This is a genomic window from Arabiibacter massiliensis, assembly GCF_902386925.1.
GTDB classification, from domain to species: domain Bacteria; phylum Actinomycetota; class Coriobacteriia; order Coriobacteriales; family Eggerthellaceae; genus Arabiibacter; species Arabiibacter massiliensis.
This window is the reverse complement of the sequence record NZ_LR698996.1, coordinates 2001889-2232574: the sequence shown is the minus strand read 5'-3', so window position 1 is coordinate 2232574 and position 230686 is coordinate 2001889. Positions and strand designations below refer to the sequence as shown.

Sequence of the window (230686 nt, the reverse complement as noted above, 5' to 3'; positions counted from 1 at the left end):
TACGGCGACATCCGCGGCCACAGCGACGAGCAGGCCGTGCTCAACAACGCCGTGACCGCCGTCGCCGACGAGCTGCGCTTCGCCTACGACGTGAACGCGACCGACCCGGACCGGATCGTGTTTAGCAGTACGAACCGCGACACGCGCCTCTACCTGGGCAACAACGCCGAAAAAGGCAACGCGGTCACCCTGTACGGCATGACCGCGCCCGACGGCAAGGACCCGCAGCAGGACGTCCGGCTGGGCGATCCCGTCCCGCTTCCCCTCGTCGACACGGCGGCCGGCATCAGCGGTGGCAACAAGCTCGTCGCCACGCTCTCCAACCTGGCTTACAATAACGGAACGTGGACGTTCGCGATCACCGTCACGGGCGGCAGCCGCCCGCTGCAATCCGAAAGCATCACCGTCCGCTCGATCAACACCTGGTAGGAAAGGATCCCTCGCATGGCGTACAAGCGACTGGGCGATATGCTCCTCGAAAGCGGCTACATCACCACGGGCCAGCTGAACACCGCCCTCGGCCTGCAGAAAGACAGCGGCAAGCGCCTGGGCGAGGTGCTCATCGACTCCGGCTACATCACCGAGAAGGAGCTCATCGACGTTCTCTGCATGCAGCTGGGCATCGATTTCATCGACCTGTCCAACGTTATCCTGCCCACCGAGCTCACCAACGTCATCCCGAAGAGCCTGGCGAAGAAGTACAACATGGTGCCCGTGCGCGTCACGCCCGACGACGTGTACCTGGCCATGAGCGACCCCATGAACCTCATCGCCCAGGAGGAGGCGCGCGCGGCCGCCCGCCGGCGCATCATCCCCATGGTGTCCACCAAGATCGCCATCGAGCGCGCCGTCATGCAGCTCTACGGCAACGAGGGCGCCGCCCGCGCCATCGAGGACATGCGCAACGAGGCCACCGCCGCCTCCGCCGGCGGGGAGGCCGCCGACGCGCGCTTCGTGGCCACCTCGCTCGACAGCGAGGACGACGCCCAGAGCGCGCCCACCATCCGCCTGGTGAACTCCATCATCGAGCGCGCCGCCACCGAGCGCGCCTCCGACGTGCACCTCGAGCCGCGCGAGGGCGACCTCCAGGTGCGGATGCGTATCGACGGCCTCATGCGCAACGTGCTCACCGTGCCGCGCGAGCTGCAGGGCAGCGTCATCTCGCGCCTCAAGATCATGGGCGGCATGAACATCGCCGAGCGCCGCGTGCCGCAGGACGGCCGCGCCAACGTGCGCATCAAGAGCCGCGACATCGACCTGCGCCTGTCCACGCTGCCCACCATCTACGGCGAGTCGGTGGTGGTGCGCCTGCTGGACAAGAGCACGCAGCTGCTCGACCCGAAGGGCATCGGCCTGTACGGCGAGAACCTGGAAGTGTACGAGAGGCTCATCCACTCCAACAACGGCGTGGTGCTCATCGCCGGGCCCACCGGCTCGGGCAAGTCGTCCACCATGTACACGATGATCCGCGCGCTCAACACCGAGCAGGTGAAGCTCATCACGCTCGAGGACCCGGTGGAGTACAACATCGACGGCACCAACCAGGTGCAGATCAACGAGAAGACGGGCCTCACGTTCTCCAGCGGCCTGCGCTCCATCCTGCGCCAGGACCCCGACATCGTGGCGGTGGGCGAGATCCGCGACGGCGAGACGGCCGAGATAGCCATGCGCGCCGCCATCACCGGCCACCTGGTGCTCTCCACCATCCACACCTACGACGCGCTGTCCACCATCGATCGCCTTATGGACATCGGCGTGGAGCCCTACCTCATCTCGTCGGGCCTGCGCGGCATCATCAGCCAGCGCCTCGTGCGCCGCATCTGCCCGCACTGCCGCGAGGAGTACGAGCCCGCGGCCGAGGAGCTGGAGGCCATCGGCCTGCGCTCGGGCGACGGCACCCGCTACTTCCGCGGCAAGGGCTGCCCGATGTGCTTCCACACCGGCTACCGCGGGCGCACCGCCGTGTTCGAGATCCTGGTCATCGACGCCACGCTGCGCCGCGCCATCGCCGATTCGGCCAACCGCGAGGAGATACGCGCCATCCTCGCGCAGGCCGATTTCACGCCGCTTTCCGCCAGCTGCATCCAGCTCGTGCACGACGGCGTGACCACGGTGGAGGAAGCCGCCCGCACCATCAACTCCCTCGAGTAGGAGCGCCCCATGACGAAATCCGTTGCAGAGCTCGTGGCCCAGGCGCACGCCGACAACGCCTCCGACATCCATCTGGTGAGCGGCCTGCCGCCGAAGTACCGCATCGACGGCGCGCTGCTGGACATGCCCGGCTGCGAGCCGCTCGACGACGAGCAGTGCGAGCGCTACGCCCGCGAGCTGGCCGGCAGCGGCTACGACGCCATCAAGCGCATCGGCGAGCTGGACCTGGCGCTCACGGTGGGCGGCATCCGCGTCCGCGTGAACCTCTTCCGCCAGAAGGGCAGCGTGAGCGCCGCGCTGCGCCTGCTGTCCGACGTCATCCCGCCGCTCGACAGCCTGGGGCTTCCCCCGGCGGTGCTCGACTTCCCGCGGCTGCAGCGCGGCATCATCCTGGTCACGGGCGAAACGGGCTCGGGCAAGTCCACCACCATGGCGGCCCTGCTCGACCAGATCAACCGCACGCGCGCCGACCACATCATCACGCTCGAGGACCCCATCGAGTACGTGCACACGCCCGACCGCTGCGTCATCAACCAGCGCGAGGTGGGCACCGACACCGCAAGCTACGCCGACGCCCTGCGCGCCGTGCTGCGCGAGGACCCCGACGTCATCCTCATCGGCGAGATGCGCGATCTGCGCACCATCGAGACGGCGCTCACCGCCGCCGAGACGGGGCACCTCGTGCTGGCCACGCTGCACACGAAGTCGGCGGCCGATTCGGTGGACCGCATGGTGGACGTGTTCCCCGAGGGGCAGCAGCGCCAGATCCGCATGCAGGTGTCCACGTGCCTGCACGCGGTGCTCAGCCAGCAGCTCGTGCGCCGCCGCGGCGGGGGGCGCGTGCTGGCGGCCGAGCTCATGATGGTGACGCCCGCCATCCGCAACCTCATCCGCGAGGGCAAGACGCCCCAGATCGCCAACGCGCTGGCCACCTCGGCGGCCGTGGGCTCCATCACCATGGACAACGCGCTCATCGACCTGTTCCGGCGCGGCGTCATCGAGGCGCAGACGGCCATCGACGCCGCCCACGACATCGATTACGTGACCAAGAACACCGGCCGTTTCTAGAAAGGCTGAACCGTGGCAGTATTCAGATATGAGGGAACCTCGCTTTCCGGCCAGCGCGTCAACGGCGTGGTGGAGGCCTTCGACGAGTTCGAGGCGCTCGAGAAGGCGCGCGCCACGTGCCGCGTGGTCAGCAAGATCGCGCCGGTGAAGGAAACGCCGAACTTCCTCAAGATGGAGGTGGGGTCGGGGCGCATCAAGCCCAAGGTCATCGCCATCATGTGCTCGCAGTTCTCCACCATCATCACGGCCGGCATGAGCATGGGCCGCTGCGTGGAGCTGGTGTGCGAGCAGACGTCCGACAAGGGGCTGAAGGCCATCCTGGCCGAGGTGGCCGAGGACGTGGCGGCCGGCCACAGCCTGGCCACCAGCTTCGAGAACAAGGGCGGCGCCAAGCTCCCGGTGCTGTTCTACGAGACCATCCGCGCCGGCGAGATGGCCGGCACGCTGGACGAGAGCTTCAAGACGCTGCACAAGTATTACGACAAGACCAGCAAGACCAAGGCGAAAGTGGCCCAGGCCCTCACGTACCCGGCGTTCGTCATGGTGCTGGCCGTCGTGGTGGTGGCGGTGGTCATGGTGGCCGTCATCCCCACGTTCAAGGACATCCTTTCCAGCTACGACTCCGAGATGCCCGCCATCACTCAAGTTTTGATTGATGCGAGCGATTTCATGGCTGCCAACATCCTGTGGATCGTGCTGGTTCTGGCGGCCGTGGTGCTGGGGCTGAAGCTGTGGACGAAGACGGAGCGCGGCCGTTTGGCGTGGGCCGGGTTCAAGCTGAAGCTGCCGATTCTGGGCAACATCGTGCGATTTTCCAACGCCGCGCAGTACGCCAACACCATGTCGACGCTTTTGGGATCGGGCCTGCATATGACGCGCGCCGTGGACATCACGGCGAAGGTGCTGGACAATTACCTGATCAGCAGCAGTGTTGCCAAGATGACGGCCAAGCTTGAGGAGGGCAAGCGCCTGGGCGAGTGCATGGAGGCCGTGCCCGCGCTGCCCGGCCCGCTCGTGGAGATGGCCAGCGTGGGCGAGGAGACGGGCGCGCTTGAGGAGACGCTTGCCACCATGGGCGCGTTCTACGACGACGAGACGGACCGGGCCACGCAAAAGGCCCTGTCGAAGCTGGAACCGGCCATTTTAATTTTCATCGCGGTGTTTGCCGGTTACATAGTGATTGCGTTATACTTAGCCATGTTTTCCATCTACTCGGGAATGTAGTCCGAGGGTTCGGTGGACGAAGACAAGATCGGCCGTGATTCTACGACCGGACCCGGAAGCCGTGAGGCTTCTGAAAGGAGGCCCGCATGAAAGAAATGATCAAGAGGATCCGGGAGGAGAAGGACGGCTTCACCATCGCCGAGCTCCTCATCGTAGTGGCCATCGTAGCCGTTCTGGTCGCGATCGCGATTCCGGTGTTCACCAGCTCGCTGGATGAGTCCCGCTATGCGACCGACGAAGCGAACGCTCGCTCTATTTACGCTGAAATGCGCGCCGATTATCTCACAAATGGCGGGAATGGACAATCGACAGGGTTTACCGTGGCTCCGCAAGCGGTCACGGCCGGCACGGCCACGCCCATTACGGTTACGTATGCTGATGGGACAACGAACACTTACCAGTTCAACGGTATCACTGGCATTACTATAACGCCCGGGACGGCGAACACGCCGCCGACAGTGGCCATGGCTACCTGGAACGGTCATCCTGCGCAAACGTTTGGTGGGGCTGCCCCTACTCAGGGCGGCGGCGGCGGAAACTAAACGCTGTTCTCCAGTTAGGATCTCGAAGGGCCCCGGCGCAGGCCGGGGCTTTTTTATCGACTTGAAACTACACCAACATAGTACCAAGGGCTTCACGGTCGCCGAGCTGCTGGTCGCAGTGTCGATCATCTCCGTGCTCGTGGCGGTCGCGCTGCCCACGTTCACCTCGTCGCTTGCGAGCGCGAAGGAGTCGGTCGATCTCGCGAACTGCCGCTCGGCGCGCGCGGCCGCCACCACCGTCTGCCTCGCCGATTGCAGCGGCGATTTCACCAGGAAGTCCACCGCCGAGTGGGTGCAGGTGGCCCTGAGCGACGGCATTCCCCAGCGCGGTCAGAAGGATCCTTCCGCAACCCTCAACTGCACCATCGAGGAGAACGGCACCCGCATCACCTTCTTCTACGGCGAGGGCTCCGGCGAAACTCCCGGCGAGACCCCTGGAACAGGCGGCGGCGACACCCCCGGCACCGGAGGCGACGACCAGCCCACCGGCGGCTCCATCACCGTCGAGCGCGACGGCGTCAAGCACGTCATCACCTCGGATCCCTGGGGCGACGTCACCGGCACCATTCCGCGAGGCTCCGTCTTCTCCGACGAAACCGGCGTGTACGTGTTCCCCGATCAAACCTACGCCGACGACCCGTCTATTTCCCTTGCCCAGATGGGGGGCTGCCTGAAGATTTCCGACGCCCCCAGGCTGTTCAACAACAGCGATATCGTCAACGGCCAGTGGAGCGGCGAGCCTCCCAAAATGGGCGACCTGTTCGAGTCCAAAGGTTCCTACTACGTCTTCGTCTACAACTTGGGCCCGTGGGACATCTACCCGAACAACTACGCCCTCATCGATCCCAAGTACATCAAAACCCCCTGACCAACAGCCGATTTCGCGATTCCCGGCACAATTTTCGAAATATGTACTCAGGAACGTCAAAAGCACGGGTTCTCAGAGGGCAAGAGCCCACTCAGATTTTCTGACCTGGGATTATGCGAGCAGCCTTTCCAAGATCGGCATCCCCAGATACATATTTCGAAAATTCTGGCCAAGAATCGCGAAATCCGCTGCAACGAGGGCGCTCGCTCGCTCAGGATGACAAAATGTGCGTTCTGACTCCCCCTTTGACGCACAATCGACCACCTCGGGGGGGGGGGGTGCACGCGAATCGAGCCCGCCCGACACAAAAACCCTCGACGTGAAAGGACTTCGGCGATCCGCGCGAGCGTCGGGGTTTCGCGACCTGGGAAAATGCCGAGGGCTGCTGCTCGGGGGAGTCGGCGGTCGCCTATTTCTCGCCTCCAAGCCTTTCACGTCGAGGGTTTTTGTGTCGGGCAGCCCCGATTCGCGTGCAAGAGGACGCAGTTGCCGGATTATGCGCTAAGCGGAGAGACAGAATGTGCGTCCGGCCGGATCTTTTGGCTGCTCCCGGTGAGTCTAGGGTTCCATGGCCGCTATCAGTTGTCCCATGATCGCGAGTGCATAGCGACCGAACTGGTCGTCGTCCATGTGCGGGAATGCTGTTGCCGGCCGTTGCTCCACGAGCATGCGCACTCCTTCGGAATCAAGCTTCGCAAACCGCCGCGCAAGGCCTTTCCGCGCCCCATCGAACCACTTCGCCCGCGTGGAGGCGTATCCCTTTATGCCGGAGAGGGTGGTGTCTTTCCATTCCGGAAACGCGTCGAGCACGAAGAATATGTAGTACAGATCCTTCGCTGTTTTCGCTCGCTCGTGCCTACGCGGTGCAACAAGGGCTTTGTGAAACACATATGCAGACGGATTGGGAATTCGGACAACGTAGCTTTGGGGGAATCCGAGGTCTCCCAAATTGCATTCCCAGGGATCCTCCAGTAGAAGTCCCACGTAGCGAAGGCTTTGGGCGTTGATCGAGCCTATTTCCACAGGCCCTTCGTACTCGCCTGGCGCATCGGTGATGAATTCCAATTCGGCCAGCTGGCGATCCCCCTCGGTTTTGACATATTTAACAACCGGCGGTTGGGTGAGCGATGCGAATTCGTGCTCGAAGCCAGCACCGAGGATCGTCTTGTCGAGCGTGGGCAAGCCGTCTTCAAAGCCCATTTTCGGAATGACGATGTCCATATCCCGAGTCATCAAGGACTCCCTCTTGAGCAGTGTTCCGTACATGCGCCCATACAGGTAGGGCGCCCAGCCGCCTGCCACGACCAGTCGGTCAAGATAAGGGGCTATGCCCTCGATTCCCTCAAGAAGAATGGAGTCTCTGCTTTCGCTCATACTTCACCCCCTTCTTCCTCGGAGAACTGCGAAGCCAAAGTGCGGCTGAAGAGGTGCTCGGCGGCTTCCAGGCCCCTCTTGGGTTGCCTTGTCAGATCGAGGTAGAGCTGCAAATCGGAGGCGACCTCGCATCCTTCGACTATGCGGGTGCCATAGAACGACGAGACTCGATAGCGGGGAATCACCAGCTCGATATTGGCTCCCCGTTCAACTTCGCTTGCTCCGCTGTCGATCAACGCTTGGCGAGCCTGCCCGAAATTCCGAGCCAACAGCAGCACCGAGTCGAAGGTGGCGAAGGGGTCGACCAGACTTGCGCCCGCGCGCTCGCTCAGGACGGCCGAGTCACCCACGGCTTGCGAGGCTCGGCGCACCACCTCGTCCATCTCGGCGGCGGGGAGGAAGAACCCCCCTCTTTCGGACGGGTTCAGCTTCGCATAGGCCTGAACCCAGTCGTCGAGGATGTCCTGCTTGCGTCGAAGCGCTATCGTCCCGCCGGCTTGCTTGGCCGCGTAACCTTGAGTGATGAGCGCGGATGCCGTTTTCGACACGTAGCCAGGGGAGAGCGGGAACCCCATCTTCGCTGCGAGCCTGCTCAAATCGCGGATGCCGAGAGGGCCGTATTCGAGGAGGATGCGCAAAACGAGCGTCGCCTTGTCCGAGAACGCGTTTTCCGACGCCGGGGAAGAGGCCTTGCCGCTAGGCGCTTTTCTTCCGCGAATGTCTACATGCACGCCGGATTCCGAGAGCCAAGCGTTTCCGGCGTCGTCGATAAAGAACAGCCCCATCGAACGCAGAAGCGCCTGCTTTTTCTCAGTGAGGGGCGGCGCGAGCAAAACGGGGAGCCTGTTCGGATCGCGCATGCTGGGCACAAGAAGCGCCGCATCGCGAAAGGAGGCCGTGCTTGCCGTCTTCAGGCGAAAGAGATCGAGGGGGATTGTTTTTCCCGCTACTTGCGCATCGGCTTGAGCCAGGAACGCAAAGATCTGGGATTCACCCAGCGCCCTTTCGCTATGCGGGAAGGCACTTTGCGACCCAAAGGCCGCCTCAAGAGCGTCGCGTAGTATCTTTTCGTTGTGAGAATCCATGTGTTTCCTAAAAGTATACTGTTTCCTAATTTAGAAACAGTATACAACATGCGAACGCAGTGTGCGAGCGAAACCGGAGTGTTTCACGTGAAACGCCCCCGGTTTCGATGCAGGCAGGGCGATTTTCGCTCCGAAAACACGGCTCAGCGCACGAGGCGTGTTTTCGGAGCGAAAATGCGCACCCGGATGCCTCGCCGGACTCCGGGGGGCTGTGCTATGCTGCTGGGTATGAACGTTTTCGCCGACAACAAGGGGCTTTCGCGCGTGGAGGTCGTCTGCATCGCGGGCATCGCGTGCTTCGCGGTGGCGCTTGCGGCCGTGCTGGGCTGGCACATGCTCGGCCTCATGTGGCAGGGCAACGACGCGAACGCGCTCAACACGGCGCAGGGCCTGGCCAACGCCAGCATGGCCGAAACCGCGGCGGACGACGACGCCCCTACGGCCTACTACCTCAAGGGCGCGAACACCCTGGCGGCCGAGCCGCCCGCCGCCGGCTACAACGAGGGCGACACGCTGGTCATCGACGGCCGCGAGCAGCACGTCGAGCGCGGCACGTGCCTCATCGAGATCGTGCGCGAAGACGGCGCGCCCACCGCTCGCTGGGTGCGCGCCTCCGACGTCGCGGAAAGGGGCTGACGGCATGCAGCTCGGCACGCTCGCAGCGCTCTCGCCCGCATGGCCTGCGTTCTTCCTGGCGGTCGCTGCCGTGATGGGCGCGGTCATGGGCAGCTTCATCAACTGCATGGCGTGGCGCATCGTCCACGGCGAGAGCGTGTGGAAGGGCCGCAGCCACTGCGCCACGTGCGACCATCAACTCTCGGCGCTCGACCTGATCCCTCTGATCAGCTGGCTCGTCCTGCGCGGGAAGTGCCGCTATTGCGGACAGCGCATCTCGCCGCGCTACCCGCTGGTGGAGCTTCTGCTGGCCGCGTACTTCGCCAGCATCGTGGCCGCCTACGGGCTCACGGTGCACGCGCTTTCGCTGTGCGTGCTCGGCTGCATCCTCATGGGGCTCTCGCTGGTCGACCTGGACACGTTCACCATCCCCAACGGCTTCATCGTGGCGGCCATCCTCACGTGGCTCGCCACCTTCGCGTTCTACGGCGTGGACCTGGGCTCCATCGGCCTGGGAACCCTCACGCTGGGGCTGGCGGGATCGCCCGTGCTCGCGGTGCTCGTCGACGGCCTGGTGGGCGCGTTCGCGGTGGCCGGCGCCATGCTCGCGCTCTCGTTCGCCTTCGACAAGGTGGTGGGCCGCCAGAGCCTCGGCGGCGGCGACGTGAAGCTGCTGTTCACGGTGGGCCTGTTCCTGGGCGTCGCGGGCAGCGTGCTCAACCTCATCGCGGCGTGCATCGTCGGGATAGCGTTCTCCTTCGCCACGCAGCGCGCCCGCGCCCGCGCCGACGACCCGCGCGTGTTTCCCTTCGGGCCCTCCATCGCGCTGGCCACCTGGTTCACGCTCGTGCTGGGCCCGCCGCTTCTCGGCTGGTATTTCGGCCTGTTTTAGCTGTTCCGGCCGCGGTGCGCCCGAATGTTTGCGCACATCTACTCGCCACCAGGCCGCGTCTCGCCTATAATCGATGCTGAGGAAAAGAGGAGCGCATCATGGCGAAACTATACACCGGCATCGACATCGGCGCCGAGCGGTTGAAGATGGCCGTCTGCAACGAGCAGAGCGTGGTGCAGGTCGCCGTCGAGGAGGTGCCTGCGAGCCTGGTGCGGGACGGCCGCGTCACCTCGTTCGAGGCCCTGACCGAGGTGGTGCGCAACGCCGCGCGCAAGAACAAGGTGGGCGCGAAGGACTGCGCGCTCGTGCTGCATTCCAACGACGTGTTCACGCGGCGCATCACCGTACCCGCCATGACGGTGGAGGAGCTCAGCCTCAACCTGCCCTTCGAGTTCCGCGACTATATCGCCGACGACAAGGACAAGTACAACTTCGATTACGCCGTGCTGGGCATGAAGCGCGACGCCGCCGGCACGCCCGTGGAGATGGACATCCTGGCCGCCGCCGTGCCCGCCGAGACGATAGAGGCGTACTCCTCCATGCTGCGCCGCGCGGGATTCAGGCTCAAGTCCGCCGCGCCCGACATCATGGCGTACGCGAACCTTATCGCGGCGTACGAGAAGCGCGTCCCGCCCGCGCCCGCGCCCATGCCGGTGGACGCCGCCGCGCCCGCGCCCGCCGAGGCCTTCCCCGTGCCGAGGGACTACTGCTTCGTGGACGTGGGCTACGACAACACAAAGGTGTACCTGTTCCCGGGAGGGAAGTACGAGGTCACGCGCATCGTCGAGTTCGGCGTGGGCCTCCTGGCCGCCGCGGTTGCCGACTACTTCTCGGTGGACGAGAGCATGGCGCGCACCTACCTGAGCAGCGACTACGAGGGCGCGCAGCGCATCGAGCCGTGCCTGGGCCTCTACGAGCGCCTGGGCGCCGAGGTGGCGCGCATCGTGAGCTTCTTCAACTTCAACTATCCCGACAGCCAGCTGGACACGCTGCACTACTGCGGCAGCGGGGCGGGCATCGCGCCGCTCATCGACTCGCTGCGCGACCACGTGTCCATCGGCCTGGCGGACATCAACGCGATCATGCCGGCTTCGTCCGTGCCGCCCGACAGCCTGCGCGATTGCCCGGCTGCCGTGGGCATCGCACTGCGGTAAGGAGGGGCCGTGGCCTTCGAACTGGAACTCAAGCGCTCCAAGAAACCCGTCTATCCAACCAAGACGTCCATCAACCTGGTGACGAGCAACCAGCCGCCCCGCAACGTCGGGCGCAACGCGGCGCTGTTCGCCGTCGCGATGGTAGCCGTGCTGCTGTTCGCGAAGTTCGGCGTGGTGGACGTGATGGCGGCCGCCCAGGCGGCGACGGGGAAGGTGGCGTCGGCGCAGGCCGAGCTGTCCGCGCTGCAGGCCGACAACGCCGACTTCGCCGACCTGGAGGAACGCTACGCGGCCTTCGCCGTGAACAGCCTCACCGACGAGGAGCGGGTGCTGGCCGATCGCGGCGAGGTGCTCGACCTGCTGTCGTCCACCGTGGCCGGCGCCGCCGATCTGCAATCGGTGCGCATCGCGGGCAACACGGTGGAGCTGCAGTTCGCGAACACCTCGCTTGACGACGTGTCGCGCGTGGTGGCTTCGCTCGAGGACGAGGAGGCGGTGGCCACCGTCAGCATGAGCACGGCGAAGACCGACAAGAACGACGACGTGGTGTCCACCGTCACCATCATCCTCAAGGGCACGGGCGAGGTGCCGCAGGGCGAGGGCGAGGATGCAGGTGCGCCCGCGGCCGGCAAGGGGGCCTCGAATGAATAGAACCTTCACGACCCGTGAGAAGATCCTGCTCGTCGTCCTGGCCGTGCTGCTCATCGGCTGCTTCTACTACCTCGTGGTGCTCCAGCCCTCGCTGAGCGCCATCTCGTCGAGCGACTCGCAGATCGCCGCCATCCAGGACGAGATGCTGGTGCAGCAGGCCGTCGCCACGCGCAAGGCCGAGCTCGTGGAGAAGATCCGTGAGGCCGAGGCCTCCGGGGTCGACCAGAAGACGCTGCCGCCCTACGACAACACCAAGAACGAGCTCGCCGAGCTCGACGCCATCCTGGCCGCCGCCAGCAGCTACAACATCGACTTCTCGAACGCCGAGACGGCCGGCACGCTCGTGCGCCGCAACGTGAGCATTTCCTTCACGGCGGATTCGTACGCCGCCGCCGAGGACGTGCTGCAGAAGCTCATCGATTGCAAGTACAGCTGCCTGGTCACCGACATCACGGTTTCCGGTACGGGCCTCGGCCAGGCGAACGCCGAGGGCAAGGTGACGGGCAGCGCCTCGGTCACCTTCTTCGAGTCGCTCGCGCAGGGCGCTCAGGAGCAGGGCGCTCAGGACGCCGGAGGGGCCGCGGCCTCCTCGTAGGGCTCCATGATGAAGCGGTCCTTGCCGTCTGCCTTCGCGCGGTACAGCGCGCGGTCTGCCTGCTCGTAGGCCTTCTTGTACGAGGCCTGCGCCCCGTGCAGCTCCACGCCGCCCATGCTGAGCGTCACGGCGTGCTCGGCCCCGTCCTGCCCGGCGAACGTCACGCCCGAGCCGATGAGCTCGCCGCAGCGCTTCTCGAGCGCCTCGTGGTCCACCGGCCCCGCGATGCATACGGCGAACTCGTCGCCGCCGAGGCGTCCCACCAGGTCTTGCGGACGGAACGCGTCCACGAGCGCCCTGCCGGTGTTCTGGAGGGCCGCATCGCCCGCCAGGTGGCCGAATTGGTCGTTCACGCTCTTGAAGTCGTCCGTGTCCACGACGAGCAACGCGCCGGCCTCGCCGCTCGAGAGCAGCTTCTCGGCGCCCTCGCGGAAGGCGCGCCAGTTCAGAAGGCCGGTCAGCCCGTCGTGGAAGGCGCGCTGCGAGAGGTCCAGCCGCTCGTTCATCTCGTCGTCGATGTAGGCCACCTTCCCGATCACCGAGACGGGCTTGCCGTCGTCGCCCAGCACGGAGCGCGAGGTGAAGCGCACCCATTGCGAGGCGCCGTCCTCCCCCTGGACGATGGCCTCGGTCACCGTTTGGCTGGGCGAGGTGAACGCGGCGAGGACCTCGGGGCCGGCCTGGGCGAGCAGCTTCGCCCGAGCGCCGGCGATCACGCGGTACGGCAGGCCGTCGTCGCTTGCGGCCTCATCCTTGATCACGTCGCCGAGGGTTTTCGACTTCGACACCTTCAGCGTGTCGGTTCGGGGCGTGTACTCGAAGAACCGCTCGTTGGAGAGAGCGAACAGCTCCTGGAAGCGGCTGTTCTCCTCGCGCGTCGCCCGGGCCGCGCGGTTGCGCGTGGTTACGAGCAAGGCGAGCAGGGCGATGATGAGCAGCAGCACCGAGATGCAGATAAGCGACAACTCCAGCAGGTGGTCCTGGATGAACAGCCCCACCTGCTTGTCGGTCTCGATGAGCGAGTTGTCGTACACGATGGAGTCGAGCTCGGTGGGCGAAAGGCTGCGGATGGCCTTGTTGAACACGGTGAGCAGCTCGGGATCGATGGGCTGCACGAGCCCGAAGCAGATGTTGACCGACTTCGAGCTGGCCGGCAGCGTGAGCAGGTTGGTGAGGTTGTCGAGGCCCTGGTAGTAGGGCGTGGTGTAGGACGTGCCGTAGGTGTAATCGGCGCGCCCGTCGTTGACCGCCTTGAGGCAGTCCTCGGCCGATTCGCACACGACCACCTGCGCGTCGTCGGGCACCGTGTCGACGAGCTCCCACGAGACGGCCGCCTTCTTGCCGGCCAGATCGTCGGGGTCGACGTATTTGTTGTACACGGTGACCACCGCGGCCGACAGGTACGGCGCCGTCACCGACACGTTCAGCGTCGAGGCCACCAGGTCGTTGTCGTTGATGCCCGCCACCAGGTCGACCCGGGCGTCCTCTATCGCTTGGCGCAGGTTGTCGGTGCGCTCGAGCGGCACGGCCTCGAACTTGAGCCCGGTGTGCTCTGAGAGGTAGTCGAGCATGCCCTTGGTGACGCCTTCCAGCTGGCCGGTCACGGGGTCGAAGGACTGGATGGGGGCCTTCTCGGAGACGACGCCCACGCGCAGCGTGCCGCTTTGCCGGCAGAATTCCTTGTCCTCCTCCGTCAGGGCGTAGCTCGCGGTGGTGTTGAAGAAGTACTCGTTGTGCAGCTCGGTTTGGAGGCCCGGGTTGCTTTCGTTGATGCGGCGTATGGTGTCGTCGATCTCGTCGATGATCGCGCGCTCGCCTTTGGGCGCGGTGAAGTAGTACGGCCTTCCGGCGAATGCCGCCACGATCTGGAAGCCCTCGGCGATGTTGACGTCGATCTCGAGGTACGCGTCGGCCTCGCCTGCGAGCACGGCTTCCTTGAGCTCGTCTGTGCTCGAGCATTCGACCGTGGTGAGGTTCAGGTTGTTCTTCTCGCAGAAGTAGGCCAGCTCCTCGCGGCGCTGCTTCGCCGTCGACAGGATGGCCACGCGCACCTCGCCTTTGGTGAAGAGGTCGGTCTGCGTGATCGCGGTGTCGGTGTTGGCGGCGAACAGGCAGGTGTGGGCGGTGCCGTAGCTGTTCTCCGGATACTCGTACAGCTTTGCGAGGGCGGGGCTGTACGTCATGCTGCCCTCGATGTCCACCTCGCCGGAGTCGAGCATCTCGATCAAGCGCATGGCCCGGTCGTTGGAGGTTTCGCCCTCCGCTTCCACGAACTCGTACGACCAGCTGGTGAACTGGGCGATCCTCATGAGGTAGTCGTAGGTGTACCCGCTGAAGGAGCCGTTCTCGTCTTTGGAGAACACCCCGGGCTGGTCCATGTAGCCGACGCGGATGGTTGTCCGGGCGTCGGCGGGAGCCTCGTCCGCGAAGGCCGCGGGAGCCGGCGCGAGCGCGAAGGCGAGCAGCAGCGCGAGCGCTGCGGATGCGACCAGCTGGAAAACCGATGTGCGCGCAGGCCTCGTCATCTCGTCCCCCTTGGCTCTTCGATGCGACATCATTCCAGTATACCGTTTTCCGAGGTTGGCGGGGTGCTTCCCGCTTCCCGCCGACGTGCATTTTTTTGAAAAGCTGCCGAATGCGACTTGACCGGGGGAGGGGTCATCGGTACAATATCGTTCCACGTCCTTCGAGGACGCTGCATGGTCGGGTAGCTCAGTTGGTAGAGCAGGGGACTGAAAATCCCCGTGCCGAGGGTTCAAGTCCCCCTCCGACCACCATGAATGCGCAAGGCCCGCCGACGAACCGGCGGGCCTTTTCGTGTGCGCGCCACGCCCGGGGCGATTGTCGACCGAAACACACGCCACAGGGGCGCTAAGCGTGTGTTTCGGTCGACAATGAGGGTGCGGGGGCGTTATGCGGTTTGGGGGTCGTCCTCCACGCGGCCGCGCAGCTTCTTCACGCCGCGGCCGAGCATGCCGCCCAGCTTGGGCAGGTTCTTGGGGCCGAAGATGACCAGCACCACGACCAGGATCAGGATGAGCTCGGGCAATCCCATGCCGAAAATCTTCATTGCAGCGCTCCCGTCAGACGTTCTTCTCGTTGAGCCGAAGTATAGCAGCCTCAAAATTGAAGTGACTACAAGTTTGGAGTAAATCGAACATATTCCCTATAATGGAGGGGCGCGGCATCGCGCGGGACGAGAAAGGCGAACGCATGGGAAACGGGACGGCCGAGACGCTGCGCGAGCGCAAGCGCCGGGAGACGCGCGCGGCCATCGAGCACGCGGCGATGGCGCTGGTGGACGAGCTGGGCTACGACAACGTGACCGTGGCCATGATCGCCGAGCGCGCGGTGGTGTCGCAGGGCACGTTCTTCAACTACTTCCCCACGAAGGACGCGGCCGTCGTGGGGCTGGGGCCGCTCGACCTCGACCCGGCCGTCGTGCACGCGGCCTACGACCGCCTCGCGCCGGCCACGCCGTATCGCGCCACGCTCGAGCTGTTCCTCAAGGTGGTGCGCGACCTCGACTGGACGAGCGACACCGCCGCCATGCGCGCCCGCCTGGTCACGCAGACGCCCGCGCTCATGCGGCTGTTCCTGGACCGTACGTTCGGCTTCGTCGCCGACTTCCGCGGCATCCTGGCGGCCTACCTCGAGGCGCACCCCGAGCGCCGCACCTGCGCCGACGCGCTCACGGCCGACGAGGAGGCGGGACTTGTGGTGTCCGAGGCGCTCGAGGCGGCCAAGTTCGCGCTCGCCCGCGCCGCCGCGCGCCCCGGGCACGGCCTGCCGGATGCCGACGAGGTGGAGGCCGTCGTCCGGCGCATCGTCGGGTGATACACTGGCAGGCGACACGAAACCGCCCGCCCGCGAGGGCGCCCGAGAGAGAGGAAATCCATGTCCTGCGAACAGAAGAGCCCGGTCGTCGGCATCATCATGGGGTCCGAGTCCGACATGCCCGCCATGGAGCCGTGCATGAAGCAGCTCGACGAGTTCGGCGTGCCCTACGAGGTGAAGGTGGCGAGCGCGCATCGCAAGCCGGCCGAGGTGCACGAGTGGGCCTCGACGGCGCACGAGCGCGGCATCCGCGTGATCGTGGCGGCCGCCGGCAAGGCGGCGCACCTGGGCGGCGTCGTGGCCGCGTACACGCCGAACCCGGTGATCTGCGTGCCCATGAAGACGAGCGACCTGGGCGGCCTCGACTCGCTGCTGTCCATGGTGCAGATGCCCAGCGGCGTGCCCGTGGCCTGCGTGGCCATCAACGGCGCGAAGAACGCCGCCATCCTGGCCGTGCAGATCCTCGGCACCGGCTGCGACGGCGCTCGCCAGAAGATCATCGACTTCAAGCAATCCATGGCCGACGCGTAGGAAAGGCTCCCGCAGCGCGCGGCCGGCCGCCCCCCTTGTCATCCCGAGCGAGCGCAGCGCCCCCTATGTCATCCTGAGCGAGCGCAGCGCCCCCCTTGTCATCCCGAGCGAGCGCAGCGAGTCGAAGGATCCCGCGCGGTGCCAACTGAAGGCGTTCCGGCTGGCGTGCGCTGCGATGTTTCACGTGAAACATCTGTGCGCTTTCGCGGGCCATCGAGAAGGAGGCGGGCGGACCCGATGGGGGAAGGCGAACCGAAGACGACGCTGTGGACGAGGGACTTCCTGCTCATCACCCTCGTGAACTTCCTCCTGTTCGCCAGCTGGCAGACGCTGCCGTTCGTGCTGCCGGTGCACCTGCAGGGCCTGGGCGCCACCGACGCGGAGCTGGGCTGGGTCACGGCCATCACCACCGTCGCCGCGCTTTTGGTGCGTCCGTTCTGCGGGGTGGTGCTGGACGCGTTCGGGCGCAAGGGCGTGTTCCTGTTCGGCATCGCGTTCATGGCGCTCGCCTCGGCGACGTACGCGTTCTTCCCGGTGGTCGGGGCCGTGCTGGCCGTGCGGTTCGTCCATGGCCTGGCCTGGGGAATCACCAGCACGTCCAGCCAGACGGTGGCGAGCGACGTCATCCCGCCGCGCCGCTTCGGCGAGGGGATGGGGTTGTTCGCGCTGTCGGCCAGCCTGGCGCTCGCCCTCGCGCCCGGTTTCGCGCTGGGGCTGTTCGAGGGCGGCGGCATCGCCCCGGTGACGGCGCTCACGGTGGGCGCGCTCGTCTGCGCGTTCGCCGTCGCCCTCGTGCTGCGCTACCGGCCGGTGCCGCGCCGCGCGGTGACGTTCAGCCTGCGCGGGCTGTTCGAGCGCCGGTCGGTGCTGCCGAGCGCCATCATGTTCTGCCTGTCGGCGTGCTACGGGGCGCTCGTCACGTTCCTGGCGCTGCATGCGGCCGCGCGCGGCGTGGAGGGCATCGGCCTGTTCTTCCCCGCGTACGCGGCGGCGGTCGCCCTGTCGCGGCCGCTGCTGGGGAAGGTGGTGGACCGTAAGGGGTACGGCTTCGTCATCGTTCCCGGCCTCGCGGTGCTGGCCTCGGCGCTTGCGCTGCTGGCGGTTGCCGACACGCTCGCGCTGTTCATGCTGGTGGCGTTCCTGTTCGGCGCGGGGTTCGCCGCGTGCAACTCCACGCTGCAGGCCATGGCCGTGGCCGATGTGCCGCCCGAGCGCCGCGGCGCGGCGAACGCTACCTACCTCACCGGCTTCGACAGCGGCATCGGCGCGGGCTCGCTCGCATCGGGCCTGGCAGCGGCCGCCATCGGCTACGGCGGCATGTACGCGTGCTTCACCCTGTGCCCGCTCGCGGCCCTCGTGCTGTTCGTCGCCTTCGCCCGCCACCGCAAGCCCCCGAGCCTGCAGGAAGACGCCTGAGCGGGCACCCCCACGGCCCGCAGCGTTTCACGTGAAACATCCGTCCTGATTCCCCGTTTAACGGACCGCAACCTCGCTGCACGCTAATCGCCCCCGCTCGACACAAAAATCCTCGACGGGAAAGGATTTTTGTGCGGAGGCGGCATGATCAGTGAGCACTCCTCCGATGTTTCACATGAAACATTTGTGCGCTTTCACGCGCCTCCGCATGCGAATTCTGCGCGGGTGCGTGTTTTTTCACAAATCGTTGCAACATGATGCGCGTCTCCGGCATATTGGAAGCAAGGAGGCGGTTTCCCGACGATGACGGCTTTGCGTCCAGACGAGTTCGACCCGCTGTTCGTGCTCAGCATGCGGCCCGGCGAGGCGGCGGCCTTCCGGATCAAGCCGTTGCTGTAGGATCGCGGCCGGCGCGCCCGCGCTTGCGCTATCATGGAGCCCTCAACGTAAACGCCGGATGTTTCACGTGAAACATCCGTTCGGGCAAGGGCAGGCGAGAGGCATATGGCGAAGAAGCTGCTGATGGGGAACGAGGCGTTCGCGCATGCGGCGCTGGAGGCGGGCGTGCGCGTGGTGGCGGGGTACCCCGGCACGCCGTCGTCCGAGCTCATCGAGACGGTGGCGAAGCTGCACGCGGCCGGCGCGGCGCGCGGGGTGCACGTGGAGTGGTCCACCAATGAGAAGGCGGCGCTCGAGCTTCTGGCCGGCGCGTCGTACGCCGGCGCGCGCTGCCTCTTCACCTGCAAGCAGGTGGGGCTGAACGTGGCGTCCGACGCGCTGATGAGCCTGAACTACGTGGGCGTGAAGGGCGGCCTCGTGCTGTTCGTGGCCGACGACCCCGGCCCCATCTCGTCGCAGACCGAGCAGGACACGCGCCGCTTCGCCTCGTTCGCGAAGCTGCCCGTGCTCGATCCGTCCACGCCCGACGAGGGCTTCGCCATGATGCAGGCCGCCTTCGACCTGTCCGAGCGTTACCGCACGCCCGTCATCGTGCGGCCGACCACGCGCATCAACCACGCGTCCACGTTCTTCGACGTGGCGGACGCTACCGACGCGCTGCCGGTGCCGCCCGAGGGCTTCGAGCGCGATCCTAAGTGGGTTATCTTCCCGCGCCGCGCCTTCGAGGCCCACGGCGAGATCAACGACCGTCTGCGCGCCATCGCCCACGACTTCGCCGTCGGGCCTGAGCTGGCCGCGTTCAACCCGATTGAAGAGCACGGCGCCGCGCCCCGGCTCGGCATCGTTGCAGGCGGCGTGTCGGCGGCCTACGCGCGCGAGGCGCTGCGCATGCTGGAGGAGCGCGCGGGCGAGCTGCCGGCCTACCGCTTCTGGCAGGTGGGCACGCCGTACCCGTTCCCGACGGAGACGGCCGCGCGGTTCGCGGATGGCCTTGAGCAGATCCTCGTGCTGGAAGAGCTCGACCACGTGCTGGAAGACGAGCTGCTGCGCTTCGCCGGCCGCATGCACGCGGCCTTCGAGGTGCGCGGCAAGCTCACCGGCGACGCGCGCGACCGCGGCGAGAACGACGTGGACGACATCGCCGAGCGCATCGCGAAATTCTTGGGAATCCCCTGTTCACGAACGGATGTTTCACGTGAAACATCCGGCACCGACGAGCCGCTGCCCGTGCGCCCGCCGGTGCTGTGCGCCGGATGCCCGCACCGCGGCAGCTTCTACGCCGTGAAGCGCGCGCTGGGGAAGGCCCCGGCGGTGCTCTGCGGCGACATCGGCTGCTACACGCTGGGCAACGCCAAGCCGCTCGACGCCGTGGACACGTGCCTGTGCATGGGCGCGGGCATCACGATGGCGCAGGGATTCGCCGTGGCCGAGCCGCACAAGAAGACGGTCGCATTCGTGGGCGACTCGACGTTCTTCGCGAGCGGCCTCACCGGGATCGCTAATGCTGTGTATAATGGTCATGATATCACAGTGTGCGTGCTGGACAACGCGACCACGGCTATGACCGGCTCGCAGCCGCACCCCGGCACCGGCTTCACGCTCATGGGGCCGAAGCGCACGCCCATCTCCATCGAGCGCGTGCTGGAAGCGCTCGGCGTGGAGTGCATCGTGCACGCCGACCCGCTGAACCTGGACGCGTCGATAGAGGCCGCGCGCGAGGCCATCGCGTTCGAGGGCCCGAGCGCCATCCTGTTCGAGAGCCCCTGCGTCCAGCTGGTGCGCCCGGATGAGCCGGCGGCCGTCGACGCGGACGCGTGCACCGGCTGCAAGAAGTGCATCACCGAGATCGGCTGCCCCGCCATCGGCTTCGACCCCGACGCCCGCGGCCCGCGCAGCAAGGAGCGCGGCCAGGCCTTCGTCGACCCCACCCTCTGCAACGGCTGCGCCCTGTGCACGCAGGTGTGCCCCTTCGACGCGCTCGCGGTTTGTCATCCTGAGCGAGCGCAGCCCCCCTCTTGTCATCCTGAGCGAGCGAAGCGAGTCGAAGGATCCCGCGCGGCGTCAGCCGTGACGCTTCCTGCTGACGCCAAACGGGATCCTTCGACTCCGGCGCTGCGCGCCTCCGCTCAGGATGACAAGGGGCCGGCGCGCGGCGCCTCCGCTCAGGATGACAAGGGGCCGGCGCGCGGCGCCTCCGCTCAGGATGACGGGGGAGAGCCGGCGCGCGGCGCCTCAGCTCAGGATGCCAGTGGAACAAATGTTTCACGTGAAACATCGCCAAGCGCTTCGCCGGCGGAAGGAGGCTCCCATGCTTAACGTGCTGCTGACGGGCGTGGGCGGGCAGGGCACCGTGCTGGCCGCGAAGGTGCTGGCCCAGGCCGCGCAGGACAAGGGCTGGCAGGTGCGCACGGCCGAGACCATCGGCATGGCGCAGCGCGGCGGCAACGTGGTGTCGCACGTGCGCATGGGCGACGGCGGCGAAGACGTGCTCGCGCCGCTCGTCGCGCGCGGCACGGCCGACCTCGTGGTGGCGTTCGAGCCCGCCGAGGCCGCGCGCGTGCTGCCCTTCCTCGCGCCCACCGGCACGCTGGTCACGGCCACCATGGCCATCCAGCCCGTGACCGTCGCATTGTCGGAGCGTCCCTACCGCGCCGCCGACGTGCTCGCCAGCGTCAAAAACGCCCTCGCGCCCAACCAGCGCCTCGTCACCGTGAACGACGCCGCGCTCTGCTCCCAAGCGGGCGGCCGCAAAGTGCTCAACACCGTGCTCCTGGCCAGCGCCCTGCAAACCGGCGCCATCCCGCTGGGCCTCGACGATCTGCGCCGCGCCATCGCCGAATGCGTGAAGCCTCGCTTCGTCGACCTCAACCTCTCGGCCATCGACGCCGCCGCAGCAATCGCACGTTGAGCGGCCCGTTCGACCCCCCACCCCTCAGTGCATGCGGCGGTCTAGGTAGCCTACGACGAACTCGGCCCAGCTGTAGTTCGAGAGGTACTCGCCGGCGTAGGCGTTGACGGCGGCCGGGTCGCCCTCGAGGAAACGGTAGTAGTCGCAATCGACCGCGTTCACGTCGATCGCCAGGCTGTTGTAGTTCTTCACGATCACATCCTGCGCGCCGACGCTCTTCAGCGTGCTGTTCAGGGTCGACTTGATGGTCTGCATCTGCCGCTGGATGGAGAGCGTGTACGCGCGATCCTCGAAGAGCACGGAGGCCAGCTCCCTCACGGTGCAGCCGGTTCCGCGCTTGTGCACGAGGTACGCGAGCATCTCCTTCGCCTTGCTGCGCGGGAACGACAGGGGCCGGCCGTTGTGCAGCACCTCGAAGTTGCCGAACGTCTTGATGCACAGAAGCGCCTGTCGCGGTACCGGGGCGATCGGCGCGCCCAGGTGGCGCAGCTCCTTCGCCACGGCCTCGGCGGTGATGGGCTTGAGCAGGTAGCCCGACGCGTGGAGCGAGAAGGCCTCCACCGCGTACTGCGAGTAGGCGGTGGCGAACACGATGCCCGTGCGCGCGTCGATCTCCTTGAGGCGGCGCGCCAGCTCGATGCCGCCGAGTTGGTCGGTCTCGATATCAAGGAACGCGACATCGAGGGGGCTGCGCTCGGCAAGCGCGATCGCCTCGTTCGAGGTGGTGCAGCACGCGATCTCCGCGTCCGGAACCGCGCTCCTCAGAGCCTGCTCAAGCGCGCGTAGCGCCATCGGCTCGTCATCCATGGCAAGTATTCTCACAACGATCCTCTCTCTTCTCTCCTTCGAGGCCGGACAGCGTTTTGGGCAGCCGCACAAGCGCGGTCGCGCCCCTGTGCGGGCTGCTGCTCACCTCGAGCGTCCCTCCGGCCAATCGTGTCACGCGCTCTCGAACGCTCTCAAGGCCCACGTGCGTGCGCCCGTCCCTCTCCGTCAGGCGCGCGGGATCGAACCCGGCGCCGTCGTCGCTCACTTCCACCTCGTAGCCGTCCGGACGCTCGCGCGTGGAGATGCGCACGGTGAGCGTCGTATCGCACCCGGTCAGGCCGTGGCGCACCGCGTTCTCCACGAGCGGCTGCACGGTGAGCGCCGGGATGGCGAAATCCGTCGGGCCGAGGTCCTCCACCACCACGATGCGATCGCCGAACCGCCGCCGCTCGAGCGCCAGGAACGCGCGCACGTGGGAGAGCTCCTTCGCGAAGGGCACGGGGCCGTCGCAGGCGAGCGCGTCCATGTTGGCCCGGAGGAACGCGGAGAACTCCCTCACCGTATTCTGTGCCACCTGCGGATCAACGTCAACCAAGCCGTAGATGGTGGTGATGACGTTGTACAGGAAATGAGGCCTGATCTGGCTTATCAGCAAATTCGTCTCATGCTGCTCGATGGCCAGCTGCCGGGTTGCGAACGTGCGCGCCTGCTCCTGCTGCACGCCCAGGTACAGCAGCACCGTGCACACGGTGACGGCGAGGTAGGACAGCGGCAGGTCGCCCGCCACGTTCTGGCCGATGAGCACCGCCATCATCACGAGGGGCCCCGCGATGAGCACGGTTGCCACGAAGGGGTTGAGCAGCTGCCGGCTCCGCGCGGCCACCGCCAGCCCGTACGCGGGGAACAGCATCAGGGCACCCTGGCATATCGCCTCCCACAGCACCGTCTCGCGGTACACGTTCAGCTCGTCGAAGGAGTAGAACACGGGGAAGAACTGGTTCAGCACGAGCAAAGCGATCATCGCGGCAACCATCGACCAGCAGATCTTCGTGATGCGCCGCGCCGAGACGCGCGGATCGTGCGCGCCCACGTAGGAGGCCAGGTACTGCACGAGCACGCCCATGAAGGCGAAGTCGCATGCGTACGTGAAAAACACTGTGGCGTTCATCGCGGCGTGCACGACCGGGCCGGGCCGGCCCTCCACGAGCCATGCGGTCATGTCGAGCAGCTGCGCCGCCCCGCCCAGCACGAACGCGCACACGATGAGCCGGTTCTCATGGCGGTCCTGGCCGCGAACCAGCAGCAGGCACGCGGCCAGCACGAAAGAAAGAAGGCCGCCGAACGCTTCGACGGCGACGATGAGGGAGGCGGCGGCGCTCATCGGCCCCCTCCCTTGGGCACGACGATGGAGCACACGGTTCCCCCGGGCACATCGCCCGTCTCGAGCGTGCCTCCTTGCAGAAGGGCGACCCACGTGCGCATGCCCTCCAGGGTGAAGGCGTTCGGATCGCCCGTCTGCGCCGGGGGCGGTATCGGATCGCCGCCGGGGAGGGGCAGGGCGTCGACGTCGCGCACGCTCGCCCGCCATGAGCGGCCCTCGTCCTGAGCGCTGATGCGCACGCTTCCGCGCGAGGCCTCGCCGACGCAGCGGCGCTGCACCGCCCGTTCCACGAGGAACTGCAACGACAGCGCGGGCACGGCGAAGTCCTCCGTGTCGACGGCGTACTCCACGGTCAGCCGATCGCCCAGGCAGCGACGTTCCAAGGCCAGGTAGGAGCGCACGTGCGCGAGCTCGAGCGAAAGGGGCACGGGGCGCGTGCAGGAAAGCGCGTCGGTGTTCGCCCGGAGGTAGACGGCCAGCTCCCGGAGCGCCTCCTTGGCCGCCGGCGGATCGGCCGCGCACAGGTCGTGGATGGCGTCGAGGGCGCGGAACAGGAACTTCGGATGGATCTGGCTCATGGCGAGGCGCGCGCGGCATCGTTCCAGCTCAAGCGTCTGCTGATGGATCGCGCGCTCCTGCTCCATCTGCACGCCGAGGTACAGGAGGATGGCCACGAGCGTCGCCGCCATGTTGAGGAACGAGATGCCGTAGAAAGCTTGCTGCAGGGCCAGGGCGACGGCGGGCAGGATCACGCACAGGCCGAGCACGAACAGCTCGTGCACGGTGAAGGCCTTGCGGTAGCGCGCCAGCAGCCAGCCGTTGATGAGGATGAACAGCGCTCCGAACCAGTGCGAGAGGCCGATCAGGGGCCCGCGCACGTACATGCCCTGGGCGTCGATGCGGTAGAACATGCCGTTGAGCAGCGACACCGCCACCGAGGCGATGGCGAGCGCGCAGACGGCCCACATGAGGCGCACGGTGCCGGCCCGGGGCTTCTGCCCCCGTGCGGCGATGCTCGCCGCGATGTAATCGGTGAACAGGGCGAGCCTCACGTACGACAGGGAGAACATGCCGAACGTGGTCAGCTCCATGAGGGTGCGCCCAACGGGGTCGGCGCTGCCCTCGAGCAGCCAGGAGCAGGCGTCGCACAGCAGCACGGCCGCGTTGCAGACGAGCAGTCGGACGAGGCTCGCGCGCGATCTGTCCGGCTCGTGCTCGCCGACCGAGACGAAAACGACCACCAGCAGCGAGAAGAGGGCTCCGAAGGTTTCGAGGACGACGTTGATATAGCCTATGTTGTCCATCGAACCCTTTCGCGTAACCGTTGTGCCGCGAGTATAGCTCAGGGCGCGCAAGCGGGTTCCGGATCGGCCTCTTTTTTGCGTAAATGTCCACCTGATCTGCTCAAATGTACATCAAGAGCACATCAGGCAAGGGTGGGCGGGGGCTGGGCGCTAGCGAGCGTACACGCTCTGCTTGCGGGCGACGAGGCGCTCCACGAACGCGGTGGCGGGCCGCTCGAGCACCTCGCGCGGCGGGGCGTACTGCACGGCGCGGCCGGCTTCCATGGCCAGCACCCTGTCGCCCAGATCGAGCGCCTCGTCGATGTCGTGCGTCACGAACAGCACGGTGATGCCCGTCTGCCGGTGGATGCGCTTGAGCTCGTCTCGCAGGCCGGCGCGCGTGATGGCGTCCACGGCGCTGAACGGCTCGTCCATCAGCAGGATGTCGGGGCTCGCGGCAAGCGCGCGGGCGATGCCGACGCGCTGCGCCTGCCCGCCCGAAAGCTCGGCGGGGTAGCGGTCGCGCAGCTCCGGGGGCAGGCCGATGAGGCGCATCCACTTGTCCACGGCTGCCTCGGTGCGGCGGCGGTCGTCGCGGTTGAGCAGGCTCGGGACGAAGGCGATGTTCTGCTCCACGGTGAGGTGGGGGAACAGCACGCTGCCCTGGATGACGTAGCCCACCGAGCGCCGCAGCTCGATGGGGTCGACGTCGGCCGTGGCGCGCCCATGCACGAGCACGCGGCCGGAGTCGGGCATGACCAGCGCGTTCACCGTCTTGAGGAGCGTCGTCTTGCCGCAGCCGGAGCTGCCGATGACCGTGACGAACGCGCCCTCCGGCACGGCCAGGCTCACGTCGTCCACGGCGGTCGCGTCCCCGAACCGCTTGGACACGTGATCGAACTCGATGGCGGGCGTTGGGGCGCCGCCGGCCGGCGCCGCGGGGGATCCTTCGACTCCGCGCTGCGCGCTCCGCTCAGGATGACAGGATGGGCGAATGTCATCCTGAGCGGAGGCGGCGAAGCCCCGGCACCTCCTGTCATCCTGAGCGGAGGCGGCGAAGCCCCGGGTCCCCCTGTCATCCTGAGCGGAGGCGGCAAAGCCCCGGCACCCCCTGTCATCCTGAGCGGAGGCGGCGAAGCCGCCGGAGTCGAAGGATCCCCCGCGGCGCGTCTGCGCGTTTTCGCTTCTCATGCTAGATCAGCCCCCTTTCGGCCAGAAACGCGTCGGCTACGTCCTTCGGCTCGCGCCCTTGCGTCTCCACCTGGCTGTTCATGGCGGCCATGTCGGCGTCGGCGATGGCGCCCTCCAGCTTCAGCAGCTCGTCGCGCAGCTCGGGATGTTCCCGCAGTGTGTCCTCGCGCACCACGTTGCAGCACTGGTACGACGGGTAGAAGTGCCGGTCGTCCTCCAGCACCACGAGGCGCTCGTCGGTGACCTGGCCGTCGGTGGTGGACATGGTGATGGCGTCCACCTGCCCGTCGAACAGCGCCTGGAACTTCAGGCTCATGTCCATGTCGGCGGTGGTGCCGAAGTCCATGCCGTAAGCGGCCTGCAGTCCGGGGTAGCCGTCCTCGCGGTCGTAGAAGTCGGGCTGCGCGCCGAACGTGAGCTCGCCCGCCACCTTCGCCAGGTCGGAGTAGGTGCGCAGGTTGTAGCGCTCGGCCACGTCCTTGCGCACGGCGATGCCGAACGTGTTGTTGAAACCGTACTTTCCCACCCATTCGAAGCCAAACTGGTCGTGGTAACCCTGCGCCAGCTCGTCGAACATCGACTCGTCGTAGAGCTCGTCGCGCTTGAGCACCGTGGTCCAGGCCGTGCCCGTGTACTCGGGGTACATGTCGAAGTCGCTGCGCTCCATGCCGGTGTGGATGTTGTACGTGCCGCCGCCGATGCCCGGCACGATGTCCACGGTGAGGTTCGTGTCGCGCTCGATGAGCGTCTTCAGCATCTCGCTCAAGATGTACTGCTCGGTCATGGGCTTGGTGGCCATGGTGACGGTGCTGCCGCCTGCCGCGTCGCCCGCCGCGTCGCGTTGCGAGAACGCGAACGCCCCGGCTCCCACCAGCGCGAGCGCCGCCACCAGGGCGACGACGGTCACTCCGCGCCGCCGGGGCGTGAGCGCGCTCGCGATCTGCCGTCGGGCCTCGCGGCCTTCGGCGTCGGGGAACTCGGGCATGTGCGTCACCTCGCCGTCGTCGAGCAGCGCGTCGGCGTCGGCCTGCGTGAACGTCCCGGTCGCTCCCGCCGCGGGCGCTCCCGCAGCCGCAGGAGCCGCCGCGCGCCTCCGCCGCCGGACGCGCGACGGCTCCAGATGCCTCCGCGTGCGCTTCTCGGCCAGGCCCAGGAGCAGATCCACCGCGATGGCCAGCACGGCGATGAGCACGCTTCCCGCCAGCGTCATGGCCAGGTTGTTCGTGGTGATGCCGCGATAGATTGCCACGCCCAGGCCGCCCGCGCCGATGAACGACGCGATGCCGGCCAGCGCGATGGTCATGGTGGCCATGTTGCGGATGCCGCCCATGATGACGGGCGCGGCCAGCGGCAGCTCCACGCGGTAGAGCAGCTGCCGGTCGGTCGACCCCATGCCGCGCGCCGCCTCCACGACGGCCGGCTCGATGGTGGTAAGGCCCGTGTAGGTGTTGCGCACCATGGGCAAGAGCGCGTAAACGGTGAGCGCCACGATGGCGGTGATATCGCCGATGCCCGTCACCGGGATCAAAAAGCCGAACAGCGCGATGGAGGGGATGGTGTACACGAAGTTCACCAGCGCGAGCACCGGTTTGGCGCCCCGGCGCCACTGCACGATGGCGATGCCGAGCGCGAGGCCTATGACGGCGGCCATCAGCACGGCCGCCAGCGATATGGCGACGTGCTGCACGAGCAGGTCCCAAAACCAGTCGCGTTTCTCTACCAGCAGGGTGAACAGGGCTTCCATCAAGGCGCTTCCTCGCTTTCGCTCGTGCGGGCGCGTCCGGCCGGAAGCCCGGCGCCGCGCGATCGGGAGGCCCATTCTAGCGGCCGGCTCCTGCGCCGGGGACGCTGTCGCCGAACCGTCGCCCAACGGGAACCGCCCCGCTTCGCACCCGCCCGCCGAGGCCCGCCCGCCGCGCCGCCTCGCGTATGGTTTTCGTCGGCGAAACGCCCGCGACGCATTGCCTCGCACGTGTAAGCGCTTTATCATGCTAAAGACTGCAAGTCGTATTCCAACCCATCCATACCACCGGGGGCCGCATATCTCAGGGGGCGGCCGGGTATGCTTGTATCGAAGAAGGGGCCGCGCCATGCGGCAGGAAGGATGCGCGATGATTGACGAAAAGCAGATCGCCCTGTTCGAGAACTTCAAAGCGATCAATTCGATCGACCCCGCCAAGTACGAGCAGCACGACGTGAAGCGGGGCCTGCGCAACGCCGACGGCACGGGCGTGGTGGCCGGGCTCACGAACATCGCGAACGTGCACGGCTACGTCGTGTCCGACGGCGAGAAGACGCCCGACGACGGCCTTCTGCGCTATCGCGGCTACGACGTGTACGACCTGCTGGACGTCGACGGCACCGACCGCCGCTTCAACTACGAGGAAGTGGCGTACCTGCTGCTCATGGGCGAGCTGCCCACGCAGGACCAGCTCGACCGCTTCGTCGCCGCGCTCGACGCCGAGCGCGAGCTGCCCGACGGCTTCACTGCGTCCATGATCATGCGCGACACCCCGCCCGACATCATGAACATGCTGCAGCGCTGCATCCTGCTGCTGTACGCCTACGACGCCGAGGCCGAGGACCGCTCGGCGCATCACGAGGTGAGCACCGCCATCTCGCTCATCTCGCGCCTGCCGCGCATCATGGTGCTGACGTACTACGCCAAGCGCGCGCGCTTCGACAACGGCTCCATGATCATGCACCGCTTCGTCCCGGGCCAGTCCACGGCCGAGACCATCCTGTCCATGCTGCGCCCCGACCGCCAGTTCACCGTCGACGAGGCGCGCATGCTCGACATCATGCTGTGTCTGCACGCCGAGCACGGCGGCGGCAACAACTCCACGTTCACCACGCGCGTGCTCACCTCGGCCGACACTGATCCGTACTCCACGTACGCGGCCGCCATCGGCGCGCTCAAGGGCTGGAAGCACGGCGGCGCGAACCATCAGGTGCTCGCCATGCAGCAGGACGTGAAGCAGAACGTGAGGAACTGGGGCGACGAGGGCGAGGTGGCCGACTACCTGGCCAAGATCGTGCGCAAGGAGGCGTTCGACCAGACGGGCCTCGTGTACGGCATGGGCCATGCGGTGTACACGAAGAGCGACCCGCGCGCCATCATCTGCAAGCGCTACGCCGAGAAGCTGGCCGCCGGCACCGAGTTCGAGGCCGAGTTCAACCTGCTCAAGTCCATCGAGCGCCTGGCCCCCGAGGTCATCCTGCGCGAGAAGGGCACGAGCAAGGACATGTGCGCGAACATCGACATGTACTCCGGCTTCGTGTACTCGATGATGGGCATTCCCGAGGACCTGTTCACGCCGCTGTTCGCGTGCGCGCGCATGTCCGGCTGGGCCGCGCACCGCTTCGAGGAGATCGTCTCCGGCAAGCGCATCATCCGCCCCGCATACAAGTCCGTGCGCAAAGGCAAGCGCGACTACATCCCCATGTCCGAACGCTAGGCGTCCGCAGTTCCTTTGTCATCCTTCGACTCCGCGCTGACGCGCTCCGCTCAGGATGACAACCTGCGGCGAGACGGCCTCGGGCTTTCCCGCCGCAGGCTTACGCTGCCGGCTTTGCCCACACCCTATTCATCGCCGCCACCGCCGTGGCCGTCATCTACTCCCGAGCCCTTCGGAAAGGGAAGGCCCCTCCGCGAAGCATTCAAACCGACGGTTGTCTTGCAGCTTTTTGTAATTGAACTTTTTCAAACTTTCCCGAACTTTTTCGAACAGGTGTCAATCCTAGCTGTGACGAGAAGTTCTGCTTCATTTCTTCAAACATGCGTGCTATCATTTTCATTGCGAGGCTACTCGAGAAGGATCAGTGCTGGGTTCCCGAATGGGAGTAGGCGGAAACGCTTAGAATTCCTTTGCCCCTGGGGTCGCCTCGCTTCTTCGTTTAAGCGCTCTTTTCAAATCGTCCACCACTCCACATGGGTTACTCGATATTTCATTCAAAATGAAATCGACCACGCGCATCGAGTACGTATAATGCTCGCTTCTCCCAATAACGTGACGATACGCATAGGCCGGGTTCTCTTTGATCGCGTAGAAATTCATGAAAAGTTTCCAGTCATTGGTAGTGAACTTTTTGGATTCGCCGTTTGCCATGAGGCAAATTCCGTCCTTACTCAGCCGTTTGTTCACGTGATCTACGACTTTGCCGACAGATAGAGGGTGAGTGTTATGCGGGTCTTGGAGAACCTTAGCCACCCGAACGCTTGATGATGCGCTGGGATCGGGCACTATGGCAAAATCCGCTTTCTTCGGATCCTTGACCACTACGAGCTCGGTTCTTACGACGGAACAGAATCTCTGATTCGACTGGATAATCTGCTCCTGAATGACTTCGTTTTCGTCGAATAGAAACTTCTCGGCAACTTCAGGAGAGTATTTAGCCCTGATTATGTCAGGGGTGGTTGGATTCGCAGACATCGACAGCATAAGGAAGTTGCGGGGAATGTCGTCGCTTATACGTACGCCGTGGAATTCAAAGAGCTTTTCGTCGAAGTTTGTAACGCAAGATTGGAATAGCCCGGCATACACTTGCTCGTACTCTTCAACGATGAAATGCGTGCTCGTATTCCTCAATCTGATTATAGATTCAAGATTTCGCCGGAGCGGGTCTTTGGCATTGGTAAACACAAGTGCTATGCATTGCTCCAAATTTTTCGTTCTACTGGGATTGTCTTTGTAATAGATGAATGGCAGCCCTTTATCCTTAATCAGCTTCGCCTTAAGCATCAGCTCCCAAGCATTGCATAAGAAGAATGCGCAACCCTCGACGCGATATCGTATACTGGGACGGTTATATAGCTCCACGGCAAGAACAAATGCCTCACGAGACTTTTTTATGAGTCTGTCGGAGGTTTTGTGTTCCGAATCGTTCATGTTTGTCTCGCCTCTCTTGTTCTTTCTGCCGGAGATTTGCGTTTTCCGCACTAGCTTTGCCGAACCTATTTTCAAAGGCCACGTCAGGAGAAGGCCTCGGCCCGGTGCACGGCCTTCCGTACCGGAATGGGGTCACGATAGCCAGATCCTGTCCTCGAGCGTACCCCGCAGGCGCACCCTTCCTTCTTGTCGCCTACTTCCTCGTCGTCTTGCTAGCAGCTCCAAGTTATTATAGCGCCCTCAGAATGGGTGTGAACCTTCTCGTGTTCTGGTCGATGCTTGCGGCTCTTTGCCTCTGTCCATACGCAAAATCTGGGCCAATGCCTCGTGCCATCGTGTGCCATCTTAGGGCATTTTAGCTCTCAAAACGAACTAAAGTTCTTGTCGTGGCAAATTGCTGGTTCTCTAGAAAACATGCTTTTGAACAGGAAAGATAATGGCGGAGGCGGTAGGATTTGAACCCACGAAGCCTTGCGGCTTAACAGTTTTCAAGACTGCCGCCTTCAACCACTCGGCCACGCCTCCGCTTCAAGATGGACGTTCGGGCTGCTGAGGAGCGAATGTTTCACGTGAAACATTCGGTCGCGATGCGCATTTCGCGCGGACGGGCCCGAACGCCTCAAAGGATACCATATAATAGGCGGCATGACTGACGAAGACTACATGCGCATGGCGATCGACGAGGCGCGCCGGGCCGAGCAGCTGGGCGAAGTGCCCATCGGCGCGGTCGTGGTGTACGAGCCCATCGATCCCGCCACGCGCCGCCCGCTCGCCGAGCCGCGCGTCATCGCGCGCGCGTGCAACCTGCGCGAGACGACGAAGGATCCCGCCGGTCACGCCGAGTTCCTGGCCATGAAGCAGGCGGCCTCCGAACTGGACGCGTGGCGTCTCACCGGCTGCACCGTGTACGTGACGCTCGAGCCGTGCATCATGTGCGCCGGCCTCATGCACCAGGCGCGCATCGACCGCTGCGTGTACGGCGCGGCCGACCCGAAGGCCGGCGCGCTCGGCACGCTGTACGCCATCCATGCCGACGAGCGCCTCAACCACACCTTCGAAACCACCCCCCACATCCTCGGCGACGAGTGCGCCGAGCTCCTGCGCAGCTTCTTCGCGCGCAGGAGGAAGAAGCGAACGGAAGCCTCATGACCAACGAACACGCTGCCGAAACCCCCCGCCTGGGCCGCGAGACCGACGACCCCTGCCTCGTGGATATGCTCGACGTGGCCCGCGTAGCCCAGCAGGTGGAGACGTCCGCGTTCCGCGTGCCGGGGGCCATCCGCGTCGTCGCGCCCGCCAAGGTGAACCTGTTCCTCGACATCGGCGGGAAGCGCCCCGACGGCTACCACGAGGCCGTCAGCATCATGCACGCGCTCGCGCTTCACGATACGCTGCTCATGCGCCGCACGCCGGGACGGGGCGAGGGGCTCTCCATCCAGCTGACCTGCCGCGCGTGCGAGGGAACGGCTCCGCTCGACGTGGCGCCCGAGGACAACATCGTGACGAAGGCCATCCGCCTGCTCGCCCGCCTGACCGGCCGCGACGCCGCCGAGGGCGTGGCCGTGCACGTGGAGAAGCACATCCCCTCCCAAGCCGGCCTCGGCGGCGGCTCGTCCGATGCCGCCGCCGCGCTCGTGGGGGCGGCGCGCCTGTGGGGCCTTGCCGCCGACGACCCGCGCATCGAGGAGGCGGCCCGCTCGCTCGGTGCCGACGTGGCGTTCTTCCTGCACGGCGGGTGCGCGTGCCTCACGGGCGTCGGCGACGTGTTCGACCACGAGCTCGCGCCCATGACCTCCTGCGTCGCCCTCGTCAAGCCCGAGGGGGGCGTGTCCACCGCCGCGGCCTACCGCGCCTTCGACGCCGACCCCGTGCGCATTCCCGATGCCGATCGCGAAGCCGCCCTCGCCGCGCGCGACGCCGCCGACGTGCCGCTGCGCAACAACCTGGTGCAAGCGTCCGAGGAGCTGCTGCCCGTGCTGGCAGACGTGCGCGCGTGGGCGGAGGCGTCGCCGGACGTGGAGCAGGCGCTCATGTCCGGCAGCGGCTCGGCGGTGTTCGCGTGCTGCCCGTCGTTCGACGCCGCCGCGCGCGTCGCGGCCCAGGCGCAGGCGCGCGGCTGGTGGGCCCGCGCCACGATGTTCTCCTCGGCCCGCGCTGCGGTGCTGCCCGCACGCTGACCGTTCGCGGCCCTTCCGCATCCGTCCGCCCCGGCACCCTCCGGCCGCACGCCGTGGATTTTTCGCGAACGCACGCGGCCAGCGGCGCGCTTTCGCCGGTGAAACGTAACCGCGGGGGATCATTTCGACGACCATCGGCGAAAAGCGGCGGTTCAGCGGAGGATTCAAGGTTCCCTCGGGACAAGGCGCGATGGTAGAATGCGATCTACGTAATAGCAAAGGAGACTTATGAGCATCGCATTGATCGCAGTAGTTATCATCGTTCTTGTCGTGGTCGTCGCCGCTATCGGGTTGTACAACAACCTCGTGAAGCTGCGAAACATGGTGGACAACGCCTGGGCGCAGATCGACGTCCAGCTGCAGCGCCGCCTCGACCTCATCCCCAACCTCGTCGAAACCGTGAAGGGCTACGCTTCGCACGAGCGCGGCACGCTCGAAGAGGTGACGCAGGCGCGCACCGCCGTCATGAACGCCCCCTCGCCGGCCGGCAAGATGCAGGCCGACGGCATTCTGACCGGCGCGCTCAAGAACCTGTTCGCCGTCGCCGAGGCCTACCCCGACCTCAAGGCCAACACGAACTTCCAACAGCTGCAAACCGAGCTGGCCAACACCGAGGATAAGATCAGCTACATGCGCCAGAGCTACAACGACACGGTCATGAAGTACAACACGGCCATCCAGACGTTCCCCGCCGTGCTCGTCGCGGGCATGATGGGCTTCAAGGAGCGCCAGAGCTTCGACGCGGCCGCCGGCGCCGACGTCGTCCCCACCGTGCAGTTCTAACCTCGACCGCCTCACGCGCGCCTCGGCATCCGGGGCGCGCCGCTTCTGCGTGAACGCCGCGCGGATGTCCTGTCGGCTCTCTTTTTCCGGAGTGGCTTTATGACCATGCACTCAGCTCGTGGGCGGGAAGGCCTGATCAGCCGCCTGCTCAATTCGAACGTCGCCTTCCCTGCGGCCGTCGCCGTCATCGCGGGCCTCCTCGTTGCCTTCTACGCCATGCTCATGGTGAACATGGGCTCCATCGACGAGAAGACCGAGGACCTCAAAGAGCATCCTTTCACGGTGACCGTGGCGGCGGGCCGCGCGGAAACCCTGCTCATGCAGGTGAAAACGCTCGACGACCGCCTCGCGTTCACCCATTCGCCCAAGACGGTGGAAAGCGTGAAGGAAGAGTTCGACCTCATCGACGGCGAGGTGCGCGAGCGGCTGGACACCATCGTCGAGCGCCATCGCGGCAGCTCCGAGAAGCCGAAGGAGCTTTCGGAGCGCTACGAGGAGTTCCGCCTCAAGCAGCAGGAGCTTGTGGCGCTCGCCGAGGGCGGCGCGAGCGACGAGGAGGTGGCGCGGTTCCTCGTGGACGTCATCGATCCGCGCATCGACGCCATGTACGAGGACAACCTGGCCATCATCGAGAACGCGTCGCGCTCATTCGACCAGCTCTACAACACCGTTGCTGTGACGCGCACCGACACCATCGTGACGGCCACCGTCCTCATGCTGGCCGTCATCGCGTCGTTCTTCCTGTTCGTGATCATCATCAGGCGTAAGAACCGCCAGCAGGAGCAGCTGCAGGAGAGCCTGCGCCAGGCGCTCGTGGCTGCTCAGGAGGCCAACGAGGCGAAGTCGCGCTTCCTGTCCAACGTGTCGCACGACATCCGCACGCCGCTGACGGCCGTCATCGGGCTCACGGACATCGCGATCGAGCACGCCGACGAGCCCGGCCGGGTGGGCGAATCGCTCGCGAAGATCAAGCTGTCGTCGCACCACCTGCTGAACCTCGTGAACGACGTGCTCGACATGAGCAAGATAGAGAGCGGGCAGATCGACCTCAGCCGCGCCCCGTTCGATCTGACGAACCTCGTGGAGATGCTCGTGTCCATCGTGCGCCCGCAGGCCGACGTGAAGCGCATCGGCTTCGCGGTTTCCTGCTGCGACGTGGGGAAAAGCATGGTGGTCGGCGACGAGATGCGGGTGAACCAGATCCTCATCAACCTGCTGGGCAACGCGGTGAAGTACACCGAGCCGGGCGGGAAGGTGGGCTTCTCCATCCGCGAGCTGAGCGACGGGGAGGTGGAGCGGGCGCGCGCGGAGGGCCTGGGCGACCCGCGCGGTGCCGCCGGCGACGGGCCCCGAGGGCGGCTGCGCGCGGTGCGCTTCGTCGTGGAGGACAACGGGATAGGCATGTCGGAGGAGTTCCTTGAGCGCATCTTCGAGCCGTTCGAGAGGGAGGACGCGCCGACGCGCTTCACGGTGGAGGGGACGGGCCTCGGCATGTCCATCGCGAAGAGCCTGGTGGAACGCATGGGCGGCTCCATCGAGGTCGAAAGCGCGCGCGGGCGCGGGTCGCGCTTCACCATCGTGCTGCCGTTCGAGGACTATGCGGACGCGCCGTGCGAGGCCCGCGCGCCCGAGCCTGCGCGGCCCGTCTGCCGATGCGCCCCTGCGGGCGCGCGCGAAGGAGCGTGGGCGCATGCCCGGGTGCTCCTTGCGGAGGACGACGAGATCGTGGGCGAGATAGCCGAGGAGTTCATCAAGGGAACCGGCGCCGCCGTGGACCGCGCGTGGAACGGCGCCGACGCGCTCGACCTGATCAGGCGCGCGCCGGAGGGCTGCTACGACCTCGTGTTCATGGACGTGCAGATGCCGCGCATGGATGGGCTCGCGGCGGCGCGGGCCATCGTCGAGGAATGCGCCCGCGCCGGCCGTTCCCGCCCGCCTATCATCGCCATGACGGCTAACGCCTATGTCGAGGATCGCGAGCGGGCGTTCGAGGCGGGCATGGACGGGTACGCGGTGAAGCCCATCGGCAGGGACGAGATATTCCGCCTGTTCGAGGAATACGTGCCGTTGTCGGAAGAGGAGCCGTGCGCCGAGCGGGAGCTGAGTCTGGTATGATGCGGTTCGGAATGAAAGGAGGCCGTCCGTGATCGCTCGCCTGTCGCGCGTGGTGCCGATGCTGCTGGCGTTGGCCGTTCTGGCGCTCGTGGTGTACCTCGTGGTGGCCTGGCGCTCTTCTCCGAACCGCGGCAAGGAAGTGCTCATCCGCCTGTTCACCGTGCTGACGGGCGTGCTGTCCGGGCTCTTCCTGCTCGTGTGCGCCTACGCGTGGCTCGAATCGAACGAAGCGGTGTTCGACCTCAGCGCGAGTTTCCTCATCACGGCCCTCGTCGGCCTGGCGGTCACGCGCGTCTGCCGCGCCGTGTTCCTGCGCCACCACCCGGCCTACCGCATCAAGCCCCAGAAGACCCGCCGCATCGGCATCCGCAAACGGCGATGAGACAAAGGGACCGTGACAAAGGGACGGGGTAATTTTCACGTCCCCGCGCATGAAAAAACCCTCACGGGTGAGGGTTGACGTTTCGGTGGCGGAGAGCTGGGGATTCGAACCCCAGATACGCTTGTGGCGTATACTCGCTTAGCAGGCGAGCACCTTCGGCCTCTCGGTCAGCTCTCCGCAGTATAATAAGGTGCGATTCGCTATGATACCGTGACCATCCGCAAGTTGCAAGGAGCATGATCGTGCAAACCACGAGCGGTTCGCATCTTTGCGAGCCACCCGCCACATCGAGGAAAGCGGCAGCGCTCCTATGCGCCGTCCTCGTCGCGCTCGCGTGCGCCTTCGTGGCATTTTCGCCCTCGCCCGCACTCGCCAAATCCTACACCATGCCGAAGGTGGACATCCAGGCGCAGGTGGAGACGGACGGCTCGCTGCACGTGGTCGAGCAGCGCACGTTCGATTTCAACGGCGACTTCACGGCCGTGTTCTGGCCGTTCGGCGAGCTGGCCGACAACTCCTCCATCCAGATCAACGGCGTGCGGATGGGGCATGTGGGTGCCGGCGGCGCCATCGAAGGCGAGTGGACGACGCTCAAGGACGTGCCGTTCCAGCTGGACTGGCGCGACGCGGGCGGCCCGGGCGGCGACGCGTACTCCTTCGACACCGCGCAGAACACGCTGTATGTGTTCTTCAACGCCGTCGACGAGAAGCTCATGGTGGAGCTGGACTACACCATTGTGAACGGCGCGCAGGCGTACAAGGACGTGGGCGAGGTGTACTGGCAGTACGTGAACTCCGGCTGGACCGAGGCGTCCGACGACGTGACGATGACGCTCGCTCTGCCGGTGCCCCAGGGAGTCGAGGTGGAGCCCGGCGAGAACGTGCGCGCCTGGGGCCACGGCCCGCTCGACGGAACGGTCTCGATCAACGCCGACGGCACGGTCACCTACCGCGTGCCGCGCGTGGCATCCGGGCAGTACGCGGAGGCGCGCGTGACGTTCCCGGTGGAGTGGCTCGCGAACCTCTCCGGCGACGACGCGCTCGTCCATCGCGATCAGCCGCGCCTCGAGACGGTGCTCAAGGAGGAGCAGGGCTGGGCCGACGAGGCGAACCGCGACCGCGTGATGTCGCTCGCGTTCATCATCGGTTGCGGTGTGGTGTGCGTGGCGCTTCTGGCCTGGGCGCTGCGCGCGTACTTCAAGTACGGCAAGGAGCACGAGCCCGACTTCACCGACGAGTATTGGCGCGACGTGCCCGACCCCTCGGTGCATCCTGCCGTGATCGGCCGCCTGTGGCGCTGGGACCGCGAGAGCCAGGACGACTTCACCGCCACGCTCATGCACCTGTCGCACGTCGGCGCCATCCGCATCGACGCCGGCAGCTACGATCAGCCCGGCGTGTTCGGCTCGAAGCAGGTGGACGACTACTACCTCACGCGCCTCCCGGCTGCCGACGAGGTGAGCGACCCCCTCGACCGGGCCGCGCTCGACCTGCTGTTCGACCGCGTGGCGGGCGGCGAGGACTCGCTGTGGTTCGGCACCATCAAGAAGTACGGCGAGGACCATCCGCAGGAGTTCGTCGACGCCATGCAGGGCTGGCAGGGCATGCTGTCGGCCGAGACGAACCGCCAGGACTTCTTCGAGGCGAAGAGCAAGCGCTACCAGGGCTACCTGGTGACGGCGGCCGTGCTGGTGGCGATGGCGGGCCTCGGCATCGGGCTGTTCACGCAGAACTTCATTCCGACGCTGTTCATGGTGCCCACGGCCATCGCGCTCGGCGTGATCGGCAACTATATGCCCCGCCGCAGTGTGCGCGGAAATAACCTGGTGGCTAAGTGCAAGGCGCTGCGCAATTGGCTGCGCGACTTCTCGTCGCTCGACGAGCGCCCTCCCACCGACGTGAAGGTGTGGGGCGAGTTCATGGTGTATGCGTACCTGTTCGGCGTGGCCGACCAGGCCATCAAACAGCTGCAGACCACCATGCCGCAGCTGTTCGAGCCCGGCGCCTCCATGGGCATGACGTATATGCCCTGGTGGCTTTGGTACGCCCCCGGCCACGGCATGTCGGGGGCGGCCATGCCGTCGGCGGGCAGCCTGTTCCAGACGTCGCTCGCCAACACGGTATCCACCGCGCAGGCGGCGCTCTCGGGCGCGAGCGGGAACTTCTCGAGCGGCGGCGGGTTCGGCGGCGGCTTCTCCGGCGGCGGGGGAGGCGGCTTCGGCGGCGGCGGAATCGGCGGCGCGCGCTGAATCGGTGGCGTTCGAGCCTCACTCGCACCTCGCACATCGCCGATTCACTACGAATTGGCGATGTGCGAAGGGCCCCGCGCGCTATAATGACCGGCCATGGACACGAACAAGAACATCGCCAGCAAGGTGCCGACGGGGGTCTACAAGCTCCTGCTTGTCGTGGCGACCATCATCTGGGGGCTCAGCTTCGTCGTCATGAAGGACGCCGTCGACGTGCTCGAGCCCGCCTACCTCATCGGCTTCCGCTTCCTCGCGACCGGCATCCTGCTCGCCGCCGTGTTCTGGAAGAACCTGCGCCGCGCCCTCGCGGCGGCCACGCGCAAGGACTACCTGGTGAAGGGCCTCGTCCTGGGCGTGATGTGCTTCTTCGCGTTCTGGGTGCAGACCGTCGGGCTCGACCACACCACGCCCGGCAAGAACGCCTTCCTCACGGCCACGTACTGCGTCATCGTGCCGTTCGCCTGGTGGGTGATCGCGCGCAAGCGGCCCACGGCGTTCAACCTGATCGCCGCCGTGCTGGCGGTGGCGGGCATCGGCATGGTGTCGCTCACCGGCTCGATCGAGGAGCTGACGATGGGCTTCGGCGACGCCATGACGCTGGTGTCGGCGCTGCTGTTCGCCGTGCACATCGTATTCGTGTCGAAGTATTCCGAGACCAACGACGTGCTCGTGCTCACGGTGCTGCAGTTCATCGTGGGCGGGGCGCTGGGCGTGGCGTACGGCGCGTGCTTCGAGACGCTGCCGCCGGCCGCGGCCTTGATGGATCCCGCTTTCCTGTGGAACATGGCCTACCTGGTGATATTCGCTTCGTGCGTGGCGCTCGTCATCCAGAACGTCGCGCTCGCGCACGTGCCGCCCGCGCAGGCGTCGCTGTTCCTCAGCCTTGAGAGCGTGTTCGGCGTGCTGTTCAGCGTCATGCTGTACAACGAGCAGATCGGCCTCAAGCTGGTCGTGGGCTTCGCGCTCATCTTCGGCGCCATCCTGGTCAGCGAGCTGTTCCCCCTGAAGCGCAAGGACGCGCCCGCCGCTCAACTGGAATCCGCCCCCGCCGAGCTGCCGTGATACAATGCTCCCGAACCAGTAGCGAGGGAGGATCTTTCATGGCAGAAAAAGACAACATCGTGCTCATCGGCATGCCCGGCGCCGGCAAATCGACGCTGGGCATCGTGCTTGCGAAGATCATGAACATGCAGTTCATCGATGCCGACCTGGTCATCCAGAACCAGTGCGACAAGACGCTGCAGAAGCTCATCGATGCGTGCGGCCCCGAGGGCTTCATCGAGGTGGAGAACCAGATCCTGAGCGATTTGGAGGCCACGCGCTCCGTCGTCGCCACCGGAGGCTCGGCCGTGTACTCCGACGAGGCCATGCGGCACCTGTCCGAGATCGGCACCGTGGTGTACCTGCGGATCTCCTACGACCAGCTGGTCAGCCGCCTGAGCGATTTGCAGGAGCGCGGCGTGGTGCTCAAAGGCGGCATCGGCATGAGCCTGCGCGAGCTCTACGACGAGCGCAAGCCCCTCTACGAGCAGTACGCCGAGATCACCGTCGACGTGAACGACCTCACCATCACCGCCGCCGCCCGCAAGGTTGCCGACGCGCTGAAGTAGGGCTGAGGCAGGGGCACGGGAGCGCGCAGAGCCCCTTCTTGTCATCCTGAGCGGAGCGACCGAAGGGAGCGGAGTCGAAGGATCCCCTGCGGCGTCAGCGCTGACGGTTGCAACTGGCGCTGCGCTTCGGAGGAAGGGCTGCACGCGGATCGGTCCGCTTCAACACGAAAACCCGCGACGTGAAAGGATCCCGGCGACCCGTGCGAGCGCCGGGTTTCCGCGACCTGGGAAAACGCCAAGAGCCCTTCGCTTCCGGGAGCCCGCGGCCGCCCTTTCCGCCTCCGAGCCTTTCACGTCGGGGATTTTCGTGTCGGGCAGGCCTGATTTGCGTGCAGCGTGCGCCTGGGGTAGGGCCTCTGGGCGCGCCGCGAATGTTTCACGTGAAACATTCGCGTTTCACCTGTGGAAATGATACTAGCGGCCACGCGCTTCGATGAAGGCGCGGATCACCGACACGGCGCCGGCGGCGTCGAGGTCGCCGGAGTTGAGGCAGAGGTCGTAGTTGCGCGCCTGGCCCCAGTTCTCGTCGGTGAAGTAGCGGTAGTAGCTCGCGCGGTTCTTGTCGACGCGCGCGATGCGGGAGCGCGCCTCGGCCTCGGACAGGTTGTTGCGGCGCATCACGCGGGCCACGCGCGCCTCCATCGGCGCGCTCACGAACAGGCTCACGAGGCCCGGATGCCCCGACAGCACGTAGTCGGCGCAGCGGCCCACGATGACGCACGGCCCCTCGTCGGCGATGGAGCGCAGGATGTCCACCTCGGTCTTGTACACGCGCGACGCCACCGGATGCTCGATGTCGGTGCCGCAGAAGAAGCTGTTGGGGTTCAGCAGCAGCGGCCGCATCGGCTTCTCGTCGAAGTCCTCCACCACGTCGCCGGAAAGGCCGCTCTCCTCCGCGATGCGCTTGAGCAGCAGCTTGTCGTAGTAGGCCGCGCCCAGCTCCTCGGCCAGCCGCTCGCCGATCTCGCGCCCGCCGCTGCCGTACTCCCTGCTGATGGCGAAAACGAGGTGCTGCTCCATGCCGATTCCTTCCCCTCCGCGCGCCCGGGCGCGCCGCGATTGCGTCGGTGGGTATTGTACCCGAAAACGCGCCGCGCCCGGAGCGACGCGGCGCGGCGCGAGCAGCGCGCAGCAAAATCCCGTGTTCGTGGCAGAAAACGACGTTAATCGATCATCGGAGGGCGCCGAATTTCGTTTTGGCGCGGCTACCGGTTCTGCTCACGCGCATCGCCCCAGCTCAGAGCGATGGCGCATTTCGCGTCCGACGCGAGGGCTGGGGACGATGATCGATGAGCGTCGAAAACTGCCACGAAAGGGCGTTTCGCGTGCGCGGGTTCCCTACGCGTTCACGCCGAGGCGCTCGTCCAAGGGGTCGATGGGCGGGATGTCCCAGTCGTCGCCGGGCAGGTGCGGGGCCATGGCCTCCTCGTCGCCGGCGGCGCGCAGGCGCTCGAAGTAGTCGCGCGTCTCCTTCGCCACCACGCCGGACAGCGCGATGAGGGCCACCATGTTCGGCAGCGCCATCAGGCCGTTGAAGATGTCGGCGATGGTCCACACGGCCGCCACGGTCATGTAGGGGCCGATGAACACGCAGAAGATGTAGAGCCAGCGGTACGCCTTCACCGCCTTCATGTTGCCGTTGCTGAAATACTCGAGGCACCGCTCGCCGTAGTAGTCCCACCCGAGGATGGTGGTGAACCCGAACAGCACGAGGCACGCCATCAGCACGAACGACACCACCTCGCCCGGGATGAACGGCAGGCCCGCCTGGAACGCGGCTGTGGTGACGGCGGCGCCCTCGAGGCCGGGGATCTGGTACGCGCCCGTCATCACGAGCGCGAGGCCCGTCATGGTGCACACCACGATGGTGTCGAGGAACGTGCCGGTCATGGACACGAGGCCCTGGCGCACCGGCTCCTTCGTCTGCGCGGCCGCGGCGGCGATGGGCGCGGAGCCCAGGCCGGCTTCGTTGGAGAAGATGCCGCGCGCGATGCCCTTCTGCATGGCCACGATGATGGCGCCGAGCATGCCGCCGGCTGCCGCCTGCAGGCCGAACGCGCTCTGGAAGATGACGGCGAACGCGCCGGGTACCTTGTCGAGGTTCGTGAAGATGAGCACGAGCGAGAAGCCCACGTACAGCACCACCATGGCGGGGATCACGCGCTCGCTCACCTTCGCGATGCGCTTGAGCCCGCCGATGACCACGAGGCCCACCAGCAGCGCCAGCAAAAGCGATCCGATGACGGTGAAGATGGAGTAATCCATCCCGAGGATGCTCACCGTGGCGTTCTTCTCGGGATCGAAGAAGCCGGTGATGGCGCTCGAGATGCTGTTCACCTGCGTGAACGTGCCGATGCCGAACAGGCCCACGCACATGCCGAAGAACGCGAAGATCTTCGCCAGCCAACGCCAGTTCCTGCCCATGCCGCGCTCGATGTAGTAGAACGGGCCGCCCAGCACGTGGCCGGTCTTCTTGTCGATGCTGCGGTACTTCACGGCCAAGAGGCCCTCGGAGAACTTGGTGGCCATGCCGAACAGCGCGGCCAGCCACATCCAGAACAGCGCGCCCGGGCCGCCCGCCACGATGGCCGTGGCCACGCCCACGATGTTGCCCGTTCCGATGGTGGCCGACAGCGCCGTGCACAGCGCGCCGAAGCTGGTGACCTCGCCCTCGCCGCCCGTTTCGTTCTTCACCATGTAGCGCAGCGCGCGCGGCAGCTGGCGGAACTGCACGCCGCGCAGGCGCACCGTGAGCAAAACGCCGCCGAACAGGATGAGCACCATGAGGGGCACGCCCCAGATGAAGTCATCGATAGCTTTCAACGCGGCGTCGATGACGCCAAAGAACCCTTCCACGAACCTTCCTCCTTCAAGCAGAAGCCTTCATACGGTTTCCGCGCGCCCCGAAGGGAGGTTCGGCCTGGGAAGAAGGAGCGATGAAACGACGAAGCGCAGGAGGGCATGGGCGCGACGCGGTGCGCGCGGCAAGCCGATAGCTGTGCTCTGTCCTTTGGCCTGAGAGTTTCGGCTGGCCGGGCGGCCGCCTTGCCCCTTCGGCACCCAATCGCTTGGGATTCTCCAGAGGCCCCTTCCGCATCCAGTTTCGAGCGGCCGGCGCTCGATCCAGGGTGTTTCAACGGGGTGCGCTATGAAATTGCGGACGCCATTGTAGCAGGTAAGCCCGCGGATGTTAACAAGAAGTTTTCAACTGCGGACGAGCAGCGGACGAGGCGGGGAGCGCGGGGCGGGCCGGAAGGCGGGCGCCGCCCGGAACGACGGCCTCCCGTCGCTGCGCGCCCCCCTGCGCTCCCTAAATCTTTTTTGCATGCTTTTCCGCTGGTGGCATGACGAATACCACCTAAGGGGGTATGGGAAACCGGCGCTTCTCGGCTAGAATGGAACATCGTGGGGACGTCGAGCGGACGCTGGGGGGCGATCGTGATGGGGAACGGCACAGCGGGCAAGAAGAAGACGGGGGCCGCGCAAAGGGGCGAGGCTCTGCTGGTGGCGGCGTACTGCCTGTCGTGCTGCGAGATATTCTTCCTGTACCGCAACTTCCGCATCCCCGCCGATTACCTGGAGTCCATCACCATCCCCTTGTTCGGCAGCTTCGTCGCCGTCATCTCGGCATTGGCGCTGTGCCTCGCGCTGCTGGCGGCCTACATCGTGTTCAAGAAGCGGATCGGCAGCGACCGGCACCTGGTGGCGGCGTGCATCTGCTCTTCGGTGGCTCCGATGTTCCAGCTGGTCGTCGGGCACGCCCTGCGCCAATCGTGGGCCATCATCCCCTGCATCGTGCTCACCGCCGCCGGGTTCATCTGCTTCCTTCCCGAGATGGTGCGCCGGCTGGCATCGGTGGGCGTGTCGTGCTCGGTTCGCTGCAACATCGCCGCCTGCATCGCGCTGCTGGTGGTCGCGCCGCTCTCGAGCCTCGTTCCCATGGAGGTGTTCATCGTCGCCATGTGCCTGAACCCCGCGCTCACCCTGTACTGCCTGCGCGCGTCGAGCGCCGCCAGCACGAGCGTGGCGTCGGTTGAGGTGCAGGAGGGGCAGAAGATCCCCAAGATCCTGCTGCTCACCATCATCGCGGCATGCGTGATGGAGGGCGTGGTGGCGGCCGTCGACTACTCCGAGATGGACGACGTCTCGAAGATCGTGGTGTTCTCGCTGGCCTACATCGTGGCGGCGGGGCTGATCTACGTCGTGGTGCTGCGGTCGCGGAGCAACTACAACAACGCCATCTTCCGGGTGTGCTTCCCCGTCATGGCGGCCGGCGTCTCGCTGTTCGTGTTCGAGGGCGCGTTCGCGCTCAACGTGGGCACCTTCATCTTCCTGGTGGGCAGGCAGCTGTTCGCGGCCACCATATTGGCGCTGGTGGTGTACCTCATCCGCTATCTCGGCTCCGATTACTACCTGCTCAGCGTCAGCGCGGTGGTGGGCGCCATGCTGGGAAGCTGCGTGGGGCTGGCGCTGTACGGCTTCCTCGGCCAGACGGCCCCGCCCGCCATTCTGCCGCCGACGTTTCTGGTGTATCTGCTCCTCGGCGTGCTGCTGGTGGCCATCTACCTGATGAGCGCGAGCAACCTGAAGACGCGCTGGGGCATGGTGGCCATCGACGACTCGGAGGAGAAGGTGGGGCTCACGTTCGAGCAGAGCTGCTTGATCCTGGCCGAGAAGTGGGGTCTCACCAAGCGCGAGAGCGAGATCGTGGCGCTCATGGTGAAGGGGCGCGACAAGCAGGCCATCGCCGAGAAGCTCTACATCTCCGAGGGCACGGTGAAGGTGCACGCGCGCAACATCTACCAGAAGATGGGCATCCACTCCAAGCAGGAGCTCATCGACCTCGTGGAAAGCACCGAAGAGAGCATCAAGGAATAGCGCTTCGCTCCATCTGTTGCTACCACCTCAAGGGGTATTTCTTGTTTCCCCACGTGAATATGCTTGCGAGGGGTATGTGCTTCTCGCCCGTCCGTCGCATACTCGCCTTCGGTTCTGCTTTGGCCAAGCAAACAGAAACGACGAGACGAGGAAGACGGAGGAGAGATGTCGCTCAAAATGAGTCGTCGGGGCTTTGTGAAAGCCTCGGCTCTAGCAGCTTCTTCGGCCATGCTCCTCAATCCTGCGAGCGCGTTGGCGCAGGATGCAGAGGGCGCGGCCGCCAGTTCGACCGGCGATGTTGAGATCATCCCCAGCGCGTGCCGCCAGTGCTACGGCCGCTGCGCGCTGTTCGGCCATGTGAAGGACGGCCGCCTGATCAAGGTGGAGGGCAACCCCGACCTGTTCAGCGAGGGTACCCTGTGCGGGCGCGCGTTCGCCATCCCGCAAGAGCTGTACAACCCCACGCGCATCCGCTACCCGCAGAAGCGCGTCGGCGAGCGCGGCGAGGGCAAGTGGAAGCGCATCTCGTGGGAGGAGGCCTACGAGACCGCGCGCGACGCCTACACCAAGATCGGCGAGGAGTACGGCTGGCACACCATCGCCCATCAGTACGGCACGGGCCGCGACAACCACCAGTTCCAGGCCATCAACCGCCTGTGGCTGGAGCTGGGCAGCACCGCCACGTTCGGCGTGGGCAACCTGTGCTGGCTGGGCTCGTACTTCACGAGCCAGCGCCTGTACGGCGACGAGACGCAGTACACCGGCTGGGACGGCAACAACGCCGACTGCATCCTCATCTGGTGCCGCCAGGAGCGCAGCCGCGGCTACTACGACTGGCTCACCGTCAAGCGCGCGCAGGAGCGCGGCGCGAAGGTGATCGCGGTCGACCCGCGCTACACGTGCACGGCCAGCAAGGCCGATCTGTGGCTGCCCATCCGCCCCGGATCGGACATGGCGCTCGCGCTCGCGTTCATCAACGAGATCGTGCACTCGGACAAGTGCGACACCGACTTCGCCCGCTACTGGACGAACGCGCCGTTCTTCATCGACGAGGAGGGCACGGGTTACCAGCTGCGCGAGTCGATGATCAAGGAGGGCGGCAACGTCGAGCTCTACCCCGCATGGGACGAGGCGCACGACCAGCTGATCTACTGGTCGGGCGACTGGCAGAACAAGAACGGCGTGGGCGGCGACAAGGCGCTGCAGTGGCTCGACGCCGAGGGCAACATCGTGGCCGACGCGGTTCCGGCGCTCTCCGGCAGCCGCGAGATCAACGGCAAGACCTACCGCACCAGCTGGGACATCCTCGTTGAGCACGTCACCCCGTGGACCATCGAGCGCGCCGCCGACTTCTGCGAGCTGCCCGAGGACAAGATCCGCGAGGCCATCAAGCTCTACATCGACGCGAGCCCCCACGCGTGCTTCACGCGCGGCCAGAAGGTGGAGTTCTCCATCAACACGTCCGGCATCTCGCAGGCGTTCACCATCATGATGGCGCTGGCCGGCAACTTCGACACCGAAGGCGGCCAGAACATCGGCCGCGAGCCCGCCACCGGCTACGAGAACTCCATGTTCGACATCGTGCCGCAGATGCAGGGCCTGATGAGCGAGCTGCGCATGAACACCGCGCGCAACATCCACAAGCTGTCCGTGTGCCAGAACACCGGCCACCAGAAGATCCTCGTCGCCGACGACAAGACCGGCGAGCTGATCGAGACCGAGCAGAAGAACGGCGGCCAGGTGGTCCTCGGCCAGCAGGGCGGCTTCGGCGCGGCCACCACCAAGGCCATGCTGGAGGGCGACCCGTTCCAGATCCACGGCCTGTGGCAGCAGACGTCCGAGCCCATCATGTCCATCGAGGCCGGCCGCGATATCGCCGAGGGCATGAAGAAGCTCGACTTCTTCGTGAACGTGGACATGTACATCACCCCTTCCGGCGAGCTGGCCGACCTCCTGCTGCCGCCGGCGCACCCCAACGAGGTGGACCGCGTGGAGTGGCCGCACTCCGGCCACGGCTATCCCACCAGCCACACGCTGCTCATCCGCCAGCCGTTCCATGCGCCGCTCGGCGAGTGCAAGGACGACATGGACATCTGCTTCGAGTTCGCCAAGTACATGAACGTGAACATGTACTGGAAGGACAAGTACGAGTGGTTCGACTACATGCTGGCCGGCCCCAAGACGCTGCCCGAGAACCTCAAGTCGAACTTCGAGGACTTCCGCCAGCGCATCTCCATCACCGGCGTGCAGATGTCCGAGGTGCGCGGCATGCCGAAGTACAAGAGCGGCATGATGCGCAAGAGCGGCGACATGAAGCCCGGCTTCAGCACCATGTACCGCGGCAACAAGCAGGGCGCCGTCTACCGCACGCCCGGCTACAAACTGCCCGACGGCACCGAGGTGCCCGGCCATCCGCAGTCCGACAACGGCAAGATGGAGCTGTGGAGCGAGGACCTGTTCCTGTACGGCAACGGCCCGCTGCCCCTGTACATCGAGCCGCCCATCACGAAGCGCTCGCGCCCCGACCTCGTGGAGGAGTACCCCTACACGCTGATCACGGGCGGCCGCAGCCACGCGTTCTTCCACACCGAGTACCGCAACAGCCCGTGGATGCGCGAGGTGCACATGTTCCCGACGGTGGACATCAATCCGGCGACCGCCGCCGAGCACGGCATCCAGCAAGACGACTGGGTGTGGATCGAGACGTACGTGGACCGCATCCGCCAGCGCGCGAACCTGACCGAGTCGATGAAGCCCGACATGATTCACGTGGAGCACGACTGGTGGTTCCCCGAGCGCGAGGCCACCGACGATCTGCACGGCGCGTTCGACTGCAACTGCAACATCCTGTTCGAGAACGACGGGCCCTACGACCCGGCCGTGGGCACGGACAACTACGGCGGCCTGTGCAAGATCTACAAAGCCGAGGAGGGCGCGCCCGACAACATCTGCATGACGTCCGAGGATCTGAAGATATTCCTGCCGCTGAGCGCCGAGACGCTCGCCGCCGACGAGCAAACCGACGGCGTGTCGCAGGTGACCGTGAAGGGAGGTGTGGCGTAGCATGACGCGGAACATCATCGCTATCGATCTGGATAGCTGCATCGGCTGCCACTCCTGCGCCGTGGTGTGCAAGCAGGAGAACAACGTGGGGCTGGGCACGTTCTACAACAAGGTGCTCACCGTGGGCCCGTCCGGCACGTACCCCGACCTGGAGATGTACTACCTGCCCGTGGCGTGCCAGCACTGCGACAACCCGGAGTGCGTGAGCGTGTGCCCCACCGGCGCGAGCTACCGCCGCGAGGACGGCGTGGTGCTGGTGGACCACAGCAAGTGCATCGGCTGCCAGTATTGTGTCATGGCGTGCCCTTACGGCGTGCGCACGTACGACGAGAGCAAGGACAAGGGCGTCATCGAGAAGTGCACGATGTGCGCGCACCTCATCGACAAGGGCGAGAAGCCGGCGTGCGTGAAGCACTGCCCCGGCCAGGCGCGCCTGTTCGGCGACGCGGACGACCCCGAGTCGGATGTGTCGAAGATGATCGCCAAGAAGAGCGTGCACAAGCTCAAGGACGTGGGGAACCATCCGGGCGTGTCGTACGGCTTGGACAAGTTCACCTGGAAGGGAGATGAGTGAGCATGGATATCCAATGGCCCCTTCTGATCTTCAGCGTCCTTCTGGGCGTGACCTCGGGAGCGTTCGTGTTCCTGGGCGTGGGCGAGCTGCGCGGCAAGTTCAAGGACGTGCGGTTCATGGGCGCCCTGATCGCGCTCATCTGCCTGGCCGTGGGCGGCTGTGTGTCGGTGCTGCACATGGGGCATCCGGAGCGCGCGACGCACCTTCTGGGCAACCTGGGCTCGGGGCTCTCGAAAGAGCTGTTCATCGTGGCGCTCATGGGCATCGTGGCGTTGGTGTACCTGGTGCTGGCGAAGAAGGACTACCCCGGGGCGTCGAAGGCGTTCGGCGTGCTGGGCGCGGTGCTGGGCCTGGTGCTGCCCTTCGTGGCGGGCGCGTCGTATCTGATCGCCGCCCGTCCCGCGTGGGATAGCGTGGCGCTGCCCTTGATGTTTTTGGGCGCCGGGCTGGCCATGGGCATGACCTTGATGGCGGGCCTCGTGCTGCTGCGCGGCAAGGCCGCCGAAGAGGGCGGATTCGCGCTGAAGCTGGCGCTGGCGGGCGTCGTCATCATGGTGGTGACCACGGCGGCGTACGTGGTGTGGATCGCCATCGCGCCGTTCCCTGCGCCGTCGCGCTCCATCGAGCGCTTGGTGTCGGGCGATATGGCCATGATGTTCTGGGCGGGCGTCGTGGTGATCGGCATCGTGGCGCCGGTCGCGCTGACCGCGCTGGCCTGCGTGAAGGCGACGAAGGGCGACGGCGGCTCCGGCGTGGCCGACCCGAAGGCGCTCGCGTTCATGATGTTCGGCGCCTGCGCGTGCACCGCCATCGGCGCCGTGGTGATCCGCATCATCATGTACGGCGTGGGCACGAGCGTGGAGCAGTTCATCTACCACTGATCGTAACGGCGGGCGCGCCCTGCAACGGGCGCGCCCGGCCCCTCGACCTTCCCCCGTGCCTGAACGCGGCACCCCCCCCACTGCGTTCAGGTACGGGGGACGGCCGACGAGAACTGAGGAACGAGAACCAAGGAGACAGCCATGACCGAAACCATGCCAGCCGAGCTGGCGGACAACCTCATCGACTTCTGCGAGAACCGCCGCCGCGTGTACGCGCTGCTCTCGCGCTGCTACGAGAGGGAGCTGGACGCCCCCTTCGCAAAGGAGCTTGCCGAGGCGGCCCTCGAGTCCGACGACCCGGCGCTTGCCGAGGGCTTCGCCGCCCTCAAGGCCGACCTCGCCGCGTGCGACGACGCCGCGCTCGAGGAGCTGGCCGTCGTGTTCAACCGCGCGTTCTTCGGGATGGGCCCGCGCACCGCGCAGAAGGCGTTCCCCTACGAGTCGGTGTACACGAGCGAGGGCGGCCTCATGATGCAGGACGCCTACAGCGAGGTGCTGGGCCTCTACCGCGCGGCCGGCTTCGCGAAGGACCCAGGCTTCACCGAGCCGGAGGACCACCTGGCCATCGAGCTGGCCTTCATGGCGCTTCTCTGCGGGCGCGCGGTGGAGGCCCTGCGGGCGGGCGACGAGGCGGGCGCCGAGCGGCAGCTGCGCGCCCAGGCCTCCTTCGCGCGCGAGCACCTGCTGAACTGGGTGCCCGTCTTCGCCTGCGAAATGCGCGCGGCGGCCGAAGGCGGGTTCTACGAGCACCTGGCTTCGTTCACCGAGGCGTATCTGGACGCCGACGCGCGAGCGCTCGCCGAGGTCGTGGAGTAAGTGGCGGTGTCCCAAACGGGACAGTCCCCATTTTGGCATAAAAGGGGACTGTCCCCTTTTATGCCATTTTGAGACGAGAGGGATGATGGGTGTGGAAGAGATTTCCCGGCGCGGCTTTCTGGCCGCGGGGGTGGCGGGTGCGGCGATGGTGGGCGTCGGCGGGTTCGGCGCGGTGACGCGGCAGGCCGACGCGGCGTTCGTGCGGCCTCCGGGCGCGGCATCGAACGCGCAGGTGGCGGCCGCGTGCGACCGCTGCCAGAAGTGCCTGCAGGCATGCCCCTACGGCATCGTGACGCCCGTGCCGCTGTCCGAGAGCCTGGTGGCCTACGGCACGCCGACGCTGTCGTTCGAGCACGGCTGCTGCGACTTCTGCATGAAGTGCGTCGAGGCGTGCCCCACCGGCGCGCTTTCGTTCGGCGGGCCGCTCGAGCGCGACCTGGGCGTGGCCGTGGTGCTGCGCGACGCGTGCGTGGCCTGGGACTGGGCCGGCTGCACCGTGTGCAAGGACGAGTGCCCGGTGGAGGGCGCCATCACGCTGGACGACCACGACCGTCCCATCGTGCACGCGGATTACTGCGACGGCTGCGGCAAGTGCGAGCAGGTGTGCCCTTCGGCGTCGCTGCGCGCCTACGACGCGAGCGTTGCGAGCAAGGGCATCGTGGTGGTGTCGCGCGCGAGCGAGGCCGCGTGGGCCGAGGGCGCCGTATCGAGCGGCGAGCTGGCGGCGGGCCGTTTCGCCAAGGCCGCGCAGCCGCTCGCGCCGCACGATAAGGGCGTGCATCCGGACGGGCCTGACAACACGCGCGAGGCGGGAGGAGCGGCATGAAGACGCATATGAAGATGGCCCGCATCGTCGTGGCCGCGGGCGTGCTCGCGCTGGCCGTCGTGTCGGCCCACCTGGGCGGCGGCGCGGCGGTCGGGACGCTCTGCGCGCTCTGCCCCGTGGGGTTCGCCCAGATCGCGGTGGCCGCCAAGAGCGTGCCGTGGGCGCTGCTGCCCGGCGTGCTGGCGGTGCTCGCCATCGTGTTTCTGCTCGGGCGGGCGTTCTGCGCGTGGCTGTGCCCCTCGCAGCTGCTGAAAAACGTGTTCGGCGGCCATGCGCCGCGCGGCATCCTCGGGCGCGGCGGGAAGGCTCCCGCAGTCGCCTTCGGTTGCTCGTCGTGCGGCAGCGCCAGCCTGAAATCGCAGGGCGCGGTGCTCGCCGTGCTGCTGGCCGTGTCCTTCGCCGTCGGGTTCCCGGTGTTCTGCCTGCTGTGCCCCATCGGGCTCGTGTTCGGCACGCTCTGGGCGCTGAACCGCGTGTTCGTGCTCTTGCAGCCGGGCTGGGAGCTCGTGATATTCCCGCTCATGCTGCTGGCCGAACTCTTCCTGTTCAAGCGCTGGTGCGCGGCCATCTGCCCGCTCGGGTTCTTCTTCGGGCTGGTGGGCAGGCTGCGCGCGAAGCTCGGCTTCGGCGTCCGTCCGGCGGCTGACTGCACCACGTGCATCTCGCACGAAGGCTGCCGCACGTGCTCGACGGTGTGCCCGGAGGACATCGACGTCGCGCATCCCGGTACGGCCGCGCTCGACAGCTGCACGTTCTGTCTCGACTGCATGGAGAACTGCCCCACGAGCTCCATCAAGCTCGCGCTGGGGACGGCGCAGCCGGGTTCGGAGCAGCCGGCCGAGGCTCCCGCGCCCGAAGACGCGACCCCTTCAACGCGCTGACCGAATCGGCCCCTCCCGCCCCTGCGTCGTGGTGTCATTTTGATAGGCAACGTGCTCTACACTGCGGTGATGTGCAGGCTTTTCGGAGGCGCGGGGTGCCGGTTTCGAGCCAAGAGGGCCTGCGCTCGAGTCGAGAGGAAGTCGTTTGGGCATCGCCGCGCAGGTTAACATCTATTTCTTCCCCCTCATGGTGCTGGCCATCATGTGGTACGACAGCCTCGTGAGCGGCCCGCGCGACCGCTCCGCGAGGCTGTTCCGCGCCTCGCTCGCGTTCTCGTTCGCCGCCATGGCGCTTGAGGCGACCATGTGGTTCATGAACGGCGAGGGCGGGTTCCCTTGCGAGCTCGTCCTGGGGCTGAATACGGCCTACCTGCTGGTGGCTGGCGCGAGCACGCTTCTGTGGCCCGCCTACCTGCACGTGCAGCTGCGCGGGAACCGCAGCCTTCTGAGCAGCCGCCGCCTCGCGTTCGCGGTCATAGCGCCCTACGTCGTGATGGCCGCGCTCGTGCTCTCGAACATCGTCACCGGCCTCATCTTCACGGTGGACGCCGTGGAGGGGTACCGGCGCGGGCCGCTGTTCTTCCTGCCGTACGCGCTGATGATGGCGTACCTCGCGGCCGGATTCACGTCGGCGCTCGTCGCGCGCTCCCGGCAGGCTTCGGCCAGCGCTCGGAACCGGGCGCTCTTCCTGGCGCTGGTGGGGCTGCTGCCCATCGTGGGCGCCGTCGTGCAGATGTCCTTCTACGGCTGGTGGCTCATGTGGCCGAGCGTGGTGGTCATGCTGCTTCTGGTGTACCTCACCATCCAGAACAGGCGCCTCGAGAGCGACCCGCTCACCGGCCTCGGCAACCGCCGCGCGTTCGACCGCCGGCTGCAGGCGCAGCTGCATCGGCCCGGCGACAGCGGCTGGTGCTTGATGGTGATCGACGTGGACGGGCTGAAGATCATCAACGACACGCGCGGCCACGCGGCGGGCGACGAGGCGCTCTGCCGCATGGCCGACGCCCTGCGCGCCACGTTCGGCGCGAGCGATTCGTTCATCGCGCGGTTCGGCGGCGACGAGTTCGCCGTCATCGCCCCCTGCGCGGGCAACGAGGGGGCCGAGGCGCTCGTGGCGCGCCTGGGGCGCGAGGCGCTCGCCGTGGGCTCGGGGCTCGACGGGGTGGCGCTCGAGTTCAGCGCGGGATTCGTGCTCGGCCATGCCGACGACGACCCTGCGGCGCTGGTGAAACGGGCCGACGAGGCGATGTACCGCTGCAAGGAGGCGCGCCGGCACGCGAGCGCCTCCGGGCGCGTGTTCGCGGGGACGGCGGGGAGGGACGGCGCATGAGCGGCATAGCGTATCTGCAGGTGGATGCCATCACCGTGTTGGTGCTGGCCATCCTGTTGGTGAACTCGGCGCTGCGCCTGCCGTACTCGCAGACGAACAAGCTCTTCCGCATCCTCGTGGTGCTGCTGATGGCGGCCTCGGCGTGCGATGCGGTGTCGTGGACGTGCGACGGATGGGCGCCCGCGTGGGCGCTGTACGGGGTTAACGTCGCGCTCGGTCTGCTGTCGGGCGCCGTGTCGTTCACCTGGTTCCTCTACGTGTGCGCCGTCGCCTTCGACTACGAGGCCTTCTTCCGGAGGCGGCTGCTTATCTTCGCGGTGTCGCTGCCGGCCCTCGCCTTCGGGGTCGTCGCGCTCTCCGCGCCGTGGACGCACGCCCTGTTCACCATCGACGGCACCGGCCATTACCAGGAGGGCACGCGCTACTACCTCCTGTACGCGCTGGGGTACAGCTATGTGGTGGCGGCTTCGGCGATAGCCCTGGTCCGCGCCGCGCGCGAGACGTTTCCCTGGAAGCGCCGCCGGCTGTACGACCTGGCCGCGTTCGTGGTGCCGCCGTTTTTCGGCGCCGTTTTGCAGGTGGTGCTGGACGGGATCGCGGTGCTGCTGCCGTCGATGGCCCTTTCCGTGCTGCTGGTGTACGTGGCCCTGCAGCGCGACGAGATCTCGCTCGACGGGCTGACGGGCCTGAGCAACCGGGCGAGCCTCGAGAGCACGCTCGAGCACCGCTGCGGCGAGGCGGCGTCGCAGCCCTGGTGCCTCGTCATGCTCGACATCGACCAGTTCAAGTGGGTGAACGACCGCTACGGGCACGTGGCGGGCGACGAGGTCCTGCGCACCATGGCCCACGCGCTCAAGATCGTGTTCGGGCGGAAGTCGGCCTTTCTGGCCCGCTTCGGCGGCGACGAGTTCGTCGTGCTGTACGACGGCGCCGGCGAGGACGAGGCGCGCGGGGCCATCGCCGAGGTGGCGCGCACGCTCGAGAGCCTGTGGACGCAGCGGGGATGGTTCGCCTCGGTGGGGTTCAGCGCGGGCTACGCGCCGGTTGCGAAGGGGGAGCGCTGCGACCCCGAGGAGCTGCTCGAACGCGCCGACGCCCTCATGTACCGCGACAAGCAACGCGAGCGGCAGGATGTAAGCCGCGGCTGACATCGCGGCTGATAAGCAGAACCTGCCCCTGTCGGAACTGGTTGAAAACGGTTATGATATGCGGTAACACGCTTTGCTCATCTGTCAGGGGAGGCTGGAGAGCGCGCATGGAGGTACGGGAGCTATACGAAACGCTGGGCGTTCCCTTCGAGGGAGTGCTTGCCGTGCTGCGCAAGGAGGATCGCATCAAGGTCTACCTCGAGCAGACGGTGGGCGACCCGTCGTTCGCCGCGCTCGCCGACGCCATGGCCGCGCGCGACTACCCGGCGGCGTTCCGGGCGGCCCACACCATCAAGGGCATGGGCCTGAACCTCATGCTGAACCCGCTCACGGACGCTGCGGTGCCGTTGGTGGAATGCCTTCGCAGCGGCTCGCCCGACGAAGCCGAGGCAGAGGCGCTGTACGGCCGGCTCAAGAAGGAGGGCGACAACCTGGCCGCCTTGGTGGGCGGCCTCTCGTGACGCCATGAGCGCAGGCAAGCGACAGACCATCCTCATCGTGGACGACACGGCGCTGAACCGGTCGTTGCTCTCCGACATCCTCTCGCAGGAATACGACATCTTAGAGGCGCGCGACGGCGTGGAGGCCGTGGAGTTGCTGCGCCGCAAGGAAGGCGCCATCTCGCTGCTTCTGCTGGACATCGTCATGCCGAACATGGACGGCTTCGACGTGCTGGCCTACCTGCACCGCCACAACTGGAGCGCCGAGATACCCGTCATTGTGATTTCGGCCGAGACCTCGCCCGCCTACATCCGCAAGGGCTTCGAGCTGGGCGTGGTGGACTACGTGAATCGCCCGTTCGACCCCGAGGTGGTGCTGCAACGCGTGCGCAACACCATCGCGCTGTACGCGAAACAGAGCCGGCTCAAAGACCTCGTGGTTGAGCAGGTGGGCGAGCGCGAGAAAACGAACACGCTCATGGTGGACATCCTGAGCACCATCGTGGAGTTCCGCAACGGCGAATCAGGGTTGCACGTCACGCGCATCCGCATCATCACCGAGCTATTGCTGGAGGCCATGAAGCGGCGCTTCCCCGAATACGAGCTCACGCCGTCGAAAATAGCGCTCATCTCCAACGCGGCGGCGCTGCACGATATAGGCAAAATTGCCACTCCCGAAGAGATTCTGAACAAGCCGGGCCGCCTGACGCCCGAAGAGTTCGAGATCATGAAGGAGCACGCCGCCGTGGGCGACGACATGTTGGCAGGGCTGCACTTCGGCAAAGACGAGCACTTGGTGCAGTACGCGCGCCAGATATGCCGTTGGCACCACGAGCGCTGGGACGGCGGCGGCTACCCCGACGGTCTGGTGGGAGCTCAGATTCCCGTGGCCGCGCAGGCGGTGTCGCTGGCCGACGTGTACGACGCCCTGGTAAGCGCGCGCGTGTACAAGCCGCCCTACACCCACGAGCAGGCTATCGCCATGATCACGAACGGCGAGTGTGGTGCGTTCAACCCCGACCTTTTGCAGTGCTTCCTCGACGACGCCGACTACATCAAAGAGATGGTGCGCATCCGCAGCGACGGCTCGAACGAGGTGTTCGACGTGGGAAAGCTCTCGCGCGAGGTGATGGAGCGCACCGCGCCGGGGCTGTCCGACCGTACGGTGTTGCTGCTGGAGCGCGAGCGCGTGAAGACGGCGTTTTTCGCGTCGCTTGAGGAAGGTGTGCTGTTCGACTTCGACCCGGGCAGCGATACGCTCGTGTTTTCGGGGACGCAGCGCGCGCAGTTCGGCCTGCCCGAGATAGTGGTGGGCATCGCCGATGCCGACGTGCCGCCCCAGGTGAAGCCCGCCTTCGGGCTGGTGCGCGACGCCGTGTACGCCGCGACGGAGGATAACCCGGTGGCGAACGTTGAATTCGAGGCCGTGGACGTGGAAGGCGTGCGCCATGCGTGCTTGGCCACGTTCCGGGTTATCTGGCTGACCGACGGCGGCCTGCCGCGCCGCATGGGGACGGTGGGGCGGCTCAAGGTTGTGGACGGCTCGGCATGATCGCGCGGGCGCGGGCCACTCTGGGAAGCCGCTTCCTCGCCTACGCGGCTATCTTCGCCGTGGCCGCCGCGCTGCTGGGCGGGGGCTACTGGCTGTACCAGCAGAGCGTGGCCGACGCGGTGGGCGGCACCACGTCGTCGTTCATGGCCCAGGTGGCCGAGCACGACGCGCAGGGCATCCGCAATCAGATGAATGGCAAATGGGACTACCTCGAGGCCCTGAGCGAGCGCATCCGGCTCAACCGCGAGGAGAACATCTCCGACATCTCGTACATGCTGGGCATCGAACGGCGCGCCTCGGCGTTCGAGCAGCTGTACCTGATCACCGAAGGCGGCACGGTGTACGCCGACTCGTATTTGAAGGCGGACCTCGGCAGCATGCCGTGGGGCGGTCTCTACGAAACGCAGGACGATCGCTTCGCGCAGCGCTACGACCTGGAAGAACCCGAGATATGGGGCGAGTACCTGCTGTACGGCGTGAAGCTGGACGCGCCCATCGCCTGCGCCGGCGAGCTTGTCGAGGGCGTGGTGGGCCTGGTTCCGCTGTCGAACATCGAGAGCAGCATGCAGTTCGAGAGCTTCGACGGCGAGGGCGTGGCGATGGTCATCCAGTCGTCGGGCGACGTGGTGACGGCGGGGCGCTACTCCAACAGCATCCACGGCAACAACTACTTCAAAAGCATCGAGGGCGCCACGTTCCTGAGCGGCTCCTACGCCGATTGCGTGCAGGCGGTGGAGCAGCGCGAGAACGCGTTCGTGGAATACCGGGGTGCCGACGGGCGATTCTATGCCGCGCTCGCGCCCATCGAGGGCAGCGACTGGTACCTGGTGGTGAAGGTGAGCAGCGCGGTGACCACCAAGCAGGTGGGCGAGCTCATGGCACGCTCGCTGCTGTTCTTCGCCCTGGCGGGCATCGTGCTGGCGGCCGTGCTCGTGGTGGTGTACCGCTCGGTGCAGAACGCGCGCATCGCCCGCGAGTCCGAGAAGGCCAAGTCGGCGTTTCTGGCCAACATGAGTCACGAGATCCGCACGCCGCTCAACGGCCTGGTGGGCCTGCAATACCTCATGCGGCAGAACCTGGGCGACAAGGCCAAGGTGGCCGAGTACCTCGACCAGGCCGACGTGTCGGCCGAGTACCTGAAAAGCGTCATTACCGACGTGCTGGACATGAGCAAGATAGAAAGCGGCCAGATGGAGCTGTACCCGCAGCCGTTCGACCTGGGGAGCATGCTGCGCGACATCGACGTGCTTATCGGCTCGCAGGCCAAGGCGCGCAACCTGAGCTTCGCCATCGATGCCGGAGGCGTGCAGGCGCCGCGCGTCGTCGGCGACGAGATGCGCATCAAGCAGTCCATCGTGAACCTGCTGGGCAACTCGCTCAAGTTCACGCCGGAAGGAGGCGCCATCACGCTCTGTGCTCTCCAGACGCCGGCCACCGAAGGATTCATTACCACGTTCACGGTGTCCGACACCGGCTGCGGCATGTCGCCGGAGTTCCTCGAGCGTATCTGGGAGCCCTTCGAGCAGGAGAGGCGCACCGCCTCGCGCAACGGCACGGGCCTGGGCACCGCGCTCACCAAGGTGCTGGTGGAGAAGATGGGCGGCACCATCAGCGTGAAAAGCCAGCTGGGGCAGGGCTCGACGTTCACCATCGACGTGCCGCTGCCCCTTGCGGAGGAGCAGGACGATACCGCCGCCCGGTCGCACGAGGGGCGCGACGAGGTCACGCTGGAGGGCATGCGCGTGCTGGTGGCCGAGGACAACGACGTGAACCGCATGATCATCGAGGACATCCTGGCCGACGAGGGTTGCGACGTCACCGCCGTGTGCGACGGGCGGCAGGCTGTGGACGCCTTCGTCGACAGCGACCTGGACGCGTTCGGCGTGGTGCTGCTGGATTTGCAGATGCCGGTGATGACCGGCTACGAGGCCGCCGAGGCCATCCGCGCGCTCGATAGGCCCGACGGCGCGCGCGTGCCCATTCTGGCGCTCACCGCCAATGCGTTCCATGAGGACGTGGAGCACGCCAAGCGCTGCGGCATCGACGAGGTGGTAACGAAGCCGCTCGACGTGGGGCTTCTGCTGGACAAGCTGAAAGTGGTGGACGACGCGGCGAAACGCGCCGACGGCGGCCGGGCGGGGCAGGCGGACGCATCCCCTGCGGCCCCGGTGGATAAGGAGGAACCACGATGAAACTGACGAAGAAGGCGCTCTCGGTGGCGCTTGCGGCCGCGCTGGCCTGCGTGCTGGCATCGTGCGGCGGTGCGGGCGGCACGGGCGGCGCGGCGGGTGGGGACGCCCCGGGTTCCGGCTCGACCGAGAAGAAGCAGGTGACCATCAACGTCAAGTGCCCGCCCATGGCCATGGCCTTCGACGAGGAGCACGCCGATGCCGAGGTGATCGACATGCTGCAGGCGGCCGGCGAGGCGTTCTGCGCCCAGTACGAGGGCGCCGACGTCACCATCAACTACACGAAGTTCCCCTACGTGGAAGAGAAGGAGTACATCATCGATATGTTCGGCACGCCCGAGGCGGCCGACGTGGTGTTCGCGGGCCCCTTCAACGTGCCCACCTATATCCATGAGGGACGCGTTGCTCCGCTCGACGACATGATAGACAACGAGCTGCGCGCCGACATCGACGACGCCATCTGGGAGCAGTGCTCGTCGGGCGGCCAAACCTACGTGATGCCGTTCTACCAGCTGCAGAACACTTACCTGGTGCGTGCCGACCTCATGCGCGAGGCGGGGCTCGACAAGTACATCCCCGCCGACGGGCAGATCGCGCAATGGTCCACCGACGAGTTCAACGAGATCCTCCAGGCGCTGAAGGCCTCCATGGGCGGCGATGCCAGCTTCCCGCTGGCCATGTTCGCGGCCGACAACCAGGGCGACACGCATACCATGACGCTGCTGCGCGCCTATGGCTGCGACTTCTACGACGAGACGGGCCACTTCAACCTGAACACGCCCGAGGGCATCAAGGCGCTCCAGTGGATAGCCGATCTGAACGAGCAGGGCATCATCCCGCGCGGGGCCGAGAACATGGATTTCTCCAGCAACATCAAGCTGTTCGAGAGCGGCCAGGAGGCCATCGTGCCCGGCAACAAGACCATCCTGAACAACGAGCGCAACCTGGGGCTGGATGTGTTCCTGGCCAACTTCCCCAGCATGGACGGCGACGGCCTGGCCACCACGTTCTTGAGCGGCTTCACCGTGTTCGACAACGACGATGCCGACAAGGTGCAGGTGGCGAAGGACTTCGTGCGCTTCGTCTACGACCACGACGAGTACCTGCAGTACGGCATTGCCGGCACGCCGGTGAACAAGTCGTATGTGGAGAAGCGCAAGGGCGACGTGGAGCTTATCGAGGCGTACAGCCAGAACTCCGAAAACACGGTGGACTTCCTGCACAACACGCCGAACTGGGAGGCCGTGCGCGCGGCGTTCTACCCGAACATGCAGGACCTGCTGCGCGGCACCAAGACGCCCGAGGAAGTGGCCGCCGCCATCGATGAGACGTGCAACGCCGCCATCGACGAGGGCTTCGCCGCCGTCGAGGCCAACAAGAAGAAGTAAGGGGCGGCCGGCATGAGGTTCACCGTCGTGGCGGTGGGGAAGCTGAAGGAGCGCTTCTGGACGGACGCGTGCGCCGAGTACCTGAAGCGCCTGCAGCCCTACGCGAAGACCGAGGTGCGCGAGGTAGCCGACGTGGACCCCGCGCGCGCCGGCGGGGTGGCGGCCGCGCGCGAGCGGGAGGGGGCCGCCGTGCTGGCGGCGCTGACGGCGTCGTCGCACGTGGTGCTGCTGGCCATCGAGGGGAAGGAGCGCTCGAGCGAGGGGCTGGCGCAGCGGCTGGACGAGCTGAAGCTGCGCGGCACGAGCGACATCGCGTTCGTGGTGGGCGGCTCCGACGGTGTGAGCGACGCCGTGCGCGCCCGCGCCGACGAGACGCTCTCGTTCGGCAAGATCACCCTGCCCCACAACCTCGCCCGCGTGGTGCTTTTGGAGCAACTCTACCGAGCCCAAAAAATCTCCCGCGGCGAACCGTACCACAAGTGAGGCCGCCTTCTGTCGCGGGAGGGGGCGGCCTTGTTGTCTGAGCGAGCGAAGCCCCCTCCGTTGTCATCCTATGAGCGAGCGAAGCTGCCCCCTATTGTCATCCTGAGCGGAGCGGCGTAGCCGCGGAGTCGAAGGATCCCCCGCGGCGCCAGCCGTTTCCCCGCATGCACGAAATTCACGCCTGTGCGAGCTGTTAGCCGAATCTAACTCGCTTGCGGATGCTTCCCGTCTCCATAATGCCAGGTCGCGCTTCGCTAAATCCCCTCGAAAGCAAGTTAGCCTCCCCCAACACCTCGCACAGACGCAAATCTCATGCACTCGCGTTCGTCCGAACCCGCTTCGCCAGGAGCGCTATAATGGCGAAACCGAGAAACCGTAGGGTGGGGGCGACCATGCCGGAGCAGCAGAACATAGAATGGAAATCGGCTTGGAAGGACGAGCTGTTCCAGTGGGTGTGCGGCTTCGCGAACGCGCAGGGCGGCACGCTGCTCGTCGGCGTCGACGACGAGGGAAGGCCCGTCGGCCTGAAGAACTCGAGCCGTCTTCTCGAGGATATCCCCAATAAGTTGCGCCAGACGCTTGGCATCATCTGCGATGTCGACCTTCGCAACGACGCCGAAGGCGTGCCGTACCTCTCCATCACGGTGCCGCCGTACCCCGTTCCCATCAGCTATAAAGGCCTCTACTATTATCGCAGCGGCAGCACGAACCAATTACTGACGGGCGCGACGCTCGATCGGTTTCTCCTGCAGAAGAAGGGTCGCACCTGGGATTCGCTGCCTCATCCGACGGCGCGCCTTGAAGACCTTCGCCTTGACGTGGTGAAACGGTTCAAGGAGCGTGCGGTGCGGAAGGGGCGCTTGCCCGAATCGGTGCTTGAGGAGTCGCTTGAGGAGCTGCTCATGCATCTGCGTCTGGTGGACGAGCGCACTGGGATGCTCACGAATGCAGCGGTGCTGCTGTTCCACGAGGATCCGGGCCGCTACTTCACCGGGGCGCATACGAAGATCGGCTATTTCGAGAACGCCGACTGGGACCTTCGCTACCAGGATGACATAGGGGGCCCGCTGGTTGAGCAGGCAGATCGGGTCGTCGACATGCTGTACACGAAGTATTTCAAGGCGCCCATCCACTACGAAGGGTTCCAGCGTGTGGATCAGTATCCTTATCCCGATGCGGCCGTGCGCGAGGCGGTGTACAACGCGCTGGTGCACAAGGAGTACGCGACAGGCATTGCCATCCAGATCAGCGTGTACCCCGACAAGCTGTACATCGCGAACAAGGGGTGCCCGCCGCAGGAGTGGACGCTCGAGGACTTGCTGGGGAAGCATACGTCCGAGCCCAACAACCCGAACATCGCGACGGCGTTCTATCTCATGGGAGACATCGAGAACTGGGGGCGCGGCGTCGGCAAGATCTGCGACGCGTGCGCGGCCGACGGCATCCCGAACCCCGAGTACACCATCAAGGCCGGAACGACCATGGTCAAGTTCGTCACGCTCCCCGAGCGCGTGGTGCGGGAGGCCACCGACCCAGTTAAGACGCCGACCGACCTAGTTACCGACCCAGTTAAGATGCCGAGTGACCCAGTGAGTGACCCAGTGAGTGACCCAGTGAGTGACCCAGTGAGTGACCCAGTGAGTGACCCAGTAGAGGCCGGCACCGACCAAGTTACCGACCAAGTTGCGATGTTGCTCGAGGTTTTAGGATCTGACGAGCTCGGCACAACGGATCTCATGAAAGCACTTGGCCTGAGCCATCGAACGGCTTTTCGCCGCAGATATATCGACCCCGCCCTTGAGCTAGGACTCATAGAGCGGACTATCCCGGAAACGCCGAACAGCAACAAGCAGAAGTACCGCAGAACGACTAAGTTGACCGACTAAGAAAGGCATCCCTATGCGCTTCATCTCGTGGAATGTGAACGGCTTGCGGGCCGTGCAGAAAAAGGGCTTCGAGGACATCGTGTGCGAGCTCGACGCCGACATCGTGGCGCTGCAGGAGACGAAGCTGCAAGAAGGCCAGGCCACGCTCGACCTGCCGCAGTACCGCGAATATTGGAGCTATGCGCAGAAGAAGGGCTACTCCGGCACCGCCGTGTTCACGAAGGAGCAGCCGCTGCAAGTGCTGCACGGTCTGGGCAGCGACTACCTGGACGCGGAGGGGCGCATCGTGGCGCTCGAGTTCCCGGGGTTCTGGTTCGTGGACGTGTACACGCCGAACGCGCAGAACGAGCTTGCACGCATCGGCCACCGCATGGAGTGGGACGACGCCTTCCGCGACTTCTGCAAGGGGCTTGAGGAGGGCGTGCTGCCGGCCGAGGTCCCGGTGCAGCGCCCCGCGCCGGGTGAGGGCCATGTGACCATCAGCGAGCTGCCGCTCACCGAGCCCGGCGAGACGGCCGAGCCGAAGCCCGTGGTCATGTGCGGCGATTTCAACGTGGCGCACCAGGAGATCGACCTCAAGAACCCGGGCCCGAACCGCGGCAATGCCGGCTTCTCCGACGAGGAGCGCGGCAAGTTCACCGACTTGCTGGAAGCCGGGTTCACCGACACGTTCCGCCACCTGCATCCCGACGTGACCGGCGCGTACTCGTGGTGGAGCTACCGCTTCAAGGCGCGGCAGAACAACGCCGGATGGCGCATCGACTACTTCCTGGTCAGCGACGCGCTGGTCCCCAAGGTGGCGAGCGCCTGCATCTACGACGAGGTCTTCGGCAGCGACCACTGTCCCGTGGGCCTGGAGCTGGAGCTGTAGAAGGCTCGCATCCTGCCGAGCTGGTTGACGATCCTGCAACGAATCTTGCCATATCATTTGGCAAGATATATAGTGATCTTGCCAAATGATATGGCAAGAAATTCAATCGCCTTGCAGGAGGGGTCGACATGGACGCGTCTATGAGGACGGTCATAGCTGAGAAGATCGAGGATTTCGCCGAAGAGGGCATCCCCGAGGTTTTCGACCGCGACTTATCCTTAGGCCGCGTCCAGCCGCCGGCGCGAGGCAACCTGGTGAACGTGGTAGTTGGCGTGCGGCGCTGCGGGAAGACCTACCGTCTGTATCAGGAAATGCGCCGGATCGTCGCGGAAGGATATCCGCAGGACTCCATCCTGTATTTCAATTTCGAAGACGAGCGACTGAAGCCTTACGAAACGGAGCTGCTGCAAGAGGTCGTCGAGGTTTTTTACGCACGCAACCCACGAGCGCGGCAAGAAGGTGCCTTCTTCTTTTTCGACGAGATCCAGGAGGTGCCGGACTGGGGTTTGTTTCTGCGTCGCATGGTCGACACCTACAAGGCGACTATATACGCGACCGGCTCGTCTTCGAAAATGCTTTCAACGGAAGTGGCCTCCGAGTTCCGCGGCCGCGCCTTGCCGCGCGAGCTCTTTCCCCTCAGCTTTTCCGAATTCGTTCGCTATCAGGGGCATGAGGTGCCTTCCCCGAACGACTCCGCTTCCGTCGAGCGTGCTTTCTCAAGCAGCAAGCGCTCGCATTTGCGGCACGACTGCGACAAATACCTGAGTAGGGGCGGCTTCGTCGCCGTCCAAAACCTGGAGCCGTCCGATGCGACGCTGCTGCTGCAGGAGTACGCGAATCGCACGGTGAACTACGACGTGATCGAGCGGTACAATATCTCAAATCCTCTGGTTGCCAGCAGTTTTCTGTCCCGGTGTCTCGCCTCTTCCGGGCGCGAGCTTTCGTTGAGCAAGGTGCACGGAGAGTTTCGAAGCAGGGGGTTGTCCACATCGCGCGAGATGCTTGCCCGGTTGCTTCGCTATTATCAAGAGGCGTACCTGTTGTTCACGGTGAAGGAGTTCTCGAGGGCGATTTCCGAAAACGCGCGCTCGAGCGCGAAAGTGTACGCGGTCGATCCGGCCATGTTCTCGGCGTTCTCGCCCTCCCCGACGCGCGACGAGGGTCAGAAGCTCGAGACGGCGGTATTCAACAAGCTCCGGCGTCAGACGAATCTGGTTCGGCAGGGAAGCATCGCCCGCTTATCGTTCGAGAAAGACTCGGCCAGGCACGAAGTCGATTTCGTCGTCGGCGATGTGCTGCTACAAGAGGCGTGGCAGCTCGTGCAGGTGTCGTGCAGCTTGGCAGATGCGAAGACGCGCCGGCGCGAGGTGCGCGCTCTGGAGGCCGCCATGCCGTTGTACGGCGTGGACGAGTCGTGGATCGTCACCCTGGACGAAACCGAGACGATCGAAACCGGGGCGGGAACCATCCATGTCGTGCCGGCTTGGAGCTGGCTGCTGGATTGAGGCGGCAGAGAGCCGTCCGTGGTATGATGCTGCGCGTTATCTTGCGATAGAAGGATGTTAATGGACAGAGCGAAAATCGAAGAGGGCGTGCGGCTCATCCTCGAGGGCGTGGGCGAGGATCCCGACCGCGAGGGGCTGCTCAAGACGCCCGAGCGCGTAGCGAAGATGTACGAAGAGGTGTTCGCCGGCCTCGAGCAGGACCCGGCCGAGCACTTCGAGACGACGTTCGACGAGCACCACGAGGAAATGGTGCTCGTGCGCGACATCCCGTTCTACTCGATGTGCGAGCACCACCTGGTGCCGTTCTTCGGCATGGCGCACGTAGCCTACATCCCGGCGGCCGACGGGCGCATCTGCGGCCTGTCGAAGCTCGCGCGCCTCGTGGACGTGTTCGCGAAGCGCCCGCAGGTGCAGGAGCGCCTGACCTCGCAAATCGCCGACACGCTCATCGAGGAGCTGCATCCCCAGGGCGTGATCGTGGTGCTCGAGGCGGAGCATCTGTGCATGAGCATGCGCGGCGTGAAGAAGGCCGGCGCGAAGACCACCACGAGCGCCGTCCGCGGCGCCTTCGAGCGCAGCCAGGCCACCCGCGCCGAGGCCCTGTCCCTCATCTTCGCCCGAAGGGACTGAGCGCGCCGCGGGTTCCCTGTGCGTATCGGATGTTTCACGTGAAACATCTGTTTGTGATCAGGTACTATAGTCTTCACACATTTTGGTGCAGGCGAGGGAAGGACAGCCAATGAAGTGCGTTATCTCGGTTCTGGGCAAGGATCGCAGCGGCATCGTTGCGGCGGTGGCTACGGCGCTCGCGGAGTGCGGCGCGAACATCGACGACATCAGCCAGACCATCTTGGAGGACATCTTCTCCATGACGATGCTCACTACGCTCAACCCCGAGGTGGCCGACTTCAACACCGTGCAGGAGCGCCTCGAGCAGGTGGGCGCCGACCTCGGCGTGCAGATCATCATCCAGCGCGAGGACGTCTTCCAGTACATGTACAAAATCTAGCGGCGGGCGTCTCACCTGGGGAGGCTACTTCCGGTGGCCTCGGCGGCGGGCGAAAAGCATCCCCTAGTTGGTTGAGGAAACCGGCGGCTCGGCGCACACTGAAGGCGTGATCAGCGTACGAGAGGAGAGCGCCATGGGATTCCGCGAGAACCTGCAACACCTACGCGAGACGCGCACCATGACCCAGAGCGAGCTGGCGATGCTGGTGGGCGTGAGCCGCCAGTCGGTGACGAAGTGGGAAGCCGAGAAGAGCTACCCTGAGATGGACAAGCTCATCCGGCTGTGCGAGCTGTTCGAGTGCACGATAGACGACCTCGTGCGCGGCGATCTGACCGGCCGCGCGCCCGACCTTGCCCGCTCGATGCCCGAGGACGCGCCGCCGGTGGACGCGTGCGGCTACGACGAGGCCATGCGGCGGTTCGCGTGGAAGCTGCCGGCGGGTCTGGCAATGTTCGTGGTGGGATTCGGGGTGGCGGCCATTGCCACCAGCCTGTTCGCCGCTAATCCGAGTGCGTATCCCTACCTTGCGTACCTCCTGTGCGCGGCGGTGGGTGTGGGGCTGGCGGCGTCCGCGTGCCTGGGGTATCGGAGGTTTCGCCGGGAGCATCCCTACATCGAGGATTTCTACACGGAAGAGCAGAAGGCCGCCGCGCGCCGCAGCCGGAAGCGCGGGGTGTTGGCTGGCGTTGCACTGCTTGCGGTTGCGCTGTTCCTGGCAAGCACGTTCATGCTCGCCATCGTGAGCATGTTCGACCTGTGGGTGCCGGTGATGGCCGTGAACTGGATGACCCCCTTCCTGTTCTGGCTCGCCATCGCCGCGTCGTTCGCCCTCATCCTGCACGCCTTCCTGAACGCGAGGCGCGTCAACGTGGCCCGGTACAACCGCGCCGCCGAACGAGCCGCCGACCGCGATGCCGACCTGGCTACCACCATAACCGCCGCCTTGCAACCGAAGCCCGCGGAACCAGAAAGCGACTGACCGCTGCCGCAGCAGCCGTGCACGCGAATCGCCCTCCGGCGACACAAAACCGCCCCTCGTGCGAGAGGCGGCGAAAGGTTTCCGGGTGGTGATTTTCATCGACCTGGGGTTATGCTGGCAACTCATGAGCCGCCATGAGCGAAAAGCACCTCCGAAGTCCCTCACGGCTTTCACGAGAACGGTTTTTGTGCAGCGTGACTCGTTTCGCGTGCAGGTGGTTCGGCTCGTCTTCAGTTTGCGGTCTGGAGCGACTCAAGTGATTCCGCAGCTTCGCTCAGTTGCGTTGCGCACTGTTTGAGGGTCGTAATCGCGAGCCATACTGTCGCGAGAGAATCTCGATGGTCAAGCTTTTGGCCGCTTTGAAGACGTTGCCAAAACAACTCGAAGCAAAAAATTATTCCTGCGAGTGTAAGTTCTACCTCGGCGATGAGTTCGCCGGTTTCGGCTAGTTGGGGCATAGTCATTCGTTTCCCTTTGAATTGAGCTGCACTACGCGTTTTTCACAGTAGCATAGCAAAAAGCAAAATGCTCACTTAAAGTGTTGCAGCTAACGCCAGGCGGTGCGCGAGCATAGGCGAATGTCCACTTTACGGGTACAGCTTGGTTGGCGCATCAAGGATCTGCGCGAGGAGCGTGGATTGTCGCAGCGCGCTTTCGCGAAGAGGATAGGCATGAGCGCCACGTACCTCGCCGACGTCGAACGCGGCGCTCGCAACATCAGCTTGGACAACATCAGGCGTATCGCTGATGGCTTCGACGTGAGTGTCGGCGAGCTTATGGAGTCACTGCGAGACTACGAATAGCCTCACTCCACTTCCACCAGGGGCTTCAGGTCGCCATAGCCTTCGGCGTCCATGTCCTCAAGGGGGACGAAGCGCAGCGACGCGCTGTTGATGCAGTAGCGCAGCCCGCCCTCGGCGGCGGGGCCGTCGGTGAACACGTGGCCCAGGTGCGAGTCGCCCACGCGGCTCTTCACCTCGGTGCGGTCCATGCCGTGGCTGCCGTCCTCGCGCTCGACGATCACCTCCGGGTCGATGGGCTTGGTGAAGCTGGGCCAGCCGCAGCCCGCGTCGTACTGGTCGGCCGACGAGAATAGCGGCTCGCCGGTGACCACGTCCACGTAGATGCCGGGCTCGACGTTGTCGTAATACTCGCCGCTGAACGGCTGCTCGGTCGCGGCGTTCTGCGTGACGTCGAACTGCTCGGCGCTCAGCGACTCGCGCAGCTCGCCTTCGCTCGGCTTCTCGTAGAGGCTCGCATCGAGCGACCCCTCCTCGACGAACGCCCGAAGCTCCGAAAAGTCCACGTGGCAGTAGCCGCCAGGGTTCTTGTCCAGGTAGTCCTGATGGTACTCCTCGGCCTCGTAGAAGTTGGAGAGCGGCGCCAGCTCCACGGCCAGGTCCTTCCCGACGGCCGCGCGCTCGGCCTCCATCGCGGCCTCGAGCACGGCAAGGTCGGCCTCGTCCGCGTAGTAGATGCCGGTGCGGTACTGCGTGCCGGCATCGTTGCCCTGGCGGTTCACGCTGGTGGGGTCGATCAGCCCGAAGTAATGCTCGACCAGCGTCTGCAGGCTCACCGCATCGGGGTCGTAGCGCACGCGCACCGTCTCGGCGAACCCGGTGGCGCCGGTGCACACCTGCTCGTACGTGGGGTTCTCGCCGGTGCCGTTCGCGTAACCGGACGTCGTTTCCGCCACGCCGGGCACGAGCGAGAAGTATGCGTCCACGCCCCAGAAGCAGCCGCCGGCGAAGTAGACTTCGTGCAGATTGCCTAGATCCGGCTCCACCTGCTTGAAAGGGAGGGCCTTCGCCTGCTCGTAGGTGAGGTCGCCGCCCAGGTCGGCGAAGGAGCCGCCGGTCGAGGCGCCGCCGTCAGCAGACGGCGCGGCGTTCGAGCAGCCGGCCAGGATCGCAGCGGCCGCCAAGGCTATCGTGCAGACGAGGGTGCGGGCGCGCGCGGACATATCGGGCTCCTTTCTCGTATCCTACCATCATACGCCGTTTCTCGCCGTTGCGCGCCCGCGTCCGTTTCGTCATAACCCGTTACCGAAAGGTGGTGGCCGTTCGTCTCCATAAATGGTACTATACTGGTACCATATAAAGGTATCACAAACGGGAGGAGCGGCATGGCAACGGCGGTGGAGACGATGGTGAAGCGCGCGACGGCGCAGTGGGAGCAGAGGACGGTCGACAGCGTGGTCGTGAAGATCACGTACCTGAACGAGGACGACGCGCCGGTGGGCGACGACGAGATCCGCTCCTACATCGCGCGCGGCAACGAGCAGCATCCCAACAGCATGGTCACGGCGCTCGAGCTGGACGTGGACGGCGCCGACGTGGACATCCGCTACGAGCTGGCGCCGGTGCCCTTCGACCGCATCCGCCGCATCACCGGATACCTGGTGGGCACGATGGATCGCTGGAACGACGCGAAGACCGCCGAGGAGTCCGACCGCGTCAAGCACGGCGTCACCCGCGAGGAGCGCGCCTTCAACTGCTCAAACGGCTGCTAGTCGCTCGCCCCGCCAGGGAGTTTTCCGATAGCCAACGGGCCGCAGCTGCCAAGCCGCGGCCCGTTTTCGCATGCGGAGGAGTTCATCTTCGGCCGAAACACACGCAAAACCGCGCTGTGGCGTGTGTTTCGGCCGAAGATCGGACTGCGGCGCGACGCTGACCGCCGTCGGAATCGGTCCGGCGAACCGTCGTGCTAGAATGCCATCTTGCACGACTGGTTGGCACGCGTGACGAAGCGACGGGAGAGCCATGACGAAAATCCATTCCTACACCTGCTCCATCAACGCCGATATCGTCGACGCGTTCTGCGCGCTGCAGAAAGGGTTCACCGACCAGTTCGTCTACTACCGCAAGGACCGCCCGGTGCGCCTCATGGGCCTCGGTCGCTGCATCGCGCTGCCGACGCTCGACGACGCCGACTGCGAGCTGGAAGGCCCCGTGGGCCAGCAGCCTGTCTTCTTCTCGTTCAACCGCTTTGACGCGGAGAACCCCGCGCCTACCGACGACCTGTTCGAGGCGTTCCCGCGCCTGAAGTTCATGCTGCCGGAGATCGTGCTCATTGAGAACGAGCACGGGCCGCTCCTCCAGGTGAACTCGCTCGGCCCGGTGTACGCGGGGCGCATCGAGCGCTTCGTCCGCCAAGCGCTGGCCGCACCGCCGCGCCGCCGCGAGACGGTGCCGTACCGCATCGTGCCGGACTCGCGCGAGGCGTGGGCCGACGCCGTGGCGGCAGGGCTTGCGGCCATCGAGGAGGGCCGCGTGGACAAGGTGGTGCTCTCGCGCCGGCAGAAGCTGGTGGCCGAGCACCCCTTCTCGTCGAAGGACCTGCTGGTGAACCTCATCGACGGCCCGGCGCGCGGCACGGTGCTGCTGTACCGCTACGCCGACGTGTTCTTCTGCGGCTGCACGCCGGAGCTGCTCGTGCGCAAGCGCGGCGCCGAAGTCGAGAGCATGTGCCTGGCGGGAACGTGCCCCGCGGGCGGATCCGAGGAGGAGCGCGCGCGGCTGGCGGCCGAGCTCATGGCCGACGAGAAGAACCGCGCCGAGCACGACTACGTGGTGAAGTTCATCCGCGAGGTGTTCTGCCGCACGTGTTACGGCGTGGACGTGCCCGCCGAGCCGGGGATCCTCCCGCTCACGCACGTGCAGCACCTGTGCACGCCGGCGCGGGCGCGCATGCTGGAGGGCGTTGATTTGTGGACGATGATGGGCGACCTGCATCCCACGCCAGCCGTGGCGGGCACGCCGGTGGGCGAGGCGCAGATGCTGCTGCGCGAGATCGAGGCGTACAACCGCGGGTTCTTCGCCGGCGCGTGCGGCTACATCGACGGCGCGGGCGACGGCGAGTTCTCCGTGGCGCTGCGCACGGGCGTGTTCGACGGCGAGATCGGCTGGGTGTACGCCGGCTGCGGCATCGTAGCCGGCAGCGTGGCCGACGACGAGTACGACGAGATCGGCATGAAGCTGAAGACCATCCTCAGCGCCTTCGAGGGAGGCGAGGCATGATGACGGCCGACCCGGCCGCAACGGCGTTGTTCCTGGGCGCGTTCTTCGACGAGCTGGCTCGCTGGGGCGTGCGCGACGTGGTGGTGAGCCCCGGTTCGCGCTCGACGCCGCTGTCCATGACGGCCTACGAGCTGTCGCGGCGCGCGCCGGAGCGGATGCGCCTGTTCGTGGACGTGGACGAGCGCGGCGCGGCCTTCTTCGCGCTCGGGCTGGCGAAGGCGAGCGGCCGCCCCGCCGCCGTCGTCTGCACGTCGGGCACGGCGGTGGCGAACTACTACCCGGCCGTGATGGAGGCCGAGTCGTCGCGCGTGCCGCTGCTCGTGCTCACGGGCGACCGGCCGCCGCGGCTGCAGGGCCTCGGCGCACCGCAGACGTGCGACCAGCTGAACGCCTACGGCGACCACGTGCGGGCGTTTCGCCAGATGCCGCTGCCGACGGCCGACGGCATGGCGCTCGCGTTCGCCCGCCAGGCCGCGCGCGAGGCGGTCATCGCGGCGGGCGAGGGCTGCTGCGGCGGGCCCGTGCACTTGAACTTCCCGTTCGACGAGCCGCTCAAGCCCGATTTCGCCGTGGAAGGCCTGTTCGAAGCGGGTCGTCGCGCGGATGTTTCACGTGAAACATCCGTCGCCGTTTCGCGGCAGCTTGCGCCGGAGGCCGCCGAGCGCCTGGCCGCGCTGCTGACCGGCCGACGCGCGCTCGTCTACGCGGGTGAGGGAACCTGCGCGAACGATGACGAGGCGCGCGCGGTGCTGGCCTGGGCGCACGCGTTCGACCTGCCGCTTCTGGCCGATCCGCTCTCGGGTCTGCGCGACTTCGATGACGCGCTGGTCATCGATAACTACGACAGCATTATTGCCGCAGGCGGCGTGGCTCCCGACGAGCTGCGGCCCGAGGCGATCGTGCGATTCGGCCGCTATCCGGTGTCGAAGAAGGCCGCGCAGATGGCCGCCGCGTCGGGCGCGGCGCAGGTGGTGGTGGATCCCCTCGAGACACGCGACTTCAACGCCGCCACCGACGTGTTCGCGCCGTGCGAGCCTGCGGAGTTCGCCCGCTCGCTGCTCGCGGCGCTGCCCGACCCGGTGCCAGCGTCCGGGGCCTTCGCGAGCGCGTGGATCGCCGCGAACGACGCCGCCCGCGAGCGCATCGCGGCGGTGGACGACGTGGAGGCCGGCTTCGAGGGCGCGTTCGTCCGGCGCGTCGTGGAGCTTGCGCCGGAGGGGTCGTGCCTGTTCGCGGCTAATTCCATGAGCGTGCGGGCGCTCGACACGTTCTACCTGAAAAGCGCCAAGCGCCTGACGGTGCTGTGCAATCGCGGCCTCAACGGCATCGACGGCACGGTGTCCACGGCGCTCGGCGCGGCGCAGCGCTTCGCGCAGACCACGCTCGTCACCGGCGACCTCACGCTGCTGCACGACCTGAACGCGCTCGCGCTCCAACGCGAGCTGCGCGTGCAGCGCACTGCGGGCGGACCCGCGCCCAGCATCGTCATCGTGCTGCTCAACAACGACGGCGGCGGCATCTTCGACATGCTGCCCCAGAAGTCGGAGGACGCCTACTTCGAGCGGCTGTTCCTCACGCCGCAGGAGGTGGACTTCGAGGCCGCCGCGCGTGCCTTCGCCGTGCCGTACCGCCGCACCGACACCGTGCCGGCGTTCGACGAGGCCTACCGCGCGCTGCTCGGCACCCCCGGCATCTCGCTCATCGAGGCCCGCGTCCCCCTGGAAGGCCTCAAGGACCGCTACCGCCCGTACTGGTAGCGCATTATCGCTCCGAAAACACGCCTCGTGCGCTGAGGTGTGTTTTCGGAGCGAAGATCGGTGGTCGAAACGGGGAAAGGAGGGCGGATGCAGGTGGAACGGTTCGAGCATGCGGGGGTGCGCTACGGCGTCCGGAGCTGGGGGGCGGGCGGCGCGCCGGTGGTGCTCGTGCACGGATTCGCGCAGAGCGCGGCGTCGTGGGACGAGGTGGCTCCGCTGCTTGCGCGCGACCGCGCGGTCTGCGCGCTCGACCTGGCGGGCCATGGTGCGAGCGACCGACCGGTCGATCCGGCCCCCTACGCCCTCGACGCGCAGGCCGAAGCGCTGCTTGCATTCCTCGCCGGCTTCGAGCGCCGGCCGGCCGTCGTCGGCTACTCGATGGGCGGCCGCGTCGCCCTCGCGGCAGCCGTCAAAAACCCGCACGCCTTCGCCGCCCTCATCCTGGAAGGCGCCGGCCTCGGCCCCGCCACCGCCGACGAGCGCGAAGCCGCCCGCGAGCGCGACCTCGCCAACGCCGCCCGGCTGCGCGCCGAGGGCGTCCTCGCCTTCATGGACGCCTGGGAGCGCCTGCCCCTGTTCGCCACCCAGCGCGACCTGCCCGCCGCGACCCGCGAGGGCGTGCGCGCCGGCCGCCTGGCCAACGACGTCGAGTCCCTCGCCCGCACGTTCGAGCACGCCGGCCAGCACGCCATGCCCGACCGCGCCGTCGTGCTCGCGGCCCTCGCCCAGCTGCGCGACGGCGGCGTCCCCGTGCTCTACCTGGCCGGCGAGCGCGATGCGAAGTACCGCGCCCTCGCCGAAGGGCTCGCGACTGCCGGCTTGGCCGAGACGCGCATCATCGAAGGCGCGGGCCACAACGTCCACCTCGAAGCCCCCGACGCGTTCGCGCGGGAAGTGTCCGCGTTCCTTTCCGCCCGCTAATCCGCGGGCGCGTATAATAGACGAGAAACGAAAGCACGCCCGACAGGAGAGCACATGGCCGACCTACTCCTCGACCGCCACCTCGGCGCGGCCGACACCGCCCAGGCGATCAAGTCCTACACGGAAATCGAGATCCCCGCGAGCCTGCGCGACGACCTCGCGCTGTTCCTGCGGTTGGAGCGCAAGGTGCTCAAGGAGTACGACCCGGCCGTCTGCGAGCTGTTCGACCGCCTGTTCAACAGCGTGATCAGGGCGAACGAGGGCAATCCTGGCACGGTGGCGGCCGAAGAGCCAACGGATGGCCAAGGCATCCCCACAGCCGACACCCCGGGTGCGCTGGCGTTTCGCCAGGCCGTCGCGCTCATCGACGGGCTGCCGGTCGATCAGGCGCAGATGGTGGTGCGGGCGTTCACGTCGTTCTTCCACCTGGCCAACCTCTCCGAGGAGCACTACCGCGTGGTGTCGCTGCGCGAGCTGGAGCGCGGCGTGTCCATGGATTCGGCCGTGGACGCATCCAACGAGCTGGTGGTGGCGTACAGCCGCCTGCTGGACGAGGTGGGCCCCGAGCGCACGGCCGAGCTGCTCGGCCGCCTGGAATTCCACCCCGTGTTCACCGCGCATCCCACCGAGGCGCGCCGCAAATCGGTGGAGGGCAAGATCCGCCGCATCGCCGAGCTGCTGGACGAGCATCCGCATCTGGGTGGATCGGCCCTGGTGGAGAACGAGCGCCACATGCTGCAGGAGATCGACGCGCTCGTGCGCACGTCGCCCACCGAGATGAAGAAGCCCACGCCGCTCGAAGAGGCCGACACCATCATCGACATCTTCGACAACACGCTGTTCGACCTGGTGCCGCAGGTGTATCGCCGCTTCGACGACTGGGTGCTGGGCGAGGACGCCGGCAGCGTGCCGCCCGTGTGCCCGGCGTTCTTCCATCCCGGCAGCTGGATCGGGTCGGATCGCGATGGCAATCCCAACGTCACCGCCAAGGTGTCGCGTCGCGTGGCCGCCAAGTATTTCGGCCACATGGTGTCGAAGCTGGCCGAGGCGTGCCGCGAGGTAGGGCGCAACCTCACGCTGGAGGCGCGGCGCACCCCGCCGTCCGAGGAGCTCATGGACCTATGGAGCCATCAGGTAGAGATGAGCGAGACGCTCACCGCCCGCGTGGCCGATGAGCTGGGCTTCGAGCCGCATCGCACCGTGATGCTGGTGATGGCCGCGCGCCTTGAGGGCACCGCCGCGCGCAACGTGGACATCATGTACCGTTCGCCCGACGAGCTTTTGGCCGACCTGCGCATCGTGCAGGACTCGCTCGCGCAAGCCGGGGCCGTGCGCGCCGCCTACGGGCCGGTGCAGACGCTCGTGTGGCAGGTGGAGACGTTCGGGTTCCACCTGGTGGAGATGGAGTTTCGCCAGCATTCGGTGGTGCACGAGCGCGCGCTGGCCGACATCCGCGCCCACGGCGTGCACGGCAAGCTCGACCCCATGACCCGCGAGGTGCTCGACACGTTCCGCGCCATCGGGGCCATCCAGAAGCGCTACGGGCAGAAGATGGCGCGCCGCTACATCGTGTCGTTCACGAAGCGCGCAAGCCACATGGCCGACGTGTACGAGCTGGCCGACCTGGCCTTCTCGCACGCGCAGGACGTGCCCGCGCTGGACGTGATCCCCCTGTTCGAGCAGTTGGAGGACCTGGAGGGGTGCACCGAGGTGCTCGACGAGATGCTGCGGCTGCCGGCCGTGCGGCGTCGGCTTGAGCAGACGAACCGGCGCATGGAGGTCATGCTGGGCTACTCGGACTCCTCGAAGGACGCCGGTCCGGTCACGGCCACGCTCGCGCTGCATTCCGCGCAGGAGCGCATCGCGCGCTGGGCCGAGGAGCACGACATCGACCTCGTGCTCATGCACGGCCGCGGCGGCGCGGTGGGACGCGGCGGCGGCCCGGCCAACCGCGCGGTGCTCGCCCAGCCGAAGGGCTCGGTGAACTGCCGCTTCAAGGTGACCGAGCAAGGCGAGGTCATCTTCGCGCGCTACGGCGACCCCACGCTGGCCCTGCGCCATGTGGAAGGCGTGGCGGCGGCCACGCTGCTGAGCTCCGCGCCGTCCGTGGAGCGCGCGAACACCCAGGCCACCGAGCGCTACGCCGAGGCCGCGGCGCGCCTGAACGAGGCCGCGCACCGCCGCTACCTGGACCTTCTGCACGCGGACGACTTCGCGCCGTGGTTCTCCACCGTCACGCCGCTCGCCGAGGTGGGCCTGCTGCCCATCGGCAGCCGTCCGGCCAAGCGCGGCCTGGGTGCGCAGTCGCTCGACGATCTGCGCACCATCCCCTGGGTGTTTTCGTGGTCGCAGGCGCGCATCAACCTGGCCGCGTGGTACGGCCTGGGCACCGCGTGCGAACAGCTGGGCGACCTGGAGCTTCTGCGAGAGGCGTACCGCGAGTGGCCGCTGTTCGCCACGTTCATCGACAACATCGAGATGTCCATCGCCAAGACCGACGGGCGCATCGCCAAGATGTACCTGGCGCTGGGCGACCGCGACGACCTCGCGCGCACCGTGCTGGAGGAGATGCGGCTCACGCGTTCGTGGGCGCTCGCCATCGTGGGCGACGAATGGCCGCTGGAGCACCGCCGCGTGCTGGGCTGCGCCATCCGCGTGCGCAACCCCTACGTGGACGCGCTCTCGCTTGCGCAGGTGAGGGCCCTGCGCGTCATCCGCAGCCAGCAGGAAGAGCTTACCAAAGGACAGAAGGCCGCCTACCTGGCGCTCATCCTGTCCACCGTCACCGGCGTCTCCGCCGGCCTTCAGAACACGGGGTAGGGGGGCGTCGCGCCCCCCTTAAGCGGATGGTTGAAGGAAGCACCAATTCTGAGGATATTCTCAGGCTCGACACACAAGATGTTGAGTTGCTGTAGTATATAGGCAATCGTATCGAACCCCCTTCAAACGCAGCGCGCACGATGTCAGGCCACTTCGTCATGCGCGCATTCGAAAGGATGGCTATGGGCGACATCGCATGGCAGGCGGGCAAAGCGTACCGCGAGATCATCTATGAAACCTGCGAGGGCATCGCCAAGATATCCATCAACCGGCCCGAGCGCCGCAACGCGTTCACCCCGCTCACCGTCAACGAGCTCTACGACGCCTTCACTGTGGCGCGCGACGACGCGGAAATCGGCGTCATCATCCTCACCGGGGCCAATCACGACGGCCGCCCCGAGGATCAGGCGTTCTGCAGCGGCGGCGACCAGAAGATCCGCGGCAACGGCGGCTACGTTGGCGAGGACAACATCCCGCGCCTGAACGTGCTCGACCTGCAGCGCCTCATCCGCGTGGTGCCCAAGCCCGTCATCGCCATGGTGAACGGCTACGCCATCGGCGGCGGCCACGTGCTGCACATCCTGTGCGACCTGTCGCTTGCGGCCGACACGGCCAAGTTCGGCCAGACGGGCCCCAAGGTGGGCAGCTTCGACGCGGGCTACGGCGCGGGATATCTCGCCAACATCGTGGGCCAGAAGAAGGCACGCGAGATATGGTACCTCTGCCGTCAGTACACGGCCGCCGAGGCGCTCGAGATGGGCCTGGTGAACAAGGTGGTGCCCTTCGACCAGCTGGAAGAGGAGTGCGTGAGCTGGGCGCGCGAGATGCTGCGCCTTTCCCCCACGGCGCTGCGCTTCATGAAGGCCTCGTTCAACGCGGCCACCGACGGCCTCGCGGGCATTCAGCAGCTGGCCGGCGATGCGACGCTTCTGTACTACACCACCGATGAGGCGAAGGAGGGCCGCGACGCGTTCAAGGAGAAGCGCGTGCCCGACTTCACCCAGTTCCCGAAGTTCCCGTAGGATCTGGCGGCACGCGTCCAAGCGGCGCAGGCGAAGAAGATAAGAGGGTGGGGCGCAGGATACGATGATCAGCGCGTTTGAAAGCTCGGTGCGGCAGCACCCGCAGCGCACGTGCTTCACGTACGTGGACGAGGCGGGGGAGGAGCGGGCGTACTCGTATCGCGAGACGCGCATGCTCTCCGCCGCCCTCGCGCGTCTTCTGCAGGATCGTGGCGTCCGCCCCGGCGACTGCGTGTCGGTCGACCTGCCGAACTGCGCCGCGTACGTGTTCCTCGTGCTGGCCGCAGCCTACGGCGGCTTCGCACTGGTCACGCTCAACAACCGTCTGACCAGCGCGGAGAAGTATGCCCGCCTCATGGAGATCGAGCGCAAGCCCGGCATGCGGGTGGCCCTGCGCATCGACGAGGGCAACGTCGAGCGCTTCACGGACGAGGCCGTCGCCCTGCTCTCCGGCGAAGGCGGCTCCGACGACGCCTCCCGTACGAGCGGCCGCATCCGCCGGACCAGTTTCACCGCGCGGGCGAACGCGGTGACGGCCGCGCCCCGATCGACGCGCGCGCTCGGGCGCGCCGGAACGGGCCGCGCCTCGATCAGGCGCCGCGACGAGGTGGCGCGCCAAGACGCCGTGGAAAGCGTCATCCACTTCGCCGAGCACGCGGCGCACGTGTTCGACCGCGCCTCGCGCGCCATCGTCATGTTCACCTCCGGCACGACGGGCCGCGCGAAAGCCGTGGCGCTCGCCTGGGAGAACCTGTGCAGCGCGTCCGAGGCGTCCAACGCCGTGCTCAACCGCCGCGGCGAGGGGCTGTGGCAGGCGGCGCTGCCGCTCTACCATGTCGGCGGTTTGCAGGTGATGCTGCGCAGCCTGCTCAACGACACGCCGTTTCTGCTCTATCGGCGCTTCGACGCCGTCCGCGTGCTCGCCGACGCCGCGCGCAAGGGCGCCACGCACGTTTCGGTGGTGGACAAGATGCTCCAGGACATGCTGGCCGCAAGCGGCGACGCGGCGGCCGAGGCCCTGCGCCGCTACACGTGCATCCTGCTGGGCGGCGGCGCGACGAACCCGCGCACGCTCGAGCGCGCCCGGGCGGCCGGCGCGCGGGTGTACGCGAGCTACGGCATGACCGAGACGTCCAGCCAGGTGGCGCATGCCCAGGTGACGCCATCGTTTCGCGGAGGCCTGCGCCTGCTCCCCGGTTACGCCGCGCACATCGTCGATCCCGGCGAGGATGGGTTCGGCCGCCTGGCCGTGAAGGGCCCGGGCCTGTTCGACGGCTACCTCAACGCCCGCGCGGCGTTCACGGTGGACGGGTACTTCCTCACCGGCGACACTGCGGCGCTCTTCGGCGGCCGCCTCTACGTGAAGGAGCGCACGGAGGACATGTTCGTCTCGGGCGGCGAGAACGTCTACCCCGCCGAGATCAGGGAGAAGCTCCTGCGCGTGTCCGGCGTCGCGGACGCGCACGTGTTCGGCGCGCCCGACCCCGTATGGGGCCGCCGGCCGGTCGCGTTCGTCGAGCGCGAGCGCGCCGACCGCCAGACGAACCGCCAGCTCGCGGCCTCGGTGCGGGCCAGCCTCGAGCCGCGGCTCTCGAAGCTCTACCTGCCCAAGCACATCTGCGTGCTCGACGAGTTCCCGCGCACGGGCATCGGCAAGGTCGATCGCGCCGCGCTCGAGCAGCGCTACGAGCAGCGCATCGAGGTGGCCCGCGTCACGCTCCATCGCATCAAGCTGCCGTTCGTCACGCCGTTCCGCACGCCGAAGGGCACGCTCGCGCAGCGCGAGTCCGTCATCGTGGAGGTGACCGACCGCGCGGGGCGCACGGGCCTCGGCGAATGCGTGGCGTTCTCCACCGACTGGTACCTGCCCGAGACGCTCGACCAGGACGTGCGTGTGCTGCGCGACGTGCTGGCGCCGCTCGTGACAGGCGAGGCGTTCCTCCATCCGCGCGAGGTGAGCGAGGCCTTCGCGGCCGTTCCCGAGGCGTCGGCGTTCCCGCTCGCCTGCGGCGCGCTCGAGCCGGCGCTGTGGGACCTGTACGGCAAGATCGTGAAGAAGCCCCTGTGGCAGCTCATCGGCGGAACGCGGCGCGGCGGCGCGCAGGGCGCGAGCGCTTCGGTGCCGGCGGGTGCGGTTATCGGCCTGGGATCGGTGGCCGAGACGGTGGCTGCCGCGCGGCGCTGCGTGGAGTCGGGCTACCGCCGCGTGAAGCTGAAGGTGGCGCCGGGCAGCGCGCTCGCCTGCGCCCGCGCCGTGCGGGCGACGTTCCCGCACCTCATGATCACGCTCGACGCCAACCAGAGCTTCATCGAGCGCGATGCCGAAGAGCTGCGCGCGCTCGACGCGTGCGGCATCGCCTGGATCGAGGAGCCGCTCGACCCGCGCCGCCCGCCTGCGGGCGCGCCGTCAAACCTGTTCAGCCGCTTATCTCGGCTGCAGCGCACCATGAAGACGCCCGTGTGCCTGGACGAGTCCATCGCCCGCCCCCGCGACCTCTCCCGCGCGCTCGCGTACCCCGAGCTGCGCTGCTACGCCGTGAAGGCGGCCAAGTTCGGCGGCATCCAGCCCACGCTCGACTTCCTGGCGCTGGCCCGCGAGCGCGGCTTCGACGTGTGGATGGGCGGCATGTACGACACCGGCGTGTCGAAGCGCATGCACGCCGCGTTCGAGACGCTCGAGGGCGTGTCCGCACCCGGCGACATCGGCGCGACGGCCCGCTACTTCTCCTCCGACGTGACCGATCCGCCCCACACGGCGGAGCGCGGCCACGTGACCCTCAATCGCGCCGGCCACGAGCACGGCCTGGGCTGCGACCTCAACCGCTCGACCCTGGCCAACGTCACCGTCGACCGCATCGTCATCGGGGGATGAGGCAAAAGGCCGGGGCGGGACATTGTCCCTTTGTCACGCCCCCGGCCTTTTGTCAGCATGCAAAATATTGCATAACAGGCTGACGTAATGCAGTGCGGTGGGGTATGATGCTATTCGTCGTCGTCAAACGAGGAACGGTGATCTCATGAGCGAATCCGCATCGAACCACCAGCCAGCGGCCGTTGCGGCCCCCGACCAAGGGAACCAGGGAGGACTCGGCATCTTCCGCCTGGTCACCGCCGTTATCACGCTCATCGTGGGCGCGGGCGTGTTCACGCTGTCGGGCGACCAGGCCACCGGCGGCGCGAGCGGCGCGGCCATCCTCACGGCCTGGGGCATCTCGGGCGTGGGCGTGCTCTGCCTCGTCATGACGTTCTTCGCGCTCTCCCGCGTGAAGCCCAAGCTCAAGGGCGGCATCTACAGCTACGCGAACGCCGGCTTCGGCGACTTCCTCGGCTTCAACAGCGCATGGGGCTACTGGATCAGCGCGCTTCTGTGCACGGTGAGCTTCTCGGCGCTTTTGTTCGGGGCGCTCTCGTACTTCTTCCCCGTGTTCGGCGGCGGCAACAACCTGCCGTCCATCATCGGCGCCAGCTGCGTCATCTGGTTCTACGCGTTCCTTGTGTCTCGCGGCGTGAAGGAGGCCACGGGCGTGAACGCCATCATCACCATCAGCAAGTTCGTGCCCATCTTCGTGGCCATCACCGCCATCATCTTCTTCCAGAAGTTCGACCTGGGCATCTTCCTGGCCAACATGGCGCAGGGCGCCGACCCCGGTCTGCCGTTCTTCGACCAGGTGAGCAACACCATGATGATCACCATCTGGGTGTTCGTGGGCATCGAGGGCGCGGTGGCCATCTCGGGCCGCGCCAAGAAGGACAAGGACGTGGGCAAGGCCACCATCATCGCCTTCGTGTGCGTGCTGTCCATCTACCTCATGGTGAGCACGCTGTCCATGGGCGTCATGCCGCTGGCCGACCTGGCCGAGCTGCCCAACCCCGCGCTCGCCGGCGTCATGGAGCATGCGGTGGGGCCGTGGGGCGCCACCCTCATCAACTTCGGCGTGGTGCTCTCGCTCGTGGGCGCGATGCTGGGCTACACGGTGCTCTCGAGCGAGATGCCCTATGAGGCCGCTGAGCAGGGCTCGTTCATCAAGGCCTTCGCGAAGACCAACAAGAAGGGCGCGCCCATCGTCACGCTCGTGGTGACGAACCTGGTCATCGAGGCGTTCCTCATCGTCATGCTGTTCTCGGACAGCACGTATCAGTTCTTCTACACGCTCTCCGCCGGCATGATCCTGTTGCCGTATCTGCTGTCGGCGGCATACTTCGCCAAGCTCACATTCACCGAGCCGGGCGCGTTCAAGGGCAAGGTGGGCGGCCCCATCGCGCTGTGGCGGGTGTTCGGCATCTTCGGCGTGGTGTACAGCTTCTTCCTGGCGTGGGCGTCGGGCGCGGTGGGCCTCACCATCATGTCGCTTCTGTACGCGCCGGGCGTGCTTATGTACATCAAGGGGAAGAAGGAGAAGGGCGAGCCCTACCTGAAGAGCACCGTGGACCGGGTGGTGCTGGCCATCATCCTGCTGGCCGCCGTGGCCTCCATCGTGCTCATCGCCACGGGCGTCGTGGCCATCTAGACGGATTTGCCGCGCGCCCTAGCGCGTCGCGGCTTTGACCTGGCGCTTGCGGCGGTACATCGCCGCGTCGGCGCGCGCCACGACATCCTCGAAGCCCTCGTCCTCGTCGGCGGTGGCCGCGCCCCAGCTCATCGAAGGCTCGAACGAGAAGCCCTCGCTGCTTCCCGTGGCGCGCAGGCTGCGCTGCACCACGTTCATGCGCTCGGCAAGCGCGCCCGGCGCAAGCGGCCCGGCGAGCACCGCCAGGAACTCGTCGCCTCCGTAGCGCGCGACGAAATCGTCCGCCGACGCCCGCACGCTCTGCAGCGCCGAGGCGGCTGCGGCCAGGTAGGCGTCTCCGGCCTCGTGTCCGTGCCGGTCGTTCACCGCCTTCAGCTCGTCGAGGTCCACGAACACGACGGTGGGCCGCCCGCCCTGCGCGAACAGGCGCGCCGCCTCGCGCAGGGCGTAGTCGCGCGTGAAGCAGCCGGTGAGCGTGTCGCGGTCGGCCAGCTCCTCCAGCTCGGCGCTCGCGCGCTCGTCCGAGGCGATCTCGCGCGCAAGCGTCTCCCGCCGCCGCGCGAACGCGAGCACCGAGGCCATGCGGTAGGAGAACCAGACGGCCAGCACCCCGCCGAGCGCCACGAACACGGAGGTCTTGATGCTCCACAGCTTCACGATGGCCGAGTTGAGGGACGACTCGTACAACAGCAGGTTCAGGCACAGGTACAGATAGCACAGCACCAGCTCCACGATGAGGAAGGCGAGGGTGCGCCGCTCGGCCATGATGGTGGCCAGCACGCTGCGGTTGCCCGGGATGTCGATGACGCGCAGGCAGACCGCCGAGAACAGGAACCCCAGGATGACCGACAGCCCCTTCGCGTTGTCCGCGCCGTTGCCCAGCAGCGACAGCGGCATGTCGAACGCAAGCGAGCAGAGCGAGCGCATGAGGATGGTGCTCGACAGCCCGAGGGCCGTTCCCAGCAGGGCCACGAGTAGGCAGTCGGCCCAGTTGACGCGGTAGAGCACCTTCACCTCCACGGCGAACAGCACGGCGATCATCGTCCAGTTCACCGGCAGGGGCAGCATGAGGAAGGTCACGGCGATGAACAGGCCGTAGTTCACCGCGAACGCGATGCCGAGCGTCTTGTAGCGCGCGGGGCGCATGCCGAACATATGCGAGGCGAAGCCGAAGAACGCCCAGTGGCAGGTGAAGTACGCGATCATGGCCGAAACGATCAGCAGCATGGCGCGCCCCCTGCCCCCGGCCCTCCGGCCGCGCGGCGCTTGGCGCGCTTGGCGGCGTACATCGCCGCGTCGGCGCGCCGGACCAGGCTGTCGGAGTTCTCCGTCTCCCGCGAGCTGGCGACGCCGAAGCTGAACCGGAGCGGCGGGTCGTGCTCTTCGGCGGCCAGGCCCGCCTCCAGCTCTCCGAGGCGCGCTCTCATGCCCTTCTCGTCGGGGACCCCTTCGATGACCAGGAACTCGTCGCCGCCCCATCGCACCACGTCGGCCTCGGGGAACGCCTCGCCCAGCCGCTTGGCGAACGAGGACAGGTACTCGTCTCCGGCCAGGTGGCCGCGTTCGTCGTTGACCGCCTTGAGGCCGTCCATATCGAGGAAGGCCACCGTGAAGGGCAGGCGCGCGTCCTGCAGCTCGTCGAGTCGGCGCTGGCCGATGCGCCTGGTGGCGAGGCCGGTCAGCTGGTCGATGGCGGCGCGGGCCCGATTCAGGCGCAGCCGCATCTCCTGGTCGAGCTTCCTGCGCTCAAGCAGCAGGCTCTCCGTTTCGCGGAAGGCCTCCGCGCCCAGGCGGGCCGACACGAACGCGAACACGGCGCAGAACACCGCGAGCAGAACCGTGCCGTCGAGGAGGAAGAGCGGCATGAGGGCGAACTGCACGCCTAGCAGGGAGGGGACGAGGTCGAGCAGCTCGTAGGCGATGCCGAAGAGCGAGAACACCAGGAACGGCTGCAGCGCGTGGTCGGCGCGCTTGGACGCGGGGTACGCCCCGTCCAGGATGCGCCCGAGCCCCAGCAGCAGCAACGACGCCAGCAGGAAGGCCTCGGCGAGCAGCGCGCAGCGCAGCCCGAGGCCCTCGCCTTCCGCGCTCGCGCCCCCGCCCGCGTTGGCCAGGCTCATGAACCCGAAGTAGACCAGCCCGCACGCCAGCATCGCGGAGAGCGCGACGGTGTTGGCGGTGAGCAGCGCGCGGCGCATCGAGTCGCGCCGCGTCACGGCGAACGATGCGAGCGCGGCCACCCACATGCCCGCGTACAGCCCCGCGATGGGCAGCGCGTCGAAGCAGAACGGCACGACCGCGCAGGCGGTCAGGACGCCGAACGTGAGCCCGGTGGCGCGGCGCAGGGGCTGCCCGCCGTTGACGGAGCGCGCGAAATGCAGCGCCGCCACCGTGTACGGCACGATCATCGCGAAGGCGAGCAGGCGGAACGGACCGAGCAACGCTCCCCCTTTCAAGGACGCGGCGGGCCGGGCAATGCGCAGATACATTCATCATACCACCGGTGGATTAAAATATCTCCCGCTCAGGCATCTACTCGGCTACACTGTGGAGAACAGGTTTTGACGGGTTCTGACGGGGTTCGAGGCGGTGCACGGAGGAAGCGCAATGGAGCTATTGGAGGAGCGCATCAGGCGCGACGGGGTGGTGAAGTCGGAAGGCGTCCTCAAAGTGGACAGCTTCCTCAACCACCAGCTGGACATCGAGCTGTTCGACGCGATGGGGGCGGAGTTCAAGCGGCTGTTCGCCGACGCGCCGGTCACGAAGATCCTCACCATCGAGGCGTCGGGCATCGGCATCGCCTGCGTGGTGGCGCGCCACTTCGGCGTGCCGGTGGTGTTCGCGAAGAAGGCGCAGTCCATCAACCTGGACGGCGACATGTACACCACGCGCATCCAATCGTTCACGCACGGGCGCATCTACGACGTGATCGTGTCGAAGAAGTTCCTGGACGCGAGCGACCACGTGCTCATCATCGACGACTTCCTGGCCAACGGCTGCGCGCTGAACGGCCTGATCGAGCTCGTGGAAGAGGCCGGCGCCACGGTGGAGGGCATCGGCATCGCGGTGGAGAAGGGCTTCCAGCCCGGCGGCGACGACCTGCGCGAGCGCGGCTTTCGGCTTGAGTCGCTCGCCATCGTGGAGTCGATGGATCCGGCCACGGGGGAGGTTGTGTTCCGATGAAGGCGAAGACGTTCAACCACGAGGACCTTTTCAAGCTCGACGGCGACATCCCCCTCTTGCATGCGGTGCCCTACGGCATCCAGCACATCCTGGCCATGTTCGTGGCCAACCTCGCGCCCATCCTCATCATCGCGGGCGTGGCCGGGCTCGGCGACGCGCAAACCGGCACGCTCGTGCAGAGCGCCATGCTCATCGCGGGCATCGGCACGCTCATCCAGCTGTTCCCGCTGTGGCGCGTGGGCTCCGGCCTGCCTATCGTCATGGGCATCAGCTTCACGTTCGTCACGGTGCTCACGGGCGTGGTGGCCACCTACGGCTACAACACCGCCATCGGGGCCATCATCGTGGGCGGCATCATCGAGGGCGTGCTCGGCCTGTTCGCGAAATACTGGCGGCGCATCATCTCGCCCATCGTGGCGGCCGTGGTGGTCACCTCCATCGGGTTCTCGCTGCTGGGCGTGGGGGCCACGTCGTTCGGCGGCGGCTCGGGCGCGCCGGACTTCGGCTCGCCGCAGAATCTCGTGCTGGGCTGCGTGTCGCTGGCGGCGTGCCTGGTGTTCCAGGTGATGGCGAAGGGCAAGACAAAGCAGCTTTCAGTGCTGTTCGGCCTGATCGTAGGCTATGTGCTGGCCGTGTTCATGGGCCAGGTGGACTTCAGCGGCTTCGCGGACGTGGGGCTGTTCGCGCTGCCGCAGATCATGCCGTTCACGCCGGAGTTCAACCTGGGGGCCATCGTGTCGGTGGCGCTCATCTTCCTGGTGTCGGCCACCGAGACCATCGGCGACACCTCGGCGCTGACCATGGTGGGCCTCAACCGCGAGGTGCGCGAGCGCGAGCTTTCCGGCTCCATCGCGTGCGACGGCTTCGTGAGCTCGCTGTCCGCGTGCTTCGGCTGCCTGCCCATCACGTCGTTCTCGCAGAACGTGGGCCTCGTGGCCATGACGAAGGTGGTCAACCGCCGCGCCATCGCCACGGGCGCGGTCATCATGATCCTCGCGGCGTTCCTGCCGGTGATCAGCGTGGTGTTCTCGTCGCTGCCCGAGGCGGTGCTGGGCGGGTGCACCATCATGATGTTCGGCAACATCATCGTGAGCGGCTTCCAGATGATCGCGCGGGCCGGGTTCACGCAGCGCAACATCACCATCGCCGCGCTGTCGCTGGCCGTAGGCATCGGGTTCACGCAGGTGTCGGCGCTGTTCAGCGTGTTCCCGGAGCTGGTGCAGAGCGTGTTCGCGCAGAACTGCGTGGCCGTGGTGTTCCTGGTGGCCGTGGTGGCGAACCTCGTGCTGCCGAAGGACGCCGCGCCCGCAAGCGAGGCGCCCGCGAGCGAGCCCGCCCCCCTCGACGACGAGGAGCTGGCAAGCGCATAGCGGCGCAGGCCCCCGAAGTGGCAGGAATTTGCGGCTGTGGCACGCGCAACGCGCTCGGGAAATTCGCGGCCTGGGAAAACGTCGGCGGCTGGTCGCCCGAGCCGTCCAAAACCCGCCCGATCCGTGCCACAGCCGAAAAATCCTGCCACGAACGCCCTGCGCCTCGGTCCGAGGCGCAGGGCGCGACTTCTGTATTGAGCATGGATTTTCGCAGGGTGGCCTTGGGTTGCTGGCACAATTGTCAGTTAAGCATTTGACGTGCTTGCTGCGCGGCGTACGGACGCGCCGGCAGACTTGACAATCGTCTTGAAGGAGACCCGCTTTAATGCACCCTGCGTTAAGCCTTTTGCTCGTCCTGTTCTTCCTGATTATGAACGCGTTCTTCGTCGCTGCCGAGTTCTCGCTCGTGCGCGTGCGCAAGTCGCAAGTCGAAATCCTCGTCGACGAGGGGCGCGGCGGCGCCAAGTACACTAAGCTCGTCGCCGACAACGTGAACGCCTACCTCTCCGCCTGCCAGCTGGGCATCACGCTGGCCTCGCTCGCTTTGGGCTGGCTGGGCGAACCCGCCGTCTCCGCCCTCATCTCGCCGCTGCTTTCCGCGTTCGGGCTGCCCGAGGCGGCCATCCATGCCATCGCCATCGCCGTGGGCTTCATCATCATCACGGCGCTGCACATCGTGGTGGGCGAGCTCATCCCCAAATCGCTCGCCATCTTCTCCACGGAGCGCTACGCCCTGTTCACGGCCGCGCCGCTCGTGTGGTTCTACCGCATCACGTACCCCATCATGTGGCTGTTCAACTCCATCACGAACGGCGTCATGAAGCTTCTGGGCCATGACATCGCCAACGAGCACGAGGTGTACACCGGCGAGGAGATCAAGCTGCTCATCGACGAGAGCTCCGAAAGCGGCCTCATCGACCCCGAGCAGCACGAGTACGTGGACAACATCTTCGACCTGGGCGACAAGGACGCCGAGGCCATCATGACCCCGCGCACCGACGTGATCTGCATCGATCTGGAGGATCCGCTCGAGGAGAACCTGGAGACGGTGCTGCGCTACAAATACACGCGCTATCCGGTGTGCCGCGGCAACAAGGACCGCATCGTCGGCTTCGTGCACGTGAAGGACCTCTACACGCTGCCGAAGGACGCCACGATCGACGATTTGCGCATCCGCGTGATCCAGGCCGTGCCCGAGGGCGTGCCCATCGCGAAGCTGCTGCAGACGCTGCAGGAGAAGCGCACGAAGATCGCTGTGGTCATCGACGAGCACGGCGGCACGGCCGGCATCGTCACGATGAGCGACATCATGGAGCAGATCGTCGGCCGCATCGACGACGAGTACGCGCACGGCGGCTCCGACGAGGTGGTGAAGCTGGACGACGGCAGCTATTTGGTGGACGGCTCGCTGCCCATCGACGAGGTGGGCGAGCTCATCGGCTTCGAGCCGCCCGAGTCCGAGGAGTGCGAGACGGCGGGCGGTCTGCTGCTCACGCTGTTCGACCGCATCCCCGACGAGGGCGACGCCGTGACCGTGGAGGACGACGGCGACAAGGCCGCGTTCACCGTGGTGGACATGGACCGCCACCGCATCGACAAGATCCGCGTGGTCGTGGAGCACGCGGAGCCCGAGGCCGACGGCAGCAAGGAGCGCTAGAGCTTATCGGCAGGAGCGTTACTCCTTATACTCCCTACGGAGCTTAAGGAGTAACTGCCGAAAGCGGAGCTCCTGCACTACCCATTACTCCGTAATTACTCCCTACTACTCCGTACTTTTTAAGGAATAGTATTGCGAGGGGTCGTTTCTGCTCGTTCCGTGCCACTCGAGAAATCCCTTATCACTTAAAGATTTTAGAGTACGCGCGGCGATAGTGGCGCTTCGTCCTAGTAGCTCGGATACGGTTTTAGTCTGAGCTCTGCCCTTTGCATAAACATATTGCATAACAGCGACTTCGTATTCGTTGAGAGCCCCCATTCTATCTTTGCCGAAGTCAGCGGCCATAGAATCGCTTTGGCGCAGAACGCGGGAAGTTGCGCTATTCTCAAGCGTTAACAGTACAGCCGCCTCATTTGGTTCACTGAATACGGGATCATGCAAAAATGACGCCTGCATCTCGTCATAGATACGCTGCACGCCTTCGTTCAATTCACGAACCCAACCCATCTCAACAAGAACGCGCGCTATGCCGGAGTTGCGTGAATAACGCCTTGTGCGCATATTGTCCAAGGTGACAATATTCGGTAGACTGCCTGGGCTGAGTATCTCCATTCTGTCGTCATAGAGCGAGACGCGAATATGCTCACCAGCCATAGCGTAATTTCTATGCGTTACTGCATTGACCAATCCTTCAAACCAAGCAAACTCAGGGTACTCGGGAATAATTTTGAACTTTCCGTCATCGCCCAAGAATTGAAATTCACGAAGCTGACTCGCGATGAAATCTTTAGCCTCTTCAATAATCCGTGGTAGGCATTTGTCGAAAGTGCGTTCTTTTACGATGTTCAGCCGGCGGCCGGTTTCCATTTTGTTTCCATCAAACTTGAGCACGCGAACGCGGGCGCATGGCATAAATCTCGTAGGGCTTTCAGCGAACAAAAGGATGCCCGCCTTTGTCAGATGCCCATCCAGCAAAAAACCACGACTACGCAACAGCTGCTCGTCAGAAACTTCGGTGCCAAGTGCGTTTTTATATCTGGCGACTATCTCCCTGTCAAGGTCGTCAATACTAGATCTCTCGTCAACTTCTTCCTCGAAAATTCGCTGGTGTTTGTCGTATTCCAAAGCAAGAACCTGCTCGTGATCAAGCTTTATGCTTTTGTCGCCTTGACGAAGAAACACCTCTTTGTCGCTGCGTCTTGAAACAACGCGATCGGTTGAGGCGGCAATGTCCATAATCAGAATCAGGTCATCCTCTTCCTTTGAGTTGATTACGGAAATGCGACGGCATTTTACGTCTGGCGAGGGGGAGCAAGTTGTTATCGCTGCCTGTTCAAACGCCTCAATAGCATGCGCGCCATTGCGTTTGAAGCCAGTAATCTCACCGTTATCTTCAATTCCGATGATTAGCTTACCGCCAAGTGCGTTGGCGAAAGCCGATAGATGCCTTGCTATTTCTGCAACATCCTTACGAGCGCTTTTGCGATCGAAGAAGTACGACTCGGTTTCAGAAGCGAACACCTCGGGGTTATTTGAATTGATTGGCAGCTGCATTCAGATCCCCTCTCATTGCCTGTGCAATTTTATCTGAGCTCAAGCCCCGTGAAGCGGGCGGCGTTCTTCCAGAGCATCTTGTCGAGGTCGTCGTCGGAGAAGCCGAGCGACGTGAACGTGTCGTACTCGTGCGCCGGGTCCCACATGGGGAAGTCGGAGCCGAACATCACGCGGTCGGCGCCCCACATGCCCACGAGCTCGCGCGTGCGACGCGGCCCGAGAAACGCCATGGAGCTGGACACGTCGATGAGCACGTTCTCGTCGTGCAGCACGTCGTAGCCTATCTCGGGCACCGACCAGCCGCCGAAATGCGCCGCGTCCACTACGAGGTCGGGGAACGTGTGCAGGATGTTCTTGAGCCGCCGCGGGTGCGAGAAGTCGGTGCGGTAGTCGCCGGTGTGCACGATGAGCGGCAGACGGCCCTCGATCATCTCGTAGATGCGCATGAGGCGCGGGTCGTCCATGTCCACCTTCTGCGTGTCGGGGTGCAGCTTCATGCCGCGCAGGCCCAGGCCCACGGCGCGCTCGATTTCGGCTTCGGGGTCTTCGAGGTCCTGGTGCATGGCCATGAAGCCGATGAACTCGGGGTGGATGCGGCACTGCTCGGCGATGAAGTCGTTGATGGTGGCAACCGCGCTGGGCTTCGTGGCCACCGAGTGCACGACGAAGTGCGTGAGGGGGGCCTGCTCCTGCGAGGCCAGGAGGTGCGCCGCCGTGCCCTGCCCATACATGTCCAAGAGGTAGAAGTCGCCCACGGCATCCACCGCGCGCTCGGCGATCTTCTCGGGGTAGATATGGGTGTGGACGTCGATGACGGTCATGGCTGCGTGCTCCTTCGCGGGCGGTGTCGGGGGACGCGCTTCCGCGCGCCTTTCCGATTGTAGTGCAACCCGTGCCCGCATACGGCGTGCGCGGCTCGCTCCGGAGAAATCTTCACGCCGAGCAATTTCTTCTTGTCACGGATTGCCAACTGGGGTATCATGTTCACTCGCTTCGACAAGAAGCGCGCGTTGTGCGGGCGTGGCGGAATTGGCAGACGCGTACGGTTCAGGTCCGTATGGGGGCAACCCCATGAAGGTTCAAGTCCTTTCGCCCGCACCATTTGAAACACCAGGCCGGAAGCCCAAACAGGCGCTTCCGGCCTTTCTTTTTGTAATCTTCGGCCGAAACACACGCCACAGCGCGGTTTTGCGTGTGTTTCGGCCGAAGATCGACTTTGCGGGGCCTTCGTGCGATCCGTCCGCTTTGCTTCGCCGCCCTCGGCACCGCGCCCACTGCGAAGCGGGTATGATGGCGGGGTACGCGAAGCTTCGGGATCAGGGGGCTTGGGATGGGAGTCGGCGTTCGGGCGGGGAAGCATATGGCAACGCGAGCGGCCCTGCTGGCAACGGCGCTCGCGCTCGCATGGTGTCTCGGGGCGGGCGCGCGGCAGGCGCTGGCCGATGAAGCGGGCGGCGCGTGCGCTCCCACTGCTGAGCAGCGCGCGGAATACGAGGCCGACGGCAGCTGGGCGGCGCGCGCGTCGTTCCAGGACGCGCTCGGCAACGAACAGGCCGATGCAGGGCTCATCCAGCAGGCGCTCGTGCGCCAAGATGTGGAAAACGGCGCCGACGCCCGCGCCGTCCCCTCGAACTGGACGAGCGGGATGGGCGCGACGGGCCCCGCGAAGGTGCTCGCCCTGCGCGTATCCTTCCCCGACAAGGAGTTCGAGTCGGGCGACACGCTCGAGGCGCTGCAGGCGCTCGTCGACGGCGACCCCGCTCCCGCTTCGCAGGCCTATCCCTACGAGAGCTTGCGCGCCTATTACGAGCGCGCGTCCTACGGCACGCTTTCCCTGGCCGGCACCGCCGTGGACTACGTCGCGCAGCATGAGCGCGGTTATTACACCAACGACGTGGGCATACTGTTCATGGAGGCGCTCGCCGCCCTCGATGGCGGCATCGACTTCGCCGATTACGACGGCAACGGCGACGGGCGCATCGACGCCGTCTACCTGCATTTCGCCGGCGGTCACGAGGGCTGGGGCAGCACGTGGTGGAGCAACGAGCGCCGCTATGCGGACCCGCAGGCGGTGTACGACGGCAAGCAGCTGTGGAACATCGTCACGCTCCACGAGCCGTCGAACAGCGAGGCGGCTGCGCGCATGATGATCCACGAGACCGGGCACGTCCTGGGGCTGCCCGACTACTACTCGTACGCGAGCCAGCAGGGTGGCGCTCCGGAGCGTTCCGGCATCCTCACGTTCGACATGATGATGGACAACCAGGGCGACCACAACGGGTTCTCGAAGTGGCTGCTCGGCTGGATCGGCGGAGACCGGATCGTCCGCGTGGTCGCCAACGACGGCGGCATCGTCGTCAAGCGCGGGCAGCTCGAAATCGCCCGCGTGAACCTGGGGGAGGAGGGAAAGGAGGTCGCAATCGAGCAGGCGCTCGAGGCGTTCACGGCGCAAGAGGCCTCCGAAAGCGGCGGCATCGTCGTCGTCTCGAACGAGGATGAGGGCCTGTTCTCGTCGTACTACCTGCTGCAATACGATTGCGCGGCGGGTAACCAGAGCGTGGGCTTCTTCGATGGCGAACGCGTCTGGCACGATCTGCCCTCCGGCTTCCGGCTGTTCCGCGTGCAGGCGGCGCTCACGCCGGATGGTGCGGAGTTCGCGCATACGAACGCCTATGGACGCGTGAACGACCAGCTCATCGAGTTGGTCGACCCCGACATGGACGCGCCTCATCTCATCGAGGCCGGCAGCGTCCCGCATGCGGCGGAAGGCTTCCGCTGCATGCTGCTCGCTGGCGACGCGATCACGCCCGCCAGCCGGCCCTCGTCGAACTTCTACGAGAACGCGGGCATCGGCTTCACGGGGCTCTCGTTCGAAGCGACGAACGTCGAGAGCGCGCGCGGAACCGTCCGCGTGGCGTACTCGAGCGCGGGCCGGCCCGACGTGGGGTCGTTCACGCTCACGCCCAGGCCCGGGCGCGGGATCATGAACATCGACGCCGTGACGCTGGAGGCGTCGAGCGCGCCAATGCTCGCGTTTCCCGCTGATCCGGAGATGCAGCCATCGCTCGTGGTGGACGGCGTCGGCCAGTACGCGAGCGCGCGCCTCTCCGGCACCGTCGTCACCGCGTCCTTCGCACTCGCCGCCGATGCCGTCAAGCCGGGGTCCACCTGCGAGCTCGTCTTTCCCGCGCGGATGTTCCTCGTCGCCCGCACGGCGCAGGGCGACCTCTATTCGCCCGAGATCCGCGTGCCCCTCGCGCCGGGCCCCGTGGCGCCGATCGAGCGGTCGGGCGAGTATGCGGGCACCGAGAGTCCCTCGGCGCGCGCAGGGGTGTCCGACGTGTTCGCATGCGAGGACGGCGAAAAGCGTTTCTTCCAAACAGAGGGGCCGACGCTTCGCCTGGTCACGCTTGGGAAGGATCCGTTATCCGCGACCGTGCGGGACGTTTCTGGCGCCGTCGCGCCCTTCTCGGACGAGGGGTCGGACGCGCCGGAGCTCGCCGTCGTGCCCTTGGGCGGGACGCGCGTGTTCGTGGCCGTCGAGCTGGCCGGGGCGCTGGAAGCGTACTGGATCGACGTCGGGGACGGCTCGCTCGAAGCGCAGGCCCCGCTTTCCGCAGGATGGCTGCCGCGCTTCGTGCGCGTGGGCGACGTCGCGGCGATGGTGAGCCCATGGAGCGGCTCGGCGCAGCTGGTGTCGACGCTTCAGCCGCAAGGCGATGGCACGGTGGCCATGCGCTGCGGCACCACTCGGGCCGAGCGCCTGGTCAACGTCGACGAGGATGCGATCGCGTTTTGCGGGACGGAGACGGCGGGCGGCGGTTTGCCTGCGGCTGCGGCGCGCGTCGTGCCGGCGAAGGCCGTGGCCGAGCGGCTGCGCGCACTCATGCCCGAGCCCGCAGCCGAGATCCCGGCCGACGTCGGCTCGCTGGACGAGGGCCTTGCATCGGATGTGGAGGCGGCTCTTCCGGGCTACCTCAGCCTGGACGATGCGCGCCGGGACGGCGATCGCATCCTCGTCTTGGCCAGCACGCGCATCGGCGCCGACGGCACCGTGGAGCAGGGGAACGTCCTCGCGGCGTTCGACGGCGCGGGCACCGAGGTGTCGCGTACGGAGTTCCATTCCACGCGCGGAGACGCGCTGACGTTCTCGCGCCTGTCCGTGGCACCGCACGGCTCCGTGGCCGCCAGCCGTCGTTCCCCGGGCTCGACCGGCCCGTTCGCCGAGCACGAGACGGTCTTCTTCGACGCCTCGTTGCGCGAGGGTCCGCATCTGCTGACCACGTCGAAGGCCGACGGCGCGTGGATCGAAGGGCGTTGGCTGGCCGTGGGCTGGGGGCTGTTCGCCGCGACGGGAGGCGCCGGTGCGCCCGCCGAGGCGGCGGCGGACTACCTGCGGGTTCGCTACGACCTCACCGGCGTGCTGGACGTCGCGCCCGACGAGCCCGGTCCTGCGCCCGAACCCGAGCCCGAAGATGGATCCGAACCGCCTGTCGGGGCCCGGCCGCAGCCGCTCGCGACCACGGGGGACGGGATTGCCCTCGCTGCTCCCGCCCTCGTCGCCGCAGCCTCCTTCGCAGCGGCGCTCGCCCTCGCCCCGAAACGCCGCCGCGGACGCAGGTAAGAGTTCGCCGATGTGAGCGATGTGTTGAGTCAACTCGACTTGATGGTTGAAAGCAAGCTCACCAATGCGGCTGACATGCTGTTCTGCCCCTCGAAAGACGTGCAGTTGAAAATGGGCGCGGGGATGGTGGACGCACGAAATTCCGCTTCGTCCGTCATCCCCGCGCTTCGGAGAGGCAGACGAGCAGGAGGGGCGCACTCACCCCTCCTGCTCAAAGCCTTACGCCTTTGCCGCGTACTTGCCGGCGAGGCGGCCGAACGTCGCGTTGTGGCCGCAGCAGTTGCCCGCCGAGTGGCTCGGATACGTGTGCGCGTAATAGCCGCCGCTGTCCACGCCCGCCATGAACAGGCCGGGGATGACCTCGCCCTTCTCGTCGAGCGCCCTCATCTGTTCGTCAACCTTGATGCCATCGAGGGTGCACAGCAAATACCCCGTCTGCCGCACGCCAAAGAACGGTGGCGTGCGCAGGGCCGAAAGACGGTACGCCTCCTTGCCGAAGTCGACGTCCTCCTGCTGGTCATACAGCTCGTTGTAGCGCTCGACCGTCTTGGCGAAGGCGTCCGCCGGGATGTTCAGCTTCTCGGCCAGCTCCTCCACCGTGTCGGCCTGCTGGATGAAGCCGTCGGCCACCAGTCCCTCGTTCATGCCCATGACCGCCGGCAACGGGATCTGCGGCGGCGCGCCGTTCTTGAACTCGAAGTAGCGCGAGCAGCCCTGCGTCTTGAACCGGTAGACGTCCTCCTCAAGGTTGGAGTCCCAGATGGTACACCAGGTGTTGTCGGGCTGGTTGAGCGCCTCCTGCAGGATGTAGTCGTAGGGCACCGACTCGCTCATGAATCGCTCGCCCCTCAGGTTCACTTTGAGGAACGGCTGGCTGCCCATCCAGAACCATCCGTTGCTGCCGTTGTTCAGGCCGCCCACCTCGTCCGGCTTCACGCAGGCGCGGTCGAACATGGCGCTGCAATGGGTGTCGTCGAACGCGGCGCCGGCCCACAGGCACGCCTTGATGCCGTCACCCGTGGTGCCGGGGATGGCCGAGCTGTAGCCGATCTTCTTGAGCGTTTCCGGTTGCAAGGCGGCCAGCATGTCCATGTTCTGCCCGTAGCCGCCGGTGCAGACGACCACGCCCTTCGACGCGTTGATGCGCACGTAGCTTTTGTCGGCGTTCTGAGCGATGATGCCCGTGACGCGCTCGCCTTCCTTCACCAGCTTCACCATGGCGGTGTCGTAGCGGAATTCCACGCCGAGGCCCGTGCAGTAATCGGTGAGCACGGCGGCACCGTCCGGGCCAGCGGGCTTGCCGTCGGGGCCGACGGCGAACTGCGGCGAATGGCAGGTCTGAATGTAGGGGAAATTCTCGCCGGGCTCCTCGTCGCTCGGCTCGAACCACATGGGGATTCCCTGCTCGGCGCAGCGGTCCTGCCACCAATCGACGGCCTCGCCCGAACGGTCGGCCCACACGTGCAAGAGCGAGGTTTTCGCATTGTGGCTGGAGTAGCGAAGAAGCTCGTTGACCACCTCGTGCTTGTCCGGCTCGATCCCGGCCTCCTTCTGCAGGCGCGAGCCGAGCGCGCCGAAGCCCACGCGCACGCCGCCGCCCTTGTACTTCTCGGCCACAATGGTTTTGGCGCCTTCCTCAGCGGCCGCTGCGGCGGCGAACAATCCCGCCGTGCCCCCGCCCACGACGAGCACTTCGGCCTCGAGTGTCTCGACGATGTCTGCGTCCGCAATCTCGGGCTCCGGCCCCAGCCAGTCGGTTGCAGCTGGCGCACCGCTGCCGTCTTGCGCCGCCGCCTCCGCCGCCTGCTGCTGGGGCGCGCACCCCATCAGGCTTCCGAGGGCCGTCAAGGCTCCCGCCGATGCCGCTCCCATGATGAAGCCCCTTCGTGAAAGAGCCGCTTCCGCATGCTGTTCCTTCATACCTTCCTCCTCTTTCGTGGATCTCTGTGCGCGAGCCGCCTGTCCGCTCGTCCTCGCGTCTCTGCTACACTATCGCCCGACAGGTGGGCAGAAATAATCACCCCTGACGGGTAAACTTGGGGAACGTTGGCAGGAAAACGGCCTTACCGCAAACGGGTGAGACGCGCAGAAGGGGAGGTCAGGCGCATGTTCGAGAAAACCTTCGGCAGGGAGGCGGTGCAGTTCGCCCTGTGCTGCCTTTCGCTCAGCCTCACCTACGCTATCGTGCTCTCGCTTTCGGAAGATGTGTATGCGGCGGTGGATGCCGCGCCGTGGATGCGCATCGCCGCCTCGATTGTCTCGTGCGCGGTGATGGTCTGGCTCGCCTTCGCATCGACGTGGCGACCTTCGCTGCTGGGCTCGCGGCTGGTGACGGGCGTTTGCGCCTTCCTTCTGTGTATCGGCGTCGTGGGCCTGGCGTGGGGCTTCGGCGGAGGAGGGCCGCTCGCGCGTGCCGTGGGGCTGTCCGGGCTCTTCGCGGCGGGGAGCCTTTCGGCGCTGCTCGTGAAAGCCGGCTGCGTCTCAATGGGCCCGGGGCGCATCCTCGTCTATATCATCGTGAGCTTCCTGTTGGGACACGTGTGGAGCTTCGCGTTCTCGTTCGTGGGCACGGGCGGCTCCATCGCGGTCTGCGTTGGCGTCACGGTGTTCGCGCTGATCGCCAGCCACCCGTACTATCGTCCGCTTCTGAACAGGCTTAAAGAATCCGAAGCTCCCGGCGCGCTCGCCGCCGCACGTCCGAAGGCATTCCTTCCGTTCGGCCATCAGGTGTTCATCTACCTGGCCCTGTTCAACTTCGCCCACGGGTACTTGCTGTCGTTCGCTTCGACCGGTGCTTCCACCCCCGGCGCGCTGTTCACGGTGGCGACGATCGCCGTGATCGTCCTGGCGCTGATCGCGCGCAAGGGGCGGATGTTCCCCGACGCGCTGTTCTCGGTGTCCGTGCTGTTCGTCATCGGCGGCATCCTGCTCGCGCCCATCGCCGAAGTGGAGGGCGACCTGGCGGCCGTGCTGCTGTCGTCGGGCGTGGCGTGCTTCAACCTGCTGTACTTGTACACGCTGCTCGTGATCAGCGCGAAGAACCAGATCAACACCATCCCTGTGCTCGCGTGGGGCGCGTGCGTCGAAGGCGTGTTCATGCTCGCGGGCGAGTGGTCCGGCACGACCATCCTCAGCCTGTTCGCCTCCGACCACGCGGCGGTGTCGATGTTGAGCATCGCGGTGGTGATGGTGATCCTCGCGTGCATCCTGTTCACCGTCCGGTCGTTCAGCTTCGACCGCACCATCGACGGCATCGAGCCCGACGACGCGCTGGAGCTTTCCGCCCATTCCGCCCGGTGGGAGAATCGGTGCGAGGAGATCGCCGAGCGGTGCGGCCTGACGCCGCGCGAATGCGAGGTGTTCCGGCTCCTCGCGCGCGGCAGGAACAGCCCGTACATCCAGAAGGAGCTCGTCATCACGAACAACACGGTGAAGGCCCACGTGAAGCACATCTACCAGAAGCTGGGCGTGAGCAGCCACCAGGAACTGATCGATCTGGTGGACGGCCGCAGCTGAGGCGCGCCGCCCCCGCTCGTGCTACACTTTCCCCATGGACTCCTATACCACCATCGCGGGGCGGGCGACCGCCGAGATAGAAGAGAAGAAGAGCCGCTTCATCGGCCAGCTCGCGCACGTCGAAACCGAGGAGGAGGCGCTCGCCTTCCTCGAGGAGGTGCGCGCGGCCAACCGCATGGCGCGCCACAACGTGTACGCCTACGTGCTGCGCGAGGGCGGCGCGGGCGCGGAGGGGCGCGTGCGCTACTCCGACGACGGCGAGCCGCAGAAGACGGCGGGCCTTCCCACGCTCGAGATGCTGCGGCACGCGGGGCTCACCGACGTGATAGCCGTGGTCACGCGCTACTTCGGCGGCGTGCTGCTGGGTACGGGCGGGCTCGTGCGCGCCTACACCCAGGCCACGCAGGCGGCCATCGAGGCGGCCAGGCTCACGGTGGTGTCGCGCTGCGTGGACCTCGAGGTGCGCATCGCCTACGCGCGCTACGAGCAGCTGGCGCGCATCGCCGCCGACTGCGGCGCGAAGGTGCTCGACACGCAGTTCGCCGATGCGGTCACGCTGCGCCTGCGCATGCTCGACGGCACGCAGGGCCCGCTGCTCGCGAAGCTCACCGAGCTCGAGCGCGGGCAGGAGGACGTGCGCGTAAGCGAGCCCTTCGACGCGGCCTTCTAGCGCGGGCTCGCCGCGCGCTGGCGTTGCCGTATAATAGGCGGCATGGCGCGCAACCGACAGCTCATACTGAACCGTTACCGACCCATCGCCGAAGCAGGCTCGGGAGGGTTCAGCACGGTCCAGGTGGCGTGGGATACGCGCATCCAGCGCAAGGTGGCCATCAAGTGCATCGAGCTCGACGACGTGGACGCCGCCCGCGCGGCGCTGCCGGGGGCCGAGCCCGCGCCCCTTCCCGCGCCCGATTCCGCGCTTCCCCCCTGGCTGGACGACGAGCTCGACTCCGACGACTTCCAGCTCGACGACGACTTCTTCGACGCCGCCCCCGCGCCCGACCGCACGCCCGCGCACCTGCCGGGCCTCGACGAGGCGCGCACGGCGGCCATGCTTTCCGACGCCAGCATCGTGGCCGTGTACGACTTCGAGGTGCAGGGCTCCACCGCCTACCTCATCATGGAGTACGTGGACGGCATCACGCTCTCCGAGCTGCTCGACCGCTTCGCAGACCGCCTCACGCTCGACGTGGCGGCGGCCGTGTTCTCGGCCGTGTCGCACGCGCTGGAGGTGGCGCACGACAACCAGGTGCTCCACCTGGACATCAAGCCCGACAACGTGCTCATCAACCGCCAGGGCCAGGTGAAGGTGACCGACTTCGGCCTGGCGATGCTCGCGGACCCGTCCGGCTTCGGCGCGGCCGCCGGCGGCACCATCGGCTACATGCCGCTCGAGCAGATGCGCCTGGAAAGCCTCGACGCGCGCTGCGACGAGTGGGCGCTCGCCTCGGTGATGTACGAGATGCTGGCGGGGGAGAACCCCTTCGTCGCGCCCGACCTGGAGCGGGCCGAGGCGGCCATCGAGGACGCCGAGCTCGTGCTGCCGTCGCTGTGCTGGGACGAGCTCGACCCGGCGGCCGACGACGTCATCTTCTACGCGCTCGACCCCGACCGCGAGGAGCGCTACGACAACGTCACCGATTTCGCGGAGGAGCTCGAGCCGTTCCTGGGCGACCCGAAGCGCGGCGTGCGCGAGCTGGCCGCCATCGTGAACTGCGCTGACGAGGAAGAGGCCGAAGACGCCCCCGTCTCTGCACCCGCCGTGCCGCGCGTCCCCTTGCGCGAGCGCATCACGCCGTGGCATCGCCTGGCGGCCGCGCGCGTTCTGGGTGCGGTGGGCGCGGGATTCGTCGCGCTCGTGGCACTGATGAACATCCCGCAGACAAGCGGTCTGGACAACCCGGTGTTCTGGGGGCTGCTCGGCCTGCTCGCGCTCGCGGGCGCGCTCAAGCCGCACCTGGGCGCGCTGCTGTCCTACGCGGCACTCGGCATCGCGCTCATCGCACAGAACGCGCCTGCCGCAGGGTGCGTGCTGCTTGCGGCCACGTGCGCCTGGTGGTACTTCGCGGGCCGCGCGAGCGACGCCGATGCGAACGCCGCCTTCGCCGCGCCTTTGGCGGGCGCGTTCGGCGGCGGGCAGCTCGCCCCGCTTGCGGCCGGCTTCTGCCTGCCGCCCGCCCGCGCGCTGGGGACGGCCCTGTTCTCGCTGCTGATCGCGACGCTGCTGGCCGCCTTCGGGACGCACACGCTCATCGGCTGGGACGCCCTCGCGAACGCCTCCCTCGCCGGGGTCGACGTGCAGGCGGCCCTCGGCGCGATGCTCGTGCAGCCGGCCTTCTGGTGCGTAGCCGCCAGCTGGCCTGTGGCGGCGCTCGTGCTTGCCGTCGTGCGCTTGCGTCCGACGCGGGCGTTCGCCGTGCTCGGCACGCTCTGCGCGGCGGCGGTGCTCGTGGCGGGCATCTGCGCGGCGGCGTGGTTCGCATCAGGCGGCGCCGCGCTCATGCCGTCGGTCCGCAACCTCGTCGGCACCCTCGTGCCGACCCTCGCCCTGCTGTTCGCTTGCATCCTCGTCCCCGAGCCTGATTACGAAGACGACTGGGATGAGGAAGAGGCCTGAAACGGGGCGCATGCAGCTTTTCGCACCCGCTCTGCAACTTTTTCGAAGCAATGATGGCTATGCGGGTCGCTAAGCTCCTATTTCCGTTGGTATTGCAACAAAAAGAAAGAAAATCCATCTGCTTCAAGCCCTTTGAGCCATCATTACTTCGAAAAAGTTGCATGATAGGTCAGGAAAGCTGCACGGCCCACCTTTCGGAAGGCCATGCAACATCGAAACCAGGGTGCACGACACAAAAACATGCCGGTTTGCGGCTGAAACCGTGGGATCGAGGGCCCCCGGAGCGCTTCCACTCAGCGTTCCCCCAGGTGGCTCTTCGCCCCGATCCCAAAAGAGCCACAAACCGGCATGTTTTTGTGTCGTCGGTCGCCATCGCGCTGCTAAATCCCGATCAGCTCCTGCAACTCCTTCTTGCTGTGCACATCGAGCTTCGCGTACAGGCGCCGCGCATGGCCCCGCACGGTGTTCTCGGTGATGAACAGCGTCTCGGCGATGTAGGCCTTGCTGCGCCCCTTGCACAGAAGCTGCATGACCTCCACCTCGCGCGCCGTCAGCGCGTACTGGCCGCCCAGCGCGGCGCACCGTTCGTCGATGAACGAGAAGTCCTGCGGCGCGGGCCGCGATTCCAGGTCGGAGAAGATGCGCTGCATGGCAGGATCGCGTGTTTCCAGTAGGAGCGTGATGGCAAGCATGATCACCAGCAGCAGCACGAGAGCGATGGACGGCGTCATCGCAGGCGCTATCAAGCCGCTCCCGCCGAGCGCCTTGCCCAGGTAATTGGGGAACGTGTAGGCGAGCCACCCCGCGCCGAACACCACGTAGGGGTGCAGGTCGCTGTGGTGCGCGATGTCGGACAGCAGCAGCCATAGGAACACCACCACCAGATACGAGATGCTTGTCGAACAGGCCGTCTGCAGCTGCGCCGTCGGCTCGAACACCCCCAGCACCAGCATGACGCCGATGAGCACCATCACGCAGCGCCACAGCTGCGCGAAGCCGAGCGACCGCCGCTTTCCGATAACCCACCACAGGATGAACGCGGACACAGCGATCTCGATGGCGTGACCAAGCAGTTGTGCGTACGGCAGCGGATTGTCGAACATCTTGGGCAGCCTGGTCGAGAACGCGTACACGAACGCGAAGATGGCCACGCAGCTCATTATCTTCCACAGCGACCACGCTGTCTCGCGCGTGTAGCGGATCTCGCCCGTTGCCTGCGGACGCTGCAGCTTGAACGCCCGAGTAAGAAACGCGCCCGAGAGCGCCGGCAGCGCAAGGGCGAAGACGAACCCTATCAGCCAGCCGGCCTCCGAGATGAACGATTTCGCCACTGCCCCCAGTATGCAGGCAGCGAAGATGCACCCGAGCGCGTTACGCAGGTCGAGCCCGCTGTAGAACACGCCCCAGCGAAGGTAGCCCCAACCCAGGCACACGCCGCCAAGAGAGACGGCCGCTACGGCCAGCCATCCGGGCAGAGGCCCGACCAGCGAGTCCGCAGCGTACAGCCCGGTCGTCGCGCACCCGATCATGGTGAAGGCGACGTCGGCACGGTTCGCTTTCGCCGCCGAGGGCTTCGGCTTCGCGCGGAACAGCACCACGACCGCGACGAGGAGCAGCGATTGCGCGAGGTAGACGGTGACCCACGGGGCGCCGGGGACGTTGACCGGAACGTTGGTATTGAGCCACATGATCCACGTGTGCAGCGTCCACACGCCGAAGCATGGCAGCGCCGTACGCACAAGCGACGCGTACGCACGCGGTCCGCCCGCCTTGACGAGCGCTCCCTCGAACAGCGACCGCTGCGAGGACGAACCTCCCATGACGACCTCCCCTGCACGTGCGGGACGCCCCTCTGCGTCCCGCTGAATGCGATCCCGCAGTCGATTATACGACCCGTCGATCGGCTGAAACGGCGGTGGAGGGCAAAACAACACCTTTCGTGCTCCCTGCGCTGCGCCCGAGGCACGCTTCGTGCGGGCGGATCCGGCGAAGTGGGCACGCTTCGGAGCTAGAGGCGGCGGCCGCTGCGGTCGTATGGTGGCGACAGCCGAAACACGGAGAACAGCGAGAGGAGGGAAAGAAAACATGAAAGCGCCTATCAAGAAGGCTGCAACCGTTGCCGTGCTGGTGGCTGCGCTCGGGCTTGCAGCCGGCTGCGCACCGCAGAGCGTGCAGCCCGACCAGGCGGCAGCGCAGCAGGGCGGCGACGCCGTCCAAGTGGCATGGTCGCCCGACATGGATTGCGCCTCCTGCCATGCCGTCGAGGAAGCCTCGGCGTCGGACGCGTCCTGCCTGGCCTCCAAGCATCCCGCCGCCACATGCGAAAGCTGCCACGGCGTCGCAGACTCCTTGGCCACCGCCCATGCGAACGCCACGGCCACCGCCGAGATGCCCAAGAAGCTGAGCAAGGAGAACGCCGTGCCCGAGGACACGTGCCTCAGCTGCCATGGAGGCTGGGACGACCTGGCGGCGAAGACCGCCGACGTCGACGTGCTAACCGACGCAGACGGCACGACGGTCAACCCGCATGCCATGGACCGCACGGGCGACCATTCATCCATCACGTGCACGAGCTGCCATACCGTGCACGAGGTCGAGGACGACCAGAAGCAGCTCTGCCTGAGCTGTCATCACGAAGACGTGTTCGAATGTCGGACGTGTCACGAATAGAAGGAAAGGGGATCCATCATGGGGAAGAACAACGAGCTGCGCGAGGTTAACCGTCGCGACTTTCTGAAGGGGGCTGCGGTCATAGCAGCCGGAGCTGCGGCGATGGGCATGGCCGGCTGCTCGACTGGTGGCGCCGACGCCGCGGCCGATGCGGCCACTTCCGGCAAGCGCGCCTGCGAGCCCGAGGCGTGGGATGCCGAAACCGACGTCGTGGTCATGGGCTATGGCTTCGCCGGCGAGGCGTCGGCCATCAGCGCTGCAGCCGAGGGTTCGCAGGTGATCGTGTTCGAGAAAGCGCCCGAGGAGCATGCGGGCGGGAACAGCGCGGTGAGCTGCGGGTTCCTGAACATCTGCTCGGGCGACGGCGCGGCCGAGGCGTGGAAGGCCATCACCGACGGCGGCGTGACCGACGCCGAGTGCGTCGCGGTGGCCAAAGCTTCCACCGACATGCCCCAGTGGTTCAGCGACAATATCGTGGAGAGCGAGGTCATCCACAAGGAGGGCGCCGACGCGGTGCGCAAGCTGTGGGGCAAGGAGTATCCGGACGCCAACGCGGTGAACCTCACTATCGAGGGCAAGGGCCAGACGGGCGGCGGTGCGTTTTTGCACAAGCTCGTTGCCGACGTCATGGCCGATCGCTACGCCGACTCCATCACCGTGCTGTACTCCGCGCCGGTGACCGACCTCGTGTACGACGCCGAGGCCAAAGAAGTGCTCGGCGTGCAATACGAGGAAGGCGGCCAGACGAAGTATTGCAAGGCCAAGAAGGGCGTCATCATGGCGTGCGGCGGCTATGAAGGCAATCCCGAGATGATCGAGAACTTCGTGCTCACGCACTACAAGCAGTACCCCATCGGCAGCCCTTACAACACCGGTGACGGCATCCGCATGGTGGCTGGCATCGGCGCGAAGCTTCGCCACATGGCCGCCGTGGAGTACGGCTCTCCGGCCTGCCTCGAGCTGTCCGAGAAGTACAACCAGGCCATCGCCTGCTATAACGGGGGCGACACCACGTCCATGATATACGTGAGTCAGCACGGCGAGCGCTTCATGGCCGAGGACGGCAAGTGGCCCGCGCACGACAAGCGCTACCCGTATCCCTGCTTCACCGAGAACAAGGATACGGCCGAGACGCCCAACTATCCTTGGTGGATGGTCTTTGACGAGACACGCCGCACGAAGGGCACGCTGTTCGCCTGGTCGAACCCCGAGCGCAACGAGGGCTGGGCGGCCGTGCGCAACGTGTACCACTGGTCTGACGACAACATGAAGGAAGTCGAGGACGGCGTTGTGCTCAAGGCCGACACCATCGAAGAGCTGGGCGGCCTCATGGGCTTCGCCGACGAGGACCTGGCAACGTTCGTGGCCACGGTGGAGAAGTTCAACGCCGACGTGGCCGACGGCGGCACCGACAGCGTGTTCGGTCGCGCGCCGTCGAAGTCCCAGAAGGGCGACGTGACGCCGGTGAACCCGCTGGTCAACCCGCCGTTCTACGCGGTGCAGTGCTGCATCTCGTTCCTCAACACCAACGGCGGGCCGGCGCGCAACGACAAGTGGCAGGCCCTCGACTGGAACGACGAGCCCATAGGGCGGCTGTACTCCGCCGGCGAATTCGGCTCGGTGTTCTACCATTACTATTGGGGTGGCGGCAATATCAACGAGTGCTTCGCCAGCGGTATGATGACCGGCCAGCAGGTGAACGCGCTCTCCGACTGGAGCGCCGCCTAGCGCATCTAATGCCCGGACCGTCGCGGGGCCGATCCCTCCCTCCCCGTGTCTTGCGGCGAGTCCGTTCGACCGAAGGAGCGCCTTCCCCGGCGTTCCTTCGGCATGGATGCCCGATTGTCGACCGAAGCACACGCCACAGGGGCGTTTTTCGTGTGTTTGGGTCGACAATCGAGGCACCGCTGTCTCGGAAGCGCAATCTGCTCCGCAATCCCGCGTGCACGCCCTCGCATGCTGGGGTATGCTGAACCTCAGCAGGAAACGGCCGCGAAAGCGAGGCCGAACGAGAGAGGAGAGCCCCCATGCAGCAGCTCAACGACGATCGCGTGCTGTTCGCGTTCGCGCGCGACCTCGAGCCGGCGATCACGGTGAAGTCGGGCGACACGGTGCGCATCCGCACGCAGGATTGCTTCGGCAACCAGGTGCAATCGCCCGACGACGAGCTGGACGAGATCGACTGGGACCACATCAACCCGGCCACCGGCCCCGTGTTCGTGGAGGGCGCGGTACCCGGCGGCGCGCTGAAGGTGGCCATCGAGAACATCGAGCTCGACCCGCAGACGGCCTCGTGCACCGGCAAGGATGAAGGCGTGTGCGGCGACCGCTTCGACGCGTGGAGCACGCACCTGTGCGCCATCGATGGCGACAAGCTCGTCTGGAACGACAAGCTGTCCATCCCGCTCAAGCCCATGATCGGCGTCATCGGCGTCGCGCCCGCTGGCGAGCCCGTGAACTGCGGCACGCCCGGCAGCCACGGCGGCAACATGGACAACACCGCCATCGCCGCCGGCGCCACGCTCTACTTCCCGGTGGCCGCCGAGGGCGCGCTCTTCGGCTGCGGCGACATGCACGCGGTGATGGGCGACGGCGAGGTGAGCGTGTCGGGCGCGGAAGTGGCCGGCTGGGCCACGGTCACGCTGACGGCGCTGCCCGACCTGCGCCTGACGGACCCGCTCATCGAGAACGACACGCACTTCGGCATCATCGTGTCGGCGGGCTCGCTCGACGAGGCGGCCGACCGCGCCGTGCACCAGATGGTGGACCTGCTGCACGACCGCACCGGCACGCCGCAAGATGAGCTGGTCATGCTGTTGTCGCTGGTAGCCGACGTGCAGGTGTGCCAGATGGTCGACCCCCAGAAGACCGTCCGCTTCATGGTGCCGAAGTACGTCCTCGAAGCCCTCGATTTCGCCCTCTGACGCCAGAATGCCACAAAAGGGGACTGTCCCCTTTTGTGACATTCGCCTCAATGCAACGCTCACCTCTTTGATCAGGGCAAGCCTTTTCCTGCGAAATCGGTTACACTTGCACCATTGCGGAATTCAACCATCCGCGGTCGAAATGCGCGGAAGGGGGCGGTATGACCACGCTTCAAGAATGCTACGCCGAGCTGGGCGGCGGGGTGTCCAGCGACGATATCGTGCGTCGCCTGGGCAGCGAGGCCCTGGTGGCGAAGTACCTGAACTCCTTCCTGCGCGACGAGAACTTCGCCGCGCTCGAGACGGCGCTCGCCAGCCGCGACGTGGAGGCCGCCTTCCGCGCGGTGCACTCGCTCAAGGGCATCTGCCAGAACTTCGACTTCAAGGCCCTGGGCGCATCGGCGTCGGCCCTCACCGAGGCGCTGCGCGGCGGCTCCTACGGCAACGACGTGGACGGCCTGTTCAGCCAGGTGAAGCAGGACTACCGCGCCACCTACGACGCGGTGGCCCGCTATTGCCGCGGGGGGGGGGCTTAGCCAGCCATGACCCCGACGAGCAAACCGGCGGCGACTGAGATGAAGAAGCGCATCCTCATCGTCGACGACACCGAGATGAACCGCTCGCTTCTGGCGGACATCCTCTCCGACACCTTCGACATCGTGGAAGCAGCCAACGGCGTGCAGGCCATGGACGCGCTGCGGCGCGCGGACGGCGATATCGCGCTTATGCTGCTGGACATCATCATGCCCGACATGGACGGCTTCGAGGTGCTGGCCGCCATGAACAAGAGCGGCCTCATCGGCAGCATGCCCGTCATCATCATCTCGTCGGAGACGTCGCCCGCCTACATCGACCACGCCTACGACCTGGGTGCCACCGAATACATCAGCCGCCCGTTCGACGGCCGCATCATCCGCCATCGCGTGGAGAACACCATCAAGCTGTACTCGAAGCAAAAGCAGCTCGAGGGCATGGTGCTCGACCAGATAGTGGAGAAGGAGAAGTCGAACTACCTCATGGTGGAAATCCTCAGCAACATCGTGGAATTCCGCAATGGGGAAAGCGGCCTGCACGTCATGCACATCCGCATGATCACGGAAACCCTGCTCAAGCGCTATGTGGAAGTGACGCGCCGACCCGACCTCACGCCGCCTCTGCTGGCGCTCATCGTGAACGCCTCGGCGCTGCACGACATCGGGAAGATCTCCATCCCCGAGAGCATCCTGAACAAGCCGGGCAAGCTCACGCCCGAGGAGTTCGACATCATGAAGACGCACGCGGCCGTGGGCGCCAACATCCTGGAGAACTCGCCCTACGCCAAGCGCGAGCTGCTGGTGCAAACGGCGCGCGACATCTGCCGCTGGCACCACGAGCGCTGGGACGGGGGCGGCTACCCCGACGGCCTGGCGGGCGAGGACATTCCCATCGCGGCGCAGGTGGTGTCGCTGGCCGACGTGTACGACGCCCTCACCAGCGAGCGCGTATACAAGCCGGCCTACTCGCACAGCCGCGCCATGGACATGATCCGCAACGGCGAATGCGGCGCGTTCAACCCGGTGCTCCTGCAATGCCTGGAGGACGTGGGCGACCATCTGGCCGACGAGCTCAAAACGCAGTCGCTCGGCGGCATCACGCGCATCGAGGCGGCCAGCTTGGAGGCGCAGCTGCTCTCGGGCAGCGGCTTCCACGTGTCGAACCGCACGCTGTCGCTGCTGGAGCAGGAGCGCACGAAGTACCGCTTCTTCGCCTCCATGTCCAAGGAGATCCAGTTCGAGTACAGCTACGGCACCGACATCCTCTCGTTCTCGGAATGGGGCGCGGCGCAGCTGGGCGTTGACGAGCTCATCGTGCATCCCTACGACAAGGCGGGGCCGTTCGACCTGGTGGAGCCCGAGGATCGCGACCGCTTCATCGAGATGGTGCGCGCCACTACCATGCTGAGCCCCACGGTGGACTTCACCTGCAAGATGCTGGTGAGGGGCGAGCACCGCTGGTGCCGCACCATGGCGCAGACGCTGTGGATGGGCGAGGACGGCCGGGCCGAATGCACCGGCGTGATTGGCAAGATCGTGGACGTGAACGACGAGCGCCTGGCTATGGAGGAGCTGCGGCACCGGGCCACCCACGACGCGCTCACCGGGCTGTACAACCGCCCGGCCGCCGAGGAGCTGGCCGAGCGCGCGTTTGCCGAGCGGCCCGACGGGCGCTTCGCGTTCATCCTGTTCGACCTCGACCGCTTCAAGGGGGCCAACGACGAGTTCGGCCACGCGTTCGGCGACGAGGTGCTCAGCTTCGTGGCGCGCAAGGTGCAGCGCTCCATCCGTCGCGACGACGTGGCGGCCCGCGTGGGCGGCGACGAGTTCCTGGTGTTCGTGCCGTGCGGCGAAGAGGGTGATCCTGCCTTCGAGCGCCTGGTGAGGCGGCTGTTCGACACCCTCACCGACACCTTCGAGGGGTTCGACGTGTCGGTGAGCATGGGCGTGGCGTTCTATCCCGACAACGGGCGGACGTACCGCGAGCTGTTCCACCATGCCGACGAGGCGCTCTACCGCTCGAAGCGCAACGGCCGCGGCCGCATCAGCGTATTCGACGAGTCGATGCGCGGCGAGCTGTCGGCCCTGTCCCCCATGGACAGCGAGGCGGAGTAAGCCGCGACCATAGTAAGCACGCAGGGGAGGTCCGATGATGGTGAAGAAGATTCTGGCGCTGGCGGTTGCGGCCGCGATGGCGTGCTCGCTCGCGGGGTGCGCGGGCGGCGGCTCCGGCGCAGGCACGGGCGGCGCAAGCAGCAGTTCAAGCGGCGGCAAGACCACCGTCTCGCTCATGTTCTACAACAACCTCGACGCCTTCAAGGCGCTGGTGGAATCCACCTACGACGACATCCAGCTGGACTACGAGCAGTCCACCCTGGCCAAGTTCAACAGCGACGAGGTGCGCCGCGTGAAGAACGGCCACGGCCACGACCTGGTGCTCACCAGCATGCCCACCGGCGACATCAAAGACTACGTGGCCGACCTGAGCGCCTACGACTTCTCCACGCGCTACGAAAGCTCCATCATGAGCCGCGTGAAGCAGGACGGCAAGACGCTCTATCTGCCCCTGCCGTCGAACTATTTCGGCTTCGTGGTGAACAAGACGCTCGTGGAGCAGATGGGCCTGGCCCTTCCCACCACGCAGCAGGAGCTGCTCGACCTGCTGCGCACGGCCAAGGAAACGGGCGTCGGCCGCAGCGAGGAGGGCTTCGTCATCTCCACGAACAACGTGGACGGCACGGCCATGGGCAACCTCATCGTGGGCGCCGAGGTCCCCGACTTCCTGGGCACCGCGCAGGGCGAGAAGTGGCTCGCCGACTTCCTGGAGAATAAGGCCACGTTCGCGGGCACCTGGGAAGACGGCCTCGCGTTCTTCCTTACGCTCACGAATGAAGGGTTCATGGACGTCGAGCGGCTCAACGGCAGCCGCAACGTGGTGGACGTGATGGGCGGCATGGCGAAGGGCGACCTTATCGCGTGCTTCGGCTCGTCGCTCTACCTCGATACCATCCGCGCCGAGGACACCGACTACGAGTTCGTCATGCTGCCCTTCCTCAGCAGCGCGAGCAGCCCCGCCTGGGCGCTGTCCGACCCGGCGGCGTGCATCTCCATCAACAAGGCGGTGGAGGAGTCGGGCGACGCGGCCAAGATGGATGCGTGCGTGCGGGTGCTCGACCTGCTTTCCACGCCCGAGGGGCAGCAGGCGGTCATGCAGGACATGCGCGCCGACAGCTCGTATCTGAGCGACGACGTGCCGTCCGCCAAGTCGGGGGTGACGGGCCTGGAGGATGTCATCGAGGGCGGCTACACCTACAGCAACCGCCTGCCGGCGAACGTGGTGTGGAAGCTGGGGGTCGACGCGGTGAAGGCCGCCGCGGGCAAGATGACGCCCGACGAGGTGCTGGCCGACGTGGACGAGTTCCATCGCGCGGGGCCGCAGGAGGCCGCCGAGGACCACGTCATCGTGGGCGGCGTGGCCGATGACCTGCTGTTTGAGGACTTCAACACGCGCAAGGGCGAGACGGCGCTCGGCAACCTGGTGGCCGACGCGGTGGCCGAGGCGTCGGGCGCGCCCATCGCGTTCGCGAACGGCGGCGGCATCCGCGCGAGCCTGTACGCGGGCGACGTGTACCGCAGCGATCTGGCAGTCGTCGTGCCGTTCGACAACACCATCGTGGTGCTGGACGTGGACGGCAAGACGCTCAAGGAGCTGCTGGCGAACTCCATCACGCAGATCCGGTACACGCGCACCCCGGGCGGGCGCTTCCTGCAGGTGCACGGGCTGTCCTACGAGGTGAAGGTGGACCCCTCGGTTGAAACCGAGAAGGAACCCGTCGCCGCCGAGCTGGTGAGCGTGACGCTGCCCGACGGCTCGCCCGTCGACGACGCCGCCACCTACCGCATTGCCGTGAACAACTACATGTGCGGCTCGCAGGGCTACGCCGACAACACGGGCGACGGCTTCACCATGCTGAACGTGTTCGACAGCGCCACGCCGGCCGCCACGGGCGCGAAGCTGGTGGAGGACACGGGCAAGACCTATGCCGACGCGCTCGAGGCGTACTTCGACGCGCACGAATCCGAGGAGATCACCGCGAAGGTGGAGGGCCGCATCAAGGTGGAGGGGGCTCCTGCGTAGCATGGAGGCCGCACCGCCGCATACCGACGTGCTGAAAGCGCCCACCCGCAGGCAGATCGTCCTGCGGGCGGCGGTGCTCGCCGCCATCGCCCTGGCCGTGGCGGCGGGGCTGCTGGCCTGGTTCGACTGGTCGTCGGAGAGCGCGTCGGACAAGGCCGTGCACGATATGAGCGAGCTCTACCTGAAGGAGCTCACCACCCAGACGGTCGGCCACTTCCAAACCAGCCTGAGCGGCGAGATAGCCCAGCTTGCCACCGTGGTGGACACGCTCGGCGACGCCGACGCGGCCAGCGAGGCCTCGCTGCAGGCGTTCATCGCCCAGCGGAAGCAGAAAAGCGGGCTGGACTTCCTGGCCTATTTGGACGCGAACGGAAGCTACCACACCGAGGACGGCGCGCGGCCGGGCGTGTCGAAGATCGATTCGCTCGCCGCCATGCTGGAGGCCACCGAGCCCATGGTGGCCGTGAACGAGACGCTGCTGGAAGGCGATCTCGTGCTCATCGCGCTGCCCATCGACCACCGCGATTTCGAGGGCACCCAGCTGGTGGTGGCGCTGGCGGGCCTGCCGCTGGACACGGTGAGCACCCAGCTGTCGCTCAGCAAGGATTCCAGCCAGACGTATTCCAGCGTGGTGGCCTCCGACGGCGACTACGTCATCCACACGCGCGTGAGCGAGCAGCTTCCCAACGGCACGAACCTGTTCTCGCTGCTGGAACGCAACGCCGTCTTCGAGAAGGGCTACTCGCTCGAGCAGCTGCGGCAGGAGGTGGCCGAAGGCGGGTCGGGCCTGTCGTCGTTCACGGTGGAGGGCATGCGCCTCTACCTGTTCCACGAGCCCGTGCCCGGCACCGACTGGTTCGTCACCACCATCATCCCCTACGACGTGGTGAGCGCCTCGGTGAGCGGCCTGCGCACCTCGCTCAACGTGAACTCGCTCGTGGTGCTATGCATTATCGTGGCCATGCTGTTCGCGCTGTTCGCGGGCTACGCAGTGGTCGCGCGGCGCAACCGCCGTCGGCTGGAGGAGGCCTACGAGCGCGCCGAGGTGGCCAACGCGGCGAAGAGCACGTTCTTGAGCCGCATGTCGCACGAGATCCGCACGCCCATGAACGGCATCATCGGCATGACGAAGATGGCGCTGAACTCCATCGACGACCCTGCGCGCGCCACCGATTCGCTGAACAAGGCGCTGCGCTCGTCCAAGCACCTCATGAGGCTGCTGAACGACGTGCTGGACATGGCGCGCATCGAGAGCGGCAAGACGGAGCTGGCCTTCGACGACTTCGACTTCGGCGAGCTGGTGGCCAACGTGGAGGATCTGGCGCGCGGCCAGGCGGAAACGAAGGGCGTGCGCTTCGAGGCCCTGGTGCAGGAGGGCCTGGGGCCGGCGTATCGCGGCGACGCGCTGCGCATCACGCAGGTGCTCACCAACCTGCTGTCGAATGCGGTGAAGTTCACGCCCGAGGGCGGCCGCGTGAGCTTCGACGTGGCGGCGTGCGACGCGCCGGCGGGCGCGGCCGGCGGCGGCGACGTGCAGTGGGTGAGCTTCCGGGTGGCCGACACGGGCGTGGGCATCGCGCCGGAGAATCTGGGCCGCGTGTTCGAGGCCTTCGAGCAGGAGAGCGCCGGCGTGATGCGCACGTATGGCGGCACCGGCCTGGGGCTTTCCATCGTGAAGAGCTTCGTCGATCTGATGGGCGGCACGGTCGAGGTGGAAAGCGAGCAGGGGGTCGGCACCGCGTTCACGGTGCGCCTGCCGCTGGCCGCGGCCGAGGCTGCCGTCGACGAAGGCTCCCAGGACGAGGCGGCCGTCGACCTGACCGGCGTGCGCATCCTGGTGGTGGAGGACACCCCGGTGAACCTGGAGATCGTCTGCGACATGCTGGACGCCGTGGGCGCCCAGGTGGAAACCGCCGTCGACGGCGTGGAGGCCGTGGAGGCGTTCGCGCGCTCCGAGGAGGGGCGCTTCCAGCTGGTGCTCATGGACATCCAGATGCCGCGCATGAACGGCTTGGATGCCGCCCGCGCCATCCGCGCGATGGATCGCGCCGATGCCGGCGTGCCCATCATCGCCATGTCGGCCAACGCCTTCGACGAGGACCGCCAGGCCAGCCGCGAAGCCGGCATGAACGGCCACCTCTCCAAGCCCCTCGAAGCCCCAGACGTCTACGCCTGCCTGAAGAACGTGCCGCGCTAAACCACCGCCGCGCTCCTTTAGAAGGATCCCTTTAGAGCCCGAATGTTTCACGTGAAACATTCGGGCGGAAATGCACCATTGGCTGGAGTAGGCTATTTTGAGGGACGCGCGGCTCTTTTCGCGATGAAGCGCTGGAATTTACTTCGAGGCTTCTCAGGCATGGTGAGCTGGAGCTTCCCTTCTTGCACGAGCGGGGTAAGGTGCGTTTTGGCAAGGTAACGCGCGTTGAGGCCCAGATGGTCGGCAATCTCGTTCCTGCTGCGGGGGATCGCGCAAAACGCTACGATCTCGTCTCGGACGTCCGCCGCTGCCGGCTTTGCCTGCCGGGTTTTCGGCTCAGATGCCTCTTCGGGCGCATTGAACAACTGCGCTTGGAACGACCCGCGCACGTCGGAGAAAACCGGCGGGCGCAAACCGGCGGCGCGCATCTCGTCGCGGATGACCGGTATGCCTGAGTGGCGGTTCTCGCCCACTCCCTGGATTTCGAGGATCGACACGAGCGTGGGGTTGCGCGTCTGGATGTTGGCATATCCGAGGTCCTCGACGCTTTGACCTCCGTACACTCCTCCCGGGTTCCAACACTCGAGGCGGTCGGAATACAGCGTCAGGCGAACGGGCGTCCCGTTGCAGTAGGGCCCGTAGTCGCGATGCATCAGCGAATTGGTTATGATCTCGCGGACGGCATTCTCCGGATATTCGGAGATGTCGTGCCGCACGCCGTCGCGGACGACCACCCTGGTCTTCGTGTTGCGTTTGACGAAGGCTATCGCGTCGTCGATCATCTGGGCGATAGGCCCCTCGAATCTTTTGTTGTCCAGGAAGCGCGACCCGTCCGATCCTGTGACGATTTCGGTTCCCGCTACGGCCGAAGCGGTGATGCAGAGGTTGGGATAGATCTGCTGGGGATAATCGCACAGCGTCATCATACCCGACAATGTGGGCTTCCCTTCTTTCTCGGCACCGGTCAGCTTGAGGATCTCGTCCCGTTTACGTCGCGCCATGTGGGGCCGGTCTTCTTTGGCAGAGACGACGAATGAGGACACGAGATCCTCGTCAAGCATATTGAGGCTGGCTTCGGGGCTGACGGACACGTCGTCGCGCTTGCCGTTCTTGAACACCTCGATCTCGTAAAGCTCTGACGGCGTCATGTGCTTGTCCGCATCGCCGAGACGGACGTACGACCCTTTGGTCATGCCGGCCTTGAGGCGGTATACAGGCCGCTCGCTCATCGGCCGCCCCTCGATATAGGCAGCGACGATCACCTTTCCGTCGATGAGGGCGTCGGCGAACACGGGCCGCACCTCGGGGCTCATCTCGGCGCACTGCTCGCAGACGCTTTTTTGAAGCTCGTGCGCGTCGTAGACGCCGGCTGCCTTGAAGCGGTCCGATTCGTCGAGTCCGAAGATGATGACTCCGCCGTCGTTTTGATTGGAGAAACTCGAAATAGTGTCGTAAAGACGCGGGGCTCCATCACGAGCCGCTTTGATCTCGACGGTCTGGCTCTCGCATTGCTTCGCCTGCACATCCGCGACGAGCCCTTCAAGAGTATCGATGCCCATAGCAGTTCCCTTGTTTTGGTCGAAATTTAGATCATTGTAGAGCAAAAGATCGATCTTTTTTCGGATATGCCAAAAATTTTGAGCCAAAAAGCCGAAAAATTGGAGTGAAGATCGAAATTTTTGAGCTTTATCCCAAAAAATTCGATCTTTTGGCCGAAAAATGTCATAAAAGGGGACTGTCCCCTTTTATGACAAATCGCTACCTTGCTAGAGCAGTTCGCACACTTTGCCGAGGAGCGGCTCGAAGCTCACGCCGCGGGCCTCGAACTCGGGCTGCTGGGCGCTCACGATCATGGCATCGTGCACGAAGTCGCCGGCGAAGCGCACGGCCTCCTCGAGCGTGCGGCCCGCCATCACAGCCGCCATCAGGCACGACGCGTACAGGTCGCCGGTGCCGTGCAGCATGTAGGGCAGATACTCGTTGTGCACCTCCACCGTGTCCATACCTAAGCCGCCCACGAAGTTGCGGATGCACGTCTCGCCCTCGCGCTGGATGCCCTTGAGCACCACGTGCTTCGCGCCCTTCGCCACCAGGGCGTCCACCAGGCGGTGCGCCTCTTCGTCGGAGATGTCGGTGCCGCCCCACTCCTCCCCGATGGGTTCGCCCAGGATGATGGCGGCCTCGGTCAGGTTCGGCGTCAGGATGTCGGCCCCGCAGGCCAGCTCGGCCATGGCGTCGCAGAGCTCGGGCGTGTAGGTGGGGTACACCTTGCCGTGGTCGGCCATCACCGGGTCCACCACGCGCAGCGCCGCCGGGTACATGGCGTACAGGTCGCGGATGCGCTCCACCTGCTCGGGCGCGCCCAGGAAGCCCGAGTACACCGCGTCGATCTCCACGCCGATGTTCTTCCACGCCGCCAGGTAGTCCTCCAGCATGGCGGTGGTGTCGTGCATGTACCAGCCGGGGAACGCCGTGTGCGACGAGAACAGGCCGGTGGGCACGGGGCACACGTCGCAGCCGGCGGCCGAGAGCACCGGAATGGCCACGCCGAGCGAGCACTTTCCGTATCCGCACAGATCGTGCACGGCGGCCACGCGCGGGATGTAGGCGCCTTCGCGCGTGTACAGGGTGGTTTCGTTCATGAGCGGCCTTTCTGGTCGAGGGCTGAAAAAACTCGCAGCGCCATCGGGCGCCGCGATTGCAACAGTATGCTCCAAGTGTATGGCAAAGCTCTGCTGTTCGGTTGACAATCTGAAAACGCGCGGGCGGCCTACTTGCCGTCTCCCTCGTCGTCATCGTCGTCGAAGAACGACCAATCGTCCTCGTCGGCCTCGCGGCTGGCGAAGATCTTGCGCGTGCGGCGCTCCATGATGACGCAGGCGATGAGGCTGATGACAAGGCCGGCCCCCACCAGGCATCCGATGCCGGCGTAGGTGTTGAAGAGAAAGTCGTACAACGCTCCGAAATCCATGACTACCTCGTTATTCCCTCTCGATTCACCGTGGCTTCCTATGGTTTCCACGGGCCATTTAGATTTACGCGTTAGAGTATACTATGCCCGGCCGATTAGCTGGCTTTAGTTTCGATATTCCTTTATTCTCTACCGTGCTTCGATGAAAGGCTGGAAGGGCTGGCGCATGCATGCTGTGAGCAGGGAGAAGCAGAGGCGGCGCGTCGTCGTCGCCGTTGCCGTCGTCGGGCTGGCCGCGTTCGTGCTGTGCGCGGTGCTCAGCCTCACATCGTTCATAGAAGGCAAGCTCAACCAAAGCGCCGAGCACCAGGTGGTCACGTTCACCGAGCAGGCGGCGGGCGGGGTGTCCGACCGCATGTTCATGGTGCAGAACGCCATCGGCTCGTTCGCCGTGCAGGTTGCCGACCCCGATCAGGTGGTTCCCGCGCTCGCGGCTTTTCGCGATCGCAACGGCTTCGTCGACGCGGCGTTCGCGGGCCTCGACGGCATCGGGCGCACGGCCGACGGCTCCCCGTTCTCCACCTCCGACATCGAGTTCGAGGAGACGGCGCTCTCCCAGGGACAGTCCTCGTACTCCGACACGTTCGTCAACGACGAGGGCGCGTGCGTGCGCCTGGCCCAGCAGCCCCTCTACCTCGACGGCGATCTGGCGGGCGCGCTCTACGTGCAGATCCCGCTCAGCATGTTCACGCTGCCCCGGCATCTCGACATGTTCGACGGGCGGGGCTACTTCATGCTGTTCCAGGCGGATACGGGCGAGGTGCTCGTGCCGCCTCGGGACGAGACGCAGGCGCCGCTTGCACAGGGGGACTCGATCTTCGACTTCCTCGACGAGGCCGCCCATTACACGGCCCCCGAGTCGTTCGACTCGGCCGAGGAGGCGGGCGACGCGCTGCGCTCCCTCAAGGCGCGGGAGAACGCCGATCTCGGCTCGCTGCGCGACACGGTGGACAGCGGCGCGACCGGGCTCATCGCCGCGCCCGTCGAGGGGAAGGCCAGCTACGTCTGCGTGGCCCCCGTGGGCGAGGGCCATTGGTACGTGTGCAGCGTGGTGCCGGTGGGCAACGTGCGGGCCGAGGCCGACGTGGTGGCCACCACCTTTCAGGTGGTGTTCGGCATCGTGATCGTCTGCCTGGTGGCGGTGGGCCTGCTTGCGTTCTTCACGTACCGGCGGCGCGTGCGCGAGCGCAACGTCGACATGCTCTCCCAGCTCTACGAGGCGCTCTCCGACAGCATCGAGATGGCGGTGAACCTGTACTCGCCCGCGGACGGGCAGGTCACGCCCATCGTGGCGAAGGCGCGCAGCATCATCGGCTACTCCATGCGCGACTTCCTCAAGAACCCCGACCTCGCGCGCGCCATCCGCCTGTCCGAGCGCGGCACGAGGCTGTTCGACCGCATCAGGGCCGGCCAGGTGGACGGGTTCGAACAGGGCGAGTTCTCGTTCCGCGGCTCGGAGGCCGACTGCACGCGCTGGGCCGCCTATTCGGTGAAGCCGCTCGTGTTCGACGAGAAGCCCCAGCTGCTCATCGTGCTGCGCGACGCCACCGCCGACAAGAAGATCCAGCTCTCCATGAAGGACGCCATGGACGCCGCCGAATCGGCGAACCAGGCGAAATCGGAGTTCCTCTCCCGCATGAGCCACGAGATCCGCACGCCGATGAACGTGATCATCGGGATGCTCCAGATCGCGCGCGGCAACGTGGACGACCCCGTGAAGACGCGCGAGAACCTGGACAAGATAGGCGCGGCGTCCGACCATCTGCTGGGGCTGATCAACGACGTGCTCGACCTGTCGAAGATAGAGAACGGCAAGATGACCCTGACCAGCGAGCCGTTCTGCCTGGCCGACATCGTCGAGGACGTCCTGGCGGTGGTGCGCGCGCAATGCGAGGCGAAGGGCCTCGACCTGGACGCGCGGATGCCCGACGGGGCCGAAGGCGTGTTCGTGGGCGATTCCATGCGCCTCAAGCAGCTGTTGCTCAACCTGCTGACGAACGCCGTGAAGTACACGCCCGCAGGGGGCCATGTCCGCTTCGAGGGTACCGTCTCGCCGGGCGCGGTGATGGGGTACCGCCAGATCACGTTCGTCGTGAGCGATGACGGCATCGGCATGTCGGCGCAGTTCCAGGAGCGCCTGTTCGAGCCGTTCGTCATGGAGGGGCGCTCCCGCGAGCAGGGCACGGGGCTCGGCATGCCCATCGTCAAGACCATCGTGAGCCTCATGGGCGGGAGCATCGATGTGGACTCCGCCGAAGGCAGGGGCACCACGTTCAAGGTGGCGCTCAACCTGCGCATCGCCATGGAGACGGAGCGGCAGGCGTTCGCCGACGGACGCGGCTCGGAGGGCGCCGCCGCGCGCGCCGGCGAAAAGGGCCGGTCGTCCATCCCCGCGATGGCCGCGCCCGTTCCGCCCGCCATCGATCCCGGCGATCTGGCCGGGCTGCGGGTGCTTCTGGCCGAGGACAACGATCTGAACGCCGAGATCGCCTGCGAGCTGTTGTCCGAGGCGGGCCTCAAGGTGGATTGGGCTCGCGACGGACGCGAGGCGTGCGACCTGTTCAAGGGCTCCGCCGAGGGCTTCTACGACGTGGTGCTCATGGACGTGCAGATGCCGAACATGAACGGCTACGACGCCACCCGCTGCATCCGCGGCCTCGCGCGCGCCGACGCCGCGGGCGTGCCCATCATCGCCATGTCGGCCAACGCGTTCTCCGAGGACGTGCGCGCTTCGCTGGCCAGCGGCATGAACGCGCACCTCTCCAAGCCCATCGACATGCGCCGCGTCCTCGCCTCCATCCTCGAGCACGTGAGGGGATGACAGCGGGGACGAGTGACAGCGGAGTGTCAGGGGGACGGTTCTCTTGACACCGGAACCAGGTGTCAAGAGAACCGTCCCCCTGACACTCCGCTGTCACGTCCCCCGTCCCCCTTTGCCGACGGCGTGAAGGAATCCCGGAGGGGGGCGGGCGTGCGGTATACTGGGCCGAACACGCAAAACCGACCGAGAAGGAGCGCGACCATGCTCGACATCAAGTTCGTCCGCGACAACCAGGAAGCCGTCGCCGAGGCGATGAAGAACCGCAATGCTTCGTGGGACGCGTCGCGCTTCTCCCAGCTTGACGAGGCGCGCCGCGACGCCATCGCGCGCGAGGAGGCGCTGCAGGCCGAGCGCAACGCCGCATCGAAGTCCATCGGCAAGATGATGGCCGCCGGCCAGAAAGACGAGGCCGAGGCCGCCAAAGAGCGCGTCCGCGCCATAAACGACGAGCTGGCCGGCGCGGGCAAGGAGCGCGAGGAGGCCGACGAGGCCCTGCGCGATATGCTCATGCGCACCCCCAACATGCCCGCCGACACCACGCCCGTGGGCGCCGACGAGAACGACAACCCCGAGGTGCGCCGCTGGGGTATGCCGCGCGACTTCGCCGCCGAGGGCTTCGCCATGAAGCCGCACTGGGACCTGGGGCCGGAGCTGGGCATCATCGACTTCGAGCGCGCCGTGAAGCTGGCCGCGAGCCGCTTCATCCTGCTGGGGGGCCTCGGCGCCCGCCTCGAGCGCGCGCTCATCAACTTCATGGCCGACACGCACACCTCTCGCGGCTACAAGGAGTGGTGGTGCCCGGCCATGGCCAACGCCGAGACGCTCACCGGCACCGGCCAGCTGCCGAAGTTCGAGGAGGACCTGTTCCACACCACGGAGGGCCTCTACCTCATCCCCACGGCCGAGGTGCAGCTCACGAATATCCACGCCGGCGAGGTGCTCGACGCCAGCCAGCTGCCGCTCAAATACTGCGCGTTCACGCCGTGCTTCCGCGAGGAGGCCGGCAGCGCGGGCCGCGACACGCGCGGGCTCATCCGCGTGCACCAGTTCGACAAGGTGGAGATGGTGAAGTACGCCAAGCCCGAGGAGAGCTACGACGACCTCGAGGCCATGGTGGCCGACGCCGAGAACATCCTGCAGCTGCTGGGCCTGCCGTACCGCGTGATCAGCCTGTGCACGGGCGACATCGGGTTCTCGGCCGCCAAGACCTACGATTTGGAGGTGTGGCTGCCCAGCTACAACGGCTACAAGGAGATCTCGTCGTGCTCCAACTGCACCGACTTCCAGGCGCGCCGCGCGAACATCAAGTACCGCGACCCGGCCGCGTTCAAGGGCTCGCGCTACGTGCACACGCTGAACGGCTCCGGCCTGGCCGTGGGCCGCACGATGGCCGCCGTCATCGAGAACTACCAGCAGGCCGACGGCACCATCAAGGTTCCCGACGTGCTGGTGCCCTACATGGGCGGCGTCGAGGTCATCGCGCCCGAGTAGGGGAAACGACGCGTGGCAACCAAGCGCAAGCGGACCGACCAGCCGAAGAAGAAGGACGAAGCGAGCGCCGCCCGGACGGGAACGACCGGGCGGCGTCCCGTCGCGCGCAAGCGGCGCTGGCCGCTCGTGGTCGCGCTCGTGCTGGTCGCGATCATCGTGGCGGTGGTGGGCACGTTCTCGTGGGACCGCTGGCTGCGCTACGACGACGCCGCGGAGTTCCAGGGCGAGTGGCAGGCGCACGGCACGCCGGCCGTCGTCGTCATCGACGGCGAGCGCATCAACCTCACCGACGACGTGTCCTACGCCTACGCCATCGACCCCGTGGCGAAGACGCTTTCCTTCACATTCGGATCGCTGGAAGGGCAGGGCCGCTACCGGTTCTCGCTCGACCGCACGCAGCTGGTCATCACCGAAGGCGACGGCTACTCGTGGCTGCTGACGCTCGTGGACGATATTGCGTGGATGTGGGATCAGGCGGCGCGCGCCGTGCAGGGCCAGCCGCAGGAAGAGCCCGCGCAGGCGGAGGGCGTGACGGTGCTCGACCGCCTTTCCCATGATTCCGCGGCCGCGCCGCGGGCCGATGCGGCCGTGGCCGAGCCGGAACCCGAGCCCGCGGCGGCGCCTGAGGCCGAGGCCGAGTCGCAGCCCGAAGCCGAGGGCGCCCCCGCCCCCGCCGCTCCCGAGCCGGAGCCCTCCGACGACTCCGATGACTCCGCGTCCGCGAACCCGCTCGGGGCCTTCGACGTGAGCGACCACCCGGCATGAGCGATGCCGCGCCCGCGCTCTCCGTGGAGCGCCTCGTCGTGCGCTCCGGCCGCGTGGCCTGCGACGTGCTCGTGGCTCCGGGTGCGCCGCGCATGACCACGCCGGCTCTCGCCGCCCGCGTGCGCGCCGACTTCCCCGACCTTCCGCGCCATGCCTGCGTGAACGAGGTCGGCGACACGTTCGCGGCCGTGATGGATCGCACGTCGCTCCCGCATCTGCTGGAGCACCTGGTCATCGACTTGCAGACGCGGTCTGCGGCGTCTTGCGGACAGCGCGCCCGCGACGCCGTATACGTGGGCACGACTGAATGGACGGACGAGCAGGCGGGACGCGCCTGCGTCCAGGTGAGCTTCACCGACGATTTGATTGCTTTGCGGGCTTTTCGCGACGCCGTGGACTACCTTAACGCGGTGGTGGTACCCTAGCGCAATGACCACGGCTCACCTCACATTCGACCAGACGAGCGACAAGATCGCCGAACGCGTCGTCAAGATGCGCTCGTCGGCCGTGCGCGACCTGTTCGCCGCCGCGTCGAACCCCAACATCATCTCGCTGTCCGGCGGCATGCCCGACGTCTCGCTGCTTCCGCACGCCGCCATCCGCACGGCCACGCGCGCCGCCTGCGACGACGAGCGCGCCGTGGCGCTGCAGTACGGCTCCACCGACGGCCGCGTGGAGACGAAGCAGGTATTCTGCGACCTCATGCGCGACATCGGCGTGCGCGCCAAGCCCGAGAACGTCCTCATCACCACGGGCGCCCAAGAGGCGCTCGACCTCATGGCCAAGACGTTTTTGAACCCCGGCGACATCGTGCTGGCCGAGGGTCCCACCTACCTGGGCGCGCTCCAGGCGTTCAGCGCCTACGAGCCCGACGTGCGCTGCATCTCCTTCGACGACGAGGGCATGCGCATGGACCTGCTGGAAGAGGAGCTCGCGCGCATCGGCAAGGGCAATCCGCGCCTCAAGTTCCTCTACACCATCCCGAACTTCCAGAATCCCGGCGGCGTGACCATGGTGCCCGCCCGCCGCAAGCGCCTGCTGGAGCTGGCCGACGAGTACGGCTTCATGATGGTGGAGGACGATCCCTACGGCCGGCTGCGCTACGACGGCGGCCACGTGCTGCCGCTCAAGGCGCTTTCGGACGACGTGGTGTACCTGGGCACGGTGTCGAAGGTGTTCGCGCCGGGCCTGCGTACCGGCTGGATTGCTGCGCCGAAGAGCGTGCTGGCCAAGATCAACCTGGTGAAGCAGGGCACCGACCTCTGCGGCAGCGCGTTCAACCAGGTGGTGGTGGAGCACTACTTCACCGACACCCCGTGGCAGAAGACGCTGCAGAAGTTCGTGGACACCTACCGCACGCGCCGCGACGCTATGCTGGCCGCGCTCGACGAGCACTTCCCGGCTGAGGCCACCTGGACGCGTCCCGAAGGCGGGTTCTTCGTGTGGGTGACGCTGCCGAGCTACGTGGATACCGGCTCCATGCTGTCGGTGGCGTTGGAGAACGGCGTGACGTACACGCCCGGCGACGGCTTCTTCGCAGATGGGAAGACCGGCAGGAACTGCATGCGCATCGCGTTCTGCTACGAGAGCCCCGAGAACCTGGCCGAAGCCATCAAGCGCCTCGCCGCCGTCATCAACGACCGCCTGGAACTCTACCGCGCATTCCTCGACGCCGGCGCCATCAAGGCGGAATAATTTGTCATCCTGAGCGAGCGAAGCGAGTCGAAGGATCCCCCGCGGCGCCAGCCGAAAGGCCCGCCGGTTGAGCAGGTTGAACGAACCGAAAGGAAGCCACAATGGGCCTCAAAGTTGCAGTGTTGATGGGCGGCGCGTCGTTCGAGCGCGAGTTCTCCCTGGCCAGCGGCAGATGCGTGTGCGCGGCGCTCGAGGAGGCCGGCCACAAGGCGGTGCCGCTCGACACCACGAGCGAGCTCGTGCCCACGCTGCGCAGCGAGCGCCCCGACGTGTGCTACAGCGCCCTGCATGGCAAGCACGGCGAGGACGGCACCATCCAGAGCCTGCTCGAGTTCCTGGACATCCCCTTCGTAGGCTCGCCATCGAGCGTCTGCCAGCGCGCGTGGAACAAGGATTCCATGCACTCCGAGATGGCCGTCTACCGCGCCATCACCGGCGAGGCCCCCGTGGCGTCGTGGCCGCAGGGCCTCTACATCGCGCGCGACGCGTTCAAGGACATGGGCGCGGCCACGGCGCTCGACCTGGTGGAACAGCGCGTGATCGGCGGCTACCCTGTGGCCGTGAAGCCCGCGCACGGCGGGTCCGCCATGGGCGTGCACAAGGTGGACTCGATCGACGAGCTGGGCGAGGCCATCCTCGACGCGCTCTCGTTCGACGAGGCCGTGGTCATCGAGCAGTGGATCGACGGCGTGGAGATGGCCGTTTCCGTGCTGGGCACCGGTTGGGACGCCTACGCGCTGCCCCCGGTGGAGATCGTGCCGAAGAGCGGCATGTACGACACCGAGGCCCGCATGACGCCCGGCGCCGTGGAGTGCTTCGCGCCCGTGCGCAACGTCTCGCTCGCGCCCGACGAGGCCGACGCCCAGGCCATCCGCGCCGAGATCGAGCGCGCAGCGCTGGAGGTGTACCGCGCCTACAACGTGCGCGACCTCGCCCGCATCGACCTCATCTGGGACGGCGCCCAGGCCCGCGTCTTCGAGGTGAACGTGTCGCCCGGCATGGCCGAGCGCTCCCTGTTCCCCGCCGCCTGCGAAGCCGCCGGCCTCTCCCTCCCGAAGGTCCTCGACGAACTGGTGTCCCAGTACGCGTAAGGGACGGGGCAGTCGTCTCATCCAAGCGCATCTTCGCTCCGAAAACACGCCTCAGCGCACGAGGCGTGTTTTCGGAGCGAAGATCGTGCGCATGCCATTATCCCCGTCCCTTTGTCTCATTCAACGAAACGGCAACTGAATTCTATTGCGCCTGTGTTTTCCCCTCCTGCCGGCGGCACCTGCCCCTATAATGGTCTGCACAGACAAACGTCCAAAGGAGGCAGTCATGGGCAACAAACTAGGTGCTTTCCTGGCCGGCGGGCTCGCAGGCGCGGCCATCGCGCTTCTGTACGCTCCCCGCTCGGGTCAGGAGACGCGGGCCATAGTCACGGACAAGGTGAACGCCGCATGGGGCGAGGCCCAGGAGCTCGGCGCTCAGGCCGGTTCGAACGTGCAGCACGCGTACCACGAGGCCGCGGCCAAGGGCCAGGAGGTCGTGCAGGATGTGGCCGCCAAGGGCCAGGAGCTGTACGGCCAGGCCACGCAGCGGGTGCAGGACGCCGCCGAGAACATCAAGCCGGCGTTCTCGCAGAAGAACGACGAGCTGCGCGACAAGATCGAGGCCGCGCGCCAGCGCATCGCCTCGCAGGTGGCCAAGAACGCCGAGCAGGCGCACGAGACGGTAAGCGACACCATCCCGGTTGCGGCCGACACGGCGCATGAGGCCGTCGACGCCGTGCAGGACAAGGCGCAGGACGTCGCCGATGCGGTGAAGGACAAGGCGGAGGACGCGGCCGAGAAGATCGGCGGCGACAAGCCGGCCGACGCCCAGTAACGCAGGCGGTATCGAAGCGAAGCGGCGACGCGAGAGCGGGGGAGCATCCTCGCCCCCGCGCGCCGCTTTTCCGTATCTGAGCGCAGCCGCCGGCGCCGGGGGCGCGGCCGTCAGGTCCGCGAAGCGCGCCGCAAGCTGCAATGGAGAAGACCATGGCAAGCAAACTCATCACCACGAGCGAGCTCACGGGCGTCCGCGTCGTGGGCGGCAAGAACGGCCAGAAGCGCATCGGCAAGGTGCGCCGTTTCGTGTTCCATCCCAAGGAGAAGCGCTGCGTCGGCTTCATCGTGAAGCGGCCCGACCTCCTGTGGATGTTCCGCCGCAAGGACAAGTTCGTGTCCATTCAAGGATACGACCTGGTGGACGGCCGCATCGCTATCCGCGACGTGCCCGAGGCCACCGATCGCGCCGCCTGCAAGGCGCTCGGCGTCAACTACGACGACTGCGTGCTGTGGGTGGGGCTGCCCGTCATGTGCGAAGACGGCACGGCGTTCGGCACGGTGGGCGACGTCACGTTCAACCGCATCACCGGCACGGTGGAGTCGTTCGACACCGACTCCGGCGCCACGGCCAACGCGCTTCTGGGCAAGCGCACCGTGCCGGCCGAGCTCATCGTGGGATTCCGCCGCGGCATGGGCGCGCAGCTGGCGACCGTGGGGCAGGAGGGCGCGCAGACCGACGACGTCGTGCTCGGCGCCATCCTCGTGTCCGACGAGGTGAAGGAGCTCGCAGCCGAGGGCGGCGTGGCCGAGAAGGCGGGCGCGGCTACGGCGGTGGCAATGGACAAGGTGCACACCACGGTCGACAAGGCGAAGCCCGTCGTGAGCGAGGCCGCCAAGAAAACCGGCGAGGTGGTGAACAAGGGCGCGTACGCCACCGGCAAGCAGATAGCCAAGTCCAAGACGATGTTCTCCGACTTCAAGGAGGAGTACGACAAGGCGCGCGGCCCGAAGCCGGCCAAGGGCGAGCAGGCCATCGCGAAGTCGGACGGCGCCGCCAAGCCCGCCGCCGCGAAGAAGCCAGCCGCGCCGAAGAAGAAGCCCGCGCCCAAGAAGAACATGTTCGCAGCGTTCAAAGACGAATTCGACAAGGCACGCAAAGATGACTGACAAGTTCGACACGGGTAAGATCAAGAAAATCGCCGAGGAGCGCAAAGAGGCGCTGCACGAGAAGGCCGAGGAGGAAGTGGTCGTCCGCGGGCGCAAGCTCGAGAAGGGCGACATCTTCAAGTTCGCCGGCCTCATCGCGTTCTTCGCGCTCATGGTGCTCATCTGCGTGCTTTTGTGGCCGTACTTCCACGACCTGTTCGAGCCCGGCGGCCTCGACCGCATCATCAACGACGTGCGCGGCGCGGGCCCTGTCGGGTTCCTTATCCTGCTGGGCTTGCAGTTCCTCCAGATCGTGGTGGCGTTCATTCCGGGCGAGGTCGTGCAGGTGGCGGCGGGCATGCTGTACGGGCCGTGGATCGGCGCGCTGTTCATCCTCATCGGCTGCGTGCTGTCCAGCGCGTTCATCTTCGGGCTCGTGCACAAGCTGGGCGCGCCGTTCGTGCAGGGCATGGTGCCCACGCAGTACCTCGAGAAGTTCCGGCGCTTCGAGCGCTCCGGCAAGCTGAACATCATCGTGTTCATCCTGTTTTTGATCCCCGGGCTGCCGAAGGACGTGTTCACCTACCTCGTGCCGCTCACGGACATGCGCATGCGTACGTTTCTGCTGCTGTCCAACGTGGGCCGCATCCCTGGCATCATCGTGTCGACATACGCGGCGGATGGCCTGGTGGAAGGCCGCATCGTGCAGAGCGTGATCATCTTCGCAGTGGCCGCGGTCATCGCGATCTTGGGCATCGTGTTCCGCGAGCGCATCATGAAGCTGCTCGAACGTCATTCGCATAACGACGACTAGCGTTTGTCATCCTGAGCGAGCGCAGCCTCCCCATTGTCATCCTGAGCGAGCGAAGCCTCCCCATTGTCATCCTGAGCGAGCGCAGCGAGTCGAAGGATCCCGCGCGGTGCCAACCGGAAGCGTCGCAGCTACCGCCGCGCGGGATCCTTCGACTTCGCGCTGGCGCGCTTCGCTCAGGATGGCAAGATGCGCCGAGTGGCGCGAAAGACTAGCGGCGCTCCATTCCTTAAGAAAGCATGACATCGTCAACGGTATTGTGACGGAATCAACGTCTTGGCATCGCGCGCACTACTATGGCGCTTAAAGGAATGCCGAAGGCGAAACGCACAATGAGAGAGGTCCCCCTATGGCTGAGAACGTACCTTTGAACAACGCGGTCGACGAGGTGGCCGCTGCCGAGGCCGAGCTGAAGGCCGCTCAGGAGAAGCTCGAGGCCGCGCGCGCCAAGCTGGCCGCCGAGGCCGATGGCGGCGAGGCAGAAGCTGTGATCGAGGAGGTCGAGGCCGAGGTCGAAACCGAGGCCGAGGTCGAAGAGCCCGTTGCCGAGCCCGCGCTTGACGCCGAGCCCGTCGAGTCCGAGCCCGTCGTCCAGCAGGAGCCGCCCGCCGCCGAGCCCGACTGGGTGCCGTATTCCACCGGGCAGGCGCCCACGCCGCCCTCGTACGGAGCGCCCGCGCCGCAGCAGCCCCCCGCGCCGCAGGGCGATCCTGCGCCGTATCAGCCGCCCGTTTACGGCTACGCCGCGCCGCAGCCGCAACCGCAGCAGCCGCCGCACGCCGGTCCCGGCGCCGTGCCGCCGCAGCAGCCCTATTACGGTTACCAGCAGCCGTACTACCAGCAGCCCTACGCGCAGCCGGTCCTCACCACGAAGGACCACGTGGCCGCCGGCTTGCTGGCCATCTTCCTGGGCTTTCTGGGCATCCATAAGTTCTACCTGGGGTACAACACCTCAGGCTTCATCATGCTCGCCGTGTCCGTCCTGGGAGGCATCCTCACGTTGTCGCTGGCCACGTGGGTGATCTGGGTCATCTCCATCATCGAGGGCATCCTGTACCTCACGAAGTCCCAGACGGAGTTCGAGCAGATCTACGTCCTCAACAAGCGCGAGTGGTTCTAGGTTCGGACGGTCCCTTTCACCACGTCGTCATAGGGGCGCTCTCGCAGGGCGCCCCTTTCGCGCCAGTCGCTTCCTGCTGCCCGGTCGTTCACCGGTTTTTCAATGAATAGGGGCAGTAGGCTCCACTTTTTGGCTAGAATGGCGGTATCGAATGGCGACATCGCCTTGCGACTTTGTCCTATAAGGAGGAAACCATGCCCAAAATCACTCGTGACCAGGTGAGAGTTCCGGCCGACGTCATGCCGGAATCGCGTGACGAGTACATCGAGAACTACATGAAGGCCACCCGCGGAACGGGCCGCCTCATGCTGTTCGCGTGCGACCAGAAGATCGAGCACCTCAACAAGGACTTCTACGGCGAGGGCATCGACATCGCCGACGCGAAGCCCGAGCACCTGTTCGAGATCGGCCGCCAGGGCGTGTGCGGCGTTTTGGCCGGTCAGCGCGGCCTCATCGCGCAGTATGCGGCCGACTATCCCGAGATCAACTACCTGGTGAAGATGAACTCCAAGACCAACCTCGTGCCCGGCAGCCAGGACGACCCCTACTCGCCGCAGCTCTACGACCTCGATGCCGTGCTGGCCATGCGCGAGGCCGGCGTGAACATCGTGGGCATCGGCTACACCATCTACCTGGGCAGCGAGTACGAGTCCACCATGATGGCCGAGGCCGGCGAGCTCATCGCCCAGGCCCACGCGAACGGCCTTTTGGTCGTGCTGTGGATCTACCCGCGCGGCAAGGCCGTCAAGGCCGAGAAGGACCCCATGCTCATCGCGGGCGCAGCGGGCGCGGCCCTGTGCCTGGGCGCCGACTTCGTGAAGGTGAACCCGCCTAAGCCCGAGGACGGCACCGCGCCGGCCGAGGCCCTCAAGATCGCCACGATGGCGTCTGGCCGCACGGGCCTGGTGTGCGCGGGCGGCTCGACGGTCGACGCTGAAACGTTCCTCACGCAGCTCTACGACCAGATCCACACGGGCGGCGCCGTGGGCAACGCCACCGGCCGCAACATCCACCAGCGCTCGCTCGACGAGGCCGTGCGTCTGACGAAGGCCATCAGCGCCATCACGCTGGCCGATTACTCCGTGGAGGACGCCCTCGACGTCTTCAACGGCGACGAGGACTTCAAGCTGTAAGCTGTCTTGCAGCATCGAGCACCCAGGGCGCTTCCCTTCGCGGGGAGCGCCTTTTTTCGTAGGTTGTCACCCTGAGCAAGCGGCGAAGCATCCCCCCTGTTGTCATCCTGAGCGGAGCGGCGAAGCATCCCCCCTGTTGTCATCCTGAGCGGAGCGGCGAAGCATCCCCCTGTTGTCATCCTGAGCGGAGCGTGCAGCGCGGAGTCGAAGGATCCCGCGCGGCGCCAGCCGTGACGCTTCCTGCTGTCGCCGCGGGGGATCCTTCGACTCGCTGCGCTCGCTCAGGATGACAACCGGTTCGCTCTCTCGGGATCATGCGCACGTTTGCCAGAATGCTGCGAAGCCCCGATGCAATGTCGTCGAGTTTTGCACCTTTGCGTTGTCGAAAAGGCCCCGAAATTGCAATGTCGTCGAGTTATGCACCTTCGGGAAGCGCGGTTCGCGCGTTCTCGCGGCAGATGAAAACCTGCGACCTGGTGTTTTGCGTGCGCGCGCATCCCGAGGGTCGGCGGAGGCCCTGGTTTTCGCGTGCGGAAGGGTGCAAAACTCGACGACATTGCATCGGGGCGCGGACCGCCAAGCCCGCGCCCCGATGCGCGCCGACTAGCTCACTGCTGGCTGCTGTTGGGTGGCGCAGTGGACGTTGCCGCCGCCCAGGAACATCTCGTGGCACGACACGCCTACCACCTCGCGGCCTGGGTAGGCCTCGCGCAGCACCTCGGCGGCCATCGCGTCGTGCACCTCGTCGTCGAACAGGGGGAACACGATGCCGCCGTTCGCCGTATAGTAGTTCGCGTACGAGGCGGGCAGGCGCGATCCGGCCTCGGGCGGCCAGCCCTCGCACACCTGGTCCATGCCGTCGCGCTCCTCCTCGGTGAGCAGGATGGGGTCGGGGATGTGCAGCTTGCGCACCTTGAGAGCGCGCCCCTTCGCGTCGGTCTCGCGCTCAAGCACCTCCAGGCATGCGTGCGAGAGCTCGTACTGCGGGTCGGCCGGGTCGTCGGTCCAGGCCAGCAGACACTCACCCGGCGCGGTGAAGTTGAACACGTTGTCCACGTGCCCGTTCGTCTCGTCCAGGAAGATGCCCGCCGGAAGCCAGATGACCTTCTCCACGCCCAGGTAGTCCTTCAGCGTATCCTCGATCTCCTGCTTGTCCATCTCGGGGTTGCGCCCGGGCGAGAGCAGGCACGACTCGGTCACCACGAGCGTCCCCTCGCCGTCAACGTGGATGGAGCCGCCCTCCAGCACGAAGTCGTCCAGCCGGTAGCGGTCGACGCCGGCCAGCGAGCACACCTTGGACGCCACGCGGTCGTCCTTGTCCCAGGGGAAGAACAGCCCGTCGAACAGGCCGCCCCACGCGTTGAACGTCCAGTCCACGCCGCGCAGCTCGCGGCCGTTCGTCACGAAGGTGGGGCCGGTGTCGCGCATCCAGAAGTCGTCGTTGGACACCTCCACCACCTGGGCGAAGTCGCCCACGGCGCGCAGGGCCACCTCGTACTGGTCGTCGTTCGCGCACACGGTGACGGGCTCGAATCGGGCGATGGCCTGCGCGAACTCGATGAACGCCTTCTGCGCCAGCTTCGCGCCGTAGCGGAAGGTGTCGCGGCGCTGGGGCCAGATCATCCAACAGCGCTCGTGCGGCTCGAACTCGGCGGGCATGTGGAACCCGTCCTGCCTGGGGGTGGTTGCTAGCGTTCTCATGCGACGCTCCCTTCCTGCGGCTCGGCGTCGGCGGCATCAGCGTCGGCCAGCGCGCTCTTCTTGGCGGCGCGTGCAATCAGCACCTCGCCGATGACCTGCGACACGATGATCCCGCCTAGCATGAACGCCACGTAGCCCAGCGGATCCTCGCCCTCGGGCGGCACGAGGAACCCGATCACGGCCACGGCCAAGAACACGAAGTTCAGCACGGCTACCACCAGCGGCAGGCGCTTGCCCGGGATGGCGAAGGGGCGCTCGGCGTGCGGGTCGTCTTTGCGCAGCTTCATGAGGTTGAACGACATCACGATGTAAGGCAGGAAGAAGATGATGGACGTGAAGGCCAGAAGCGTCCAGAACAGCTCGCTGCCGGAGCTGGCGGTCAGGCCGTACACCAGCATGAGCGCGGTGGAGGCGATGCCCAGCAGCACGGCGGGCCCCACGGGCGCGTGCGCCTTGGTGCTCTTCGCGAACCATCCGGGCAGCTCGCCGGCCTCGCCGGCTTCGAGCGCGGTGGCGTTGCCGCCCACCATCCAGCCGAAGATGTAGCTGATGTACACCAGCACGAGCGCGATGGCGATGAGCCCTACGAGCACCTTGCTGCCGCCGTACACCACGATGATGGCGTCGATCATGCCGGCGGCTGGGTCGATGCCGCCCTGAGGCAGCACGAACAGCACGGCCAGCGCGGACAGCAGGTACACCACGATGGACACCACGCCCGCGATGAGCAGCGCGCGCGGCACGTCGCGCTTCGGGTTCTCCATCTCGCCGGCGTTGCAGCTGATCAGGTCCATGCCGGTGAGGCCGTAGATGTACACGGGCACGAGCGCCAGCAGTCCCATGTCGAAGGTGGGGAAGACGCTTTCGAACGAGAACGCGTTGGCGCTGCCGTTGGCCATCGCGTAGCCGAAGCCGCCGATAATGAGCACGGCGCACACGACCAGCTTGAGCACCGAGCCTACGTTGGACACGATCTTCGTGTGGCGCAGCGAGATGCAGTTGAGTCCCACGGCTAGCCACGTGCCCGCGATCACGAGCAGGGTGATGGCCAGCGTGGATATCTCGAGCCCCAGCACCTGCTGCAGCACGATGATGAGCGTGACCAGCGTGCATGGCACGAACGACACCACGTTCAGCCAGTACCACCAGGTGGTGCGCGCGGCCCAGCGGCTGCCGAACGCCTTCTGGGTCCAGACGTAGATGCCGCCCTGGTCGGGGTAGGTGGATCCCAGCTCGGCGCAGATCAGCCCGTGGCAGATCAGGTACAGCGCGCCGAACACCAGGATGCAGAAGATCATCGAGGGGCCGATGGACGCCTGGGAGCCCACCAGCTCGATGGAGAAGAACGATGCGAACGACAAGCAGAGGATGTCGAACAGACGAAGTTTCTTGGTTTTGGCCATTGCAAGCCCCGTTCCTTGAGGCCCGTCTCGCGGGCGTTCCGGTTTGCCGCAGCAGCAGAGGGGAACCGCGTTTCGAAACGCCCCCATTATCACGGGGCGAGGGCGGGGTGCGCAACGCGCAGGGGCGAACGCGTCACGGATGGAACAAGTTCAGCAACTGTTCCTTATGTGTAAACCGCGTTACTTATCGGGCTTCATCAGGCTGTATGCCAGCAGCTCCACGAGCGCCATCATCGACACGCGCGGGGAGAGGTCGGCGCCGTCGTACACGATGCGCTCGGCGAACACGTAGAAGTCGATGGAGCTGAGGCTTTGCAACGTGTTGTTGGCCGACTGCGTGATGGTGGCGATGACGGGGCTGCGGTGGCGCGCCTGCACGCGCTCGGCCAGCTCGATCGTGTCCGCGTCCTCGCCGCTCATGGAGATGAGCAAGGCCACGTCGCCCTCGCGGAAGCGCTCGACGGCCGCCTTCGCCTCGAAGCGCTCGAGGGGGCAGCTCGCCCGGTAGCCCAGGCTGGTGAACAGGTGGTATGCGAAGCGCGCGAGCTCCTGGTCGAGCCCCGTGCCGAAGCAGTAGATGCGCGCGTCGGGCGAGAGAGCCTGCTTGAAGCGCTCCATCTTTGCCGGGGTGAGCACGCGCACGCTCTCGATGATGTTCTTGAGGTACTCCTCGCTGTACGACTGCCTCCACAGCACGGAGGGCAGCTCGGCCTGCTGGGCGGCGTGACGCGTGAGGCGCAGCGCCTCGGAGAACTCCCGGTAGCCGGAAAAGCCCAGCTTGCGCGTGAATCGCATGATGGTGGTGGTGGACACGAAGCAGCGGGCGGCCAGGGTGCGGATCTGCATGCCCTTGACCTCGTCGATGTTGCGCACCACGTACTCGAAGATCTTGCGCTCGCTCGTGTTGAGCTCGCGGACGTGCTTGTTCACCTGCTCGAAGAAGTCCATCGCGCCTCCAGGTAACGTTGTTCCTCGAAAAGTAACACATGACCAACCCTGTTGCAAGCGTTACGGAAACGGCCGCGAGGCTCGCAAGGCGGCCCTGCGGCAGCGTATCGTAGGGCTCGCAGCAGCACCGAGAGGAACCGCGTTCGCCACCTGATCGCCTACACACGCGAAGGACGTGATCCATCATGACCGCACTCACCAGAACGCACGGAGCCACCACCCACTTCCTCGACACCATCGACCTGTCCAAGCAGGAGATGCTCGACCTGTTCGCCACCATCCGCATGCTGAAAGAGGCCGACATGCAGGGCGCGGTGCCCAAGATCCTCGCCGGCGCCTCGCTGGCCATGATCTTCGAGGAGCCCTCCACCCGCACCCGCGTGTCGTTCGAGACCGCGATGACCGACCTGGGCGGGCACGCGCTCTACCTCAAGCCCGGCGAGATCCACTTCGGCTCGCACGAGGCCATCAAGGACACCGCGCGCGTCATCTCCAGCATGTGCCACGGCATCATGCTGCGCGCAAAGGAGCATGAGAGCGTGCTGGCGCTGGCCGAGCACGCCACGGTGCCGGTGTTCAACGCGATGACCTACTACAACCATCCCACGCAGGGCGTGTGCGACTTCTTCACCATGAGCGAGCACCTGCCCGAGGGCAAGAAGCTTGACGACATCCACGTGGTGTTCGTGGGCGACTCGCGCGAGGACACGGGCATCATGAGCAAGGAGACCGGCCACATGTGCGCCACGCTGGGGCTGCGCTATACGGTGTGCTCGCCCGAGCGCTACAGCATGTCCGAGGGCGAGCAGGCGAAGATCCGCGCGAAGATGGCCGAGACGGGCGGCACCCTCACGGTCACCGACGACGTGGACGCCGCCGTGGCCGACGCCGACTTCATCGTGCCGGACGTGTGGACCTACTACGGCTACGAGGACGAGGAGGCCGACCGCATGGCCTCGTTCATGCCGAAGTTCCAGCTCAACATGGGCATGCTGGAGAAAGCGCCCGCGCACTGCAAGGCGCTGCACTGCCTGCCGGCCAACCGCGAGGTGGAGATCACGAGCGAGGTGCTCGACCACCCCACGCGCTCGCTCGTGTTCCAGGAGGCGGAGAACCGTCTGCACACCCAGCGCGGCCTGCTGGCGTGGTACCTCTACCCCCGCATGCGCGAGGCCGACGCCAGCCTGAAAGCATACACCGAAGGCAAGGTGCGCGGGTTCTTGGACACGCGTTTGAAGTAGCGCCGCACCTCCGACGTGAAATCATCGACGGCAAAAACGGTGGGTCGCGGCCTCTCTCGGCCGCGGCCCTTCCGCGTTTGCCAAGGTCGCGGAAAACCGGTCCGCACGCGACCCGCCGGAATCGTTTCACGTCGGAGGTTTTTGTGCAGAATCGGCCGATTCGCGTGCAACACCTGTTCTCAAACGCCAGGATGTTTCACGTGAAACATCCTGAGGCTACCCACGCTCGAGCAAAGCCTTCTCAAGATGCGGAACGGGCGAGAACACCTGCTTCTTCCCGCATTCGCTCAGGTACAGGTACCCCATTTGCGCCAGCTTCTTCAGATCCGCGCGAGCAGTGACCAAGGTGACGCCGTTCTCGCGTTCGTAGGTTGCCGAATCGATGCTTTCGGTGGGCTTCATGACGAGGCGCACGAGCAACCTCTGCTGGCGGTGATTGAGTCGGCAGTCGTTCTCCACCGCGGCTCGGCACGCTTCGAGCCGCGCGACCAGGGCATCGGCTTCCCGCTCGATCTCGTCGAGCCCCCGATCCAAGAAGCGCAGCAGCTGCATGATGTAAGGCGTGATGTTGTTGCCGTAGCGGCTGTGCAGGATGGCGCTGCCGAATGCGAAGGGCAACTCGTTCGCGGGAGGCACGCCCAACTCCCAGTCGAGGAGGGCGCGCGAGAACGGCACCGAGGCGAGCGGATCGAGCCCTATGCGCATGAAGGACAATCGCCGCAGTGCGATCTCCATGAACGCGTTCCATCTCGGGAAAGGCCGTTTCTCGCAGATCAGGTCCGAAGCGAGCACGATGGCCAGGATGGGGCTCGGACCGCTCTGCCGGCACGGGTCGACGTGCGCTCCGATGAACTCGAGGCACGATTCCTTCTGGGCGCTATCGTATTTGGCCAGCGGGTCGTCCCCATTGGGATCACCGTAGGCGTCGTAGCTCGTGCGGGGGCGCCGCAGCGGGCGGTACGGCAGCGTTGAGCACCCTTCGTCGAGACGCGTTTGGAGCTCGCCGTACAGCGGGGCGTCGAAGCCCCTATCCCGGTATTCTCCCAGTGATTCCAGGATGCTTGCGGCATTCGCCACCACGCGCTCATCCATCGTGGACGGCTCCTTACCTTTCGACGCGAGCAAGTGCACCGCCTCAAGGCTGATGTCGAGTCCGTCCCGCGTCGCAGCGGCTGAGAGGTCGGCGAAGAGGAACGGATGGTCGGCACGGGCATCTCGATACTGAACGAGCCGCGCACTCAGCGTTCCTCCCGCACGGCTTCGGTAGAGCAGGCGTGTGAGCAGGGCGCTCATTTCCGAGGACACGCTGTACCAGTTGCTGTCCTCCCGCGGCTCTTCGGGCGTTCGGCTTGCGGGCATCTGGAAGCTCGATCCCGTCAGCCGGATGAATTCGACGATCTCCCACATGGTCTCCGGCGCCAGCCCCGCAGGCATGGGCTCCTCTCGAAACCGGCTCCACGGCATGAGCGATCCGACGTGATCGATGACGAACGCGATGACGTCGTCACTGCGGATAAGGTCGCGAACGTCGATGGTTTCGCCGTCGGACACCTGCCATCACCTCCCCGTAATTCCCCTTGCGCCATGATACCTTCGGGCGTTCCTGTTTGCCACTTCGCGCTGATAATATTTTTCAGATATTGCACGAATGCCGTTTGATCTGGGGAAATGCATATCAATTACTTTTATTGCCGCAGTATTCCCGCCTTCCTACAATGAAGTCGCTCCGCAAAGGACGATGCAACGACAAGGAGGAGACAAATGGATCGCAGGGATTTTCTCAAGTGGGGATGCGTCGGTGCCGGCACGGCGATGGTCGCCGGTCTGGCGGGCTGCGCGCCTTCAAGCAAGAAGGAAGGCACGACCGAGGTGACGAACGCAGCCGACGTCGCCTGGACGGAAGAGTACGATGTGGTGGTGGTCGGGGGCGGCGGCGCGGGCTTCTGTGCGGCCATCGAGGCGGCCGAGGCGGGGTCGAGCGTCGTCATCCTCGAAAAATCTCCTGTGTGCGGAGGCGATACCGCGCTGTCGAACGGCATGATGCTGGGCGCGGGCACCCCCGAGCAGGCGTCTCTCGAAGGATGCACGGACGATTCTCCGGAGAAGTTCGCCGAGGAGCAACTCGCCTACGCGCAGGGCTTCGGCAACGCCGAGATGATCAAGGAGATGTGCCTGGAGAGCGCGAAGGCGGTCGATTGGATCGTGAACACGTGCGGCCGCGAATACAGACAGGTGGACGTGGTACCCCCGGTCAACGCGTACACGAACGAATACTACCCTCGCTCGCATTGGGACAACTCGCAGGTAGTTGCCGGCGGGGCGCAGGTGGACACCACGAAGACCCACTTCGGCTGCCTGCAGAAGAAGGCGGACGCGTACGAGGGCATAACCGTCAAGATCAAGACGGAGGTCGTGCACGTGATAGCCGACGGCGGCGAAGTGGTGGGCGTGCAGACGGCCGACGACGAATTCTTCAAAGCGAAGAAGGGCGTCGTGCTGGCAACGTGCTCGATCGGCGACAACATGGAGATGGCGAGGGCGCTCAATCCCCAGCAATACTGGGGCTTGTACCAGCGCGAGGAGAACGGGGCGCCCTGCTTCTACGTGTCGAGCCCCTACAACACCGGCGACGGCATCCGCATGGGCATCGAGCTGGGGGCCGACGTGGTGACGAGCGGCGCATGCGTTATGCTCGACAACATGTACTTCGGGGGAGTGGGCTCAGGACGGGGGATTCCCGAAGAGAACGAGTACAAGTCCACTTCGATCCTCGGGAAGATCATCGTCAATGCGAAGGGCAACCGCTTCCTGCAAGAAGACGCGGACTGGGGCTATATCAGCACCATGCAGTACCTTGAGAACGTGAAGCTGGGCGGCGGAAGCGAACGCAACGACGCGTGGTGCATCGTGGACGGCGATCACGTTCCCGAGGCGTCCGCCATCAGCAAGATGAGGGAGATGGATGCGGAGGGGCGGTTCGTGAAGGTGGCCGACACGCTGGAGGAGCTTGCGGAGGCCATCGGCGTGCCCGCCCGTAATCTGGCGAAGACGGTCGAGACGTGGAACGGCTATTGCGCTGACGGGGTCGACCCCGATTTCGACCGCCGGACCGACTTCGCCCCGATCGTGAACGCGCCCTTCTACGCGGCGAACATCGTGCAGAACTGCTTCGGGGCATGCGACGGCTTGCGCACGGATATCGACACGCGCGTGCTCGATACGCAGGGCGAACCTATCGGGCGCTTGTTCGCGGCCGGCCAAGTTGCCGCGGGCAACTTCACGGGTCCTTTCTATCCCGGCTGCGGATGGGCGGTCCTCGGCACAGTGCACTGGGGACGTAAGGCCGGGCGCACCGTCGCTGCTCTCGAGTCGCGCGAGTAGCCCCTATCGCGTACACATGTTCTCAAAGCCCAGAATGTTTCACGTGAAACATTCTGGGCTTTGTTGTGTGGCGTTTCGTCTCGCCGTGCACGCCCAGACAATTGGCACGGGCATCTGTTTCGGCTGCGATTGTGCTCTTAATGAGAATTAGTTTCGATAGTGGTACCAATCCTTTCCATAACTGATACTATTTTGGAAACAGTTAACGCGGGCCCGCGGGGCTCGCGAGGAAGGGGTTCTCCATGACCATCGACACCACCAAGCTGTACAGCGAGAACGGCGCGCCCGTCGCCGACAACAACCACACGCTCACGGCGGGCGAGCGCGGCCCGATGATGCTGCAGGACAACTGGATGATCGAGAAGCTCGCGCACTTCGACCGCGAGGTCATCCCCGAGCGACGCATGCACGCGAAGGGCTCGGGCGCGTACGGCACCTTCAAGGTGACGGGCGACATCAGCCAGTACACGAAGGCCGCCGTGTTCCAGCCCGGCGCCGAGACCGAGGTGTTCGTCCGCTTCTCCACGGTGGCGGGCGAGCGCGGCGCGGCCGACGCCGAGCGCGACATTCGCGGCTTCGCCATGAAGTTCTACACGCCCGAGGGCAACTGGGACCTCGTGGGCAACAACACGCCGGTGTTCTTCCTGCGCGATCCGAAAAAATTCATCGACCTCAACCACGTGGTGAAGCGCGACCCGCGCACGAACATGCACTCCGCGCAGAGCAATTGGGATTTCTGGAGCAGCCTGCCCGAGGCGCTGCACCAGGTGACCATCGTCATGTCCGACCGAGGCATCCCGGCCAGCTACCGTCACATGCACGGCTTCGGCAGCCACACGTACAGCCTGATCAACGAGCAGAATGAGCGCGTGTGGGTGAAGTTCCACCTCAAGACCAACCAGGGCATCAAGAACCTCACGGACGACGAGGCGGCCCAGATCATCGCGGGCGACCGCGAGAGCCACCAGCGCGACCTGTTCGGCGCCATCGAGCGCGGCGAGTTCCCCAGCTGGCGCTTCTGCATCCAGGTGATGGACGAGGCCACGGCGAAGAACTACAAGGAGAACCCGTTCGACATCACGAAGACGTGGAGCCAGAAGGAGTTCCCGCTCATCGAGGTGGGCACGCTGGAGCTGAATCGCAACCCCGAGAACTACTTCGCCGAGGTTGAGCAGGCCGCGTTCAACCCGCAGCACCTGGTGCCGGGCATTGGCCTGTCGCCTGACAAGCTGCTGCAAGGCCGCCTGTTCGCGTACGGCGACGCGCAGCGCTACCGCCTGGGCGTGAACCACAACCATATCCCGGTGAACCGTCCGCGCTGCCCCTACGCGGAATTCCATCGCGACGGCCAGATGCGCACCGACGGCAACTTCGGCGGCGCCATCGGCTACGAGCCCAACAGCTACGGGCAGTGGCAGCAGCAGGCCGATGCGGCCGAGCCGCCGCTGGATCTGTTCGGCCCCATGGACGCGTGGGATCCGGCCGACGATGCCACCGACATGGAAGGTGTGACCGAGAACATCCGCCTACGCCACGCCGCGCACTGCTACAAGGCCGACCCCGAGTACGGCGACCGCCTGGCCGAGGCGCTCGGCGTTGACGCCGGCCGCGTGCACGAGCTGGCCGCGATGACGCACGAGGAGCGCATGGCCGCCACCGGCCAGCAGGTTCCCGCCCGCAAGCCGGGCGGCGCGCCCCGCGCGTAACAACCAAGGATCCGCAGCAGAAGGGGGCGCGTCATGCCGGCGCGCCCCCTTCGTCACTGCAATCGTCACTTCAATCCTCACTGCAAAATGTAGTGACGATTGCAGTGACAAGTGAGAAATCGAAATGACGATTTCAGGGATGCCCCAATTAATGGCTATTTAAAGGCTATTAATGGCTATTAACTAAAACGCAGAGAGCAAAAAAGGCCATTAATAGCTATTTTTATGCTATTATCTCGTCAAAAGACGCGATGGGGAGCCAAGCATGGACATTCCTTTAAAAGAAAGCCTCACAGTTGAGTTCAAAAGCGACACTTCGGGAAACGCCGCGAAGCACGGGGTTGACGAAGACGCTCTCGTCAATGCGACGGTCGCCATGTTCAATTCCGAGGGAGGGATCCTATACCTGGGGGTCGAAGATGACGGAACTCCGACGGGCCTCAATCCCAAGCATGCCGATCCTATCGGCCTGGCGGCTTTTTTGGCGAACAAAACGATGCCTCCCATCCGCGTGGAAGCCGAGCTCGGTTCTGCTTCAGGCGTCGATGTGCTCGGAATCTCGGTTCCAAAAGGCAACGTTGTGGGGGCCACCTCCGACGGCCGCATTCTGAAGCGGGTCATGCGCGTCGACGGCTCCCCCGAGAACATTCCCATGTATCCGTTCGAAATCGCAACGCGACTTGGCAATCTGGGTAAGCTCGATTTCTCCAACGAGGCGGTGTCGGATGCGACCATGGACGACTTCGATCCTGTCGAGGTGGAGCGTCTGCGCAGGTTGATCGGAAGCCTGCCCGATTCGGACAAGACGCTGCTCGACCTCGAGGACAAAGAGCTTTTCCAAGCGCTCGGACTCGTCCGCATGTTCGGCGGCCAGGCGTATCCCACGGTGGCGGGTTTGCTTCTGGTAGGCCGCGAAACAGCGTTGACCCGCCATGTCCCCACGGCGAAAAGCAGTTTTCAAGTTCTGGAGGGGACCGAGGTCAGGCTGAACATCGAAACGTCGCTGCCGCTTCTTGCCGTTTTCGAGCAGTTCGAGCAGTTCTTCTCTGCCCAAAATCCTTCGCACGAGGCGGACAGGGGCCTCTTCCGCCTGTCGATCGCCGACTATGACAAACGGGCATTCCGCGAAGCGTTGGTGAACGCCTTCGCGCATCGCGATTACACAATATTGCGACCGACGCGCGTACTCATGGACTCAGAGGGGATGACCATCTCGAATCCGGGCGGTTTCGTCGAAGGAATCACCTACGAGAACCTGCTCACCGTCCCTCCTCATGGACGCAACCCCCTGCTTGCCGAAGCACTGAAGCGCGTCGGACTCGCCGAGAAAACGGGGCGAGGGGTGGATCGAATATACGAGGGCTCGCTGCGCTTCGGGCGGCCTCTTCCCGATTACTCAGCTTCTACGGCGAACGATGTGGTGCTTTTCACTCCGCGCGCCCCCTTCGACGCGGCCTTCACCACGATGATCTTCGAGGAAGAGCGTCAATCGGGGAGGCTTTTCACCGTGTTCGCCCTCATGGTCCTTTCGATCATCCGCGACGAACGCAAGGTGACGTTTGGCACTCTCAGAGATGAAACCCATATTGACCAGGGGCGCTTGCATCGTGTTCTGGGCGATCTCATTGAGCGCGGCCTGATTGAATCGCACGGTTCCGGAAAAGCGACTTCGTATCTTCTGTCCGCGCGCGTCTACAAAGAAACAGGGAACGCGCTCGGCTACGTGCGGCAGAAGGGCATCGACGATGTCCGTCATCGGGAGTTGGTGATGGAGCTCGCACGGGTCCAAGGGTCATTGCGGCGTTCCGACGTGTCGGCGTTGCTTCATGTGCCGCTTTCCAAGGCGAGTCTGATTCTTAAGGATCTTGTTGAGGCGGGGAAGCTGCGTCTTGAAGGTTATGGACGCGGTGCCCGCTATTACCCCGCAGATCGAGACTGAGAAAGGCACGACCATGTACACCTTCCTTATCGGCCTTGCCGTGCTGCTGGGCGGCGGCTACCTGTACGGGAAGTTCTGCGAGCGAGTGTTCCATCCCGACCGCCGCACCACGCCCGCGTACGCGCTGGCCGACGGCGTGAACTTCGTCCCCATGAAGCGCTGGAAGAACGCGCTCATCGAGCTTTTGAACATCGCGGGCACCGGCCCCGTGCTCGGCCCCATCCAGGGCATCCTGTTCGGGCCCATCGCGTTCGTGCTCATCCCCATCGGCTGCGTGCTGGGCGGCGCGGTGCACGATTACTTCAGCGGAATGCTCAGCCTGCGCAACAACGGTGCGCAGATGCCCGGCCTCATGCAGCGCTTCATGGGCAAGGGCGTGTACCAGATCTACAACATCTTCGTGTGCCTGCTCATGTTCCTGGTGGGCGTCGTGTTCATCTACACGCCGGGCGACATGCTGGCCGGCAGCGTGCTCGGCTTCTCCACGTCGTTCGTGAACGCGGACACCGGCGCGCCGCTCGGCTTCGAGGCCATGGCGCCCATCCTGGCCATCTACGGCATCATCCTGGCGTACTACCTGGTGGCCACCGTGTTCCCTATCGACAAGATCATCGGGCGCATCTACCCTGTGTTCGGCGCGATCCTCTTGCTGTCGGCGGTGGGCATCTTCGTCGGCCTGTTCCTCACGGGCGGCATCTTCCAGCTCAACGAGCTGTGGGGCGTCTGGCCCGCCTGGGCGAGCATGGAGAACCTCATTCCCATGTTCTTCATCACGGTGGCGTGCGGCATCGTGTCGGGATTCCATAGCACGCAGGCGTGCATCATCGCGCGCTCGGTGAACAGCGAGCTCGAGGGCCGCACTACGTTCTACCTGATGATGATTCTGGAAGGCTTCATCGCCATGATCTGGGCCGCGGCGGCCATGGTGGTGTACAACGCCGGCATCGCCGAGGCGGGCGTGACCGGCGCGGTGGCCGTGGTGGGCGTCATCGCGAAGGACTTCCTCGGCGAGGTGGGCGGCATCGTGGCCATCCTCGGCGTGGTGGTGCTCGCCATCACGTCGGGCGACACGGCGCTGCGCTCGCTGCGCCTCATGCTGGCCGACTACTTCCACATCGACCAGGTGAAGAAGGCGAAGCGCATCGGCCTGGCGCTGGCCATCTTCGTGCCGGTGGCCGCCGTGCTCATCTACTCGAAGCTCGACCCGAACGGCTTCAACGTACTGTGGCGCTACTTCAGCTTCGCGAACGAGGCCTGCGCAGTGTTCGCGTTCGCGCTGATCAGCGTGTATTTGTTCGGGCGGCGCAAACCGGGGGCCATCACGCTCGTGCCGGGCTGCTTCTACATGTTCGTCGTTTCGAGCTACCTGCTGAACGCGAAGATCGGCTTCAGGCTGGACTGGACGCTCGCCTACGTTGCGGCCGGCGTGCTGACGGCGTGCTACGGCGCGCTCGTGGTGCGCGCCGGTCTCAAGCGCCGTGCGCGCATCGAAGGCGGCCAGCTGGATCCCACGCAGTTCGAGACGCCCGACGACACCACTGCCAAGCCCGCCGCCCCCGCGCCGTCGCTCGACGCCGAGCCCGCAGAAGCCGCCGAATAGCATGCCGCCACGAGTTAACCCCCCTATTTCGTTACATTTTTAACCAAATAGGGGGGTTAACTCGTAATCGGGGCGAAAAGAGTATCGACAACGCTCACGGCTTCCCGGAGCGGGTTGCCGAAAACAAAGCGAGCCCCTGCGCGTTGCAGGGGCTCGTGGGGTGCGGATGGTGCCCGAGGCGAGAGTCGAACTCGCACGTCTAGGACAACGGTTTTTGAGACCGCCGCGTCTGCCATTCCGCCACTCGGGCGCAACACGAGAGTATACCGGAAGCCCCGATGGCCGTCGAGGAGAAATCTCCGCTCGCGCCTTTCGATTGTCGCCCGAAACGTACGTTCTGACTCCCTATTTGACGCATAATCCGGCGACCGCATCTTCCTGCTGCACGCGGATCGGGGCTGCCTGACACAAAAATCCTCGACGTGAAAGGCTCGGAAGCGGAAAAGGGCGGCCATCGGCTCCCTGGAGCAGTGGCCTTTGGCGTTTTCCCAGGTCGCGAAACATGGGCACGCGCGCGGATGACCGAAAACCTTTCACGTCGAGGGTTTTCGCGTCGGGAGGGCCCGATTCGCGTGCACCCCCTACCCCGAGGCGCTCGGTTGTGCGCCAAAGGGGTGATCAGAACGTACGTTTTCGCGCCGAAAAGCGTACGTTTCGGGCGACGATGGGCCTGAGGCGAAGAACTGCGCGACAGTCCGTCAACAGGAGTCTGACCCTCTGGCGCGGAAATCGGCCAAGCATCATAATGGAGGGTATGACGAAGGAAGGTGCCCGTGCGCCTTTGCAGGCACGCAACTCGGATAGAGAGGCGGAATCAACCATGGAGCATGAAGACCTGCTCAAGAGGATCGACGCGTACTTGGAGGACAACTGGGACGCGATGGTGGGCGACATCGAGACGCTCGTCCGCATTCCCAGCTTCCAGGAGGACGACAAGAAGGCGGACGGCGCCCCCTTCGGTCCCGGCCCCAAAGAAGCGCTCACGGCCGCGCTCAAGCTGGCGGCCGACATGGGCTTCAAGCCCCATGACGCCGAGGGCTACATCGGCTTCGCCGACTTCCCCGGCGCGTCTGAAACCCAGATCGGCATCATCGGCCATATGGACGTCGTGCCCGCCGGTCCCGGCTGGACCTTCGAGCCCTATGCCGTCACGCGCAAGGACGGCTACCTCATGGGCCGCGGCACGCTCGACGACAAGGGTCCGAGCGTGGTGGCGCTGCACGCCATGAAGTTCTGGAAGGACCTGCAGGACGCGGGCGAGACGCCGCAGTTCCCCTACACCGTGCGCTTCCTGTTCGGCGCGAACGAGGAATCCGGCATGGCCGACGTGGCGTACTACCACGAGCACTACGAAGACCCGGCGTTCCTGTTCACGCCCGACGCGGAATTCCCCGTGTGCTACGGCGAGAAGGGCGGCTACGACGGCACCATCACCAGCAAGGCCATCCCGGCCGGTCAGCGCACCATCGCGGAGTTCGAGGGCGGCGCGGCCACCAACGCCGTGCCCGGCATCGCGCACGCCGTGGTGAAGGCCGACGTCGCCAGCCTGCCCGCCGCCGAGTGCCTCACCATCACGGACGCGGGCGAGGGCCTGGCGCGCATCGAAGCCGCCGGCAAGGGCGCGCACGCCTCCACGCCCGACGAGGGCATCAACGCCATCGGACTCATCGTGGACTATCTGCTGGCCAACGACCTGTGCAGCGCCGACGAGCGCGCCTTCCTCGAGCTCGACCAGAAGCTGCTCAACCACACCGACGGCAGCGGTATCGGCATCAAGAGCGAAGACGAGTACTTCGGCCCGCTCACCGTCATCGGCGGCACCATCAAGCTGGACGGCGAGCGCTTCATGCAGACGCTCGACAGCCGCTTCCCCACGTCCATCACGGCGGCCGAGATCACCGAGCACCTGCGTCAGCTCACCGACGAGATCGGCGCCGACTTCGAGAACACCCTGCTCATGGAGCCGTTCCTGGTGAAGCCGGACAGCCCGGTGATCCAGGCGCTGCTCAACGCCTACAACGAGGCCACCGGCGAGGACGCCAAGCCCTTCACCATGGGCGGCGGCACGTACGCGCGCGAGTTCAAGAGCGGCGCGAGCTTCGGCCCCGAGAAGCCGTGGGAGAAGAACCCCGAGTGGGTGGGCATGATGCACGGCCCCGACGAGGGCGTGAGCGAGGAGCTGCTGAAGCAGTCGTTCCGCATCTACGCCCTCACGCTGGACAAGCTGATGGCGCTGGATCTGAAGTAGAAGCACCTCGGAGCGCGTCGCGCGGCACCGAAGGCAGTGTCGCGCTGGCGCGCTCCCTTTGTAGGGGCGGGCTGCTGCCCGCCCGGTACAACGCTCCCTTGCGGCTGCTGCGTCGGCGCGCTCCCCCCTTGTCATCCTGAGCGGAGGCGCGAAGCGCCGGAGTCGAAGGATCCCGCGCGGCGCCAGCGAAAACGCGCTACGTCATCCTGAGCGAGCGAACCCCCCCCCCCCACCCCCCCGCACCGTCATGCCGCACCCCCCACCACGACACCTCCACCCCCCCCCCGCCCCCCCCCCCCACCCCCTCCACAACACCGTCCCCTCCGCGCAACCGCCCTAGCCCCCCCCCCTCCCCGAAAGGCCTGCTATGACAAACCCCCTGCAACTCGAACGCGAACCCGGCGGCCGCATCGTGCTGGAGGGCCTGCCGAACACGCGCGACGTGGGCGGCATCCCCGCTGCCGATGGCCGTTTCGTCAAGCACGCGCGCCTCATCCGCTCCGGCGCGCTGCACGGCGCCACCGACCGCGACCTGGCCACGCTCACCGACGACTTCCGCCTGCGCCTGGTCATCGACCTGCGCACCGAGGAGGAACGCCGCGAGAAGCCCGACCCCGAGGATCGCCTCCCCGGCGTGCGCTTCGACAACGCGCCGCTGCTGAGCGCCTCCACGTTCGGCGTCACGCGCGAAGGCGGCATGATGCAGGCGCTCAAGGCGCTGCGCACGCTGAAGAAGAATCCGGCCAGCATCATGGAGAACGTCTACGAGCGCATGGTGCTCGACGAGCAGAGCCAGCAGGGGTTCGCGCAGTTCTTCGCCGACGTGCTGGCTGCCGAAGAGGGCGCCGTGCTGTGGCACTGCACCATCGGGAAGGACCGCGCCGGCTTGGCGGCGGCCCTGCTGCTGCACGCGCTGGGCGCGCCGCGGGACGCCATCGAGCGCGACTACCTGGCCACCAACGAGTACGTGAAGTCCGAGACGCAGAACATCATGGACGCCCTGTCGTCGTTCGGCCTGGCTGGCAAGCTGGATGACAGCATCCATGTGATCAACTCGGCCGATGCGCGCTTCCTGAACGCCGCCTTCGACGCCATCGAGCGCGAATACAGCAGCCTGGACGCCTACGTCCGCGACCAGCTGCACGTTTCCGACGCCCAGCGCGAAACCCTCCGCACCCGCTACCTCACCGACGCCCCGCAAGGGTAGGGGAGCGGGCGCCCCTTCTGTCATCCTGAGCGGAGCGCGCCAGCGCATCCCCTTTGTCATCCTGAGCGGAGCGCGTCAGCGCATCCCCTTTGTCATCCTGAGCGGAGCCGTGTGGAGCGGCGCGCCCCTTCTGTCATCCTGAGCGGAGCGCGCCAGCGCGTAGTCGAAGGATCCCGCGCGGCGCCAGCTGGAAGCGTCACGGCTGGCGCCGCAGGGGATCCTTCGACTCGCTTCGCTCGCTCAGGATGACAAGCAGAGGGCTTCGCTCGCTCAGGATGACAAGCAGAGGGCTTCGCTCGCTCAGGATGACAACAAGATCGCGCGCTACATCGGGACGCGGTCTGTCAGCGCGCCGATCGCGACAACCTGCGCGCCGCGGGACGTTCTCCATCTTTCCTCCATATGCGCTGATGCCGTGCTGGTGTAGTGCCCCTGCTAGCATGAGGCAATTGCAGAGGTTCAACCAAAACTGTACGAGTGGGTTTGGCGGCGCGCAAGGCGACTGTTCGCCCGAGCCGGATGGAAGGAGAGAACGAGGATGCTGAAAACAATGACGAAATCGCTCAGGGGGGGGGGTGCGCTGATTTTAGCGGCGGTCTTGGCGCTGTCGCTGATCCCCGTAACTAAGGCCTGGGCTGGAAACTATACTTTGACCTATGATCATGATGCTGGTTTCGAAGTTTCAGTCGCCGACAATCAATCTGATCAGTGGGACAAGATCACGATCACGCTCAAGCCCGGTTGTTCGTGGACGACCCCGCCGACTTTGGCTCATAACCAGTCGACCGGTGTCTATTTCGAGCAGGCGAAGCCGAGTCGCAGCGATCCCAACAAGTACGAAGCTTCAATCTTTGAGACTTGCCCTGCCGGCACCGTCTTCACCATCACGGGAGCGGCGTCTGCCACCTACACCGCCCAGGTCCGCACCGACCAGCTTGAGAATGCGAGCGCCTCGCTCGACAAGACCTCGGACATCGCCCCCACTGACGTCGTGACGCTCACCATCACGCCCGACGAGGGGTACGCGTTCAACTCGGCTCCCAGGGTCATTCCCGACGGTTTCACTGCGGGCGCGGTTGAGCCTGGCGAGAACGGCACCTACACCTGCCAGCTCTCCGCGTTCACGAGGAACACCACTGTCATTGTCTCCGGCGTTGCCGAAGCGGCCAGGTACCCCGTGACGCTCAATACGGCCAACCTCAAGAACGCGACCGCACTCACCGATTTCGACGATATCGCGACCAATGAGCTCGTTGAGGTTACCGTCACGCCCGCCCAGGGCAAGGTGTTCACCGATCCTCCCCGCATGGAGGCCACCAATGCGCACGTTTATAAGCAACTCGCGTGGGTCGAGGCCGACAGCTGCTACTCCGGCAAGATCGACAACCCCACCGGACCCGTCACCATCACGGTGACCGGAGAGGCCAAGGATCCCGCCTACACCGCCACGCTCATCACCTCCGGCCTCAAGGGCGCCTCGGCTTCCCTGAGCAAGAGCACGGACATCAAGGCGAATGACACGGTCACCGTTACCGTCACGCCCGAGGCGGGCAAGGCCTTCGCTTCCGCGCCCGGCATCGGCGCGACCAACGCCACGGTCGGAACCCCCACGAAGAAGGCCGACGGATCCTACACCTGCGCCATCACCGGCTTCTCGGGCAACTCCAACATCACGGTGACCGGCGAGGCCACGGCCGCCGACAAGCCTGTCATCAAGGTCACCGGCAACGGCACCCATGTGGTGGGCGCGGGCGGCACGCTCACGTTCACCTGCTCGCTGCCGCTGGAGGACCTGATCAAGGTGTTCGTGGACGGCAAGGAGCTCGACAAGGCCAACTACGACGCCAAGTCCGGCAGCACCATCGTCACGCTGAAGGCCGCCTACCTGGACACGCTCGCCGAGGGCAAGCACACCATCAAGCTCTCCTACACGGGCGACCGCGCGGCCTCCCTCGACTTCACGGTGGCCAAGGCCAAGCCCCTGCCCACCGACGACAAGAACGACGGCTCCAAGATCGCCAAGACCGGCGATCCGCTGAGCGCCGCCCCGCTTGCGGGTGTCGCCGGCATCGCGCTTCTGGCCGGCGCCGTCGCCCTGCGCAAGAAGGCCCAGCAGAAGTAGCTCGGCCGCAGAGCAGGACCCTCCCGCCGAGCGTCGCGAACCCCCGCGGCGCTCGGCTTTTTCATGCCGCCGGCCCGGCGCCGCTGCGTCCTTCCCCCCGGATTTCGGCCGCTCGTGCCGAAAAAACTCAGAATCCCTCCTTTTGCGCCCCTTTATGAAGCAGAGCTGGTGTAGTGCGCTCATTACCATGACGTGGTTGCAATAGTTTTGTGAGAGATACGGCGGATTCGCCCGACGGAAGGAGAAAGAAGGATGCTGAGAACAATGACGAAATCGCTCAGGGGGGGGGGTGCGCTGATTTTAGCGGCGGTCTTGGCGCTGTCGCTGATCCCCATGACTAAGGCCTGGGCCGCAAATTATAACATGGACGAGATGGGCTGGCACCAAGTTCTTGTCGCAGACGATACGATTGATGGCGGCGGCCGACCTTTGGAAAAGATTATCTACAAAGACAAGGACGGCGCGGTTATCGCCACCGATGAGCGCACGGGTTCCGGATATCCCTACGACATTCGGAGCATAGAGAGCGGCGGTGCAACTTACGCCCAATGGCAAGCCGAGCCTAGGGTTCCCGTCGATAAGTACCAGCTGACCCTCCTCGGCACCCCCTCAATTACCAGGTACCCCGTCACGCTCGTCGCAGGCGACCTCAAGAACGCGACCGCCGTTACCGACTTCGACGATATCGCGGCCAGCGAGTTCGTTGAGATTACCGTCACGGCCGACGAGGGCAAGGTGTTTATCGATGACCCCGTCATGACGGTCGAGGGCGCGCACGTTCTCAAGGAGCTCGCGTGGGTCGACGCCGACGGCTGCTACTCCGGCGAGATCGACAACCCGACCGGACCCGTCACCATCACGGTGACCGGTGAGGCCAAGGATCCCGTCTTCACCGCCACCGTTAACACCACCGGCCTCAAGGGCGCAACCGCCGAGCTCTCCAAGACCTCCGACATCAAGGCCGACGACCCGGTGAACGTCACCATCAAGCCCGCCGCGGGCAAGCGCTTCGATGCCGCGCCCACGATGACCCTGGACGGCGCCGCCGTCAAGTACCCCCTGCAGAAGCGCCCGGCCGACGGCGCCTACGTGGGCACCATCTCCACGTTCACGAAGAACGCCACCGTCACCGTGGCCGGCGAGGCCGTGGACGCCTGGTCCGCCACGCTCGACAAGGCCGGCCTCAAGGGCGGCACGGCCCGCCTGTCCCCGACCGACGGCCTCGGCCCCGACTCCGTCTCCGTGCTCACCGTCACCTTCGACTCCAACAAGACCGTCACCTCCGCACCGGTGGTCACCGCCGACAACGCGAAGGTCAAGCTGGCCAGTCAGAACGGCAACGCCTACACCTACGAGATCAACGAGTTCACCGGCAACACCACGGTCACGGTGACCGGCGAGGCCGTCAAGCCCGACATCACCGTGGGCGGCAACGGCACGCACGTGGTGGGCGCGGGCGGCACGCTCACGTTCACCTGCTCGCTTCCGCTCGCCGACCTCCAGCGCGTGCTCGTGGACGGCAAGACGGTGGTGCCCTCCAACTACGACGCGAAGTCCGGCTCGACGGTCATCACGCTGAAGGCCGCCTTCCTCGACACGCTGTCGGTGGGCAAGCACACGCTCAAGCTCGCCTACTCCGGCGACCGCAGCGCCTCCGTGGACTTCACGGTGGCCAAGACCGGCACCGGCGGCAACGGCGGCAATGGCGGCAATGGCGGCAACGATTCCAAGATCGCCAAGACCGGCGACCCGCTTGACGCCGCTCCGCTGGCAGCCGTGGCCGGCGCCTCCGGCATCGCGCTTCTGGCCGGCGCCGCCCTGCGCCGCAAGAGCCAGCAGAAGTAACGCATCCGCGTAGAAGGACCCTCCCGCCGAGCGTCGCGCACCCCCGCGGCGCTCGGCTTTTCCTTTCCGCAGCCGGCGTACGGCGCGCCCGCGCGGCGACCGGTAACCGGCGAACAGTCATGGTAATTTCCGATATTCCGTCTTTTCCGCTGATTCCGGCCGCCTTGATTTATAATGGCACCTGAGAGAAGACGCTCGATTCCACCAAGGGGTTCAGAGGCTAGGAGGTCCACGTGTTGAAGGCCATGATCGTTGATGACGAAGCTCCCGCGCGTTCTGAACTGAAGTTCTTGCTCGACGAGCTGGGCCAGACCGAGGTGGTGGCCGAGGCGGCCAGCGTGCGCGAGGCCATCGAAAAGCTCAAGGAATACCCCTGCGACGTCATGTTCCTGGACGTCAATATGCCCGAGGCCACGGGCCTGCAGCTGGCCGAGGCGCTACAGCACCTCAAGTTCCCGCCGGCCGTGGTGTTCGTCACGGCGTACAGCGAGTTCGCGCTCGAGGCGTTCAAGGTGAGCGCCATCGACTACTTGGTGAAGCCGGTGGAGACGGAGCGCCTGGCGCAGGCCATCTCCCGCGTGCGCGAGCATGTGTCGCTGCACGTGCAGGCGCAGAAGTCCGAGCGCATCCCCGTCGAGAAGGGCGGCAAGAAGATCCTCATCGGCATCGACAAGATCCGCTTCGTCATGGCGCGCGACGACTACGCCTATCTGCAAACGGACACCGACCGCTACTTCTCCACGGTGAGCCTGGCCCAGCTGGAGAAGCGCCTGGACGGCCACGGGTTCTTCCGCGTGCACCGTGGCTATCTGGTGAACCTGTCCATGGTTGAGGAGATCGAATCGGTGTCGGGCGGCACGCTGCTGCTCACGCTGAACGGCGCCGAAGAGAAGATCCCCGTGTCGCGCCGCCGCGTCTCCGCGCTCAAGAAGGCGCTCGGCCTGTAAGGCGCGCCCCGCCCGCTCATCGTCCCGTAGGGCAAGGGCTCTGCCCTTGCTGCCACCTGCGGGGCGATCGCGTCCCATCGGCAAGGACAGAGAACCGACGTGGCGGGACTTTTGATGCAGCTCCCTTTTCGCTTCCGGCGCGGTGCGTTGGAGGCTTGATTTCCCCCGATCGCTCTCAGCTCGCGTGTTTGGTGTAGGTTTGATATGCAAGCCCGAGTATGGTGAACGCGAAAGGAGGCCTCGATGATGACAACCATGCGGAAGCGTTTCATGGCAGTCGGGTGCGCGGCGGTGCTGGCATGCTGCCTGACGGCCGGATTGGTCGGGTGCAGCTGCAGCGGCGAGGTGGCCAAAAAGGAGAGCGGCCAGACCGAGCAGAAGAAAACCGAGCCGAAGCAGCCCGAGAAGAAGCAGGACGACAAGAAGGCCGTGCCGAACGTCGTGGGCATGACGAAGGACGACGCGCAGCGCGTGGTGGCCGACGCGGGCTTCAAGGTGGGCGCAGTCACCGAGGAGGAGAGCGAGACGGTGGCCGCCGGCATGGTGGTGAAGCAGACCCCCGACGTCAAGACCGAGGTGGCTGCGGGAACCTCCATCGACCTCGTCGTGTCGAAGGGCGTGCAGAAGCCCCCCGAGCAGGTGGCGGTGCCCGATCTGACCGGCATGACCCAGACCCAGGCCGAGGACGCGCTGGCGAAGGCAAAGCTCGTCTCCAAGGCGGAGGATCCCGTGTACAAGGGCGACGTCGATCCCGGCAGGATATTCTCGCAGTCCGTCGCCGCCGGGACGAAGGCCGACGCGGGCACCACGGTCAGCTTCACCGTGGCGCTCGGCAAGGAGGTGGCGGCCGTGCCGTCCGTCATCGGCAAGGCGCGCGACGCGGCCGTGGCGGCGCTGACAGACGCCGGGTTCAACGTGGACGTGGTGGAGGCGTACCATGCGAGCGCGGCTGCGGGCACCGTGTCCAGCCAGAACCCCAATCCGAAGATCCAGTGCGTCAAAGGCACCACGGTGACGCTTCTCGTGTCGAAGGGCCCCGCGCCGTCTCCTAAGGAGCAGGTGCCGGTGCCCGATCTGGCGACGCTTTCGCTGCCGCAAGCCCAGGACGTCCTGGCGAGTGCGGGCCTGGTTTGCAAGTTCACCGGCAATGAGGACGGCTACGTCGTGGCTCAGAGCATCGTGGCGGGAACGAACGTCGATCGCGGGGCAACCGTGACCGTCACTTTGGAAGAACCCTATACGCAAGGTGCGACCGAAGGAGAGGCGACGCTATGAAGAAGATTCTGAAGCTCACGTTGATCGGGGCGTGCCTGGCGGCGCTCGTCGGCGTCCTCGCGGCATGCGGCTCGCCCGCGCAGGGCGGCCGGGAGGGAGTGGTTCCGGCCGACGACGAGGCCACGGTTCAGTTCGACGGCGGCGAGCTGCTGTACTCCCAGGGCGACATGATAGTGATGCTCGACGGCAACGCGACCACCGGGTACGAGTGGACCAGCGAGATCACGGGCTCGACGGTGACGCAGGACATGGACGAGTACGTCGAAGAGGGCGGCGCGATGGACGAGGCCGGCAAGGACGCGGTGGCCGGAGCGGGCGGCGTGCACATGTTCGGCTACAAGGCGAACGGCTCGGGCGACGCGTCCATCACGCTGAAGTACGCGCGCTCGTGGGAGGAGTCCCCTGACGACAAGACCGTGGTCATCGAGGTGACCGTCCAAGACGGCATGTTCACCAAGGTCGCCGCGAAGTAACCGCGGCCCAACCGATAACCCTCCCGGGGCCGCCTCCAAGCGGCCCCTTTTTGATGCCCCCGAGCCCCCTTTGTCATCCTGCGCGCAGCGACGAAGATGCCCTCCCCCTGTCTGAGCGCAGCGCGCAGCCATCCCCCTTTGTCATCCTGAGCGGAGCGCGCAGCCATCCCCCTTTGTCATCCTGAGCGGAGCGCGCAGCCATCCCCCTTTGTCATCCTGAGCGGAGCGCGCAGCGCGGAGTCGAAGGATCCCCTGCGGCGTCAGCCGAGAAACTTCCAGCTCACGCCGCACGGGATCCTTCGACTCGCTTCGCTCGCTCAGGATGACATCCCGCGTGGAAGTGGCAGGATTTTTCGGCTGTGGCACGCGCGGCGAGTTCGCGAATTTCGCGACCTGGGGAAACACCGGCGCCCGCGCGTCCGTGCCGCCCGATTTCCGCCCGATCCGTGCCACAGCCGCAAATTCCTGCCACTTTACGCAAGACTCATCTTCCTTATTTCAGGTTATGATACAACCTGAAATAAGGAGAAACTGTATTTCAGCTTTATGAAGGCTCACCTTTCCTTATTTCAGGTTAAAGTAAAACCTGAAATAAGGAGGCGGTTCATGGGCACATTGCATCGAGAGTTTTGGATAAGCGAAGGCATGGGAAGAACGCGGCGCGAGCGGCAAAGCGGTGCGTACTTCTACTACCTTCCTGGGATGCTGAAGAACATGGGCGTGGCGCTTGAGCCCGATGTGGTGGGAGACGTGGGTCGAGCCGAGCAGGCGATCGCCGCGCTGAACGAACGAGTGCGCGCGCTTCGCAGCTCGGAGGGAATCGCGCGGCTTCTTCTGCGCGCGGAGGCGGTGTCCTCGTCGTACATCGAAGGCCTGTCGATTGGGACGAGACGGCTTCTTAAAGCGGAGATGAACCTTGGCGACCGCACCGCGTTCCGTCATGATGAATCCGCAGCCGAAGTCGTTGGCAATATCCACGCCATGCAGGACGCCCTCGCGGCGGCCGAGGCTGACGAGACGATCACCGTCGACACGATACTCGCGATTCACCGGGCTCTTTGCGCAGGTACGCGCATCGATCGGTACGGAGGCAAGCTGAGAGATCGTCAAAACTGGGTCGGCGGCAATTCGTACAATCCCCTCTCGGCTGATTATGTTCCTCCGGCGCCTCAGCATGTGGAAGGCTTGCTCGATGATCTTGCGCAGTATTGTAATGATCGGGTCGTTTCACCCATCGTGCAGGCTGCGCTTGTCCATGCCCAGTTTGAATCTATCCATCCTTTCGTTGACGGCAATGGGCGAACCGGGCGCGCTCTCATCCATCTCGTCCTGAGGCGTCGGGGCCTGGCACCCCGTCTCGTGCCGCCGGTGTCCCTCGTTCTTGCGACGCATTCGGAGAGCTACGTGCAAGGCCTCACGGGTTTTCGCTACACCGATTCAGAGGGCGAAGTGGCTGTTCGCGACGGAATCAACGAATGGGTCTCGTTCTTTGCCGGCGCATGCCTCGCTTCATGCGAGGAGGCCGAGCGTTTCGAACAAAGCGCCGACGTCTTGCAGGCTGCATGGCGCGAGCGTCTGGGTGCCGTGCGCAAGAACTCAGCGCTCGACCTTCTGCTGGAAGAGCTGGTAGGCATGCCGGTGTTCACGGTAAAGTCGGCGGTCGCCTCGATTGGGCGCGCGACGAGCGCCACCACGGCGGCGATCGAACGCTGTGCAGAATCGGGCATCGTAAAGCCCATCGGAAGCCAAAAGCGTAACCGGACGTTCGAAGTGCCCGAGGTGATCAACGAGTTCAATATCTTCGAGCGGCGGCTAGCGAGCCCCGTGGGGGACACAAGCGCGGCGAAGCCGGTGCGCGCCGTGCCCGAGAACCTTCGACGCGGCCGGTGAGGATTCTCGCAGCGAGCAGCGAGGTTCCCAACAGCCGAAAAATCCTGCCACTTCCACGCGGGATGTCATCCTGAGCGGAGCGCGCAGCGCGGAGTCGAAGGATCCCCTGCGGCGTCAGCCGAGAAACTCCCAGCTCACGCCGCACGGGATCCTTCGACTCGCTTCGCTCGCTCAGGATGACATCCCGCGTGGAAGTGGCAGGATTTTTCGGCTGTGGCATGCGCGGCGCGTTCGCGAATTTCGCGACCTGGGGAAACACCGGTGCCCGCGCGTCCGTGCCGCCCGATTTCCGTCCGATCCGTGCCACAGCCGCAAATCCTTGCCACTTCCGCAGCGGGGCCCGCTTCGCGCGCGAAAAAAGGCGGCTCCCCGGGATGCAGTACCGGGAAGCCGCCATGCGAGAGGGGGATGGCTTGGTTTAGTAGGCCTTGAAGGAGCTCTTCGGGGCCAGGCAGATGGGGCAGGCGGTGAAGTTCTCGCCCTTGTGGATGTAGCCGCAGATGGGGCACAGGTAGTACTTGCCGTCGAACGGGGTGTCGATGGTGGTGTACGCGTCCATGTACAGCTTCGCGTGGTAGGCCTCGGCCAGCTTCGCGCGGGTGAACACCTGCACGGCCTTGTTGTTGCCTTCCTCCTGCGCCTTCTTGATGAAGGAGGGGTACATGTCGGACGTCTCGTAGATCTCGCCGTTCGCGCCGCTGATCAGGTTGATGTCGCTCTCGTGCTCCTCGACCGTCGGCGGCTCGGGCTTCTCGGTGGCGGGGTCGATCTCCTTGGCCAGGTCGTACTCCAGGCCGATGTGGATCTTCTCGGCGTCGGCGGTGCACTGGAACAGGCGCGCCAGCACGTCGAAGCCTTCTTTTTCGGCAACCTTGGAGAACGCCTCGTACTTCGTGGTGGCGCCGGTCTCGCCCGTGATGGCGGACATCAGGTTCTCGTAGGTGGTGCCCACGGCGGTCTTGCTGTCGTACATGATGTTGAAGTTGCTCGCGGTTCCGGCATCGGGCATCGCCGTGGGCTCAAGCACCTCGGCCACGTACTCGCTGGAAGCGCCGTCGGCCTTGGCGGCGTCGTCAGCGGCGGGCTCGGCGGCTGCCTTGGGCTCCTCCGGGGCCGCGCAGGCGGCAAGGATGCCGAGCGTGGAAAGCGAAGCGGCGCCGACGGCCGCGCCTTTGAGCAGATTGCGCCTCGAGATTTCAGACATGTGCGATTCCTCCCTATGGTTTCTTGACGAGCCCTCCTCAGTGGCTCGTTTTGATATCGATACTATATATCAATAAGAAAGAAGAATCAACAGTGAAATACTGTTAATTTGGAATTATTATCGACAAGCAGGACAGCGCGCGTCATGTCCCCCTGTCGCGCACGATCTTCGCTCCGAAAACACGCCTCAGCGCACGAGGCGTGTTTTCGGAGCGAAGATCCGCCTCCCGCATGCTTCCATCGTTTCCATTGCGTAACTGAGGGCCCGGATGCACATCTCGTTCACATCTCCATCACAACGCCAAACAAGGCGAGCCGCTTTCCGCGTCGTTTGCTAGAATGGGGAGAATTACGCAGAAAGAAGGTGCCCATGCTGTCTGGTGATATGGAAAAACTGTATCCTTCCGCCAAGACGCTCGTGAAAGAGTGCGTCGCCAGCCGTCTCCACGACCGGGACGCGAGCCTCTACAGCTTCACGGACGAGGCGCGCGCCTGCGCCGAGCGGTACATGGGGTGGACGGACCTCGCCAGCAATCCGCCTTATCCGCTGGACAAGATCCAGAGCTTCGCGAACTCCATCATCGCCCAGGGGCTCAAGACCGTGGTGCTCATCGGCCAGGGCGGCTCCACGCAGGCGCCCATGACCATCACGAAGTACAACAAGCCCGACTCGTCGAAGATCTCCTTCAAAACGCTCGACTCCGACTCGCCCGTGCGCATGCGCGCCATCCTGGCCGAGGCAAAGCCCGAGACCACGCTGTTCATCATCTCGTCGAAGAGCGGCGGCACCATCGAGCCGCGCCTGGCCCTGCGCGCCGTGCGCGACGCGGTGGCCGACCGCATGCCCGAGGAGGAGTTGGTGGGGCATCTGGTGGCCGTCACCGATCCCGGCTCGGAGCTGGAGCGCCAGGCGCGCGAGGAGGGCTGGGCCGCCGTGTTCTCCGGGGAGCCGTCCGTGGGCGGGCGCTTCTCGGCGCTGTCCGTGTTCGGCCTGCTGCCGGCCGCGCTCGTGGGCATCGACCTCGAGGACTTCATGAGCCATGCCGTGGAGGCCGAGCGCCGCTGCGCCGAGGACGCCATCGACAACCCCGCCATCGGCCTGGCCGCCTTCCTGTACGACAACTACCTGCACGGACGCAATAAGTTCTCGTTCCTCACGCCCAAGCGCGGCCGCGTGCTGGGCCTGTGGATCGAGCAGCTGGTGGCCGAGAGCCTGGGCAAGGAGGGACAGGGCATCCTGCCCAACATCGAGATCGACTCGCTGCTGCTCACGAAGGACCCGGGCGACCGCAGCGTCATCATGTACCAGACGCGCACGGACCTCTGGGACGAGCGCAAGAACTTCGAGATGAGCCTGTCCTACATCGACCCCACCATCCCGCGCGCCAACTTCAGGATCGACTCGGTGGAGGAGCTGGCCGAGCATTTCATCATGTGGGAGTACGCCATCGCCATGTGCGGCTACCTCATGAAGATCTGCCCGTTCGACCAGCCCGACGTGGCCTCCGCGAAAGCCGTCGTGCTCGACATCCTCAAGGACGGCCAGCCCGAGCCGGATTTCGTGCAGGATTTCATCGACGACGTGCACATGGGCGAGGTGGAGGTGCGCCTGTCGCCGTGCTTCAAGGACTGCACCGACGTGCGCGGGGCGCTGCGGGCGCTGCTGGGCAGCATCCAGCCGGGCGATTTCTTCGCGCTGAACGCGTTTCTGCCGTTCACCGGCGAGGGCCGGCGCGAGGCGCTCGAGACCATCCGCCACGGCGTGGCCGACAAACGCGGCGTGGTATCCTGCCTGGAAGTGGGGCCCCGCTACCTGCATTCCACCGGGCAGCTGCACAAGGGCGGCCCGAACTGCGGCGTGTTCCTCATCCTGTCGGCCGACGAGCTGAAGGATATCCCGCTGGGGCAGGAGGCCGAGAGCCTGGGGTCGCTCGCGAAGGCGCAGGCCTCGGGCGACCTCGTGACGCTGGCCGATCGCGGCCGTCGCTGCGTGCACCTGCACCTGCCCGACAACTCGGGCGTGACGCTGCGCGAGCTGGCCGAGGTGATCATGGGCATCTTGGAGGAGCTCGAGGCGCCGGCGAGGTAAGGGCGTCCAACGCGAACGAGTGTTTCACGTGAAACATCGAGGGCGGCCGGCCGGGGCCGCCCTCTTGGATTGAAGCGGAGGCGGCGAGATGATCGAAGCGCTCGACATACAGGTGAAGGGCATCGTGCAAGGGGTGGGCTTCCGCCCCTTCGTGTACCGGCTGGCGAAGAAATACCTGGTGAACGGCTGGGTGCTGAACGCCACCGACGGCGTGTTCATCCACGCGGAGGCCGAGGGCAAGCTGCTGGACGAGTTCGTGCTGGAGCTTTCCGAGAACCCGCCGGCTGCCTCGCGCGTGGAGGAGATCGACCTCAAAGAGGTGCCGCTGGAGGACTTCGACTCCTTCGAGATCCGATTCTCGGACGCCGGCGCGGTGGAGAAGACCACGCTTGTGTCGCCCGACCTGGCCACGTGCGACGACTGCGTGCGCGAGCTGTTCAACCCCAACGATAGGCGCTACCGCTACCCGTTCATCAACTGCACGAACTGCGGGCCGCGCTTCACCATCATCGAGAAGCTGCCCTACGACCGCAAGAGCACCTCGATGAAGGACTTCCCCATGTGCGAGCGCTGCGCCCGCGAGTACGGCGACCCGCTCGACCGCCGCTTCCACGCGCAGCCCGACGCCTGCTTCGAGTGCGGTCCGCACCTGAGCTGGCGCGAGCACGAAGGCGGCGACATCGCTGCACCGCACGGGCCGGTGACGTGGGGAAACACGCTCGAGGAGAGCGACGCCATCCTCGCGCGCGCCGTGGAGCTTTTGGCGGCGGGGAAGATCCTGGCGGTGAAGGGCCTCGGCGGCTTCCACCTGGTGTGCGACGCGAACAACCCCGACGCCGTGGCGCTTTTGCGCGCCCGCAAGCGCCGCGAGGGCAAAGCGTTCGCGGTGATGGCCGCCTCGACCGACGACGTGCGGCAGGTGTGCGAGGTGAACGACGCGGAAGCTGCCGTGCTGGAGGGCTCCCAGCGCCCCATCGTGCTGCTGAAGAAGCGCCCGGACGCCGCCTTCGCGCCGGGGTTGGCCGACGAGCTTCCCGAGCTCGGCGTCATGCTCCCCTACACCCCCCTGCAACACCTCCTGCTGGCCGACTTCGCCGATGTGACAAAGGGACGGGGCAATTGTCACATCCCTCTGCTCGTCATGACCTCGGGGAACATCCATGACGAGCCCATCGTCACCGACGACGAGGACGCTTGCGAGAAGCTGTTCGCCGTGGCCGACGCCATCCTGGGCCACGACCGCGCTATTCGCGCGCGCTACGACGACTCGGTGGTGCGCATCGTCAAGGCCGGCAGCGCGGGCGACGCCGTGCAGTTCATCCGCCGCGCCCGCGGCTACGCGCCCTTGCCGCTGGCGATGCCCGCGAGCGAAGGCACCGCGTCCATCCTGGCCGTGGGCCCGGAGCAGAAGAACACGTTCACGCTCACGCGCGACGCGGAAGCGTTCGTGTCGCAGCACATCGGCGACATGGAGAACGCGGAGACCTACGACGCGTGGCTCACGGCGAAGGACCGCTACGAGACGCTGTTCGAGATCAAGCCCGACCGCCTGGCCTGCGACAAGCATCCCGAGTACCTCGCGTCGAAGTGGGCGCACGACGAGAGCCGCGCGTGCGGCCTGCCGCTTGTCGAGGTGCAGCATCACCACGCGCACATCGTGGCCGTGATGGGGGAGCACAACCTGCCCGGTCCCGTGTGCGGCATCGCGTTCGACGGCACGGGCTTCGGCGAGGACGGCGCCATCTGGGGCGGCGAGGTGCTGCTGAGCAACCTGCGCGCGTTCGAGCGGTTCGCGAACTTCGCCTACGTGCCCATGCCCGGCGGCGCGGCGGCGGTGAAGCACCCGCTGCGCATGGCCTACGGCGTGCTGTGGGCCTTCGACCTGCTGGAACACCCCGGCGCGGCCGATGCGCTGGCGACCCTCAACGAGCAGGCGGCCGTGTGCGAGCAGATGATCGATCGCGGCCTGAACACGCCTATGACCTCGTCGGTCGGCCGCCTCTTCGACGCCGCAAGCGCCCTCCTGGGCGTGTGCACCGAGCCGAAATACGAAGGCGAGCCCGCCATCCTGCTGGAAGCCGCAGGTTGTCATCCTGAGCGAGCGCAGCGCCCCCCCTGTCATCCTGAGCGAGCGAAGCGAGTCGAAGGATCCCCCGCGGCGCCAGCTGAAAACGCCAATGGCCTGACGGCCCGCACGGGATCCTTCGACTCCGGCGACTACGTCGCCTCCGCTCAGGATGACAATTCGGCCGAGCGCTATGCCATCGCGGTCGTCAAGAACACGGCCACGGCAACAAGCACGGCGCAGGACACGTCGGTCGTGCTCTTCGACGCGGCGCCTACGTTCAAGGCGCTGCTCGACGACAAGGCGGCCGGCGTGCCCACCGCGACCATCGCGCGGCGCTTCCACGACGCGTTCGTGCAAGCCATCGTCATGGCGGCCGAGCTCGTGCGCGGCATGTACGACATCGCTACGGTCGCCCTCTCCGGCGGCGTCTTCATGAACCGCTACCTGATCGAGCACGCGCTGGCAGCGCTCGAGGCCGCCGGCTTCACCGTGGCCGTCAACCGCGATTTGCCGCCCAACGACGGCTGCATCTCGTTCGGCCAAGCTGTGGTAGCATGGGCTTCGAACAACGAAGAAGGAGAGCAGCCATGTGCCTAGCCATACCCGCGCAGATCACCGAGCTTAAAGACGGTAGCCTGGCGACGGTCGACATCCTCGGCGTCACGCGCGACATCGCCGTCGACCTCACGCCACATGCCTCCGTGGGCGATTTCGTCCTGGTGCACGCCGGTTTCGCCATCGAGGTGGTGGACGCCGACTACGCCCAGGAAACCATCGACCTCATCAAGCAGTTCCCGGAGCTGGCCGGCGAAGAGGTGCCCTTATGAGCACCCACGCCGCCGCGATGGAAGCCGAGCTGGCCGCGTTCAAGGATCCGAAACTCGCGCGCGGCCTGGTCGAATCCATCCAGAAGCTCGCGCCCGCCGCCGGCGCCACGCTCATGGAAGTCTGCGGCACGCATACCATGGCCATCGCGCGCAACGGCATCCGCAACCTCATGCCCGAGGGTACGCGCCTGGCGTCAGGCCCCGGCTGCCCCGTGTGCGTTACGTCGAACCGCGACATCGACACCGTCATCGCCCTCGCGCGCGTGCCAAACGTCACCATCGCCACGTTCGGCGACATGACCCGCGTGCCCGGTTCCACGTCCAGCCTCCTCAAAGAGCAGGCGGCGGGCCGCAACGTGCAGATCGTCTACTCGCCGCTCGACGCGCTGCGCCTGGCCGAGCAGCACCCCGACCGCGAGATCGTGTTCGTGGGCGTGGGCTTCGAGACCACCACGCCGCTCGTGGCCATGGCCATCAAACGCGCGGCTGCGGCCGGCCTTGAAAACTTCAGCGTGTTCGGCGCGCACAAGAACATGCCCGGCGCGCTGGAGGCCATCGTCAACGACCCGAACCTCGAAGTGGACGCGCTCATCCTGCCCGGCCACGTGAGCACCATCATCGGCGCCGAGCCGTACCGCTTCCTGGCCGAGAAGTATGGTATCCCCGGCGTCATCACGGGCTTCGAGCCAGTGGACGTGCTGCAGGGCATCGCCATGATCATGCGCCAGCTGCATGAGGGCCGCGCCGAGATCGAGATCGCCTACGCGCGCGGCGTCATGCCCGAGGGCAACCCCGTGGCGATGGCCGCCATCGACGAGGTGTTCGAGACGTGCCCCGCCCTCTGGCGCGGCCTGGGCGAGATACCCGGCTCCGGCTACCGCATCCGCGACGCATACGCGCAGTTCGACGCCGTGCGCCGCTTTAACCCGTCGGTTGAACCCACGCAGGATCCCAAAGGCTGCCGCTGCGGCGACGTGCTGCGCGGTATCATGGCACCGAGCGAGTGCCCGCTGTTCCGCCGCGTGTGCACGCCGGAGAACCCGGTGGGTCCCTGCATGGTGTCGAGCGAGGGCAGCTGCGCTGCGTACTATCGGTACTATTAGCGTTCGGAAGATGTGCGGCGTGTGACGCTCGTCCGGCTGTGGGAGCCGCTCGAGGACGGCAAGCTGGGCTCTAAGAGCTTCTTCTCGCTGCAGCGCGCGAACCGCGCCGTGGTGGCGCGGAGATGTGTATGAGAGGCAGGCGGGGGGGAGGGGGGTTCGCATGGGCGGGTCGAGCAGCAGGCGCGGGGCGCCGCACACCTTCCCTCTGCACCTCGTGGCGCTGCTGGCCGGCCTTGTGGTGAGCGCGCTCGTGGTGGGCTACTTCATGCAGGACGACATGTCCTATCGCCGGGAGCAGGCGCTGCGCATCGACGAGGTGTACAGCGCGCGCATCGAGTCGCTGCTGGACAGCCTGTTCCACAAGACGGACGTCATGGAGTCCCTGATCATCGCCGAGCGCGGCGAGCTGTCGGAGGAGACGTTCAACGACCTGGCGAAATCGCTCAGCGACGGCGTCGGCATCCGCGCCATCCAGTACCTGCCCGGCGGCACGGTGCGCTACGTGTACCCCGTGGAGGGCAACGAGCCCACCATCGGCGGAAACATCTTCGAGCAGCCCGACCGCCGCGACGACGCGCTGCTGGCTCTGGAAACGCGGCAGATCACCCTCTCGGGCCCCTACGAGCTTCGGCAGGGCGGCCTCGGGCTGGTGGCGCGCAACCCCATCTTCATGACCGACGAGAACGGCGACGAGGAGTTCTGGGGATTCGCGGTCATCGTGCTCGACCTGCCGGCCGCGCTCGACCCCATCGTGCTCAGCCAGGTTGAGGCCGCCGGGCTCGACTACGAGCTGTCCACGTCCTCGGCGCAGGGCGACAAGGTGCTCATCGCCGCGTCGTCCACCCCGCCGGGCGCCGACGCCGTGGAGTACGCCGTGCACGTGCCGAACCACGACTGGACGCTGCGGCTGGCCCCGAAGGACGGGTGGATCGACTGGGCCCTGCTGCTGTGGACGAGCTTTGCGGGCCTGATCATCAGCGTGCTGGTGGCGGTCGTGGTGTGGCAGTCGCGCAACAAGCGGCGCTTCTTGCACGAGCTGGCCACCACCGACGAGCTCACCGGTCTGCACAACCGCCGCTGGTTCGGCGACGAGATGGAGCGTCGCTGTGCCGACGTCCGCGAGCCCTTTGTGCTGTTCTACCTCGACCTGAACGGTTTCAAGAACGTGAACGACACCCTGGGCCACAAGCTCGGCGACGAGCTGCTCGTGCAGGTGGCCGAGCGGTTCCGTGCCGTGTGCGACGGGGTGGGCGACCTGGCGCGCATCGGCGGCGACGAGTTCGTCGCGGCGGCGGGCGGGCTCGATGCCGAAGGGGCGCGGCGGTTCGCGGATAAGCTGCGCGGGGCGCTTGATGAGCCGATCGCCGTGGGGGAGCGCACCTGCGAGATCGGCGCGAGCGTGGGCATGGCCGCCTATCCCGCCGACGGCGGCGACTACGACTCCCTCATCCGCGCGGCCGATGCGAGCATGTACGCCGACAAGCGCGCCGCGAAGACGAGCCGCCGCGACGGCTGACCGCCACCGCGCGGCGCGCGTCCCGGCCGCCTTGCCGCTCCCGGCGAATTGTGTTTTTTCACGAGTCGGTGACAGGGGTTTGATTCCTCTCGTTGTGCATCTAGATCGACTTTGTTGCACGTTTCCCTTGTGAAACCTCATGCATGAGTTTGCGGATTGATTCGGTCATGATGCGAAGCGAGAGAATGCATCGTCGCGAATATCCAATATCGTGCAATTTTATGCAGAATGCAGCAAAACGCCCCGTCCAATAATTTTGTGCACTTGCTTAATTCAAGGGAACGGTTTGGTCAAAACTCTTCGTGAATTTCATGTTGCAGGTGAACAAAAAAGGTGGTATAACTGCGTCATCGGCAAATCTGGCAGGACATGCCACGGTAGGATTCCGAGGAGCGCACATGCATCAGTCTCCAAAGTACTCCTGCAGCCGCGGCGTTCTCGCCGGGTAAAGCTGCAGTATGTAGTTGTGCCACCCAACCGGTAGCGCCCGATGCGCTGCCAAAGAAAGGAGACTGTCATGGCGAAGATAGTCAACTCTTGGAACGACTGGGATCCGCTGAAGCGCGTCATCGTCGGCCGCTGCGACAACTCGATGATCCCGCCCGAGGAGCCCGCGACCTCCGAGAAGGTGCCCGTCGACTCCGAGATGCGCGGCATGTGGGGCCTCCGTCCCGCCAAGACCGTCGAGCGCGGCAACGAGTGCCTCGAGAACCTCGTGAAGATCTGCGAGGACCACGGCGTGGTCGTCGACCGCCCGACCCCGCTCCAGTGGAACCAGGCCATCGGCACGCCCGACTTCCGCAACGACTCCATGATGACCTGCATGCCGCCCCGCGACATCCTGCTCACCGTCGGCAACGAGATCATGGCGAGCGCGAACTCCTTCCGCTGCCGCTACTTCGAGTATTTGGCCTACTGGCCGCTCATGAAGCAGTACTTCGACGAGGACCCGGACTTCCTGTGGACCCAGGCCCCCCGCCCGCGCCTCACCGACGCCTCCTACAAGCACAACTACTACGATGAGAAGATCACCCTCGAGGAGCGCCTCGTCCGCACGGCCAACAAGGACTTCGTGACCACCGAGGTCGAGCCGATGTGGGACGCCGCCGACCTCATGCGCATGGGCAAGGACATCTTCATCCAGCACGGCCTGACCACGAACCGCACGGCCATGGACTGGTTCCAGCGCTACTACCCCGAGTACCGCATCCACGCGATGAACTTCCCGGGCGACCCCTACCCGATCCACATCGACGCCACCTTCGTGCCGCTGCGCCCGGGCCTGATCATCAACAACCCGCACCGCCACCCGGCCGAGGGCCAGCTCGCCATCTTCGAGGCGAACGACTGGCAGGTCGTCGACGCCGCCCAGCCGGCCCACGACGAGCCGCCGGCGCTGTGCTACAGCTCGGTGTGGCTGTCCATGAACTGCCTGGTGCTCGACCCCAAGACCGTCATCGTGGAGGCCTCCGAGGTCAACCAGCAGGAGCAGATGGACCAGCTCGGCATGAACGTCATCCCCTGCGATTTGCGCGACGCCTACCCGTTCGGCGGCGGCCTGCACTGCTCCACGGCCGACGTCTACCGCGAGGGCGACTGCCTCGACTACTTCCCGAACCGCGTCAAGGACGACACCCTGGTGCGCCCGGAGATGTGGAACGACTAATCGCTGCTTGACCAACTCGTCTTCTAAGGCAAGCGTCACTACGATTTAAGAAAGGGGATTCGGTTTGCAGGAGCATTCCGGATCCCCTTTTCAATCCCAATCGACAACCATTGCGTATGTGTTTCGGTCATGCGGGACCGAAGAGGAGACGCTTTATCTCACATTCAGCCTCCCATGACGGGGACAGGGAGAAGATGGGGAATTCATTTTTGCTACTGGTTTAAGGAGGACCAATGGCAGACAACAACGACAACAAGAAGCTCGGCAACGGGAAGGACGGCTCCGAGGGCTACGAGATGAAGCTCGGCTGGGGCACCATCGCAATGCTGATCTCCGCGACGGGCATGGGCCTTGTGCCCCTGTTCAGCCGCTGGGCCACGCGCACCAACATGTTCGACGGCGCCGACGGCCTCAACGCGGGCGATTCCATCGGCGCCCTCATGGCCGTGGGCCGCATGGGCATGGGCGTGCTGTTCTTCCTCGTGCTGATGGTGGCAACGAAGAAAGTGCACGTCTTCAAGAAGCTCAAGCTCACGCCGGCTATCGCGCTCGGCGGCTTGATGATCGGCATGTCGCTGGCGTGCTACGTGACGTCCACGCTGCTGACCACCGTGTCCAACGCGGTGCTGTTCATCTACATCGGCCCCGTCATCTGCGTATTGATGGCGCGCATCTTCCGCAAGGAACCCATGTCGCCGCTGCAGTGGATCTGCCTCGTCGCGGTGTTCATCGGCATGATGTTCGGCGAGGGTCTGCTCGGCTTCGGCGTGGGCGGCCAGGCGTTCGGCTTCGACTTCAACCTCGTGCCCTCGACGCCTGAATTCCCGCAGAAGGGCCTCGGCGACGCGTTCGGCCTCGCTTCCGGCTTCTTCTACGGCGCTTCGATGTTCTTCAACGGCTACCGCAAGGATGCCGACACCACCGCCCGTGGCGTGTGGAACTTCATCTTCGCCGTGCTGGGCGCCGGCATCATCACCGTCATCCTGAACTCCCTCGGCGCGAACCCGGGCATGGAGAACTGGGCCCTCAACGTGCACTTCACCACGTTCAACTGGATCGGCGCGGTGCTGCTGTGGATCATCTGCGGCCCCATCGCCCTCGGCTTCCTGCTGGTTGCCGGCCGTAACCTGCCGGCCGCCGACTACGGCACCATCGCGTACTGGGAAGTTCCCGTGGCCATCTTCACCGGCCTGGTCGTGTTCGGCGAGGCTCTGACCATCAACACCATCCTGGGCGGCATCCTCATCATCGGCGGCGGCGCTATCCCGTCTGTCAGGGGCATGGTCGCCGGCCGCAAGCAGAAGCAGCGCGAGGAGATCAGCGAGAACCTTGCCGCCAAGCTTGAAGAAGAGGCGGCCAAGGAGGACCTGCGGTAGTCACGACGCCAGAATAGGAAGGTGTGGCATATGAAGATCACAAGCAATCTGACCCACATTGCTACCATCGTGGATCTTGAGGCTGCGAAGAGCGAGGAAGAGCTCAAGGGCGTTTTCGCCGCGAGCGGCATCGACGGATTCGCCGCCGAGCTGGACATCGCGGAGCGCACCGAGGACCATGTGCAGATGATCTCGCTGGACGGGCTGCTCGGGTTCGCCAAGGCCAACGGCGTGGGGGCGGTCACCTACGATGTGACGTACTTCCCGCATGCCGACGACGCCGAGGTGGAGTACCAGCTCAAGCAGCTGGCGAGCGACCTCGAGATCAGCGCCGAGGTCATCCGCGACCTCTGCGGGGATGAGATCAGCGAGTACCTGGCGCTCGACGCCAAGCGCGACGCGAGCCTGCCGGTGCACAGCATCGTCGAGTGCTACGTGGGCGGCACGGCGTTCGCCTGGTACGGCATGAACGACTACCCGCGCCTCAAGCGCGTCATCCTGCGCAAGCTGGCGCAGGGCGGCCAGAAGGCGAAGCGCAACTTCATCCTGCGTGCGAGCAAGGCGCAGGTGGACATGCTCGAGGACTACTGATCCGACATTGGGAAAGGAGCCCGTTGCGCTGCAACGACGGGCTCCTTCCCGTTCACGGGCATTTCCAGAAAGTAACAACTTGTCATTGATGAGGGCTTTTTAGGGTATCATTACCTTAACGATAGGCGTATACCCAATTGCTAGGGGGTTTCCTTGGAGGAACATACACGCCAACGGCGCGCGTTCGCACGTAACGAAGCCGTCAATTTCTTAGGGGATTACCATGGAACAAAACGCTAACATGGAACCGAGTTCTGCTGCAACACTGGCTATTTCTGAGGAAGAGAAGCACCGCACGCTGAAGAAGGTGACATTCTCTTCGTTCTTGGGTAACTTCATCGAGTGGTTCGATTACGCGAGCTATTCGTATCTGGCCACGGTCATCGCGATCGTGTTCTTCCCGGGCGAGGATCGCCTGGTCGCCGTCATGAGCACGTTCGCCGTGTTCGCGCTCTCGTTCCTCGTGCGCCCGATCGGCGCCATTTTCTGGGGGAACATGGGCGACAAGAAGGGCCGCAAATGGACCCTTTCCATCTCCATCCTGCTCATGAGCGGGGCGACGTTCTGCATCGGCCTTCTGCCCGGCTACGCCATCATCGGCGTGGGCGCGCCGATACTGCTGCTGTTGCTGCGCATGGTGCAGAGCTTCTCGGCCTCGGGCGAGTACGCCGGCGCCGCCACGTTCATCGCGGAGTACGCGCCGAAGAACCACCGCGGCTTCTACTGCTCGATGGTGCCCGCCTCTACGGCAACGGGCCTGCTGGTAGGCTCGCTGTTCGCCACGTTCATGTTCAACACGTGGGGCGCCGATTCGGCCTTCGTGGTCGATTGGGGCTGGCGCATCCCGTTCTTGCTGGCCGGCCCGCTCGGCTACATCACGCACTACATCCGTACGCATCTTGAGGATTCCCCGGTGTACGAGAAGATGCAGGAGAACCTCAAGGCGCAGGGCGACAAGGTGCAGCATCCCATCCGCACGCTGTTCAAGAAGCACCTCAAGGTGCTCGTCATCTCGTTCGGCGCTTGCGTGCTGAACGCAGTGGGCTTCTACGCGGTGCTCACGTACCTGCCCAACTACCTTGAGACCACGCTCAACTACGACCCGAGCGCGGCCTCCATCATCACCACCATCGTGCTGGTGGTGTACATCGGCTTCATCTTCCTGTCCGGGCGCATCTCCGACCGCTTCGGCCGCAAGAAGATGCTCATCATCGCCTGCGTCGGGTTCATCGTGTGCACCATCCCGGCGTTCATGCTGCTCGGCACGCTGAACTTCTGGGTCATCCTGCTGGTGGAGCTGGTGATGTGCCTCATCCTCACCATCAACGACGGCACGCTGTCCAGCTACCTCACCGAGACGTTCCCCACCGACGTCCGCTATTCCGGCTTCGCGCTGAGCTTCAACCTGGCGAACGCCATCTTCGGCGGGTCGGCGTCGTTCATCTCGTTCTGGCTTATCGACGTGACGGGCAACGACATCGCCCCGGCGTTCTACATGGTGTTCATCGCCGTGCTCGCGCTGGTTGCGATGATCCTGTCGCACGAGCACACGGGCAAGGACCTCTCCGAGGTATAATCGCTTCGGACGAGGATTTGGTTTTTGCGCGCCGCCCCTCGACCCGAGGGGCGGCGTTGTATCGGGTGCTTGTGCGGTCCGGAAGAGGAGATGGGGATGGCCGAAACATCGCAGACGCCGAAATCGTTGAAAGCGCAGATCACGCGCACGTCGCTGGTGCTTGCCGCCGCCGCGTTGCTGCGCGAGCAGGGGCCGAAGGCGGTCACGTACCGCAAGGTGGCCAAGTGGGCCGGGGCGGCTTCTTCGTCGGTGGGGTACTACTTCGACTCCGTCACGCAGCTTCTCCACGAGGCGGGCCGCTACAACATCCAGCTGTGGGCCGAGCGCGCCGAGAAGGCGGCCTCGGCGGCCGAGGCGCTCTCGCCCGAGGAGTGCCGGGCCAGCGTGGTGGACATGCTCATCCGCGCGTGCCTTCCCGACGAGTCGGTGGTGCCGTCCGCGCATTACGCCCAGCTCATCGCCGCAGCCGAGTCCGACGTGGTCACCGAGGCGTACCAGAAGGGCCGCGTGTCGCTCGACGCCGCCATCGGGCGCATCCTGGCGCAGGCTGGCATCGACATGCCGCCGCGCATGGTGGGCACCGTGGTGGACGGCGCGGCCGTGGCCGCCATCTCAGAGGGCTACGACGTCCGCAAATTCGCCTCTAACCTGCTGAAACAGGTTATCGAGACCTACGAGAAGGCCTCCCGCGCATAACGCGCCGCCCGGCGCGCGCTGCCACAGCCGAAAAATCCTGCCACTTCGCCTCCGTGGATGCAGCAGATTTGGCAATCCGGGGCTGACGCTTCAATCACGGGAGGGTTAAGGCCCGCCCGCCCCCCAGTTTCCTTCCCTTGCTTCTGATAGAACGTTCGAGAACAACGAAACCGTGCGGTCGTGTCCTCGCGCTCTATCGGAGGGGATGTGTCGCACCCAAGGCAAGGAAAGGAGTGAAGGAGCATGAGCGAATCGCGTCAAAAGGCCGTCGCGCCCTCCGCCGATCCCGGTCCCGTCGGGCAGGTGGGAAGGCCGTCGTTCAAGCGCACGCTGACGTTCTTCGGGTTCTTCGCCATCACCGCGTCCATGGTGATGACGGTGTACGAGTACCCGTCGTTCGCGTCGTCGGGGTTCCAGTTGGTGTTCTTCCTGATCATCGGCGGTCTGCTCTGGTTTTTGCCCGTGGCGCTGTGCGCTGCGGAGATGGCCACCGTGAAGGGGTGGGAGTCCGGCGGCATCTTCGCCTGGGTGGGCAACACCCTCGGGCGGCGCTGGGGCTTCGCGGCCCTGTTCTTCCAGTGGTTCCAGATTACCGTGGGCTTCGTGACGATGGCGTTCTTCATCTTGGCGGCGTTCGCCTATGTGGTGAAGTGGGACGCGCTGTACAACAACCCGCTGGTGATGTTCTTCGGCGTGGCGGCCATCGTGTGGATCCTCACGCTGACGCAGCTGGGCGGCACGAAGTACACGGCCCGCATCTCGAAGGTGGGCTTCGTGGGCGGCATCATCGTGCCGGTCATCGTGCTGCTGGTGGGCCTCATCATCTACTTCGCCACGGGCGGCGCCTCGCAGATCAACATGACGCCGGCCACGTTCGTGCCCGACTTCACCAAAGTGGACACGCTGGTTATCTTCGCGTCGTTCATCCTGGCGTACATGGGCGTGGAAGCGTCTGCGTCGCACGTGAACGAGCTGAAGAACCCGAACCGCAACTACCCGCTTGCCATGATCGTGCTGGCCATCCTCACCATCGCGCTCGACGCGCTGGGCGGTCTGGCCGTGGCCACGACGCTGCCGGCCACGGTGCTGGACGGCAACCTGTCGTTCGGCGTGATCGAGGCGTTCCGCGCCATCTACGTGCAGCACATCAGCCCGTCTCTGAGCTGGATCGTGTTCGTGGTGGCGCTGCTGCTGGCGCTGGGCGTGCTGGCCGAGATCTCCGCGTGGATCGTGGGCCCGTCGCGCGCGCTGCTTGACACGGCGCACGACGGCATCCTGCCCCCGTCGTTCAAGAAGGTGAACAAGCACGGCGTGAGCGTGCAGACCGTCGTGATCCAGGCCGTCATCGTGACGGTGTGGGACGCGGTGCTGTGCGGCTCCATCGCGCTGTCCGGCGGTTCCAGCTCGTCGGTGGGCTACCTGACGGCCATCGGCCTGACGGTGGTCATCTACCTGGTGGGATACGTGCTGTTCTTCCTGGGGTACTTCTACCTCATCTTCAAGAAGAAGAACCTGCAGCGCTCCTTCCAGCTGCCGGGCGGCACGCCGTTCAAGGCCATCGTGGCCGGCGTGGGCCTCATCATGACGGTGGCCACGCTCGTCATCTCGTTCTTCCCGTCGTCGAACCTGACGGCGCAGGCCAACGCCGTGTACCAGGCGACGCTGGGCATCGCGTTCGTCATCTCGGTGGCCATCCCGTTCGTCATCTACGCGCTGCGGCATAAGTGGGCGCCGAAGCAGGCGGCCGTCGCGGCCGGCGGCGCCGGGGCGCATGCGGCGAGCGCGAGCGTGGGCGCGGGCCGCATCCCCGCAGCGTCTGCCGTGAGCCCGTCGCAGCCGGCGAAGGCCGATCCGATGCGCGGCGCGGCCCCCGAGGCCACGTCGAGCACGCAGGGCGGCGCGCAGACGCAGCCGTCCGGCAAGATCAACAAGCGCACCCGGGCGAAGGACGGCCTCGATTCCGATCCGAAGCCGCCGGCCGGCGGAAGCGGCAAGCCCCAAGCGTCCGGCGCGAGCGGCATGACCGCCGACACGGGTTTGGGCGGCCGCGTGGCCGGCTCCATCTCCGCTGCAGTGGTGAGCGTGACCAGCCGTCCGGCCAGCCCGCTTTCCGTCGACGCGCGCGAGACGGCCGACACGGTGGAGGCCGTGCGCACGCCCGAGCGCGGCCCCGCGCCCGTCAAGGACGCCGCCGACGTGCGCGACCGCCTCATCAACCGCGAGGCCGACGGCGACCTGCGCACGAGCGTGACCGAAGGGGTCGTTGGCCAGGGCCTTCCCCGTGCCGACGACGACACGCCCGACCCCAAGCGCGAAACCGGCCCCGACACGAACGGCCCGGCCTCGCACTAGCCGCGGCGTCGTACCACCCCGTGCGGCCGCTCCTTCGCGGCCGCACGGCTTCCCCAACTTTGGTTCCAAACCAACAACGACTCAGGAGGTTTTCATGGAACAATCATCCACCAGCAAGATCCTCGACACCATGGACGAGGGCACGCAATACTCCACGCCCATCTTCGGCTCCGAGGCGTCCGACGTGGCCATGCCGCGCACCAAGATGAACGACAAGCCGGTCGAGCCACGCATCGCGTATGAGATGATCAAGGAGTACCTGTCCATCGAGGGTAACGCCACGCAGAACCTCACCACGTTCTGCCAGACCTACATGGAACCCATGGCCACCAAGATCATGGCCGAGACCATGGAGAAGAACGCCATCGACAAGGACGAGTACCCCATGACGGCCGACCTCGAGAACCGCTGCGTCGCCATGATCGGCGATTTGTGGCACGCGAACCCCGACGAGGAGCCCATGGGCACCTCCACGGTGGGCTCGTCGGAGGCCTGCATGCTGGGCGGCTTGGGCATGCTGTTCCGCTGGAAGAAGCTCGCGAAGGACGCCGGCATCGACATCTACACCGCCCAGCGCCCCAACCTGGTGATTTCCTCCGGCTACCAGGTGTGCTGGGAGAAGTTCTGCCGCTACTGGGACATCGAGATGCGTCTCGTGCCACTTGAGAAGGACCACCTGTCGCTGAACATGGACACGGTCATGGACTACGTGGACGACCACACCATCGGCATCACGGCCATCCTCGGCATCACCTACACCGGCAAGTTCGACGACGTGCAGAAGCTCGACGAGCTGGTGGAGGCCTACAACCAGGAGCACCCGAAGCTGCCCATCCGCATCCACGTGGACGGCGCGTCGGGCGGCATGTTCGCCCCGTTCGTGGAGCCCGACCTGGTGTGGGACTTCCAGCTGAAGAACGTGTGGTCCATCAACACCTCTGGCCACAAGTACGGCCTGGTGTACCCCGGCGTGGGCTGGGTGGTGTGGCGCAGCAAGGAGGCGCTGCCCGAGGACCTCATTTTCTGGGTGAGCTACCTGGGCGGCAACGAGGCCACCATGGCCATCAACTTCTCGCGCTCGGCGTCGCAGATCGTGGGCCAGTACTACGTGCTCATGCGCAACGGCTTCGAGGGCTTCCGCGAAATCCAGGAGCGCACGCTTGACGTGGCGCGTTACCTGGCCCTGGAGCTCGACGAGATGGGCATCTTCGAGATCTACGAGAACGCGTCGCACATCCCCATCGTGTGCTGGGGCCTTAAGGAAGACGCGGGCGTGGAGTGGTCGCTCTACGACCTGTCCGACCGCCTGCGCATGAGCGGCTGGCTGGTGCCGGCCTACCCGATGCCGGCCGACATGCAGGACACCACCGTCCAGCGCGTCGTGGCCCGCGCCGACTTCTCCATGCAGCTGGCCATCCGCCTGGTGCAGGACATGAAGAAGGAGATCGACACCCTGAACAAGGCCAAGTTCGTCACCGGCAACACGCAGGGCGTCATCCAGACCGGCTTCAACCACGGCGGCCGCGCCGCAGTGGACGCCGGCGACAAGGTGCAGACGAAGGCCCCCGTGCCGACGAAGTAGCGAGGCATGCGGCACCAGCCGTCTGACTAGCGAGCGCCCCGACCATCCCGGTCGGGGCGCTTTCGTGTGCGCGTTCGGGTATCGCAGAGTCCAAAATTGGCAGAGATTCTGAAGTTTGTGATTTCTTCGCAAGACGAAGTTTCCTCCTTAAGAGAAAGCGAGAGCAAAACACCAGGTCGCAAATTTCTCCACGCCCTTCTTGACGATTTCCGCGAAACAAAAATCACAAATCTCGAAATCTCTGCCAAAATTGAAGTGTTCGCGGACAGTAGATGGCATATCATGGGTACATGGACTTGATCATCGGATATGAATCGGCTTTGGAATACTGGCGCACCGTCGGGCCGCGCTTCTTGCGCGGGGCGAAGGAGCGCCGAGCGGCGACTGCACGCGCGCGGAAGGCGTTGCGGGAGGAGGAGAAGCCGCGTCTTTCTGGGGGCAATCGCCGTCCGGCAGGGTGCGTGCTTCCGGTGAATGTGCTCGTGAGCAGTGCGTTGGCACGCGTTCAGACCAAAAGCGTGCTCAGCCATGAGTGGAGCTTTCTTCCCGACCGATCGGTGATAGATGCGGGGCAGGGATTCTTCGTGAGCACGCCAGAGTTCTGCTTTCTGCAGATGGCAAGCAGGTTGTCGCTTGCGCGGCTTATACAGGTGGGTTGTGAGCTTTGCGGCACGTACGCTCAAGATAAATACGGTCCGGCGCGTCGCCGGGAGGTTCCGCTGACCTCGGTCGCCAAGCTGCGCGCTTTCGTCGAGGCTGTTCCCGGTGCTTACGGGCGCGCGAAGGCTTTGCGTGCTCTGCGTTTTGTGCTGGATGGCGCCGCCTCTCCTATGGAAACCGTGCTGGCGCTTCTGCTGTGCCTGCCGTATCGGCTTGGCGGCTACGGAATAGAAAAGCCGCGGCTCAACTTCCATGTGGATGTGCCGAGCCACCAGAGGAAGCTTGCGGATCGGCGGTACTGCGAATGCGATCTGTGCTGGCCGGAGGCGAATCTGGTCGTGGAATACGACAGCAAGCTCTACCACACCGATCCTGAGCGACAGGAAAGCGACTCCCGCCGACGGGGGACGCTTGTGTCGCTGGGGTTTACTGTGCTCACCGTCTCGCGAATGCAGGTGATGGATGGCGGTGCCTTCAATCGGCTTGCCCATCAGGTGGCGAACCTGACGGGCAAGCGGCTGCGCTACGTCGACCCCGGCTTCACCCGCAGCCATCTCACTCTGCGCGATGAGCTATTTCAGGATATGCGGAGTGGGGAATAGGCGCCACGTGAGGGCATCACCTACCCGAACAGCTGGTATGCGTCAGCCCACCATCCCCGTCTTGTACATCAGGTAACCGACCACGAAGCCTACTGCGGCGGCGGCCAGGGTGAGGAGCACGCCCTTGAGCACGCGATGCTGGCGGGCGCGGCGGCTCTTGGGGTTGTCGCGGTCGATGGGCTCGCCCTTCGAGTAGGCCACCAGCTCGCGGTAGGTTACCACGTCGTTCTGCTTCTTCAGGTGCTCGACCACCGCGAGCATGCCCATGCCGATGCCCCACACCAGCAAGGCGATGATGGCCGAGGGCACGATGCCCCACCCCCAGACGTTGAACCCTCCGATGAAGAGCGCGCATCCGATGATCACGAACGCGAACCCTCCCCATGCCAGGTACGCCATCTTCTTCCAGTCGTTTGCAATTGCTTCCTTCATGGCTTCCATGTCTCCTTTGATCAGCTCGTCGACGGTTACGTCGAAGAGGACGCTCAGGAGCAGCAGGCTTTCCACATCCGGGTAAGTGCGGTCGGTTTCCCAGTTCGATACCGTTTGGCGGGTTACGTATATCTTCGCCGCCAGTTCCTCTTGGGAGAGTCCGAGCTCGCTTCTGTGCCGTTTGATTTGGCTTGCCAGTTCCACGTTCGTCCCTTCGCGAATCAAAGGTTGCCATGACGTGGCCCATCCTACCACCAAAAGGCTTTTGCAGAGCTGCCGTCGGGCGCATCAGACGCGCCAAAACTCTTTGACATGGCATTTGAACAGGGAAGACGGCGGCGCACACGTTACGCGTGAAGCTTGCCAGGACCCTGGAGGCAACTTTTTCGGTTATACCCGGCAAGTAAACTACCGTTAAGCGACTTTTCCGGTTATACCCGAGAAAGTTCACAAATTGAAAAACTTTCTAAGGTATAATCGGGAAAGTGGCAATTTGACTATTCGAACACATCGGATGGAGCACCATGGAGCTGAAACCTCGCCCTCGCTATCTCGATAAATTCAATGCCCTGAAAGATAACGGGCTGATCAAGGTCGTCGTGGGGATGCGTCGTTGCGGAAAATCCTCGCTCATGCGGCTTTTCGCCCGCTCCCTTGAGGAGCAGGACGTTCCGCCCGAGCGCATCGTGCAGATGAATTTCGAATCCGCGGACTGCTTCGATATTCTCACGTACCGCGATTTGGTGCGCAGGGTTCAGGACAAAACGCAAAGCGAAGGGCGCTATTATCTCTTGTTCGACGAGATACAGCTTGTCGAGTCGTGGGAGAAAGCAGTCAACGCGTTGCGCGTCGACATGGACGCAGACATCTATATCACCGGGTCAAATGCCTATCTGCTTTCCAGCCAGCTGGCAACGCTGCTGTCCGGACGCTACGTCGAGATAAACGTGTTCCCCCTGTCGTTCTCGGAGTTCGTGGAGTTCGTCGGCTCCGAGGACCCTGATAAAGCATTCGAGCGCTTTTTGTCGTTCGGCGGGCTTCCTCCTGTGGTTGAGCAGGGAGGCGACCGGGCGCTTGCGCAGACGGTGCTGTCCGGCATCTACAACACCGTGTTCGTGAAAGACGTCGCCCAGCATGTGCAGATAAGGAATGCGGCCGTGTTCAACGATGTCGCCTGCTATCTTGCCGATACCGCCGGATCGCGCGTATCCATTGCGAACATAGAGAACCGCTTGAAAAGCGCCCATCGGAAAACGTCGTCGGAAACCATCGAACGGTATCTTCAAGCGCTGGTCGACGCCTTCCTGTTCTATCGTGTCCGCCGGTTCGATGTGAAAGGCGGGACATTTCTCCAAGGGCTTGAAAAATACTACCCAACCGATTTGGGCATCAAGAGCATGCTGCTGGGCTTTCCCGAAGGAGATTACGGCTTCGCGCTGGAGAACGCCGTGTGCAACGAACTCCAAACGCGCGGCTACAACGTTCGCGTTGGGAAGGCGGATGCCCTCGAGATCGACTTCGTGGCAACTTCCGCAACCGAGACGCTCTACGTGCAAGTGTCGGCAAGCGTCATCGACGCGCAAACCAGGCAGCGCGAGCTGGCACCCTTCAAGGCGGTGGCGGGCAAGCAGGGGAAGAAGCTGCTGCTGACGCTCGACCGCCTGGGGCTCAGCGTGCAGGAGGGGGTCGAAGTCGCGAACCTGATCGATTGGCTTTTAGGTTGCTAAGAGCGCACCAAGGAAGGCGGTATTCTTAGCAACCCGGTGCATGGCGCGCTCCGCAACGCTGGGTGCGGGCCGCAGGGGCCCAATTTGCGCTACCCGAACAGCTGGTAGGCCAGAAGGCCGATGGCTGCGCCTATCGCGAGGGCTGCCACCGTCTTCGCGACGTTCTTGGCCAGGCGATGCTGGCGGGCGCGCTGGCTTTTGGGGTTGTCGCGTTCGATGGGCTCGCCTTTCGAGAAGGCTACCAACTCGCGGTAGGTCACTACGTCGTTCTGCTTCTTCAAGCGGTCGATCATGACGGCCGCGGCCATGCACACGCCCCACAGCAGAAGGGCGATGATCGTCGTGGGCACCAGGTCCCAGTGCCAAAAGAACATGCCGCCGAAGAACATCACCAGCGCTGCGGTACCGAACCCCATCATCACCAAAGCGAACGCGTCCATCTTTTTGCGGTCTTGCTCGATTGCTTCCTTCATCATTTCCATGTCTCCTTTGATCAGCTCGTCGACGGTTACGTCGAAGAGGACGCTCAGGAGCAGCAGGCTTTCGATGTCGGGGTAGGTCTTGTCGTTCTCCCAGCTTGAGATGGTCTGCCGCGACACATAGATCTTCGCGGCCAGATCGTCTTGCGAGAGCCCGCGTTCCGTCCGATGACGCTTGATATGCCTGCCGATCTCCACGAACGTTCCCTTCGCTGATCCAAGGTTGCCATGTCGCGGGGAAGTGTACCATCAAAAGCCCTTGACGCGCCCCGCCCGCAGGCGACTTCAGCGCGTCAAAAGTGCTTTACAAAGAGATTGATCAGGGAAAACGAAGTGTTCCTCCTCGTTTTTCCTGGGTTCGTCCCATAAGCCCGCGAGTGATTCTCCCGGTAAACCGCCCGTTGTCAAAGGGTGCTTCCGTCGATGCAGAATGCCGCGTAGAGCGGGACGCTTTTCAGCAGACGCCCGTCTTCCAGATCCGTTTCCGCGAAGTTGTTCTCGGATAGTCGGATGGCGTAGGGCGAGCGCCCGTGGTCCATGATGAGCTTTAGGCTCTTCGAGCGTACATTGTGCGAAGACTTCACTTCGACGGGAATCACCTCGGCCCGCGAGTTTTGGAAGACGAAATCCACCTCGCCGCGGGAGCCGCTTCCCTCTGGCATCCAATAGAAGGTGGAAAGACCATTGGCCTTCAGCGACTGCATGACGAAATTCTCGGCGAGCGCGCCGCGAAAGTCCGATGACAGAACGGCCTTCGTAGCTGGATCGAGGAACAGCTCGCCGTCGATGCCGAACTTATGGAACATGAGTCCTGTGTCGGCTACGTAGATTTTGAAGAAGCTGCCCTCCTCGTCGTTGTAAGGGGCGAGCGGCGCTTGCGTGTCCTTCGTAAGATCGTTCTGCGTGACGATGCCAGCCGCGATCAGCCATTCCAGGGGTTCGAGCAGGCGCTCGCGTCGCCCTCCGCGCTCCACGTCGGCGTATTTGAACTTCTTCGTGGATGATCGAAGAAGCTGCTTGGGCAGGCTTTCCCAGATTCGTTTCGCAGCGATGCCGCTGATGCCGTTGTCCGGATCCGTCATGTCAGCCGTGTAAGTGGCATCGATTTCGCTTTGATCCTCCGCAGCCGCCGACAAAAGGCCTGTCTCGCGATATGCCCGAACAGGCCGAGGCATGCCCCCTACCACGAGGAAGCGGTGGTAATGCTCGAGCGCCTCACCATGGAGAACGTAAGGTTCCATGGTGCGGACGTGGTCGCGGATGCTGTTCGCCATGGCCGTTTCCCCCATGGCCCAAAGATACTCCTCAAAGTCCATCGGGTGCATTTCCACTTGCCGAACTCCCGAGGGGAAAGGCAGCTTTCGCTGGCCGGTCGAGACGCCGAGAAGGCTGCCCGTTGCAACGACGCGCCAAGGAGAACCCGAGAAAAATCGAAGTGCATTGAGGGCTTTCTCGCTGAGCTGCACCTCGTCGAAGAAGAGAAGCGAGCGGCTCGGATCGAGCGAGGTTCGCTTGTACTCTCCGATGCGTGCGACGACACGGTCGACGTCGTCGGTCGGTCCGTCGAAGAGCGCCTCGATAGCGGCCAAGTTCGTTTGGAAATCCAACTTTACGAACCCGTCGCCGAACAGCCTTTTGCCTTCGTGCTCCACGAGATAGGTTTTCCCAACGCGCCGTGCACCGCGAATAAGGAGCGGGTGGCTATCGCCGCGAACGACCCATGCTTCGAAGGTCGAAGCCATTTTCCGCTTCATGGTGCGATCATCCAAAGGGTTCGCCTTTCTTCCCAAACAATTTTGTCTTGTCATATTACACGAAATCATGCAAGAACATGTACTATCTGTACACGAAATGACATAAAAACATGTACTTCTGAGGTTTAGGAAGGCGAAGATGCTTTATGAACGGGTGCATAACGCAGATCGCCGCCGCTCCGTCGAATCCGGTTCTCGTTCGCCACAAACTGGGCCGGATTCGCTAGAGCGACGGCGGTCTGCGTTCTCGCGAACAGCGACGCGAGAACGCAGGGGAAGCCGAAGGGCGGAAGGACTAGTCCTCGCGCTCGATGGGCATGCTCATGCAGCGCGGGCCGCCACGGCCGCGGGACAGCTCGGCGGAGGGCACGATGATGAGGTCGAGGCCCTTGTCGCGCAGCACCTTGTTCGTCACGTCGTTGCGCTCGTACACCACGATCTTGCCGGGCGCGATGCACAGCGTGTTGGAGCCGTCGTTCCACTGCTCGCGCTCGGCCGCGATGCGGTCGCCGCCGGCGCAGGGGATGAGCTCGACCGGGCAGCCGACGTACTGCTCAAGCACGTTCTCCAGCGTGTCGTTCATCTCGCGGACCTTGATGCCGCCGTTGTCAGGCGTGATCTCGAACACGGTCAGCGGGCCCATGATGCCGGGGTGGATGGTGAACTTGTCCGTGTCGATCTGCGTGAACACGGTGTCCAGGTGCATGAACGCGCGGCTGTTGGGGATGTTGAACGCCAGGATGGTGTCGATGGGGCTCGTCTCGTCGTTGAAGATGTTGTGCGCGATCTCGTCGATGGCGTCGGGCTCGGTGCGCTGAGAGATGCCGATGGCCAGCACGTGCTCGTTGATGTTGAGGATGTCGCCGCCCTCGATGTGGAAGGCGCTGTAGCGGCTGTAATACTGCGGGGTGCCCTTCAGCAGCGGGTGATGCGCGAAGATGTACTCGCCGTAGATGGTCTCGCGGTTGCGGGTGACGGAGTACATGCGGTTGATGGACACGCCGTTGCCGATCATCGCGAACGGATCGCGGGTGAAGTACAGGTTCGGCATGGGGTTGATGACCATCTTGGAAGCCTCAGACACGAGGTCGACCAGGGAGTTCGACTTATCGGTGTGCAGCTCGGTGAGGTTGATGCCCTCCATGGTCTTCAGCACGAAGTCCTTGGAATCCGGGTAGTTCTGCTGCATGTAGTCGAAGATGATCTTCTGGTAGCGGTCCGTGCGGATGCCGGCTTCCTCGATCCACTGCTTGAGGAACTTCTCGCGCAGCTCGGGGTTGGCCTCGAGCACCTCGGCCATGAGGTCCTCCAGGTAGAACACCTCGACGCCGTTGTCGCGCAGGGCCTGCGCAAACGCGTCGTGCTCTTCCTGGGCGACCTTCAGAAACGGGATGTCGTCGAACAGCAGCTCTTCGAGCGTGTTCGGCGTGAGGTTGAGAAGCTCCTTGCCGGGGCGGTGCAGCAGGACTTTCTTCAAGGGCTTGATCTCGCTCTTGACGTTAACTCCCATCGTGCAACCCTCCTTCTTCCTTTTTCGTGGTTTCGGCTCCCGAGGGGGCCATTTCTTCGCCAAGTACGCGTCGCTCGGCGGGCCGTTTGACGCGTTGACACCACCATGCGCCTGTCCAATCGTGGAGGAAAGATGTAAACGGGATTTAGCGATGGATCGATTGCGGGTGTAGCGGACCTGGTTTAGGCGGTACACCCCCGGTAAACACCTGGTCGATGCATGTTTTCGTTGACCTGGCCCCTGATGGGGCGGCGAGGAGGCGTAAAGAAGCCCGATATCGTGTATCATGGTTCAGGTTGCCGATGTTCATGCGGAAATGCGATAGCGAGGTGCTCGTAGAGTGGGTTTCGTGTTGTTCCATTACACGCTGTTCGTGCTGCTTGCCTCCATCCTCGCATCGGCCACCTGCCTCTCGGCCTACCTCGTGTCGCGCAAGCGGATCATGCTGTTCGCGTGCGCCGGCTTCCTCTTCTACTTCTTCGACGTGGCCTGGGTGTTCCAAGACGATTTCTTCACCGGGGCCGACGCGGGCTTGGGCGCGGCGTATTCGCTGGTCATGTCGCTGATGCTGGTGGTGACGGGCGGCGGGTTCCTCACGTCGTTCTGGCTTCTGGTGTGCGAGTACCTGGGCGAGACGCGCCGCGTGCTCAAGGTGGCGCCGCTCGTGGCGTTCGTCGTGGGCAGCGTGGGCTGCCTGCTGCTCATGCCCGAGGGCGACGTGCGCTCGTTCTGGTTCTACTTCATGCGCGAGGCGTACCTGTTCTGGATGCTGCTGTTCGCCGGCGTGTGGTTCGTCATGACGAAGAACGACGACGAGCGCAGCCGTCTGCGCCGCCATCGCTGGCTGTACGTGTTTTTGTGGGTGCTGGGGGCCTGCATCGTGCTGGAGGACGCGCTCGTGTTCCTGTCGCCCAACCCCATCCTCATCGGGCCGCGCGCGTACGCCCCCGAGCGCAACTTCTCCGAGAACGCGCTCATGCTGGGCTGCGCGTTCTTCGCGTGCCGCGACGCCATCCGCTCGCTGTCGCTGCGCTTCGAGCGCCCGCCCATGCGCGGCGGCGGCCGGCAGGAGGAGCTCATCGACGACAACCTGCTGACGTACGGGCGGCGCCACCAGCTGTCCGAGCGCGAGCAGGAGGTGCTGCGCTATGTGCTTTTGGGCAACGACAACCAGAACATCGCCTCGTCGATGCAGCTGGCGCTGAGCACCGTGAAAGTGCACGTGCACAACATCCTGCAGAAAACGGGGAAGGCGAACCGCCAAGAGCTCGTCCAGGACTTCTGGAAGATGTCGTAGAAAATGGCATAAAAGGGGACTGTCCCCTTTTATGCCAAAAAGCCCCTGCGCGTGGGGTCCCCTTTTATGCCAAAAAGCCCCTGCGCGTGGGGCGCGAGGGGCTTGAGGGGAAAGCGGGGGCGGCCGCGAGGGGAGGGGAAGGCGGCCGCCCCCGCCGGAGGGGTCTCGCTTACACCGCGGCGGCGGCGTTCTTGCCGGCCAGGCGGCCGAAGGTGAGGCAGGTGCCCAGGCTGATGCCGGCCACCACCACGGGGTAGTCCACCTGGAGGCGGCGGCCCATCGTGTTGCCGGCCACATACAGGCCGGGGATCGGGTCGTTCGTGCCGTCCTTCGTCACCTGGAGGTCGTGGTTGCACTCGAGGCCGCCGAACATCACCAGCATGCCCGCGTTGCCGAACTTGCACGCGTAGTACGGCGGGTTCTCCACGGGGAACATGCGCTTGGACATCTTGCCGAAGTCCTCGTCCACGCCCTTATGGCACAGCTCGTTGTAGCGCTCGATCTCGGCCTTCATCGTTTCCAGCGGCAGACCCGTCTTCTCGGCCAGCTCCTCGATCGTGTCGCACTTGACGTCGGCGCGCTCGTCCACCATGGCCTGCGTCGTGTAGCCCAGGCCGAAGCCGGACAGCACCGTCTCGTACTCGGCGATCTTGTCGTCGGGCACGAAGTAGGTGGTGTAGCCGTGGCCGTCGGGCATGTGGATGATCTGCTCGGGCCACTTGCTGTCGAAGATCTGCCACGCCTTCACGCCGGCCTTGGCCATCTCCGGGTCCTTCGCCATGGGCTGGCGGGTGTGCTCGTCGGCGATGTTCTGGCCGGGCACGTCCTCGTTCATGAAGCGCTTGCCCTCCATGTTGAGCTGCAGGAAGCTGTCCACGCCCAGCGCGCCGCCCATGTGGTGCGTCATCGGCGCGTGGGGGCCGAGCTCCATCCAGCCGCCGGCCCAGATGCCCATGAGCTGGCCGCGGCCGTCATCGACGCCGCCCATGAACTCCTCGGTCCACGGCGCGTAGTAGTGGCGCATCTCGGGGTTCGCGCCGTAGTCGCCGCAGCAGAGCACCACGGCCTTGGCGTTCACCTTGAGGTAGCCGTCGGGCGTCTTGGCGTAGGCGCCCTTCACGGCGTCGCCCTCGACGATGAGCTGCTCGCCCTCGGCCTCGTAGATGAGCTCGGCGCCGGCCGCCACGGCCGCGTTGAAGGCCGCCTCGCACGCCCACTGCATGTTGGGGTTCGTGGTGATGGTGCCGTGGAAGTAGGGGTAGAGCTCTTCCTTGTAGTCGTACGTGTCCAGCTTGGGGAAGCACTTCGGGCGGATGAAGTTGGGCTTGTCGGTCTCGCGGTTGGCGGCCGTGGACTTCAGCACCTCGAAGTCGGCGCCTTCGATGAACCAGTCGAAGTCCTCGCCGGAGTGGTCGTACCAGTAGCTCATCATCCACGTGTCGCAGCGGCCGCCGGTCTCCTTGACGAACTCATTCAGGATGTCGGCCTTCGGTGCCCACTCGATGCCGAGGTCCTTCTGGATCTGCGAGCCCACCACGCCGAAGTCGCCGGCCATGGAGATGACGGAGTACTTGTCCTCGGGCTGCTTCTCGAGCACGATGACCTTCTTGCCGGACTCGGCGGCCTCCTTGGCGGCGGCGGTGCCGGCAAGGCCCATGCCGATGACCAGCACGTCGCAGTCCTTCTCCTCCTTGATGTCCGTCGGCACGGCCGGCGGCGTGAGGAAGTCGGGCATGTAGCTGGTGGGGGAGCCGCCTGCCGGCGCGGCGCTCGCGGTGCCGCCCTCGGAGGCGCCGGTGGTGGTGCTGCCCGCCTCGCCCTTGGCCTGCGGCGCGCAACCGGCCAGGCCCGCTCCCGCGACGACGGCGGCGGTGGCGCCCAGCCCGAGGAACGCGCGGCGGCTCAGTCCTTGATCTTTCATATTCCCTCTCTCCTTTCGATGCGTTGCGAGCGTTTCATCGTTCGCTCGCCTGCATGAGGATTTCCGTTCTGGAAAACCTCCCCTGCGCCTTCGCACTCTAGGTCCCCGCCGAAGCCCCCGCCACACCTGGCGCAGGGTAGTTTTTCACTGAATGCGACCCACCTGATACGGGTAGGACGCGTTTCCCCAGGCGGCAAACCTTATAATTTGCAGAAAGATGAGCGGATGACGAATCGATGCGGATGGGATACACTTTCCCGCAAGGGGAAACGGAGGAGACGTGGATCGTCTGAAAGAGCTTTTCGCCGGCATGCGCATGCGCGACGCCGTGTTCATGACCGGTTATGCGCTGTACCTCGCGTTCGGCTACATGTCGTTCGAGTCGCCGACCGTGCTCACCTCGCTCGGCGAGAGCGGCGCGCTCGTGCAATCGCTGTTCCTGGTTGCGGTCATCGCCGCGCGCATCGCGGTGTACGCGGCCATGATCGCGCTCGCGCGGCGGGCGTCGCGCACCGCGCCGGGCGTGGCGGTGGTGGTGTGCGCGGGCGTGGCGGCCACCGGGTTCATCGTGACGCGGATGGCGTTCCAGTTCGCCGGGTTCGTGCCGCTCGAGTCGCTCGTGCCTTGGCTCGTGTCGGGCGGGCTGTTCTTCGGCGCGGGCGACGCGCTCATCAACCTGCTGTGGGCGCGCTTCTGCGGCACGTTCAGCCTACGGCGCGTGTACCTGTTCGTGCTGATGAGCAACGGGCTGAGCCTGGTGGTGTACTTCCTCGTCACCCTGCTGCCGCATCCGGCGGTGCTGCCGGTGGGCGCGGTGCTGTTCTTCGCCTCCATCGTGTTCTGCAAGCGCTGCCTGGACGCCCGCGCGCCCGTCGAGGAGGAGTTCTCCCGCCCGGTGTTCCGGGGCGCGCTCGCGGCCCTATGGCGCCCGGTGCTGGGCACGTCCATCCTGTCGTTCATGAGCGGGCTCATGCTGCAGCTGTCGCTGTCGCAGCAGATCCCGCTCGAGACGTTCCAGTACACGTCGCTCGTCACGCAAGCCGTCGTGGTGGGCGCGCTGCTGCTGCCCGCGCTCCTGGTGAGGAACCAGCCCAGCCTGGGCTCGGTGTACAAGGTGGCCCTGCCGCTGTCGGCCGCGGGATTTCTGCTGCTGCCGCTCATCTGGACGGGCGTGGGCGGGCTGGCCAACGCGTGCGCCCAGCTGGGAACGCTCGTGGCGGGCATCATCCTGTGGTGCATGCTGGCCAACGCGGTGCACGACACGAAGCTGCCGGCGGCGCTTCTGTTCTCGTGCTCGTTCGCGTGCACGAACGGCGCGCAGCTGGTGGGCACGCTGGTGGGGCGGCTCAACGCCCACACGCTCGGCCAGGGCGACGTGGCGCTCACGGCGGTGGCGCTGGTGGCGGTGTACCTGATAGCCATGGTGTCGATGTTCCTGTTCAAAGACAGGAAGCTGCAAGGCGTGGACGAGGCCGCCGCCGAGCCGCCCTCGTCGGAGCAGCGCGGCGACGCCCTGGAGGCGCGCTGCGCGGCGCTCGCGGAGGGCCACGGGTTCACGCCGCGCGAGTCGGAGATCCTCGTCCACCTCGGGCAGGGCCGTACGGCGCGCGCCATCTCCGAGAAGCTGGTGGTTTCCGAGAACACGGTGAAGTACCACATCAAGTCCATCTACCAGAAGCTCGACGTGCATTCCCGCGACGAGGTGATCGACCTCATCGAGCGAGAGGCGTAGTTTCCGCGCATCTCCCGTGTGCCGCAGCGTATAATAAGGGGCCTCGCGATCGAGAGATGCAGGAGAGGCGATGAGGCGAAGCGGCGAAGGGAGACGGTGCGGACGGCTCGCTCAGGCGGCCGCGCGCTGGGCGTTGGGCGCGGCCTTCGCGTTCGCGCTCGTCCTTGCCGCCCCCGCAGCGGCGCTCGCCGAGGACGCGGCCTTCGCCGGCGGGGACGCGGATGCCGCCGCCCGCACGGTGCGCGTGGCGTTTCCCCAGCAACCTCAGGTCATGTGGACGAACGAGGAAGGCGCGCGCTCCGGCTACACCTACGAGTACCTCGAGCGCATCGCGCAGTACACGGGCTGGGACTACGAGTTCGTGCCCGTGGAGGGCGACTGCATCGCCGCGTTCGAGACGTCGCGGGCCCTGCTCGAAGCCGGCGAGGTGGACCTCGTCGCCGGCGTCATGCCCGCCGCGGCCGACGGCGGCCCGTTTCTGCTCACGCGCGGCAGCTACGCCACGTTCGAGGCGGTGCTGCAGGTCGACGCCGCCCGCTCGGACGATCCGCTGCTCTCCGCGGACGAGGGCCGTCCCCTGCGCGTGGCGGCCGCCGGGCAGGCCGCGCTTCTGGACGACCTGGAGACCTTCTGCTCCCGCAACGGGATCCCGTACGAGGTCGTGTCCTGCGCATGCTTCGAGGACGCGCAGGCCGCCGTGCTCGAGGGGCGCGCCGACGTGGCGCTCGCCACCGACATGGGGCCCGCCGAGGGCCTGCGCGCCGTGGCGCACGTGGCGTCGCACCCCCTGTATTTCGCCGTCGCCCGCGGCAGCGAGGCCCTTGCCGCCGAGATCGACGCGGCGCTCTCGCAGATCGACAACGTGGACCCGACGTTCCGCCAGCGCCTACGCGAGATCTACTTCGCGCGCGCCGGGACGACGTTCGTCCTCGATGACGAGGATCGCGCCTACATCGCCTCCGCCGGCCCTATCAAGGTGGGCGTCCTGGCCAACCAGCCCCCGTACCAGTACGAGGAGGACGGCGAGGTCAAGGGCATCGCCATCGACCTGCTGAAGACGGTGTCGCAGAAGACGCGCCTGTCGTTCGAATTCGTGACGGCCGCCTCGGAGGAGGAGCTCGACGAGCTGCAAGCCCAAGGGGCCATCGACATGGTGGCCTGCGTCGATTACAACTACGCCACCGCGCGCGAGCGGCTGCTCGCGCTCACGCAGCCCTACGTGACGGCGACCTACGTGCTCGTCGCCAACGCGGGGGCCGCCAACGGCGACATCGCGGGCAAGCGTCTCGCGCTCGCCGCGACGAGCCGCTACGACGGGGTGTTCGTGGGCAACGTGCAGCGCTTCCCGTCCGTCGCCGAGTGCCTCCAGGCGGTGCTCGACGGCGAGGCCGACTACACCTATGTCGACGAGTACGTCATGCAGTATTTCCTCAACCTGCCCGATTACCGCGGGCTGCGCGTGGCGCCGCAGACCCACGAGCCCCGCCGCCTGAGCTTCGGCATCGCGCGCGGGGGAGACGCCGCCCTGCTCGGCATCGTCGATCGGGCGGTCGGGTCGCTCTCCGAGATCGAGCTGCAGGGCGTGATCAACGGCAACGTGATGAGCGACCAGCCCTTCGACATCGTGGACTTCGTGCGCGCCCATCCTGTGGAGACGTTCGCCGCCGGGGCCGCCGTGCTGCTGGTCGTGCTGCTGTTGGTGCTGGTCATCCTGTACCAGCGGGCGCGGGAGAACGCGAAGACCGCGTTCGACTTGAAGAAGCGGCTGCGCTTCTACGCGCTGTGCGACGACTACTTCTTCGAGTACGACAAGCGCACCGACACCCTCGTCGTGTCCCTGCCCGACGACGGGCGGCGCGGTGACGCCGAGCCGGTGGTCATCAGCATGAACGCGAGCTCCTTCGTCATCGAGAAGGCCGACAAGGAGGCGTTCCTCGAGCTTCTGCGCTCCGACGAGCGGCGGACAGAGGAGCTGCGCCTACCTGACGCGGACGGCATCGAGCACTGGCTGCGCATCTCCGTCGAGCCGGTGGACGATGCGGGCCGCTCCGCCGGCACCGTGGGCAAGATGAAGATCATCGACGACGAGCGCCAGGAGAAGGACCAGCTGCTGGCGAAGGCGGAGCGCGACAGCCTGACCGGCCTGCTGAACTCCGACACGACGCGCCGCCGCGTGGAGCAGCAGCTGGCCGCGCTTGCGCCGGACGGGCACGGCGCGCTCGTCATGGTGGACATCGACCGCTTCAAGGAGGTCAACGACACGTACGGCCACCTCGTGGGCGACCATGTGCTCGTGGGCGTGGCGCGCGTCCTGCGCGAGAGCTTCCGCGTGGGCGACGTGGTGGGCCGGCTGGGCGGCGACGAGTTCATGGTGTACATGGACCGGGTCGACGCGTCGCTGGCGGAAGCCAAGTGCGAGTCAGTGCGGCACTCCGTGGAGCGCCACGCGTTCGACGGCACGGATTGCCAGGTGACCATCAGCACGGGATGCGCCCTCTCGGAGCGCGGCGAGTCGTTCGAGGACCTGTACCGGCGCGCCGACGAGGCGCTCTACGAGGCCAAGCGAAGCGGGCGCAACCGCTGCGGCTTCTAGCGGCGCGCCGCCGACGGCGACGGCCTTCGGGCGGCTCGGCGGCCGTTTCACGTATACGCGGGGTCTTTATTCTGCTAAAGTAAGCCAATCTACCTGCGTGCGCCTGTCTCTGCGCATTCGGCAACAGGACCGAAACGAACGATGGGGATCATGGAGAGGGGCAACGCGCAACGCGGGTTCTTCCAAGTATCGAGGTTTGAGAGAGGAGTGGGTATGAGCAGTTCGTTGGTGCAGAAGTTCAAGAACATCGGCCCTGGCGCGCTCGTGGCCGCCGGCTTCATCGGCCCCGGCACCGTCACCACGTGCACGGTTTCGGGCGCGAGCTACGGCTACACCATGCTGTGGGCGCTGCTGTTCGCCACGGCCGCCACCATCATCTTCCAGGAGATGGCGAGCCGCGTGGGCATCGTGTCGGGCAAGGGACTGGGTGAAAACATCCGCGATCGTATTCCCAACAAAGCGCTGATGTGGATTGCAATCGTGATTGTTATCATCGCCATCTTCGTGGGCAACATCGCCTACGAGACGGGCAACATCACGGGCGGCATCCTGGGCATCCAGGCCGTGATGCCCGATATGTCGTTGATTCCCATCGTCGTCGTGCTGGGCATCCTGGCGTTCATCGCCATGTGGATCGGCTCGTACAAGGTGGTCGAGGTCATCCTCACGGCCATCGTCGTGTTCATGGGCGTGGTGTTCCTGGTGACGGCGTTCGCGTCGAGCCCCGACTGGGGCGCCATCGCGACCGGCCTGTTCGTGCCGACGCTGCCTGAGGAGGGCTCGAAGGGCATCCTCACCGCCGTGGGCCTCATCGGCACCACCATCGTGCCGTACAACCTGTTCCTGCACGCATCCGGCGCCTCCGAGCGCTTCAAGGACCCCGAGCAGGTGTCCGACGCGCGCTTCGACACCATCCTGAGCATCGGCCTGGGCGGCATCATCTCCATGGCCATCCTCATCTGCGCCGCTGCGAACATCTACGGCACCGACGCCACGGTGACCAACGGCAAGGACATGGCGCTCGCGCTGCAGCCGCTGCTGGGATCGTGGGCCACGTGGATGATCGGCCTTGGGCTTCTGGCCGCCGGCTTCTCGAGCGCCATCACGGCGTCGTTCTCGGCCGCCTACGCCGTGAACGGCGTGCTGGGCTGGAAGAAGACGACGAAGGATATCCGCTTCAAGGTCATCTGGATGATCGTGCTCGCGGCTGGCTGCATCATGGCCATCGTGCTGGGCAAAAGCCCCACCGAGCTCATCCTGGTGGCGCAGGCGGCCAACGCCATCCTGCTGCCCATCATGGCGTTCTTCGTCATCTACTGCGCCAACGGCAAGGACCTGGGCAAGTGGCGCAACCACATCTTCGCGAACTGCGCGGGCGTGGTGATCATCGTCATCACGCTGTTCATGTGCTACCGCAACATGTCCAGCTTCCTCACGTCGCTTTCGGCGCTCATCGGCGGCTAGCCGTCCGCTGTCGCTGCGAGACTGCGCGCCCGTCGGGAGAACCCGGCGGGCGCGCTTGCGTCGACACCCGATTTTCGCTCCAAAAACACGCCTCGTGCGCTGAGGCATGTTTTTGGAGCGAAAATGCCCCGACTCGGCGGGCGATGACGTAGGATTCGGGGAAACGGCAGGCGGCGAAGGGAGGCGTGGGATGGACGAGACGTATGCGGCGTTGGGGCGGCTCGTGGCGTACCTGGGGAGCGAGCGGCCCGAGTACGCGGGGCTTGCGGTGCCGGACGATCCCGCCGAGCGGTGGGCGATGGCCCGCGCGCTCATGAACATGCGGCCGCCGCTTCCGGTGCCGCCCGAGGTGCTGGCCGACCAGGATGCCGTCCTGCAGGCGCGGATGGCCCGGACGGACGTGGCGGATGCGCGCGAACTGCCGGCCATCCCCGGCGACGACCGCCTGGCGCTCTGGCGCGGCGACATCACCACGCTCGCGGCGGACGCCATCGTGAACGCCGCGAACTGCAAGCTGCTGGGCTGCTTCATCCCCGGCCACCACTGCATCGACAACGCCATCCACACGTTCGCCGGCATGCAGCTGCGCCTGGCCTGCGACGACCTCATGCGCGCGCAAGGTCATGACGAGCCGACGGGCCAGGCGAAGGTGACGCCCGCGTTCAACCTGCCCGCTCGCTTCGTGGTGCACACGGTGGGGCCCATGGTGCCTACCGGCCGGCCCACGCCCGCGCAGGACGAGCAGCTGGCCTCGTGCTACCGCTCCTGCTTGGACGCCGCCGCGGATGCGGGGTGCGCGTCGGTGGCGTTCTGCTGCATCTCAACCGGCGAGTTCCGCTTCCCGCGCGAGCGGGCGGCGCGCATCGCCGTGGACGAGGTGCGCGCATGGCTGGCGGGCGATGCCCGCATCGAGCGCGTCGTATTCGACGTGTTCGGCGATGCCGACGAGGACGTGTATCGCCGGCTGCTGCTGCCCGCGTGACGTCGCTCCCCGTGCTTCCCTTATGTTTCTTTCCCGCTAACAGTTGACGGGCAACCGATGCCCCGGGGTACGATGGGCGCAGACAAATGAGAGAAGGAGCACCGCCATGAAGCAGGAAACCTACAACCAGGTGCGCGACTACCGCAACCGCTTGTTCCCCGGATACGATTCGCCGCTTTCGTCCACCGACCCCGAGTTCGTGGAGCACTACGACCGCTTCGCGTTCGGCGTGGTGCCGGCGAGCGACGATTTGGACGACCGCACGCGGCTCATGGCCATCATGGCCGCGCTCATCGGCTGCCAGGGGCTCGACATGTTCAAGGCCATGACCAAGGGCGCCCTGAACGTGGGCGTCACGCCGGTGGAGGCGAAGGAGATCGTGTACCAGTCCACGGCATACGTGGGCATGGGGCGCATGCTGCCGTACCTGTACGCGGTGAACGAGCTGCTGGACCATCGCCTGGTGGCGCAGCCGCTCGAGAAGCAGGCCACCGTTGAGGAGGACGAGCGCCTGGAGGCCGGCGTGCAGAAGCAGGTTGACCTGTTCGGGCCGCAGATGACCGATGCCTACCAGACCGGCCCCGAGGACACGCGCCACATCCGCCGCTGGCTGGCCGAGAACTGCTTCGGCGACTACTACACCCGCACCGGCCTGACCGACGCGCAACGCGAGATGATCACCTTCTGCTTCCTGGCCGCCCAAGGCGGGTGCGAGCCGCAGCTGGTCAGCCACGCGCAGGCCAACATGCGCCTGGGCAACGACCGCGCCTTTCTCATCAAGGTGGTGTCGCAGTGCCTGCCGTATGTCGGTTATCCGCGTAGCCTGAACGCGCTGGCCTGCATCGACGAGGCCTGCGAGGCGATGGACACCGAGCAATAGGCTCGAAGCGAGGCTGCCCCGGAGCTACCCTGCGATTTTCCGCGCCCCTCGAATTTCGAGGGGCGTTTTCGTCGCTTTTGCCGTATACTGGGCTCGCCGCTTCGGGTGAGCGCGTTTTCTGCACACGCCGCTCTTCTGCCCCCGTCGATCGGCTCTTCTGTGTCGGAAAGGCTTCGAGGGAAGCCGGCAGGCGCGCCTCTGCAGCGCGCGCTGCGTTTTCTGCACCGTTTCCATGATAATGCGACAGCCCCTTGCAAGGGGCGTGGCTCGAGCGTTCCGCAGGGCACGGTCGTGCTGCGCGCGGGGCGCGGGAAGGGGTGGCAATGGACGTTTTGAATCAGAGAAAAGGCCTGGTGATAGCCGGGTTGGTGCTGGGAGCGCTTGTCGCTTCGCTGGCGTTTTTCGGCAATCCCGCCAATATGGCGATGTGCGCGGCGTGCTTCATCCGCGACACGGCGGGCGCGCTCAAGCTGCACACGACGGCCACCGTGCAGTATTTCCGGCCCGAGATCGTGGGCCTGGTGGCGGGGTCGTTCATCATCGCGCTGGCAACGCGCGAGTTTCGCTCGACGGCGGGTTCGTCGCCCATGACGCGCTTCGTGCTGGGATTCATCATGATGATAGGGGCGCTCGTGTTTCTGGGGTGTCCGCTGCGCATGGTCATCCGCATGGCCGCGGGCGACCTGAACGCCTACGTAGGCCTGGTGGGGCTCGTGCTGGGCATCGCGACGGGCACGTTCTTCCTGAAGAAAGGCTATTCGCTCGGGCGCGAGCGCGACACCACGCCCACAGCCGGCGCGGTGCTGCCGGTGGTGCTGATCGTGCTCATGGTGATAGGCGTGGCCACCACCGCGTTCGCTGCGAGCGAGAAGGGACCCGGCAGTGCGCATGCGCCGTGGCTCATCGCGCTGGCTGTGTCGCTCATCGTGGGCATGATCGCGCAGAAGGTGCGCATCTGCTTCGCGGGCGGGGTGCGCAACGTGTTTTTGATGCGCGACTTCGACCTGCTTTTGCCCATCGTGGGGCTTTTCGCGGTCATGCTGGCGTACAACCTGTTCACGGGCTCGTTCAAGCTGAGCTTCGACGGGCAGCCCATCGCCCACTCGCAGCATCTGTGGAGCATCCTGGGGCTCTATGCGGTCGGGTTCGCGGCCACGCTCGCCGGCGGCTGCCCGCTGCGCCAGATGACGCTGGCGGGCCAGGGCTCGTGCGACGCGGCGGTCACGTTCATCGGTATGCTGGTGGGCGCGGCGTTCGCGCACAACTTCGGCCTGGCCGGGGCTGCGGCGGCGGCCGCGACGGCCGAGGCGCCGGCGGTGGCGGGCGGCCCTGCGCTCGCGGGGCAGATCGTGCTGGTGGCCGGTATCGCGGTACTGTTCGCCATCGGTGTGGCGAACGTGCGCAGCCGGCAGAAGAGCGAGAGCGCCCAGGCGGTGCCGGCGCTCGATGCGGACGACGCGGCCGCGGCCGCGGCGAATTAGGGAAGGGGTCGAAGCCATGCTGGAAGTGGATGCGCGGGGGCTGTCGTGCCCCGAACCGGTGATGATGGCGATGGACGCGCTCAAGCGCGCGGGCGGGCAGCCGGTGCGCGTGCTGGTGAGCGCGTCGGTGGCGCGCGACAACGTGATGGCGCTTGCGAAGCGCAAGAAGAAGTCCGTGCAGGTGGAGCGCGTGGGCGACGACTACGCGCTGGTCATCGAGTAGCGGCGGGAGGGCTCGCGTGAAGGGGAGGACGCCGTGCGTGGTGGTTGTCTTCGGCACCACCACCGACGCCATGGCCATGGAACGGGCGGGCCGGCGCTGCGGCTTGCGGGGACGGCTCGTCCCCGTGCCGCGGCAACTGTCCGCCGGCTGCGGCCTCGCCTGGCGCGAGCCCGCCGACAACGAGGACGCCCTGCGCCGGGTGATAGCCGACGAAGGCGTCACCTGCGACGCCCTCGTCAAGATGGAGCTGTGATTCAGGTTGTCATCCTGAGCGGAGCGCCATCGCGCGCCCCCTTCCTGTCATCCTGAGCGGAGCGCGACAGCGCGGAGTCGAAGGATCTTCGACCGAGTGAGACTTCCAAGGCCGAAGATCCTTCGACTCGCTTCGCTCGCTCAGGATGACAAAGCGCCCTTACGGCCGGCCTACGGCTTTGATGGCGATGCCGTCGTCCTCGAGCGACTGGCGGATGCGGCTCACGAAGGCGAGCGCGGTGGGCGAGTCGCCGTGGACGCAGAGCGTGTCGGGGTGCAGATCCACCAGCTTGCCGTTCACGGAGAGCACCGCGCCGTCGCGGATGGCGTTCTTCACGCGCTCGATGGCCTCCTCCTCGTCGCGGATGAGCGCGGCGGGATCGTTGCGGTTCACAAGGCGGCCCTCGTCGGTATAATTGCGGTCGGCGAAGAACTCCTCGGCCGTGATCAGGCCCAGCTTGCGGCCCTCGTCCACCAGCGCGCTGTTCGCGAGGCCCACCAGCACGAGCTGCGGGTCCACATCGCGGACGGCCTGCGCGAGGGCGGCGGCCAGCTCAGGGTCGATGGCCGCGTGGTTGTACAGCTGGCCGTGCGGCTTCACGTGCGCGAGCCGCACGCCCTGCGCCGAGCAGAACGCCTGCAGCGCGCCGATCTGGTACAGCATGTACGAGTACGCCTCGTCGGGCGAGAGGCGCATGTCGCGGCGGCCGAACCCTTGCAGGTCGGGGTAGCCCGGGTGCGCGCCGATGGCGATGCCCGCGTCGGTTGCCATGGCCACCGTCTTGCGCATGACCACCGGGTCGCCCGCGTGCTGCCCGCACGCGATGTTCGCGCTGGACACCAGCGGGATGATCTGGTCGTCCAGGCCCAGCGTGTAGCGCCCGAAGCTCTCACCCAGGTCGCTGTTGAGGTCGATTCGGTACATGGCGTGCCTTCCTTCGCCGGTTCGCGTTGTTCGATCTCCATTATAAGGCAACGGGCTCCTTCGCGGGGGAGGCGGAGCGCTGCCACGCCCGTCATTTTTGGGCATGCTTCCATATCGCTTTGATCTGGGATTATAGTGTGTTTTACCTGGTCAACCAAGTGTCCAAAAATGACGGGCGTGGCAGCGCGCTCGCTGCGCGCCGGGACCATCCGCTCATCAGGCATATCCCCTTTTTGGGGATGCCTTCCCGGGCAAAGTATCCCCCTTTGAGGGCTGTTTGCGGCCGCGCTGCGACCCTATGCTGGCGGCTCGGAACCAAAAGGTTTCGAACGACCGCACAAAGGAGGAACAGGATGAAGGAAGTCAGCAGAAGAAGTTTTCTCGGTCTCGGCGCAGCCGCCGTGTCGGGCATGGCCCTGTCGAGCATGATAGGATGCTCGCCCGCGGCAAGCGGCGATGCGAAGGAAGAGGGTACGGCGCTGGCCGACTCCGGCAGCAGCTCCGAGGCGAATGGAGGCGTGGGCATCTACGCCGAGCGTGCATCGGGCATCGAGCGCTTTGCCGTCGCGCCGGCGAAAGCATCTGAGCTGGGGGAGCCTGACGAAACCTGCGACTGGCTGGTGATCGGCGGTGGGAACACGGGGCTGTTCGCGGCCATCCGCGGCCTTGAACTGGGCATGGATACCATCTTGTTGGAGAAGAACCCCATGACCGGAGGCGCGGGCGTGGGCACCGAGGCAACGCAGCTTCTCAACGACAGCAAGTACCTTCAGGAAGCCAGCTCGCCCTGCGGCACGTCGGCCGAGGTCTACCACTACTTCCAGATGCAGAACGCATGGCTTTCCGACGGCCTGCTCGTCTCCAACTACATCAACAACGTCCACGGCCCGCACGATTGGCTGTACGACCACGGCATGAAGACGGTCTTCTGCGCGTCGGGCGGCGTCGAGGCCCCGGTCGGCGGCATCATGTACGAGGGCATGGGCTCGGGCGTGAACGCGTTCGTCACGGAAACATTCGAGAAGGAAGGCGGTCGGCTCATGACGAGCACGGCCGCCACCAAGCTCGTCGTCGACGACGAAGGGACCGTCGTGGGCGTCGTCGCCGACGGGAAAGAGAAGAAGGGCCAGTACATCGCGGCCAAGAACGTGTTTCTCGGCACCGGAGGCTTCGGTACGAACCCCGATATGGTGGCCTACTACATCGGCGAAGCGGGAACGATCGCCTACAAGCGCGACGAGCAGATGGGCATTCCTCACGATGGCGACGGCATTTGCATGGCGTTCGGCGTCGGCGCGGTGGAATCCCGCGAGATGTGGACGGCTGCTCCCGGCCAGGGGTCGCCGGCGAGCGTGAACGATCTGTGGGATTCCGAAGTAGACCGCGCCTGCCGCGAAGCGAATCTGTGGGTCAACGACAACGGCAAGCGTCTTGGAAACGAGAAATGGGATGCCATATCGTCGAATTTCGGCACGGCGTATCGGCAGAACGGCGGCTACTATTGGAACGTGTTCGATCAGACGGCCGTCGAACGGATGCAGACCGAGCCTTTCGTCATGGGCTCTCGCTGGGTGATCGCCCCCGAGGGCGACGGCGACCCCATGCCGAGCATGGGAAAGGCCCTCGACGCCGCCGTCGGCGGGGGAAGCGTGTGGAAGGGCGAGACGATCGAGGAGCTGGCTGCGTCCGTGGGCATTGACGCGGAAAGCCTCGCTGCCACGGTAAAGCGCTACAACGAACTGGCTCGCAACGGAGAGGATACCGATTTCTGGAAAGATCCGGTCGCGCTGCACGAGCTGAGCACGGGTCCGTTCTACGCCATCAAGGTGGTCCCCACGTGGTTCTGCACGCTCTGCGGAGTCAAGGTTGACGAGAATCTGCGCGTCATCGACGAGAAGGGCAACCCTATCAAGGGCCTGTACGCCGGAGGCGCCGACGCGTCCCAGTTCTTCACCACTGAATACAGCCACGGCTTCGGAGGCTCCTGCTCCGCATTCGCCTACTTCAGCGGCTGGTACGCTGCCGAGATCGCCGCTGCCTCCCGGTAACCGGTTTTCCCACCCTGCGCACATCGTCGACGCTCCTCTCCCTCCCTGCGTCGGCCGATGCGTTCGAGATCCGGGGCCTGCGAGTCCCGGATCTGCGTTTATACGGACCCGAGCTCCTCGTGCACCAGGTCGAGAAGCTCTTGCTTGGCATGCACGTCCAAAGTGGCGTAGATGGCCTTGCGATAGGTCTTCACCGTGTTCTGCGAAAGGCAGAGCGTGTCGGCGATGTGAGGGATGCTGTGGCCGTTCACCAGCAGGGCCAGCACTTCGCGCTGCCGTGCGGGCAAATCGTGCTTGCGCGCGATCGACTCGCATGCCGCGGACAGGTCGGCGAGCGTGACGGGTCTCGCAGATTCGCCCTTGCCTGCGTCGGCGTGCTTGCGGAGGAAGGGGAGGAAGAACGCCGGGATCGTGAGTATGTATAGCAGCAGCGCGGCGATGGCAAAGGGGGCGAGTGCGTCGAACGGATGGGCGGGCGACACGATGAGCAGCGTCTCGGGGCCGCGGGCGAGGTACACGGAGCCGCCGAGCAGCCCATACACGACGGTGGTCGACACGTTGAACTGCTTCGCGATGGAGCAGCTGGTCAGCGCCATCAGCAGGGATACGACACAGAAGCATGCGTCGCCGAGGAACAGCACGAACCAGCGTTGGCTCGGCTCGAAGAACGACGCGACGAGCACGGAGCTTGCCAGGACGGGCAAAAACGCGCAGTACGCGTTGAAGATGGAAACTTTCTTGTTGCAGGCGAACAGGATGACGGCCAGAACTGCAAGCGCGACGGTGTTGGCTCCCTGGGCGAGCAGCAGGCGGAAGAGATCCTGCCCTTCGGTGTCGAGGTACGTGGTGCTGGCCACAGGCGCGACCAAGACGAGCACCACGGCGCAGATGGTGGGCACGGCCAAGCTGGCGAGAAGCGCCTTGGGCCCGCCGGAAACGTCCGACGGGTTCTGCTTCGCGAGAATGTCGACGATGGCGTTCGTGTTGGAGTGCAGTAGCGCGATGGTGGCCGGTACGAGCACGATGGCGAACAGCGCGAAACGCCCCTCGAGCGGCACGAAGCAGAACAGGGCTCCGGAAATGATCGAAGCGAGCGACGCGATGACGATCAGCACCTCTATCTCCCGAAACGGCCGCTCCACGACGATGCGCAGCCATTGCATGAAGCCCAAAGCGATGCCGAGTCCGATGCATATCCCGTATCCCACGAGCAACGCAGCTGCATCGATGCCTACGAGCCATGCGATCACGCAGACGATTGAGGCGGCGAAGCTGAGCGACGATGCGCGCATGAGAGCTTTCGGTTTGAGGGGACCGCGCTTCCATTCGACGAGCGCCGCGATGAAGAAGGCCGCAACGTAGGTGGCTTGCTGGGGAAGTACGTACAGGCCGGCATCCGCGCCGCTCGGGATGAGCGGGAGCATGTAGGTCGAGCCCGTGCATGAGACGAGCGTCATCCAGACGGCGATACCCGACGCATACTGCGCGAAGCCCGGCGACGGCTTCTGAGGAGCGATCTTCGAAGGATGCGTGCTCGTCGCGTGCATGATCACTCTTTCAGGTCGATGTTCTTGGTGTCGGTGATGAGCATGCATCCCGGGGCGTGGGTGATGGCGAAGGGGGGCTTGCTGTTCATGACGATGGACTGGGGCGTCACGCCGCAGGCCCAGAACACGGGCACCTCGCCGTCGTGGATTTCCACCGGGTCGCCGAACTCGGGATGCATGATGTCACGCACGCCGATGGCGGCGGGGTCGCCGATGTGTATGGGCGCGCCGTGCACCTTGGGAATGGCACCGGAGATCTGCACCGCCTTCACCACCTGGTCGTAGGGGATGGGGCGCATCGACATGACCATGTTGCCGCTCATGCTGCCCGCCGGCGTGCACGGCACTCCCGTCAGGTACATGGGTACGTTGCAGCCCATGGTGTTGTGGCGGATCTCGATGCCGGCCTCGATGAGCTCGCTCTCGAACGAGAACGAGCACCCGATGACGAACGACACCAGGTCGTCGCGCCAGTAGTCCTCGACGTTCTCCACCTCGGCCACCAGTTCGCCGTGCTCGTAGATGCGATAGCGCGGGAAGTCGGTGGCGATGTCGCAGTCGGTTGCGCAGATGGTGGCCTCGCGTGCACCCACCTCGGTCACCTCTAGCAGCGGGCAGGGCTTGGGGTTGCGCTGCGCGAACAGCAGGAAGTCGTAGGCCTGCTCGCGCGGCAGCACGATGAGGTTCGCCTGCGCGTACCCGGGGCAGAGCCCGCTCGTGGGCGCCGTGAACGCGCCCGAGCGGATGAGCCGCCGCGCCTCCACCGGCGACGCGGAAAGCATCTGCGCCCACACCTCGTCGGCGACCCCTTCGGGCTTTGCAGGAACCGGAGCATTCAACATGGCAAAACTCCCTTCTCGATAGCTGCCCCCTATTATGGCACGCAGCGCCCACGATGGGGAAGCGCTGGACAAAAACGAAGGTTATGGGAACGGAAACCGTGTTAAAAGTTGCGGCCGGGAGTTTTCTGGCAGCATAACCCCAGGTCGCAATTTTTTGAACGCTCGTAGCGTTCCCATAGCGGGCGATTTTGTCCATGATGGTGGTAGTCAGCATTTCGAGCTGACGCTGCGGGGGATCCTTCGACTCCGCGCTGGCGCGCTCCGCTCAGGATGACAAAAAAGGGGAGGCCCTCCTCGTTCCGCTCAGGATGACAAAGGGGAGGCCCTCCTCGTTCCGCTCAGGATGACAAAGGGGAGGCTCCCCTCGCTCCGCTCAGGATGACAGGGGAGCCCTTCCGCTCTGCGTTATGACAAAACCGCAGGTTGAACCTGTCTTTTCGAGCCTGCGTTAGACTCCGGCCTGGCCGTCCCCAAACCCCTCGCCGGTTCATGAAGGACGACGTGAGACTCCCTGCAGGGGCTCGTGGGGCACCGTCCACCAAGCGAGTTCCGCAGCGGAGCGAGGACTGTCCGAGCGACTGGGCGGTGCCCCACGAGCCCCGCCCGGCAGCCTTAGACTTCGCCCTTCATGAACCGCTCGATGAAGCTCGTGTCGGCGAGGCCGGCGGCGAACGTCTCGTTCTCCATGATGGCATACTGGAAGTCCAAGTTCGTCTTCACGCCCACCACCACCATCTCCTCGAGCGCCGTGCGCATCTTCGCGATGGCCTCGGTGCGGTCGCGCCCGTGCACGATGATCTTCGCGATCATCGAATCGTAGTACGGCGACACCTCGTAGCCGTCGTAGGCCGCCGTGTCCACGCGCACGCCGTTGCCGCCCGGCAGGTGCATCTGCGAGATGGTGCCCGGCGAGGGCAGGAACCCGCGCTCGGGCTGCTCGGCGTTGATGCGGCACTCGATGGCGTGTCCGCGGTAGCCGATCTCGTCCTGCGTGAACGTGAGCGGATCGCCCGCCGCCACGCGGATCATCTCCTCCACCAGGTCCGTCCCCGTCACCATCTCGGTCACGGGATGCTCCACCTGGATGCGCGTGTTCATCTCCATGAAGTAGTAGTTCAGCTGGTCGTCCAGCAGAAACTCGATGGTGCCGGCCGACGTGTACCCCACGGCCTGGGCCGCGCGCACGGCGGCGTCGAGCATCTCGGCGCGCACCTCGTCGGACAGCACGGGCGAGGGGCTCTCCTCGATCATCTTCTGGTGGTTGCGCTGCACGGAGCAGTCGCGCTCGCCCAAGGCCACCACGTTGCCGTACGTGTCGGCGATGACCTGCACCTCCACGTGCCGCGGGTTCATGACGCAACGCTCCAGGTACATGGTGTTGTCGCCGAACGCGCCCACGCTCTCGCGCTGCGCGATGGAGAACTGCTCGGTGAAGTCGCGCTCGTCGTAGCTCACACGCATGCCCTTGCCGCCGCCGCCCGACGACGCCTTGATCATGATGGGCCACCCGATGGCGCGGGCCTTCACCAGCGCCTCCTCGGGCGCGTGCACGGGCTCCTTCGTGCCGGGCACCACGGGCACGCCGGCGTCCATCATGGTCTTGCGGGCCTGGCTCTTGTTGCCCATGCGGTCGATGACCTCGGGCGACGGCCCGATGAACACGATGTCGTTCTCGCGGCAGTGCTTCGCGAACGTGGAGTTCTCGGACAAAAAGCCGTAGCCGGGATGGATGGCCTGCGCGCCCGTGCCCTTCGCGGCGGACAGGATGGCCGCGATGTTCAGGTACGAGTCGCGCGCGGCCGGCGGGCCGATGCACACGCTCTCGTCGGCCAGGTACACGTGCAGCGAGTGCTTGTCGGCTGTGGAGTACACGGCCACCGTCTTGATGCCCATGGCGCGGCAGGCGCGGATGATGCGCACCGCGATCTCGCCTCGGTTGGCGATGAGGATCTTCTCGAACATGGCGCGCGCCGTCCTTACGCGTGCTCGCCGGCGGCGCCGGCGATGGCGATACGGAACAGCGGCTGGTCGTATTCCACCTGCGCGCCGTTGTCGGCCAGCACCTCCACCACGATGCCGGGCGCGGGCGTGGTGATCTCGTTCATCATCTTCATGGCCTCCACGATGGCAAGCGTCTGGCCCGAGAGTACCTCCTGGCCCACCTTCACGAACGCGTCCTCGTCGGGGCTCGGGGCGATGTAGAACATGCCCACCATGGGGCTGCGCACGAGGATGGAGTTCTCGTCGTCGCCGTTGTCCACCGCCGCGGCTTCGTGGCTTTCGGTCTTGCCGGCCAGAAGCGCGCTCACGCGGTCGGCCATGAGCGGCAGCGCCGTGGACGAGAGCGGGCCGTGGTTGCGCTCCAGCTCGATCTTCGTCTCGCCGTCGTCGACGCGCAAGGCGGTGAGCTCGGCTTTGTCCATGATGGCGATCAGCTCTTCGATGGCTTTCGTGTCCATGGGTTCTCCTCGCATTTCTCGTTCGTTCATGCCTTCGTCGAATCGGCTGCCCCGGCGCTCGATCCGGCGCGGCTGCCGTACGTGGTGCTCAAATCGTTGCGGTTGCCCACCCGCTCGGCCCGGTCCGCCCGGTCGATCCACAGCGTGTCGGCCTGCGTGCGCCGCGCCTGCTCCTCCAGTATGGGGGTGAGCCGGCGCGCGGTGCGGCGCGGCGAGATGCCGTCGGGGCTGGGCCGTCGCACCTTGAGCGCGAGCATCTCGAACAGCTTCGCCTCCTCGCGCATGAGCCGCTGCGCCTCCTGCACGCTCACGGGCTCGAAGCGCACCTTGCGCCCCGGCGGCCGCTGCACGAGCTTCGGTATGTCGACGGAGGCGATGGTGCCGATCTTCGCGTAGCCGCCGGTGGTCTGGCGGTCGGTCAGCATAATGATGGGCCGGCCGTGCGAGGGAACCTGCACGGCTCCGAACGCGATGCCGTCAGATATGATATCCGAGCCGTGTTTCGTCCCGATTTCCGGGCCGTCCAGGCGGTATCCCATGCGGTCGCACTTCGAGGTGGTCGTGTAAGCTTGGCCGTAGAACGTCTCGATGCCCTCGGGGGTGAACATGTCCTCCTGCGGGCCGGGTACCACGCGCAGCACCACCTCGTCGCAATCGAAGCCGTAGAAGCCGGCGTCGCCGTCGATGCGGTGCGAGCCCAGGTTGGGCAGGAAGTCCACGTTCTTCGTGGTGAACGGCACGTAGTCGCCCACGATGAGCGCGCGTCCCTTCCACCCGCCGAACTCGCACTTGAGGTTGGTGGAGCGGCTGCCCATCACCTCGGGCACGCGCACGCTGTTGCCGGCGATGGCCAGGTATCCGTAGCAGCCCGTCTTGGACGCCTTGAACCGCAGGATGGAGCCGCGCCGCACCATGACGGCGGTGTACTGGGGCACGGGCTCGCCGTCGATGGTGGGGGAGAAGTCGCCTCCGGTGATGGCGATGTAGGTGCTCGTGGTGAAGCGCAGCGCGGGCCCGGCCAGCGCGAACTCGAGCACGGGCGCGTTCGGGTCGTTCTCCACCAGCAGGTTGGCGATGGCGAAGGCGCGGTGGTCCATCACGCCGTTGGTGGAGAAGCCGCTGCCCTGGTAGCCGAAGCGGCCGGTGTCCTGGATGGTGGTGATCACGCCGGGTTTCTTGACGACCAGTCCCATGTCACTCGCCCTCCACGAAGATGCCGTACGAATACGTGCCCGCCGCCAGCTGGGCCTCGATGGCCGTGTACTCGTCGGGGCTGATGGGCACGAAGCGCAGGTACTCGCCGGCCGCGTAGAGGATGGGCTCGGCCCGGTCGGGGTCGTAGGGCTTGAGCGGCGTGCGCCCGATGATCTGCCAGCCGCCGGGCGAGGCGAGCGGGTAGATGCCCGTCTGCGCGCCGCCGATGCCGACGCTGCCCGGTTCGATGCGCGTGCGCGGCGTGGCCAGGCGCGGCGTGTGCAGCCGCTCGTCGAGCCCGCCCAGGTAGGCGAAGCCCGGCAGGAAGCCCAGCATGTCGATGAGGTAGTCGCGGCTCGTGTGGACGGCCACCACCTCTTCCTCCGAAAGCCCCGCGTGCGCGGCTACGTCGGCCAGGTCGGGGCCGAACTCGCCGCCGTAGCACACGGGGATGGGCACGATCTTGCGCACCGACAGATCGGCCTCGCCCACGTCGCGCAGCTTGCCGCGCAGCTTGGCCGACAGCTCGTCGAACGTGACGAGCAGGGGGTTGTAGTACACCATGAGAGAGCAGAACGTGGGCACGAGCTCCGTGACGCCCTCGATGGGGTCGTCCGTGAGGTTCTCGGCGGCCATGCGGATCTTGGCGCTCGTCTCCGGGGAGATCGCATGCGCGAACTCCAGGTTGAGCGCCGAATCGCCGGCGATGGTTATGCTGAATCCTGCCATGCTGTTCCGTTCTTGATCATGCACATGCTGAAAAAGGTATCCGGAGATTGTAGCACAGCGAGGTGTTCGTCAGTTGAACAGGCCCGGCGGGATGGTCACGTAACGCCACGCCTCCAGGAACAGCACGGCTTCGGCGAATAGCAGCACGCTTGTCTTGTGGCGGAACACGAACGCCATCATCTCGCGGGTGGTGAGGCCCGCGAGCAGCGGCCCGCGCGGGGCCCGCGCGGAGACGCCCTGCGCGTCGATGCCGGCCGCCGCCGCGTTCGCCAGGCCGCGCAGCAGATGGAACCCGCTCGTCACCACCAGGCAGCGCGCCTGCCCTCGCACGCCCTCGATCAGCGCCTGCGAGCGCTCCATGTTCTCGCGCGTGGTGCGCGACTTCGCCTCCACCAGCAGCTTCTCGTCGGGCACGCCGCGCTCGCGCAGGTAGTCGCGCATGGCCTCGGCCTCGGGGCGCGTGCCGGCGAAGCACTGGCCGCCCGACAGCAGAAACGTCGCCCGGCGCCCGTCGGTCTCCCAGCGCGCGAGCGCCTCGTCGAGCCGCGCCACGAGGATGGGGTGCATGCGGTCGCCGTCCAAGCGGTGCCCGAGCACCATGATGACGTCGAAGGGCCGCCGGTTCGCGCCCGAGCGCAGGTAGAGCGCCGTGGCCAGCGCGTAGGACGCGTACATGAACGGGATGTAGCTGAACAGGGCCGCCAGCATGTCGAAGCCCAGGTCGAGCTTCGTGGCGGGCAGCCCCAAATTGAAGTACGCCACGTGGTAGGCCGCCAGCCCCACCGCCGCCACGCCGCCGGCGAGCGCGACTTTGTGCGAGGCGGTGAAGCGCTCGGCGGGCAGCACGGTGGCCGCGTAGACGAACAGGATGACGGCCGAGAACAGGGGCCCTGCCGTGTACAGGAGCAGCCACACCGCGCGGTTCACGTCGGCGAGCGGCGAGCCTTGCACGCCCATGAGCGCGGCGTCGGCGGCGAACAGCGCCGTGAGCAGCGCCATGAGCGCCAGGGCCGCTGGCACGAGCGTGCGCGGGTCGCGGCGAAACGAGACGACGGCGGCCGCAAGGCAGCCTATGATGATGAGCGCGTACAAGGCGGGGCCTCCTCTTCGGGGTTGGCAGAGTCGGGGGCGAGGGGCGCGGGCCGGTTGGCTCGCCCGCCGCCCGCCGCATCTGCGACCGGATCATTCGCGCCGCCCGCCGCATCCTTGCGCGGCCGGCGCACAAGCAGCGCCGCCACCACGATGGCGCCCGCGGCCGCCGCCGCGCTGCCTGTCGCCATGACGGCGGGAAGCCCGATGGTGTCGAGCAGTACGCCGCCGATCAGGCTCGCAAGCGCTAAGCCCAGCGTGTTGGCGGTCGTCACGAGCGCCTGGCCCTTGGCGGTGTCGGCAGGTCTCATGACCCTGTTCGCGTATTCCACTATGGCGGGGACGTACAGCCCGAACGAAAGGGCCTGCACGAGCTGCGCCGCGAAAATCAGAGTCACCGTGGGCGCAAGCCATAGGGTCAGCATCCTTGCCAAAAAGGCGAAGCCTGATGCCGCCAAAACGAGCTCGCAGCTCACGCGGCGGCGCAGCACGACGTAGCTGGCCATCACCGGCAGCTCGATGCAGGCGGCAACGGCGGTGGCGATGCCGAAATCCGACTGGCCGCCGCCCGCGTGCTCGACGATGGTGATAAGGAACACTGCCACGCTGTAGTGGCTGAACATGAGCAGGAAGCAACCCGCCAGCACCAGGCAGAACAGGCGGTACGCTCGGGGAAACGCCCGCGTGGGCGTTGGCTCGTCCGCAGCGTGCTCGCGGGCTTCGGGGTCGCGCGCTTCGGCAAGCGGGAAGGCGAGCACGGCGAGTGCGATGGCGATCCAGCACGCGATGATCACGTCGTCGATAAGCGTAGGCCCGATACCGCTCACCAAGAGGCCGATGAACGCCGCCGACGCGCCATACGCCACCGACCCGACGCCGCGCGCCAAGCCGAAGTTGACGCGCTTGCCGTGGGCGACGCCCAGCACGTTGAGCAGCGGTTGCACCGTTATCGTCAAGATCGTGGTGGCCATGTACAGCGCGAAGACGCCGGCGAGCGACGAGGCGAGCTCAAGCCCCATGCCCGCCATCACGCCCAATGCGGCGAAGGCGTAGATAACCTGCTTGAGGGAGAAGCGCGTCATCCGGTCGACGAATGCCCCCATCAGCGGTTGGAGCGCGCAGGTAAGCAGATTCGCCAGCGCTATGAGCAGTCCGGCTTGCGCGTAGGTGAACCCGTATTGCAAAAGGTACAGGGCCGCGAACGAGCACACGGCGCAGTTCTCGAACCAGTAGGCGATCTGCACCAGGCAGAAGCGCGGGTTCAGGAAACGAGGCTGCTCGCATCCGATATGGTGCATGTCGCCCGGTCCCCTTTCCTGATCGCGTTCGCCCTGTGCTAGTATACGAAAGCACGCACACCAATTCGCTATCGAGCAAGCCACCCCAACAGACGAAGGAGGCCCATGGAAAAGGTCCTGTTTCTTGCGGCGTTCTTCTTCGCCTATACCGTGCAGGCCATCACGGGCTTCGCGGGCAACATCTTCGCCATGCCGGTGGGCACAATGCTGCTCGGGCTGGAGTCCACCGTGTCGGTGCTCAACGCGATGGGGTTCTTCGCGTGCGGGCTGCTCACGGTGCTCAACATCAAGAGCGTGAACTGGCGCGAGCTGGGCAAGATCCTCGCCGTCATGGTGGTATTCATGTTCGTGGGCATCTGGCTGGACACGCTCATGCCGCTGCACGTGCTGCTGAAGGTGTACGGCGCGGTGATCGTGGTCATCGGCGCGAAGAACCTCATCCGCCCCCAGACGAAGTTCCTGCCCGAGTGGGTGCTCTGGATCGTGCTCGCGCTGGCGGGGCTCATCCAGGGCATGTTCGTGTCGGGCGGCGCGCTGCTCGTGATCTACGCGGTGCAGAAGCTGCGCGACCGCCAGCAGTTCCGCATCACGCTTTCGGCCACGTGGACGGTGCTCAACTTCATCTACGCGGCGGTGGCGTTCCAGCAGGGGCACTTCACGGGCGACGTCGTGCAGATCATCGTCTTCTGCATCCCGCTCGCGGTGATCGCCACGTTTCTGGGCAGCAAGCTGCAGAAGCGCATCAGCCAGGAGAAGTTCCTCAAGCTCACCTACGTGCTCATCCTGTGCATCGGCGTGCTGCTGCTGGTGACAAGCTGAGGGCTGCGCCGGGAGGCAGGTGCGGTACAATAGCGGAAAGCCCGCCTGACGGGGCCGACGGAAGGAGCTTTTATGGCGCAGGAATACACCAAGATCTTCGCGGCACTCGACGGTGCCTCGACGCAGGAGGCGGTGGCCGAGCGGGCGATCGCGCTTGCGGCCGACAACCATGCCGCGCTCGTGTTCGGGCACGTGATCGACTCGGTTCCCTACGAGGCGTCCGGCGTGGACTTCGAGGCGCTGTGCGCGGAGGGCAAGAAGCGCATCGAGGGCGAGCTGGCCGGGCTTCTGGACGCGGCGCGCGGCAACGACGCCATCCCGTCGGTGGAGCTCGTGGTGCGCGCCGGCCGCATCAACGACACGCTCGAGCATCAGCTCATCGAGCCGGTGGAGCCCGACCTCATCGTGTGCGGCGAGCGCGGCCTCTCCAACATCAAGTACGCGTTCGTGGGCAGCGTGTCCACGTTCCTCATCCGCAACATGCGCTGCGACGTGCTGGTGGTCAAGCAGGACTGATGCCTGCTTGGTGCTCTTCATCGACTGGTTATCGCAGGTGAAATGCCGTACAATACGGTCAAGACGGACTGCGGGCGAAAGCCGCGCGACAGCTTCGGCCCGCTTGCGTGTGACGGAGGGAGAGCATGGCATCGAGCAACGAGCCGCTTCCGGGCGGCGAGAACCTGACCGGCGCGCATCCGCCCGCCACGGCTTCCGACGAGGAGTACCGCCTGCTGGCGGACATGCTGCACCTCAGCGTGAGCAAGCACAAGCTGGACGAGCACTTCACGCTGGTGTGGGCCAACAAGTATTACTACGAGTTCATCGGCTACGACAAGGACGAGTACGAGGCCACGTTCCACAACCGGCCCGACCTGTACTTCGCCGACCACCCGGACGATCTGGCCGTCCTGGCCAAGCACGTGGTGGACGCCATCGAGTCGGGCGCGGGCGGCTACGAATGCATCGGCGGCATGAGCGTGAAGGGCGGCGCGCGCAAGTGGGTGAAGTACACCGCCACGTTCATCGACGAGTACGTGGACGGCTGCCAGATCTCCTACACCACCATGACCGATGTGACGGAGCTGGTGGAGGCGCAGATGGAGCTGCAGGAGCAGAAGCAGGCCCTCCAGGGGGCCAACGCCGAGCTCGAGCGGCTGGCCTTCGTGGATCCGGTCACCGACGGATTCAACCAGACGCGGTTCGACCTCGCGGCGCGCAAGGCCATCGACGGCACCCCGGTGAAGGGCTTCGAGCTGAAGGCGCGCGAGGCGCTGGACGCGGCGCTTCCCGGCACGTACGCGCTGGTGGCGCTCGACCTGAAGAAGTTCAAGCTGCTCAACGACATCAACGGCACGAAGGCGGGCGACCGCGTGCTGCGCTACATCCACGACGTGCTGCAGCGGCACCTGGAAGAGGGCGAATGGGTGTCGCGCATCAACGCCGACGAGTTCAACCTGCTTTTGCGCCACGACAGCGACGAGGCGCTGCTGGCGCGCATCGACGACATGGTGCAGGACGTGAACAGCTTCAACCGCGGCGTGGAGCGTCCCTACTTCCTGTCGTTCACGGTGGGCGTGTACCCCATCGACGACCCGCGCCTGCCCATGACCATCGTGCGCGACCGTGCGAACGTCGCGCGCAGCTCCGGCAAGGAGGCCGCCTCGGCGCGCCATTTCAGCTGCGTGTTCTACAGCGATATGGACCGGCAGAACCTGCTGCGCGAGCAGGACATCGAGAACCGCATGCGCACTGCGCTGGACAAGGGCGAGTTCGTGGCGTACCTCCAGCCCAAGCAGCGCCTCTCCGACGGGGCCATCGCGGGCGCGGAGGCGCTTGTGCGCTGGATCGACCCGGAGCGGGGCCTCGTGCCGCCGGACGAGTTCGTGCCGTTCTTCGAGCGCAACGGGTTCATCGTGGAGGTGGACCTGTGCGTGTTCGAGCAGGTGTGCGGCCTTCTGGCCTCGTGGATAGACGAGGGGCGCGAGCCGGTGCCTATCTCGGTGAACATGTCGCGGGTGCATCTGCGCGAGCCGGACTTCCTGGCTCCCTACGAGCGCATCCGCGAGCGTTACGGCGTGCCGGCGGCCCTTTTGGAGTTCGAGCTCACCGAGACGCTCGTGTTCGGCGACCCCGAGATGTTCATGGGCGTCATCGACGCCCTGCACGCGCGCGGCTACCGCTGCTCGCTCGACGACTTCGGCAGCGGGTACTCGTCGCTCAACGTGCTGAAGGACGTGGACGTTGACACCATGAAGCTGGACAAGGCGTTCTTCTCGGCGGGCGACGAGGCGAGCGACCGCGAATGGGACGTGGTGGAATCGGTGGTCGAGCTGGCCAAGAAGCTGGAGCTGCAAACGGTGGCGGAGGGCGTCGAGCGCCCCGGCCAGGCGGCGCGGCTGCGCACCATGGCGTGCGATCTGCTGCAGGGCTACGTATTCTCGCGTCCCGTGCCGGTGGACGAGTTCGAGAAACTGCTGTTCGGGAAATGAGGGCGGCCGACGAGGATCTGAGCGCGCAGGCCGGCGGCGACGCCGAGCGGGCGCTGCGGGAGTACAACCTGCTCATGGACATGCTCGGCGTGAGCGTGAGCAAGCACCGCCTGGACGAGGACTTCACGCTGGTGTGGGCCAACGCGCACTACTACGAGTTCATCGGCTATCCTAAAGCCGAGTACGAGCGGCTGTTCCGCAACTCGCCGCGCACGTACTTCGAGGAGGATCCCGAGGACTTCCGCATCCTGTCCCAGCACGTGGCCGAGGCGCTCGCGCAGGGGCGCAGCAACTACGAGTGCATGACCCGCATGTTCGTGAAGGGCGGGCGGAAGCTGTGGGTGAAGTTCGCCGCCACGTTCATCGACGAATACGACGAGGGCTACCAGCTGGCCTACACCACCATGACCGACGTCACGGACTTCATCGAGGCCCAGGAGACGCTCGGTGACCAGAAGCGCCAGCTCGAGCAGGCGAATTCCGAGCTGGAGCGGGTGGCGTTCGTCGATCCCGTCACCGGCGGCTTCAACCAGACGCGCTTCGACCTGGCAGCGCGCAAGGTCATAGATGCCGCGCCGGCGGGGCACTACGCGTTCGTGTCGCTGGATTTGAAGAAGTTCAAGCTGCTCAATGAGATAAACGGCACGGAATGCGGCGACCGCGTGCTGCGCTACGTGCACGACTGCCTGAGCGCGCGCCTGGAGGAGGGCGAGTGCGTCGCGCGCATCGCGGCCGACGCGTTCAGCCTGCTTGTGCGCGCCGACGAGCCCGAGACGCTGCTCGCGCGCATCGACGACATGGTGCAGGATGCGAACAGCTTCAACCGCGGCGTGGAGCGGCCCTACTATCTGTCGTTCACGGTGGGCGTGTACCTGGTGGAGGACAAGGGGCTCTCGCTCACCATCGTGCGCGACCGTGCGAACGTGGCGCGCAACTCCGCCAAGGAAGCGGGCGACACCCGCCATTACACCTGCGCCTTCTACAGCGACGTGGACCGGCAGAACCTGCTGCGCGAGCAGGACGTCGAGAACCGCATGCGCACCGCGCTCGAGCGCGGCGAGTTCGTGGCCTACTTGCAGCCCAAGCAGCGCCTCTCCGACGGGGCCATCGCCGGGGCCGAGGCGCTCGTGCGCTGGATCGACCCGGAGCGGGGCCTCGTGCCGCCCGACGAGTTCGTGCCGTTCTTCGAGCGCAACGGGTTCATCGTGGAGGTGGACCTGTGCATGTTCGAGCAGGCGTGCGCCCTGCTGGCGGCATGGATCGATGAGGGGCGCCAGCCCGTACCCATCTCGGTGAACCTGTCGCGCGTGCATCTGCGCGAGACGGATTTCCTCGCGCCTTACGAGCGCATCCGCGAGCGCTACGGCGTGCCGACCGAGCTCTTGGAGTTCGAGCTCACCGAGACGCTCGTGTTCGAGGACCCGGAGACGTTCGCGGGTGTCATCGACGCCATGCACGCCCACGGCTACCGCTGCTCGCTCGACGACTTCGGCAGCGGCTACTCCTCGCTCAACGTGCTGAAGGACCTGGACGTGGACACCCTCAAGCTGGACCGGGCCTTCTTCTCGCAGGAGGGCGTGGCGGACAAGCGCGGGTGGGACGTGGTGGAGTCGGTGGTCGATCTGGCCAAGAAGCTGGAACTCGAGACGGTGGCCGAGGGCGTGGAGGACGCGGTGCAGGCCCAGCGCCTCGCCGACATGCGCTGCGACCTGCTGCAAGGCTACGTCTTCTCGCGCCCCGTGCCCGTGGACGAATTCGAGCGCCTGCTGTTCGGGGAGTAGGGCGCTTCAGCCCGCAGAGCGCTGCTCGGCGAACGCGACCACGCCCCGGACAGTGCGCTCGAGGCCCTTCCGAATGGCGAGGATGCGCTTTTCGGTGAGGTTCTCGTTGAGGGCGAGAATATCCGTGGCCTCTTCGGCGAATCCGTCGAGTGCGGCGCTGTCAAGCCAGCCGATGTCCTCGCAGCATTCAAGCTGCCTGCGCGCTGACCGGGCGGGATTCGTCCCATAGAAGAACGGCTTGGCACGGTACTCGTAGTCGATGGGGCTTGAGAGCGAGCTCGTCCTGCACCACAGGCTGTTGCCTGAGTCGAACAGCGGAGCCATGCGCACGTATTCCAGCGTTTCCACGTTTCGGATGGCTCCGAAGTTGCGGTAATGTGCCACATTGTATCAGGAGTGCGCAGCCTGCTGGCGGAATCGCGCAGCTTGCCATCGAGACGTCGAAGGCCCCGGGGAGGCGGGGCCTTCGACAAGGAGGAGGGGCGAGGTGCCGGGCCGGGTTTACAGCGTGGCCAGCAGACGGCCGACCAGCATGCCGTGCGTGAGCGCCATGCCGTGGCTGATGCCGGGAGCGGGCAGCGGGTAGTCCACGAGGAAGCGGCCGCCCTGAGCGTTGCCCACGGCGTAGAGGCCCTCGATGGGCGCGTCCTCGGTGTCCATCACATTGAAGCCCGCGTCGGTCTGCAGGCCGCCCATGTTCACGAGGATCACCGTGTCGGTGAGCGGATAGGCGTAGAACGGGCCCTCCTCGATGGGGAACAGGCGGTCGGCGCGCTTGCCGAAGTCCTCGTCATTGCCGGCGGCGGCCAGCTGGTTGTAGCGCTCGATGGTGGCGGTGAGCGCGGCTTCGTCGACCTTCATGAGCTTGGCCAGCTCAGCGATGGAGTTTGCCGTGACGCCGACGGCCTTGTCGCCCTCGAAGTAGCTTGTGAAGCCGGGCGTGTTGCCGTCCTCGTTGTCCTCCTCCGAGATGAAGGCGTTCTTTCCGTAGGAGCCGTTGGGCACGTCCGCGCCCGACTCGACGTACCAGTTCACGTTGCCGTGGCCGGTGTCCATGTACTTGAGCTGGTCCTTCCAGCGGGCGTCGAAGATCTGCCAGGCCGTCTTCTGCGGCAGGCGCGACAGCTGGTTTTGGAACGGCTGGCCTCCCACGTCCTCGTTCATGAAGCGCTCGCCGTTGATGTCCACCAGCAGGAACGCGTCCATGCCGAGCGGGCCGCCCAGGTGGTGCGTCATGGGGGCGTGCGGGCCGTCCTCCATCTTCGCGCCGATCCACATGCCCATCTGCTGGCCGTCGCCCGTGTTCGTCTTCTCGCCCTTGGCGTCGGTATTGGGGAAGATGCTCATGAAGCGGTCGGACCACGGCACGTAGTAGCTCATCATCTCGGCGTTGGAGGCATAGTCGCCCGTGGCCAGCAGCACGGCCTTGCTCGCGGTGATCTTCTTGAAGGCGCCGTCAACGTCTTCGACGATGACGCCCTCCACGCGACCGGAGTTGTTCGGGCGCACCAGCTGGCGGGCGAAGGTGGAGTACAGGAACTGCACGCCGGCGTCCTCGCAGATCTTCACCATGTTCTCGATGTAGGGGCCGTTGTCGGGCAGGCAGATCTGGCAATCGTCGAAGATGGGGTAGAAGTCCTCGGCCACGTTGGCCTCGGTGGGGTGCGGCCAGTGCATCTTGCGCACGCTCATGGTTTTGCCGTCGTAGGGGTCGGCCTCGGCCTCGACGACGTACTGGCCCTCGCTCGCGGCCAGGTACCAGTCGAACGCCTCGCCGGAGTTGTCGGCCCAGAGGTTGAGGATGCGCTGGTTGGGGCGGTAGCCGCACTCCTTCATGATCTGGCCCACCACTTCGTTCTTGTCGATGCGGATGCCCAGGTCCTCCTGGATCTTGCCGCCGATGCAGCCTACCTGGTTGGAGCGGTACTGCCAGGTTTTGGCCTTCTCCACGACGACGATGTTGGTGGCGCCGTTCTCCACCGCGGCGCGCGCGGCGCTGATGCCGGACAGGCCCGCGCCCACGATGACGATGTCGGCCTCGATGGTCTCGGCGATGTCGCCTTCGGCGATGGGCTCGGGGGCGGTCAGGAAGCTCGGGGCGCCTGCGGCGGCCGTCGCGTCGGTTGCGGTGGCGCTCGTCGCGCCCTTGGCGGCGGTGTCGCCGTTCGCCTGCGGGGCGCACCCGGCCAGGCCGGCCGCTCCTGCGGCCACGGCGGCGGTGGCGCCCAAGCCCAGAAACGCGCGGCGGGAAAGCCCTCGATGGTTCGGTGATGCAGTCATGTCATCCTCCCTACGTTGTTGTGCGGTTCTGCGCCGTCCCTCGGTCGGCGCTGGGGAAACCTTACGGCGCGCGGCGTATTTTGCCGCCGTCCCAAAGGGTTGATTGCGCGGGGGTCGAGGCGATATCGACCCAAAGGGTTGATGTCGGGCGCGGCTCGCGCGGACGGCGGAAAAGTCCGGTACAATGGCGGAGGCGGTTTCGGAGATGAAGATCGAGGGGAGGCGGGCGCGGTGCAGACGATTCGCGAGTTCACGCTGCGCTATGCCGGCCTGAGCTTCTACTGGGCCTGGGTGTTCCTGTCGTTCAACTCCCTTGACATCGTCGGCGGCAGCGGGCGGGCCATCTCGCTCGTGCATATGGCGTCGTCCGCGTCGGCCATGGTGATGTTCGCGGCATGCGCGCTGGGATGGCGGGCCGTGGCCGGATGGTCGGCCGGTCGGGTGCGAGCGGTGCTGCTGGCGTGCGGCGCGGCGGGCGCGGCGGCAACGTTTCTGTACGCGTCTCCTTTATTCGCAGGATCGGTCGAGGCGATGGGGGCGGGCGCGGTGGTCACGGGGTTCGCCTGCACGCCGATCGTGCTGGCATGGGGCGTGACGTACGGCGACCTCGACGCGCGCCGTGCGGTGCTGTTCACTTCTATGACGTTTTTCGGCGCGGCGCTGTTGTACGGTGCGGTGTCGTTGCTGGGGGCGGCTTCGGCGTCGATTGCCGTGTCGCTTTTCCCGTTGGCAGCAGCTGCGACGGCGGCTGCGAGCCTACGCGGCTGGCGGGCCGAGCGCCGGCCGGACGCTGGCGGCGAGCCGGCGCGGACGGAGATACGCGAGCTCGTGCGCACGGCGCTGTCGTGGCGGGTGCTCGCGGGCCTGATCGCAGCGCTGTTCGCGTTCGGCGGCCTACGCGTGTACTTCGGCGACATCGCGCCCGACGTGTTCTCCAATCCGGCGCTCATGGCGGGAACCATCGCGCTGGCGGCGCTCATCTTCTTCGTGTACGGCGCGTTCGTGTCGCGCTCGAGCCTCAACCTGGGCGTGCTCTACCGCATCGCCATGTCGGTGTGGGCGCTCGCGTTCGTGCTGATCGCAGTGGTGGGACACGACAATGCCACCATGGTGTTCTTCATGGCAACGCTCAGCTCCGTGCTGTTCGAAGTGCTCACATGGGCGCTGCTGGTGGAGATCGCGCGCACGACGCATTTTTCGGCAGTGCTCGTGTTCGCCATGGGGCGCCTGGCGGTGCACGTGGGCATCGTAGCGGGCGAGCTGACGGCGTTCGCGCTGATCGGCGATCTGGTGCTGTTTGCTGTCGTGGCGGTGTTCGTGCTGGTGATTTCGGCGGGCTTCACGTTCGCCGACCGCGACACCACGTTCGCGTTCGAGAGCCCCACGCCCTCGGAGCTCAAGCGGCTGGCGGGCTCGAGGCCTGCTGCGGACGCGCTGCCGAGCAAGGAGCTGGTGCCCGACGAGGCGGACTTGGCCGCGCGCATCGACGCGCTGGCGGCGCTCTACCAGCTGTCGCCGCGCGAGAAGGAGGTGTTCGCGCTGTGGGTGACGGGCCACGGCTCGAAGTACATCCAGGAGCGGTTCGTCATCTCGCCCGCCACGGTGAAGACGCACGTGCGGCACATCTACGAGAAATGCGACGTCCACAACCGCGCCGAGCTCATGCGCAAGCTGGAGGACGCCCGCTGAGGGCGACGCGCGGAGATGTGGCCGGCCCGTGCGCGAGCCACTCGATGGCCATGACGTTCGGCCGCCTGGCCGGCCGCAACGCCGCCGCCGGCAAGTAACGACCCGGAGGGACAGGGGGACGGTTCCCTTGTCCCCCCTCCTGCGGCAGATTGTCGACCGAAACACACGCCACAGAGCTCTGTGGCGTGCGTTTCGGTCGACAATCGGTTTCGGCGCGGGCGTCGGAAATTCGGCGGCGTCCCCAAAAACGGGCAGGACCCCCGGGGAGGGGGTCCTGCCTTTGAACGCGGGGCTTCTTTGGAGCGCGGATTATGCGGATCCGCTGGGACAGGAACGTTCGAGGCGGCCCGAACAAGGAGGTGCCTTGCGGCAGCGATCGGGCTTGCTTCGCTACTTTCCCGCCTTGGGGTGCACTATACGTCTTCGCTCGCTGAGTATCAATATCTAAGATTCCGATACTTATACTGATGATAATTGATAGTATACTTGCCGAAAGCTGATGTAAACCGGGGCAAGGGGACCGCATGGCGCGAATCGCGACCGAGGACATCGTGGAGTTCATGAGCGACGAGAGCTTCTTCAAGCTGCGCACGGAGATCGACCGGGGCATGCTGCTGTTCGAGGACCTCGACCGCTTCGAGCTGCCTGCCGGCTATACGAAGGAGGAGATCTGGCTCATCCTCGCCGCCGTCCGCAAGCAGGTGGCCATCTTCGTGCCGGACGACCCGTACCGCACGGCCGACTGCTGGTTCGTCACCACGAGCGCCATGGCGTTCGACTCCAAGATGCTCGAGATGCGCTGCATGGCGGGCTTTCCGCTGGACAAGGCGCTCGCGTCGCTCAAGGGCTCGCCGTTCGTCACGCGCTACATCGAGCGGACGCTCGCGCGCGTGCTGGAAACCGAGGGCGCCGCCGTGCTCGACGAGCGCATCCACGAGATATTCCTCGGCGGCCCGCTGCAGACCGACCTCGACCGTTTGATCAGCAATTACTTCGAGGTGAGCAGCGATGCCGACACGCTGGCCCAGCGCGAGATCACCCACGGGCTCATCGAGACGCTGTACTACCGCCTGATCGAAGGCGTGAACGTGGAAGCCCTCCCGCGGCGCGGCGAGGTGTGTCCGCTCGATCCGCGCATCGCCCCGCCCACCTCGGCCGCCGCCATCGACGCCGTGTGCCGGCGCGCCCTGCTCGGCGACGACGAGTTCCGCTTCGGGCCGGTGCTGCGCATCATCAACGTGTCGTGGTTCTTCTGGAACTTCGACGTGTTCCCGTGCCTCAACTCGCTCGTGGGCGTGCTGCTGCGCAACGTCATGGCCATCAAATGGGGCTACCCCGTGCTCAGCTGGCTGCCGGTGGGCTACTACCCCTTCGGCGAGCTGGACACGCCGCTGATGAAGGCCGTGTTCGACACCTGGTCGATGGACTGCGGCTTCGGGTTCGACTTCACCTCGTACTTCGCCATGTACGTGAAGCTGTACCTGGCCGAGCTCGACCGGCTGGAGGCGTCCGTCGAGCAGCTGCAGAAACTGAACGACCTGATCGGCCGCACATTCGGCGCCGACCTCAACCATCGGCAGCGCTCCATCCTGTCGGCGCTGTGCAACGAGCCCGACGCGCTTCTGCGCATCGGCCCCCACCAGCGCACGTTCCGCGTGGCCTACGCCACGGCGCGCGGCGACTTCCTGGAGCTCGAGCGCAAGGGCTACCTGGTGCGCGGCCAACAGGGCCGGGCGTTCGTCTACCAAGCCGGCCCCGAGCTGCGCGAACGGATCGTCAGCCTGGGCGAGGCGGCGCTCGGCTAACGAATCGTCCAAAAATCGTCCAATCTACCGAGCGGCGTGGTAGATTGGACGATTCGACGGTCCGTCTCGGGCGAAACCGCCGCGTTCGCACGCAGCAGGCGCCCGGGGCCGCGACGTTGTGCTACCCTGATGCATCATCGAAAACAGGCGGCAAGCGCAAAGGACGTGGTGCGATATGGTGAACGAGAGGATGTACGGGCTGGGGGCCGAGCCGTCGGCGATTCGCGAGCTGTTCGCGTACGGCATGGCGCGCAAGGTCGAGATCGGCGACGAGAACGTGTTCGACTTCAGCATCGGCAACCCCAGCGTGCCCGCGCCCGACGCCGTGAAGCAGGCCGCGCAGGAACTGCTCGAGCAGCCGGCCGTGTCGCTGCACGGCTACTCGCCCGCGTCCGGCGTGCCCGAGGTGCGCGCGACCATCGCCGACAGCATCCGCCGCCGCTTCGGCATCGACGCCTCGCCCGAGAACATCTACATGACCGTGGGCGCAGCGGCCTCCATCGCCATCAGCGTGTCCGCCATCACGGAGCCGGGCGATGAGATCATCGTGATCAGCCCGTATTTCCCCGAGTACAAGGTGTGGATCGAGACGGCCGGCTGCACCTGCGTCGAGGTGCCCGCGCACGTGCCCGATTTTCAGCCCGACCTGGAGGCGCTCGCCGCCGCCATCGGCCCCAAGACGAGCGCCGTCATCATCAACACGCCGAACAACCCGGTGGGCGCCGTGTACAGCGAGGAGAGCCTGCGCGGCCTGGCCGATCTTCTGGCCGCCAAGGAGCGCGAGCTCGGCCGCGAGCTGTACCTGATCAGCGACGAGCCGTATCGCGAGATCGTCTACGACGGCATCGAGGTGCCCTACGTGCCCAACGTGTACCCGCGCACGCTCGTGTGCTACTCGTACTCCAAGTCGCTCTCGCTTCCGGGCGAGCGCATCGGCTACGTGTACGTGTCCGATCTCATGGATAACGCCGCCCAGGTGAACGCCGCCGTGGCCGGCGCGGGCCGGGCGCTCGGCTATATCTGCGCGCCGGTGCTGTTCCAGCGCGTGATCGCCGCGTGCGTGGACGAGCCCTCCGACGTGGCCTCCTACGCGGCCAACCGCACGCTGCTTACCGAGGGCCTACGCGAACTGGGCTACGAGTTCGTGGAGCCGCAGGGCGCGTTCTACCTGTGGGTGCGCGCTTTGGAAGACGACGCGCAGGCGTTCAGCGACCGCGCGAAGGCCCACGAGCTGCTGCTGGTTCCGTCCGACAGCTTCGGCGTGGGCGGCTGGGTGCGCGTGAGCTACTGCATCGCCCGCGACACCATCGAGCGCGCCATGCCCGCCTTCAAGGCCCTCATGGAGGAGTACCGAGGCTAGCCGATTCGGCTCTCCCGCAGGACGCGTGGACAGAATCGGCCTTCGGGACTGATTTCAGCAGGGGAACCCCGGGCGCGAGTTTTCGCGACCAGGGGTTTCTCTCTTTTTCGGCTCCGTTGCGCCCGAAAAATCAGTCCCGAAGGCCGATTCTGTCCATGATACTGCAAGTCGTCAAATGTTTCACGTGAAACATTTGTGCTGAAAGCGCTGGCGGCATGTACGGGCGATCTTCGCTCCAAAAACACGCTCCACACGCTGAGGCGTGTTTTTGGAGCGAAGATCGTGATTCCGAGACGGCTCGGCTGCGCCGACGTTCGGGGAGGACGCAGGAAGCTGCCGTATGCCTTCACTGAGCAGGGCGTCGCGATGCTCTCCGTGGAGCTTCGCCGTGGTCCGCATCGAAGACGGGGCTCTACTGGTCGACATCCTGATGAGGCTGGCGGCCTAGCGAGCTCCATCCCGCGCCTGGGGTTTCGCATGCCTGGCGTTTGAATCGATTTTTGAGGCCCGGTTCCTCCCGGCCCTCCCACGCGCTACACTGGCATGATCATGAGAGAGCGAATCTACCAGATCGTGCAGCGCGCCCGCCCGGGCGACAAGGTGAGCCACGCCTACGATGCCTTCATCGTGGCGGTGGCCTTCGTGAGCATCGTGCCGCTCATGTTCCGCCCGCAGGACTCGAACCCCCAGCTGGACGCCGTGCTGAACATGGTGGACGTGGTCACCGTGTACATCCTGTTCTTCGACTACCTGCTGCGCTGGATGACGCACGACCTCAAAACGGGGAAGAAGGGCTGGCGCGAGTTCGCGAAGTACCCCTTCACGCCGCTCGCCATCGTCGATCTGCTGGCCATCCTGCCGTCGCTCGGCGTGCTGCCCGAATCGTTCAAGTTCCTGCGCGTGCTGCGCGTGACGAAGATCTTCCGCTACTCGAAGAGCCTCACCATCGTGGGCAACGTGTTCCGCGCCGAGAAAAGCACGCTGCTGTCGGTGCTGGGCGTGGCCGTCATGTACATCTTCGTGAGCGGGCTCATCATGTTCGTGAACGAGCCCGACACGTTCGACAACTTCTTCGACTCGCTGTACTGGGCCACCACGGCGCTCACCACCGTGGGCTACGGCGACGTGTACCCGGTCACCGACGTGGGGAAGTTCATCTCGATGGTGTCGTCGCTGTTCGGCATCGCCATCATCGCGCTGCCGGCCGGCATCATCACGGGCGGCTTCCTCGAGCAGGTCCGCCGCTGCCAGGCCGACAGCGAGGCGTACTTCCGCCCGGTGGAGCACGCGCCCTACCAGGGGCGCACGCCCTTCTCGTACGGCGGCGTGCGCGCCTATGTGCGCGCGCATCCGAAGATGGCGGCCTACGGGGCCACCATGCTCGCGTGCGTGCTGGTGAACCAAGGGCTCTACGCCGCCGCGTCCGCGCTCGGCGCGCCGGTGTGGCTGGACACGACGGGCACGGCGCTCGCGGCCATTTTGCTGGAGCCGGCCGCCGGCCTGATAGTGGGATTCGCGAACAACCTCGTGTTGGCCGTGCAGATGGGCAACGCGGGCAACCTTCTGTACTACGGGCTGAGCGCCGTGAGCGCGCTCGTGTTCGGCCTGCTGTTCGGGCGGGGGAGGAAGGTCACGGCTCGCTCGCTGGGGCTGGCGGCGCTGCTCTTGGTAGCGGTGGAGTCGGCGCTCTCGTGCGCCCTCGCGTTCGCGCTGGCCGACGGGCAGCTCACTACGGCGGCCGAGCGCCTGTACGGCGGCGTGCTGGCGGCGTGGGGCGCGCCCGGGCCGCTGGCTGTGTTCGGCGCGCTCCTGGTTGACAAGCTCATCGACACAGCGGCGGTGTTCGTGCTGGTCATAGCTGCATCGCGCGGCATCATCGGCAGCCGCCTCGACCCGGCGCGCTGGTTCGGCGCGCGCGGGCAGGCGGCGGAGGCGGAACCCGCGTCCGAGCCCGCGCCCGCCCCTCCAGAGCCCGCGCCCTCCCGCGCCGCCGCGCCCGGCGACGACACGGCGGCGGGCCCGCGCTACGTGGTGGGCATCGACGTGGGCGGCACGCATACGAAAGTGGGCGCGTTCACGCTGGACGGCGCGCTCGCGGGCACGCACGTGTTCGACTCGCAGAACGTGCTGGCCGACGGCTCGCACGGCTACCTCGCGCGCGAGATCGGCGCCGTGCTGGACAAGGCGAGCATCGAAGCGGACCGCGTCGCCGCCGTGGGGCTCGCGGTGCCGGGCGCGGTGGCGGCCGAGGAGTCGCTCAAGCTGTGCCCGCACATCGATCTCGACCTGCGCTCCTACAAGGCGTTCCTGCGCTCGGCCTTCCCGAAGGCGGTCGTCGCGGTGATGAACGACGCCGATGCCGCCGCGCTCGGCGATCAGTGGCGCGGCGTCACGGGCGAGCGCGGCGACGAGAACGCCGTGTTCGTCACGCTCGGCACCGGTGTGGGCGCGGGCCTGGTGGCGAAGGGGCGGCCGGTTGCGGGCATGCACGGCGCGGCGGGCGAGATCGGCCACCTGTGCGTCGATCCGGACGAGGACGAGCCGTGCGCGTGCGGGCGCGCCGGCTGCCTCGAGCAGTACGCGTCGGCCACCGGCCTCGTGCACCAGGCGCGCAGGGCCTTCGCCGCCCGTGTCGAAGCCGCCGACCAGGGGCCCGAGACCGCGCGCCGGCAGGCTGTAGAGGCGTTCCCCGATGCGCATGCCGTGTTCGAGGCGGCCGCGCGCCGCGATCCGGACGCCCGCGCGGCGCTCGACCGCTTCTCCGATGCGCTCGGGTTCGGCCTCGCGCAGGTGGCGTGCGTGGTGGATCCTGACGTGTTCGTGCTGGGCGGCGGCCTGTCCGAGCGCGCCGACGACTACCTGGGCTCCGTGCGCGCCCGCTACCGCGCCTGCGCGGTGCCGCCCTGCCGCGACACGCCCATCGTGGCCTCGACGCTCGGCAACGAATGCGGCATCTACGGCGCCGCCTACCGTGCGCTCGAGGTCCTCGCGGACGGCGAAGGGTACGATGGCAACCGCTCGGTTACGGCGGCGAGGGAGGAGGCGAGCCTATGAAAAGCGAACAAGGCGTCGGAAAAGAGACGCGGGCTGTGGACGGCCGCAACTGCGGGGGCGAGCGCAAGCCCTCCTGCGCGGCCGGGCATGGCGTCTGCCAAGGGCGCGAGCTTGTGCGCTACGCGTGCGAGGTGCCGAACCGCCTGTACGATGCCATTCCCTGCGGCATCGTGCACATGACGGCCGAGGAGCACCCCCAGCTCGTGTTCATCAACAAGAAGGGTTGCGACATCCTGGGCTACGCCGATGTCGAGGACTTCCAGCACCATGCCCAGGACAACGCCCTCTTCGCCATCCCCGAAAGCGACGCCGTGCAGGTGCGCAAGGCCATCGACCGGCTGACCGAGGGTGCGCCCGTGTGCGATTTCCATCATCGCATCCGCCGCGCCGACGGCTCCATCGGCTGGGTGCGCGGCACGGCCACCATCGCCGAGGAGGCAAGCGACCCGCCGGTGATCCAGGCCTCGTTCAGCGACGTCTCGCGCGTGCACGAGGCGCGCAACGCACGCGATCGCGAGCGCTACGCCGCCGTGCTGTGCACGGCGTTCGCCGAGGTGTACGAGATCAACACCGCCCACGACACCTGCCGGCTGCTCAAGCTGGCCGTTCCCGGCGAGGAGGCGCCCGAGGCGCTGCCCATCGAAGACGTGCTCGAGCGCTGGGCCGCGCTCATCGTGAGCGACGAGGACCGCGAGCGCGTGCTGGCGGCGGTGCGCTCCTTCAGGCGCGACGAGGCGCCCGGGCCGCTCGTGCTCTCGTACCGCCTGATGTTCGATGCGCGCGAGATGTGGTGCCAGAGCACCTTCCTGCGCATGAACGACGAGAGCTTCCTGTGCTGCAATAAAGACATTTCCGACCGCATGCGCCACGAGAGCGAGGCCATCTCGCGCGCCGTGGGCGACGTGGTGTCCAAGCTGCCGGTGGGCATCGGCGTGTACTCGCTGCGCGGCGACGGCCTGTACCCGCTCTACGCGAGCGACCCGGTGTGCGCCATGCTCGGCTACACGCGCGAGGAGTACGACCGGCGCATCGCGTCGGGCCGGCCGCTGATCGGCAAGGACGAGCTCGACGGCCTGATGAGCCCGGCCGACCGCGACCAGCTCGTCGCCCACGGCTACAACGTGGAGGTGCCGGTGCAGCGCAAGGACGGCTCGTCGTTCATGGTGCGTGTGCGCGGAGCCGCCGAGCGCGTGAGCGATGACGAGATCGCGCTCTACTCGGCCGTGCTCGACATCACCGACGAGCTGCGCGCCCGCCGCGCCACCGCATGGCAGAACGAGCGCTTCCGCATCTTGAGCGAACTTACGCGCGCCATCAGCTTCGACTACGATTCCGAGACGGATACGGTACTCATCTACATCGACGAGGGCGACGGCATGAAGCCCCACGTCATCCACCGGTATTTGGAGAACTTGGAGCAGGAGCGCGTGGGCGTGGTGCACCCCGACAGCATCGGCCCCGTGCGGCAGCTGTTCACCCGCGTGGCGCGCGGCGAGGACAAGCACGCCATGCTCGACTTCCGCGCCGACTACTACAAGACCGGCTTCCGGTGGTACCGCGCCAACCTGTTCGTGGTGGACGACGAGGGCGGCACCTGGCACCTCATCGGCCTCATCCAGGACATCCAGGACGAGCGCGACTTCCGCCAGCAGGCCGAATGCGACCTCATGACCGGCATCAGCAACCACGCCACCACCAAGCGGCTCATCGACGACGTGCTGGCCGATCCGCAGGCGCGCGCCGGCTGCGTGTGCGCGCTCATCGACGTGGACGACTTCAAGAATGTGAACGACCGCTGCGGGCATCTGCGCGGCGACGAGCTTCTGCAGGACGTGGGCGCGTTCATGCGCGGCGCGTGCCGCTCCACCGACATCGTGGGGCGCATCGGCGGCGACGAGTTCGCGCTGCTGTTCCGCGGCATCAAGCTGGAGGACGCCCTGGTCAAGCTTGATTCCATCCGCACGCAGGTGGTGGACCTGACCGCATCGTCCACGGGGCTCTCCGACGTTTCGCTGAGCATCGGCGTGTGCGAGGTGGGGCCCGACGACGGCACGTGCGACGCGGTGTTCGCCAAGGCCGACGAGGCTCTTTACGCCTCCAAGCGCGCTGGAAAGAACCGCGTCACCGTGTACGCGTGATAAACGTGCACGCGCTCGCGGCCTCGCTCATACGGTTCGCGCGCAGGCGCACGGTGCTCGTCGTGTCGGCGGCGGCTGCGCTCGCCACCATGGCGCTCGTGCCGCCCGACGGGGCGTACCTCGGCTACTTCGACCTCAAGACGCTCTCGTGTTTGTTCGGCATCCTGGCCGTGGTGGGGGCGCTGCGCGGCATCGGCGTGTTCGAGCATGCGGCGCGCGTCGCAGTGGCGCGCTTCGCCACCTGCCGCTCGGCCGTGGTGGCGCTCGTGGGCGCGACGCTCGTGCTGTCGATGTTCGCCACCAACGACATGGCGCTCATCATGATGCTGCCGCTTTCGGCCGCCACGCTGCTTCGGGCCGGCTGGGAGCGCGCGCTGCCCTTCGCGTTCATCATGCAGAACCTTGCGGCCAATCTGGGCGGCATGATACTGCCGTTCGGCAACCCGCAGAACCTCTACCTCTACGAGCGCTTCGCCATCCCGCTCGGTGACTTCCTGGCCGTGATGGCGGTGCCGTTCGCGGCGTCGGTCCTGCTTATCACGGCGTGCTGCATGTTGTTCGTGAAGCCCGTGCCGCCGCGCTCGCCCGCGCAGGGGGCCGCGCGTCCCGAACCTGCCGATGCCCCGCGCGTCGATGACCGCCGCCGCCCTCGCGCTCTGGCCTACCTCGCGCTGCTGGCGCTCGTCATCGCCTCGGTGTTCCGGCTCGTACCCTACCCGGCGGCGCTCGCAGTCGTCGTGGCCGCCCTCGTCGTGCTCGACCGCCGCGCCCTGCGCGACGTGGACTGGGGCCTGCTGCTCACGTTCGCGTGCTTCTTCGTGTTCGCGGGCAACATGGCGCGCATCCCGGCGGCGGAGGGCCTGCTCTCGGGGCTCATGGATCGAAGCGCGCTGCTGGTGAGCGTGGGCGCGAGCCAGATCATCAGCAACGTGCCCGCCGCCGTGCTGCTGTCGCACTTCGCCGACGGCTACCAGGCGCTGCTCGTGGGCGTGAACATCGGCGGCGCGGGCACCCTCGTGGCGTCGCTCGCCAGCCTCATCACGTTCAGCCACTACCGCACCGTACGCGCCGCCTTCCCGCGCCGCCCGGAGCTGGCCCGCCAGACCGCGCGCGGCTTCCTGGCGAAGTTCACGGCGTACAACGCCGCCTTCCTCGCCGCGCTGCTGCTCGTCTGCTGGCCGCTTGCGTGAGGGTCGCGCCGCTCCCCGTCGCTCCACCGCAGCAGTGCGCTAAACCGCACGACCCGGGGAAACGACCGTTCGCAGGATGCCGTTCCCGCTCGCAGCTGCCCCTCGGCGGATACCCCTTTGATAAAGCGGCTTGGGAGCCTTATAGTAGTGCGACTGCGTCATCCTTCTTCTCGATGTGCTGTGCGGACGCAGTGGAAAGGGGAGTATCATGAACTTCAAGAAACTGGGCGTCTTCGCGGCGGCCGGCGTGCTGACTGCCTCGCTCGCGCTGTTCGGCTGCTCGTCGGGCGGCGACGGCGGCGGATCCACCACGACGGCGGGCGGCTACGACCTCGTCAACCCCGGCCAGCTGACGGTGGCCGCCTCGCTCGACTTCCCGCCGTTCGAGAACCTCAACGGCGATGCGCCCGAGGGCTTCGCCGTGGACCTCATGGGCCTTCTGGCCGAGGAGATGGGCCTCGAGTGCAACTACCTGCCCTCTACCAAGTTCGACACCATCGTGCCGCTCATCCAGACCGGCGGCAAGGCCGATGTGGGCGTGTCGTCGTTCACCATCACCGACAAGCGCCTGCAGCAGGTGGACTTCACCGACACCTACTGCGACGTGAACCAGAGCATCACCGTGCGCAGCGATTCGGGCATCACCGACGTGAGCCAGCTCGAGGGCAAGAAGATCGGCGCCCAGACCGGAACGACCGGCTACGAATGGGCCGCTGAGAACATCAAGGATGCCGAGGTGACCGGCTTCGACGAGATGACGGCCGTGTTCGCCGCCCTCGACTCCGGTCAGATCGACGGCGTGGCCGTGGATCTGCCGGTGGCCAACTACTACGTGAAGTCCTACAAGGACTGCCAGGTCATCAATGAGATCCCCACGGGCGAGCAGTACGCCGTGGCTGTGAGCAAGGAGAACCCGGAGCTCACGAAGGCCCTCAACAAGGCGCTGCAGGCTGTGCGCGACAACGGCAAGTACGACGAGCTTGCCGCCAAGTGGCTCCAGTAAGCGCCCGCTGACATCATGGGCACGCAAGAGCGCATACTCGTGCGCAAGGGAGGCGTCGCTGCGGTCCTGGCCGTGGCGGCGCTCGCCCTTTCGCTCGCCTTTTCGACAACCGCCCAGGCCTTGGAGGTAGAGCGTTGGACGGCCCAGCCCAACGACGCCGACCTCTCCCAGGTGCTGGGTGCCACGCCCACCCGCGTCACGTGGCAGGGCCAGACCGGCGAGGACGAATCGGTGTCGCAGGTGGTCGTCGACCTGCCGGCCGGCTCCACAGTGGAGGCCGGCAACGTGAAGACGACGGTCATGAACGGGCTTGATCGCCTGGAGTTCGACTCGCAGGTAGAGGTGCGGGACGGCGCGCACGTCACGGTGAGCTTTCCCGAGCCCACGCCCGCCGGCGCGCTCATCATGATCGAGTTCAATCGCACGCTCCTGCCCGGCGAGGGCGGCACGTTCGGCCTGACGGGAAGCTATGCCACCGCCGACGGCACGGCTCTGGACATGCCGGCCACCGACAAGACGTTCGACGTGGTGAGCACCTCGCCGGCGGAGCAGTTCTCCACGTGGCTGGGCATGCAGGACTGGGTGAAGGCATGGAACTCCAATAAGTTCCTGCATCTGTTCTTCGACCCCACCATCATCGTGACGTCGGTGCCCACGGTGTTCGCGGGCTGGCTCATCGCCATCGCGCTCGTCATCGTGAGCTTCCCGCTGGCCATCCCCATCGGACTTCTGTGGTCGTTCATGCGCATGGCCAAGCACCGCGTCCCGCGCGCCATCGGCGCCGCCTACATCAACGTGGTGCGCGGCACGCCGCTGTTCCTGCAGATCTACATCGCGTTCTTCGGCCTGCCGCTCATGGGCATCAAGATGGACCTGTTCGTGCTGGGCACTATCGTGCTCGTGCTCAACTCGAGCGCGTATCTGGCCGAGATCTTCCGCGCGGGCATCCAGTCCATCAACACGGGGCAGTTCGAGGCGGCGCGCTCGCTTGGCATGAACGGCGCGCAGACCATGTTCTTCGTCATCATCCCGCAGACCGTGCGGCGCGTCATCCCCACGATGACCAGCGAGTTCATCCTCATGTACAAGGACACCTCGCTTCTGGCCGCCGTGGGTGTCATGGAGATCATGATGTACGCGAAAACCATCACGGCCGCCACGGGCAACGTGACGCCCTACATCGTGGCCGCGGCGTTCTACCTGATCGTGACCATCCCCATGACCAAGCTCATCAACATGATGGAGGCGCGCATGGCCGGCGGCCGCAAGCGCAAGAAGGGCCTGGGCGACCGCAGCATCACGTCCGAGGAGTCGGTGGTGCCCGATACCGACGCCGCTGTGGCGCGCAGCATCCGCATGTCCGAGACGTTCGCCGGGCCGAGCACCATCGATTTGGACGACGGCCTGGCGCACGGCAACCATATCAGCCATTAAGGAGGTGCGGATATGAGCGAAACGAACAACGCGGCCGGCGTGAGCAACGCGCCCGCCATCCGCATCGAGGGCCTGCGCAAGGCGTTCGGCGACAACGTGGTGCTGCGCGGCATCGACCTCGAGGTGCGCCGCGGTGAGGTGGTGGTGATCCTCGGGCCGTCCGGCTCGGGCAAGTCGACGCTGCTGCGCTGCGTGAACCTGCTGGAGACGCCCACCGACGGGAAGATCTTCTTCGAGGACACCGAGATCACCGCCAAGAAGACCGACATCAACAAGGTGCGCGCCAAAGTGGGCATGGTGTTCCAGAACTTCAACCTGTTCCCGCACCTCACGGCCAAGAAGAACGTGATGCTGGCGCAGCAGAAGGTGCTGAAGCGCTCGGCTGCCGAGGCGGAGAAGATCGCCGTGGAGCAGCTGACCCGCGTGGGCCTGGCCGACCGCATCGACTACAAGCCCTCGGAGCTCTCCGGCGGCCAGCAGCAGCGCGTGGCCATCGCCCGCGCGCTGGCAATGGACCCGCACGTCATGCTGTTCGACGAGGCCACGAGCGCGCTCGACCCGGAGCTGGTGCGTGACGTGCTGGGCGTCATGAAGTCGCTCGCGCGCGGCGGCATGACCATGATCGTGGTCACCCACGAGATGGGCTTCGCCCGCGACGTGGCCGACCGCGTCATCTTCATGGACGGCGGCTTCATCGTGGAGCAGGGCACCCCCGAAGAGGTGTTCGACCACCCGAAATCCGACCGCACGAAGGACTTCCTCGGCCACATCTCGTAACCGCCCCGCCCTTGTCACCCCGAGCGAGCGGGAGCTCCCTGGTTGTCATCCTGAGCGGAGGCGGCGTTAGCCGCCGGAGGCGAAGGATCCCCCGCGGCGCCAGCAGCACGCGTCACGGCTGTCGCCGCAGGGGGATCCTTCGACTACGCTCCCTCCGGTCGCTCCGCTCAGGATGACATTTCGCAGTTCAGCCTGGGGCAAAGACGAATGTTTCACGTGAAACATCGGCATTTCTAGCACAAATGTTTCACGTGAAACATCGCGCCGCCGCCTGCGCCGCCCGAAAATCGTCGAAAAAATGTTATCATAGGAATAACATTTCTTGACGGATGGTGATACAATGTCGCCATTGGGAATCTGTCGATGCAGAAAGTAAGGGGGTGTGCGATGGATATCTTCTCCGACCCGGTGCTGTTGGCTCGCATCCAGTTCGCTTGCACGGCTGCGTACCACTTCATCTTCGTCCCGTTGACGATCGGTCTCGGACTTATCCTTGCCATCAACGAAACACGGTACTACCGCTCGCGCGACCCGAAGGACGCGGCGGCCACCAAGTTCTGGGTGAAGATCTTCACCGCGACGTTCGTGATAGGCGTGGCCACGGGCATCACGATGGAGTTCTCCTTCGGAACGAACTGGGCCGATTACTCGCGCTTCGTCGGCGACATCTTCGGCGCGCCGCTGGCGGCCGAGGCCTTGCTGGCGTTCTTCCTCGAGTCGACGTTCTTGGGCGTCCTGCTGTTCGGCCGCAAGCGCGTCTCGCCGAAGTTCTACCTGGTGTCGGCCTGGCTCGTGTGGTTCGGCTCGGCGCTCTCCGCGCTGTGGATCCTCATCGCCAACTCGTGGATGCAGACGCCGGCCGGCGCGGAGCTCTCCGCCGACGGCTCGAAGGCCGTGATCACCGACTTCCTCGGCGCGGCGTTCAATCCCTCGCTCATGTCGCGCTACTCGCACACCATCGTGGCGCTGCTCATCATGGGCGCGTTCGTGGCGATGGCCGTGTCCGCGTGGTACCTGCTCAAGAAGAAGCACTCCGACTTCGCCATGAAGACCATGCGCATCGGCGCCGCAGTGGGCATCGTCGTGAGCTGCGTCATGCTGGTCACCGCGCACTCTTCCGCCGTCACCGTGGCCGAGGAGCAGCCCAGCAAGCTGGCCATGATGGAGGGCATGTACGACTCCGAGGTTCCGCCGCTGTACCTGTTCGGCTGGGTCGACGAGGAGACGCAGGAAGTCATCTCGCCGTTCGCCATCCCCGGCGGCACGAGCTTCTTGGCCACCGGCGCGTGGGATACTGAGTACCAGGGCCTGAACGAGCTCGCGCAGACCGAGCAGTACGGCGCGCTCGATCCCGAGACCGCCCCGGTCAACTTCGTGTTCCAGACCTACCACCTCATGGTGGCCATGTACGGCCTCATCATGCTCACCACCATCCTCGCGCTTGTGTTCTCGTTCCGCGGCGGCCGCATCAAGAACATGAAGTGGCTGCAGCGCCTCGTGCTCATCTCGCCGGTGTTCCCGCTGCTGGCCATCCAGGCCGGCTGGTTCACCGCCGAGGTCGGCCGCCAGCCGTGGGTCGTCTACCCGTCGGCCACCGCGCCCGAAGGCGTGAACCTGCTGGTGAACGAGGGCGTCTCGCAGTCCGTGAGCGCGCCCGAGCTCATGATCACGATGGTGCTGTTCCTCGTGGTGTACGCGTTCCTCATGATCGCGTGGGCGCGCACGATGGGCCGCTTCATCAAGGAGGGCCCCGTGGAGGACACGGCCCCCATCTCGGTTGACGCGGGTGCCGGCGTCGGCGCTGCGGGCCGCGTTCCCGCCCCGGCCGTGTCGGACGACCTTGCGAAGGAAGGTGAGTAACCATGGAAATCACGTTCTTCCAAGGACTCTGGTTCCTGCTGATCTTCGTGCTCATCGCCGGCTACTTCATCCTTGACGGCTTCGATCTGGGCGCGGGCGTGCTGTACCCCTTCGTCGCGAAGAACGACAAGGAGAAGGCCATCGTGCGCACGAGCATCGGGCCGGTGTGGGACGGCAACGAGGTGTGGCTGCTCACTGCGGGCGGCGCGCTGTTCGCGGCGTTCCCGGCGGCGTACGCCACCACGTTCTCCGGCTTCTACCTGGCCGTCATGCTGGTGCTGTTCGGCCTGATCGTCCGCGCGGTGTCGGTTGAGTACCGCGGGCACGACCCCAAGTGGGGCAAGGTGTGGGACGCGTGCTTCACGGTGGGCTCGCTTTTGCCGGCGCTGCTTCTGGGCGTGGCCGTGGGCAACATCTTCGCGGGCATCCCCATGACCGAGGGCGGCGACTACGCGGGCATGCCGCTGCTGGGCCTCATCACCCCGTTCACGCTGTTGTGCGGCGTGCTGGGCCTCGTGATGTTCCTGGCGCAGGGCGCCACCTGGCTCTCGCTCAAGGCTCCCAAGCCCAGCGACGTGCAGGCGCGTGCGGCCAAGCTGCGCCTTCCGCTGCAAGTCGCGGCGCTCGCGCTGTTCCTCGTGGTCACGCTGTACGCCCTCATGGGCATCCAGCCGGCCATGGATCCGATGCTCGGCATCGCGCGCTGGCTGTTCGCCATCTTATTCGTGGCGGCTGTGGCGGCGTCGATCTTCTTCGGGCTGAAGAAGGGCAACGACCTGGGCGCGTTCATCGCGCAGTCCGCGTCGTGCGCCATGCTGGTGCTGCTGCTGGCCGCGTCGATGTTCCCGAACTTCGTGGTGGCCTCGGCCGACAGCGTCGGTCCCGCCATCACTGCGATGAGCGCGGCGTCCTCCGAGCTCACGCTCATGTGGATGACCATCATCACCTGCGTGGGCCTGCCGCTCGTGCTCATCTACCATGTGATCATCTACCGCACCTTCCGCGGCCGCGTGAAGGACGAGGACCTGGCGCACTACTAGGATCCCGTGTCTGACGTCGCACCGCGAGAGGACCCGCCGGCATGCGCCCGGCGGGTCCTTTTTATGCAGGGGACAGCCGAGCGAGGCTCTGCCGGCGCGCGGCATTAAACTTGTTTTGCATCGCTGCAGGTTGTTCGCACGGACTAGGAGAAGCAAGTCGAGCGGTTCTTCATCGTCTAACCCGCCCCTTCGCCTGCCGAGCATCGCGCCGGCGCGCCGGCTGGCTGCCGCCCCCTCGCATCTGAAGCCATGTGCAGCTAGCGTTGCAGCGAGTGCTTCAAGCCAAGGGCCTTGACGCAGCGCCCTTCGATGGTGTAGTGAATGGCGAAGCGCCCGCACCAGACGGTATAGTTCGTATCGCCGTGGCGGGTTCTGTAGCTTGCAGCGCATTCGGGCATGAGGCACTGGTTTCGCAGCTTCTCTTCGACGCATGACATCAATCGCCGCGCTGCTTGGGGCATTGCGAGCACGTGCTCGACGTAGTGTGCTGCGAGGTAGAGGTCCTCTTCGAAGTCGCTGGTTAAGACAAGGGCGTACGGTTCGTCGGACGCTACCATTCCAATCGCTCCCTCACGCGTGCGAAGCCTTCGTCCGCGCTCGAACACGCGTTGAGGGGAACTGCCGCCGCCCGCTCAAGGTCGCCCATGA

At 65.8% G+C, this 230686-nt stretch carries 175 protein-coding genes, 5 tRNA genes, 1 pseudogene and 1 riboswitch (2 of these 182 running past the window's edge); of the genes and pseudogenes, 133 read left to right on the top strand and 48 right to left on the bottom strand.

Annotated elements, in window-relative coordinates; genetic code table 11:
- The 6 genes from FX134_RS09525 to FX134_RS14955 all read left to right on the top strand — a co-directional run.
- Window positions 1-429, top strand: partial view of a PulJ/GspJ family protein gene (locus tag FX134_RS09525; RefSeq protein WP_080800959.1) — the 3' portion only. The gene continues 147 nt to the left of window position 1, outside the view; the window shows 429 of its 576 coding nt (coding positions 148-576); its start codon lies beyond the left edge, outside the window; its stop codon occupies window positions 427-429.
- A gap of 15 nt (window positions 430-444) precedes the next feature.
- The gene (locus FX134_RS09520) at window positions 445-2151 is read left to right on the top strand and encodes a GspE/PulE family protein (RefSeq protein ID WP_080800957.1); all 1707 of its coding nucleotides are present in this window, start codon (window positions 445-447) and stop codon (window positions 2149-2151) included.
- A 9-nt stretch (window positions 2152-2160) separates the two neighbouring features.
- A complete protein-coding gene (locus FX134_RS09515) occupies window positions 2161-3219 on the top strand; it encodes a type IV pilus twitching motility protein PilT (protein ID WP_080800954.1) in 1059 nt (352 codons plus the stop codon).
- Between the two features lie 12 nt (window positions 3220-3231).
- A complete protein-coding gene (locus FX134_RS09510; RefSeq protein WP_080800951.1) occupies window positions 3232-4443 on the top strand; it encodes a type II secretion system F family protein in 1212 nt (403 codons plus the stop codon).
- Between the two features lie 86 nt (window positions 4444-4529).
- Entirely contained in the window at window positions 4530-4985 is a 456-nt protein-coding gene (locus FX134_RS09505) for a prepilin-type N-terminal cleavage/methylation domain-containing protein (RefSeq protein ID WP_080800947.1), read from the top strand.
- A 61-nt stretch (window positions 4986-5046) separates the two neighbouring features.
- Entirely contained in the window at window positions 5047-5853 is an 807-nt protein-coding gene (locus FX134_RS14955; protein ID WP_267900895.1) for a pilus assembly FimT family protein, read from the top strand.
- A 558-nt stretch (window positions 5854-6411) separates the two neighbouring features.
- Here FX134_RS14955 and FX134_RS09495 read toward each other — a convergent pair.
- Complete coding sequence (locus FX134_RS09495) at window positions 6412-7227, bottom strand: GSU2403 family nucleotidyltransferase fold protein (RefSeq protein ID WP_080800944.1); 816 nt, start codon at window positions 7225-7227, stop codon at window positions 6412-6414.
- Window positions 7224-8312, bottom strand: coding sequence for a hypothetical protein (locus FX134_RS09490; protein WP_080800941.1), 1089 nt, complete (start codon window positions 8310-8312; stop codon window positions 7224-7226). Before FX134_RS09490 ends, FX134_RS09495 begins: the two co-directional genes overlap by 4 nt.
- 216 nt (window positions 8313-8528) lie before the next feature.
- Here FX134_RS09490 and FX134_RS09485 point away from each other — a divergent pair, with 216 nt between their 5' ends.
- From FX134_RS09485 to gspM, 5 genes are all read left to right on the top strand, one after another.
- Window positions 8529-8948, top strand: a complete 420-nt coding sequence (locus tag FX134_RS09485; RefSeq protein ID WP_080800938.1) for a hypothetical protein — start codon at window positions 8529-8531, stop codon at window positions 8946-8948.
- Between the two features lie 4 nt (window positions 8949-8952).
- Complete coding sequence (locus FX134_RS09480) at window positions 8953-9819, top strand: prepilin peptidase (RefSeq protein WP_080800935.1); 867 nt, start codon at window positions 8953-8955, stop codon at window positions 9817-9819.
- A 98-nt stretch (window positions 9820-9917) separates the two neighbouring features.
- Window positions 9918-10973: a type II secretion system protein GspL gene (locus FX134_RS09475; protein WP_080800932.1), complete on the top strand. Its 1056-nt coding sequence runs from the start codon at window positions 9918-9920 to the stop codon at window positions 10971-10973.
- Window positions 10974-10982: 9 nt separating this feature from the next.
- Window positions 10983-11624 carry a hypothetical protein gene (locus tag FX134_RS09470; RefSeq protein ID WP_080800929.1) on the top strand — a complete coding sequence of 214 codons (642 nt, stop codon included), beginning with the start codon at window positions 10983-10985 and terminating at the stop codon, window positions 11622-11624.
- Window positions 11617-12219: a type II secretion system protein GspM gene (gene gspM / locus FX134_RS09465; protein WP_172623444.1), complete on the top strand. Its 603-nt coding sequence runs from the start codon at window positions 11617-11619 to the stop codon at window positions 12217-12219. The genes FX134_RS09470 and gspM overlap by 8 nt, the downstream gene beginning before the upstream one ends.
- Here the strand turns inward: gspM and FX134_RS09460 are convergent.
- The gene (locus FX134_RS09460; protein WP_172623443.1) at window positions 12186-14744 is read right to left on the bottom strand and encodes a GGDEF domain-containing protein; all 2559 of its coding nucleotides are present in this window, start codon (window positions 14742-14744) and stop codon (window positions 12186-12188) included. The two genes, gspM and FX134_RS09460, sit on opposite strands and share 34 nt — an antisense overlap.
- A gap of 176 nt (window positions 14745-14920) precedes the next feature.
- On the opposite strand from FX134_RS09460, the gene FX134_RS09455 reads away from it, so the two are divergent.
- Window positions 14921-14996: transfer RNA gene (locus tag FX134_RS09455), tRNA-Phe, on the top strand.
- A gap of 167 nt (window positions 14997-15163) precedes the next feature.
- On the opposite strand, the pseudogene FX134_RS09450 reads toward FX134_RS09455, so the two are convergent.
- Window positions 15164-15289, bottom strand: a pseudogene (locus FX134_RS09450) (twin-arginine translocase TatA/TatE family subunit); the annotation flags it as partial.
- A gap of 143 nt (window positions 15290-15432) precedes the next feature.
- On the opposite strand from FX134_RS09450, the gene FX134_RS09445 reads away from it, so the two are divergent.
- The 5 genes from FX134_RS09445 to FX134_RS09425 all read left to right on the top strand — a co-directional run bounded on the left by FX134_RS09445 (window position 15433) and on the right by FX134_RS09425 (window position 21310).
- Window positions 15433-16056, top strand: a complete 624-nt coding sequence (locus FX134_RS09445; RefSeq protein ID WP_232050897.1) for a TetR/AcrR family transcriptional regulator — start codon at window positions 15433-15435, stop codon at window positions 16054-16056.
- A 60-nt stretch (window positions 16057-16116) separates the two neighbouring features.
- Window positions 16117-16587 carry a 5-(carboxyamino)imidazole ribonucleotide mutase gene (gene purE, locus FX134_RS09440; protein WP_080800913.1) on the top strand — a complete coding sequence of 157 codons (471 nt, stop codon included), beginning with the start codon at window positions 16117-16119 and terminating at the stop codon, window positions 16585-16587.
- Window positions 16588-16824: 237 nt separating this feature from the next.
- The gene (locus FX134_RS09435) at window positions 16825-18003 is read left to right on the top strand and encodes an MFS transporter (RefSeq protein WP_080800909.1); all 1179 of its coding nucleotides are present in this window, start codon (window positions 16825-16827) and stop codon (window positions 18001-18003) included.
- Between the two features lie 504 nt (window positions 18004-18507).
- Window positions 18508-20718: an indolepyruvate ferredoxin oxidoreductase subunit alpha gene (gene iorA / locus FX134_RS09430; protein WP_232050896.1), complete on the top strand. Its 2211-nt coding sequence runs from the start codon at window positions 18508-18510 to the stop codon at window positions 20716-20718.
- Window positions 20711-21310 carry an indolepyruvate oxidoreductase subunit beta gene (locus tag FX134_RS09425; RefSeq protein WP_080800906.1) on the top strand — a complete coding sequence of 200 codons (600 nt, stop codon included), beginning with the start codon at window positions 20711-20713 and terminating at the stop codon, window positions 21308-21310. The genes iorA and FX134_RS09425 overlap by 8 nt, the downstream gene beginning before the upstream one ends.
- A 24-nt stretch (window positions 21311-21334) precedes the next feature.
- On the opposite strand, the gene FX134_RS09420 is transcribed toward FX134_RS09425, so the two are convergent.
- The 5 genes from FX134_RS09420 to FX134_RS14805 form a co-directional block, all read right to left on the bottom strand.
- On the bottom strand, window positions 21335-22117 hold the full coding sequence (locus FX134_RS09420; RefSeq protein WP_080800901.1) for a response regulator: 783 nt from the start codon (window positions 22115-22117) through the stop codon (window positions 21335-21337).
- A complete protein-coding gene (locus tag FX134_RS09415; protein WP_087881557.1) occupies window positions 22110-23459 on the bottom strand; it encodes a sensor histidine kinase in 1350 nt (449 codons plus the stop codon). Before FX134_RS09415 ends, FX134_RS09420 begins: the two co-directional genes overlap by 8 nt.
- The gene (locus tag FX134_RS09410; RefSeq protein ID WP_080800893.1) at window positions 23456-24763 is read right to left on the bottom strand and encodes a sensor histidine kinase; all 1308 of its coding nucleotides are present in this window, start codon (window positions 24761-24763) and stop codon (window positions 23456-23458) included. The genes FX134_RS09415 and FX134_RS09410 overlap by 4 nt, the downstream gene beginning before the upstream one ends.
- A 150-nt stretch (window positions 24764-24913) precedes the next feature.
- Window positions 24914-25633: an ATP-binding cassette domain-containing protein gene (locus FX134_RS09405; protein ID WP_232050895.1), complete on the bottom strand. Its 720-nt coding sequence runs from the start codon at window positions 25631-25633 to the stop codon at window positions 24914-24916.
- 301 nt (window positions 25634-25934) lie between these two features.
- On the bottom strand, window positions 25935-27677 hold the full coding sequence (locus tag FX134_RS14805) for an ABC transporter permease/substrate-binding protein (RefSeq protein ID WP_232050894.1): 1743 nt from the start codon (window positions 27675-27677) through the stop codon (window positions 25935-25937).
- A 367-nt stretch (window positions 27678-28044) separates the two neighbouring features.
- Between FX134_RS14805 and FX134_RS09390 the strand changes: the two genes are divergently transcribed.
- Window positions 28045-29391 (top strand): citrate/2-methylcitrate synthase, encoded by a 1347-nt coding sequence (locus tag FX134_RS09390; protein ID WP_080800890.1) that lies wholly within the window; start codon window positions 28045-28047, stop codon window positions 29389-29391.
- 399 nt (window positions 29392-29790) lie between these two features.
- Here FX134_RS09390 and FX134_RS09385 read toward each other — a convergent pair whose 3' ends face one another.
- The gene (locus tag FX134_RS09385; protein ID WP_080800888.1) at window positions 29791-30822 is read right to left on the bottom strand and encodes a DUF3644 domain-containing protein; all 1032 of its coding nucleotides are present in this window, start codon (window positions 30820-30822) and stop codon (window positions 29791-29793) included.
- A gap of 437 nt (window positions 30823-31259) precedes the next feature.
- A tRNA-Ser gene (locus FX134_RS09380) sits at window positions 31260-31347 on the bottom strand.
- A gap of 120 nt (window positions 31348-31467) precedes the next feature.
- On the opposite strand from FX134_RS09380, the gene FX134_RS09375 reads away from it, so the two are divergent.
- From FX134_RS09375 to FX134_RS09355, 5 genes are all read left to right on the top strand, one after another.
- A complete protein-coding gene (locus FX134_RS09375; protein WP_080800886.1) occupies window positions 31468-31971 on the top strand; it encodes a nucleoside deaminase in 504 nt (167 codons plus the stop codon).
- Window positions 31968-32999, top strand: coding sequence for a 4-(cytidine 5'-diphospho)-2-C-methyl-D-erythritol kinase (ispE, locus tag FX134_RS09370; RefSeq protein ID WP_232050893.1), 1032 nt, complete (start codon window positions 31968-31970; stop codon window positions 32997-32999). Before FX134_RS09375 ends, ispE begins: the two co-directional genes overlap by 4 nt.
- Window positions 33000-33227: 228 nt before the next feature.
- On the top strand, window positions 33228-33782 hold the full coding sequence (locus tag FX134_RS09365) for a LemA family protein (RefSeq protein ID WP_080800884.1): 555 nt from the start codon (window positions 33228-33230) through the stop codon (window positions 33780-33782).
- A 99-nt stretch (window positions 33783-33881) separates the two neighbouring features.
- On the top strand, window positions 33882-35897 hold the full coding sequence (locus FX134_RS09360; RefSeq protein ID WP_080800882.1) for a hybrid sensor histidine kinase/response regulator: 2016 nt from the start codon (window positions 33882-33884) through the stop codon (window positions 35895-35897).
- A gap of 28 nt (window positions 35898-35925) precedes the next feature.
- Window positions 35926-36279 (top strand): guanylate cyclase, encoded by a 354-nt coding sequence (locus FX134_RS09355; RefSeq protein WP_080800880.1) that lies wholly within the window; start codon window positions 35926-35928, stop codon window positions 36277-36279.
- Window positions 36280-36365: 86 nt separating this feature from the next.
- On the opposite strand, the gene FX134_RS09350 is transcribed toward FX134_RS09355, so the two are convergent.
- Window positions 36366-36456, bottom strand: a tRNA-Ser gene (locus FX134_RS09350).
- Window positions 36457-36521: 65 nt separating this feature from the next.
- Here FX134_RS09350 and FX134_RS09345 point away from each other — a divergent pair.
- The 3 genes from FX134_RS09345 to FX134_RS09335 all read left to right on the top strand — a co-directional run bounded on the left by FX134_RS09345 (window position 36522) and on the right by FX134_RS09335 (window position 40138).
- Window positions 36522-38528 carry a DUF2207 domain-containing protein gene (locus tag FX134_RS09345; protein ID WP_080803950.1) on the top strand — a complete coding sequence of 669 codons (2007 nt, stop codon included), beginning with the start codon at window positions 36522-36524 and terminating at the stop codon, window positions 38526-38528.
- 96 nt (window positions 38529-38624) lie between these two features.
- Window positions 38625-39590 carry a DMT family transporter gene (locus FX134_RS09340; protein WP_080800878.1) on the top strand — a complete coding sequence of 322 codons (966 nt, stop codon included), beginning with the start codon at window positions 38625-38627 and terminating at the stop codon, window positions 39588-39590.
- A 38-nt stretch (window positions 39591-39628) separates the two neighbouring features.
- The gene (locus FX134_RS09335; RefSeq protein ID WP_080800876.1) at window positions 39629-40138 is read left to right on the top strand and encodes a shikimate kinase; all 510 of its coding nucleotides are present in this window, start codon (window positions 39629-39631) and stop codon (window positions 40136-40138) included.
- Between the two features lie 414 nt (window positions 40139-40552).
- Here the strand turns inward: FX134_RS09335 and FX134_RS09330 are convergent, their stop codons facing one another.
- Window positions 40553-41158 carry a cytidylate kinase-like family protein gene (locus tag FX134_RS09330; RefSeq protein ID WP_080800873.1) on the bottom strand — a complete coding sequence of 202 codons (606 nt, stop codon included), beginning with the start codon at window positions 41156-41158 and terminating at the stop codon, window positions 40553-40555.
- 318 nt (window positions 41159-41476) lie between these two features.
- Complete coding sequence (locus FX134_RS09325) at window positions 41477-42994, bottom strand: alanine/glycine:cation symporter family protein (protein WP_080800869.1); 1518 nt, start codon at window positions 42992-42994, stop codon at window positions 41477-41479.
- A 137-nt stretch (window positions 42995-43131) separates the two neighbouring features.
- Window positions 43132-43230, bottom strand: a riboswitch (glycine riboswitch).
- A gap of 349 nt (window positions 43231-43579) precedes the next feature.
- On the opposite strand from FX134_RS09325, the gene FX134_RS09320 reads away from it, so the two are divergent.
- From FX134_RS09320 to FX134_RS09220, 21 genes are all read left to right on the top strand, one after another.
- Entirely contained in the window at window positions 43580-45016 is a 1437-nt protein-coding gene (locus FX134_RS09320; RefSeq protein ID WP_143412171.1) for a helix-turn-helix domain-containing protein, read from the top strand.
- Between the two features lie 228 nt (window positions 45017-45244).
- A complete protein-coding gene (locus tag FX134_RS09315) occupies window positions 45245-48079 on the top strand; it encodes a molybdopterin-containing oxidoreductase family protein (RefSeq protein ID WP_232050892.1) in 2835 nt (944 codons plus the stop codon).
- Window position 48080: 1 nt separating this feature from the next.
- A complete protein-coding gene (locus FX134_RS09310) occupies window positions 48081-48653 on the top strand; it encodes a 4Fe-4S dicluster domain-containing protein (protein WP_080800858.1) in 573 nt (190 codons plus the stop codon).
- 2 nt (window positions 48654-48655) lie between these two features.
- On the top strand, window positions 48656-49534 hold the full coding sequence (locus FX134_RS09305; protein ID WP_080800855.1) for a dimethyl sulfoxide reductase anchor subunit family protein: 879 nt from the start codon (window positions 48656-48658) through the stop codon (window positions 49532-49534).
- Between the two features lie 141 nt (window positions 49535-49675).
- Entirely contained in the window at window positions 49676-50350 is a 675-nt protein-coding gene (locus FX134_RS09300) for a TorD/DmsD family molecular chaperone (protein ID WP_080800852.1), read from the top strand.
- A gap of 85 nt (window positions 50351-50435) precedes the next feature.
- On the top strand, window positions 50436-51176 hold the full coding sequence (locus tag FX134_RS09295; protein WP_232050998.1) for a 4Fe-4S dicluster domain-containing protein: 741 nt from the start codon (window positions 50436-50438) through the stop codon (window positions 51174-51176).
- The gene (locus FX134_RS09290) at window positions 51173-52057 is read left to right on the top strand and encodes a 4Fe-4S binding protein (protein WP_080800846.1); all 885 of its coding nucleotides are present in this window, start codon (window positions 51173-51175) and stop codon (window positions 52055-52057) included. The genes FX134_RS09295 and FX134_RS09290 overlap by 4 nt, the downstream gene beginning before the upstream one ends.
- Before the next feature lie 145 nt (window positions 52058-52202).
- Window positions 52203-53387, top strand: a complete 1185-nt coding sequence (locus tag FX134_RS09285) for a GGDEF domain-containing protein (RefSeq protein ID WP_080800844.1) — start codon at window positions 52203-52205, stop codon at window positions 53385-53387.
- The gene (locus FX134_RS09280; RefSeq protein ID WP_087881556.1) at window positions 53384-54535 is read left to right on the top strand and encodes a GGDEF domain-containing protein; all 1152 of its coding nucleotides are present in this window, start codon (window positions 53384-53386) and stop codon (window positions 54533-54535) included. The genes FX134_RS09285 and FX134_RS09280 overlap by 4 nt, the downstream gene beginning before the upstream one ends.
- A gap of 107 nt (window positions 54536-54642) precedes the next feature.
- Window positions 54643-54996, top strand: a complete 354-nt coding sequence (locus FX134_RS09275; RefSeq protein ID WP_087881555.1) for an Hpt domain-containing protein — start codon at window positions 54643-54645, stop codon at window positions 54994-54996.
- A 4-nt stretch (window positions 54997-55000) separates the two neighbouring features.
- Window positions 55001-56527: a response regulator gene (locus FX134_RS09270; RefSeq protein ID WP_080800837.1), complete on the top strand. Its 1527-nt coding sequence runs from the start codon at window positions 55001-55003 to the stop codon at window positions 56525-56527.
- Complete coding sequence (locus FX134_RS09265) at window positions 56524-58719, top strand: hybrid sensor histidine kinase/response regulator (protein ID WP_080800834.1); 2196 nt, start codon at window positions 56524-56526, stop codon at window positions 58717-58719. Before FX134_RS09270 ends, FX134_RS09265 begins: the two co-directional genes overlap by 4 nt.
- Entirely contained in the window at window positions 58716-60104 is a 1389-nt protein-coding gene (locus FX134_RS09260) for an ABC transporter substrate-binding protein (RefSeq protein ID WP_080800830.1), read from the top strand. Before FX134_RS09265 ends, FX134_RS09260 begins: the two co-directional genes overlap by 4 nt.
- Window positions 60105-60116: 12 nt before the next feature.
- Window positions 60117-60587 (top strand): 23S rRNA (pseudouridine(1915)-N(3))-methyltransferase RlmH, encoded by a 471-nt coding sequence (gene rlmH, locus FX134_RS09255; protein ID WP_080800827.1) that lies wholly within the window; start codon window positions 60117-60119, stop codon window positions 60585-60587.
- Between the two features lie 392 nt (window positions 60588-60979).
- Window positions 60980-62473 carry a Fic family protein gene (locus FX134_RS09250; RefSeq protein WP_080803946.1) on the top strand — a complete coding sequence of 498 codons (1494 nt, stop codon included), beginning with the start codon at window positions 60980-60982 and terminating at the stop codon, window positions 62471-62473.
- 13 nt (window positions 62474-62486) lie between these two features.
- Window positions 62487-63344: an exodeoxyribonuclease III gene (locus FX134_RS09245; RefSeq protein ID WP_080800824.1), complete on the top strand. Its 858-nt coding sequence runs from the start codon at window positions 62487-62489 to the stop codon at window positions 63342-63344.
- A 128-nt stretch (window positions 63345-63472) separates the two neighbouring features.
- Entirely contained in the window at window positions 63473-64849 is a 1377-nt protein-coding gene (locus FX134_RS09240) for an ATP-binding protein (RefSeq protein ID WP_080800821.1), read from the top strand.
- Window positions 64850-64909: 60 nt separating this feature from the next.
- The gene (gene folE, locus FX134_RS09235) at window positions 64910-65479 is read left to right on the top strand and encodes a GTP cyclohydrolase I FolE (protein WP_080800818.1); all 570 of its coding nucleotides are present in this window, start codon (window positions 64910-64912) and stop codon (window positions 65477-65479) included.
- Between the two features lie 109 nt (window positions 65480-65588).
- Complete coding sequence (locus FX134_RS09230) at window positions 65589-65858, top strand: ACT domain-containing protein (RefSeq protein WP_080800815.1); 270 nt, start codon at window positions 65589-65591, stop codon at window positions 65856-65858.
- 133 nt (window positions 65859-65991) lie between these two features.
- Complete coding sequence (locus FX134_RS09225; protein ID WP_080800812.1) at window positions 65992-66837, top strand: helix-turn-helix transcriptional regulator; 846 nt, start codon at window positions 65992-65994, stop codon at window positions 66835-66837.
- Window positions 66838-67415: 578 nt separating this feature from the next.
- Window positions 67416-67640: a helix-turn-helix domain-containing protein gene (locus tag FX134_RS09220; protein WP_080800806.1), complete on the top strand. Its 225-nt coding sequence runs from the start codon at window positions 67416-67418 to the stop codon at window positions 67638-67640.
- 2 nt (window positions 67641-67642) lie between these two features.
- Here FX134_RS09220 and msrB read toward each other — a convergent pair whose 3' ends face one another.
- Entirely contained in the window at window positions 67643-68800 is a 1158-nt protein-coding gene (msrB, locus tag FX134_RS09215; RefSeq protein WP_080800803.1) for a peptide-methionine (R)-S-oxide reductase MsrB, read from the bottom strand.
- Window positions 68801-68962: 162 nt separating this feature from the next.
- On the opposite strand from msrB, the gene nrdD reads away from it, so the two are divergent.
- The 8 genes from nrdD to FX134_RS09175 all read left to right on the top strand — a co-directional run bounded on the left by nrdD (window position 68963) and on the right by FX134_RS09175 (window position 81884).
- The gene (gene nrdD / locus FX134_RS09210; protein ID WP_080800801.1) at window positions 68963-69349 is read left to right on the top strand and encodes an anaerobic ribonucleoside-triphosphate reductase; all 387 of its coding nucleotides are present in this window, start codon (window positions 68963-68965) and stop codon (window positions 69347-69349) included.
- A gap of 250 nt (window positions 69350-69599) precedes the next feature.
- Entirely contained in the window at window positions 69600-70856 is a 1257-nt protein-coding gene (locus FX134_RS09205; RefSeq protein ID WP_080800798.1) for an isochorismate synthase, read from the top strand.
- Window positions 70853-72613, top strand: a complete 1761-nt coding sequence (menD, locus tag FX134_RS09200) for a 2-succinyl-5-enolpyruvyl-6-hydroxy-3-cyclohexene-1-carboxylic-acid synthase (RefSeq protein WP_232050891.1) — start codon at window positions 70853-70855, stop codon at window positions 72611-72613. Before FX134_RS09205 ends, menD begins: the two co-directional genes overlap by 4 nt.
- A gap of 87 nt (window positions 72614-72700) precedes the next feature.
- Window positions 72701-73534: an alpha/beta fold hydrolase gene (locus FX134_RS09195; RefSeq protein ID WP_080800792.1), complete on the top strand. Its 834-nt coding sequence runs from the start codon at window positions 72701-72703 to the stop codon at window positions 73532-73534.
- Between the two features lie 54 nt (window positions 73535-73588).
- On the top strand, window positions 73589-76354 hold the full coding sequence (locus FX134_RS09190) for a phosphoenolpyruvate carboxylase (RefSeq protein WP_080800789.1): 2766 nt from the start codon (window positions 73589-73591) through the stop codon (window positions 76352-76354).
- A 182-nt stretch (window positions 76355-76536) separates the two neighbouring features.
- The gene (gene menB, locus FX134_RS09185; protein ID WP_080800786.1) at window positions 76537-77376 is read left to right on the top strand and encodes a 1,4-dihydroxy-2-naphthoyl-CoA synthase; all 840 of its coding nucleotides are present in this window, start codon (window positions 76537-76539) and stop codon (window positions 77374-77376) included.
- A 64-nt stretch (window positions 77377-77440) separates the two neighbouring features.
- The gene (gene menC, locus FX134_RS09180) at window positions 77441-80248 is read left to right on the top strand and encodes an o-succinylbenzoate synthase (protein ID WP_080800784.1); all 2808 of its coding nucleotides are present in this window, start codon (window positions 77441-77443) and stop codon (window positions 80246-80248) included.
- Between the two features lie 145 nt (window positions 80249-80393).
- Window positions 80394-81884: a basic amino acid/polyamine antiporter gene (locus FX134_RS09175; protein WP_080800780.1), complete on the top strand. Its 1491-nt coding sequence runs from the start codon at window positions 80394-80396 to the stop codon at window positions 81882-81884.
- Between the two features lie 18 nt (window positions 81885-81902).
- Here the strand turns inward: FX134_RS09175 and FX134_RS09170 are convergent, their stop codons facing one another.
- Both FX134_RS09170 and FX134_RS09165 read right to left on the bottom strand, forming a co-directional pair.
- The gene (locus tag FX134_RS09170; RefSeq protein ID WP_080800777.1) at window positions 81903-83111 is read right to left on the bottom strand and encodes a GGDEF domain-containing protein; all 1209 of its coding nucleotides are present in this window, start codon (window positions 83109-83111) and stop codon (window positions 81903-81905) included.
- Window positions 83102-84325, bottom strand: coding sequence for a GGDEF domain-containing protein (locus FX134_RS09165; protein ID WP_080800774.1), 1224 nt, complete (start codon window positions 84323-84325; stop codon window positions 83102-83104). The genes FX134_RS09170 and FX134_RS09165 overlap by 10 nt, the downstream gene beginning before the upstream one ends.
- A gap of 166 nt (window positions 84326-84491) precedes the next feature.
- Here FX134_RS09165 and FX134_RS09160 point away from each other — a divergent pair, with 166 nt between their 5' ends.
- The 3 genes from FX134_RS09160 to FX134_RS09150 all read left to right on the top strand — a co-directional run bounded on the left by FX134_RS09160 (window position 84492) and on the right by FX134_RS09150 (window position 88094).
- A complete protein-coding gene (locus FX134_RS09160; protein ID WP_080800771.1) occupies window positions 84492-85067 on the top strand; it encodes a xanthine phosphoribosyltransferase in 576 nt (191 codons plus the stop codon).
- Window positions 85064-86437: a uracil-xanthine permease family protein gene (locus tag FX134_RS09155; protein WP_080800769.1), complete on the top strand. Its 1374-nt coding sequence runs from the start codon at window positions 85064-85066 to the stop codon at window positions 86435-86437. Before FX134_RS09160 ends, FX134_RS09155 begins: the two co-directional genes overlap by 4 nt.
- Window positions 86438-86762: 325 nt before the next feature.
- Window positions 86763-88094 (top strand): hemolysin family protein, encoded by a 1332-nt coding sequence (locus tag FX134_RS09150; RefSeq protein ID WP_080800766.1) that lies wholly within the window; start codon window positions 86763-86765, stop codon window positions 88092-88094.
- Between the two features lie 105 nt (window positions 88095-88199).
- On the opposite strand, the gene FX134_RS09145 is transcribed toward FX134_RS09150, so the two are convergent.
- Both FX134_RS09145 and FX134_RS09140 read right to left on the bottom strand, forming a co-directional pair.
- Window positions 88200-89648 carry an ATP-binding protein gene (locus FX134_RS09145; RefSeq protein ID WP_080800763.1) on the bottom strand — a complete coding sequence of 483 codons (1449 nt, stop codon included), beginning with the start codon at window positions 89646-89648 and terminating at the stop codon, window positions 88200-88202.
- A gap of 29 nt (window positions 89649-89677) precedes the next feature.
- The gene (locus FX134_RS09140; RefSeq protein ID WP_080800761.1) at window positions 89678-90469 is read right to left on the bottom strand and encodes an amidohydrolase family protein; all 792 of its coding nucleotides are present in this window, start codon (window positions 90467-90469) and stop codon (window positions 89678-89680) included.
- A gap of 193 nt (window positions 90470-90662) precedes the next feature.
- On the opposite strand from FX134_RS09140, the gene FX134_RS09135 reads away from it, so the two are divergent.
- Window positions 90663-90749 (top strand) — tRNA-Leu (locus FX134_RS09135).
- Window positions 90750-91008: 259 nt separating this feature from the next.
- Window positions 91009-94272, top strand: a complete 3264-nt coding sequence (locus tag FX134_RS09130) for a metallopeptidase domain-containing protein (RefSeq protein ID WP_080800758.1) — start codon at window positions 91009-91011, stop codon at window positions 94270-94272.
- A gap of 219 nt (window positions 94273-94491) precedes the next feature.
- On the opposite strand, the gene FX134_RS09125 is transcribed toward FX134_RS09130, so the two are convergent.
- On the bottom strand, window positions 94492-96144 hold the full coding sequence (locus FX134_RS09125; RefSeq protein ID WP_232050890.1) for an FAD-dependent oxidoreductase: 1653 nt from the start codon (window positions 96142-96144) through the stop codon (window positions 94492-94494).
- 234 nt (window positions 96145-96378) lie between these two features.
- On the opposite strand from FX134_RS09125, the gene FX134_RS09120 reads away from it, so the two are divergent.
- From FX134_RS09120 to FX134_RS09110, 3 genes are read left to right on the top strand one after another with little or no spacing between them, the layout of a single operon-like run.
- The gene (locus tag FX134_RS09120) at window positions 96379-97788 is read left to right on the top strand and encodes a helix-turn-helix transcriptional regulator (RefSeq protein WP_080800751.1); all 1410 of its coding nucleotides are present in this window, start codon (window positions 96379-96381) and stop codon (window positions 97786-97788) included.
- Window positions 97789-97822: 34 nt separating this feature from the next.
- Window positions 97823-98458 (top strand): IMPACT family protein, encoded by a 636-nt coding sequence (locus FX134_RS09115; RefSeq protein WP_080800749.1) that lies wholly within the window; start codon window positions 97823-97825, stop codon window positions 98456-98458.
- 42 nt (window positions 98459-98500) lie between these two features.
- A complete protein-coding gene (locus FX134_RS09110) occupies window positions 98501-100405 on the top strand; it encodes a protein kinase domain-containing protein (protein WP_143412170.1) in 1905 nt (634 codons plus the stop codon).
- 380 nt (window positions 100406-100785) lie between these two features.
- Here the strand turns inward: FX134_RS09110 and FX134_RS09105 are convergent, their stop codons facing one another.
- Entirely contained in the window at window positions 100786-102225 is a 1440-nt protein-coding gene (locus FX134_RS09105) for a helix-turn-helix transcriptional regulator (protein ID WP_172623442.1), read from the bottom strand.
- A 265-nt stretch (window positions 102226-102490) separates the two neighbouring features.
- On the opposite strand from FX134_RS09105, the gene FX134_RS09100 reads away from it, so the two are divergent.
- The 7 genes from FX134_RS09100 to FX134_RS09070 all read left to right on the top strand — a co-directional run bounded on the left by FX134_RS09100 (window position 102491) and on the right by FX134_RS09070 (window position 112867).
- Window positions 102491-103075: a cytochrome c3 family protein gene (locus FX134_RS09100; protein ID WP_232050889.1), complete on the top strand. Its 585-nt coding sequence runs from the start codon at window positions 102491-102493 to the stop codon at window positions 103073-103075.
- An 18-nt stretch (window positions 103076-103093) separates the two neighbouring features.
- Entirely contained in the window at window positions 103094-104803 is a 1710-nt protein-coding gene (locus tag FX134_RS09095) for an FAD-binding protein (RefSeq protein WP_080800745.1), read from the top strand.
- A 299-nt stretch (window positions 104804-105102) separates the two neighbouring features.
- Complete coding sequence (locus FX134_RS09090; protein ID WP_080800743.1) at window positions 105103-105999, top strand: acetamidase/formamidase family protein; 897 nt, start codon at window positions 105103-105105, stop codon at window positions 105997-105999.
- 161 nt (window positions 106000-106160) lie between these two features.
- Window positions 106161-106535, top strand: coding sequence for an Hpt domain-containing protein (locus tag FX134_RS09085; RefSeq protein ID WP_080800741.1), 375 nt, complete (start codon window positions 106161-106163; stop codon window positions 106533-106535).
- 39 nt (window positions 106536-106574) lie between these two features.
- A complete protein-coding gene (locus tag FX134_RS09080; RefSeq protein ID WP_080800737.1) occupies window positions 106575-108647 on the top strand; it encodes a bifunctional diguanylate cyclase/phosphohydrolase in 2073 nt (690 codons plus the stop codon).
- Window positions 108648-108681: 34 nt separating this feature from the next.
- Window positions 108682-110670, top strand: a complete 1989-nt coding sequence (locus FX134_RS09075; RefSeq protein WP_080800734.1) for a 5'-nucleotidase C-terminal domain-containing protein — start codon at window positions 108682-108684, stop codon at window positions 110668-110670.
- 1 nt (window position 110671) lies between these two features.
- Window positions 110672-112867: an ATP-binding protein gene (locus FX134_RS09070; protein ID WP_172623441.1), complete on the top strand. Its 2196-nt coding sequence runs from the start codon at window positions 110672-110674 to the stop codon at window positions 112865-112867.
- Between the two features lie 92 nt (window positions 112868-112959).
- On the opposite strand, the gene FX134_RS09065 is transcribed toward FX134_RS09070, so the two are convergent.
- From FX134_RS09065 to FX134_RS09055, 3 genes are all read right to left on the bottom strand, one after another.
- A complete protein-coding gene (locus FX134_RS09065) occupies window positions 112960-114426 on the bottom strand; it encodes an ATP-binding protein (protein ID WP_080800728.1) in 1467 nt (488 codons plus the stop codon).
- A gap of 207 nt (window positions 114427-114633) precedes the next feature.
- Window positions 114634-115509 carry a PfkB family carbohydrate kinase gene (locus FX134_RS09060; RefSeq protein WP_080800725.1) on the bottom strand — a complete coding sequence of 292 codons (876 nt, stop codon included), beginning with the start codon at window positions 115507-115509 and terminating at the stop codon, window positions 114634-114636.
- A 128-nt stretch (window positions 115510-115637) separates the two neighbouring features.
- On the bottom strand, window positions 115638-115838 hold the full coding sequence (locus tag FX134_RS09055; RefSeq protein ID WP_080800722.1) for a DUF6724 family protein: 201 nt from the start codon (window positions 115836-115838) through the stop codon (window positions 115638-115640).
- Window positions 115839-116004: 166 nt separating this feature from the next.
- Between FX134_RS09055 and FX134_RS09050 the strand changes: the two genes are divergently transcribed.
- From FX134_RS09050 to FX134_RS09000, 11 genes are all read left to right on the top strand, one after another.
- The gene (locus FX134_RS09050) at window positions 116005-118659 is read left to right on the top strand and encodes a hybrid sensor histidine kinase/response regulator (RefSeq protein ID WP_080800720.1); all 2655 of its coding nucleotides are present in this window, start codon (window positions 116005-116007) and stop codon (window positions 118657-118659) included.
- Window positions 118660-118860: 201 nt separating this feature from the next.
- Window positions 118861-120150 (top strand): serine--tRNA ligase, encoded by a 1290-nt coding sequence (serS, locus tag FX134_RS09045; RefSeq protein WP_080800717.1) that lies wholly within the window; start codon window positions 118861-118863, stop codon window positions 120148-120150.
- 12 nt (window positions 120151-120162) lie between these two features.
- Window positions 120163-120915: a hypothetical protein gene (locus FX134_RS09040; RefSeq protein ID WP_080800713.1), complete on the top strand. Its 753-nt coding sequence runs from the start codon at window positions 120163-120165 to the stop codon at window positions 120913-120915.
- A complete protein-coding gene (locus tag FX134_RS09035) occupies window positions 120912-121340 on the top strand; it encodes a cyanophycin synthetase family protein (protein ID WP_080800710.1) in 429 nt (142 codons plus the stop codon). The genes FX134_RS09040 and FX134_RS09035 overlap by 4 nt, the downstream gene beginning before the upstream one ends.
- Before the next feature lie 4 nt (window positions 121341-121344).
- Entirely contained in the window at window positions 121345-122610 is a 1266-nt protein-coding gene (locus FX134_RS09030; protein ID WP_080800707.1) for an aminotransferase-like domain-containing protein, read from the top strand.
- A 101-nt stretch (window positions 122611-122711) separates the two neighbouring features.
- Window positions 122712-123701, top strand: coding sequence for a D-alanine--D-alanine ligase family protein (locus FX134_RS09025; protein ID WP_080800704.1), 990 nt, complete (start codon window positions 122712-122714; stop codon window positions 123699-123701).
- 226 nt (window positions 123702-123927) lie between these two features.
- Window positions 123928-124476, top strand: coding sequence for a YtxH domain-containing protein (locus tag FX134_RS09020; protein ID WP_172623440.1), 549 nt, complete (start codon window positions 123928-123930; stop codon window positions 124474-124476).
- Between the two features lie 152 nt (window positions 124477-124628).
- Window positions 124629-125585: a PRC-barrel domain-containing protein gene (locus tag FX134_RS09015; RefSeq protein WP_080803940.1), complete on the top strand. Its 957-nt coding sequence runs from the start codon at window positions 124629-124631 to the stop codon at window positions 125583-125585.
- Complete coding sequence (locus tag FX134_RS09010; protein WP_232050888.1) at window positions 125578-126378, top strand: TVP38/TMEM64 family protein; 801 nt, start codon at window positions 125578-125580, stop codon at window positions 126376-126378. The genes FX134_RS09015 and FX134_RS09010 overlap by 8 nt, the downstream gene beginning before the upstream one ends.
- 346 nt (window positions 126379-126724) lie before the next feature.
- Window positions 126725-127495 carry a TM2 domain-containing protein gene (locus FX134_RS09005; RefSeq protein WP_080800698.1) on the top strand — a complete coding sequence of 257 codons (771 nt, stop codon included), beginning with the start codon at window positions 126725-126727 and terminating at the stop codon, window positions 127493-127495.
- Window positions 127496-127689: 194 nt separating this feature from the next.
- Window positions 127690-128628: a beta/alpha barrel domain-containing protein gene (locus tag FX134_RS09000; RefSeq protein WP_080800694.1), complete on the top strand. Its 939-nt coding sequence runs from the start codon at window positions 127690-127692 to the stop codon at window positions 128626-128628.
- A 603-nt stretch (window positions 128629-129231) separates the two neighbouring features.
- On the opposite strand, the gene aguA is transcribed toward FX134_RS09000, so the two are convergent.
- From aguA to FX134_RS08985, 3 genes are all read right to left on the bottom strand, one after another.
- Window positions 129232-130329, bottom strand: a complete 1098-nt coding sequence (gene aguA, locus FX134_RS08995; protein ID WP_080800690.1) for an agmatine deiminase — start codon at window positions 130327-130329, stop codon at window positions 129232-129234.
- Window positions 130326-131732 (bottom strand): APC family permease, encoded by a 1407-nt coding sequence (locus FX134_RS08990; RefSeq protein ID WP_080800687.1) that lies wholly within the window; start codon window positions 131730-131732, stop codon window positions 130326-130328. The genes aguA and FX134_RS08990 overlap by 4 nt, the downstream gene beginning before the upstream one ends.
- 180 nt (window positions 131733-131912) lie before the next feature.
- A complete protein-coding gene (locus FX134_RS08985) occupies window positions 131913-132680 on the bottom strand; it encodes a MurR/RpiR family transcriptional regulator (protein WP_080800684.1) in 768 nt (255 codons plus the stop codon).
- A 185-nt stretch (window positions 132681-132865) separates the two neighbouring features.
- On the opposite strand from FX134_RS08985, the gene argF reads away from it, so the two are divergent.
- Window positions 132866-133921 (top strand): ornithine carbamoyltransferase, encoded by a 1056-nt coding sequence (gene argF, locus FX134_RS08980; RefSeq protein ID WP_080800681.1) that lies wholly within the window; start codon window positions 132866-132868, stop codon window positions 133919-133921.
- A gap of 216 nt (window positions 133922-134137) precedes the next feature.
- On the opposite strand, the gene FX134_RS08975 is transcribed toward argF, so the two are convergent.
- Window positions 134138-135472 carry a hypothetical protein gene (locus FX134_RS08975; RefSeq protein ID WP_080800678.1) on the bottom strand — a complete coding sequence of 445 codons (1335 nt, stop codon included), beginning with the start codon at window positions 135470-135472 and terminating at the stop codon, window positions 134138-134140.
- A 210-nt stretch (window positions 135473-135682) separates the two neighbouring features.
- On the opposite strand from FX134_RS08975, the gene FX134_RS08970 reads away from it, so the two are divergent.
- From FX134_RS08970 to FX134_RS08955, 4 genes are all read left to right on the top strand, one after another.
- Window positions 135683-137302, top strand: a complete 1620-nt coding sequence (locus tag FX134_RS08970) for an FAD-dependent oxidoreductase (RefSeq protein WP_080800675.1) — start codon at window positions 135683-135685, stop codon at window positions 137300-137302.
- A gap of 242 nt (window positions 137303-137544) precedes the next feature.
- The gene (locus tag FX134_RS08965) at window positions 137545-139008 is read left to right on the top strand and encodes a catalase (RefSeq protein WP_080800673.1); all 1464 of its coding nucleotides are present in this window, start codon (window positions 137545-137547) and stop codon (window positions 139006-139008) included.
- 265 nt (window positions 139009-139273) lie between these two features.
- Window positions 139274-140947, top strand: a complete 1674-nt coding sequence (locus tag FX134_RS08960; protein ID WP_080800670.1) for an ATP-binding protein — start codon at window positions 139274-139276, stop codon at window positions 140945-140947.
- Between the two features lie 13 nt (window positions 140948-140960).
- Window positions 140961-142547 carry a carbon starvation CstA family protein gene (locus FX134_RS08955; protein ID WP_080800667.1) on the top strand — a complete coding sequence of 529 codons (1587 nt, stop codon included), beginning with the start codon at window positions 140961-140963 and terminating at the stop codon, window positions 142545-142547.
- A 167-nt stretch (window positions 142548-142714) separates the two neighbouring features.
- On the opposite strand, the gene FX134_RS08950 is transcribed toward FX134_RS08955, so the two are convergent.
- A tRNA-Leu gene (locus FX134_RS08950) sits at window positions 142715-142797 on the bottom strand.
- Between the two features lie 570 nt (window positions 142798-143367).
- On the opposite strand from FX134_RS08950, the gene FX134_RS08945 reads away from it, so the two are divergent.
- From FX134_RS08945 to FX134_RS08900, 8 genes are all read left to right on the top strand, one after another.
- Window positions 143368-144795, top strand: coding sequence for a Sapep family Mn(2+)-dependent dipeptidase (locus tag FX134_RS08945; protein ID WP_080800665.1), 1428 nt, complete (start codon window positions 143368-143370; stop codon window positions 144793-144795).
- 367 nt (window positions 144796-145162) lie between these two features.
- Window positions 145163-146002, top strand: coding sequence for a tyrosine-protein phosphatase (locus tag FX134_RS08935; protein WP_080800662.1), 840 nt, complete (start codon window positions 145163-145165; stop codon window positions 146000-146002).
- 766 nt (window positions 146003-146768) lie between these two features.
- Window positions 146769-148124, top strand: a complete 1356-nt coding sequence (locus FX134_RS08930; protein ID WP_080800658.1) for a hypothetical protein — start codon at window positions 146769-146771, stop codon at window positions 148122-148124.
- 429 nt (window positions 148125-148553) lie between these two features.
- Window positions 148554-149969 (top strand): hypothetical protein, encoded by a 1416-nt coding sequence (locus FX134_RS08925; RefSeq protein WP_080800656.1) that lies wholly within the window; start codon window positions 148554-148556, stop codon window positions 149967-149969.
- A 233-nt stretch (window positions 149970-150202) separates the two neighbouring features.
- Window positions 150203-150916: a LytR/AlgR family response regulator transcription factor gene (locus tag FX134_RS08920; RefSeq protein ID WP_080800653.1), complete on the top strand. Its 714-nt coding sequence runs from the start codon at window positions 150203-150205 to the stop codon at window positions 150914-150916.
- A 243-nt stretch (window positions 150917-151159) separates the two neighbouring features.
- Window positions 151160-152191 carry a PASTA domain-containing protein gene (locus FX134_RS08915; protein ID WP_080800650.1) on the top strand — a complete coding sequence of 344 codons (1032 nt, stop codon included), beginning with the start codon at window positions 151160-151162 and terminating at the stop codon, window positions 152189-152191.
- The gene (locus FX134_RS08910) at window positions 152188-152664 is read left to right on the top strand and encodes a protease inhibitor I42 family protein (RefSeq protein ID WP_080800648.1); all 477 of its coding nucleotides are present in this window, start codon (window positions 152188-152190) and stop codon (window positions 152662-152664) included. The genes FX134_RS08915 and FX134_RS08910 overlap by 4 nt, the downstream gene beginning before the upstream one ends.
- A gap of 606 nt (window positions 152665-153270) precedes the next feature.
- Entirely contained in the window at window positions 153271-154554 is a 1284-nt protein-coding gene (locus FX134_RS08900; protein ID WP_172623439.1) for a Fic family protein, read from the top strand.
- A gap of 418 nt (window positions 154555-154972) precedes the next feature.
- Here the strand turns inward: FX134_RS08900 and ngr are convergent, their stop codons facing one another.
- Window positions 154973-155758 (bottom strand): nigerythrin, encoded by a 786-nt coding sequence (gene ngr / locus FX134_RS08895; RefSeq protein WP_080800642.1) that lies wholly within the window; start codon window positions 155756-155758, stop codon window positions 154973-154975.
- A gap of 369 nt (window positions 155759-156127) precedes the next feature.
- On the opposite strand from ngr, the gene FX134_RS08890 reads away from it, so the two are divergent.
- The 13 genes from FX134_RS08890 to FX134_RS08830 all read left to right on the top strand — a co-directional run bounded on the left by FX134_RS08890 (window position 156128) and on the right by FX134_RS08830 (window position 174461).
- Complete coding sequence (locus FX134_RS08890; protein WP_080800639.1) at window positions 156128-157846, top strand: glucose-6-phosphate isomerase; 1719 nt, start codon at window positions 156128-156130, stop codon at window positions 157844-157846.
- An 88-nt stretch (window positions 157847-157934) separates the two neighbouring features.
- Window positions 157935-160511 carry a carbamoyltransferase HypF gene (gene hypF / locus FX134_RS08885; protein WP_080800636.1) on the top strand — a complete coding sequence of 859 codons (2577 nt, stop codon included), beginning with the start codon at window positions 157935-157937 and terminating at the stop codon, window positions 160509-160511.
- Window positions 160502-160741: a HypC/HybG/HupF family hydrogenase formation chaperone gene (locus FX134_RS08880; RefSeq protein WP_080800634.1), complete on the top strand. Its 240-nt coding sequence runs from the start codon at window positions 160502-160504 to the stop codon at window positions 160739-160741. The genes hypF and FX134_RS08880 overlap by 10 nt, the downstream gene beginning before the upstream one ends.
- A complete protein-coding gene (gene hypD, locus FX134_RS08875; RefSeq protein WP_080800630.1) occupies window positions 160738-161844 on the top strand; it encodes a hydrogenase formation protein HypD in 1107 nt (368 codons plus the stop codon). Before FX134_RS08880 ends, hypD begins: the two co-directional genes overlap by 4 nt.
- Window positions 161845-162004: 160 nt before the next feature.
- Entirely contained in the window at window positions 162005-163360 is a 1356-nt protein-coding gene (locus FX134_RS08870) for a diguanylate cyclase domain-containing protein (protein ID WP_080800626.1), read from the top strand.
- Between the two features lie 517 nt (window positions 163361-163877).
- On the top strand, window positions 163878-165026 hold the full coding sequence (locus FX134_RS08865) for a serine/threonine protein kinase (RefSeq protein ID WP_080800623.1): 1149 nt from the start codon (window positions 163878-163880) through the stop codon (window positions 165024-165026).
- 233 nt (window positions 165027-165259) lie between these two features.
- Entirely contained in the window at window positions 165260-166402 is a 1143-nt protein-coding gene (locus FX134_RS08860; RefSeq protein ID WP_080800618.1) for a DMT family transporter, read from the top strand.
- Window positions 166403-166432: 30 nt separating this feature from the next.
- Entirely contained in the window at window positions 166433-166993 is a 561-nt protein-coding gene (locus FX134_RS08855) for a hypothetical protein (protein WP_080800615.1), read from the top strand.
- A gap of 223 nt (window positions 166994-167216) precedes the next feature.
- Window positions 167217-168569: an MFS transporter gene (locus tag FX134_RS08850; RefSeq protein WP_232050887.1), complete on the top strand. Its 1353-nt coding sequence runs from the start codon at window positions 167217-167219 to the stop codon at window positions 168567-168569.
- A 96-nt stretch (window positions 168570-168665) separates the two neighbouring features.
- On the top strand, window positions 168666-169265 hold the full coding sequence (locus FX134_RS08845; protein WP_080800609.1) for a TetR/AcrR family transcriptional regulator: 600 nt from the start codon (window positions 168666-168668) through the stop codon (window positions 169263-169265).
- Between the two features lie 243 nt (window positions 169266-169508).
- Window positions 169509-171617: an amino acid permease gene (locus FX134_RS08840; RefSeq protein ID WP_080800605.1), complete on the top strand. Its 2109-nt coding sequence runs from the start codon at window positions 169509-169511 to the stop codon at window positions 171615-171617.
- Between the two features lie 94 nt (window positions 171618-171711).
- Window positions 171712-173199, top strand: a complete 1488-nt coding sequence (locus FX134_RS08835; protein ID WP_080800600.1) for a glutamate decarboxylase — start codon at window positions 171712-171714, stop codon at window positions 173197-173199.
- Between the two features lie 290 nt (window positions 173200-173489).
- Window positions 173490-174461 carry an endonuclease domain-containing protein gene (locus FX134_RS08830; protein ID WP_232050886.1) on the top strand — a complete coding sequence of 324 codons (972 nt, stop codon included), beginning with the start codon at window positions 173490-173492 and terminating at the stop codon, window positions 174459-174461.
- 42 nt (window positions 174462-174503) lie between these two features.
- Here FX134_RS08830 and FX134_RS08825 read toward each other — a convergent pair whose 3' ends face one another.
- Complete coding sequence (locus FX134_RS08825) at window positions 174504-175097, bottom strand: helix-turn-helix transcriptional regulator (RefSeq protein WP_080800596.1); 594 nt, start codon at window positions 175095-175097, stop codon at window positions 174504-174506.
- A 320-nt stretch (window positions 175098-175417) separates the two neighbouring features.
- Between FX134_RS08825 and FX134_RS08820 the strand changes: the two genes are divergently transcribed.
- Entirely contained in the window at window positions 175418-176620 is a 1203-nt protein-coding gene (locus FX134_RS08820; protein ID WP_080800593.1) for an ATP-binding protein, read from the top strand.
- A gap of 89 nt (window positions 176621-176709) precedes the next feature.
- Here FX134_RS08820 and FX134_RS08815 read toward each other — a convergent pair whose 3' ends face one another.
- The 3 genes from FX134_RS08815 to arcA form a co-directional block, all read right to left on the bottom strand.
- Window positions 176710-177297, bottom strand: a complete 588-nt coding sequence (locus FX134_RS08815; protein ID WP_080800590.1) for a helix-turn-helix domain-containing protein — start codon at window positions 177295-177297, stop codon at window positions 176710-176712.
- Window positions 177298-177503: 206 nt separating this feature from the next.
- Window positions 177504-178868 (bottom strand): ATP-binding protein, encoded by a 1365-nt coding sequence (locus FX134_RS08810; RefSeq protein ID WP_197735978.1) that lies wholly within the window; start codon window positions 178866-178868, stop codon window positions 177504-177506.
- 280 nt (window positions 178869-179148) lie between these two features.
- Entirely contained in the window at window positions 179149-180363 is a 1215-nt protein-coding gene (gene arcA, locus FX134_RS08805) for an arginine deiminase (protein ID WP_080800587.1), read from the bottom strand.
- 340 nt (window positions 180364-180703) lie between these two features.
- Between arcA and FX134_RS08800 the strand changes: the two genes are divergently transcribed.
- Entirely contained in the window at window positions 180704-181660 is a 957-nt protein-coding gene (locus tag FX134_RS08800) for a helix-turn-helix transcriptional regulator (protein WP_080800584.1), read from the top strand.
- Window positions 181661-181829: 169 nt separating this feature from the next.
- Here FX134_RS08800 and FX134_RS08795 read toward each other — a convergent pair whose 3' ends face one another.
- The gene (locus tag FX134_RS08795; RefSeq protein ID WP_080800581.1) at window positions 181830-183581 is read right to left on the bottom strand and encodes an FAD-dependent oxidoreductase; all 1752 of its coding nucleotides are present in this window, start codon (window positions 183579-183581) and stop codon (window positions 181830-181832) included.
- A gap of 280 nt (window positions 183582-183861) precedes the next feature.
- On the opposite strand from FX134_RS08795, the gene FX134_RS08790 reads away from it, so the two are divergent.
- From FX134_RS08790 to FX134_RS08755, 8 genes are all read left to right on the top strand, one after another.
- Window positions 183862-185313 (top strand): helix-turn-helix transcriptional regulator, encoded by a 1452-nt coding sequence (locus FX134_RS08790; RefSeq protein WP_087881552.1) that lies wholly within the window; start codon window positions 183862-183864, stop codon window positions 185311-185313.
- 70 nt (window positions 185314-185383) lie between these two features.
- On the top strand, window positions 185384-187906 hold the full coding sequence (locus FX134_RS08785; protein WP_080800579.1) for a transporter substrate-binding domain-containing diguanylate cyclase: 2523 nt from the start codon (window positions 185384-185386) through the stop codon (window positions 187904-187906).
- Between the two features lie 213 nt (window positions 187907-188119).
- A complete protein-coding gene (locus tag FX134_RS08780; RefSeq protein ID WP_080800576.1) occupies window positions 188120-189370 on the top strand; it encodes an Nramp family divalent metal transporter in 1251 nt (416 codons plus the stop codon).
- Between the two features lie 190 nt (window positions 189371-189560).
- The gene (locus FX134_RS08775) at window positions 189561-190352 is read left to right on the top strand and encodes a protein-ADP-ribose hydrolase (protein WP_080800574.1); all 792 of its coding nucleotides are present in this window, start codon (window positions 189561-189563) and stop codon (window positions 190350-190352) included.
- A 106-nt stretch (window positions 190353-190458) separates the two neighbouring features.
- Complete coding sequence (locus FX134_RS08770) at window positions 190459-191232, top strand: carboxymuconolactone decarboxylase family protein (protein ID WP_080800571.1); 774 nt, start codon at window positions 190459-190461, stop codon at window positions 191230-191232.
- A gap of 323 nt (window positions 191233-191555) precedes the next feature.
- A complete protein-coding gene (gene yedE, locus FX134_RS08765) occupies window positions 191556-192713 on the top strand; it encodes a YedE family putative selenium transporter (protein WP_080800569.1) in 1158 nt (385 codons plus the stop codon).
- A gap of 16 nt (window positions 192714-192729) precedes the next feature.
- A complete protein-coding gene (locus FX134_RS08760) occupies window positions 192730-192936 on the top strand; it encodes a sulfurtransferase TusA family protein (protein ID WP_080800566.1) in 207 nt (68 codons plus the stop codon).
- Between the two features lie 37 nt (window positions 192937-192973).
- Window positions 192974-193189: a DUF3343 domain-containing protein gene (locus tag FX134_RS08755; protein WP_197735977.1), complete on the top strand. Its 216-nt coding sequence runs from the start codon at window positions 192974-192976 to the stop codon at window positions 193187-193189.
- Window positions 193190-193348: 159 nt separating this feature from the next.
- Here the strand turns inward: FX134_RS08755 and FX134_RS08750 are convergent, their stop codons facing one another.
- Window positions 193349-194113, bottom strand: a complete 765-nt coding sequence (locus FX134_RS08750; RefSeq protein WP_080800562.1) for a LamB/YcsF family protein — start codon at window positions 194111-194113, stop codon at window positions 193349-193351.
- A 353-nt stretch (window positions 194114-194466) separates the two neighbouring features.
- Between FX134_RS08750 and FX134_RS08745 the strand changes: the two genes are divergently transcribed.
- On the top strand, window positions 194467-196161 hold the full coding sequence (locus tag FX134_RS08745; protein WP_172623438.1) for an FAD-dependent oxidoreductase: 1695 nt from the start codon (window positions 194467-194469) through the stop codon (window positions 196159-196161).
- A 98-nt stretch (window positions 196162-196259) separates the two neighbouring features.
- Here FX134_RS08745 and FX134_RS08740 read toward each other — a convergent pair whose 3' ends face one another.
- From FX134_RS08740 to FX134_RS08705, 8 genes are all read right to left on the bottom strand, one after another.
- Window positions 196260-197708, bottom strand: a complete 1449-nt coding sequence (locus FX134_RS08740; RefSeq protein ID WP_172623437.1) for a helix-turn-helix domain-containing protein — start codon at window positions 197706-197708, stop codon at window positions 196260-196262.
- 2 nt (window positions 197709-197710) lie between these two features.
- Window positions 197711-198550: a putative hydro-lyase gene (locus FX134_RS08735; RefSeq protein WP_080800553.1), complete on the bottom strand. Its 840-nt coding sequence runs from the start codon at window positions 198548-198550 to the stop codon at window positions 197711-197713.
- 612 nt (window positions 198551-199162) lie between these two features.
- On the bottom strand, window positions 199163-200512 hold the full coding sequence (accC, locus tag FX134_RS08730; protein ID WP_080800550.1) for an acetyl-CoA carboxylase biotin carboxylase subunit: 1350 nt from the start codon (window positions 200510-200512) through the stop codon (window positions 199163-199165).
- Between the two features lie 14 nt (window positions 200513-200526).
- On the bottom strand, window positions 200527-201009 hold the full coding sequence (gene accB, locus FX134_RS08725; RefSeq protein WP_080800547.1) for an acetyl-CoA carboxylase biotin carboxyl carrier protein: 483 nt from the start codon (window positions 201007-201009) through the stop codon (window positions 200527-200529).
- 26 nt (window positions 201010-201035) lie between these two features.
- The gene (locus FX134_RS08720; protein WP_080800543.1) at window positions 201036-202202 is read right to left on the bottom strand and encodes a 5-oxoprolinase subunit C family protein; all 1167 of its coding nucleotides are present in this window, start codon (window positions 202200-202202) and stop codon (window positions 201036-201038) included.
- 1 nt (window position 202203) lies between these two features.
- Window positions 202204-202932: a 5-oxoprolinase subunit PxpB gene (gene pxpB / locus FX134_RS08715; RefSeq protein ID WP_080800540.1), complete on the bottom strand. Its 729-nt coding sequence runs from the start codon at window positions 202930-202932 to the stop codon at window positions 202204-202206.
- A 69-nt stretch (window positions 202933-203001) separates the two neighbouring features.
- Complete coding sequence (locus tag FX134_RS08710) at window positions 203002-204024, bottom strand: YdcF family protein (protein WP_080800536.1); 1023 nt, start codon at window positions 204022-204024, stop codon at window positions 203002-203004.
- Window positions 204003-205319 carry an MFS transporter gene (locus FX134_RS08705; RefSeq protein WP_080800533.1) on the bottom strand — a complete coding sequence of 439 codons (1317 nt, stop codon included), beginning with the start codon at window positions 205317-205319 and terminating at the stop codon, window positions 204003-204005. Before FX134_RS08705 ends, FX134_RS08710 begins: the two co-directional genes overlap by 22 nt.
- Before the next feature lie 105 nt (window positions 205320-205424).
- On the opposite strand from FX134_RS08705, the gene FX134_RS08700 reads away from it, so the two are divergent.
- From FX134_RS08700 to FX134_RS08685, 4 genes are all read left to right on the top strand, one after another.
- Window positions 205425-206138, top strand: a complete 714-nt coding sequence (locus FX134_RS08700; protein ID WP_080800530.1) for a sulfite exporter TauE/SafE family protein — start codon at window positions 205425-205427, stop codon at window positions 206136-206138.
- A 72-nt stretch (window positions 206139-206210) separates the two neighbouring features.
- Window positions 206211-206654 carry a universal stress protein gene (locus FX134_RS08695; protein WP_080800528.1) on the top strand — a complete coding sequence of 148 codons (444 nt, stop codon included), beginning with the start codon at window positions 206211-206213 and terminating at the stop codon, window positions 206652-206654.
- Between the two features lie 125 nt (window positions 206655-206779).
- Window positions 206780-208627, top strand: a complete 1848-nt coding sequence (locus tag FX134_RS08690) for a sensor domain-containing protein (protein WP_080800525.1) — start codon at window positions 206780-206782, stop codon at window positions 208625-208627.
- Window positions 208624-210408 (top strand): putative bifunctional diguanylate cyclase/phosphodiesterase, encoded by a 1785-nt coding sequence (locus FX134_RS08685; protein WP_080800522.1) that lies wholly within the window; start codon window positions 208624-208626, stop codon window positions 210406-210408. Before FX134_RS08690 ends, FX134_RS08685 begins: the two co-directional genes overlap by 4 nt.
- A 6-nt stretch (window positions 210409-210414) precedes the next feature.
- Here FX134_RS08685 and FX134_RS08680 read toward each other — a convergent pair whose 3' ends face one another.
- Window positions 210415-210756 (bottom strand): hypothetical protein, encoded by a 342-nt coding sequence (locus FX134_RS08680; RefSeq protein WP_080800519.1) that lies wholly within the window; start codon window positions 210754-210756, stop codon window positions 210415-210417.
- Window positions 210757-210909: 153 nt separating this feature from the next.
- On the bottom strand, window positions 210910-212688 hold the full coding sequence (locus FX134_RS08675) for an FAD-dependent oxidoreductase (RefSeq protein ID WP_080800515.1): 1779 nt from the start codon (window positions 212686-212688) through the stop codon (window positions 210910-210912).
- 231 nt (window positions 212689-212919) lie between these two features.
- Here FX134_RS08675 and FX134_RS08670 point away from each other — a divergent pair, with 231 nt between their 5' ends.
- The 11 genes from FX134_RS08670 (at window position 212920) to cydB (ending at window position 230038) form a co-directional block, all read left to right on the top strand.
- Window positions 212920-214377 (top strand): helix-turn-helix domain-containing protein, encoded by a 1458-nt coding sequence (locus FX134_RS08670; protein WP_232050885.1) that lies wholly within the window; start codon window positions 212920-212922, stop codon window positions 214375-214377.
- Between the two features lie 524 nt (window positions 214378-214901).
- Window positions 214902-216182 (top strand): hypothetical protein, encoded by a 1281-nt coding sequence (locus FX134_RS08665; RefSeq protein ID WP_080800509.1) that lies wholly within the window; start codon window positions 214902-214904, stop codon window positions 216180-216182.
- Window positions 216183-216357: 175 nt separating this feature from the next.
- Window positions 216358-217542 (top strand): pyridoxal phosphate-dependent aminotransferase, encoded by a 1185-nt coding sequence (locus FX134_RS08660; protein ID WP_080800507.1) that lies wholly within the window; start codon window positions 216358-216360, stop codon window positions 217540-217542.
- 549 nt (window positions 217543-218091) lie between these two features.
- A complete protein-coding gene (locus FX134_RS08650; RefSeq protein ID WP_197735976.1) occupies window positions 218092-220596 on the top strand; it encodes an ROK family protein in 2505 nt (834 codons plus the stop codon).
- Window positions 220593-222734, top strand: a complete 2142-nt coding sequence (locus FX134_RS08645) for a sensor domain-containing diguanylate cyclase (protein WP_172623436.1) — start codon at window positions 220593-220595, stop codon at window positions 222732-222734. The genes FX134_RS08650 and FX134_RS08645 overlap by 4 nt, the downstream gene beginning before the upstream one ends.
- On the top strand, window positions 222731-223924 hold the full coding sequence (locus FX134_RS08640; RefSeq protein WP_232050884.1) for an SLC13 family permease: 1194 nt from the start codon (window positions 222731-222733) through the stop codon (window positions 223922-223924). Before FX134_RS08645 ends, FX134_RS08640 begins: the two co-directional genes overlap by 4 nt.
- A gap of 208 nt (window positions 223925-224132) precedes the next feature.
- Window positions 224133-224927 (top strand): ABC transporter substrate-binding protein, encoded by a 795-nt coding sequence (locus FX134_RS08635; protein WP_080800496.1) that lies wholly within the window; start codon window positions 224133-224135, stop codon window positions 224925-224927.
- Window positions 224928-224942: 15 nt separating this feature from the next.
- Window positions 224943-226361, top strand: coding sequence for an amino acid ABC transporter permease (locus FX134_RS08630; RefSeq protein ID WP_080800493.1), 1419 nt, complete (start codon window positions 224943-224945; stop codon window positions 226359-226361).
- Between the two features lie 12 nt (window positions 226362-226373).
- The gene (locus tag FX134_RS08625; protein WP_080800490.1) at window positions 226374-227138 is read left to right on the top strand and encodes an amino acid ABC transporter ATP-binding protein; all 765 of its coding nucleotides are present in this window, start codon (window positions 226374-226376) and stop codon (window positions 227136-227138) included.
- A 387-nt stretch (window positions 227139-227525) separates the two neighbouring features.
- Window positions 227526-228998 (top strand): cytochrome ubiquinol oxidase subunit I, encoded by a 1473-nt coding sequence (locus FX134_RS08620; RefSeq protein ID WP_080800487.1) that lies wholly within the window; start codon window positions 227526-227528, stop codon window positions 228996-228998.
- Window positions 228999-229000: 2 nt separating this feature from the next.
- Window positions 229001-230038, top strand: coding sequence for a cytochrome d ubiquinol oxidase subunit II (cydB, locus tag FX134_RS08615; RefSeq protein WP_080800485.1), 1038 nt, complete (start codon window positions 229001-229003; stop codon window positions 230036-230038).
- 257 nt (window positions 230039-230295) lie between these two features.
- On the opposite strand, the gene FX134_RS08610 is transcribed toward cydB, so the two are convergent.
- The gene (locus FX134_RS08610; RefSeq protein ID WP_080800482.1) at window positions 230296-230595 is read right to left on the bottom strand and encodes a hypothetical protein; all 300 of its coding nucleotides are present in this window, start codon (window positions 230593-230595) and stop codon (window positions 230296-230298) included.
- A protein-coding gene (locus FX134_RS08605) for a type II toxin-antitoxin system RelB/DinJ family antitoxin (protein WP_172623435.1) crosses the window boundary here: on the bottom strand, window positions 230589-230686 show its final stretch. It continues 217 nt past the right edge of the window; the window shows 98 of its 315 coding nt (coding positions 218-315); the start codon falls outside the window, past its right edge — the gene reads right to left on this strand; the stop codon is at window positions 230589-230591. The genes FX134_RS08610 and FX134_RS08605 overlap by 7 nt, the downstream gene beginning before the upstream one ends.

What these genes read in the sequence shown, in the direction of transcription:
- FX134_RS09520 (WP_080800957.1), top strand. Translation starts at nt 445, where the DNA reads ATGGCGTACAAGCGACTGGGCGATATGCTCCTCGAAAGCGGCTACATC.
- FX134_RS09515 (WP_080800954.1), top strand. Translation starts at nt 2,161, where the DNA reads ATGACGAAATCCGTTGCAGAGCTCGTGGCCCAGGCGCACGCCGACAAC.
- FX134_RS09505 (WP_080800947.1), top strand. Translation starts at nt 4,530, where the DNA reads ATGAAAGAAATGATCAAGAGGATCCGGGAGGAGAAGGACGGCTTCACC.
- FX134_RS09495 (WP_080800944.1), bottom strand. Translation starts at nt 7,227, where the DNA reads ATGAGCGAAAGCAGAGACTCCATTCTTCTTGAGGGAATCGAGGGCATA.
- FX134_RS09490 (WP_080800941.1), bottom strand. Translation starts at nt 8,312, where the DNA reads ATGGATTCTCACAACGAAAAGATACTACGCGACGCTCTTGAGGCGGCC.
- FX134_RS09485 (WP_080800938.1), top strand. Translation starts at nt 8,529, where the DNA reads ATGCTGCTGGGTATGAACGTTTTCGCCGACAACAAGGGGCTTTCGCGC.
- FX134_RS09480 (WP_080800935.1), top strand. Translation starts at nt 8,953, where the DNA reads ATGCAGCTCGGCACGCTCGCAGCGCTCTCGCCCGCATGGCCTGCGTTC.
- FX134_RS09475 (WP_080800932.1), top strand. Translation starts at nt 9,918, where the DNA reads ATGGCGAAACTATACACCGGCATCGACATCGGCGCCGAGCGGTTGAAG.
- gspM (WP_172623444.1), top strand. Translation starts at nt 11,617, where the DNA reads ATGAATAGAACCTTCACGACCCGTGAGAAGATCCTGCTCGTCGTCCTG.
- FX134_RS09460 (WP_172623443.1), bottom strand. Translation starts at nt 14,744, where the DNA reads ATGACGAGGCCTGCGCGCACATCGGTTTTCCAGCTGGTCGCATCCGCA.
- FX134_RS09445 (WP_232050897.1), top strand. Translation starts at nt 15,433, where the DNA reads ATGGGAAACGGGACGGCCGAGACGCTGCGCGAGCGCAAGCGCCGGGAG.
- purE (WP_080800913.1), top strand. Translation starts at nt 16,117, where the DNA reads ATGTCCTGCGAACAGAAGAGCCCGGTCGTCGGCATCATCATGGGGTCC.
- FX134_RS09435 (WP_080800909.1), top strand. Translation starts at nt 16,825, where the DNA reads ATGGGGGAAGGCGAACCGAAGACGACGCTGTGGACGAGGGACTTCCTG.
- iorA (WP_232050896.1), top strand. Translation starts at nt 18,508, where the DNA reads ATGGCGAAGAAGCTGCTGATGGGGAACGAGGCGTTCGCGCATGCGGCG.
- FX134_RS09425 (WP_080800906.1), top strand. Translation starts at nt 20,711, where the DNA reads ATGCTTAACGTGCTGCTGACGGGCGTGGGCGGGCAGGGCACCGTGCTG.
- FX134_RS09420 (WP_080800901.1), bottom strand. Translation starts at nt 22,117, where the DNA reads ATGGATGACGAGCCGATGGCGCTACGCGCGCTTGAGCAGGCTCTGAGG.
- FX134_RS09415 (WP_087881557.1), bottom strand. Translation starts at nt 23,459, where the DNA reads ATGAGCGCCGCCGCCTCCCTCATCGTCGCCGTCGAAGCGTTCGGCGGC.
- FX134_RS09410 (WP_080800893.1), bottom strand. Translation starts at nt 24,763, where the DNA reads ATGGACAACATAGGCTATATCAACGTCGTCCTCGAAACCTTCGGAGCC.
- FX134_RS14805 (WP_232050894.1), bottom strand. Translation starts at nt 27,677, where the DNA reads ATGGAAGCCCTGTTCACCCTGCTGGTAGAGAAACGCGACTGGTTTTGG.
- FX134_RS09390 (WP_080800890.1), top strand. Translation starts at nt 28,045, where the DNA reads ATGATTGACGAAAAGCAGATCGCCCTGTTCGAGAACTTCAAAGCGATC.
- FX134_RS09385 (WP_080800888.1), bottom strand. Translation starts at nt 30,822, where the DNA reads ATGAACGATTCGGAACACAAAACCTCCGACAGACTCATAAAAAAGTCT.
- FX134_RS09375 (WP_080800886.1), top strand. Translation starts at nt 31,468, where the DNA reads ATGACTGACGAAGACTACATGCGCATGGCGATCGACGAGGCGCGCCGG.
- ispE (WP_232050893.1), top strand. Translation starts at nt 31,968, where the DNA reads ATGACCAACGAACACGCTGCCGAAACCCCCCGCCTGGGCCGCGAGACC.
- FX134_RS09365 (WP_080800884.1), top strand. Translation starts at nt 33,228, where the DNA reads ATGAGCATCGCATTGATCGCAGTAGTTATCATCGTTCTTGTCGTGGTC.
- FX134_RS09360 (WP_080800882.1), top strand. Translation starts at nt 33,882, where the DNA reads ATGACCATGCACTCAGCTCGTGGGCGGGAAGGCCTGATCAGCCGCCTG.
- FX134_RS09340 (WP_080800878.1), top strand. Translation starts at nt 38,625, where the DNA reads ATGGACACGAACAAGAACATCGCCAGCAAGGTGCCGACGGGGGTCTAC.
- FX134_RS09335 (WP_080800876.1), top strand. Translation starts at nt 39,629, where the DNA reads ATGGCAGAAAAAGACAACATCGTGCTCATCGGCATGCCCGGCGCCGGC.
- FX134_RS09330 (WP_080800873.1), bottom strand. Translation starts at nt 41,158, where the DNA reads ATGGAGCAGCACCTCGTTTTCGCCATCAGCAGGGAGTACGGCAGCGGC.
- FX134_RS09320 (WP_143412171.1), top strand. Translation starts at nt 43,580, where the DNA reads ATGGGGAACGGCACAGCGGGCAAGAAGAAGACGGGGGCCGCGCAAAGG.
- FX134_RS09315 (WP_232050892.1), top strand. Translation starts at nt 45,245, where the DNA reads ATGCTCCTCAATCCTGCGAGCGCGTTGGCGCAGGATGCAGAGGGCGCG.
- FX134_RS09310 (WP_080800858.1), top strand. Translation starts at nt 48,081, where the DNA reads ATGACGCGGAACATCATCGCTATCGATCTGGATAGCTGCATCGGCTGC.
- FX134_RS09305 (WP_080800855.1), top strand. Translation starts at nt 48,656, where the DNA reads ATGGATATCCAATGGCCCCTTCTGATCTTCAGCGTCCTTCTGGGCGTG.
- FX134_RS09300 (WP_080800852.1), top strand. Translation starts at nt 49,676, where the DNA reads ATGACCGAAACCATGCCAGCCGAGCTGGCGGACAACCTCATCGACTTC.
- FX134_RS09295 (WP_232050998.1), top strand. Translation starts at nt 50,436, where the DNA reads ATGGGTGTGGAAGAGATTTCCCGGCGCGGCTTTCTGGCCGCGGGGGTG.
- FX134_RS09290 (WP_080800846.1), top strand. Translation starts at nt 51,173, where the DNA reads ATGAAGACGCATATGAAGATGGCCCGCATCGTCGTGGCCGCGGGCGTG.
- FX134_RS09280 (WP_087881556.1), top strand. Translation starts at nt 53,384, where the DNA reads ATGAGCGGCATAGCGTATCTGCAGGTGGATGCCATCACCGTGTTGGTG.
- FX134_RS09275 (WP_087881555.1), top strand. Translation starts at nt 54,643, where the DNA reads ATGGAGGTACGGGAGCTATACGAAACGCTGGGCGTTCCCTTCGAGGGA.
- FX134_RS09270 (WP_080800837.1), top strand. Translation starts at nt 55,001, where the DNA reads ATGAGCGCAGGCAAGCGACAGACCATCCTCATCGTGGACGACACGGCG.
- FX134_RS09265 (WP_080800834.1), top strand. Translation starts at nt 56,524, where the DNA reads ATGATCGCGCGGGCGCGGGCCACTCTGGGAAGCCGCTTCCTCGCCTAC.
- FX134_RS09260 (WP_080800830.1), top strand. Translation starts at nt 58,716, where the DNA reads ATGAAACTGACGAAGAAGGCGCTCTCGGTGGCGCTTGCGGCCGCGCTG.
- rlmH (WP_080800827.1), top strand. Translation starts at nt 60,117, where the DNA reads ATGAGGTTCACCGTCGTGGCGGTGGGGAAGCTGAAGGAGCGCTTCTGG.
- FX134_RS09250 (WP_080803946.1), top strand. Translation starts at nt 60,980, where the DNA reads ATGCCGGAGCAGCAGAACATAGAATGGAAATCGGCTTGGAAGGACGAG.
- FX134_RS09245 (WP_080800824.1), top strand. Translation starts at nt 62,487, where the DNA reads ATGCGCTTCATCTCGTGGAATGTGAACGGCTTGCGGGCCGTGCAGAAA.
- FX134_RS09240 (WP_080800821.1), top strand. Translation starts at nt 63,473, where the DNA reads ATGGACGCGTCTATGAGGACGGTCATAGCTGAGAAGATCGAGGATTTC.
- folE (WP_080800818.1), top strand. Translation starts at nt 64,910, where the DNA reads ATGGACAGAGCGAAAATCGAAGAGGGCGTGCGGCTCATCCTCGAGGGC.
- FX134_RS09230 (WP_080800815.1), top strand. Translation starts at nt 65,589, where the DNA reads ATGAAGTGCGTTATCTCGGTTCTGGGCAAGGATCGCAGCGGCATCGTT.
- FX134_RS09225 (WP_080800812.1), top strand. Translation starts at nt 65,992, where the DNA reads ATGGGATTCCGCGAGAACCTGCAACACCTACGCGAGACGCGCACCATG.
- FX134_RS09220 (WP_080800806.1), top strand. Translation starts at nt 67,416, where the DNA reads ATGTCCACTTTACGGGTACAGCTTGGTTGGCGCATCAAGGATCTGCGC.
- msrB (WP_080800803.1), bottom strand. Translation starts at nt 68,800, where the DNA reads ATGTCCGCGCGCGCCCGCACCCTCGTCTGCACGATAGCCTTGGCGGCC.
- nrdD (WP_080800801.1), top strand. Translation starts at nt 68,963, where the DNA reads ATGGCAACGGCGGTGGAGACGATGGTGAAGCGCGCGACGGCGCAGTGG.
- FX134_RS09205 (WP_080800798.1), top strand. Translation starts at nt 69,600, where the DNA reads ATGACGAAAATCCATTCCTACACCTGCTCCATCAACGCCGATATCGTC.
- menD (WP_232050891.1), top strand. Translation starts at nt 70,853, where the DNA reads ATGATGACGGCCGACCCGGCCGCAACGGCGTTGTTCCTGGGCGCGTTC.
- FX134_RS09195 (WP_080800792.1), top strand. Translation starts at nt 72,701, where the DNA reads ATGCAGGTGGAACGGTTCGAGCATGCGGGGGTGCGCTACGGCGTCCGG.
- FX134_RS09190 (WP_080800789.1), top strand. Translation starts at nt 73,589, where the DNA reads ATGGCCGACCTACTCCTCGACCGCCACCTCGGCGCGGCCGACACCGCC.
- menB (WP_080800786.1), top strand. Translation starts at nt 76,537, where the DNA reads ATGGGCGACATCGCATGGCAGGCGGGCAAAGCGTACCGCGAGATCATC.
- menC (WP_080800784.1), top strand. Translation starts at nt 77,441, where the DNA reads ATGATCAGCGCGTTTGAAAGCTCGGTGCGGCAGCACCCGCAGCGCACG.
- FX134_RS09175 (WP_080800780.1), top strand. Translation starts at nt 80,394, where the DNA reads ATGAGCGAATCCGCATCGAACCACCAGCCAGCGGCCGTTGCGGCCCCC.
- FX134_RS09170 (WP_080800777.1), bottom strand. Translation starts at nt 83,111, where the DNA reads ATGCTGCTGATCGTTTCGGCCATGATCGCGTACTTCACCTGCCACTGG.
- FX134_RS09160 (WP_080800771.1), top strand. Translation starts at nt 84,492, where the DNA reads ATGGAGCTATTGGAGGAGCGCATCAGGCGCGACGGGGTGGTGAAGTCG.
- FX134_RS09155 (WP_080800769.1), top strand. Translation starts at nt 85,064, where the DNA reads ATGAAGGCGAAGACGTTCAACCACGAGGACCTTTTCAAGCTCGACGGC.
- FX134_RS09150 (WP_080800766.1), top strand. Translation starts at nt 86,763, where the DNA reads ATGCACCCTGCGTTAAGCCTTTTGCTCGTCCTGTTCTTCCTGATTATG.
- FX134_RS09145 (WP_080800763.1), bottom strand. Translation starts at nt 89,648, where the DNA reads ATGCAGCTGCCAATCAATTCAAATAACCCCGAGGTGTTCGCTTCTGAA.
- FX134_RS09140 (WP_080800761.1), bottom strand. Translation starts at nt 90,469, where the DNA reads ATGACCGTCATCGACGTCCACACCCATATCTACCCCGAGAAGATCGCC.
- FX134_RS09130 (WP_080800758.1), top strand. Translation starts at nt 91,009, where the DNA reads ATGGCAACGCGAGCGGCCCTGCTGGCAACGGCGCTCGCGCTCGCATGG.
- FX134_RS09125 (WP_232050890.1), bottom strand. Translation starts at nt 96,144, where the DNA reads ATGGGAGCGGCATCGGCGGGAGCCTTGACGGCCCTCGGAAGCCTGATG.
- FX134_RS09120 (WP_080800751.1), top strand. Translation starts at nt 96,379, where the DNA reads ATGTTCGAGAAAACCTTCGGCAGGGAGGCGGTGCAGTTCGCCCTGTGC.
- FX134_RS09115 (WP_080800749.1), top strand. Translation starts at nt 97,823, where the DNA reads ATGGACTCCTATACCACCATCGCGGGGCGGGCGACCGCCGAGATAGAA.
- FX134_RS09110 (WP_143412170.1), top strand. Translation starts at nt 98,501, where the DNA reads ATGGCGCGCAACCGACAGCTCATACTGAACCGTTACCGACCCATCGCC.
- FX134_RS09105 (WP_172623442.1), bottom strand. Translation starts at nt 102,225, where the DNA reads ATGGGAGGTTCGTCCTCGCAGCGGTCGCTGTTCGAGGGAGCGCTCGTC.
- FX134_RS09100 (WP_232050889.1), top strand. Translation starts at nt 102,491, where the DNA reads ATGAAAGCGCCTATCAAGAAGGCTGCAACCGTTGCCGTGCTGGTGGCT.
- FX134_RS09095 (WP_080800745.1), top strand. Translation starts at nt 103,094, where the DNA reads ATGGGGAAGAACAACGAGCTGCGCGAGGTTAACCGTCGCGACTTTCTG.
- FX134_RS09090 (WP_080800743.1), top strand. Translation starts at nt 105,103, where the DNA reads ATGCAGCAGCTCAACGACGATCGCGTGCTGTTCGCGTTCGCGCGCGAC.
- FX134_RS09085 (WP_080800741.1), top strand. Translation starts at nt 106,161, where the DNA reads ATGACCACGCTTCAAGAATGCTACGCCGAGCTGGGCGGCGGGGTGTCC.
- FX134_RS09080 (WP_080800737.1), top strand. Translation starts at nt 106,575, where the DNA reads ATGAAGAAGCGCATCCTCATCGTCGACGACACCGAGATGAACCGCTCG.
- FX134_RS09075 (WP_080800734.1), top strand. Translation starts at nt 108,682, where the DNA reads ATGATGGTGAAGAAGATTCTGGCGCTGGCGGTTGCGGCCGCGATGGCG.
- FX134_RS09070 (WP_172623441.1), top strand. Translation starts at nt 110,672, where the DNA reads ATGGAGGCCGCACCGCCGCATACCGACGTGCTGAAAGCGCCCACCCGC.
- FX134_RS09065 (WP_080800728.1), bottom strand. Translation starts at nt 114,426, where the DNA reads ATGGGCATCGATACTCTTGAAGGGCTCGTCGCGGATGTGCAGGCGAAG.
- FX134_RS09060 (WP_080800725.1), bottom strand. Translation starts at nt 115,509, where the DNA reads ATGAACGAAACCACCCTGTACACGCGCGAAGGCGCCTACATCCCGCGC.
- FX134_RS09055 (WP_080800722.1), bottom strand. Translation starts at nt 115,838, where the DNA reads ATGGATTTCGGAGCGTTGTACGACTTTCTCTTCAACACCTACGCCGGC.
- FX134_RS09050 (WP_080800720.1), top strand. Translation starts at nt 116,005, where the DNA reads ATGCATGCTGTGAGCAGGGAGAAGCAGAGGCGGCGCGTCGTCGTCGCC.
- serS (WP_080800717.1), top strand. Translation starts at nt 118,861, where the DNA reads ATGCTCGACATCAAGTTCGTCCGCGACAACCAGGAAGCCGTCGCCGAG.
- FX134_RS09035 (WP_080800710.1), top strand. Translation starts at nt 120,912, where the DNA reads ATGAGCGATGCCGCGCCCGCGCTCTCCGTGGAGCGCCTCGTCGTGCGC.
- FX134_RS09030 (WP_080800707.1), top strand. Translation starts at nt 121,345, where the DNA reads ATGACCACGGCTCACCTCACATTCGACCAGACGAGCGACAAGATCGCC.
- FX134_RS09025 (WP_080800704.1), top strand. Translation starts at nt 122,712, where the DNA reads ATGGGCCTCAAAGTTGCAGTGTTGATGGGCGGCGCGTCGTTCGAGCGC.
- FX134_RS09020 (WP_172623440.1), top strand. Translation starts at nt 123,928, where the DNA reads ATGGGCAACAAACTAGGTGCTTTCCTGGCCGGCGGGCTCGCAGGCGCG.
- FX134_RS09015 (WP_080803940.1), top strand. Translation starts at nt 124,629, where the DNA reads ATGGCAAGCAAACTCATCACCACGAGCGAGCTCACGGGCGTCCGCGTC.
- FX134_RS09010 (WP_232050888.1), top strand. Translation starts at nt 125,578, where the DNA reads ATGACTGACAAGTTCGACACGGGTAAGATCAAGAAAATCGCCGAGGAG.
- FX134_RS09005 (WP_080800698.1), top strand. Translation starts at nt 126,725, where the DNA reads ATGGCTGAGAACGTACCTTTGAACAACGCGGTCGACGAGGTGGCCGCT.
- FX134_RS09000 (WP_080800694.1), top strand. Translation starts at nt 127,690, where the DNA reads ATGCCCAAAATCACTCGTGACCAGGTGAGAGTTCCGGCCGACGTCATG.
- aguA (WP_080800690.1), bottom strand. Translation starts at nt 130,329, where the DNA reads ATGAGAACGCTAGCAACCACCCCCAGGCAGGACGGGTTCCACATGCCC.
- FX134_RS08990 (WP_080800687.1), bottom strand. Translation starts at nt 131,732, where the DNA reads ATGGCCAAAACCAAGAAACTTCGTCTGTTCGACATCCTCTGCTTGTCG.
- FX134_RS08985 (WP_080800684.1), bottom strand. Translation starts at nt 132,680, where the DNA reads ATGGACTTCTTCGAGCAGGTGAACAAGCACGTCCGCGAGCTCAACACG.
- argF (WP_080800681.1), top strand. Translation starts at nt 132,866, where the DNA reads ATGACCGCACTCACCAGAACGCACGGAGCCACCACCCACTTCCTCGAC.
- FX134_RS08970 (WP_080800675.1), top strand. Translation starts at nt 135,683, where the DNA reads ATGGATCGCAGGGATTTTCTCAAGTGGGGATGCGTCGGTGCCGGCACG.
- FX134_RS08965 (WP_080800673.1), top strand. Translation starts at nt 137,545, where the DNA reads ATGACCATCGACACCACCAAGCTGTACAGCGAGAACGGCGCGCCCGTC.
- FX134_RS08960 (WP_080800670.1), top strand. Translation starts at nt 139,274, where the DNA reads ATGGACATTCCTTTAAAAGAAAGCCTCACAGTTGAGTTCAAAAGCGAC.
- FX134_RS08955 (WP_080800667.1), top strand. Translation starts at nt 140,961, where the DNA reads ATGTACACCTTCCTTATCGGCCTTGCCGTGCTGCTGGGCGGCGGCTAC.
- FX134_RS08945 (WP_080800665.1), top strand. Translation starts at nt 143,368, where the DNA reads ATGGAGCATGAAGACCTGCTCAAGAGGATCGACGCGTACTTGGAGGAC.
- FX134_RS08935 (WP_080800662.1), top strand. Translation starts at nt 145,163, where the DNA reads ATGACAAACCCCCTGCAACTCGAACGCGAACCCGGCGGCCGCATCGTG.
- FX134_RS08915 (WP_080800650.1), top strand. Translation starts at nt 151,160, where the DNA reads ATGATGACAACCATGCGGAAGCGTTTCATGGCAGTCGGGTGCGCGGCG.
- FX134_RS08910 (WP_080800648.1), top strand. Translation starts at nt 152,188, where the DNA reads ATGAAGAAGATTCTGAAGCTCACGTTGATCGGGGCGTGCCTGGCGGCG.
- FX134_RS08900 (WP_172623439.1), top strand. Translation starts at nt 153,271, where the DNA reads ATGGGCACATTGCATCGAGAGTTTTGGATAAGCGAAGGCATGGGAAGA.
- ngr (WP_080800642.1), bottom strand. Translation starts at nt 155,758, where the DNA reads ATGTCTGAAATCTCGAGGCGCAATCTGCTCAAAGGCGCGGCCGTCGGC.
- FX134_RS08890 (WP_080800639.1), top strand. Translation starts at nt 156,128, where the DNA reads ATGCTGTCTGGTGATATGGAAAAACTGTATCCTTCCGCCAAGACGCTC.
- hypF (WP_080800636.1), top strand. Translation starts at nt 157,935, where the DNA reads ATGATCGAAGCGCTCGACATACAGGTGAAGGGCATCGTGCAAGGGGTG.
- FX134_RS08880 (WP_080800634.1), top strand. Translation starts at nt 160,502, where the DNA reads ATGTGCCTAGCCATACCCGCGCAGATCACCGAGCTTAAAGACGGTAGC.
- hypD (WP_080800630.1), top strand. Translation starts at nt 160,738, where the DNA reads ATGAGCACCCACGCCGCCGCGATGGAAGCCGAGCTGGCCGCGTTCAAG.
- FX134_RS08870 (WP_080800626.1), top strand. Translation starts at nt 162,005, where the DNA reads ATGGGCGGGTCGAGCAGCAGGCGCGGGGCGCCGCACACCTTCCCTCTG.
- FX134_RS08865 (WP_080800623.1), top strand. Translation starts at nt 163,878, where the DNA reads ATGGCGAAGATAGTCAACTCTTGGAACGACTGGGATCCGCTGAAGCGC.
- FX134_RS08860 (WP_080800618.1), top strand. Translation starts at nt 165,260, where the DNA reads ATGGCAGACAACAACGACAACAAGAAGCTCGGCAACGGGAAGGACGGC.
- FX134_RS08855 (WP_080800615.1), top strand. Translation starts at nt 166,433, where the DNA reads ATGAAGATCACAAGCAATCTGACCCACATTGCTACCATCGTGGATCTT.
- FX134_RS08850 (WP_232050887.1), top strand. Translation starts at nt 167,217, where the DNA reads ATGGAACAAAACGCTAACATGGAACCGAGTTCTGCTGCAACACTGGCT.
- FX134_RS08845 (WP_080800609.1), top strand. Translation starts at nt 168,666, where the DNA reads ATGGCCGAAACATCGCAGACGCCGAAATCGTTGAAAGCGCAGATCACG.
- FX134_RS08840 (WP_080800605.1), top strand. Translation starts at nt 169,509, where the DNA reads ATGAGCGAATCGCGTCAAAAGGCCGTCGCGCCCTCCGCCGATCCCGGT.
- FX134_RS08835 (WP_080800600.1), top strand. Translation starts at nt 171,712, where the DNA reads ATGGAACAATCATCCACCAGCAAGATCCTCGACACCATGGACGAGGGC.
- FX134_RS08830 (WP_232050886.1), top strand. Translation starts at nt 173,490, where the DNA reads ATGGACTTGATCATCGGATATGAATCGGCTTTGGAATACTGGCGCACC.
- FX134_RS08820 (WP_080800593.1), top strand. Translation starts at nt 175,418, where the DNA reads ATGGAGCTGAAACCTCGCCCTCGCTATCTCGATAAATTCAATGCCCTG.
- arcA (WP_080800587.1), bottom strand. Translation starts at nt 180,363, where the DNA reads ATGGGAGTTAACGTCAAGAGCGAGATCAAGCCCTTGAAGAAAGTCCTG.
- FX134_RS08795 (WP_080800581.1), bottom strand. Translation starts at nt 183,581, where the DNA reads ATGAAAGATCAAGGACTGAGCCGCCGCGCGTTCCTCGGGCTGGGCGCC.
- FX134_RS08785 (WP_080800579.1), top strand. Translation starts at nt 185,384, where the DNA reads ATGAGGCGAAGCGGCGAAGGGAGACGGTGCGGACGGCTCGCTCAGGCG.
- FX134_RS08780 (WP_080800576.1), top strand. Translation starts at nt 188,120, where the DNA reads ATGAGCAGTTCGTTGGTGCAGAAGTTCAAGAACATCGGCCCTGGCGCG.
- FX134_RS08775 (WP_080800574.1), top strand. Translation starts at nt 189,561, where the DNA reads ATGGACGAGACGTATGCGGCGTTGGGGCGGCTCGTGGCGTACCTGGGG.
- FX134_RS08770 (WP_080800571.1), top strand. Translation starts at nt 190,459, where the DNA reads ATGAAGCAGGAAACCTACAACCAGGTGCGCGACTACCGCAACCGCTTG.
- yedE (WP_080800569.1), top strand. Translation starts at nt 191,556, where the DNA reads ATGGACGTTTTGAATCAGAGAAAAGGCCTGGTGATAGCCGGGTTGGTG.
- FX134_RS08760 (WP_080800566.1), top strand. Translation starts at nt 192,730, where the DNA reads ATGCTGGAAGTGGATGCGCGGGGGCTGTCGTGCCCCGAACCGGTGATG.
- FX134_RS08750 (WP_080800562.1), bottom strand. Translation starts at nt 194,113, where the DNA reads ATGTACCGAATCGACCTCAACAGCGACCTGGGTGAGAGCTTCGGGCGC.
- FX134_RS08745 (WP_172623438.1), top strand. Translation starts at nt 194,467, where the DNA reads ATGAAGGAAGTCAGCAGAAGAAGTTTTCTCGGTCTCGGCGCAGCCGCC.
- FX134_RS08740 (WP_172623437.1), bottom strand. Translation starts at nt 197,708, where the DNA reads ATGCACGCGACGAGCACGCATCCTTCGAAGATCGCTCCTCAGAAGCCG.
- FX134_RS08735 (WP_080800553.1), bottom strand. Translation starts at nt 198,550, where the DNA reads ATGTTGAATGCTCCGGTTCCTGCAAAGCCCGAAGGGGTCGCCGACGAG.
- accC (WP_080800550.1), bottom strand. Translation starts at nt 200,512, where the DNA reads ATGTTCGAGAAGATCCTCATCGCCAACCGAGGCGAGATCGCGGTGCGC.
- accB (WP_080800547.1), bottom strand. Translation starts at nt 201,009, where the DNA reads ATGGACACGAAAGCCATCGAAGAGCTGATCGCCATCATGGACAAAGCC.
- FX134_RS08720 (WP_080800543.1), bottom strand. Translation starts at nt 202,202, where the DNA reads ATGGGACTGGTCGTCAAGAAACCCGGCGTGATCACCACCATCCAGGAC.
- pxpB (WP_080800540.1), bottom strand. Translation starts at nt 202,932, where the DNA reads ATGGCAGGATTCAGCATAACCATCGCCGGCGATTCGGCGCTCAACCTG.
- FX134_RS08705 (WP_080800533.1), bottom strand. Translation starts at nt 205,319, where the DNA reads ATGCACCATATCGGATGCGAGCAGCCTCGTTTCCTGAACCCGCGCTTC.
- FX134_RS08700 (WP_080800530.1), top strand. Translation starts at nt 205,425, where the DNA reads ATGGAAAAGGTCCTGTTTCTTGCGGCGTTCTTCTTCGCCTATACCGTG.
- FX134_RS08695 (WP_080800528.1), top strand. Translation starts at nt 206,211, where the DNA reads ATGGCGCAGGAATACACCAAGATCTTCGCGGCACTCGACGGTGCCTCG.
- FX134_RS08690 (WP_080800525.1), top strand. Translation starts at nt 206,780, where the DNA reads ATGGCATCGAGCAACGAGCCGCTTCCGGGCGGCGAGAACCTGACCGGC.
- FX134_RS08685 (WP_080800522.1), top strand. Translation starts at nt 208,624, where the DNA reads ATGAGGGCGGCCGACGAGGATCTGAGCGCGCAGGCCGGCGGCGACGCC.
- FX134_RS08675 (WP_080800515.1), bottom strand. Translation starts at nt 212,688, where the DNA reads ATGACTGCATCACCGAACCATCGAGGGCTTTCCCGCCGCGCGTTTCTG.
- FX134_RS08665 (WP_080800509.1), top strand. Translation starts at nt 214,902, where the DNA reads ATGGCGCGAATCGCGACCGAGGACATCGTGGAGTTCATGAGCGACGAG.
- FX134_RS08660 (WP_080800507.1), top strand. Translation starts at nt 216,358, where the DNA reads ATGGTGAACGAGAGGATGTACGGGCTGGGGGCCGAGCCGTCGGCGATT.
- FX134_RS08650 (WP_197735976.1), top strand. Translation starts at nt 218,092, where the DNA reads ATGAGAGAGCGAATCTACCAGATCGTGCAGCGCGCCCGCCCGGGCGAC.
- FX134_RS08645 (WP_172623436.1), top strand. Translation starts at nt 220,593, where the DNA reads ATGAAAAGCGAACAAGGCGTCGGAAAAGAGACGCGGGCTGTGGACGGC.
- FX134_RS08635 (WP_080800496.1), top strand. Translation starts at nt 224,133, where the DNA reads ATGAACTTCAAGAAACTGGGCGTCTTCGCGGCGGCCGGCGTGCTGACT.
- FX134_RS08630 (WP_080800493.1), top strand. Translation starts at nt 224,943, where the DNA reads ATGGGCACGCAAGAGCGCATACTCGTGCGCAAGGGAGGCGTCGCTGCG.
- FX134_RS08625 (WP_080800490.1), top strand. Translation starts at nt 226,374, where the DNA reads ATGAGCGAAACGAACAACGCGGCCGGCGTGAGCAACGCGCCCGCCATC.
- FX134_RS08620 (WP_080800487.1), top strand. Translation starts at nt 227,526, where the DNA reads ATGGATATCTTCTCCGACCCGGTGCTGTTGGCTCGCATCCAGTTCGCT.
- cydB (WP_080800485.1), top strand. Translation starts at nt 229,001, where the DNA reads ATGGAAATCACGTTCTTCCAAGGACTCTGGTTCCTGCTGATCTTCGTG.
- FX134_RS08610 (WP_080800482.1), bottom strand. Translation starts at nt 230,595, where the DNA reads ATGGTAGCGTCCGACGAACCGTACGCCCTTGTCTTAACCAGCGACTTC.